Source organism: Streptomyces sp. NBC_00414, assembly GCF_036038375.1.
GTDB lineage: Bacteria > Actinomycetota > Actinomycetes > Streptomycetales > Streptomycetaceae > Streptomyces.
Map to the genome: position 1 here is coordinate 3,328,928 of NZ_CP107935.1, position 230,686 is coordinate 3,559,613.

Below are 230,686 nucleotides of genomic sequence, written 5' to 3' on the forward strand. Positions count from 1 at the left end.
CGCAGGACGTCCGCGAGCAGGCCCGCGTCGCCGGTGGACCCGGTGCCCTCCTGGACGTACGCCTGTGTCATCGTCCACAGCCTGCTGTAGCTCTGGGTGATGCCGGCGGGCGGGTCGTAGGGGTAGCCGGGCCACAGCGAGTTCGCCGCCGGGGTCATGGACGCCCGGAAGCCGCGGGCCAGTTCGCCGGTCTCGGCGAGGCGGGACGCGTACGGCTCGGCGGCCGGGTCGTATCCGGCGCCGAGGGCGATCTCCAGCCAGCGGCGGCGGAGCGTGTCGTACGGGTCGTCGTCGGCCGCGTGCGCCGGGGCGGGGAAGGCGGTCGCGAGGAGCGGGGCGCCCGACGTGAGCGCCGCCGCGAGCAGGAACGTACGGCGGGTGGAAGTCATCTCCTGGGTCTCCTCTGTCGGCTCTGTCCGCTGTGTCTCCTAGCAGCCGCCGCAGTTGTGGTAGAGGACGTCCCAGTGGTTGCCCTCGTCCGCGTAGATGTTGCCGGAGCCCGACCGGTACTGGAGGGCTCCGTCTCCGCGCGGGCCGATGTAGGTGAACGTGTTCTTGATGTAGTTCGTGACGCAGGTGCTCTTGGCGTAGTCGAGCTTGTAGCCGTTCCAATGGGAGTACGTGCCGCTCGCGTGGCCCGTCTCCGTGCCGCCGGTGATGTTGAGGGCGCAGCCGGTGGCGCTCTTCAGGGTCTGGGCGCCCTGGGCGGTGGCGAGGTTGAGCTGCTCGAAGGACGTACAGGTGGGGTTGTTGCGGTCCGAGCAGCCGCCGGAGGACGACCAGGTGATGCCGGAGCCGCTGAACATCGAGGTCGCGCTCGCGTGGCTGATCTTCGTGACGGCGGCGGCTTCGGCGATCGTGCTGGTGTCGGGAGCGGCGGACGCCCCCGTGGCGCCGCCGAGCACGACGGCGGCCGGGGCGGCGAAGAGGGTGAGGGCGGTCAGGGCGGAGCGGAGCTTCATGAGGAGCCTTTCCTGCGGATGACCGTGCGGACTGCGGGTGTACGCGGGTACGTGCCGGCTGCGGGTGACCTTGCCGACCGCGGGGCTGGGGACGGCTGTGCAGGGGGAGCAAGGCGATGGTGCCCGAGGTCTACACGTGTCCACCAGGGGGCCAACGGATGACCTTGGGTTTAGACCAATGGCAACCGGGTGTAACCGGGGCAACACACCCCGACCACAGTTGAAACCCGTAGGGAATAGGTCTATGGTCGCCCTAGTTGAACGTTAAACAGCTTCGGCACAGGGCCGGAGCTCGTCCCCCCAAGGAGCCAGTCATGGGAATCTTCGGCCGCAAGGACACCGACACCGCAACCGCGACGCCCGGCGCCGTGAGCCCCGACCTCGCCGCGCTGACCGGCGACTACGCGATCGACCCGGCCCACTCGACGATCGGCTTCGTGGCGCGCCACGCCATGGTCACGAACGTCAAGGGCGGTTTCCAGGACTTCACCGGCAGCCTGCACCTGGACGGCGGCGACCCGTCGCTGTCGACGGCGTCCATCGACGTCAAGATGGACAGCATCAGCACCGGCTCCGACGACCGTGACGGTCACCTGAAGAGCGCGGACTTCTTCAAGACGGAGGAGTTCCCCACGATGACCTTCCGCTCCACCGCGGCGCAGGCCCTCGGTGGCGACGACTACCGCATCACCGGTGACCTGACGATCCTCGGCACCACCAAGCCGCTCTCCATCGACCTGGAGTTCAACGGCGCGGCGAAGGACCCGTTCGGCAACGAGCGCGTCGGCTTCGAGGGCAAGGCCGAGATCCTGCGCTCCGAGTGGGGCCTCACCTGGAACGCGGCGCTCGAGACCGGTGGCGTGCTCGTCTCCGACAAGATCAAGCTGACCTTCGACATCTCGGCGATCAAGAACGCCGCCTGACCCGGGCACCCGGGACTCCGCCCCGAGCCCCGCTCGCCGAGCGCGCCCGCCCTCCGACTCCTTGCGAGCGGACGGCGGGCGCTCGGCTGTGCGGGCCGTCCTGTGCGTCCTGTGCGTCAGGGCCGGACGGCCCGGGCGCACGCATCGGCGTCACCGCACCGGCTGCCCCGACTCCAGCCCGGTGACGGCCTTCCGCAGCCGGGCGGCCCGCACCTCGGGGGTCCTCGCCCTCAACAGGCCCAGGACGACCAGGTACCGGCCCGTCTTCCCGAGCCCGTCGAAGCAGGCCTTCGCGCGCGGGCTGCGGTCAAGCGCGGCGGCGAGGTCGTCCGGCACGGTGGCGTCGCGCTGCGACTCGTACGCGGCCTCCCACCGGCCGTCCGCCCGCGCGGCGGCGACCTCCGCGTGGCCCGTGGGACGCATCCGGCCGGCCGCGGTCAGTGCCTCCACCTTGCGCACGTTCACCTTCGACCAGAGGCTGCCCCGCCTGCGCGGGGTGTACCTCTGCAGATAGAACGACGCGTCGAGGCGGCGCCGTTGACCGTCGATCCAGCCGTGACAGAGGGCCACGTCGAGCGCCTCCGTCACGGTGATCGACGGCACTCCCGACCCCTTCTTGGCGATCCGCAGCCAGACCCCGCCCCGGAGCCCCTCATGCGCGGACACCCACGCGTCCAGCTGCGCCGCATCCGTGAAGGCCTTGATCTCCACACCGTCGAGGCTGCCGAGCGATCCACGACTGTCATCCATGAGGAGACGGTAGGACGCAAATAGGACAGACACTGTCCCAGATAACCCGCCCTCCACACGGGGGCGCGGGGAACTGCGCAACGGGGGTTCGGGGGCGGAGCCCCTGAGCGGTGACGGAAAGCCGGGTCCACCGGCCACGGATATCCCGGTGCGGGCCCGGTGGGCCGCGGGTTAGCCTCCGGGGATGACCTGGCTGCCCGCTGACTTCGTCCATCCGCTGCGCGTCGACCTGCCCGGCGGACCGCATCTGCGGCCGATCGCCGGCGCGGACGCCGCGATCGACTACCCGGCGGTGATGGGTTCGCGGGAGCGGCTGTGGTCGATCTTCGGGGAGGCCTGGGGCTGGCCCGCCGCCACCATCACGTACGAGGCCAACAAGGCGGACCTGGAACGGCACGCGGCCGAGATCGAGGCGCACGAGTCCTTCAACTACGTGCTGTTCGACGAGGCGGAGACCACCGAGTACGGGTGCGTGTACATCGATCCCCCGGAGAAGGCCGGCGCCGACGCCGAGATCTCCTGGTGGGTCGTCGACGGCCAGGTGGGGACCTCGCTGGAGCGTGACCTGGACGCCTTCGTGCCGCGGTGGATCGCCGGGGCGTGGCCCTTCGAGCGGCCGCGGTTCGTCGGACGGGACCTGTCGTGGAAGGAGTGGCTGGCCCTGCCGGACCGGACCTGACGACCGTCCCCGACCGCGGCCGTCGGCAGACTCCGCTGACCGGATAGGAACGGCTGATTTCAGCCCCTTGTGGCGGCGCTCACAGCGTTCGCATAATCCCTCAACAGAAATTGACCGGCTCATGCCGTGAACTACGCGATTTCTTCTCGTCTGACTTGGCATGCGCCTGTCACTTCCACCCCCCACGGAAGGCATCACGTTGAAGAATCTCCTCAAGACGCTCAAGAGATGCGCGGTCGCCGGCGCCGCCGCCCTCGCGGTCATCAGCCTCCAGCCCCTCTCCACCGCGCAGGCCGCCCCGGCGCCCGTCGTCGGCGGAACCCGCGCCGCGCAGGGCGAGTTCCCGTTCATGGTCCGGCTCTCCATGGGCTGCGGCGGCGCGCTCTACACGCAGCAGATCGTACTCACCGCCGCGCACTGCGTGGGCGCCACCGGCAACAACACGAGCATCACCGCCACCGCCGGGGTCGTGGACCTGCAGTCCACCTCCGGCCGGGTCCAGGTCAAGTCCACCAAGATCTACCGGGCCCCCGGCTACAACGGCAACGGCAAGGACTGGGCGCTCATCAAGCTCGCCCAGCCCATCAACCTGCCCACGCTGCCGATCGCCACCAGCACGGCGTACAACTCCGGGACCTTCACCGTCGCCGGCTGGGGTTCGGCCAGCGAGGGCGGCGCCCAGCAGCGCTACATGCTCAAGGCCGGCGTGCCGTTCGTCAGCGACGCCACCTGCCGGTCCTACAGCGGATACAGCGGCCTCGTCGCGAGTGACGAGATCTGTGCCGGCTTCGCCGCGGGCGGCGTGGACACCTGCCAGGGCGACTCCGGCGGTCCGATGTTCCGCAGGGACGGCGCCGGCGCCTGGATCCAGGTCGGCATCGTCAGCTGGGGCATAGGCTGCGCCCGCGCCAACGCCCCCGGCGTCTACAGCGAGGTCTCGACCTTCGCCTCCGCGATCGCCTCGGCGGCCGCGACTCTCTGACGTCCGCGGTACGACGTCCGCGGTACGACGACTACGCGTCGTACGAAGTCCACGCGTCGTACGAGGTCCACGGGTCCGGCGCCGAACCGCGCCGGGCCCGCGGGCGTACCGGCACCCGTAGGCGCACCGGCACCCGGGTACGTACCGGCGCCCGTGGTGTCAGAATCCGCCGCCGAAGTCGCTGCCGCCCCCGCCACCGAAGTCCCCGCCACCGCCGCCGTCGAAGCCCCCGCTGAAGTCACCGGAGTCGAAGTCGGCGCCGGACACGTCCCCGCCCTCGTACCCGCCGCCGCCGAAGTCCCCGTAACCGGAGCCGTAGTCGGCCGCGTACGCCGGGCCGGCCATCATCGAGCCGAGCACCGTGCCGACGAGGAGGCCGGGCAGGATGCCACCGCCGAAGTAGCCGCCCGCCCAGGGGCCGTACGCCGGACCCGCGTCCCAGTAGGGGCGGCGGCCCGAGTCGGTGTCGACCTCGCGGACGGCGGGGTCGTGGCCGTCCGCCAGCCGGGTCTGGTCGGCGGCGCAGACGGGCACCTCGCGGGGCGCTCCGCCCGCCGGCGTCCAGGCGGCGTCGGCGACCGACGGGCCGTGGCGCGGGTCGAAGAAGCAGGGCGCCCGGCGTTCGGGAACCGGCCGGCCCTCGCGGCGCGCGGCGAGCACGGCCAGGGAGAAGCGCCCGTCCTCCAGCGCCTCGGTGACGCCGCGTACGTCCTCGGGACGGGTGGCCGCGGCCATGAAGGACTTCGCCTTGTCGTACGCGTCGAGGGCGCGCTCGTAGTCGGCGCGCATCGTGTCGTCCGCGCCGGCCTCCGCGGGGTGGAAGTCGAGCCGGTCGAGTTCCTCGCCGAAGGCGGTGATGTCCTCGTCCACGACGACACGCAGCCTGTCGAGCGCGGCCTGCCGCTCCGCCTCCTTGCGGCGGCGGTTGCGCCTCGCGAGGGCGTACGCGCCCGCGCCGCCCGCCACGACGACCGCGCCGACCCCGATCAGGGCGCCGGTGCCGACGCCGTCGCCGTCCCCCTCGCTCCAGCCGCTGGGTGCGGAGCCGCCGACGTTGGCGAGGGCCAGGTCCGTGAAGTGGTCCAGCTGGCTCTTGGTGTCCTCGCCCCGGACGCCGGTCACCATGTTGCGCACGGCGGCGGCCGGGATGAGGGAGGAGTCGGCCTTCGCGTCGAACCGGGTGCCGAGCCGGATCGCGTACAGGCCCGTGATGCCGGTGTCGGTGCGCAGGTTCCGGAAGAGGTTCTCCGTGGGGAAGTCCCCGGGAAGAACGGCGACGAACACCGGTTTGTCCGCCCTCTCGATCTTCGCGGCCAGGGCTTCGGCGTCGGCGTCGGACAGGACCCGGGCCATGGACGGATCGACGTACACGGGGCTCTTGCGCAGGGCCTGCGCGACGGTCGGGACGTCCGTGGCGGCGTGGGCGCCGCCGCCCCCGACGGCCAGCGCCGCGAACGCGATCAGCAAAACGGAGAGTCCTCGTGCCAGCGCGCCTTTCATACCTCCGAACCTACTCCTGCCCCACCGTTTCCGGCGGCCCACGCCTTCTGACACCGGGCCGGTCTTTCAGGGGCGCGGGGCTGTGTCCGTCCGCGGCTCCGCCGCGTGGGCGCGCCCGGCCCCCACCGGGCCGCGGACGAACAGCGTCCGCGACCCGGCAGGCGGCCGATCAGGCCGCGCTGTACGCGGCCGTCAGCTTCTCCACCGCCCGCGCATAGCGACCGGTCAGCAACAGATGATCCGCGTCGGCGAACGGCTTGGCGACTGCCGAGGTGATCCCCTGCCCGACCTTCTGCTGGACGAGCAGCCGCGCCTTGCCGACGATCGCGCGCCCCGCCTCCTCGGACCCGGCCCGCTCGGCCAGTGAGGCGGCGACGGCAAGGGCCTTCAGCGTGGCCTTGCCCCCCTCCGGCACCTTGGTCAGCGTCGTCAGACCCCACCCGTAGGGGAACTGCGGGTCGTAGGACGCGTCACCGACGTTGATCGGCAGCTGGGTCTCGGACTTCGGCCACGTGACGGGCAGCTGACCGGTGAAGGCCCGCTTCCCGTACAGCACGTCCGCGACCCCGTCGCCCTCGGTGCCCGGCAGCCAGGACGCGACGAGCGCGTCGATGTCGCCGAGCTGGTCACCGACGAGCTGCGGACGCCCGGAGACGACGAGCACGACGCACTTCATGGCGGCGCACACCGTGTCGACGGCGGCTTTGTCGGCGGCCGTCAGGGCCAGGTCGTTGCCGTTGCCGACATCACCGACGCCCTCCGCGTACGGGGTCTCGCCGACAACCACGACACCCACGTCGTTGCCCGCGGTCGGCGCCGACGCGTCCTTGGAGTACGTGACGGAGCCGCCCGCCTTGCGCAGGCCCTCCAGGATCGTCGTCCCGTCCGTGATCTTCCCGGACGAGCCCTGCCAGGTGATGGTCCAGCCGCCGGTCTGGTTGCCGATGTCGTCGGCGTTGGACCCGGCGACGTACACCTTCTGCGACTTCTTCAGCGGCAGCACACCGCCCGCGTTCTTCAGCAGGACCTGGGACTCGGCGGCGGCCTCGCGGGCCACGGCCCGGTGCTCCGCCGAACCGATATTCGAGGCGCCCGCGGTGTCCGCGTACGGCTTCTCGAAGAGGCCCAGCTTGAACTTCTGCGTGAGGATGCGCGAGACGGCGTCGTCGATCCGCTTCTCGCCGACCCGCCCGGCCCGCACCTCGTCGAGGAGGGTTGCGTGGAAGTCCTTGTACGCGTACGGGACCATGATCATGTCGAGGCCCGCGTTGATCGACGTACGGACGTCGCTCGCGTAGTCGCCGGGGATCTGGTCGATGGCCTGCCAGTCGCTGATCACGAAGCCGTCGAAGCCCATGCGGTCCTTGAGGACCCCGTTGAGCATGTCGGCGCGGGCGTGCATCTTCACCGCGCCCTTGCCGTCACCGAGGATGTCCAGCGAGGAGTACGAGGGCATGAACGTACCCACGCCCCGGTCCACCGCGTCCTGGTACGGAGCCAGGTGGACGGCTTCCAGCTCCTGCCGGGTGACCTTGGTGACGCCCTGGTCGATCGTGTACGAGCCGGTCGTGGACGAGCCGAACTCCGTACCGCCGTCGCCGACGAAGTGCTTCGCGGTGGCGAGGACCTTGTCGTTGCGCTTCAGGTCCTTGCCGCTGGCGGCTCCCTGGAGGCCCTGGATGACGGTCTCCATGGACTCGACGAGCGCCGGGTCCTCACCGAACGACTCGTACGTCCGGCCCCAGCGTTCGTCGCGCGCCACGCACAGGCAGGGCGCGAAGTCCCACGGGATGCCGGTGGCCCGGACCTCGGCCGCGGTCACCTTGCCCGCGTCGTACGCGACCTGGGGATCGCGCGAGGCGCCGATGCCGATGTTGTGCGGCAGGATCGTGGCGCCGACGAGGTTGTTGTGGCCGTGCACGGCGTCCACGCCGTAGATGAGCGGGATCTGGAACCGGGTGGCCTGCGCCCGGAGCTGGAAGCCGTCGATCATCTTCGCCCAGGCCTCGGGCGTGTTCGGCGTCGGCGTGGAGCCGCCGCCGGAGAGCAGCGAGCCGAGGTCGTACGCGGCGATGTCGCCCGGCGCGGTGAGCGCGCCCCGCTCGGCCTGGGTCATCTGGCCGGCCTTCTCGGCGAGGGACAGCCGGGACAGCAGGTCGGCGACCCGCTTCTTCACCGGCAGCTTCGCGTCCAGGTACGGCAGTCCGTGGGCGTCGATGACGACCTGTGGGTTCTCGGCCGGTGCCTTGGCGCCGGTGACCGTGAGCTTCAGCGGTACGGTCTCGGCGTTCTCGCCCGCCTTGTCGCGCAGGGTGGACACCGAGACGGTCCGCGAGGCGCCCGAGGCCGTACCGGCCGGGAAGGTCAGCTCACCCTTGACCGGGGTGTAGTCCTTGCCGGACTCACCGGTGCCGCCGGCCGTCTCGTACGCGACGGTGACCGGGTCCTCGATCGGGGCGGAGCCGGTGGTGGCGACCGTGATCTTCACGGCGGCCGAGCGGCCCTCCTTCACCGGGTAGACGGCGGCGTCGGTGACGACGTTGGCGCGCAGCGCCTGGTCGGCCTTGCCGTACAACTCCACGCCGTCCATGGCGAATTGGTCCTTCACGCCGACCGGGAGCGTGAGCGCGTAGCCCCACATCTCGGTGAGGCCGAGCACCTGGTCGATGCCGCCGACGGGCTGGTAGTCCGTACGGTAGGTGAAGTCGGTGAACGGGATCTCCAGCTGTTTCCAGCCGGTGAAGTCGTCGGTGAAGGACGTCGTCCACAGCTCGGAGGCCTCGCCGTTGGCGCCGCCGTCCTTGAGCTCGAAGTTCACCTTCTTGCCGTTGTTGCGGCCGTCCCACCAGAAGCGGATGCCCTTGCTCGCCGACCAGTCGTGGGCCGGCTCGGCGAAGGCGAAGTCGTGCGTGAAGCCTCCGTAGCCGCTGATGTCGTACGTGCCGGCCAGGACCTTGTCGCCCTGCGGCGCGTCGTCGCGGGCGGCGAGCTCCAGGGTGGGCGGGTCGTCCGAGTCGCTGCCCCAGGTGAAAATGCCCTCTGCGGGCGGGTTCGCGAACGGGATCTCGCCCTCGAAGTTGTCGACGGGGACGGGGGCGGGATCGTCCGCTCCGGAGGCGGTACCCGCCACGGCGAACGGCAGCAGACCGGTCAGCAGGGCGGTGGAGACGAGCAGGGCGGTTCTTCGCATGGACCTTCCCTCGGCTCAAGCTTTGTCGGGATGACCTCGCAGGACTTAAATCACGCCGTGAGTTAACTGACGCCCCGCCCGGCCGTCAAGACTTCACACCAAAGCCAGCACAGAAGCCCGTACCGAGCGAAGTCGCGGCCGGATCAGGGGTGTTGCCCGTTCGGAAACTGAACGCGCACCCTCTTGACGCGGACCCGAAGCCGTCATTTACTCACGCCTCGCACGCCTCCCGTTCCCCCCACCTCCAGAAGGGCGGCGCACCGCATCATGGGCATTCCCGTATCCATTTCCAGCCCCGGCCCCACCCCCGTCCCCGTCTCCGGAAGGCCCCGTCGGGTGGCCCGGCTCCTTCTCGCCGGGCTGCTCATGACCGCCGGTCTGACCACGGTCGGCGTCCCGCCCGCGCACGCCGCGGGCGAGCAGGTCACGGCCTGGCTCACCACGACCGACGACTCCGGCGGCCGGCACGTCGTACGGGGGCTGCAGGCGCAGACGCCGTTCGCGTTCCAGGCCGGCAGCGGCGGCGGTGGCGAGAACATCACCGTCGACGAGAACACCCGCTACCAGACCTTCTCCGGCGGCGGCGCGTCGTTCACGGACACCGCGGCCTGGCTGATGGACGGCAGCGGCGCCCTCTCCCAGGCGACGCGCGACGCGACCATGCGCAAGCTGTTCTCCCCCACCGACGGCATCGGTCTGTCCTTCGTCCGCAACCCGATGGGCGGCTCGGACCTGGCCCGCTTCGGCTATACGTACGACGACGTGCCCGCCGGGCAGACCGATCCCACCCTCGCCAAGTTCTCGATCGCGCACGACCTGGAGGACGTGCTGTCGTTGACGAAACAGGCCAGGCAGCTCAATCCGTCGCTCACCCTGATGGCCTCGCCGTGGACCGCGCCCGCCTGGATGAAGGACAACGGGCAGCTCAACGGCGGCTGGCTGAAGGCCGAGAACTACGGGGCGTACGCCAACTACTTCGTGAAGTACCTCCAGGCCTGGCGCGACCAGGGCGTGCCCGTCGACTACGTCAGCGCCCAGAACGAACCGACCTGCTGCTCCGGCTACCCGTCCATGAGCTGGAACGGCTCCGGGCTCGCGTACTTCACCAAGAGCGAGCTGCTGCCCAGGCTCCAGGGCGCGGGGCTGTCCACCAAGGTGCTGGCCCACGACTGGAACTGGGACACCTACGACGCGTACGCGGCCCAGACCGTCGACGACGCGGCGGTCCGCTCGCACCCGAACTTCGGCGGGATCGCCTGGCACGGCTACGGCGGTGACGTCGCCAAGCAGACATCCGTGCACAACCAGTACCCGCAGCTGGACGCCTTCGGCACCGAGCACTCGGGCGGCACCTGGATCGCCAACCAGCAGCGCGAAGACATGAGCAACATCATCGACTACACCCGCAACTGGGCGAAGTCGGTCACCAAGTGGTCGCTGGCCGTGGACCAGAACCGCGGTCCGCACAACGGCGGTTGCGGCACCTGCGACGGGCTGGTCACCGTGCACAACGGGGACTCCCGGCACGGGCAGGTCGACTACACGATCGAGTACTACACGATGGGTCACCTGACGAAGTTCGTCCGGCCGGGTGCGCATCGCATCGCCTCCACGGCGAGCGCGTCCGTGCCGAACGTGGCGTGGCGCAACCCGGACGGGTCGAAGGCGCTGATCGCGTACAACGACTCGTCCGCGGCCAGGACCGTGACGGTCAACTGGGGCTCGCAGCACGCCACCTACTCGCTGCCCGGCAAGACGTCGGCGACCTTCACCTGGTCGGGCACGCAGTCCGGGGGCGGCGGCGGGCAGGCCGGGGCGTTCGTGGGGCTCGCGGGCAAGTGCCTGGACGTGGCGGGCGGTTCGTCGGCGAACGGTTCGGCCGTGCAGCTGTACGACTGCAACGGGTCTGCCGCTCAGAGCTGGACGGTGGGGGCGGACGGGTCCGTGCGGGCGCTCGGGAAGTGCCTCGATGTCACTTCGGCGTCCGTGTCCGACGGGGCGAAGGTGCAGCTGTACGACTGCAATGGGTCAGGGGCGCAGGGGTGGTCGTACAACGCCTCTACGGGGGACGTCGTGAACACCGCCGCGAACAAGTGCCTCGACGTGAGTGACAACTCGTCTGCGAACGGGGCTCGGGCGCAGATCTGGTCCTGCACGGGGGCCGCCAACCAGAAGTGGCAGCTGCGGTAGGGCGTTCTCTCGCCCCCGCCGCCCTTACCCGTTCCCGTCCACGTCTCGGGGGCTCCGCCCCCGAACCCCCGCTCCCCAAACGCCGGAGGGGCTGACTACCAGCCCGTCCGGCGTTTGAGGACGAGCGCGAAGCGCGATCAGCGGGGGCGAGGGGGCGGAGCCCCCATGCAGTGACGGGAAGGGTAGGGGCGGCGGGGGCGAGGAAAAGGTTGGCTAGGCGGCCGGTTCTACGCCCGCGCGCAGCAGCCCGTACGTGTACGCGTCCTCCAGCGCCTGCCAAGACGCCGCGATCACGTTCTTCGCGACGCCGACCGTCGACCACTCCCCCGCCCCGTCCGAGGTGGAGATGAGGACCCGCGTCGTGGACTCCGTGCCGTGCTTGCCCTCCAGGATGCGGACCTTGTAGTCGACCAGTTCCAGCTTGGCGAGCTGGGGGTACAGCTTCTCCAGGGCTACCCGCAGGGCCCGGTCGAGCGCGTTGACCGGCCCGTTGCCCTCCGCCGTGGCGACGATCCGCTCGCCCTTGGCGAAGAGCTTGACCGTGGCCTCGTTGGCGTGGCTGCCGTCGGGGCGGTCCTCGACGATGGCCCGCCAGGACTCCACGTCGAAGTACTTGCGGGCCTTGCCCTCGGCCTCCTCCCGCAGGAGCAGCTCGAAGGAGGCGTCCGCCGCCTCGTACGTGTAGCCCTGCAGCTCACGCTCCTTGACCCGGCCCACGACCCGGCCGATCAGCTCGCGGTCGCCGCCGAGGTCGACGCCGAGTTCCTTGCCCTTGAGCTCGATGGAGGCGCGGCCCGCCATGTCGGAGACGAGCATCCGCATCGTGTTGCCGACCAGCTCGGGGTCGATGTGCTGGTAGAGGTCCGGGTCCACCTTGATCGCCGAGGCGTGCAGACCCGCCTTGTGGGCGAAGGCCGAGACACCGACGTACGGCTGGTGCGTGGACGGGGTGAGGTTCACGACCTCGGCGATCGCGTGCGAGATGCGGGTCATCTCGGACAGCGCGCCCGCCGGGAGGACCTTCTTGCCGTACTTCAGCTCCAGGGCCGCCACGACCGGGAAGAGGTTGGAGTTGCCGACGCGCTCGCCGTAGCCGTTCGCCGTGCACTGGACGTGCGTCGCGCCCGCGTCCACGGCGGCGAGGGTGTTGGCGACGGCGCAGCCCGTGTCGTCCTGGGCGTGCATGCCCAGGCGTGCCCCGGTGTCGGCGAGGACGGTGGCGACGACGGCCTGGACCTGCGCGGGCAGCATGCCGCCGTTGGTGTCGCAGAGGACGACGACGTCGGCGCCGGCCTCCGAGGCGGCCCGGACGACGGCCTTCGCGTACTGCGGGTTCGCCCGGTAGCCGTCGAAGAAGTGCTCGCAGTCGACGAAGACGCGACGGCCCTCGGAACGGAGGTAGGAGACGGTGTCGCGGACCATCTCCAGGTTCTCTTCGAGGGTCGTGCGCAGCGCCAGCTCGACATGCCGGTCATGGGACTTGGCGACGAGTGTGACGACGGGCGCGCCGGACGCGACGAGCGCCTTGACCTGCGGGTCCTCGCTCGCTTTGCCGCCTGCCCGGCGGGTGGCGCCGAAGGCGACGAGCTGGGCGTGCTTGAAGTCGATCTCCTGCTGGGCGCGGGCGAAGAACTCGGTGTCGCGCGGGTTCGCACCCGGCCACCCGCCCTCGATGAAGCCCACGCCGAAGTCGTCCAGGTGCCGTGCGATGGCCAGCTTGTCCGCGACGGTGAGGTTGATGCCCTCACGCTGCGCGCCGTCGCGCAGGGTGGTGTCGAAGACGTGGAACGAATCGTCGAGCTCGCTGGGTTCGGTCATGGTGTCAAGGCTCCTGAGGATCAGATCTCGGTCGGTACCGGAATGACCGGCTCCGCCGTCCCCACATGGTCCCTCGCGCTCTCGCCTCCGGCTGAGGGTGGGCCAGAAAAGCGAAAAACCCCTCGCGGGTGCGAGAGGTCTGCGCGCGGGTCGAGACGACGGTGTCCACCCGTACCTGGTCGTACGTGGTGGTCACTGCGGACCGGCGCGCCTGCTGCCAATAATCGTGGCGAACGAGAGCACGGACGCAGTCTGGCACATACCGCCTCCGTGCTCACCGTCCGTCTCAGGATGCGAGCACTCGGTGTGTCACCGGCACGTCACCGCAGGTGGCGGACGAACACGTCGGTGCCGTCGTTCGTGTCGCCGGCCGGGATCAGCGCCGGGTCCCCCGACTGGAAGGCGATGCGGCGGGCGCCCTCGGAGATCCGGCCCGGCAGGACGTCGGCCGTGGCCGTGCCGCCGGTGGAGTCGGGCGTCACCAGGACGGTGGTGCCCTTCCTCAGGTCCCGCAGATAGACGGGCCACTCCTTGCCGTACTGGGCGTCCGGCTCCGTCACCTCCGACATGAACGTGACGTACCGCCCGTCGGGGCTCACCGCGGGGTTACGGGTGTAGGCCTCGCCGGAGCCGCCCTGGGTGCCGTGGACACGCAGGTTGGCGCCGGTGGCGAGGTCGTGCACGAACACGTTCCAGGCGCCGTCGTTGTCGTCGGGGACCAGGTGGGTGTCCCGGGACTCGAAGACGACCGTGCGTCCGTCGCCGCTGATGGACGGGCGCAGCGACTCCTTCTCGGTGGCCGTGCCGTCGTGGGAGCGGTCGGCCTGGACGCGCTCGCCGGTGCGGCGGTCGTACACCCAGATGTCCCCCCAGTCGTCGCCGCGCGGGCCGTTCGCGTAGTTGTACTGGTAGGCGACGCGGCGGCCGTCGTCGCTGACCGTCGGCTCGAAGGCGTTGCGCGGCTCCCAGGTGGGCCGGGGGTGGCTGATCCGCTCGGTGGTGCCGGCGGTCCGGTCGCGCAGGAAGACCACGGTGCCCTCGCCGGTCTCGTTCAGCGTGTAGACGGCGTAGCGGCCGTTCGGGCTGACGGAGACCGCGCCGGGCGACCCGGTGAATCCCTCGGGGATCTCGATCCCGAACTTCTCCTGCCGGCCCGTGCCCGGTTCGGACAGCCACACGTCGCCGGACGCGGCGTACGCGAGCCGGCCGTCGTCGAGGGCCGCCGCCACACCGCCGAAGCCGGCGAAGCGGGTCTTGTCGGTGCGCAGGTCGCGCAGGTACATGCCCCCGTGCGGCGTGTTCGGATCCAGGTCCTCCGCGTCCGAGGTGAAGGCGACATAGCGTCCGTTGCGGCTGATGGCGGCGTCGCCCGAGGCTCCGTTGCCCGCTTTCCCCCCGGGGGTGACGCTGACCGGCTCGGTGTGCGCAGCGGCGTGCGGAGCTCTGGGCGCGGCGGTCGCGGCGGTCCCCGTCAGAACCGTCGCGGTCACCGCGGAGGCGACAAGAGCCGCGGCGAGCGCGGTGCGCGTGGTGCGAGAGGTGCGTGTGATGCGAGTCGTGCGCGTGCTGGCGTACAAGAGCTTTCCCCCTGTGGTGATTCGGCCGGGGCTGCGACCGCCTCACGCATGCTTCTGCGCACGACTGATTCCCCCCGGCTCCCCGTAGCGCTCGTCCCCCGGCCCTGCGCCGAGGGCTCATCCGATGCAAACGCACCGTCAGGCAGGGGTCAATCCGCCATATCGCGTACAACCTGGACGTGCGTTCAAGCGTCCGGGGCCGTCTGCGGGCGCAGCGCCTCGTCCAGGAATTCCCGTACGTGGCCGAGAACTTGCCCTCGGTCCGTGCCCCGCAGGCCGATCGCGACATGGATGGAGAAGCCGTCGAGGAGGGCACGCAGACGGGTGGCGAAGCGGTCGGGGTCGACCGGCCGGAACTCCCCGCGCGAGGAGCCCTCCGCGATCAGTGCCACCAGGTCGCGGTGCCAGACGCCCTCGATCGCGGCCTGACGCCCGCGGGCGTCGTCGTCGGCGTTCTGCGAGCGGTTCCAGACCTCCAGCCAGAGGGTCCAGTGCGGATCGCGGTGGCCCTCGGGCACGTACAGGTCGACGTACGCGTCGAGTCGCTCGCGCGCCGGAGCCGCCCGTGCGAGCAGCCGGCCGCGCTCGGTGCCGAGCAGTCCCTCGCTCCACTCCAGGGTGCGCAGCAGCAACTCGTCCTTGGAGCGGAAGTAGTAGAGGAGATGCCCGCTGCTCATCCCGACCTCGGCGCCCAGCGCCGCCATGGTGAGCTTCTCCAGGCCGCGCTCGGCGATCATGTTCATGGCCGCGGCGAGGACGTCCTCACGGGGCGGGGCGGTGGTGCGCCGGCGGGTGGTCACCGTGCCTCCGCGCGGTCGGCCCTCGGCTGCTGCTGTGTGACGCAGTGGATGCCGCCGCCGCCCGCGAAGATCGCCCGCGCGTCCACCAGGGTCACCGTCCGGTCGGGGAACAGGCGCCGGAAGATACCCGCCGCGGTCTCGTCGCGCGGGTCGTCAAAGCCGCAGAGGACGACTCCGCCGTTGCAGAGGTAGTGGTTGATGTACGAGTAGTCGGCCCAGTGGCCGTCGGCCTCCAGGACCGTCGGGGCGGGGACCTCCACCACCTCGATACGCCGGCCGTGCGCGTCGGTCGCCGCACCGAGCAGCCCGATGATCTCCTTCGACACCTCGTGGTCGGGGTGGGCCGGATCGGGCTGGGAGTGGGCGACGACGACTCCGGGGCGGGCGAAGGCGGCGACGATGTCGACGTGGCCGAGGGTGCCGAAGCTGTCGGGGGTCCCCGAGTCCCCTTCGGAGGGCGGGGGCGGGTAGTCGCCGGTGAGGCCGCGCGGCAGCCAGATCGCCTTGCGGGTGCCGAGCATGCCGTGGATCTCCGCCTCGACCTCCTCGCGGGTCCAGCCGGGGTTGCGCTCGGGGCCGAGCTGCACGGTCTCGGTGAGCAGCACCGTGCCCTGGCCGTCGACGTGGATCGCGCCGCCCTCGTTGACGAGTCGCGAGGCGTACGTACGGGCGCCGGCGAGGTCCGACACGTACGCCCCGATCGTGGCGTCGTGCTCCCAGCGGGCCCAGGCCTGGGCGCCCCAGCCGTTGAACGTCCAGTCCACGGCGGCGAGTTCACCCTTGGCTCCGGTGAGGAAGGTGGGGCCGATGTCCCGCATCCAGGCGTCGTCGAGGTCGTGCTCGACGGTGTCGATGCCGGGGCCCAGGAGGGCTCGCGCGGCCGCGGACCGGCCAGGCCCGCACACGACCGTGACCGGCTCGAAGCGTCGTACCGCACGGGCCACCGCCGCCCAGGCGGCACAGGCCTCGGCGAGGTCGCCGGGGTCGTCGAAGGTGGGGTTCGGGCCCGGCCACGCCATCCAGGTGCGCTCGTGCGGGGCCCACTCGGCGGGCATGTGGAAGCCGTCGGCGGCAGCGGTCATGGGTGATCCTCAGAGGAAGTACAGGCGGTTGAGTGACACGGACTCGGCCGGTTCCGAGCGCAGCGGGTCGCCGTCGAGTGTGACCAGTCCGGTGTCCCGGTCCACATCGACGTCCCCCGTACGGGAGTTGAGGAGCAGGTCGGCCGGGCCGATGCCGCGGGTGCCGCGGACCGCCACCCTGCGTCGGCGGGTCGGCATGATGTCGTTGCCCCGGTCGAGCGCGGCCTGCGCGACGAACGCGACCGAGATGTCGGCGGGGGTGGCGCCGTGCGCTCCGAACTGGGGCCCCAGGACGAGGGGTTCGCAGGTGTCGGTGGCCGCGTTCGGGTCGCCCACGACTCCGTACGCCGGGAAGCCGGACTTGAGCACGAGCTGGGGCTTCGCTCCGAAGAACTCGGGCCGCCACAGCACGATGTCGGCCAGTTTGCCCGTCTCGATGGAGCCGACCTCGTGGGCGAGGCCGTGCGCGATGGCCGGGTTGACGGTGAGTTTGGCGATGTAGCGCAGGACGCGCGCGTTGTCGTCGTCGGGGCCGTCCCCGTCCAGGGGGCCGAACTGGGCCTTCATCTTCCCGGCCATCGCGAAGGTGCGGCGGACGGTCTCGCCCGCGCGGCCCATGCCCTGGGCGTCCGACGAGGTGATGCCGATGGCACCGAGGTCGTGCAGGACGTCCTCGGCGCCCATGGTCCCGGCGCGTATCCGGTCACGGGCCATCGCCGCGTCACCGGGCAGGTCGGTCTTCAGTCCGTGGACGGAGACGATCATCCCGTAGTGCTCGGCGACCGCGTCCCGGCCGAAGGGCAGCGTGGGGTTGGTGGAGGAGCCGATGACGTTCGGTACGCCCGCCATCTTCAGGACGTTCGGCACATGGCCGCCGCCGCAGCCCTCGATATGGAAGGCGTGGATGGTCCGCCCGTCGAGCACGCGCAGGGTGTCCTCGACGGACAGGCACTCGTTCAGGCCGTCGCTGTGCAGGGCGACCTGTACGTCGTGCTCCTCGGCGACGCGCAGCGCGGTGTCGAGTGCGCGGGTGTGGGCGCCCATGTCCTCGTGGACCTTGAAGCCGGACGCGCCGCCCTCGGCGAGGGCCTCGACGAGCGGGGCCGGGTCCGAGGACGAACCCCGGGCCAGGAAGCCGATGTTGACCGGCCAGGCGTCGAAGGCGTTGAAGGCGTGCCGCAGCGCCCAGGGCGAGTTGACGCCGACGCCCCACACCGGGCCGAACTCCTGGCCGATGATCGTCGTCACCCCGGAGGCGAGGGAGGCCTCCATGATGCGGGGCGACAGCAGGTGCACGTGGGTGTCGACGGCTCCGGCGGTGGCGATCAGCCCCTCGCCGGAGACGATGGACGTGCCGGTGCCGACGACGACGTCCACGCCGTCGAGGGTGTCGGGGTTCCCGGCCCGGCCGATCGACGCGATCCGGCCCTCCCGGATGCCGATCGACACCTTCCGGATGCCCTGGACCGCGTCGATCACGAGGACGTTGCTGATCACGACGTCACAGGTGTCGCGGACGGCCGCGGCCTTGAGGTGCAGACCGTCACGGGCCGTCTTGCCGAACCCGGCGAGGAACTCGTCCCCGTACTTCTGGGAGTCGGACCCGACCCGCACGGTGAGGCCGGAGTCGCCGAGGCGGACCCGGTCCCCGGCGCGGGGGCCGTGGGTGGCGGCGTACTCGTACGGGTTCATCGCTCGCCTCCCCTGGAATCGGCCGCTCCCAGGTATCCGCAGGCCACCGCCCTGCGCAGGGCCTCCGTCTTCGCTCCCGGGGCGTCGAGCGGGCCGTCGACCAGGCCCGCGAAGCCGATCGCCACCCGCTCGCCGCCGATCGGGAGCAGCCCGACCTCGACGGTCTCCCCCGGCCCGAAGCGCACGGACGCCCCGGCGGGGACGGCCAGGTGCGTCCCGTAGGCGGCGGCCCGGTCGAAGTCGAGCCGCGGGTTGGCCTCGAAGAAGTGGAAGTGGGAGGTCACGGAGACGGGGACGGTGGCGGTGTTCGTGACCGGGAGCCGGCGGACGGGCTCGGGGTCGGTGTGCGCGGGTCCCGGCAGCAGTGCGCCCGGTCCGTCGGGTCCGTCGGGTCCCGGGCCGGCCCCGATCGGGTCGCTCACGACCGCGAGCCGGGAGCCGTCGTCGAAGACGGCCTCCACGTGCACCTCGGTCACGATGTCGGCGACGCCGGGCAGTACGTCGTCCGGGCCGAGCACCGACCTGGCCGCCTCGATGGCCTCGGCCAGCCGACGGCCGTCGCGGGCCGCCTCGCAGGCCGTGTCCGCGATGACGGCCACCGCCTCGGGGACGTTGAGTTTCAGGCCTCGGGCCCGGCGGGCACGGGCCAGTTCGGCTGCGCCGAAGAGCAGGAGGCGGTCGCGTTCCGTGGGGGTCAGTCTCATATTGAGCGCCACTCTAACGCTTGGGCCGCTTCAGGAACAGAGGTCTACTGGTCATGGCTGATGGTTATAGAACAGTGCTCTAAATGACCGGCAGCTCGCCGGGCGGTGGATAGGTGCGGGTCGCAGTGGGCTGAGCGCGCGGTTCCCCGCGCCCCTGTGTGCATGGGGACGCGGGGAACCGCGCAGCGGGGGTTCGGGGGCGGAGCCCCCGAGGTGGGGCCCTCGAGGTGGGGCCGTCAGCCCAGGTTGTGCATCCAGTTGTGGGTGTCCTTCGCGACACCGCGCTGGATGTCCAGAAGCGCGTCACGAAGCTTCATCGTGACCTCCCCGGGCCCGCCCCCACTCTGCTGCCACTCCCCGGTGTGGCTCTTCACCGTGCCGACGGGGGTGATGACCGCCGCGGTGCCACAGGCGAAGACCTCGGTCAGCGTCCCGTTCTCGGCGTCACGCTTCCACTGGTCGCTGGAGACGCGGGCCTGCTCTGACCCGTAACCGAGGTCGCGGGCGACGGAGAGCAGCGAGTCGCGCGTGACGCCCTCCAGGATGGACCCGCTGAGGGTGGGCGTGACGATCCTGTCCCCGTACACGAAGTACAGGTTCATGCCGCCCAGTTCCTCGACCCACTTGTGCTCGACGGCGTCGAGGTAGCAGACCTGGTCGCAGCCCTTGGCCGCGGCCTCGGCCTGCGCGAGCAGGGACGCCGCGTAGTTGCCGCCGGTCTTGGCGTCGCCCACCCCGCCGGGGACGGCGCGGACCCGGTCCTCGGAGAGCCAGATGGAGACCGGCTTCACACCGCCGGGGAAGTACGCGCCGGCGGGCGACGCGATGACGATGAAGAGGTACTCGTTCGCGGGCCGCACACCCAGACCGACCTCGGTCGCGATCATGAACGGCCGCAGGTAGAGCGACTCCTCGCCGCCGTGCGCCGGCACCCACGCCTTGTCCTGCCGGACCAGCGCGTCGCAGGCCTCGATGAAGGTCTCGACGGGCAGCTCGGGCATGGCGAGGCGGCGGGCGGACGACTGGAAGCGCAGGGCGTTGCGGTCCGGGCGGAACGTGGCGACCGAACCGTCGGGCTGCCGGTAGGCCTTCAGTCCCTCGAAGATCTCCTGCGCGTAGTGCAGGACGCTCGTCGCGGGGTCGACGGAGAGCGGGCCGTACGGGACGAGCTGGCCGTCGTGCCAGCCACGGCCCTCCGTCCACTTGATCGTCACCATGTGGTCGGTGAAGTGGCGGCCGAATCCTGGGCTGACCAGGATCGCCTCGCGCTCCGCTTCGGACAGCGGGGCCGAGGAGGGCTTGAGCTCGATCGTGGGCGTCGTCATGAGTGGTTTGTCCTTCACCGGTTGTGTGTGACGGGCCGCGCTCACGCCTGTACTGCCAGTGGCCAGTGTTAGGACGTCCGAGCATTCCCTCATTTCGCGGCTCCGCGTTCGATTATCGCGCGAGGTGAGCCGAATGGGGGCACCACCCGTGCGATGAAGGCCACGGAGGGCGAAAACGGTGTGAATGCGGCCCAGGGATTGATGGTGGCACCCGGCGAGGCATACGAAAAGCCGCCGGGTGCGCGAGCGACCCGGCGGCTTGGGTGGTACCGGCGGGTCAGCCGGATACTCGGGCGGCGAGCGCGTCGCCGATTTCCTCGGTCGTACGGGTCGTGGTGCCGCGCTCCGCGAGGTCGGCGGAGACGGCGTCCTCGATGCGGGCGGCCTCGGTCTCGTAGCCGAGGTGACGCAGCAGGAGGGCGACGGACAGGACGGTGGCACTGGGGTCGGCCTTGCCCTGGCCGGCGATGTCCGGGGCCGAGCCGTGCACCGGCTCGAACATCGACGGGAACTCACCGCTCGGGTTGATGTTGCCCGAGGCGGCGACGCCGATGCCGCCGGAGACGGCCGCGGCGAGGTCGGTGATGATGTCGCCGAAGAGGTTGTCGGTGACGATCACGTCGAAGCGGGCGGGGTCCGTGACGAGGTAGATCGTCGCGGCGTCCACGTGGATGTAGTCCGTGGTGACCTCGGGAAACTCCTCGGCCACCTTGTTGAAGACGTTCGTCCACAGGTGACCCGCGAAGGTGAGCACGTTGTTCTTGTGGACCAGCGTGAGCTTCTTGCGGGGGCGGGCCTGGGCGCGGGCGAAGGCGTCACGCACGACGCGCTCGACACCGAAGGCCGTGTTCACGGAGACCTCGGTGGCGATCTCGTGCGGGGTGCCCTTGCGGATCGTGCCGCCGTTGCCGGTGTAGGGACCCTCGGTGCCCTCGCGGACGACGACGAAGTCGATCTCCGGCTGGCCGGCGAGCGGGGTGGCGACGCCCGGCAGGAGCTTCGACGGACGCAGGTTCACGTGGTGGTCGAAGGCGAAGCGGAGCTTGAGCAGGAAGCCGCGCTCCAGGACTCCGGACGGGACCGACGGGTCGCCGATCGCGCCGAGCAGGATGGCGTCGTGCTGCTTCAGGGCTTCCAGGTCGGCATCGGTGAGGGTCTCACCGGTGGCGCGGTAGCGCCGGGCGCCGAAGTCGAACTCCTTGGTCTCCAGCTTCACATCCTGCGGGAGGACGGCGGAGAGGACCTTCAGGCCTTGGGCCACGACTTCCTGGCCGATGCCGTCACCGGGGATCACTGCGAGATCGATGCTGCGAGACATGTCGGCACCCTACTCCCCGTCCCACGGGATGACATGGGGCGTCCGCCATACGGACAGGGTCAGGCTGTCGGCCGGGGTGCGCGCATCAAGCCGTCAACCGCCGTTCACCTGTACGTATGGCGGTTGTTGGCACTTGATGGGAAGTTCACCACCATGACCGCGCCTCCCCTGGGGACACCCCCCGGACCCCCCGTTCCCGACGTCGGCATCCCGCCGCGGCTCGCACGCCGGATGAGCATGGCGGAGCAGTACGAGTATCTGCGGACGAAGTTCTCCCGCCGCCGTGCCCTGGTGAGCGCGGGCGCGGTGGCCGGCGGGCTGCTGGCCGGCTGCTCCGGTTCGGGTTCCGGCACGGACACGGCGAGCCGGTCCGCGTCGCCCCTGTCCGGCGGCTCCACCCCCACCGAGCGGGTGGACGGCGCGGTCGTCACCCCCTTCGGCCGTCATCTCGCCTTCGGCGCGGACCCGAAGACCCAGATGCGGATCTCCTGGCAGGTGCCGCTCACGGTCAAGAAGCCGTACGTGCGGGTCGGTCCGAAGCCCTGGGAGCTGAGCCGCAAGATCGACGCCGAGGTACGTGACCTGCACACGCCCGGGCTCGAAGGGGTGCGGCTCGCCCTCGACCAGTTCTATCTGCACGCGGCGCTCGACGGGCTGCGGCCCGGCACGACGTACTACTACGGCGTCGGTCACGAGGGGTTCGACCCGGCGTCGAAGGAACGGCACTCCACGGTCGGCTCGTTCACGACGGCGCCCGCACGTGCGGAGAGGTTCGTGTTCACCGCGTTCGGCGACCAGGGGGTCACGCCGGACGCGCTCGCCAACGACAAGCTGATCCTCGGCCGGGAGCCCGCCTTCCATCTGCACGCGGGCGACATCTGCTACGCGGACGTGACGGGCCACGGCAAGGAGTCGGACATCTACGACCCGACCGCCTGGGACCTGTTCCTCAAGCAGACGGAGACGGTCGCGAAGACGGTCCCGTGGATGGTGACGACCGGCAACCACGACATGGAGGCCTGGTACTCACCGAACGGGTACGGCGGACAGTCGGCGCGCTTCTCCCTCCCGGACAACGGCTTCGACGCGAAGAACGCCCCGGGCGTCTACTCCTTCACGTACGGCAACGTCGGGATCGTGGCGCTGGACGCGAACGACGTGTCGTACGAGATCCCCGCCAACAAGGGCTACTCGGACGGCCGCCAGTCGGCCTGGCTCGACAAGCGGCTGGGGGAACTGCGCAAGGAGAAGGGGATCGACTTCGTCGTGGTCTTCTTCCACCACTGCGCCTACTCGACGTCGACCCACGCCTCGGACGGGGGCGTCCGGGACGCCTGGCTGCCGCTGTTCACCAAGCACCAGGTGGACCTCGTGATCAACGGCCACAACCACGTGTACGAGCGGACCGACGCCGTCAAGAACGGCGGGGTGGGCAAGCCGGTACCGATCGGCGCGTCGACCGACCCGACGCGGGACGGGATCGTGTACGTCACGGCGGGCGGCGCGGGCAAGAGCCTTTACAGCTTTCCCTCAGGAGTGAAGGACAGCTACGAGGGGAAGGTCGCCGACCGCGAGTCCGTGGACACCTACCACTGGACGAAGTCGAAGAACCAGAACCCCGACACCGTGGAGTGGTCGCGGGTGCGGTACACCGGCTACTCCTTCCTCTCCGTGGAGGCGGAGGCGGGACCGGCTCCCCGGCTCAAGGTGTCGGCGCTCGCCGAGAGCGGCAAGCGCATCGACCATTTCGAGGTGCGGCGCGGAGCGTGAGGCCCCGCGCCACACCCCGGCGGGCGCGGCTCCCGGCTTGTGCTGTGACAGTTGGGGCAACGGCGTCGCGGTACGGGGCTCAGTGGCCCGTCGAGCCGCCGTTGTCCCTGCGGTCGAGGGCGCGCTGGAGCGCGGCCGCGGCGTTCTTGCGGTCGGAATCGCTGGTGCGGGAGACGTGACGGACTCGGCGGGCGGTCGTCTCGGCCATGATGAATCGCTCCTTGCCTCCGGCAGCGGACGCCGGAAGGGGGGTGAGGGGGTTACGAGACGCCGGAAGAGGCGGGGAGCGGTGCCGCAGGGGTTGCCTGCCAGGGGCTCCGGCTCACGACCGCCATTCGCTGGGTCGAGCGAGACGTTCGGCTCCTACAAAGCTAAGTGAGGACCGTGCATCTGTCTCCATAGTTAGTCGGACTTCCTACTATCTGAGACGGCGGATCGGGTCACACTGCCCTGACCTGCGCTTTCGTCTTTCGCGCTGCTTCCCTTCGCGCGGCTTCCTCCGACGTTGCTTCCTTCCGCGCGGCTTCCTCCGACGTTGCTTCCTTCAGCGGCGAGTCCCCGCAGTTCCCTGATCAGCGCGCGTACCGCGAGCGTCGGGGCGAGTTCGGGTGTGGTCACGTATCCCACGGAGCGGGTGGGACGGTCCGGCCCGAGGTCGGTGATCTCCACGGACGGCGGGGCGCCCGTCAGCGACAGCGCGGGCATGATGGCCATGCCGAGACCGCTGCCGACCATCGAGAGCACGGCCCCGTCGTCCTCGGCACGGACCGTCGCGCACGGGATCCAGTCCTGCCCCGCCCACCAGTTCCTGGTGCAGGAGGAGCAGTTCTCCCGCCAGTCGACCAACGGCAGTGAGCGCGGCCGGGGATGGCCGGCCGGATGCACCAGCGAGTACAGCTCCCCCAGGAGGACGTCGCCGATCAGTTCCGGCGGGACCGGCGCGCTCGTGCCGAGGGTGGCGATGCCGATGTCCGCCCGGCCCTCGGCCACCTCCCCCGCCGTGCCGGGGCCGACCTCCCGGACGACTCCGACCGTCGGCTCGATGCCCGGGTGCCGTGCGGTCAGCCGTTCCAGCGCGGGCGGCAGCAGATACAGGGCGGCGCTGCGGAACGCCGCGATGCGCAGCGGCCCGGCGACGGTGTCGCCGCCGCCGGGGCCCGCGCCCACACCGCGCGTCTCGGTGGCGAGCGTGTCCAGCATGCGCAGGACGCGCCGCGCGTGTGTCGCGGCCCGGGCGCCGGCCGGGGTCGGGCGGGCGCCGTGGCGGTCACGTTCGAAGAGGACGACGCCGAGCTTGCGCTCGATGCCGCGCACCCCGTGGGACATGGCCGACTGGGTCGTACCGAGGGCCAGGGCCGCCGCCGAGAAGCCCCCTTCGCTCGCCACGGCCACCAGGATCCGCAGTTCCCGGGGCGCGAGATCGGCTCCGCTCATCAGGGCTCCCACCTGCTGCTATGAGGGCCGCTCATGGGTGCGGCCGTGCCATGAGCGCAACCCTCTGCCCGCCCGGCGCATTCCTGCCTACGGTCCCGTTCCATGACCGCCACGAACGCCTCGCACCCCCTGAACCCCTCTCGCCCCACGAACGCCGCGAGCCTCCCGAGCCCCTGTCGTTCCGCGGACTCCTCGACCGGCCTCGCGCTCACCGTGCGGCAGACCGCCCGGCCGACCGGCTTCCCCACCCCGGAGCACTTCCGGTTCGCCGAATCGCCCGTGCCCGGGCCGGCGCCGGGCACGGCCCTGGTGGAGAACCTGTACTGGTCGGTCGATCCGTACCACCGCGAAATGATGGACGGCGACTTCGAATTGGACGCCCCGCTGGAGGGCCGCACGCTCGGCAGGGTCGTGGCGTCCCGCGATCCGGCGCTGCGCGAGGGCGAGATCGTGTTCCACCGGCTCGGCTGGCGCACCCACTCCGTCGTACGCCCCGAGGAGACCAGGCGCCTCCCGCACCACGACGGCGTACCGCTCTCCGCGCACCTGAGCCTCTTCGGCGGCACCGGGCTGACCGCGTACGTCGGACTCACCCGCGTCGCCCGACTCCGCGAGGGGGACGACGTGTTCGTCTCGGCGGCGGCCGGCGGGGTCGGCACCGCCACCGGGCGGCTGGCCCGACTGCTGGGCGCGGGACGGCTGGTGGGCAGCGCGGGCTCGGCGGCGAAGGTCGCGTACCTCAGGGAACAGGTCGGCTACGACGAGGCCTTCGACTATCACGAGGGCCCGGTCGCGCGGCAGTTGGCGAAGGCGGCGCCGGACGGCATCGACCTGTTCGTCGACAACGTGGGCGGCGACCACCTCGGCGCGGCGATCGGCGCCCTGCGCGAGCGCGGCCGGGTGGTGCGGATCGGCACGGTCGGCCAGTACAACACCCCGGACGCGCCGCCCGTCCTCTTCGACCACGCCGACGTCGTCGAGAAGAGCCTGCGCATCGAAGGCTTCCTGGTGAGCCATTACCGGGACGTGCAGGAGGAGTTGTACGAGTTCGCCGTCCCGCATCTGCTCGCCGGCAGGCTCGCCCTCGACGAGATGATCGTCGACGGCTTCGAGAACATCGTGGACGCGTTCCTGTCGATGCTGCGGGGCGGCAACACGGGCAAGACGATCATCCGGAAGGCCTGACGCGCCCAGATCCGGCGCTTACTGAACGACGCATCAGCAATCCGATGTCTTATGCTGTCAGATTCCTTGAAACGCCCCAATAGCCCCTTCACTCTCACATTTATCGACCCAATACCGTCCAGTCATCGGATGACTGTGCCGGAAGGTCGCGCCAGAAGACTGTGACAGAAGGGGTTGTCCATGGCGGTCTTGGTCCGGGCCCGCACGATCACGCTGATGCTGTGTTCCGCACTCCTCACGACCACCGCGTCGGCCCTTCCCGCCGACGCGAGAACCCTGGCGGCTGGCACGTCGTGGGAGGTGCGCGGCCCGCGCGGCTCCCCCACGGCCGTGGTCTCCCTCGACCCGGCCGACGGGCGTCCGACGCTCGCGGTGGGACGGGCCGGCCGCACCGTCCTCGAACCGTCCCCGCTCGGTCTGGTCACCGAACAGGCCGACCTCTCCCGGGGGTTGACCCTCACCGGCCGCTCCGACCGGACGGTCGCGGAGCGGTACACGGTCCCGACGGGCAAGTTCCACCAGCGCACCGTGCGTATGACCGAGTCCCGTTTCCGCTTCCGTACGGCGGCCGGGGCCCGCGTCGACCTGTTGACCCGTGTCGCCCCGGAGGGCGTGGCCTACCGCTACGTCCTGCCCTCCGACCTGGGCGACGTGGTCCGCGAGGCCTCCGCGTTCACCCTCCCGGCCGGCGCCGAGGCCGTGCTCGGCGGCTACCGCGCCGACAACGAGCTGCGCTTCTCCCGCTACCCGTCGGCGACCGCGGTCCCGGCGGGCCCGTACATGATGCAGTCCCTGTTCAGGACGGACGGCGGCTACGCGCTGATCGCCGAGTCGGACCTCTCCGGCGGCTACGCGGGCGCCCACCTCACCCACGCCGCCGACTCGCCCACGTACGACGTGGGTCTGTGGGCCGAACGCGGCTGGCCGTACGAGGTCGTGGACGCGGGCTGGTACTACAAGCCCGGCGAGTGGGATGTCATCGACCCCGACTGGCAGACGAACAACTGGATGCCCGAGCTGGTGCGCTACGGCAAGGAACGCGGTGTAAAGATCCAGGTCTGGCTCCACTACACCCTCCTCACCGACCCCGTGGAACGCGAGAAGTGGCTGTCCACGCTGGAACGCTGGGGCGTCAAGGGCGTGAAGATCGACTTCATGGACTCGGAGTCGCAGGAGCGGATGGCCTGGTACGACGACGTCCTGCGGGCCACCGCGAAGCACCACCTGCTGGTCAACTTCCACGGCTCCACGATCCCCAAGGGCATCCAGCGCACCTGGCCGCACGTGATGACGATGGAGGGCGTCGGCGGCGAGGAGAAGCGCAACAACACCGCCGAGCAGCTCGCCTCGCTCCCCTTCACCCGCAACGTCATCGGCTCCATGGACTTCACGCCGGGCGCCTTCCACCGCCCGTACCGCCCCAACGTCGGCTCGGATGCCGGTGAGTTGGGCCTCGCCGTGCTCTACGAGTCCGGCGTCCAGAACCTCTCCGGCACCCCGGAGTCGTACGAGGCCCGTCCGCAGGCCCGCCGCTATCTGGAGCAGCTGCCCACCGGCTGGGAGGAGACGCGCCTGCTCACCGGCGACCCCGGACGCTCGGCCGTCCTGGCCCGCCGGGCGCCCGACGGCCGCTGGTTCGTCGGCGGCACGTTCGCGGGGGCGGCCCGGAGCGTGGACGTACCCCTGCGTCTCGGGGCGGGCAGGTGGCTCGTGGAGACCGTGACCGACGGCCCGTCCGGGCTGGTCCGCGCACCGCACGTGGTCCGCGGCGGCGACGGCCTCACCGTGCCGGTGGTGGCGGACGGCGGCTTCGCGGCCCTGGCCTGCCGCTGGCACCCGGGCCGCACGACCTGCGACCACTGAGGGCGTCCCCGTGTCCCCTCTGGGGCGCGGGGAACTGCGCAACGGGGGTCGCTCCGGTGCGCTCACCAGGACGTACGCCGTCGTCGGCCGGCCGCGCACGCACACCGCCCCCGGCCCGGAGGGGGGTGGTTCCGGGGCGGGGGCGGTTCGGTGGGACGTCGTCCCGGGTGCGGGGACGTCCTGGTCCGGGGGTGCGGGACCCAGCCCATGCGCGAGCCGGTCGCAGCTCGGGTACGAGCCGGTCTCAACCCGTGCGGGTCGGGCTCAGCCCATGTGCGGGTACGGGTAGTCGGTCGGCGCGACCAGGGTCTCCTTGATGGCGCGGGTCAGCGTCCAGCGCATCAGGTTCTGCGGGGCGCCCGCCTTGTCGTTCGTGCCGGACGCGCGACCGCCGCCGAAGGGCTGCTGGCCGACGACGGCACCGGTCGACTTGTCGTTGATGTAGAAGTTGCCCGCGGCGTAGCGCAGCTTCTCCATCGTGTGCGCGGCGGCGGCGCGGTCGCCCGCGATGACCGAGCCGGTGAGGGCGTAGTCCGACACCGACTCCATCTGGGCCAGCATCTCGTCGTACTTCTCGTCCTCGTAGACGTGCACGGCGAGGAACGGGCCGAAGTACTCCGTGGTGAAGACCTCGTTGGCCGGGTCGGAGCACTCGACGACGGTCGGGCGCACGAAGTAGCCCACCGAGTCGTCGTACGTGCCGCCCGCGACGATCGTGCAGCTCGGGTCCGCGGCGGCCCGGTCGATCGCGGCCTTGTTCTTGGCGAAGGACCGCTCGTCGATGACGGCGCCGATGAAGTTCGACAGGTCGGTGACGTCACCCATGGTGATGCCGTCGACCTCGGCCGCGAACTCCTCCTTGAAGCCGGAGTTCCAGATGGAGGCCGGGACGTAGGCGCGCGAGGAGGCGCTGCACTTCTGGCCCTGGTACTCGAAGGAGCCGCGGGTCAGGGCGGTCTTCAGGACGGCGCGGTCGGCGCTCGGGTGTGCGACGACGAAGTCCTTGCCGCCGGTCTCGCCGACCATGCGAGGGTAGGTGCGGTACTTCTCGATGTTGTTGCCGACCGTCTTCCACAGGTACTGGAAGGTCTTGGTCGAACCGGTGAAGTGCACGCCCGCGAGGTCGCGGTGCTCCAGAGCGACCCCGGACACCTCGATGCCGTCGCCGGTGACGAGGTTGATGACGCCCTTGGGCAGTCCGGCCTCCTCCAGGAGCTGCATGAGCAGCACGGCGGCGTGGGTCTGCGTCGGGGACGGCTTCCACACGACGACGTTGCCCATGAGGGCCGGGGCGGTGGGGAGATTGCCCGCGATGGCCGTGAAGTTGAACGGCGTGATCGCGTAGACGAAGCCTTCGAGCGGGCGGTGGTCGAGGCGGTTCCAGACGCCGGGCGAGTTCGCCGGGGGCTGCTCGGCGAGCAGGTCACGGGCGTACTTGACGTTGAAGCGCCAGAAGTCGACCAGCTCGCAGGGACAGTCGATCTCCGCCTGCTGGGCCGTCTTGGACTGACCGAGCATCGTGGAGGCGGCGAGGGTCTCGCGCCACGGGCCCAACAGGAGTTCGGCGGCGCGCAGGATGATCGCGGCACGGTCGTCGAAGGACATGGCGCGCCAGGCGGGCGCGGCGGCGAGGGCCGCGTCGACGGCGTCCTGGGCGTCCTGCTTCGTGGCGTTGGCGTAGGTGCCGAGACGGGCCTTGTGGTTGTGCGGCTGCACGACGTCGAAGCGCTCGCCGCCGCCCATCCGCTTCTCGCCGCCGATGGTCATCGGCAGGTCGACGGGGTTCTCGGCCAGCTCCTTGAGCTTCGCCTCCAGGCGGGCCCGCTCGGGCGTGCCGGGGGCGTAGCCGTGCACCGGCTCGTTGACGGGGGTGGGGACCTGGGTCACTGCGTCCATGGGTTCCGTACTCCTTGATGAGCGGGTGTTTCGGGGCTCGGGCCCGGGTCGGCGGCCCCTTGCTGATGTCCTGGGGCTCAGTCCTTGGTGAGGACCGAGCGGGCGAAGAAGAGAAGGTTGGCGGGCTTCTCCGCGAGGCGGCGCATGAAGTAGCCGTACCAGTCGGTGCCGTAGGCGGTGTAGACCCGCATGCGGTGGCCTTCGGCGGCGAGCCTGAGGTGCTCGTCGCTCCGGATCCCGTACAGCATCTGGAACTCGTACTCGTCGATCTTGCGGCCGGCGCGCCGCCCCAGCTCCTGCGCGATGGAGATCAGGCGCGGGTCGTGGGACCCGATCATCGGGTACCCGTCGCCCTCCATCAGGATGCGCAGCACCCGCACGTACGCCTTGTCGATCTCCGGCTTCTGCTGGTACGCGACCTCGGCGGGCTCCTTGTACGCGCCCTTCACGAGCCGTACGCGGCTGCCGTTCGCGGCGAGGCGGCGGGCGTCGGCCTCGGTGCGGAAGAGGTAGGCCTGGATGACGCAGCCGGTCTCCGGGAAGTCCTTGCGGAGCTCCTCGTGGATGGCGAACATCGAGTCGAGGGTGGTGTGGTCCTCGGCGTCCAGCGTGACGGTCGTGCCGATGGCGGCGGCGGCCTCGACGACGGGGCGGACATTGGCGAGGGCCAGCTCGTGGCCGTCCTCCAGCGCCTGTCCGAACAGGGACAGCTTCACCGACATCTCGGCGCGCGTCCCGAGGTCCAGCTCCGCCAGGCGGGCGACCAGCTCCAGGTAGGCGTCACGGGCGGCGCCGGCCTGCTCGGGGGTGGTGATGTCCTCGCCGACGACATCCATGGTCAGCTCCAGGCCCTTGGCCGTGAGGTCCTGGATGATCGGCACGATCTGGTCGACGCTCTCGCCCGGAATGAAGCGGTCGACGACAGGCCTGGTCACCGGGGCCGCCGAGACGAGACGACGCATCCGGTCGCTGCGCGAGGCGGCGAGAATCACGGGACCCAGCACGGGGCACCTCCACAACAAGGCCGGCGGAAAGCCGCACCCGCCCCGGCGGGGTGCCCCAGGTGGGGCGTCCCGAGCGGGATGTTCGGATACGGCACGGAGAACCACCTGAAACCTAAGGATCGCTCCGATCGTCGGCCATCGACAGCTGTCACGCATCCAGGCCCCGGATCTCAGACAGATGTATGAAGGCTCGGGGAAATGCGCGAGAATGCCCGAGTGACGTCGGAACACAAGGGTGACTATCAGGAGCTGGTCGACGAGATCTCGGAGCTCCTCGGCGCCCCCGCGACGCTGGAGAACCGCGACTTCGAGCTGATCGCCTTCGGCGCGTACGACAGCGAGGGCGAGCTGGACGCCTCCGCGCTGGACCCGGTGCGCGCCCGCTCGATCCTCACCCGCCGCTCGACGGCGGCGGTGCGCACCTGGTTCGAGAGCTTCGGCATCGCGCGGGCGATCGGCCCGGTCCGGATCCCGCCGACCCCGGAGGCGGGCGTGCACCGGGGCCGCGTCTGTCTCCCGGTACGCCATCGGGGTGTCGCCCTCGGCTATGTGTGGCTCCTGGCCGACGATCCGGGCCCCACCGACCGGCAGCTCGCGGCGGCCATGGAGGTGACGCCGCGCATCGGCGCCCTGCTCGCGGACGAGGCCCAGGCGGGGGCGGACCTGAGCCGCGAACTCCGTGCCGTCCTCACCGCCGGGAGCGGCTGGCAGCGCGAGCTGGCGGTGACGGAGCTGCGGACGGCCCTGGGCCCTCGCGGCGAAGGCCCGCACACCATGCTCTGCGTGGCCGCCTGGCCCTCGGCCGACCCCGACGATGCCCCTTCCGTACGCACCATCCCGGGCGCCACCGCCCTGTGCGCCCTCCCCCGGGGCACCGACGACCAGGACCTGGCCCTGCTGGTCCGCCTGCGCTCCCCGGAGGTCCTCACCCCGGCGACGACGGCGGCCTCCCGCCTCCTCGAAAGGGCCGAGGAGGTACGGGGATCCGGCGCGCCCGCTCCTGTCCAGCAGGCGCACGAGACCGAGGGCCTACCGGGCCACGGCGGGACCGCGGCCGGGATCGCCGGGCCCCGCACCGGCCTCACCGACCTCTTCGCCGCCTGGCAGGAGGCCTCGGCCGCCGCCCGCGCGGCACTGGCCGAGCCCCGGCTGGGCCCGGTCGCGCACTGGTCGTCGATCGGCCCCTACCGCCTGCTCTCGACGATGCCCCCGAACGCCGCCCCCGACCCGGCCGTACGCCCGCTGCTCACCCCCGCCCACCGCGAACTGGCCCGCACCGCCGAGGTGTTCCTCGACTGCGCGGGCCAGGCCGGCCGCACCGCGGCCGAACTGGGCATCCACCGCCAGACCCTCTACTACCGCCTGTCCCGCGTCGAACAGCTCACGGGCCTGGACCTGGACGACGGCGAGGACCGGCTGCTGCTGCACATGGCGGTCAAGGCGCGGCGCATCTAGGACAGCTGCTCGCGGGACAACCGGGCCGGGTCGACCTCGGTCACGGCCGACTTCCCGTCCAGGTCCCACCCCTGCGCGTACGCCTCGGCGAAGGCCTCCCCGCCCAGCGCGGCCCGCCCCCGGCGGGTGAGGTCGCGGACCTGCCGATCGGTGCGGTCGTGGGCGCCGCGCAGCCGGGCTGCCGCGCCGAGCAGCACGGCCGCCGCGTGGTGCCGACCGAGTGCCTCGGCGAGCGCGGCCACGGTCACCGCCACCAGCGACAGGTTCGGCAGGTCGCCGGTCGCCAGCGCCGCCGCGTACGCCTTCGCCAGCGCCCGCTGTGCGCCGGCCGGATCACCCGTCTCCAGGCACAGCGAGGCCCGCGCGCTGCCGACCAGCGCCCGCGCGTGGTCACCGGGGAACGCGTGATCGCCGGGGGGCGGATGGGGAACCGGGCGCCCGTGGGCCCGTGGGGATGGGGGGACGCCGGGGGACGAGAGGCCTCTGGAGGCCGAGAGGTCACCGGAGGCCGAGAAACCGCCGGACGCCGAGGGAACGCCGGAGACCGAGAAGTAACCCGGGGACGAGAAGTCACCGGAAGCCGAGAGAGCGCCGGAAGCCGAGAGGTCACCGGAGAACGAGATGTCACCCAGGGACGACGGGCCGTCGTACAGGCCCTGTTCGGCCTTGTCGAGCAGGGCCCCCGCCCGGGACAGGTCGCCGAGGCGGAGCCTGAGGACCGCTTCCCAGCCGTCGACCAGGAACAGGGTCTCGGGCGAGTTCAGGCGCAGCGCCCGTTCCCGGGCCGAGTCGATCGTCGCGATCACCAGGTCGGTGTCGCCGCGCCGCAGGTGCAGGTCGATCCGGCGCAGGCCGCCGAACACCTCGTCGGCGAGGCTGAGCGAGCCGAACTCCCCCGCCAGGACGCCGGCTTCGCACAGGTCGGCCAGCGCGCCGTCGAGGTCGTCGTCGTACTGCCGAAGCCGTGCGCGCATCGGCAGCGCGTCGGCCAGTCCCCAGTGGTCGCCGACCTGCCGGAAGCAGGCCAGGGCCGCCTCCACGTCGGTGCGCACCTTGTCCAGCTCACCCGCGTTCTCGGCGAACTGGGCCCGGAACAGGCGGGCCAGCCCGGACAGCCACACGTCGTCGCCGTCGGCCAGCCGCCCGACGAGCGCGGGCACGGCCGCCCCCTCCCCCCGCAGGAACGCGAGCGGCAGCGCGGCGAGCGCGCCGTACGGGCCGGGCAGCTCCGGATACGCGAGCAGCCGGTCGGACGCCTCCCGTATCCCCGCCCGGTCGGCCGCGGACTCCTCGGCCGTCGCGCCGGGCCGGGTGACGACCCGGTTGAGCAGGTGGATCGCCCGGGCGCAGTCGCGGTCGGGCGTCGGCTCGCCGCCGGGCACCGCAAGTGCCTCGCCCAGCCGGTGGGCCGCCTCGGAGTGCCTGCCGAGCATCTGCCAGTACCAGGTCAGGTGCAGGACGAGCGCGATCGCACCGGATGCGTCGCCCCGGTCGCACCGGCGGCGCAGGGCGGCGAGCGTGTTGTCGTACTCGGCGCCGACGACCCGCATCGCCGCCGGCCGGCCGGGCCCGCGCAGGCGCGGGTCGGCCCTGGCCATCAGTTCGGCGAAGTGGTCGGCGGCCAGGTCGCGGACGGCGCCGAGATCGCCCGTCCCGGCCAGGCGGTCGGTGCCGTACTCGCGCAGCGTCTCCAGCATGCGGTAGCGGCCCGGGACGGGCCCGAGGTGCAGCAGCGACCGGTCGACCAGGGCGGCGAGCAGCCCGGGGATCCCGGCGGCCGGTACCGCGGTGCCGGCGCAGAGCGCGGCAGCGGAGGCCGGCGTGACGCCGCCGGGCAGGACCGAGACGCGTTCGGCGACCGTACGCTCGTCCTCGCTGAGCAGGTCCCAGCTCCAGGCGATGACGGCGCGCAGTGTGCGGTGCCTGGGCAGCGAGGTCCGGCTGCCGGTGGTGAGCAGCCCGAACCGGTCCGAGAGCCCGTCGGCGAGTTCGGGCAGTGACAGCGTGCGCAGCCGGGCCGCGGCCAGTTCGAGGGCCAGCGGCATGCCGTCCAGCGCGCGGACCACGTGCCGGACCTCGGGCAGGGTCGTCCCGTCGACCTCGAAGCCGGGGCGTACGGCCGCGGCCCGCTCGGCGAACAGGCGTACCGACGCCGTACTCCGGGCCCGCGCGACGCCGTCGTCCGGGCCGGGCGGCGCGAGCGGGCCGAGCGGCACGAGCGCCTCGCCGTCGACCGCGAGGGGTTCGCGGCTGGTGGCGAGGACGCGCAGCCCGGGGCAGCGGGGCAGCAGTGCCGCGACCAGGTGGGCCACGGCGTCGATCAGGTGCTCGCAGTTGTCGACGAGCAGCAGGATCTCCCGGCCGCCCAGCCGGTCGACGAGCACGTCCACGTCGTCGTCCTCGACCCGCGTCCGGGCCTCCAAGAGCTGTGCACGGACCTCGGAGACCGGTGTCCGGGCTTCGAAGACCGGTGTGCGGGCCTCGGAGACGGGTGTGCGGGCCTCGTAGACGGGTGTGCGGGCCTCGTAGACCGGTGTCCGGGCCTCGTAGACCGGTGTCCGGGCCTCGTAGACCGGTGTCCGGGCCTCGTACACGGCGCCGCCGCGCAGCCCGATCGCGGCGAGCAGGGCGGCGCCGGCCTTGGCCGGTTCGGTGACCGGGGCGAGGTCGGCCAGCCAGGCGCCGTCGCGGTACGCGTGGCGGTGGCGGCGGGCGGCCTCGACGGCGAGCCGGGTCTTGCCGGCGCCCCCGGGGCCGACCACGGTGACCAGGCGCCCGGCGGCGAGCAACGACTCGATCCGGGCGAGGTCGTCGTCGCGCCCGATGAAGCTGGTGAGCGGCGCGGGCAGGTTGCCCGGCCCGCTCTGCGCGGCGGCGGCGGCCTGGGTGGGCCGTTCGGCGCGCAGCAGGCGCAGGTGGCGTTCGCGCAGGGCGGTGCCCGGGCCGGTGCCGAGGTCGTCGGCCAGGGTTTCGCGGACCCGCTCGTACAGGGCGAGGGCCTCTGCCTGGCGGCCCTGGGCGGCGAGCGCGTCCATGAGCAGCGCGGCGGCACGCTCGTGGAGGGGGTGCTCGGCGAGCAGGGCGGTCAGGCGGGTGGCGGCCATGTCGGCGTGGTTCAGGGCCAGTTCGGCTTCGGCGAGGTCCGTGACGGCCTCGACCGAGGTGTGGGCCAGCCGGGTCGCGGCGGCGGGCGCCACCGCGGCGACGACCGTGGGCCCGGCGCCGGGACGGTCGCCCCACAGCGCCAGGGCCTCACCGAGCACGGCCGCCGCGGTGCGCGGATCGCCCGCGCGCAGGCGGTCCCGGCCTGCGGCGGCGAGCCGTTCGAACCGCAGCGCGTCCACGTCGGTGGCGGCCACGTCCAGGCGGTAGCCGCCAGCGGCCCGCGCGAGGAGGCCGGCCGAGCCGAGGCTGCGGCGCAGTCGCGAGACGAGTGCCTGAAGGGCGTGGGCGGGGTCGGCCGGCGGGTCCTCGGCCCAGATCGCGTCGACCAGGACGCGCGGAGCGACCGGGTGACCGCCGGCGAGCGCCAGCCGTACGAGCAGCCCTTGCGACCGCGCCCCCGGAACGGGCAGGGCGGCACCGCCACGGGACGCGGACACCTGGAGGGCGCCGAGCAGCGCGATGCGAAGCCGCGCGTCCCCGTCCTCCATCGCCCCATCTTCGCGCGCGCAGCCGCAAGCTCCCACCCCGGGGCGGGGCCCGCCGCCCTGTCGCCGGACTACGGTCCGGGGCTCCGGTCCAGGGCGGTGCGGTCGGCGCGGACGCAATCGGTTCGCGCGGGCCGCGTGGTCCGCGTGGTCCGCGTGGCCGATGCGACCGGCGTGGTCCGCGTGGCCGATGCGGTCCGCGCGGTCGATGCGAGCGGCATGGTCCGCCTGGCCGATGCGGTCGGCGCCGTGTGAGCCGCCGTCAGCGCCGCGTGAGCCCCGTGTGAGCGGCCCCGGCCACTCTTTGGTCCACCTGATCCCGGGGGCGACCGGCCGGAACCGACCAACCGCCCCCATCCCGATCCCGATGGAGCCACCACCATGAGCACCCCCGCAACAAACAGCCCCGTAACGACCGGGCCCGGCACGACCGGCCCTGACACGACCACCCCGGTCACGATCATCGGCGCCGGACTCGGCGGCCTCACGCTCGCCCGTGTCCTGCACGTCCACGGCATCCCGGCCACGGTGCACGAGGCGGAGGCCTCGCCGACGGCGCGCACCCAGGGCGGAATGCTCGACATCCACGACTACAACGGCCGACCGGCTCTGGAGGCGGCCGGTCTGACGGAGGAGTTCCGCGGCATCGTCCTGGAGGGCCACCAGGCGGTACGGGTCCTCGACCCGGACGGGACCGTCCTGTTCGACCAGCCCGACGACGGCTCGGGTGGCCGCCCCGAGGTGCAGCGCGGCGACCTGCGACGGATGCTGCTCGACTCGCTGCCCGCCGGCACCGTCCGCTGGGGGCACAGGGCCGACGCCGTACGCCCCCTCGGCGACGGCCGCCACGAGGTGACCTTCACCGACGGCACCACCGTCGTCACGAGCGTGCTGGTCGGCGCGGACGGCGCGTGGTCCCGGGTCCGCCCGCTGCTCTCCGCCGCCACACCCGAGTACACCGGCGGTTCGTTCGTCGAGACCTATCTGTTCGACGCCGACACCCGGCATCCCGCCGCCGCGAAGGCGGTCGGTGACGGGTCGCTGTTCGTGCTCGGCGCGGACGGGAGGCTGTTCTCCGCCCACCGGGAGAGCGGCGGGACCCTGCACACCTACGTGACGCTGTCCGAGCCGCAGGAGTGGTTCGCCGCCATCGACTTCACCGATTCCGCCGCGGCCCTCGCGCGGGTCGCCGGGGAGTTCGCCGACTGGGCCCCCGAGCTCACCGCCCTCATCACCGACAGCGACACCGCGCCGGTCCTGCGCCCGCACCACATGCTGCCGGCCGGACACCGGTGGGACAGGAAGCCCGGGGTGACCCTGCTCGGTGACGCCGCCCACCTGGCGGCCCAGGACGGCGAGGGCGCCAACCTGGCCATGCAGGACGGCGCCGAGCTGGGCAAGGCCCTCGCCGCACACCCCGGCGACATCGAGTCCGCGCTCACCGAGTACGAGCAGGCCATGTTCCCGCGGATCGCCGCGGCCACCGCCGCGTCCAAGGCCGCCAACGAGGGCACGCCCACTCCTCAGGACCTGATCGACTTCTTCCGCCGGGACGACGAGCAGACCTCATGAAGCAGCCATCGCCAGGCCGGGCTCCCCGTGGACCACCCGGTCATTATTGAAAACGATTATCATCATGCTACGGTCGGCGCACCTCTCCATTGACCAGCCCTTTACCTGACCAGCCCTCACCCGGAGTGCTCCGTGCGCCTGCCCGTCCGCCTTCTCCCCCTGTCCGCGCTGTCCGCGGCCTCCACCCTGCTGCTCACCGGCTGCTTCTCGGAGCCGGGACCGGCTGCCGGCGAGTCCGCGGGCGGCGACGGCAAGCGCGTACGCGTCGCGATGATGAATCCGCCGCGTTCCGGCCTCTCGCCGCTGTCCGACGACGCGTTCAAACTCTCGCGCTGGTCGGCCGCCGAGACGCTGGTGACGCTCGACGAGGACGGTGACGCGGAGCCCGCGCTCGCCACCGGGTGGCAGCAGGACGGCCGGACCTGGACCTTCGGGATACGGGACGGCGTCACCTTCCACGACGGCACGAAGCTCACCGCCGAGTCCGTCGTGCGTTCGCTCACCAGGGCCGCCACCGCCTCCCCCAAGCCGCGCATCCTCGACGGCGTGGACCTGACGGTGAAGGCCGACGGGGACTCGGTCACCGTCACCACCGGCACCGAGGACCCGCTGGTCCCGCAACGGCTGAGTTCGCCGCAGTTGTCGATCCTGGCGGCGAAGGCGTACCGGGGAAAGACCGTCAGTCCGGTCGGCGCGGGCACCGGCCCCTTCGAACTGACCGACGTGAACGGCACGTCGTCCGCGGCCCTCGACCGCTACGACGGCTACTGGGGCGGCAGGGCCAAGTCCCCCGGCATCGACGTGAGGTTCGTGCCGGACGGCACCGCCCGCGCGGCCGGCCTGCGCAGCGGCGAGGCCGACATCGTCGAGGCCGTACCGGTGTCGCAGGCCGCGCTGCTCGACGAGGACCTGGTCACCGAGGTGCCGATGCCGCGCACCAACACCCTGTACCTGAACACCGGCGGCGGCCCCTTCGAGGACCCCTCGCTCCGGGCCGCCGCCCGCGAGGCCGTCGACGCCGAGTCGATCGTCAAGGGTGTGTACGAGGGTCGCGCCGACGTGGCGAAGGGCCTGCTGGGCCCCGCCCTCCCCTGGGCCGCCGGCCTGCGCAAGCCGGTCGAGCGGGTCAGGTCCGCGGCCCCGAAGGGGAAGACGATCACTATCGGTACGTTCACCGACCGCGCCGAACTGCCCGAGGTGGCGCAGACGCTGCAACAGCAGCTCCAGAAGGCCGGGTTCGAGGTGAAACTGGACGTCCGCGAGTACGCGAACATCGAATCCGACGCCCTCTCCGGCGAGTTCGACGCGTTCGTCCTGTCCCGGGCGACGATTCTCGACTCGGGCGACCCGGCCGCGTACCTCTACAGCGACTTCGCCTCCGAGGGCTCCTTCAACATCTCCCAGCTGTCCGACCGGAAGGTCGACGCGGCCCTGGCCGAGGCCGCCGCGACGAGGACCGGCGACGCCCGCCGCCGGGCGGTCGTCGACGCGGAGGCGGCGGTACTGGCCACCGACGCGGCGATCCCGATGCTGCACGAGCGCGTCATCCAGGGCGACGCGGCCGGCGTCGTGGGCGTCGAGCACGACCCGCGCGAACGGGCCCTGATCACCGCAGCGACCTACGTCAAGTGACGTCCGTGGCACGCCTGTTCACCCCCTCCGGCCGTACCGCCCTCACCCGGCTCGGCTGCCTGGTCGCGGTGCTCGCCACCGTGGGGCTGCTGCCCTGGCTCTCCGGCCGCGACCCCGCGCTCACCGTCCTGCGCGCCCGCTCGGCCGAACAGGAGGGCACGCCGGAGGCTCTGGCCGCGATCCGCGCCGACCTCGGCCTGGACACCGGTCCCCTGTCCCTGCTGGGGAGTTGGGTCTCGGGTCTGCCGCGCGCAGACCTCGGCACCTCATGGGTGTCGGGCACCGACGTCCTGCCGTCGGTCGCCGCCGGACTCCAGGTGTCGCTCGCGCTGATGGGCGCGGCCCTCGCCGTCGCGCTCCTGGTGACCTGCGCCCTGGTGGCTCCGGTTCTGGTACGGGGCCGGGGCTCGGCCGGCGCGTTCGCCGCGATGCTCGCCGCACTGCCCGAGTTCCTGCTGGCCACCGTCGCGCTGCTGGTCTGCGGGGTGTGGCTGGGCTGCCTGCCGACCTCCGGCTGGCAGGGACCGCGGTACATGGTGCTGCCCGCCCTCGCACTCGGCGTACCCGCGGGCGGACTGCTCGGCCGCCTGGTCGCGGACGCCCTGCCTGCCGTCCTGGAGGAGCGGTGGGTGGAGCTGTGGCAGGGCGCCGGAGTGAGCAGGGCACGCGTCACGGCCGCCGCCCTGCGCCGCGTACTGCCGCCGCTGGTACCGCAGTTCGGGATGGTCGCCGTCGGTCTGACCGGCGGGGCGGTCGCCGTGGAGACGGTGTTCGCGGTGCCGGGCATCGGGCGTACGGCCCTCGGGGCGGCGAAGTCGCAGGACCTGCCGCTGCTCCAGGGCGCCGTACTGGCACTGCTCGCACTGGGCCTGGTCACGGGCGCGACAGCGGCGGCCGTACGACGCCGGCTGCTGGGCCCCGCCCTGCGCGACGCGGGGCTGACCCTGCCCGCGGCCCGCCCGGTCCGCGCGCACCCGGCAGTTCCGGCGGCACTCGGAGCGGTCCTCCTGACCGGTATCGCCTGGGGGCTGCTGCGCGACCCGTACACCGTGGACACGGCCGCCCGCCTCCGGGCACCCTCCTGGGCGTACCCGCTGGGCACCGACGGGCTCGGCCGTGACGTGCTGGCACGGCTCGGTCACGGGGCCGCGTCGACGGTCGGCACCGCCGTCGCGGTGTGTCTGGCCGGTCTCCTGCTCGCGCTGGCCCTCGGCTTCCTGCCGAGCCTCGCCGCAGGCGCCTCGGACATCGCGAACGCCCTGCCGCCGGTGATCGTCGGCATCCTGGTCGCGGCGGTCGCCGGACCCGGCACGGGCGGCGCCGCACTGGCCGTGGCCCTCATCTCGTGGCCCCCGCTCGCGGCACACGCGGCGGCCCTGGTCCAGGAGGTCCGCGCGTCCACCTTCCTCCTGACCCAACGGGCCATCGGCGCAAGCCCGTTGTGGATCCTCACCCGCCACGTCCTGCCCTCGGTGGCGGCCCCGGTCACCCGCCACGCCCTGCTGCGCCTGCCCGGCATCGCCCTGGCCCTCGCCTCGCTCGGCTTCCTCGGCCTCGGCGCGCAGCCGCCCGCACCGGAGTGGGGCCTGCTCCTGGACGAGTCCCGCGCGTACGTGGAACGCGCGCCCTGGGCGGCCCTGGCCCCGGCGGTCGCACTGGCCCTGCTGGCGGGCCTCGCGGTGTCGGCGGCGTCGTACGCGGAGGGCGGGCGGCCCGGGCGCGGCACACCGCCCCGAACCCGCCGCCCCCTCGTCCCGGCCCCCTTCCGCCGCCTCCACAAGGAGCCGACCCGTTGAACACCGCCCCTGAGATCCTGCTCTCCGTAAGGGATTTGCACGTCTCCTTCGACTCCGGCGCCGTGGAAGCGGTACGGGGCCTCTCCTTCGACGTACGCGCGGGTGAAGTCCTCGCCGTGGTGGGCGAGTCGGGCGCGGGCAAGTCGCTGACGGCCCGCGCGCTGCTCGGTATGCCGCCGCGGCGGGCGACGGTGTCGGGCAGCGTGCGGATGGGGACGCACGAACTGGTGGGCGCCGAGCGCTCCGTACGCACCGCCCTCTGGGGCCGCCGTCTGGCCCTCGTACCCCAGGACGCGCTCTCGGCGCTCTCCCCCGTGCACACCGTCGCCGACCAACTCGCCGCGTCCGTACGGTCCGTGGACCGCGTCTCCCGCAAGGCGGCGCGGGCCAGGGCGGTGGCCGCGCTGGAGGAGGTCGGCATCGCGGCGGACCGGGCGCGGTCCTACCCCCACGAGTTCTCCGGCGGTATGCGCCAACGCGCCGTCATCGCCATGGCCCTGCTCCACTCCCCCGCACTCGTCGTCGCCGACGAACCGACCACGGCCCAGGACCCGGAGACCCGGCGCCAGATCCTCGGCCTCCTGGCCCGCCGCAGTCAGGCCGCGGGCGCGACCCTGGTCCTGATCACCCACGACCTCCCCACCGTCCGCGAACACGCCGACCGCGTCCTGGTCATGTACGCGGGCCACCTGACCGAGGAGGGCCCGACGAACGAGGTGTTCACCCACCCCCGAGCCCCCTACACAGCAGGCCTCCTGGCAACAACACTCCCACCCCGAGACCAGCCCCCACGCACCCGCGGACAACGACTCCCCGCAATACCCGGCACCCCTCCCACCCCCACAGACCCCCGGCCAGGCTGCGCCTTCGCCCCCCGCTGCCCCCTGGCAGACACGAGCCCCTCAACCACGAACCCCGCGGACGCGAACCGCTGCCGCACCCATCGCCCCGAGCCACAGACCCACAACAACCGCACAGTCGCCTGTCACCACTGGCGCGACCTCCCGGACGACCCGGCCACGCTGTTCACGGAGCCCACATGACCGCCCCCCTCCTCGCCGTACGCGACCTCGTCGTCCGTCACGACGACCGCACCGCCGTGGACCACGTCTCCTTCGACATCGCCCCCGGCGAGACCCTCGGGCTCGTAGGCCCCTCGGGCTGCGGAAAGTCCTCCACGGCCCTGGCCGTACTGCAGCTCCGCCGCCCCGACGCCGGCGAGGTGTGGTTCGACGGACAGGAGCTGACCTCGCTGGACGAACGCCGCCTCAGACCCCTGAGAGCGGCGATGCAGCCCGTCTTCCAGGACCCGTACGGATCACTCAGCCCTCGCCGCCGCATCCGGGACGCTATCGCGGAACCCCTGCGCGTACAGGGCACTTGGGACCGTGTGAGCGGCCCCGCACGTGTGGCGGAACTCTTGGAGCAGGTCGGGCTCGACCCCTCACACGGCGACCGGCGTCCGCACGAGCTGTCCGGCGGTCAGTGCCAACGCGCCGGAACGGCACGCGCGTTGGCGAGCGGCCCGAAACTGCTGGTGCTCGACGAACCGGTCTCCGCTCTCGACCCGTCCCTGCGCGCGGGCATCCTCAACCTGCTGGCGGAACTGCAGGAACGCCTCGGCCTGGGCTACCTCTTCATCTGCCACGACATGACGCTCGTACGACACTTCTGCGACCGGGTCGCCGAGATGCGCGACGGCCGCATCGTCAGGACGACTCCGCCGCGGCCCGCGCCGCCCTCCCGCCCATGACCCCCGTGCCACCCGCGGCCTCCACGACCCGCCGCAGCCCCTCGGTGAGTTCGTCGGCGTTCGTCGCGGTGTCGGGATCGAAGGTCCACTGCGCGATGAGCCCCATCATCAGGGTCATGTAGAACTTGCCCAGGGTGTCGACGTCCTCGTCGGGCACGTCCTCCTCCAGGCCGCCCATCAGCATCGGGATGATGCCGCGCGCCCCCTCGCGCTGGGCCTTCGCCAGATGGTCGCGCACGCCGGGCAGCTTGTCGCCCATGGCCACGATCTCCATACTGAGATGCCAGGGCGAGCCCGGTGTGCGCATGGTCCCGATGATGTTCTTCCAGACCTCGTGGAACCTCTCGAGCGAGCCCGGCTCCGAGCCGAGGTCCGAACCGGGTTCCGAACCGGTCGCCCCCGGCTTGCGCTCCTCACCGTCGAAGGCGTCGGAGACCTGCTCGACGATGGAGATGTACGCCTCCGCGAGCAACGCGTCCTTCGACCCGTAGTGGTAGCCGATCGACGCCAGGTTGGTCCCCGACTCCTTGACGATGTCGCGCGCGGTCGTCCGCGCGAAGCCCTTCTCCAGCAGGCAGCGCTTGGCGCCTTCGAGCAGATCCTCACGGTGTCCCATGCCGCTCACCCTACCTTCGTGACAGACAACCGTCCCAGACGCACGTATTACACAACCGTACTAGACACACGTTTTATACGCCCGTACAGTCCGAGGCATGACGAATTCCAAGGGCCCCACGAGCCCGGAAACCGATGCCGCACCGCCTGCCGGAACCCGCGCCGGCCGTCGCGAATGGACCGCCCTCGGCGTTCTGATGCTGCCGCTGCTCCTGGTCTCCATGGACGTCTCGGTCCTCTACTTCGCGATCCCCCAGATCAGCGCCGACCTGGAGCCGAGCGGCACCCAGCAGCTGTGGATCTTCGACATGTACGCCTTCGTGCTCGCCGGGCTGCTGATGACGATGGGCTCGCTCGGCGACCGGATCGGCCGTCGCAAGCTGCTCCTGGTCGGAGCCGCCGCCTTCGGCGCCGCCTCACTGGTCGCCGCGTACGCGAACAGCGCGGAGACGCTGATCGCGGCGCGCGCGGTGCTCGGCATCGGCGGCGCGACCCTGATGCCGTCCACCCTGGCGATGATCCGCACGCTCTTCACGGACCCGGGCCGGCGCTCCAAGGCGATCGGCATGTGGTCCGCGGTGATGACGGGCGGCGTCGCGCTCGGCTCGGTGATGAGCGGAGTCCTCGTCGAGCACTTCTGGTGGGGCTCGGTGTTCCTGGTGAACCTGCCCGCGATGGCGCTCCTGCTGGTCCTCGGCCCGTTCCTCCTCCCGGAGTCCAGGAATCCGGCGCCGGGCCGCTTCGACCTGCTGAGCGTGCCGCTGTCCATGGCCGCCGTCCTGCCGGTGATCTACGGGATCAAGGAGATCCCCTCGGAGGGCTGGAACGTCCGTTACGTCGTCTCGGTGACCGTCGGCCTGCTCTTCGCCGCGCTCTTCGTGCACCGCCAGCGGACCGTCGAGTCGCCGATGCTGCCGCCCGCGCTCTTCCGCGGCCGGGGCTTCTCACCCGCCGTCACACTGAACCTGCTGTCGTCGTTCGCCATGATGGGCTCGGCGTTCTTCACCACGCAGTACCTCCAGTCGGTGCTCGGCAAGAGCTCCATGGAGGCCGCGCTGTGGGCGCTGCTGCCCACCGTGCTGGTCGGCGTCGCCGCTCCGGTCGCCGCGGGGCTCGTACAACGGGGGGTGAACCGGGCGTACGTCGTCGCGGGCGGCTTCGTCCTCGCCGCCTGCGGATACGGAATGCTCACGGCCGCCGGTACGGACTCGATGTGGCTGGTGCTCGCGGCGGCGGGCGTCATCGCCTCCGGGATCGTCACCGTGATGTCCCAGATGATGGACCTGGCGCTGGGCACCGTCCCGGCTCAGCAGGCGGGGACCGCGTCCTCGGTGCTGGAGACCGGCGCGGAGTTCGGCGGGGCGCTGGGGATGGCGCTGCTGGGGTCGATCGGCACGGCGGTGTATCGGCACGAGATGCCGTCCTCGGCGGCGGGCGGGGCGCACGAGACGCTGGGGGCGGCCCTTGCCGAGGCCCAGCGGTTGCCCTCGCGGGCGGGGGACGCGCTAGCTGTCGCCGCGCGCGAGGCCTTCACCAGTGGGATGCAGGCGGCGGCGGTCGCGGGGACGCTGCTTCTGCTGGGCGCGGCGGTCCTGGCGGCGGTAACCCTGCGCCAGGTGGCCGCACCTCAGCTGCAGTCCCCCGAACGGGAAAAGGTCTGCGCCTGAACGCCAGGGTTTTCGCCCCCGCCGCCCCTACCCGTTCCCGTCACTGAAGCAGGGGCTCCGCCCCCGCACCCCCGCTGCGCAGTTCCCCGCGCCCCTAGGTACTCAGGGGCGCGGGGAACTGCGCGGCCAGCCCTCACCGGGGCCGGACCACATGCAGGGGCGGGGTGGGTCGGTGTCAGACCAGGTTGACCGAGCGGGCCTGGGTCGCGCCGATTTCTTCCGCCAGCTCCGTCAGGACCGGCTGCGGCACCGTGTCGTCCACCGTGAGGACGGCCAGCGCCTCGCCCCCGACGTCCGCACGGGCGACCTGCATACCGGCGATGTTGATACCGGCCTCGCCGAGGATCCGGCCGAGCGTGCCGACGACACCGGGACGGTCGGTGTAGTTGAGGACGACCATGTGATCGGCGAGCGCCAGATCCACGTCGTACTCACCGACGGCGACGATCTTCTGGTGGTGCTTGGGACCGGCGAGCGTTCCGGAGACCGAGACCTCCTGGCCGTCACTGAGGGTGCCGCGCACGGTGACCACGTTCCGGTGGTCCGTGGACTCCGAGCTGGTGGTCAGCCGTACCTCGACGCCACGCTCCTGCGCGAACAGCGGGGCGTTCACGTACGACACGGTCTCGTCGACGACGTCCTCGAAGACACCCTTGAGCGCGGAGAGTTCGAGCACCTTGACGTCGTGCTGGGTGATCTCGCCGTACACCTCGACGTCGAGACGGACCGCGACCTCGCCCGCGAGCGCGGTGAAGATGCGGCCGAGCTTCTCGGCGAGCGGCAGACCGGGCTTGACGTCCTCGGCGATGACTCCGCCCTGGACGTTCACCGCGTCCGGGACCAGCTCACCGGCGAGGGCGAGGCGCACCGAGCGGGCGACGGCGATGCCGGCCTTCTCCTGCGCCTCGTCCGTGGAGGCGCCGAGGTGCGGGGTGCAGACGACCTGGTCGAGCTCGAAGAGCGGGGAGTCCGTGCAGGGCTCCTTCGCGTACACGTCGAGGCCGGCGCCGGCGACCCGGCCCTCCTTGAGCGCCGAGTACAGCGCGACCTCGTCGACGATCCCGCCGCGCGCGGCGTTGACGATCCGCACCGACGGCTTGACCTTGTGCAGCGCCTCGTCGCCGATGAGACCGAGGGTCTCGGGCGTCTTCGGCAGGTGGACGGTGATGAAGTCGGAGACTTCGAGCAGCTCGTCCAGCGAGAGGACCTTGACGCCCATCTGCGCGGCCCGCGCGGGCTGTACGTAGGGGTCGTAGGCGACGACCTTCATGCCGAAGGCCGACATGCGCTGGGCGACGAGCGCGCCGATGCGGCCCAGGCCCACGACACCGAGGGTCTTCTCCGCGAGCTCGACACCCGTGTACTTGCTGCGCTTCCACTCGCCGTTCTTCAGGGCCGTGTTGGCCTGCGGAATGTAGCGGGCGGTGGCGAGCAGCAGACCGCAGGCCAGCTCGGCCGCGGTCACGATGTTCGAGGTGGGGGCGTTGACGACCATCACGCCGGCCTTGGTGGCGGCGGAGACGTCGACGTTGTCCAGGCCGACGCCGGCTCGTGCGACGACCTTCAGCTTCTTCGCGGCGGCGACGGCCTCGGCATCGACCTTCGTCGCGGAGCGGATCAGAATGGCGTCGACATCGGCGATGGCCGGCAGCAGTTCGGCGCGGTCCGCGCCGTTGCAGTGCCGGATCTCGAAGTCCGGGCCCAGTGCGTCGACGGTCGCGGGCGACAGCTCTTCAGCGATGAGTACGACAGGTTTCGAGCTCACGTGAGTCCTCACAAGTCCATTGCGGACGGCCGTCCCGACGGCCGCAGGCGGTGAAGGATTGCCGCGTGGAAGACGCACGACGCTGTGGGCCCGACGCGTATGTAGTGCTGCAGTCTAGTGGCGACGCGCCGTGTTCACGCGCCTCCGCAGAAGGATCACCCGCACGTGCAGGATCCAGCGTGCGCCCCACTCAGCCCCTGGGGGTCCCCCGCGCCCTTAAGGCTGTGGGGGGATTGAGGAGCGGGGTCCGGGGCAGAGCCCCGTGGCAGCACCTCAGGCATACAGGTACGGCCGTGGCACAGGGCAAACCCAGTACCACGGCCGAACCGACGGAGTCACTCGTCGTCGTTGACCCACGACATGAGCTTGCGCAGCTCCTTGCCGGTGGTCTCCAGGAGGTGGTTCTCGTCCTGGGTCTTGTACTCGTTGTACTTCTTCAGACCGCCGTGGTACTCGTCCATCCACGCCTGGGCGAAGGTGCCGTCCTGGATCTCGGCGAGGACCTTCTTCATCTCGGCCTTGGTGGCGTCCGTGATGATCCGCGGGCCGGTGACGTAGTCGCCCCACTCGGCGGTCTCGGAGATCGACCAGCGCATCTTCTCCAGGCCGCCCTCGTACATGAGGTCGACGATGAGCTTCAGCTCGTGCATGCACTCGAAGTACGCGATCTCCGGCTGGTAACCGGCCTCGGTCAGCGTCTCGAAGCCCGCCTTGACCAGCGCGGCGGTGCCACCGCAGAGGACGGCCTGCTCACCGAACAGGTCGGTCTCGGTCTCCTCGGTGAAGGTCGTCTTGATGACGCCGGCGCGGGTGCCGCCGATGCCCTTGGCGTACGAGAGGGCAAGCGCGAAGCCGCCGCCGGTCGCGTCCTGCTCGACGGCCGCGATACACGGAACGCCGCGGCCCTCCTCGTACTGGCGGCGGACCAGGTGGCCCGGGCCCTTGGGGGCGACCATGCAGACGTCGACGCCGGCCGGGGGCTTGATGAAGCCGAAGCGGATGTTCAGGCCGTGGCCGAAGAACAGCGCGTCGCCGTCGTTCAGGTTGTCCTTGATGGACTCCTCGTAGACCTGGGCCTGGATCGGGTCCGGGACGAGGATCATGATGACGTCGGCCTCGGCGGCGGCCTCCGAGGGGGTCACCACGCGCAGGCCCTGCTCCTCGGCCTTCGCCTTGGACTTGGAGCCCTCGTGCAGGCCGACCCGGACGTCGACGCCCGAGTCACGGAGCGACAGCGCATGGGCGTGGCCCTGACTGCCGTAACCGATGACCGCGACCTTGCGGCCCTGGATGATGGACAGGTCGGCGTCAGCGTCGTAGAACAGCTCGGCCACTTTGGGTTCTCTCCTTGGTGTGCAGGTGTTGCTCCCCACCGTATGCCGGAGGGATGAGGGGAAGTTCCGGGGTCTCGGAATGCGGGCGGCCGACGGCCGCCGACCGCCCGTTTCCGGTCGTACTTCGATCGCTTACGCGGACCGGTCCAGCGCCCGCAGCGACCGGTCGGTGATCGAGCGGGAGCCGCGGCCGATGGCGATCGTGCCGGACTGGACGAGCTCCTTGATGCCGAACGGCTCCAGCATCTTGAGCATGGCCTCCAGCTTGTCGCTGCCGCCGGTCGCCTCGATGGTGACGGCCTCCGGGGAGACGTCGACGGTCTTGGCGCGGAACAGCTGGACGATCTCGACGATCTGGGAACGCGTCTCGTTGTCGGCGCGCACCTTCACCAGAACGAGTTCGCGCTGAACGGCCGCGCCCGATTCCAGCTCGACGATCTTCAGGACGTTGACGAGCTTGTTGAGCTGCTTCGTGACCTGTTCGAGCGGCAGCGCCTCGATCACGTTCACCACGATGGTGATGCGCGAGATGTCGGGGTGCTCGGTGACACCGACCGCCAGCGAGTCGATGTTGAAGCCGCGGCGGGAGAACAGGGCGGTGATCCGCGCGAGGACACCGGGCTTGTTCTCCACCAGGACGGAGAGCGTGTGCTTGGACATGGGTCTGCTTCCTTTACCTACGGCTCTCAGTCGTCTTCGTTGTCGCCGAAGTCGGGGCGGACGTCCCGGGCGGCCAGGATCTCGTCGTTCGAGGTGCCGGCGGCGACCATCGGCCACACCATGGCGTCCTCGTGGACGATGAAGTCGATCACGACGGGCCGGTCGTTGATCGAGTTCGCCTCTTCGATGACCTTGTCCAGATCGTCCGGCGACTCACAGCGGATCGCGTAGCAGCCCATGGCCTCCGACAGCTTCACGAAGTCGGGGACGCGGGTGCCCGCGCTCGGCTGCTTGCCGTCGGCGCCGGGACCGGAGTGCAGCACGGTGTTGGAGTACCGCTGGTTGTAGAAGAGGCTCTGCCACTGGCGGACCATCCCGAGGGCGCCGTTGTTGATGATGGCGACCTTGATCGGGATGTTGTTCAGGGCGCAGGTGGTGAGTTCCTGATTGGTCATCTGGAAGCAGCCGTCGCCGTCGATCGCCCAGACCGTACGGTCCGGCACGCCGGCCTTGGCGCCCATCGCGGCCGGCACCGCGTACCCCATGGTCCCGGCGCCGCCGGAGTTCAGCCAGGTCGACGGCTTCTCGTACTCGATGAACTGCGCGGCCCACATCTGGTGCTGGCCGACGCCCGCCGTGAAGACCGTGCCCTCCGGGGCGAGCTGTCCGATGCGCTCGATGACCTTCTGCGGGGAGAGCGAGCCGTTGTCGGGCTGCTCGTAACCCAGCGGATACGTCTCGCGCCAGCGGTCGAGGTCCGTCCACCAGGCGGTGTAGTCGCCCGCGTGGCCCTCGCTGTGCTCCTTCTGCACGGCCTGGATCAGATCCGCGATGACCTCGCGGGCGTCTCCGACGATCGGCACGTCGGCGGCGCGGTTCTTGCCGATCTCGGCCGGGTCGATATCGGCGTGGACGATCTTCGCGTACGGGGCGAAGCTGTCCAGCTTGCCGGTGACGCGGTCGTCGAAGCGGGCTCCGAGGGCGACGATCAGGTCGGCCTTCTGCAGCGCGGTGACGGCGGTGACCGCACCGTGCATGCCCGGCATTCCCACGTGCAGGCGGTGGCTGTCGGGGAATGCGCCGAGCGCCATCAGTGTGGTGGTGACGGGCGCTCCGGTGAGTTCTGCGAGGACCTTCAGTTCGGCGGTGGCACCCGACTTGATGACGCCGCCGCCGACGTAGAGGACGGGCCGCTTCGCCTGGGTGATCAGCCGGGCCGCCTCGCGGATCTGCTTGGCGTGCGGCTTGGTCACCGGGCGGTAGCCGGGCAGGTCCATGACCGGCGGCCAGGAGAAGGTGGTCCTGGCCTGGAGGATGTCCTTGGGGATGTCGACCAGGACCGGTCCCGGGCGGCCGCTGGAGGCGATGTGGAACGCCTGCGCGATCGCCTGGGGGATGTCCTCCGCCTTGGTGACCAGGAAACTGTGCTTGGTGATCGGCATGGTGATGCCGACGATGTCCGCCTCCTGGAAGGCGTCCGTACCGATCGCCTTGGACACGACCTGCCCGGTGATCGCGACCAGCGGCACGGAGTCCATGTGGGCGTCCGCGATCGGGGTGACCAGGTTGGTGGCGCCCGGCCCGGACGTCGCCATGCACACTCCGACCTTGCCGGTGGCCTGCGCGTATCCGGTGGCCGCGTGACCCGCGCCCTGCTCGTGGCGGACCAGCACGTGCCGCACCCGCTTGGAGTCCATCAGCGGGTCGTACGCCGGGAGGATGGTGCCGCCGGGAATGCCGAATACCGTCTCGGCCCCGACCTCCTCAAGAGAGCGGACGAGGGACTGTGCTCCCGTCACCTGCTCAGGGGCGGACTGCTGTCCTCCGGAACGGGGCCGCGGCTGCGGGTGGTGGCCCCCGGTGGCCTGCTCGGTCATCGGCATTCTCTTCTCGATGCTGAGGGTTTTTGCGAGTTTTATGCGGTGTGCGGTTACTGATCGACAGTCACTGGTGCAACAAAAAACCCCTCGTGCCGTGAGGCAGGCGAGGGGAGCGCGTCGGGTGCGGTAGCGGGGACTTCCGGGTCATCGATCCGGTGTTTCCCAGCTCAGCCGACGCGCTTTCCAAGTACGAGAATTCGGGTGCGCATGGCACAGACCCTCCCCCCGGCACGCAGTGCGTGTCAAGTGGGTGGGACGGGAGTCTCATTATGTGAGCGGAGCGCGGTACCGGTTCCGTACCCTCCCGAGGCGATCCCTGACGCGTACGCACTGGTGCCCCCACCTGCGAAGACGCCGCTACCACCACCTCCAGCGAAGACGGGCTCGACGGGGCCGTGGGGCACGGCGTAGACGCCCGTGACGAGCGCCCGGCGCATTCGGTACTCGTCCAGCGGTCCGGAGAAGGCCACGCCCTGGCCGTGGGTGCAGCCCATCGAGCGCAGGGCGATGACCTGCTCGGGCAGATCCACGCCGTCGGCCACGGACTGCAGCCCCAGATCGTTGGCGATCCGCAGCAGTCCACTGGTGATCTTGTGCAGCCGGGCGGACTCGACGACGCCCTCGACCAGACCGCGGTCCAGTTTCAGTACGTCGACGGGCAGGCGGCGCAGCGCGGTGATCGTCGCGTAGCCACTGCCGAAGCCTTCCAGGGCGATCCGGACACCGAGCCGCCTGAGCGCTTTCAGGCGGCGCTCCAGCTCGTCCAGGGAGACCTTGGGGTCCGTTTCGGCCAGTTCCACGATCAGGGCGCCCGAGGGCAGTCCGTGCCGGGTGAGCAGGGCCTCCACGGAACCCAGTGGCATGGAGCGGTCGAGGAGTCGGCGGGCGGTCATGCGGACGGCCACGGGCACCGCGTGCCCGGTGGCCGCGCGCTCGGCGGCCTGTTCGACGGCCTCCTCCAGCATCCAGCGGCCGAGTTCGGCGGTGCGGTCGCTGTCCTCGGCGACCCGCAGGAACTCGGCGGGCGTGAACAGCACTCCCTGGGCCGAGCGCCAGCGTGCCTGCGCGGCCACCGCCGTGATCCGGCCGGTCTCCAGGGAGACCACGGGCTGGTGCAGCAGTGCGAACTCGCCGTCGTGCAGGGCGGCGCGCAGCCTGGTGGCCAGCTCCGCCTTCCGGACCACGTCCTGCTGCATCTGTGGCACGTACAACTCGACGCGGCCCTTGCCCGCCGCCTTCGCGCGGTACATCGCCAGGTCGGCGTTGCGCAGCAGTTCGCCGGCGCCCAGGCCCGGCTCGGAGAAGGACACCCCGATGGAGGCGGCGACCCGGACATCGTTGCCGTCGATGAGGTACGGCTGCGACAGGGTCGTACGCAGCCGGTCGGCGAGTTCGAAGATGTGGCGCTCGCGCGCGGTGCGGTCGCGGGAGCCGTCACCGACGATCAGGGCCGCGAACTCGTCGCCGCCGAGCCGGGAGGCGGTGTCCCCCTTGCGGACCGCTTCCTGGAGCCTGCGGGCGGCCTGTACGAGCAGTTCGTCGCCGGCCTGGTGGCCGATGGTGTCGTTGACCGCCTTGAAGCCGTCGAGGTCGATGAAGAGCACGGCGGTGCCGCGGTCGGAGGAGCGGCGGCCGGAGAGCGCCTGTCCGACGCGCTTGGTGAACAGGGCGCGGTTGGGCAGGTCGGTGAGCGGGTCGTGTTCGGCGTTGTGCTGCAACTGGGCCTGCAGGCGCACCCGCTCGGTCACGTCACGGCTGTTGAAGATGAGGCCGCCGTGGTGGCGGTTGACGGTCGACTCGACGTTGAGCCAGCCTCCTCCGCTCCCGGCGTCGCCCGAACGGGAGGTGCCCCCGCCTGACCTGAAGCGGCACTCTATGCGGGTGGTGGGTTCCTCCTCGGGATCGGCGGCGAGGAAGCGGCGCACTTCGTGCACCACGGAGCCCAGGTCCTCCGGGTGGATCAGCGTGGCGAGTTCGGAACCGACCAGTTCCTCGGCGGGGCGTCCGTAGACCCCGGCCGCGGCCGGGCTGACGTACCGGAGGATGCCGTTCGGTGCGGCGATCATGATGACGTCGCTGGAACCCTGCACCAGGGAGCGGAAGTGGTTCTCCTTCTGGGCCAGTTCCTGGGTGAGGGTGATGTTGTCGATGAGCATGATGCCCTGGCGCACGACGAGGGCGAGCACGACCGTGCCCCCGGTGACGAGCACCACGCGGTCGACGCTGCGGCCGTTGAGCACGTTGTAGAGGATCCCCAGCGTGCAGACGGCGGCGGCCAGGTAAGGAGTGAGCGCCGCCAGTGAACTGGTGATGGGCCGACTGACCGGATACCGACTGTGACCTCCTTCCTGGAGGGGCACGTGTGCCGGCTGTCCCTGCCGGGGCCCGGGCACGTAGCCGTACACCACGCGCGTGCGCCCCTCTTCTTCCATGTGTCCGTGTCGTTGCCCCACCCAGGGGGCGTAGGCCAGCAGCAGTGAGCCGGCGAACCAGCCGGCGTCGAGCAGTTGCCCTGAGCGGTAGTCGTTGTGGAGCAGTGGCGAGGTGAACAGGGCGTCGCACATCACGGTCAGGGCCAGCGCCCCGATCGCGGTGTTCACCGCGGAGCGGTTCACCGCCGACCGCCTGAAGTGCAGTGCGAGCACCATGCTCACGAGAGCGATGTCGAGCAGCGGATACGCGAGCGACAGCGCGGTGTGGGGAACGCTCGGCCCCTCCGCCTTCGCCGCCTGGGCGAGCGCGAGACTCCAGGAGAGCGTGAGCAGCGAGCCGCCGATCAGCCAGGCGTCGAGGCCCAGACAGACCCACCCGGCCTTGCTCACCGGCCGTTTGGCGAGGACGAGCAGTCCCACGATGGCCGGCGGCGCGAAGCACAGGAAGAACAGGTCGGCGTAGCTCGGACTGGGCACCGGGCTTTCCAGGACGACCTCGTACCAGCCCCAGACGAGGTTGCCCACCGCCGCCATCGCGGAGGAGAGCGAGAAGAGCAGCCATGCGGGTCGAAAGCGGCTGCGCCGGGTGCGGGCGCAGAGGAAGCAGGAGACGGCCGCGGTGGCGGCCGCCGCGCTCAGCCCGAAGTCGCCCATGATCAGGGCCAGTCGTGGTGAGCCCCAGCCGAGCGCGGAACCGACGGCGTATCCCGCGCACAGCAGGGCGAGCACGAGCTGCGGGACCATGCCCGACCCGCCCCCGGTGACCTGGCCGCGGGCCAGCACCGCCCCCGGGGAGCTCACTGTGTCTCTCCGGGCCGAGCCGCCCCCGAGTCCCTCTGGTCCCGGTGTGCCGGATGTGCGTGACGCTTGCGACCGCTCGGCCGGCGGTGGTGGTGGCCGCTGTGGCCGCATCTGCGCGCGGGTGGACACCAGGGTCGCCGTCGGCGACCCCGTCGCGTCGGATCGTTGGTCCATAGGCCGTGCATCGCCCGTCGCCCCCCTCGCTGTTGCTGTCTTTCGATCCCCGGCGCCGGATGGTGCGTGGCGCAGCCCCTGTCGGGACGATACACCAGTCTCGTCACTCAGGGACATAGTTCCTCTACGCTCCGTGACGACCAGCGGGGATATGGACACGGCGCGCATTCGAGGGACTGCGGAGGGTACCCGCGAGTGCCCTTCGTGCGCGCGGCCGGGAGCGAGGAGGACTACGAGCCCGTCGTAAGGACCACGTTCTGCAGTGGCTCCCGGTTCACGAAACGGTTCAACTGGTCCACGAGAAGCCGCTGGGCCCGTGGGAAGAACGCGGAGGTCGGGCCGCCCACATGAGGGCTGATGAGCACGCCCGGCGCGTGCCACAGGGGGTGCCCCGGCGGCAGCGGTTCGGGGTCGGTGACGTCCAGCGCCGCCCGGAGCCGGCCGCTCTCCAGCTCGGCGAGGAGCGCCTTGGTGTCGACGACACCGCCGCGGGCCACGTTCACGAGGAGCGCCCCGTCCTTCATGCGGGCCAGGAAATCGGCGCCGGCCAGGCCTTTCGTCTGCTCGGTGAGGGGCGTGATGAGCACCACCACATCGGCTTCCGGGAGGAGCTCGGGCAGGGCGGTAATCGGATGCACGGGGCCGCGCGCGGTCTCACGTGCGGAGCGCGCGACGCGCGCCACCCGCGCGAGCTCGAACGGAGTGAGCCGGTCCTCGATGGCCGAGCCCACCGCTCCGTAGCCGACGATCAGAACGTTCTTGTCGGCGAGCGCGGGACGGAACCCCGACCGCCACTCCTCGCGGTCCTGCCCGCGGACGAAGTCGGGGATGCCGCGCAGCGAGGCGAGGATCAGGGTGAGGGTGAGTTCGGCGGTGCTCGCGTCGTGCACACCGCGCGCGTTGCACAACTGCACGCCTCTGGGCAGCAGTTCGAGTCCCGGCTGAACGTGGTCGATACCGGCCGACAGGGTCTGCACGACCTTCACGGAGGTCATGTCGGCCATGGGCCGCACGGAGATGTCGCCGCCCTTCATGTAGGGCACGACGTAGAAGGCGCAGTCGGCGGGGTCGGCGGGAAAGTCCTCCTCGCCGTTCCAGTAGCGGTAGTCGGGGCCCGCGGGCAGGCCGTCGAGTTCGTCCGGGGGAAACGGGAGCCACACTTCGTACGTCATGGTCAGGAGGCTATGCGAAGCGCCCGTGGACGCAGAGGTTAGTTTGGGGTGCCAGTAGAGGGAGGGCACGGCCACGTGGAGCGCAGGACTATCGGGGCGGCGGCGCTGGAGGTCGGGGCTGTCGGGCTCGGGTGCATGCCGATGAACTGGGCCTACTCGGGTTCGCGGCAGCGGGGCGGCGAATCGCTGCGGACCGTGCACGCGGCGCTCGACCGGGGCGCCACGCTCCTCGACACCGCCGACATGTACGGGCCGTTCACCAATGAGCTGCTGGTGGGGCGCGCGCTGAAGGGGCGGCGTGCGGAGGCCTTCGTGTCCACCAAGGTGGGCCTGCTGGTGGGTGATCAGCACATCGTGGCCAACGGCCGTCCCGGCTATGTGAAGCGGGCGTGCGACGCCTCGCTGCGCCGGCTGCAGACGGATGTCATAGACCTCTACCAACTGCACCGCGAGGACCCCGAGGTGCCGGTCGAGGAGACCTGGGGCGCGATGGCGGAGCTCGTCTCGGCGGGGAAGGTGCGGGCGCTCGGGCTGTGCGCGGTGGGTGCCCGCTCCGGCCGCAGGCCGGGGGCCCGGCTGCACGACGGGACGATACGGAAGCTGGAGCGGGTGCAGCAGGTCTTCCCGGTGAGCGCGGTGGAGGCCGAGCTGTCGGTGTGGTCGCCCGAGGCGCTGGAGGACCTGTTGCCGTGGTGCGAGGCGCGAGGGGTCGGCTTCCTCGCGGCGATGCCGCTCGGCAACGGCTTCCTGACCGGGACGCTCACTCCGGGCGAGGGGTTCGAACCCGACGACCTCCGGGCCCGGCATCCTCGTTTCACCGCCGAGATGATGGCCGCGAACCAGCCGATCGTCGTCGGACTGCGGCGCATCGCGGCCCGTCACTCGGCCGCGGCGGAGGGCGCCGTCGTCACTCCCGCGCAGGTGGCTCTCGCGTGGGTGCTGTCGCGCGGGCGGCAGGTGGTTCCGGTGCCCGGGACCAAACGGGAGTGCTGGGCCGCGGAGAACGCGGCGGCGGCCGGGCTGCGGCTGACGGCGGAGGACCTCGCCGAGGTGGCGGAGCTGCCTTCGGCACTGGGGTCCTGGGACTGAGCCGGGCTGATGGGACCGGGTCGGAGTCACGGGACCGGGTCGGAGTCACGGGACCGAGCCGGGCCCCGGCCGAGCCGTGGTCCCGGTCCCGAATCGCCCGGTTCGGGCGGGGGTCCGGCGATTCGGTGTCCGTGATCGGGAACCCGGGAGGCCCGGGCGGTGTATGAAAAGTAGAACCTGCCGCGTCGAAGGGATCCTGCATCGTGCAACGTCGAGCTGTGACGGCCGTGTTGGCCGCAGCCACGCTCCTGCTGACGGCCGGGTGCTCCTCGGACGACGGGGGGAGTTCGGACGGCGGCGGGAGCACGCCCTGGGTGAGTCCTGAGGCCGGTTCCTCGGCCCCGGCCTCCGAGCGGGCGGCCGAGGAGACACCGCCCGCCAAGGGCTCCGTGAAGGTCGTGCGGACCGTCACCGAGGGCCTCAAGACACCCTGGGGACTGGCGCCCCTGCCCGAGGGCGGCCTCCTGGTGTCCTCGCGCGACGAGGGGACGATCACCCTGGTCGACGAGAAGACCGGGAAGAAGACGGAAGTGGGCTCGGTGCCCGGCGTCGCCCCCGGCGGCGAGGGCGGCCTGATGGGTTTGGCCCTCTCCCCGACCTACGCGTCGGACCACATGGTCTACGCGTACTTCACCTCGGACTCGGACAACCGCATCGTGCGCATGCAGTACGACGCGAAGAGGCCGGCCGGTGAGCGGCTGGGCGCGCCCGACACGGTGTTCCGGGGCATCCCCAAGGGCACGAACCACAACGGCGGCCGTATCGCCTTCGGCCCGGACAAGATGCTGTACGTGGGCACGGGCGAGACCTACGTCACCGAGCTGGCCCAGGACAAGAAGTCGACGGGCGGCAAGATCCTCCGTCTGACCCCGGAGGGCGAACCTGCACCGGGCAACCCCTTCGACTCGCCCGTCTACTCCTACGGGCACCGCAATGTGCAGGGCCTGGCCTGGGACAAGAAGCAGCGTCTGTTCGCCTCGGAGTTCGGCCAGGACACCTGGGACGAGCTGAACCACATCAAGCCTGGCGGCAACTACGGCTGGCCGGACGTGGAGGGCAAGTCCGACGACTCCGGGTACGAGAGCCCGATCGACCAGTGGAGCACCGACGAGGCCTCTCCCAGCGGTATCGCCTACGCGGAGGGTTCCGTCTGGATGGCGGGCCTGCGCGGCAAGCGGCTGTGGCGCATCCCGCTGAAGGGCACCGAGGAGTCGGCGGATCCCCAGGCCTTCCTGCGGGGCGACCACGGCCGCTTGCGCACGGTGGTCGCGGCGGGCGGTGACAAGCTGTGGCTGGTCACGAGCGAGACGGACGGACGGGGCACGCCGGGCAGCGGGGACGACCGGATCCTGGAACTGCGGGTGAAGTGAACTCGGACGCCTAAGCGGGGGCTTCCGGGTCCTGCCGGTCGTCCTGGTCGGCCGGGGCGTCCTGGTCCCCCACGGGCTCCCCCGCGGGCTGCGCCGGGACGCGTACGACCACCTTGCCCGAGGTCAGATCTATGGGTCCCCGGCCGGGGTCACCGTCGTTCAGATCCACGCGGGTCAGTTCCAGCCGCTTGTTCTCCTCCTCGGTGTGCTTGCGTCCCGGTGCGAAGAGGTTCTCGATCATGTTGAACACGGCGCCTCCCTCGGCCCAGCGTCTCTTACAGCGTAGACCTCACCTCGTGGAACTCATCCGGCTCGTCCGGTCGAGCGGACGGCGGCAGCGGTTTCCGGTGGGAACAGCCGCATCCGGTGTGCCACGGCCGCGGCCTCGCCCCGGCCGGAGACGCCGAGCTTGGCCAGGATGTTCGAGACGTGGACGCTGGCCGTCTTCGGGGAGATGAAGAGCTCCTCGGCGATCTGGCGGTTGCTGCGGCCGACGGCCACCAGGCGCAGGACGTCCCGCTCGCGGCTGGTGAGGCCGAGCGCCTCGGCCGGGTCGGCGGGCGCGAGAGGGGTCCGGCCGGGCGCCAGGGCGAGCGTGAGACGGGCCCGCTGCGCGAGCCGGTCGACGGCGTCGGCGAGCGGCCGTGCGCCGAGGTGGTCGGCGACGGCCCGGGCCAGCCGCAGCAGCTCGGTGGCGCGGCACCGCTCCTCCTCCGTGCCGCCGGAACCCAGCAGGGCCTCCGCGAGCCGGTACCGGACGCGCGCCAGGTCGTACGGGCGCTCCAGCGGTTCGAAGGCCGCGACCGCCTCGGACCAGTCGTCCGGGGTGTCCCGGTCCTCGGCACGCCGCAGTTCGGCGCGCACCCAGCGTTCGTGCGCCTGCCACACGGGCACGTTCGTGGTGAAGGACTCCGTGGTCCTGCGCAGGCGCTCGACGAGTCCGGCGCGCCCCGGTTCGACGGTGGGCAGTCCGCGGGCGTCGGCCTCCGCGGTCGCCGCGGCGAGCAGCAGGGGCCAGCCGTAGCGCTGGGTGCCCGGCGGGAAGCCGAGTTCCAGCGCCTCTTCCAGTTCCGCGCGGGCGTCGAGGAGGCGGCCCTGTCCCGCGGCGATGCCGATGGCGAGGGTGGTCAGGGGCAGCGCGTTCTGGGGTACGGCGTCGTGGGTGCCGAAGTGGCCGCGCGCCTCGGCCAGTTGCTCGCGCGCGGCGGCCAGGTCGCCCCGGGCGAGATGGAGGCGGGCGTGGAGCATCGTGCGGAAGCCCCGGGGCTTGGCGCTCTGGCCGACGCGCTCCGAGTTGTATCCGGCCTCGGCGGCCTCGTCCCAGCGGCCCAGTGAGAAGAGGGACTCGCCGAGATTGCCCCAGACCCAGGCCTCGGTGTCCAGGAGGCCGTATCTGCGGGTGAGTTCGACGCCTTCCTGGAGGATGCGGACGGCTTCCAGGGAGCGGCCGACGCCCTCCAGGTGGGACGGGAGGTTCACATGGGCGCGGCCCATCACGTAGGCGGCGCCGAGTTCCGTGGCCCGGTCCTTGACCTCGTGCACCTCGGCGAGTCCGGCGCTGATGTCGCCCGACTCGACCAGGAGTCCGCCCAGGGTGAGACGCGCGTTCAGCTCGATGTCGCGGGCCCCGACCATGCGGGCGTACTGCACGGCTCGTTCGGCGGCCTGGAGCGCGTCCGGGCCGGGCCTGTGCACCATCAGCCAGTTGGCGACGTGGGCGAGGACGTCTGCGTGCACCTCGGACGGCGGCAGCCCCCGGACGAGGTCCTGCGCGGTGCCGAGTTCCTGCCAGCCGTCACCGAGGCCCTGCCCCTCGACGAGGCGGGAGCGCTGGATCCAGAACCAGGCGGCGCGCAGGGGGTCCGGCTCGTCCTCAAGGAGGTGCAGGGCCCGCTTGGTTATCTTCAGCGCGCGGCTGCGTTCCCCGCAGAACCGGCCCGCCGCGGCGGCCTCGGCCATCAGGTCGAGGTAGTGCAGCCGTGTGGTCGCCGGGTCGCAGCCGTCGGCGCCCCCTCCGCGCACTTCGGGCAGTGGGGGCGGATAGGCCTCGGTGTAGTCGCCGGTCCGCAGTTCGGCGCGTACGGCGTCGGGGGCCGTGTCCCACAGCTCCATCGCCCGCTCCAGGAGCCGTACCTGCTCCGAGTAGGCGTGCCGGCGGCGGGCCGCCACGGAGGCGTCGAGGACGGCGGGCAGGGCCTTCGCGGCGTCGTGCGCGTGGTACCAGTGGCTGGCCAGCCGGGCCGCGCGCTCACCGGCCGCCGGGACGAGCGAGGGATCGGCCTCCAGGACTTCCGCGTAGCGGCGGTTGAGGCGGGAGCGCTCGCCGGGCAGCAGGTCGTCGCCGACGGCCTCACGCACCAGGGAATGGCGGAAGCGGTAGCCGTCCCCGTCGGGCGTCGCGAGCAGGATGTTGGCGCCGACGGCGGCCCGCAGCGCCTCGATGAGGTCGTCCTCGGAGAGCCTGGCCACGGCGGCGAGCAGCCGGTACTCCACGGTCGAGCCGCCCTCGGCGACGATCCTGGTGACCCGCTGGGAGCTCTCGGGCAGGCTCTCGACGCGGACCAGGAGCAGATCGCGCAGCGAGTCGGTGAGGCCGGTGCGGCAGCCGTAGTGGGCGGCGACGGCCAGTTCCTCGACGAAGAACGCGTTCCCGTCGGAGCGGGCGAAGATGTCGTCCACCAGGGCCGGTTCGGGCTCGGAGCCGAGTATTCCGGCGATCTGGCGGCCGACCTCGGTGCGGGTGAAGCGGCCGAGTTCGATCCGGCGGACGGTGCGCAGCCGGTCGAGCTCGGCGAGCAGCGGACGCAGCGGGTGGCGGCGGTGGATGTCGTCGGCGCGGTAGGTGGCGACGACGAGGAGGTGACCGCTGCGCAGGGTCCGGAAGAGGTAGGCGAGGAGGTGGCGGGTGGAGGCGTCCGCCCAGTGCAGGTCCTCCAGGAGGACGACGACGGGGCGGTCGGCGGCGACGCGTTCCAGGAGGCGGACGGTGAGTTCGAAGAGGCGGGCCATGCCGTCCTCGCCGTGCCGGCCGCGGGCGCTCTCGCCCAGTTCGGGCAGCAGCCTGGCCAGTTCCTCCTCCTGTCCCGCTGAAGCGGCGGCCAGTGCGTCGGGCAGGTGGCGGCGCAGGGCCCGCAGCGCGGTGGAGAAGGGCGCGAAGGGCAGTCCGTCGGCGCCGATCTCGACGCAGCCGCCGACCGCCACGACGGCGCCCTCGCGGCAGGCGCCCGCCGCGAACTCCTCGATGAGGCGGGTCTTTCCGACGCCGGCCTCACCGCCGAGCAGCAACGCCTGCGGCTCGCCCGCGACCGCACGGGCGAGCGCGTCGTTCAGTACGCCCAGTTCGTCGGCCCGGCCGACGAAGACCGGACTGACGGATCTGGTCTCCACAGCGCCGAGCATCGCACAGGGGTCCGACACCGCGGCACTGGTTATCCGGGGCCCGTCCGCGGCCCGGGTTCCGCTTGCCCGGGGCCCGTTCACGGCCTCGGGCCCGGCCGCGGTGGCGGACGGGCCCGTGGTCGTCGGGGGCGGGTTCGTGACCGGGAGAGCGGTCACCGTGCCCTCGTTCGGTGCAGGGCGGCCGACCCCCGTGCGGCCGCCCTGCCGTGCCCCGGCGCTCATGCGGCGCGTGCGAACCGGGGCCTGCGGGAGGAGCGGTGGCCGTTCACCCGCCCCTCACTGTCGAGATCGGATCGCGCGGCCTCACGGCGTGCGGCACGACGGCTGCGGGCGGCCTCGCGGGCCAGGCGGTAGTTGTCGGCGGCGCGGATCATTTCCGCGGAACGGATCTGCTGGAGCTCGTACTCGAACATCTTGTACCCCTCGTGGAGAGTGACCGGTGAAGAGTGACCGGTGTGAGTCACCTTCGGCTTCGCTCGTTCGCGATGCCTCAACCTTCGTCTCCAAGGGGGGTGCGCCACATCGGGAGAGTTCCGCATCTTGCACGCACGAGGGGCCTTAGTCCCGCCGTAAGTGGCTCACGGCGGGACTAAGGCCCCTCAGGACGTGCGGTTCTGCGGATGTGCGGTGCTGCGGACGTGCGGTCGGTCAGCCCGTGGTGGTCGGCATGCCGAGGAGGACGTCGGAGTACTTCAGGGCGGCCAGCAGCAGGCCGATGACGCCGAGCGAGACACCGGCCCAGGCGACGGACTTGACCCACGGGGACTGCGCGGGGATCCGGTCCGGGTTGCCGAAGGCGGGCCGCACCAGCACGACGACGCCGACGATCAGCGCGGCCAGCGCGAAGAAGCCGGCGACCAGGGCGTTGGCGTTCCAGGAGTCGGCGTACACCTGCTTGATCTGGGTGGCGACGGGCGAGCCCTGTGCGGTCTCCAGCTGCCCGTACAGCGAGTCGCGCGCCTGCGCGATGGTGCCCATCCAGCTGCCGGTCAGCGAGACGATGCCCAGTCCGGCGGAAACGACCGCGGCGGCGCCCATCGCCACACCGGAACCGGCTCCCGCCTCGGCCGCGGCCCGCTCGTCCTCGGCCTCGGTCTCATCCTCGTCCAGGATCTCGGAGTCGGCCCGGCCGTCGGCCGCCTCGGCGTCCGTGACCTCCTCGACCTCTCCGATCGCGCTCTTCGTGTCGCTCTTCTCGTCGCTCTTGCCGAGCTTCACGGCCTCGTCGTCGCGCTGTGCCTCGGTGCCGGTCTCGATTCCGGCCTCGTTCTCTGTCTTGGTTCCCATGCTCCGCACCGTACGGACGCTGTCTGAGAATTTCTTTAAGATCCCGGGATCAGGATCCCGGGATCCTCACGCGTGGGTCGGCAGATCCCCTTGTCCGGCGGCAGCCGCGCGTGCGGCCCGCCACTCCCCCGCGAGGACCGACCACACCTCGGTGTCCTGCCGTACGCCCCGGTGGGGCCAGTTCTCCCGGAGGACGCCCTCGCGGCTCATGCCGAGCCGCCGTGCCACGTTCAGGCTGGGCTTGTTGGCGACGGCCGCGTACCACTCCACGCGGTGGATGCCGCGCTCGTCGACCGCCCAGTCGATGAGGACGCGTGCCGCGCGCGTGATCAGGCCGCGGCCCGCCGCCGCGGGCTCCAGCCAGCAGCCGACCTCGCAGGTGCCGTGCTCCGCGTCGAAGACCCGGAAGAGCACACCGCCGACTAGCAGTCCGTCCAGCCACACCCCGTGCAGGCTGCCCGTGTCGGCGGCCTTCTTGTCGGCGAACGACTGGAGCAGCTCGCGCGCGGAGTCGGCATCCGTGGCGCGCGACCCGAAGGAGATGTACTGCTGGACGAACTCTCGCCCACGGTCGAGATGGGCGAGGAACTCCTCCGCGTGCCACGGCTCCAGAGGCCGCAGTTCGGCACCGTCGTCACCCAGGGATATCGCGTACATCCTGCTGCCGCTCCTTCACGAGTACGTCCATGGACAGATCCATGGGCAGATCCATGGGCAGATCCGTGGACGGGTCCATGGGTACGTCCACCAGCGCGTCCATGAGCGCGTCGTCGCGCGCCCCCGGGATCGTCGCACGGTGGCCCGGGCCGGCGGTACGGATTTCCGGCGGCTCGATGCTGAGGTGCGGCAGGAGCCGGTCGAGCCAGCCGGGCAGCCACCAGTTGGCGCCGCCCAGCAGGTGCATGAGGGCGGGCACCAGGAGCGTACGCAGCACGAAGGCGTCGAGGGCGACGGCGGCGGCCAGCGCGATGCCGAACATCGCGATGACGCGGTCGCCGCTGAGCACGAAGGCCAGGAAGACCGAGATCATGATCACGGCGGCGGAGTTGATCACCCGGCCGGTCTCCGCGAGGCCCACACGGACGGCCCGGCGGTTGTCACCGGTCTCCAGCCACTCCTCGTACATCCTGCCGACCAGGAACACCTGGTAGTCCATGGAGAGCCCGAAGAGCACGGAGACCATGATCACGGGCAGGAAGGGCTCGATCGGCCCCGCCCGTCCGAGGCCCAGCAGTTCGCTGCCCCAGCCCCACTGGAAGATCGCGACGACGACTCCGAAGGCGGCCGACACGGCCGCGACGTTCATCGCGGCGGCCTTCAGCGGAATGCCGACGGAACGGAAGGCGAACAGCAGCAGGAGGCAGCCCAGGCCGATCACCACGCCCACGAAGAGGGGCAGTTTGCCGACGATGACGTCGGCGAAGTCGTCGTATCCGGCGGTGATCCCGCCGACCTTCAGGTCGAGCGTGGTGCCGGTCTCGGCCCGCGGCAGCACCTCGGTACGCAGCCGGTCGACGAGTTCGCTGGTCCGCTGGGACTGCGGCGAGGACTCAGGTACGACGACGAGGTAGGCGGTGTCCCCGTCGCTGTCGTACGTCACCGGGGTCGCGGTGCGGACGCCCTCGGTCGCCCGGAGCGTGGCGCCGAGGTTGTCGAGGGCGAGCCGGTCCTGGGCGCCGGAGACGGCTGTGACGAGGGTCAGCGGCCCGTTCAGACCCGGCCCGAACCCTCCCCCGCCGCTCCCGCTCCCGTTCTCCGGGCCGGAGGTGCCACCGGCGATCAGGTCGTACGCCTGCCGGGTGGTGGCCGACTCCGGGTTGTTGCCCTGGTCGGAGGTGCCCAGGTGCAGCGAGAACATCGGCACCGCGAGCAGCGCCATGACGGCGAGGGCTCCGCCGCCGAGGAGTTTGGGATGCCGTTCGACGAACGCGGACCAGCGGGCGGCGAGCCCGGTGGGGACCTCGGGTTCGGGCCCGTGCTCGTGCAGTCGGCGGCGTTCGCGGCGGCTCAGGGCGCGCATGCCGACGAAGGAGAGCAGCGCGGGCAGCAGGGTCACGGAGGCCGCGACCGTGAGGATGACGGTGAGGGAGGCGGCGATCGCCACGCCGTTCAGGAAGCCGAGTCGCAGTATCAGCATGCCCAGCAGGGCGATGCAGACGGTGGCGCCCGCGAAGACGACCGCGCGCCCGGTGGTGGTCACCGCGTTGCGCGCCGCCTCCGCGACCGGGAGACCGCGCTTGAGGCCACGGCGGTGCCTGGTGACTATGAACAGCGCGTAGTCGATGCCCACGCCCAGCCCGATCAGCATGCCGAGCATGGGCGCGAAGTCGGCGACGGTCATCACGTGCCCGAGCAGCACGATTCCCGCGTACGCGGTGCCGACGCTCACCAGGGCCGTGGCGATGGGCAGAGCCGAGGCGGCGAGGGAGCCGAAGGCGAGGAAGAGCACCACCGCGGCGACGGCCACTCCGACGATCTCGGCGAGGTGCCCGCCGGAGGACTCGGTGAGGGCGATGGCCTGGCCGCCCAGCTCGACCTGGAGCCCGTCGGTCTCGGCGGCCTTCGCGGCGGCGACGACCGCCGCGGCCTCGCTCCGGTCGATGTTCTCGGCCGGGTCGTGAAAGGTCACCGTGGCGTAGGCGGTACGCCCGTCCTCGCTGATCTGACCCGAGCCGCGGCCCTCGTAGGGGCCGGCGACCGCGGCCACCCCGGGCAGCGCGGCGATCCTGTCGAGGGTGCGGGTCATGGTCTGCTCGACGTCGGCGGCGCGGACCGTACCGGGGGTGGAGTGCCAGACAACGGTGTCACTGTCGCCGCCGAGGCCGGGGAAGTTGTCCTGGAGCAGTTCGGTGGCGCGGCCCGACTCGGTGCCCGGCACCTGGTAGTCGTTCGAGTACGCGGACCCGGCGACGAGGGCGGCGGCGGAGACCCCGCCGAAGGCGAGGAGCCAGAGCAGTAGGGCGACGAGGCGGTGCTGGACACACCAACGTGCTAAGGCTGCCACGGACGAGCTCCCTGGGTGCTTTGAGGATCTTTATCGGGAACTGCCCGCAAAGAACGCATGACCGATCTGTTGTCACTCTTCCAGCCGAAAGTGATCGTTGGTCTCGTTCATGGGCTTACTCACAGGAATGCGAGCCAGTTCACACGACAATCCAACAAACTCTGTCGCCCCTCACAGCCCCACAAGGACCGCGGGGAACGGCGCAGTCCTTCCCCCCCCAGGGGCGCGGGGAACGGCGCAATCTTTTGTCTTTGGCCCTTGCCTTTCAGGGGCGCGGGGAACTGCGCGACCAGCCACAACGCACCCGCACCCGCATCCGCGGAACAACCCCCGGCGGAACGCCAAAGGGGCGGCACACCCACCAGGTGCCCCGCCCCTCCGGACAAGCAAGCGACAAGAAACCGAGGGCTAGCCCTCGACCCCCAACTTCTCAAGGATGAGCTCCTTGACCCGCGCGGCGTCGGCCTGCCCACGCGTGGCCTTCATGACGGCGCCCACCAGCGCACCGACGGCCGCCACCTTGCCACCACGAATCTTGTCGGCGACACCGGGGTTCCCCGCGATGGCCTCGTCGACGGCAGCCGTCAACGCGCCCTCGTCCGAGACGACCTTCAGACCGCGCTTCTCGACGACCTCGTCGGGCGTGCCCTCACCCTTGACGACCCCGTCGATGACCTGACGGGCCAGCTTGTCGTTGAGGGACCCCTCACCGACCAGCGCGGCCACCCGGGCGACCTGCTCGGGCGTGATGGCCAGCTCGTCGAGGGAGACCCCCGACTCGTTGGCCGCGCGCGCCAGCTCACCCATCCACCACTTGCGGGCGGACGTCGAGTCGGCGCCCGCCGCGATCGTGGCCACGATGAGGTCGATCGCACCGGCGTTGAGCATCGACTGCATGTCGTGGGCGTTGACGCCCCACTCCTCGCGCAGCCGGTTGCGGAGGGCCAGCGGCTGCTCGGGCAGAGTCGCGCGCAGCTCCTCGACCCACTCGCGGGACGGGGCGACCGGGACGAGGTCGGGCTCCGGGAAGTACCGGTAGTCCTCGGCCTCCTCCTTCACACGCCCCGAGGTCGTCGACCCCGTGTCCTCGTGGAAGTGACGGGTCTCCTGGATGATCGTGCCGCCGTCGTTGAGGACGGCCGCGTGCCGCTGGATCTCGAACCGGGCCGCACGCTCGACGGAACGCAGCGAGTTCACGTTCTTCGTCTCGGAGCGCGTACCGAACTTCTCCCGGCCGTGCGGGCGCAGCGACAGGTTCACGTCGCAGCGCATCTGGCCCTGCTCCATACGGGCTTCCGAGACGCCGAGCGCCTTGATCAGCTCGCGCAGCTCGGCGACGTACGCCTTGGCGACCTCGGGGGCGCGCTCGCCCGCGCCCTCGATCGGCTTGGTGACGATCTCGATGAGCGGGATGCCGGCGCGGTTGTAGTCGAGCAGCGAGTGCGAGGCGCCGTGGATACGGCCCGTCGCGCCGCCGACGTGCAGCGACTTGCCGGTGTCCTCCTCCATGTGGGCGCGCTCGATCTCCACGCGGAAGACCTCGCCGTCCTCCAGCTGGACGTCGAGGTAGCCGTTGAAGGCGATCGGCTCGTCGTACTGGGAGGTCTGGAAGTTCTTCGGCATGTCCGGATAGAAGTAGTTCTTCCGGGCGAAGCGGCACCACTCGGCGATCTCGCAGTGCAGCGCGAGGCCGATCTTGATGGCGGACTCGACGCCGATCGCGTTGACGACCGGCAGCGCGCCGGGCATGCCCAGACAGGTCGGGCAGGCCTGCGAGTTGGGCTCGGCACCCAGCTCGGTGGAACAGCCGCAGAACATCTTGGTCTTGGTGCCGAGTTCGACATGGACCTCAAGGCCCATGACGGGGTCGTACGACGCCAGCGCGTCCTCGTACGACACCAGGTCAGTCGTGGCAGTCACGGTGAAACTTTCCCCTCAGCCCAGCAGAACGTCTTCGTCGCCCAGGCGCTTGAGCTCCCGGTAGAGGATGGCGAGGCCGGTGACGATGGCGGCGGCGGACACGGTCGCGTCGATCAGCCTCAGCGTGTCCCCGTCACTGCGGGCCAGCTTGATCTGCTTGGCGACGCTGATCGCGCCGAACGCGGTACTGCCGAGCGACACGTACAGCCCGGTCTTCGACTTCTTGAAGTTCTTTGCCTTCTTGGCCATGGCACTCACAGCGACGGAGCCTCCTCGATCAACGGGTGGCCCCAGCGTTCCACGAACGCGGCCTCAACAGCGGCACCTACCTTGTACAGGCGGTCGTCCTTGAGGGCCGGCGCGATGATCTGCAGGCCGACGGGCAGGTTGTCCTCGGGTGCGAGGCCGCAGGGCAGCGACATCGCGGCGTTGCCCGCGAGGTTGGTCGGGATGGTGCACAGGTCCGCGAGGTACATCGCCATCGGGTCGTCGGCGCGCTCGCCGATCGGGAAGGCGGTGGTCGGCGTGGTCGGCGAGACGATCACGTCGACCTGCTCGAACGCCTTCTCGAAGTCCCGCGTGATGAGCGTACGGACCTTCTGGGCACTGCCGTAGTACGCGTCGTAGTAGCCGGAGCTGAGCGCGTACGTGCCGAGCATGATGCGGCGCTTGACCTCGTCGCCGAAGCCCGCCTCACGGGTGAGGGCGGTGACCTCCTCGGCGGAGTGGGTGCCGTCGTCACCGACGCGCAGGCCGTAGCGCAGACCGTCGAACCGGGCGAGGTTGCTCGAACACTCGGACGGGGCGATGAGGTAGTACGCCGACAGGGCCAGGTCGAAGGACGGGCAGTCCAGCTCGACGATCTCGGCGCCCAGCTCCTTGAGGAGCGCGACCGACTCGTCGAAGCGCTGCACGACACCGGCCTGGTAGCCCTCGCCGCGGAACTGCTTGACGACGCCGACGCGCATGCCGTCCACGCTGCCGTTGCGGGCGGCCTCGACGACGGCCGGGACCGGCTCGTCGACGGAGGTCGAGTCCAGCGGGTCGTGTCCGGCGATGACCTCGTGGAGGAGGGCCGCGTCCAGGACCGTACGGGCGCAGGGCCCGCCCTGGTCGAGGGAGGACGAGAAGGCGACCATGCCGTACCGCGACACCCCGCCGTACGTCGGCTTCACGCCGACCGTGCCGGTGACGGCGGCGGGCTGGCGGATGGAACCGCCGGTGTCCGTGCCGATGGCGAGGGGCGCCTGGTAGGAGGCGAGGGCCGCGGACGAACCGCCGCCGGAGCCGCCGGGGATGCGCGACAGGTCCCAGGGGTTGCCGGTCGGCCCGTACGCGCTGTTCTCGGTGGAGGACCCCATGGCGAACTCGTCCATGTTGGTCTTGCCGAGAATGACGACGTCGGCCGCCTTGAGCCGCGCGGTGACCGTGGCGTCGTAGGGCGGGATCCAGCCTTCGAGCATCTTGGAGCCGACGGTGGTCGGAATCCCCTTGGTGGTGAAGATGTCCTTGAGGGCCAGGGGTACGCCGGCGAGCGGGCCGAGCTTCTCGCCCCGCGCGCGCTTCTCGTCGACCGCGCGGGCCTGGGCGAGCGCCCCTTCCCGGTCGACGTGCAGGAAGGCGTGGACCTTCTCGTCGACGGCCTCGATGCGCGCGAGGTGCGCCTCGGTGACCTCGACGGCGGTGAGCTCACCCGCCGCGATCTTGGAAGCGATCTCCGCGGCGGTGAGCCTGATGATGTCGACGTTGCCGGTGTTGACGTTGCTGATCGTGCTGTCCGTCATGGTGATTAGTCCTCCCCCAGGATCTGCGGCACCTTGAAACGCTGCTGCTCCTGGGCCGGGGCGCCGGAGAGCGCCTGCTCGGGGGTGAGCGACGGACGGACCTCGTCCGCGCGCATGACGTTCGTCAGCGGCAGCGGGTGGGAGGTCGGCGGTACGTCTTGGTCGGCGACCTCGCTGACGCGGGCGACCGCGCCGATGATGTCGTCGAGCTGACCGGCGAAGTGGTCGAGCTCTTCGGCCTTCAGCTCCAGACGCGCCAGTCGGGCGAGGTGGGCGACCTCCTCGCGCGTGATGCCAGGCATGCAGCGATCCTCAGGGGTGAGTGCGTGTGGTGTGGCCCAATCCTATGGGGCGCGGCGAGATCCCCGTACATCGGTTTCCCCACCCCCGCCCGCCACGGCTCCGACACGTCCCGCCCCACACTCACGCGACGGCGCGAGCCGCACACCGGACGGGCAGGCGCCGAGGGCGGGTGAGTCCCACAGAGAACGCCCACCCGTCGAGGCACCTTGCACGGGCGGGCGGGCGGGAAAGTCCTTACTCGTCCCCCGCCGCCGCGGGCAACGCCGCCTTCGGCCGCTGCCACCCGCGCGACCCCCGCGCCAGCAACCACGCCGTGGCCTCCTCCGGAGGCATCGCCGCGGCGACGAGCCATCCCTGGACCGCGTCGCACCCGAGATCCCGCAGCCGCTCCCACGTCTCGTCGTCCTCGACGCCCTCCGCGACGACGAGCAGTCCGAGCGAGTGCGCGAGATCCACCGTGCACCGCACGATCTCGGCGTCCTCGGTGTCCACCGCGAGCCGCGCCACGAAGGAGCGGTCGATCTTCAGCTCGCTCACCGGCAGCCGCCGCAGATGCACCAGCGACGAGTACCCGGTCCCGAAGTCGTCGAGGGACATCTTCACGCCGTGCGCGGTCAGCGCCGCCAGGGTGTCCGCGGCCCGCTGCGGATCCTCCAGCAGAACGTGTTCCGTTATCTCCAGCTGAAGCGCCCCCGCGGGGACGCCGTGCCGGGCGAGCCGCGCGGCCACCGATCCCGCGAAGCCCGGGGTGTGCACGTCCCGGGGCGACACATTGACGGCGACCGGCACCCGAAGCCCCTGGGCACGCCAGCGCGCCACCTGCGCGAGCGCCGCCTCCAGTACGTACTCGGTCAGATGCGGCATCAGACCGGACGACTCGGCGATGGCTATGAACTCGTCCGGCGGCACCTTCCCGCGCTCGGGATGCACCCACCGTACGAGCGCCTCAAGACCGGCGACCTGCCCGTCGAACCGCACCTTCGGCTGGTAGTGCAGCTCCACGTCCCCCGCGTCGAGCGCCCGCCGCAGATCCCCCAGCAGCCCGAGCCGGTCGGGGGTGTTGGAGTCACGCTTGGACTCGTAGACCTCCACCCCCGTACGGTCCCGCTTCGCCTGGTACATCGCGACGTCCGCCCGTCGCAGCAGCCCTTCCGCGTCCAGCGCGTGGTCGGGGAAGACGGCGAGTCCGGCGCTGGCCTCCAGCACGAGCGTCAGCCCGTCGAGGTCGAGCGGCGATCCGAGCGCGGTCACGAGGCCTCGGGCGACCCGTGTCGCCGACGTCGTCGAGTCGGCGATGGGCAGCAGCACGGCGAACTCGTCCCCGCCCAGCCGCGCGGCCTCCGCCCCGCGCGGCAGCGCGATCCGCAGCCGGTCCGCTATCTGCAACAGCAGCCGGTCCCCGGCGAGATGCCCGAGGGTGTCATTCACGGACCGGAAGCGGTCCAGGTCGATCAGCATCAGAGCGGAACGCGCACCGATGCGTTCGGCGTCGTCCAGCGCCCGCCAGGTCCGTTCGAGCAGCCACTGCCGGTTGGGCAGTCCCGTGAGGGGATCACGCAGTTGCTCCTCGGCCCGGGCCCGCGCTATCCAGAGCGTGGAGTCGAGAGCGATGAGGGGCACGGCGAAGAGCGGCAGCAGTGCGGGGAGGGCGATGGCGACGACACAGATCAGTGGGGCGATACCGAGCAGGGCGACGGCGACGAGCCCCTGCCTGACCAGCGCCGTGCGGGCGACGGTCGGCAGTCCCGGCGTGCGCGGCGCGTGGAGGTACCAGAGCAGCGCGCGGCTCACGACGAGATACGCCCCGGCCGCCAACACCACCTGAGGCATCGTGAAAACGGTCCAGGTCTCCGGTTTCCAGGGCGTCTCGACGGACGGCACGCGGCCGAACGCGGCCAGCACCAGCGCCCCGGCACCGATGCCGAGGATGTCCACCGCGCCGTGCAGAATGCCCTGGCGCCAGCGGTGCCGGCGGGCTATGCCGACGAGCACGACCACGGTGAGGCTGACCATCCCGGCCGGCACCCACCCGTACAGCAGCAGGACGGCGAGGGTGAGGGCCGCTCCGGAACCCGTGCCTCCCCACCAGCGGGACCGGCCGAGCGCGACCAGATGACCGACGATGACACCGACCAGGACGGCCAGCGCCCAGCCGGCGGAGCCGGACGGGAAGAGCCCGTGATGGCCGGTGAAGGCGCGGTAGAAACCCGCTCCCAGCACGGCGCCTGCGGACCCGACGACCGCTGTGGGCAGCGCGGGCCAGGACACCGGCCGGTCGGCCTCCTGACCTGGCAGTTGGGAGTGGGATCCGGGGACGGCGGCGAGCCGGCCGTGGCCGCCCGCGACGGCGTGCTGTCCGGCCGCGTACCCCGGAACGCCGGATCGGTCCGCGGGCCTGGTGACCCCGAGGCCCGCCCCGAACTCCCGGCTTCGCTCCAGCAAGGGGTGCCCCCATCGCCGCATGCCGGTCATCCAGCGCGGGCGCAGCCGTGAGTCCGGGGCGGCGCTCTCGGTCGGTTCCATTCCCGTCCCTCTCACAGCCTGCGGTGCCCACGCCACGCGGCCCGATGCACGGCTGGTCCGGTCAGCGGCACCGCGTCTGAAAACCCTTCCCCCGACTCCTGAAGAGCAAGGGGGTGCCCCAACCGCAGCTGGGCACGGCAGGCGCAGACCTCAACAGTAGGCCGCAGAAGGCTTCTAAGGGCAGCGGTCGTCTACGGTTGCCCGAATGCGACCCGGCCGCCCCTATGCATCTGGTATGCGCCGAACGGGTGGTCTTCAACCGCTAGCCCTCGATCGGAAGTGCCGCTTCCGCCGCTGCCTCCGGTCCTTGTTCGAGCAGAACGGCGAAACCGTCCTCGTTCAGAACCGGCACTTTGAGCTGCATGGCCTTGTCGTATTTCGATCCAGGATTGTCACCTACGACAACGAAAGACGTCTTCTTCGAAACAGAACCGGTCACTTTCGCCCCGCGGCTCTGCAGTGCCTCTTTCGCCCCGTCGCGTGTGTGACGTTCCAGAGTGCCGGTGACGACGACGGTGAGCCCTGCGAGCGGGCGGGGTCCCTCGTCCTCGCCGGACTTCTCCTCCTCCATGCGGACACCGGCGGCCTTCCACTTACGGAGGATCTCCTGGTGCCAGTCCACCGTGAACCACTGCTTCAGCGAGGCGGCGATGGTGGGCCCGACGCCCTCCACGGCGGCGAGTTCCTCCTCCGTGGCCTGCTCGATGCGGTCGATCGAGCGGAACTCACGGGCCAGTGCCTCGGCCGCGACCGGGCCCACGTGCCGGATGGACAGGCCGGTGATGATCCTGGCCAGCGGGCGCTCCTTGGCCGCGGCGATGTTCTCCAGCATCGCGAGGGCGTTCTTCCTGGGCGCGCCCTCCTGGTTGGCGAAGACCGTGGCGATCTTCTCCTCGCCCGTCTTCGGGTCCCGCTTGGGCAGTCCGCTGTCCTGGTCGAGGACGTACGCCCGGATGGGCAGCAACTGCTCGATGGTCAGGTCGAAGAGGTCGCCCTCGTCCCCCAGGGGCGGCTGGGGCGGTTCCAGCGGCTTGGTGAGCGCGGCGGCGGCCACGTAACCGAAGTTCTCGATGTCCAGGGACTTGCGGCCCCCGAGGTAGAAGAGGCGCTCGCGCAACTGGGCCGGGCAGGTGCGGCCGTTGGGGCAGCGCAGGTCGATGTCGCCCTCCTTGGCGGGCGCCAGCGGTGTGCCGCACTCGGGGCATTCCGAGGGCATCACGAACGGCTTCTCGCTGCCGTCGCGCAGGTCGACGACCGGTCCGAGGATCTCCGGGATGACGTCACCGGCCTTGCGCAGCACCACCGTGTCGCCGATGAGGACGCCCTTGGCCTTGACCACGTCCTGGTTGTGCAGCGTCGCGAACTCGACCTCGGAACCGGCCACCGTGACGGGCTCCACCTGCGCGTACGGAGTGACGCGGCCCGTACGGCCCACGCCCACCCGGATGTTCACCAGCTTGGTGTTGACCTCCTCCGGCGCGTACTTCCACGCGATCGCCCAGCGCGGGGCGCGGGAGGTCGAGCCGAGGCGGCCCTGGAGGGGGATCTCGTCGAGCTTGACGACGACGCCGTCGATCTCGTGCTCCACGGAGTGGCGGTTCTCCCCGTAGAAGGCGATGAACTCCCGCACGCCGTCCAGGTCTTCGACGACCTTGCCGTAGCGGGTCGTCGGCAGGCCCCACTCGCGCAGCAGGTCGTACGCGTGCGAGAGGCAGTCGATGTCGAAGCCCTCGCGTGCGCCGATGCCGTGCACGACCATGTGCAGCGGGCGGGTGGCGGTGACGCGGGGGTCCTTCTGGCGCAGTGAACCCGCCGCCGCGTTGCGCGGGTTGGCGAAGGGCTTGTCGCCGGCCTCCACCAGGCGGGCGTTGAGCTCCTCGAACTTCTCCATCGGGAAGTAGACCTCGCCGCGGATCTCCACGAGGTCGGGGATGCGCTCACCGTGGAGGCGGTCGGGGATCTCCGCGATCGTACGGACGTTGGGCGTGATGTCCTCGCCCGTGCGGCCGTCGCCGCGGGTCGCCGCGCGTGTGAGACGCCCGTGCTCGTACGTGAGGTTGACCGCCAGGCCGTCGACCTTCAGCTCGCACAGGAAGTGGTACGCGGACGTGCCGACGTCCTTGGCGACGCGGTCGGCCCAGGCGGCCAGCTCCTCGTCGTCGAAGGCGTTGTCCAGGGAGAGCATGCGCTCGCGGTGCTGGACGGCCGTGAACTCCGTCGCGTACGCCCCCGCGACCTTCTGGGTCGGCGAGTCCGGGGTGCGCAGCTCCGGATACTCGTCCTCCAGGGCCTCCAGCGCACGCAGGAGCTTGTCGAAGTCCGCGTCGCTGACGACCGGCGCGTCCTTCACGTAGTACCGGAAGCGGTGCTCCTCGATCTGCTCAGCGAGCTGCGCGTGCTTCTCCCGTGCCTCGCTGGGCGCGGGCCCCGCAGCCGAAGCCGAAGCCGTCTGTGCGTCCTTGTCGCCGGCCACCGTGTCGTCCTCCGTCACTCTGGGTTGTCCGCGAGGGATCTCGCCGCCCGGACGCAGTGGGCGAGCGCCCTGCGCGCGTACTCGGGGGAGGCGCCCGCGAGGCCGCACGACGGGGTGAGCGTGACCGCGTCCGTGAGAAGCACCGGACTCAGCCCCAGCCTGCGCCACAGCGTCCTGACACCCATGACGCTACCGGCAGGGTCCGACAATGGACCGTCCGTGCCCGGCACGACACCGGCGAAGAGCCTGGTCCCCGCTTCCACGGCTTCTCCGATGACGTCGTCGTCACGTTCGGTGAGGAGCGCGAAGTCGAAGGAGACTGCGGTCGCTCCGGCCCTGCGCAGCAGCGCGAACGGCACGTCCTCGGCGCACGAGTGCACGACGGAGGGGCTGCCCTCCTGCACGCCGATCACGTCCCGAAGGGTCGCCTCGACGAGCTGCCGGTCGACGGCCCGGTGGGTGCGGTAGCCGCTCGCGGACCGCACGTGGCCGCGCAGTACGTTGATGAGTGAGGGTTCGTCGAGCTGCAGGACGATCTCGGCGCCGGGGATGCGGCGGCGTACGTCGGCGAGGTGCTCGCGCAGGCCCTCGGCAAGCGATCCGGCGAGGTCACGGCAGGCTCCGGGGTCGGAGAGCGCCACCTCGCCGTTGTGCAGTTCGAGGGACGCCGCGAGCGTCCAGGGGCCGACCGCCTGCACCTTCAGCGGCCCTTGGTAGCCCTGGGTGAACTCCTCCAGGGCGTCGAGGTCCTCGCCGAGCCAGGACCTGGCCCGCTTGGTGTCGCGGCCCGGCCGGTCCCCGAGACGCCAGCCGCTGGGCTCCACGCGCGCGTACAGCTCGGAGAGCATCCCGGCGGTCCGGCCGATCATGTCCGCGCCGGGGCCGCGGGCGGGCAGTTCCGCCAGGTACGGCATGCCCGTCTCGGGGCCCTCGAAGGTCCCGGCCACGCTCTTGGCGGTCTCCCGGGCGTCCCCGCCGGGCATCGACCCGATGCCGGTGGCGGGGCCGGGCCTGAACTCGCTGTTTTCGCTCACCCGGGCAGCCTACGGAACCCGCGGGGGTCCGGAACCCGTGGGAGGGGCCGCAGGTGCCGGGATCCGGTCAGCGTCCCGGGCGCACCGTCAGGTCGTTGACCTCGGCGTCCCTCGGCAGGTCCAGCGCCATGACGATGGTCGTGGCGACGGACTCGGGGTCGATCCACTTCGAGGGGTCGTACTCCTTGCCCTCCTGCTGGTGGACCTTGGCCTGCATGGCGCTGGCGGTGCGGCCCGGATAGACGGAGGTGACGCGGACCCCGTTGCCGTGCTCCTCGTGGCGCAGGGAGTCGGCGAGGGCCTTCAGCCCGTGCTTGGAGGCGGCGTACGCGGACCAGTCGCCGTACGCGTTGAGCCCGGAGCCGGAGTTGACGAAGACCACGTGGCCCTGGGCGAGCCGCAGTTGGGGCAGGAAGTGGCGGGTCAGCTCGGCGGGCGAGATGAGATTGACGTCGAGCTGGTGGCGCCAGGTCTTCGGGGTCAGATCGCCGACCCGTCCGAGGTCGATGACGCCCGCGATGTGCAGGAGCGAGTCCACCCGGTCGGGCAGCGTCTGGTGGGAGAACGCCCAGGACAGCCGGTCCGGGTCCGCGAGGTCGCCGACGAGGGTGCGGGCGCCGGGGAACTCGGCGGCCAGTTCCTTCGCGCGCCCCGCGTCGCGCGCGTGCAGCACGAGTTCGTCCCCGCGCGCGTGGAGGCGGCGGGCGACGGCCGCGCCGATGCCGGAGCCGGCCCCGGTGATCACATGAGTAGCCATGCCCGCCATGCTCGCATCAGCGGGCGCGCCCGTCTCACAGGGTGCCCCGGCTCTCCTCCAGGTACGCGAGCGCTCCCACGGCCTCCTCCGCGAAGAACACCAGATCGGTGAGCGGCACGGGCAGGAACCCCTCGGCCTCCATACGCAGGAACTGCTGCTTGAGACCGTCGTAGAAGCCGGCGGTGTTGAGCAGGACGACCGGCTTGTCGGTGTGTCCGTGCTTCTTCAGCTCCAGGATCTCGGTGGCCTCGTCGAGCGTGCCCGTCCCGCCGACCATGACGACGACGGCGTCGGCCTTCTCCAGGAGCAGCGCCTTGCGCTCCGCGAGATCCCGGGCGACGACCATCTCGTCCGCGCCCTTGCGTGCCTTGGCGACCAGGAACTCGACCGAGACGCCCACCAGTCGGCCGCCCGCCTCCTGCACACCGTCGGCGACGACCTTCATGAGCCCGACGTCGGAACCGCCCCACACGAGCGTGTGCCCGCCCTTGCCGAGCAGTTCGGCGAACTCGCGCGCGGGCCGCGTGTAGCGCTCGTCGAGATCGGCGGCGGAGAGAAAGACACAGATGTTCATGCGCACAATTTACGGGCCGTCTTCGGCACCCCGGGAGGGAAGAACACGACGGCGCCGAACGCTGTACCCGGAGAGAACGCGGCCGGGGCCCCGCCACGGCAGCGCACCCTCCACCCGTTCGACCTCTACCGCCGATGCACCTCTACCGAAGCACCTCTACCGAGGAGTGGAACGTGACCAAGGGCCATCACATCACCGTCGAGCAGGGCACCGAGCATGTCCGCGTGGTCCACGACGGCAAGGTGCTCGCCGACAGCACGCGCCCGCTGGTGCTGCGCGAGACGGGTCTCCCGCCGCGCTACTACATCCCGCCGGCGGACGTCCACGTGGACCTGCTGACCGCGTCGGACACCTCCACCCACTGCCCGTTCAAGGGAGACGCGTCCTACTGGTCCCTGCCGGACGCCCCGGACCTGGTCTGGGCGTACCCGGACCCGAAGCCGGAGGTGGCGGAGATCAAGGACCACTTCTGCTTCTACGAGGTGGAAACCGTCCCCGCGGACTGACCCCAGCCCGTCGACACCGCCTCGGCACCTGACGAGGCCGATCACCCGATCCCGGCGCTGCCGCAGCTGAAGGCGGCGTCGGCGAGACGGCTCGGCGTGAGGCGAACCTGCGTGAGGTGCTCGGCGAGGGCGAAAGCGGCCGGAACGGCCGGATCGCCGTCGAGGTCGTCGGCCGTGGCGGGCTCTTCCGGGAACGCGAAGCCGAGGCGGTGGATGACGTCCAGGAGTTCGTCCGGGCGGCCTCCGTGGCGTCGGCCGGCGTCACGGAGGCCGAACTGTAGGAGCCGGTCCGAGTTCTCGATCCAGAGGAACGAGCCGTCATAGTTGGCGTCGCTGTTGTCGTGGTGGGAGATCCAGCGGGTGCCCACCGAGGCAGGCAGCGCCTTCTCCTCGTCGACACCGTGCCAGCCGTTGGGCTCGACCATGAGGGTCCACGGGCCGATCGAGGTCATACCGAACAGCGTCCGCATGCCATTGGACGAGGCGTAGAAGTCGTGGGCGGCGTCGACCAGTTCGTTGATTCCGGTGCGTGCGGGTTCGGCTCGGCCTGCGAGCCGGTGCAGCAGCTCCGCCGGAGGGACCTCGTGGACGAGAGTGAGGCAGTAGGAGTCCGCGAGGTTCGAGAAACGTTCCTCGAACCACACGTAGTCGCCGGTGCGCACGGTCATACCCGTGATCCTCGCTCACACCACTGACATCCCCGGCCGACCGCGGCAGGCGTCAGACCGTCGCCGTCGCCGCTCGTGTCGTCGTCGCGATCGTCGCCGAGCCCACCACGCGCGTGTCCTCGTACAGGACGATCGCCTGGCCGGGGGCCACCCCGCGGACCGGCTCCGTGAAGGCGACCTCCAGGGTGCCGTCCACCAGTTCGGCCCGGACCTCGGTCTCGCCGCCGTGGGCGCGGAGCTGGGCCGTGTACGTGCCGGGGCCCGTCGGGGCCGCGCCGCACCAGCGGGGCTTGATGGCCGTCAGTGCGGAGACGTCCAGGGCGGCCACGGGACCGACCGTCACCGTGTTGTCGACCGGGGAGATGTCCAGCACGTAGCGCGGCTTGCCGTCGGCGGCCGGGGTGCCGATGCGCAGGCCCTTGCGCTGGCCGATCGTGAAGCCGTACGCACCCTCGTGGCTGCCCACGACCGCGCCCGACTCGTCGACGATGTCGCCCTCCGCCTTGCCCAGGCGCTTCGACAGGAAGCCCTGGGTGTCGCCGTCCGCGATGAAGCAGATGTCGTGCGAGTCCGGCTTCTTGGCGACGGCCAGGCCCCGGCGCTCGGCCTCCGCGCGGATCTCGTCCTTCGTGGTGAGCGTGTCGCCGAGGGGGAACATGGCGTGTGCGAGCTGGCGGTCGTCCAGCACCCCGAGCACGTACGACTGATCCTTGGCCATGTCGGAGGCCCGGTGCAGCTCGCGCGTGCCGTCCTCGTTCACCAGCACCTTCGCGTAGTGGCCCGTGCAGACCGCGTCGAAGCCGAGGGCGAGGGCCTTGTCCAGCAGGGCCGCGAACTTGATCTTCTCGTTGCAGCGCAGGCACGGGTTCGGGGTGCGCCCGGCCTCGTACTCCGCCACGAAGTCGTCCACCACGTCCTCGCGGAAACGCTCGGCGAGATCCCACACGTAGAACGGGATGCCGATGACGTCCGCGGCCCGGCGGGCGTCACGCGAATCCTCGATCGTGCAACAGCCGCGCGCGCCCGTGCGGAACGATTGCGGGTTCGCCGAGAGGGCGAGATGCACACCGGTCACGTCGTGCCCGGCTTCCGCGGCACGGGCGGCGGCGACGGCGGAATCCACGCCACCGGACATGGCGGCCAGTACGCGGAGGGGGCGAGGGCGCTGCGAGGTCTCAGTCATAACCCCTCAAGGGTACGGGTCCCCGGGAACCGGAGCCCGCGAGTATCCGTTGAAGATCGCATGGGGGAGACCACGAACGACTCGGACCGGCGCATCGGGCGCCGCGCGCTGCTCATCGGCGGGGCCGCGGCCGCCGTCGGCACCGCCGTGCTGGCCCGGGACGAGCTGGGGCGTCTGTGGTGGCGCACGCCGGGCGTGGAGAAGCCCCGCAAGGAGGGCGAGGTCGACTTCGGGGGCGCGAGCTGGGTGGCGGCGTCCTCGGCGAACTGGCGGCGGGCGGACCGGCCGGACGACTTCGGCATAGACCGCGTGATCATCCATGTCACGCAGGGCAGCTTCAAGAGCGCGGTGAAGGTCTTCCAGGATCCGGGCCACGGCGCCGCCGCGCACTACATCGTCGGCAAGGACGGCCGCATCACCCAGATGATCCGCGAGCTGGACGTGGCCTTCCACGCGGGCAACCGCGAGTTCAACGAGCGCAGCGTCGGCATCGAGCACGAGGGCTTCGTCGACCGGCCGGAAGACTTCACGGACGCCATGTACGAGGCTTCGGCCCGGCTCAGCGCGCGAATATGCGCCCGTTACGACATCTCCGTCGACCGGGAGCACATCATCGGGCACGTCGAGGTACCGGGCACCGACCACACCGACCCCGGTCCGCACTGGGACTGGGACCGGTACATCCCCATGGTGCGCGCGGCAGCGAAGCGGGAGGCCGGGCGGACGGCCTCCCCGACGGCCACCCCCACGGCCGAGCCGACCACGCGCGGCGCGTAACCAGGCAGGCAGACAGGAAGCCAGGCAGGAAGCCAGTTCCGCACTCTCCCGAAGAACTCCCCGCACTCCCCCGAGAAGCGGCCACAACCTGTCCTGTACCTCGCGGAGACTCCTGTCCCGGCGGTCACACGGGCCGCTCGTTCGTCGCAAGGAGTTGCGCGTGTTCTCCGTTCTCGCCGACATCAACTGGCTGTCCGTCGCCATGGCCGCCGTGGCATCGGTCCTGCTCGCCGGCGTGTGGTTCGCGGTCGTGATCGCCAAGCCGTACGCCGTCGCCCTCGGCCGCGAAGGCGCCCCGGCGCCCGCGGCGACGGCGGTCACCATGGCGGGTCCTCCGGTGTGTCTCCTGTTCACCGTTCTGACCAGCGCCGTGCTCGTCGAGGCCCTCGACATCACCGGCATCGGTGACGCCGTGGTCTTCGGGCTCCTCGTCGGCGTCGGCTATCTCGGCGCGATGACCTTCCAGATCGCCATCAACCCGAACTTCCCGCGCCCGCTCTACTACGGCGTCCTCAACGCGCCGTTCTTCGTGATCACTAGCGTGCTCGGCAGCGTCGTCCTGGTCTCGATGCGCTAGCGGGCCGGGGCGGGCGACCGGACAGGTAGGACCGGACAGGCACGACCGGACAGGTCCTAGCTGAGTCCCGCCGTCCGGGCCCGCTCCACCGCCGGGCCGATCGCCTTGCCGACCGCCTCGACGTCCGCCTCCGTCGAGGTGTGGCCGAGGGAGAAGCGCAGGGTGCCGCGGGCCAGGTCGGGGGCGGTGCCGGTGGCGAGGAGCACATGGCTGGGCTGGGCCACGCCGGCCGTGCACGCGGAGCCCGTGGAGCACTCGATGCCCTGGGCGTCGAGCAGCAGGAGCAGCGAGTCGCCCTCGCAGCCGGGGAAGGTGAAGTGGGCGTTCGCGGGCAGGCGGCCCCCCTCCGCCGGGTCGCCGCCGAGGATCGCGTCCGGAACGGCCGCGAGGACCGAGTCGACCAGGTCGTCGCGCAGCGAGCCGATCTCACGGGCGAACCACTCCCGCTGCTCGGCGGCCGTGCTGCCCGCCACGGCGAACGCGGCGACGGCGGGCACGTCCAGGGTGCCGGAGCGCACATGGCGCTCCTGGCCGCCACCGTGCAGGACCGGAACAGGGCTGTACTCGCGGCCGAGCAGCAGCGCCCCGATGCCGTACGGGCCACCGATCTTGTGCCCCGAGACGGTCATCGCGGCGAGTCCCGAGGCGCCGAAGTCGACGGAGACCTGACCGAAGGCCTGGACGGCGTCCGCGTGCAGCGGGATCCCGAACTCCCCTGCCACGTCGGCGAGTTCGCGGACCGGCATGATCGTGCCGATCTCGTTGTTCGCCCACATGACGGTCGCGAGGGCGAGGTCGTCGGGGTTGCGGGCGATGGCCTCGCGCAGGGTCTCCGGGTGGACGCGGCCGTACCGGTCGACCGGGAGGTACTCGACGGTGGCGCCCTCGTGCTCGCCGAGCCAGTGGACGGCGTCGAGGACGGCGTGGTGTTCGACGGGGCTGGCCAGGATCCGGGTGCGGGCCGGGTCGGCGTCGCGGCGGGCCCAGTACAGGCCCTTCACGGCGAGGTTGTCGGCCTCGGTGCCGCCGGAGGTGAAGACCACCTCGCTGGGGCGGGCGCCCAGGGCGTCCGCCAGTGTCTCGCGGGACTCCTCGACCGTCCGGCGGGCGCGACGGCCGGCGGCGTGCAGGGAGGAGGCGTTGCCCGTGACGGCGAACTGGGCGGTCATTGCCAGGGCCGCCTCCGGGAGCATGGGGGTGGTCGCGGCGTGGTCGAGGTATGCCATGGTGCGCCCGATTCTAGAGCCCGCCGTCCTCCGACTCGGTCGGGCGGGGGCCGTTCACGCCCGACCCCGGCGCGTACCGGCCTCGGAGGCTCGGCGCGTACCGGTCCCGGAAGCTCGGCGCCTACCGGTCTCAGAAGCTCCAGGACAGGGTGCTGTCCGCCGACATGAAGGCGACCAGGACCACCAGGTCGGCGACGCCCAGGCCGAGCCCGAGGAAGGCGCGCCCGCGGCGGGTGGTGCCCCGGAGGAGGGCCGCAGAGGCCAGGATGATGGCGACGGGGCCCAGGAAGACGTTCAGGGCGAGCAGGCCGACGAGGCCGAGGATGAACGACGCGACGGCCATACCGTCGGCGTCACGGGCGGCGCTCCGGTTCCGCGGGGCGGCGGTGGTGAGTTCCATGTGTCTGCTCCCAGCAGGCAGTCGTGCGTGGACGGATCGACAGTTCGGTCGGACGCGCGCGGGCCGGTCGGACGCGTCGGTCGTATGCGGCCGGTCGTACGCGGCCGGGCGGCGTGGCGGCCGGTTCAGCCGGAGGTCTCGCGACGTCGGCCGTGGCGCTCGCGGATCGCGAAGACGGCCAGCCAGACGCCGATGACCACGGCGGCCACGACGGAGAAGGAGAGCGGCGCGTGGGCCACGGTGCCCAGCACGACACCCAGCAGCAGGAGCGCCGCGACGAGGATCAGCATGAGTCGCCTCTCGTGGAAGATTCGGTGAACGCTTGTAGGTACAGTTGTTCACTGACTCCAAAGTCTAACCTGTTGGGCGACTTTCCCATTACAGAGAACGGTTGTTTACTGCATGGCATGAGTCACACGCTCGGCGTCCGACAGGCCCAGAAACAGAAAACCCGACAGGCGTTCCTGGACGCCGCGTTGGGCCTGCTGGAGGAGCAGAGCCTCAGCAGCCTGGGGCTGCGCGAGGTCACCCGGGCCGTCGGTGTCGCCCCGACCGCCTTCTACCGGCACTTCCACTCGACAGCGGACCTCGGTGTCGCCCTGGTCGAGGAGGCGCTGGGCAGCCTGCACCCGATGATCTCCGGCACGGTGTCCGCGTCCGGCGACAGCGACGAACGCATAGACCGGGCCGTCGCCCTGATCGCCCGTCATGTGCGTGAGCACCCCGCGCACATCCGGTTCATCGCCCGTGAGCGCAACGGCGGGGTGCAGAAGGTCCGGGCCGCGATCGCGGAACAGATGGACCGGTTCACCGACGAGGTGAAGGCCGAGCTGGCCAAGCAGCCCGAGTCGGCCGGCTGGAGCGACGGCGATCTGCTGATGCTCGCCGGGCTGTACGTCGACCAGATGCTGATGACCGCCAGTACGTTCCTGGAGGCGGCCCCGGCGGAACAGGACCGGGTGGCGCGGGTCGCCAGGCGCCGGATGCGGCTGATCAGCATCGGCCGCCGCCACTGGCTGGGCTGACACCCGGCCCCTCCATCGACGGCCCCGCCCGCGCGAAGGGCGCGTACGACGGTCCCGTACGCGCCCTGAGTCCTGCTCCGCCCTGAGTCTTGCTCCGCTCCGAGCCTCGCCCCCAGTGAGCCCTGCGCGCCCCTAGCCCTGAGCCTGCCGGCTCTGCTGCCCCTGACCCTGCGGACCGCCGCCGGGGCCGCAGCCGCCGCCCTGGCCGCCCCCCTGTCCGCCGGGTCCGCCGCTCGGCGCACCGGACGGCATCCCGGAGGGCGCACCCGATGGAGCCTTCCCCGTGGCCGCGCCCGACGGCGCTCCCGAGGGCGCCCCGGACGGCATCCCCGACGGGGCCCCGCTCGGCCACCCAGAGGCGCCGCCGCTCGGCGCGCCCGACGGTGGCCGGCAACTCGACTGCGCCGACGTGCCGTTGCCGTCGCCCGACGAGGAGTCGCCCGAGCCGCAGGCCGTCAGCAGGAGTGGCGCGAGGGCCAGCAGGGCGACGGCGGGAACGTGACGTACACGCTTCATGAGAGCAGCTCCGTTGGGTGAAATGCATGGGATCAGTCTGAGAAACGCATGCAACCAACCGCTCATGGGCCCCGCTTGGGCCCGCGCTGTGCCCCACCTGTGGTTAGGGCAAAGGACGGCTCAACTCCCCCGCCACATCGGCCCGTACAGCTCCGTGCGAGCAACGGCCGCGCCTCGCCCACCATCCCGCACGCGGGCCGCGCGACGACCCGGTCGCCGGTCCCGTCGTCCTCGGGCGGCTCGGTGAGCAGCCGGTCGGACTTCACACCCTCAGAGTACGAAGATCAGGCCCGCCGTGGAGATCGAGCAGGGGCGGGAGACCGGCCGGGTACGGAGATCAGCCGAGCCGCACCCTGGCCAGCTGGCGGGACTGCGCGACGAGTCGGTCCGCGCTGTCCCAGACCTCGGCGTCCTCCTCCAGGAAGCCGCCCGCGAGGTTGCGGGTGGTGATGGAGACCCGCAGCGGGCCCGGCGCCGGACGGCTGCGCACGTGCACGGTCAGCTCGACGGTGGGCACCCAGCCGGTCAGGCCGAGTTCGAAGGCGGTCGGCGGCAGCGCGTCCACCGCGAGGAGCAGCGAGAGGGGGTCGGCGTCACGGCCGTCGGCGAGGCCGAACCAGGCGCGCATCTCGCCCCTGCCGGACGGCGATCCGAGGGCCCAGCCGAGCGTGCCCGGGTCGAGCTTGAGCATCAGCCGGTCGGCGATGGCGGAGCTGCCGGGGACGGGGGCGGGGCTGTCGTCGGGCCCGAAGCACTGGTCGACCGGCGGGATCGCGGGCGGCTTCGCGGTCGTACGGACGTCGTCGGGCAGGTCCGCGAGGTCCCCGTACGAGGCGAGTACGCGGATCCGCTCGACCTCGCGGCCCGCGTCGTCGTACTGGAACAGGGACGCCTGGCCGGTGGAGAGGGTGCGACCGGCGCGTACGACGTCGGTGCGCACGACCGCCGGGCCCGGGTGGGACGCGGTCAGGTAGTGCGCGGAGATCGTGAACGGGTCGGGGTGCGGCAGTGCGTCCGCGAGTGCGCGGCCCAGGACGGCGAGGAGGTAGCCGCCGTTGACGGCGTTGATGATCGTCCACCCGGCGGACAGGTCGATGTCGTAGACGCCGGGTTCGCGTCGGGTGACCGCGGTGTCGCGGTCGAACTCGCTGTCGCCGATCCTGGTCCGCAGCGCGTGCGCGGAAGCTGCTTCTGACATGCGTGAACGGTACAACAGGTAATTACTAAGCGGTAGCTTTTGCTGTTTCGATCACATGAACGCGAGCCTGGCCTCACTCCTGGACCTCGACCGCCGTCGAGCGCCGGTGCCACGCCCGGGGCGCGCGCCAGTGGTAGCGCATCGCGAGCAGCCGCAGCGCGAAGGCGGTGATGACGGCGAGCCCCGAGGTGAAGGGGCTCAGCACGTCGTAGCGGATGCACAGGACGACCATCGTGGCGCCGACGATGGCGGGCACGGCGTACAGGTCGCGGTCCCAGCGCAGCAGCGACGGCACCTCGTTGGCGAGGACGTCCCGCAGCACACCGCCACCGACGGCCGTGGCGAGGCCGAGGGTCGCGGAGGCGGTGAGGCCGAGCCCGTACTCGTACGCCTTCGTCGTGCCGGAGACGCAGAAGAGGCCGAGGCCGGCCGCGTCGAAGACGTTCACCCCGAGCTGGATCCGCTCCACCTCCGGGTGGAGGAAGAACACCAGCAGGGTGGCGAGGAACGGGGTGAGGAAGTACCCGAGGTCCGTGAAGGCCGCGGGCGGCACGGCCCCGATGATCAGGTCCCGGAACAGGCCGCCGCCCAGCGCGGTGACCTCCGCGAGGACGGCGATGCCGAAGACGTCGAAGTTCTTGCGCACGGCCAGCAGCGCGCCGGAGATCGCGAAGAAGAAGATGCCGACGAGTTCGAGGGTGTGCTGGACGGAGGGAGTGAAGAGTTGCTGGAGCACCTCTGTATTCTCACCCAGCACACAGCCCCCGCCTTACATTGCAAGGCGGGGGCTCGGTGTTACTTGTCTTACTTACTTCTCCTCGGCGGGAGTCTCCGGCGCGGTCTTCGTGACCGGAGTGTCCGTGACGGTCTTCGTGACCGGCGTCTCCGCGGCGGTGGTGTCCGCGACCTCCGCGGCCACCGCGGCCGAGGTCGCCGCGGACTCCGCGAGGACCTCGTCGGCCACCAGCTCCGCCGCCTGCTTCGCGACGGTCAGCAGCACGGTGTCCTGCGGTGCCTGGTCCTCGAAGTTCTCCGGGTGGTGGCAGGCGACCTGCTGACCGGGCTTCAGCTCCAGGAGCGGCGGCTCGGTGGTCGTGCAGATCTGCGTGGCCTTCCAGCACCGCGTGTGGAAGCGGCAGCCGCTCGGCGGTGAGATCGGCGAGGGCACGTCTCCCTGGAGCAGGATGCGCTCGCTCTTGGCCGACTTGCGCCGCGGGTCCGGGATCGGCACGGCCGACATGAGCGCCTTGGTGTACGGGTGCATCGGCGCCTTGTACAGCGAGTCGCGGTCGGCCAGCTCGACGATCTTGCCGAGGTACATCACGGCGATACGGTCCGAGACATGGCGTACGACGGACAGGTCGTGCGCGATGATCACGTACGTGAGGCCGAGCTCCTGCTGGAGGTCGTCCAGCAGGTTCACCACCTGCGCCTGGATCGACACGTCGAGCGCGGAGACCGGCTCGTCCGCCACGACCATCTTCGGGTTGAGCGCGAGCGCGCGGGCGATACCGATGCGCTGGCGCTGGCCGCCGGAGAACTCGTGCGGGTAGCGGTTGTAGTGCTCGGGGTTGAGCCCGACCACCGACAGCAGCCGCTGCACCTCCTTCTTGATGCCGCCCTCGGGCGTGACGCCCTGGAGCTTGAAGGGGGCGCTGATGATCGTGCCGATGGTGTGGCGCGGGTTCAGCGACGAGTAGGGGTCCTGGAAGATCATCTGGACGTCACGGCGCATCGGGCGCATCGCGCCGACCCCGAGGTGCGTGATGTCCTTGCCCTCGAACTCGACCTTGCCCGCGGTCGGTTCGAGGAGCCGCGTGATCAGCCGGCCCATCGTCGACTTGCCACAGCCGGACTCGCCCACGACACCCAGGGTCTCGCCGGACTTGACCTCGAAGTCGAGGCCGTCGACCGCCCGCACCGCGCCGACCTGCCGCTGGAGCAGGCCCTTGCGGATCGGGAAGTGCTTCTGCAGCCCGGTCACCTTCAGGAGCGTCTCGCCGGGAGCGGCGTCCCTGGTGAGGGTCGCACCGGCGGCCACGCCGTCGCGCTGTGCGGGGTTGGCCACTGGTTTGTCCTCTGCTTTGTCACTCACAGCTTCGGCGCAATCTCTTCGGTCCAGATCCGTTCCCGCTGCTCCTGCGTCATGTGGCAGGCGGCCCAGTGCTGACCGCCGACCTGGGCCAGCTCGGGGCGGACCGTGCGGGTGACGTTGTCCTTGGGGACGTCCGCGTACGAGCAGCGCGGGTTGAAGGCGCAGCCCGACGGAAGGTTGATCAGCGAGGGCGGGGAGCCCTTCACCGGGATCAGCCGCTCCGTCTGCTCGCGGTCGAGCCGCGGCATCGAACCCAGCAGGCCCCAGGTGTAGGGGTGCTTGGGCTCGTAGAAGACCTTCTCGGCCGGACCCCGCTCGATGCAGCGGCCTCCGTACATCACCAGGATGTCGTCGGACAGTTCGGCGACGACGCCCAGGTCGTGGGTGATGACGATGACCGCGGAGCCGAACTCCTTCTGCAGGTCCCGGATGAGGTCGAGGATCTGCGCCTGGACGGTGACGTCCAGGGCGGTCGTCGGCTCGTCCGCGATCAGCAGCTCGGGGTTGTTGACCAGCGACATCGCGATCATCGCGCGCTGGCGCATACCGCCGGAGAACTCGTGCGGGTAGCTGTCCACCCGCTTGTCCGGCTGCGGGATGCCGACGCGGTCGAGCATCTCGACGGCCCGGTTACGGGCCACCTTCTTGGTGACCTTGTGGTGGATGCGGTACGCCTCCACGATCTGCTGGCCGATCGTGTAGTACGGGTGCAGCGCCGACAGCGGGTCCTGGAAGATCATCGCCATCTCTCGGCCACGCAGCTTGCGCACGTGGTCGGGGTCGGCGGTGAGCAGTTCCGTGCCGTCCAGCCAGATCTCGCCGGAGATCTGGGCCTTGCGCTTGCCGTACTGGCCGGTCGTGTGCAGGCCCATGATGCCGAGCGAGGTCACCGACTTGCCCGAACCCGACTCGCCCACGATGCCGAGGGTCTTGCCCTTCTCCAGCGAGAAGCTGAGCCCGTCGACGGACTTGACCAGCCCGTCGTCGGTCGGGAAGTGCACCTTGAGGTCGCGGACTTCGAGGAAGGCGGAGGGCGTGTGCGAGTCCTTGACGGGCTCACCCACCGCTGCTCCGCTCTTGCTGAGTTCGGTCATGAGAGCCTCACTCGGGGGTCGATCACGGCGTACAGCAAGTCGACCAGCAGGTTCGCGATGATCACCGCGAGCGAGGTGATCAGCGTGACGCCCAGGATGACGGGCAGGTCCTTGTCGCTGATCGCCTTGAGGACGGCCTGGCCGAGGCCGGGAAGGCTGAAGGTGGTCTCGGTGAGGATCGCGCCACCGATCAGCGCACCGAGGTCCATGCCGAGCATGGTGAGGATCGGCGTCATGGTGGAACGCATCGCGTGCTTTCCGATAACGACGGGTTCGGTCAGGCCCTTGGCGCGGGCCGTCCGGATGTAGTCCTCGCCCAGGACCTCCATCATGGTGGCTCTGGTGATGCGGGCGTACATCGCGGCGTACAGGAAGGCCAGCGTGATCCAGGGGAGGATCATGCCGCCGAACCAGCCGGTGAAGCTCTCTTCGAGGGGGACGTAGCTGCCGTCGATCCAGCCCAGTCCGTAGCTGAAGATCGCCAGCGACAGCATGCCGGTGAAGTAGATGGGGAGCGAGACGCCACCGAGGGCGATGATCATCGCGCCACGGTCCCAGAAGGAACCGCGCTTGAGCGCCGAGAGCACACCCGCGGCCACACCGAAGATGAGCCACAGGAAGGCGGCACCGAGCGCGAGACCCAGGGTCACCGGGAAGCGGTCGGTGAGCACCGGCCAGATGGCCTGCTCGCTGCGGAAGGAGTAGCCGAAGCAGGGCGCCGCGCACTGCGTGACGTCGCCGCCACCCGAGTACGTGCGGCCTACGAAGATGCCTTTGAAGAACTCCCAGACCTGGGCGAAGATCGGATCTGCCAGACCGAGCTTCTGCCGCACGGCCTCGATGGCCGCAGGGTCCGCCTGCTTGCCGACGAACATCGTGGCCGGGTCCACGCCCGCCCAGCGGGGGACGAGGAAGAAGATGCAGAAGACCACCAGAATGATGATCACCAGCATCACTGCGGCGGCGAAAAGCCGCCTGATGAGGTATGCGAGCACTGCTCTCGGCCCGGCGGCGGGGCCGCGGGCCACCGGAGGTCGTCCGGTGGCCCGCGGGTCACGCCGCGCCGGCCTTCACCTGCCTTTCGTGCCGTATGGCGGGTGCGCCGGTCGGTGTTACTTCTTCAGGCCGAGGTTGACGAAGTCGTACTGACCGCTGTAGCCGTCGGTCGTGTAGACGTTCGCCAGTCGGTTGGAGCGCCAGTTGATGAACTTCTCGAAGACGAAGGGCAGGTAGTAACCGCCCTCCATGACCTTGTGGTTGATCTCCGTGGAGATCTCGGCCTTCTTCGTGCTGTCGAGCTCCTTGGTGTAGCTGTCAAAGAGTCCGTCGATCGTCTTGTCCTTGATCAGGGCGAAGTTGTTGTTGCCGCTCTCAAGGATGTAGTCGCCGCTCCACAGGGGCAGGCCGTAACCCTGGACGCTGGGGAAGTCCGGGCCCCAGCCCATGATGATGATGCCGTAGCCCTTCTTCTTCACGTTCGAGGGGCTACCGATGATGCCGGTGGTCTGGGCACCGTCGAACTGCTCGATGTCGACGGTGATGCCGACCTTCTTCAGCGACGCCTGGAGGGACTCGGCCGTGGCCACCTCGACCGGCTTGTTGTTACGCACCGCGATGGTGGTCTTGAAGCCGTTCGGCTTGCCGCAGGCCTTGAGCTCTTCCTTGGCCTTGGCGACGTTGCCGTTCTTGTTCGTCGTCGCCGACTCGTACGGGTCGTACTTCTGACCCTCGGAGCCCGGGACCGACGGCGGCAGCATGTTGGTACCGATGTCACCACCGGCGACCGGGCCGCCACGAGCGGTCTGGAGCGACTCGTGGTCGGCACCGTAGATCACGGCCTTGCGGCAGTGCTCGTTGTCGAACGGCTTGACGCTCTGCGGGAAGACCGCGTAGCGGATGTAGCCGGAGACCGGGTTGTCCAGGTTGGCCTTGTGCTGCTTCAGGGCGGTGGTGCGGCCCTGCGGGGAGAGACCGGTCTGGCCGATGTCAAGGTCGAAGTCGCCCTTGATCAGGCGCTGGTCCATGTCATTGGCGTTGGTGAAGAAGTCGACCGTGATCTTGTCCGGGTACGCCTTGCGGATCGGGTCCGAGGACTCTTTCCACTCGGTGTTGCGGACGAGCACGATGCCCTTGCTCGGCGTGTACGACTGGAACTTGTACGGGCCGGACGAGAAGGGCTTCAGGCCGTACTTGGACTTGGTGTCCTTGTCCTGGCGGACCGGGGACGCCGAGGTCAGCGCGAGCATCTCCTCGAAGTCCGAGTTCGCCTCGGGCAGCTTGAAGATGATCGTCTTGTCGTCGGGCGTCTCGATCGCCTTCAGGCCGAGCTTGTCCGCGGACTTGTCCTTGTACGGGCCCTTGTACTCCTTCTTCGGGTCCAGGACCTGCTGAAGGTAGATCGGACCGCCGGAGAGCACGTCCTGCGCCCACGCGCGCTCGATGCCGTACTTGACGTCCTTCGAGGTGATGGGCTTGCCATCCTCCCAGGTCGACCCGGCACGCAGCGTGTACGTGTAGGTCTTGCCGTCGTCCGAGACCTTCGCGGTGTCCTCGGCGAGGTCCGGCGTGACCTTGGCACCGTCGGCGCCCGGCTTGGTCGCGTTGGTGACCAGCTGGCGGCTGTAGTACCGGGAGAAGTTCCACATGAAGCCGTAGTAACCGCGGGTGGTGTCCCACGAGTCGGCATCCTGGGCGCCCGCGAACTTCAGCGTGCCGCCCTTCTTGGCGAGGGAGGCCTGGGCGACCTTGTTGTTCGCGGCGTCGAAGCCGGCCGCGCCGGTCTTCGAACCGCCCCCGTCGTCGTTGCCGCCGCCGCACGCCGCCGTGGACAGCAGTGCAGCGACCACGGCTGCGGCGGCCACGGCCTGCTTGCGCCGCCCTGTGGTGCGTTGGGTACTCACTCGGATCCTCCGATATGTAGCGGCCCGTCGACAGATGACGAGCCCTTGGGGGTACGGCAGTTCAGCGGGAACCCTTCGGGTCGAGCGCGTCACGCACGCCGTCGCCGAAGAGGTTGAAGGAGAGCACCGTGATGAAGATCGCCACACCCGGGATCACCATGTACATGGGATCCGACTCGTAGTAGTCGATCGCGGCGGAGAGCATCTGTCCCCACGACGCGGTGGGCGGCTTGACGCCCACGCCCAGGAAGCTGAGCGCCGCCTCGGTGAGGATGTTGGTCGGGATCATCATCGTCGTGTACACGATGATCGGAGCGACCAGGTTGGGCAGCAGCTCCTTGAACAGGATGTAGAACCGTCCGGCTCCGAGGCTGCGCGCGGCTTCGACGTACTCGCGTTCACGCAGCGAGAGCGTCTGGCCGCGCACCACACGGCCGACGTACGGCCAGCCGAAGAAGCCGATCACCAGGATCATCACGAACAGGCGCACGCCCGTGCCGGTCAGGCCCAGCATCTCGTTGGGCATGACCGAGACCAGCGCGATGATGAAGAGCAGCTGCGGGAAGGCCAGCAGGCCGTCCATCACGCGGCTGACGGCCGCGTCGACCCAGCCGCCGAAGTAGCCGGCGAGTACGCCGAGGATCGTGCCGAGCACCACGGCGACCAGGGCCGACAGGAAGCCGACCAGCAGGGAGATCCGGGCTCCGTAGACGATCCGGGCGAAGATGTCGCGGCCGCTGACGGGTTCGACACCGAAGAGGTGGTCCCCGCTGATGCCGCCGAAGGACCCGGTGGGGGTCGAGAAGAGCGGGTCGATCAGGTCCTCGTGGTGAGTCTCGGGGTCCTGTCCGACCAGGTTGGCGATCACTGGCGCGAACAGCGCGATCAGGATCAGCACGAGCACGACCATGCCGCCCGCCAGGGCCAGCTTGTCGCGCTTCAGGCGCTCCCAGGCGATGCGGCCGAGGGAACGCCCTTGTACCGCCTTCGCCTCGGCGGAGCCGGCAATGAGCGCCGCCTCGTCGGCCGCGCTCGGTGCGGCTTCGGCCGTCGGCTCGTGCAATGGTGCCGTCATCTGGCAGGGACCCCTCTCAACCGGCGGTAGCCGGCCCACGCTTGCCGCGGTAGCGGCGTGATCAGTCCTTCGTACATACAGAAGGTTTAAACCCCCTGGACCGGGAGTCTTCAACGCCTCGGTGATCTGAAGCCAGACTTGAAGGCGAATGGATGCGCAACCGTGATGCCGTCAGGAGGGTTCCGTTATCCGAACGCCGGGTAACGGGGGTCGGACACATGACACTTGGGGCGAAAGGGGCCCCGCAGCTCATTTACCCGCGTAGATCGGGACATTCCGCCCAGCGGCGGTACGGGTGTGAGAGCGGATGCTCCACTGGGTGGACTCCACCTGACGGACTGCGGCCACCCGGAGGGATGGACGCCGTCCGTCCAGATCATCTCAGTACGTGCCGGGGAACCCGTAACCGCCCGCCGCCGGCGCCTGGACGGGAGCCGCGTGCGCCTCCCGGTCGTAGAACGGCCGCGCGTTGGCGCGCAGCCACAGGGCCACCGGGTCGTACTCGTCCGACATCGCGACGGTCGACACCGGCAGACCGTCCGGCACCGCCCCGATCGACTGCTGCATCATCGCCCGCACCGAGTCCACGGCCGGTGGACTGGTGTCGTACACATCGAGCCCGATGGCGAGATACGGGGCTCCGAGCGCGGGCTGCACCCAGGCGCGGCGCAGCGAGCGGACGGCGGCGGTCCGGTGCGCGTTCTGCGTGAGCAGGGCGTAGAACTGCGGGATCTCGATGCCCGGCTCGGACAGCCGCAGCGGACCCGCGGGCTGCCGCTCCAGACCGGTGGCGATGCGCCGCAGGTCGAGCCAGGGGATGCCGACGCCGCCGCCCGGCGCGTGCGGATTCAGCCAGAGGCCGTAGTGGTCGGGGTAGAGGGTGCGGGCCACGTCGAGCCCGTCGACCACCTCGTACGAACGGTTCCAGCCGCTGGCCGAGAGCTCCTGGGCGGAGGTCACACAGGGCGCGTAGCCGAAGCCGTCGACCTCCATGTTCCCGTACTGGGCGTCGGGCGAGCCCGACTGGCCGTGCCAGAGCAGCATCCACACCTGACCGGACGGCGGGGTCGCGAGAGCGCGAAGGAGCGCCTCGTAGGCGTCGTAACGCCCGGGCGTCACTTGGCGCAGCATGTGCTCGACCTGCCCGGCCGCGGCCGTGCCCGACGCGCTCACCTTCTACCGCCCCTTCGCGACATCACTGACATACGGTTCCAATTCGACGAGGTGCCATGTTCACTTGAACATCGCACCACCCCGACCGAGCCATGAAACCAGCTTAAGCGGCGATCCCGACAGCACCGTTGCGCTCCGCCGGGTTTGGTGTTCTGAGCTCGGGACCGTGTGTGATGCGTCGTGCGCGGGTTGTGTGTGGCCGGCCGCGCCCCGCGGCGGAGCCGCACATCGAAACAGCCCCGCGCCCCTTTCGGGACGCGCCCACCTCAGAAAGCGTGGGTGTAGAAGGGCCGCACCCGGGCGCGGAGCCAGTCGCCCACCGGGTCCTGGGCCACGTCCAGGAAGACCAGGCTCACCGGGTGGGGCAGCGGGACCCGGCCGAGGGCGCGGCCCAGGGCGTCCAGCGGGAGCGTGCGCGCGTTCTCGTCCCAGTGGGTCGCCTCCACGCCGACGAACATCACCGTGTCGCCGCCCTCGATGCTCGCCAGACAGCGCCGGGCGCTCGCCACCACGCCGGTCGCGTCGAACTCCGCCGAGGCCGCGGCCAGGAAGTCCACCGGGTCGTCCTGCCAGTCGGGCTGGAACAGCCGGACCCGGCCGCCGCTCGCGGGCCCGTCCAGCTCGGTCCGGCCGGCCCGGCACAGCTCGGCGACGGCGAGCGGGGGAACCGGCATCCCCACCGTGCCGTCCGGGTTCAGCGCGATCCCGACCTGGGGCGGCAGACCGCGCGCGAACTCCACGGCGGGCGCCACGGTGTACGCCATGCGGTCGCCGACGACCTGGCGGAACTGCTGCTCCGAGGTGAAGACCGGCACGTACGCCTGCCCGCCCAGCTCGATCGTGGGCAGGTCGAGCGGGCCGCTGTGCGGGCCGCCCCCCTCGGGCAGCGGCACCCAGATGAAGCCGCGTCCGAGGGTCTCCACGACCCGGGCCCCCGTCGAGGGCGACGGAGGGAGTCCCAGGGACGCGGCGAGCACCTCCTCCAACTCGTTGCCGGGCCAACCCATGTGGGGGTGCGCCTGTGCCGGAATGTCCTGTGCCTGGAAGTCCATCTCCACCGCCTGCTCCAACCGCCGTGTGCGGTTGACGAGGTTAGTCGCCGTCAGTCGCCGAAATCGATGCGCCGCAGCACGTCCGCCGCGGCACGGTCGACGAGCACCGCGGAACCGCAGCCCTCCGGGAGGTCGCCCTTCTCCACGGACCGCAGCAGCCGGGCGACCGCGCCGCGGTGCCGGGCGAACGCGTACCGCGAGACGCCCCGGCCGCGCTCGCGCTGGCCGTCGAGCGCCGTCCCGGGATCGACGTCCAGCAGGAGCAGGTGCAGGGTGCCCCCGCGGCGCCGGGCGTCCCGGGCGAGCCAGCTGCGCACCCAGGCCTGCGTACCGCAGTCGTGCACGACGACGCCCTCCCCGGAGCGCAGGGCCCGGCGCAGGCCCGCGTAGTGCGCGGCGCGGACGAGGGGCCGGTAGACCGCGTACGGCAGGAAACGGGCGAGGCGCTCGTCCCAGCGGTCGCGGGTGTCCTGCGAGTCGATGCGGCGGCCGGTGACCGCCCGGCGCATCAGGGTCGACTTGCCGCTGCCCGGCAGGCCCGTGACCACCACCAGGTCGGCCCCTCCGAAGCGCAGACCGTGCGGGCTGTGTCCCGAGCGGGCCCGCAGATCGCGGACGACGGGCGTCACCATCGGGTCGCACGCCTCCCTGGCCGGTGCGGGTGGCTGCTTGGGCAGCGCGATGCCCGTGCCGGTCGCGTACGCCGTGGTCCTGTTCACCCTGATCGTCCTCCCCATGGGGTCGGCAGACCCATCTCCGTCGAGTGTAAAGAGAAGGTAATGCGCTGGTCCCCCCGTTTCTGTTCTTGTCCTGCCACAGCCCCGTCACAGATCACTGTGAACACCCCTGACCCCCGTCCGGTCACTGCTCGGCCCCCTCCCGGAGCCGGGGGCGTGCAATGATGTGCCCGCCAACTGCATACCGGCCGCTTGAATCCGCGCGGGAGAGTTCCGGGTACATGTACACGCAGGTGTACGAGTGCCCGGGCGCCGAAGGAGCAAGTCCCTCCCTTGAATCTCTCAGGCCCCCGTTACCGCGCGGACGAGGCACATCTGAAAAGCGGGCCGCCCCCTGACAGCCAGGGCGTCGGCCCCACCCAAGGTGCAAGTCAGTGACCCCCGTATTCACCGGTGGACACGGCGAACCTCTCAGGTTCCGATGACAGATGGGGAGGAACGACCTCGCCGTCATGCCTTGGGAGCCCCGCCGATGAGCAGCAACACCCCCGTTGAACCGCGCCGTACCGCGCTCGATGCCCTGCATCGCTCGCTGGGCGCGACGATGACCGACTTCGCCGGCTGGGACATGCCGCTGCGCTACGGATCCGAGCGCGACGAGCACCTCGCCGTCCGCACCCGGGCCGGTCTCTTCGATCTCTCGCACATGGGGGAGATCACGGTGAGCGGCCCGCAGGCCGCCGCGCTGCTGGACTTCGCGCTGGTCGGCAACATCGGGGGCGTGAAGACCGGCCGCGCCCGCTACACCATGATCTGCCGGGCCGACGGGGGCATCCTCGACGACCTGATCGTCTACCGCCTCGCCGACAGCGAGTACATGGTCGTGGCGAACGCCTCCAACGCCCAGGTGGTCCTGGACGCCGTCACCGAGCGCGCCGAGGGCTTCGACGCCGAGGTGCGCGACGACCGGGACGCGTACGCCCTGCTGGCCGTACAGGGGCCCGAGTCCTCCGGCATCCTGAAGTCCCTCACCGACGCCGACCTGGACGGCCTGAAGTACTACGCGGGCCTGCCCGGCACGGTCGCCGGCGTCCCCGCCCTGATCGCGCGCACCGGCTACACCGGCGAGGACGGCTTCGAGCTGTTCGTGGCCCCGGCCGACGCCGAGAAGCTGTGGCAGGCGCTGACCGACGCCGGAACCGCGGCCGGACTCGCCCCCTGTGGGCTCTCCTGCCGGGACACCCTGCGCCTGGAGGCGGGCATGCCGCTGTACGGGCACGAGCTGAGCACCTCGCTCACGCCGTTCGACGCCGGGCTCGGCCGGGTCGTGAAGTTCGAGAAGGAGGGCGACTTCGTGGGACGCGAGGCGCTCTCCGCGGCCGCCGCGCGTGCCCTGGAGAATCCCCCGCGGGTGCTCGTCGGCCTGGTCGCCGAGGGCCGCCGGGTCCCGCGCGCCGGGTACCCCGTGGTCGCCAACGGCAAGGTCGTCGGCGAGGTCACCTCCGGCGCGCCCTCGCCGACGCTCGGCAAGCCGATCGCGATGGCCTACGTCGACGCCGCGCACTCCGCGCCCGGCACCACCGGTGTCGGCGTGGACATCCGGGGCAGTCACGAGCCGTACGAGGTCGTGGCTCTGCCGTTCTACAAGCGTCAGAAGTAACACTGTCCGCACGCGTCAGAAGCATCATCGGTACCGGTCCGCGAGCACCGGACGTGAACCATGGTCCGCGACCGACACAAGTGACTCTGGGCACATCCACCCAGCTCACCAGCGTTCCCCCGCATCAGCACTCCCCGCGTACAGGAGAATTCAGGCCATGAGCAACCCCCAAGAGCTGCGCTACAGCAAGGAGCACGAGTGGCTGTCGGGCGCCGAGGACGGCGTCTCGACGGTCGGCATCACGGAGCACGCGGCCAACGCGCTCGGTGACGTGGTGTACGTCCAGCTCCCGGAGGTCGGTGCCGCGGTGACCGCGGGCGAGACCTGCGGCGAGCTGGAGTCGACCAAGTCGGTGAGCGACCTGTACTCGCCCGTCTCCGGTGAGATCACCGAGATCAACCAGGACGTCGTGGACGACCCCGCGCTGGTGAACACCGCTCCCTTCGAGGGCGGCTGGCTCTTCAAGGTACGGGTGGCGGACGAGCCGAAGGACCTGCTCTCCGCCGCCGAGTACACCGAATTCTCCGGCTCCGAATAAGGACTCCGCACCGATGTCGCTTCTGAACACGCCCCTGCACGAACTCGACCCGGACGTCGCCGCCGCCCTCGACGCCGAGCTGCACCGTCAGCAGTCCACCCTCGAGATGATCGCCTCGGAGAACTTCGCCCCGGTCGCGGTCATGGAGGCCCAGGGCTCGGTCCTCACCAACAAGTACGCCGAGGGCTACCCCGGCCGCCGCTACTACGGCGGCTGTGAGCACGTCGACGTCGCCGAGCAGATCGCCATCGACCGCGTCAAGGAGCTGTTCGGCGCCGAGTACGCCAACGTGCAGCCGCACTCGGGCGCCTCCGCCAACCAGGCCGCGCTCTTCGCGCTGGCCCAGCCCGGCGACACCATCCTCGGTCTGGACCTCGCCCACGGCGGCCACCTGACCCACGGGATGCGGCTGAACTTCTCCGGCAAGCAGTTCAATGTGGTCGCTTACCACGTGGACGACGCCGGCCTGGTCGACATGGCCGAGGTCGAGCGGCTCGCCAAGGAGCACCGCCCCAAGGTGATCATCGCGGGCTGGTCGGCGTACCCCCGGCAGCTGGACTTCGCCGAGTTCCGCCGGATCGCGGACGAGGTCGAGGCCTATCTGTGGGTCGACATGGCGCACTTCGCGGGCCTGGTCGCGGCGGGTCTCCACCCCAACCCGGTGGAGCACGCGGACGTGGTCACCTCCACCACGCACAAGACACTCGGCGGGCCCCGCGGCGGGATCATCCTCGCCAGGAAGGCCTTCGCGAAGAAGCTGAACTCGTCCGTCTTCCCGGGCTTCCAGGGCGGCCCCCTGGAGCACATGATCGCGGCCAAGGCCGTCTCCTTCAAGGTCGCCGCCACGGAGGAGTTCAAGGAGCGCCAGCAGCGCACGATCGAGGGCGCGCGGATCCTCGCCGAGCGGCTGACGGCGGCCGACGCCCGCGAGGCCGGGGTGAACGTGCTCTCCGGCGGCACGGACGTGCACCTGATCCTGGTCGACCTGCGCGAGTCCGAGCTGGACGGGCAGCAGGCCGAGGACCGGCTCCACGAGGTCGGCATCACGGTCAACCGCAACGCCGTCCCGAACGACCCCCGGCCGCCGATGGTGACGTCGGGCCTGCGGATCGGCACGCCCGCCCTCGCCACCCGCGGCTTCACGGCCGAGGACTTCACCGAGGTCGCGGACGTCATCGCCGAGACCCTCAAGCCGGTCTTCGACGCGGCGGCGCTCAAGGCCCGCGTGACCGCCCTGGCCGAAAAGCACCCGCTGTACCCCGGTCTGGGCAAGTAGTCCCGTTTCGCGGGGTACCGCGCACACTGGAAGGTGCGCGGTACCCCGTCAGACGCGTGCCGCACCCGGGCCACACCCCGCCCCACCCCTGCCGTACCCCGCTTCACCCCGCTTTGAGGAGTTCCCGTGGCCATCTCGGTCTTCGACCTGTTCTCGATCGGCATAGGCCCGTCCAGCTCCCACACGGTCGGCCCGATGCGCGCGGCGAGCATGTTCGCGCACCGCCTGCGCAACGAGGACCTGCTGGCCCCCGTGACCGCGGTCCGCGCAGAGCTGTACGGCTCGCTCGGCGCGACCGGGCACGGCCACGGGACCCCCAAGGCGGTACTGCTCGGCCTGGAGGGCGCCTCGCCCCGCACCGTGGACGTCGAGGGCGCCGACGCCCGCGTCGAGAAGATCAGATCCTCGGGCCGCCTCGACCTGCTCGGCGAGCACGAGATCGGCTTCTCCTTCGACGACGACCTGGTGCTGCACCGCCGCAAGACGCTGCCCTACCACGCGAACGGCATGACCCTGTGGGCGTACGACGCCTCGGGCGCCGAGGTGCTGTCGAAGACGTACTACTCGGTGGGCGGCGGCTTCGTCGTCGACGAGGACGCGGTGGGCGCGGACCGCATCAAGCTGGACGACACAGTCCTGAAATACCCCTTCCGTACGGGCGACGAGCTGCTGCGGCTGGCGAAGGAGACGGGCCTGTCCATCTCCGCGCTGATGCTGGAGAACGAGCGGGCCTGGCGCACCGAGGAGGAGATCCGCGAAGGGCTCCTCGCCATCTGGCGCGTGATGCAGGCGTGCGTGTCGCGCGGCATGTCCCGCGAGGGCATCCTGCCGGGCGGCCTGCGGGTCCGCCGCCGCGCGGCCATGTCGGCCCGCCAACTGCGCGCCGAGGGCGACCCGCTGGCCCACGCGATGGAGTGGATCACCCTGTACGCGATGGCCGTGAACGAGGAGAACGCGGCGGGCGGCCGCGTGGTGACAGCCCCCACGAACGGCGCCGCGGGCATCATCCCGTCGGTCCTGCACTACTACGTGAACTTCGTCGCCGGCGCCTCCGCCTCGGAGGCCGAGAAGGAGGACGGCGTCGTACGCTTCCTGCTCGCCGCGGGCGCCATCGGCATGCTCTTCAAGGAGAACGCCTCCATCTCGGGCGCCGAGGTCGGCTGCCAGGGCGAGGTCGGCTCGGCCTGCTCGATGGCGGCCGGCGCCCTCGCCGAGGTGCTCGGCGGCTCTCCCGAACAGGTCGAGAACGCCGCCGAGATCGGCATGGAGCACAACCTCGGCCTCACCTGCGACCCGGTCGGCGGCCTCGTCCAGATCCCCTGCATCGAGCGCAACGGCATGGCCGCGGTCAAGGCCGTGACGGCGGCGAAGATGGCCATGCGCGGCGACGGCTCCCACAAGGTGTCCCTCGACAAGGTCATCAAGACGATGAAGGAGACGGGCGCCGACATGTCCGTCAAGTACAAGGAGACGGCGCGGGGCGGGCTCGCGGTGAACATCATCGAGTGCTGAGCTCCGGGGCTCGTACGTCGGCGCATGCTCCGGCGTGACCTCCCGGGGGTCGGCGGGCGTGCGGGTAGGGCGGGCCAAGTGGGGTACGTCCAAAGGATGTTGGCCCCCCACAGGCCCCAGGAGGCACAGTCGTGCTTCCGGCCCCCACGCACCAAGGAGTTCGCACATGCTGCGCGGTATCGACGTAAGCGCCTACCAGTCGTCCTCGTACAGCACCGAAGGCCTGTCCTTCGTCTTCGTCAAGGCCACCGAAGGCCGCACGTACGTCAACCCGAAACTGAGCGCGCAGACCAAGCGGGCCAGGGACGCCGGTTGCGTGGTCGGTTTCTATCACTTCCTGTGGCCCGGCAACCTCACAGCGCAGGCCGAGTACTTCGTCAGCAAGGCCCCGGAGAAGGCCGGCGACATCCTCGCCGTGGACTGGGAGACGACGGGCGAGGGCACCCACGCCAGCAACGCCGAGAAGGACCGCTTCATCCGCAAGGTGCGGGAACTGCGGCCCAACAACCGGGTCATCTTGTACTGCAATCGGAATTACTGGCTCAATGTGGACACGACCTCGTACGCCGGTGACGGTCTCTGGATCGCCGACTACGTGACGGCGGGCAAGCCCCGCATCCAGGCCAAGTGGCGTTTCCACCAGCACACCGACGACCCGCTGGACAAGAACGTCGCCGATTTCTCCAGCAAGGCCGCCCTGCGCGAATGGGCCGAGAACGCCTGACGGGTGGACTCTCCTCGTGAACGGCGAGACTCTCGACAGAAGCCGCGCACCGAATGCCGACCGCGGCCCGCTTCGGGGCGGGAGTCGAACGGGGCGTTCACCAGGGGGCACATCCGATGCGACATGCGAAAGGACGGTATTGCGCCGCCGCCGTCATGGCATTGCTGATGATTTCCGGCCTGTCGGTGGATCAGGTGCCGCGATCGGCACCCGTGGCCGCTGTTCCTGGACTGGTCAGGGTGACTTCCGGACCGACTCCCGACAATTCGGAGGCGCGCAAGAGCAAGAGCGCGCAATGCCCCGCGGGCCACCGGGTGGTCGGCGGCGGTGGATGGGCCTTCGACCACGGTCACGGGATCGTGGCTCTGACCGGGGCGGAACCGGGGCGTGACCTCCTCCTGCAGCGCGACTACTTCCGCGCCACGGCCAGTGAGCCGAGTACCGGATTCAGTGCGGGCTGGTGGCTGGAGGCGTACGCGCTCTGCGCGCCCGCCGCCTCGCTGCCGGGCCATCAGCTGGTCTCCGCCATCTCCTCGGACATAGGTTTCGCGACCGCCCGCGTCAGGTGCCCGGCCGGAAAGCGGGTGATCGGCACCGGCGCTGCCGCTTTCCCCGATCACCATGTGGGCCTTCAGCTGTTCCGCTCGACCGGCTCGCGTGATGCCGCTGTCGCCACGGTCCGGGGCCGAGGGGATCATCCCGGGTCCATCCAGGTGCGCGTTCTCGGAATCTGCAGCACCGTTCCCGCGGTCACCGTGGCGACCGTACGGAACGTGGACAACGCCGTCGCCGAATGCCCGTCCGGAACGCGGGTGCACGGGCTGGGTGGCGGGGGCAGCCCCACCGATTCCGGCAATTCCTTCCTGCAGGAGGTGTACGCGCCGTCCCAGCTCGACCGGGCGAGCACCTCCATGACCGCGACGCCCGACGGCGGGATGGTGTCGCAGGCGATCTGCACCCGCTGAGAACCGGTGTACGAGCCCCGGCTTAGGCTCTGTCCTGCGGTTCGACGGCAACCGCGAGGACGAGGGGAGCTGCACAGCATGGGTGGGAGTGTCGCTGCGGTCAGCAGTAATGGGGCGTACTCGTTCACCAAGCCGAACCGGGAGAGCATCACGCTGCTCGCGGGGCTCGGGGTCGAGGGGGACGTGCATGCCGGGGTCACCGTCAAGCACCGGTTCCGGATGCGGAAGGATCCCTCGCAGCCGAATCTGCGGCAGGTGCATCTCATCCACGAGGAACTGTTCGACGAGGTCCGGGGAGCCGGGTTCGAGGTCGCGGCCGGGGAGCTCGGGGAGAACGTCACCACCCGGGGCATCGATCTGCTGGGGCTGCCGACCGGGACCCTGCTGCGCCTCGGCGACGAGGCCGTGGTGGAGGTCACCGGCCTGCGCAATCCCTGTGCGCAGATCGACACCTTCCAGAAGGGCCTCATGAGGCAGGTGGTGGGGCGGGACGAGGACGGGAAGGCCCGGTTCAGGTCCGGGATCATGAGCGTGGTCGTCACGGGCGGCCTGGTGCGGCCCGGCGACCCCGTCGAGGTCGAACTGCCTGCCGGGCCGCACCTGCCGCTGGAGATCGTCTGAGCGGTGGGCGAACGGGTTACGCGGTGAAGTCCGGCGTACGTTCCCGCGGCGCCTCGGCCAGCGCCTTCTTCACCGCCTCGACGCCTTCCCGCAGGCCGTAGACGGGGGTACCGGGCTGCTGGCGCCAGGAGTCGTCGAGGCCGCCCGCGTCCACGGTGTCGAAGCCGAGTTCGTCGATGAGGGCGCGTACGACCTGCTTGGCGGTGGCGTCGTCGGCCGCCACCGGCAGGGCGACGCGGTCCGGGGCACCGGCCGGGCGGGGACGGTCGAGGATGTCCTGGGCGTAGGTGCCGTTGAACGCCTTGACGACGGTGTGGCCGAGCTGCCGGGCCGTCCAGCGCGACTCCGTCAGACCCCCGTCCTCGATCTCGTCGATCCTGCCGTCCCGCTGCTTCGGGTAGTAGTTGCCGGTGTCGATGACGGTCACCCCGTCGGCCGCCTGGTCCAGCAGTCCGGACGGCAGGGCGGGGACCGCCTTCAGGGGGATCGTGACGACGACGATCTCGGCGCCCCTGGGGGCCTCCTCGACGGTGACGGGCGTGGCTCCGGTCTCCTCCGCCAGCGCGGTGAGCGTCTGCGGGCCGCGGGAGTTGGCGACGTACACGTCGTGCCCGAGTTCGGTGAGCCGCCGGGTGAGGTTGCCGCCGATGTTCCCTGCTCCGATGATGCCGATCTTCATGTTGGACTCGCCCTTCGAGGGGGTGGGGGACTCCTGGCGCGATATACCAACCGCGGGCCATACCGGGCTATTCCGATCCCCACTCGGATGGGCGAACACGACGAAAGGGCGCCCTCCGCGAACCGGTGGGCGCCCCTGCCGCTCAGGTCACCTGTTGACGTGGGCCCAGAACTCGTCGAACGAGAGCAGCTTGTCGCCGTTGAGGTCCTGGGCGCCGATGACGGCCTCGGCCACCGACTCGGTGACGTTCCAGTCCCCACCCTGGGCCAGGGCCTTCTTGAACTCGGCGGCGGTGATGTAGCCGTCCCCGTCCACGTCGATGCGCTCGAACGCCTTGCGTGCTTCCTCGATGTCCGCCACCGGACCCGCCCCTTCGTGGTGCTTCACTGACGAGGTCAGATTAACGTTCCGTCCCGGCACGCGACGCGGCGACCACCTACGCGAACTCCTCGGGGTGCGCGGGCAGCGGCCCGGTACCCCTCCGGAGGCCGGGCCTTCGAGTGGGTGCAGACTCAAGGAGTCGAGGAGTCGAGGCGTCAAGGCGTCGAAACGGAGGAGTGGGCGCGTGGCCGAGAGTTTGCGGGACATTCTCGACGCGGCGGCCCGGGACGACTTCCCGCCGGCGGACGGCTCCGTCACCGTGGTGCGTCAGCACTCCCACCGGGACGCCGGTGTCCTCGCCTTCACCGCGCACTCCGTCGTCTTCACGGACGAGGATCCCGACTGGGTGCACGCGACGCTGGAGCGGGTCGACTGCGACGCGCTGGCCGCGGCGATGAACCCCCGGTTCCTCGCGGCTCTCATGGACCGCACGGGGCGTACGAACGACACGATCGACCTGCTGGCCGTCGCCGCGCCCCTCCCGGGCGAACCCTCTCTCGCGCTGACGGAGGTCACGGACCGGGACCATCACCGGGTCGTACGGGCTCGCACGCACCGTGACGAGGTGCGCGTGTGGGCCGCCGACGGGGGTGTGCTCGTCCTGGGCCTCGGGGTCGCGGGGCGGCTTGAGGTGGCCGTCGAGGTGGACGAGGGCGTACGGCACCGGGGGCTCGGCCGTGAACTCGCGCGGGCGGCCCGGCAGTTGGCCGGCGGGGAGCCGGTCTGGGCCCAGCTCGCCCCGGGGAACGCCCGCAGTCTGCGGGCGTTCCTGGCGGCCGGTTACCGGCCCGTGGGTGCGGAGGCGCTGCTCAGTGCCAGGGCTCGTAGTGCGGGTTGCTCTCGCAGTCGCTCATGATCTCGGTCTTGGTCTTCTTGTCGACGGGGCAGACGCCGATGATGTACTGCCGCGCGATACCGCCCGGGAAGGCGACCTCGACCTGGTCGGCCCACTTGTGGGTGTCGCCGATGGTCTTGTTGACGTCCACGCCGCCCGGGGCGTCGATGTAGTAGTTGTAGCCGCTCTTCCACCACGTCTTGTAGAGGTCGTGGTCGTAGCTCGTGGAGACGTACGGGGAGGGCTGGTTGACCAGGACGTACTGCTCGATGTCGTACTGGCCGTTGACGACGTCCTTCGGGAGGAAGCCCTGCTCGAAGACGACCGCCGGGCCGCGGCCGTCGCTGCGGTAGAGCGTGCCGCAGCTTGTGCGCCAGGCGGGGGCGGGGGTGATGCGGTCCACGTCCACGCGGTGGTCGGCGGCGGCGTGGACGGGGTCCGCGTACTGGGGGCAGGCGGGGGCGGCGGCCGACTTCGTCGGGGTTTCGGTGGGGGGTGTCGCGGCGGAGGTGGTGATTACTGCCGTCAGGGTGAAGGCGAGGGCGGCGGCGTGGCGCTTCCAGCGGGTTGTGATCATGGGAGCACGATCTCGGCGTGTTGTGTTCCGCGGGCGGACCCTCACTCGTATGGCGGCGTGTCCGTCGACGGGGTTGCCGCGGGGATTCCCTCGCCCCCGCCGCCCCTGCCCTTCCCGTCACTGCATGGGGCTGCGCCCCTCGCCCCCGGTATCGCGCTGCGCGCTCGTCCTCAAACGCCGGACGGGCTGAATACGTTTTCAGCCCGTCCGGCGTTTGAGGACGAGGGGTTCGGGGGCAGCGCCCCCGAGTACGTGACGACGGGTAGGGGCGGCGGGGGCGAGGGAAAAGGCCTAGCGGTCCGATACGCGCATTTCGAACCAGGTCGTCTTGCCTCGCGGGAGGAGGTCGACCCCCCAGCGGTCGGACAGTTTGTCCACGAGGAAGAGTCCGCGACCGCTGACGTCCATGTCCTGCACCGGCATCAGACAGGGCAACCCCCGCGAGGGATCCCGGATCTCGACCCGGATCCACCCCCGTCGGCGCCGCATACGGAGCCCGAAGACCCGCGCCCCGGTATGCCGCACGGCATTGCCCACGAGTTCCGACACGAGCAACACGGCGTCCTCGGTCATCTTCGGCGAGAGGCCCCACTGGCGCAGCACCACGACCTGGGTGAGCCGGCGCGCCGTGGCGGCGGATTCCGGCCGGGACGGCAGCGGTACCTCGGCCTCGGTGGGATTGCCGAACAGTTCCAGCGCCTTCAGCGCGCGTTCGTCCTCGACAGCAGGCGACCAGCGCGCCGCGGTCGCACTCCCGTGCCGCCGCGGCTGTTCGATACCCTCCAGCCCCGCCATGCCCCCATCATGACCCCCGGAGGGGCCCTTCCGGGGGCGTTCCGGAGGAATCCGCCCCCCGGAACCAATTGTTCCGCATCGCCCGATCGACATATGCCATCGGCATTCCGATGGCCTCCACAGCCCAACTGGCCTGCGAGAAAGGGCTCGCCGACGGCAATCGCCCGCGGCCCCCGACAAGGAACCCTTAAGGCTGCGTTAAGGCTCGGATAAACCGCTCCTTCGAGGGAACCTCGACGGGCGCGGGTGATACACCGCGTCAACAGCAAGGGGTCCGGGCGACTTTCAGAGGGTGGTTCAGAGGAACTTCGCCTTGCCCGGGCCCTCCTCCACGAAGCTCCGCATCCCCCGCTCCCGGTCCTCCGTCGCGAACAGTCCGGCGAACCAGTTGCGTTCGATCGTGAGGCCGGTCTCGATGTCCGTCTCCAGGCCCGCGTCGACCGACTCCTTGGCGGCGCGCAGCGCGAGCGCCGGTCCCTGGGCGAGTTTCGCGGCCCACGCGTGCGCCTCGGTGTACACGTCGGCGGCCGGTACGACCCGGTCCACCAGTCCGAGCGTCAGGGCCTCGTCGGCCTTGACCATCCGGCCGGTGAAGATGAGGTCCTTCGCGCGGGAGGGGCCGATGAGGCGGGACAGGCGCTGGGTGCCGCCGGCGCCCGGGATCAGTCCGAGGAGGATCTCCGGCTGGCCCAGCTTGGCGTTGTCCGCGGCGATCCTGAAGTCTGCGCACAGCGCCAGCTCGCAGCCGCCGCCCAGCGCGTAGCCGGTGACCGCGGCGACGACCGGCTTGGGGATGCGGGTCACGGCGGTGAAGGAGTCCTGCAGGGCCCGGGAGCGTACGACCATCGCCGCATGGTCCATGGCCTGCATCTCCTTGATGTCGGCGCCCGCCGCGAACACCTTCTCGCCGCCGTAGAGGATCACCGCGCGGACGTCCTCGCGGCGGGTGGCCTCCTCGGCGAGTTCCTTGAGCCGGTCCTGCGTGGCGACGTCCAGCGCGTTCATGGGCGGACGGTCGAGGCGGATCGTGCCGACACCTTCGGCGACTTCGAGATGCACAGTCATGAGAGGAGGTTAACGAAGGCTAACGGGAACGGCCCCGGTGTGCTCCGTCACAGCGGAGCACACCGGGGCCGTACGGTGTCAGAGAGTGGGCCGGCGGGTCAGGCCGTCCACTTCTTCCACGACATGTTCCAGCCGTTGAGCCCGTTGTCCGGGTCGATGATCCGGTCGTTGGAGTTCTTCACGATCACCACGTCGCCGACGATCGAGCGGTCGAAGAACCACGCGGCCGGGGCTCCCCGGTCACCGCCGCCGCGCTGGTCGCGCAGGCCGATGCAGCCGTGGCTGGCGTTGTAGTTGCCGAAGGCGTCGCCGCCCCAGTAGTTGCCGTGGATGAACGTGCCCGAGTTGGACAGGCGCATCGCGTCCGGCACGTCCTTGATGTCGTACTCGCCGCCGTAGCCGACCGTCTCGCCGTTCATGCGGGTCACCCTGAGGCGCTCGCTGATGACCATCTGGCCGTTCCAGGTCTCGTAACCCGCCTTGCCCGTCGTGACCGGGATGGTCTTGATGACCTTGCCGTCCCGCTTGACGGTCATCTTCTTGGTCTTGACGTCGACGGTGGAGACCTGGCTGCGGCCGATCGTGAACTTCACGGTCTTGGCCTGCTCGCCGTAGACACCCGGCCGGCCCTCGACACCGTCGAGGTTCAGGGTGACGGTGACCTTCGTACCGGACTTCCAGTACTCCTCGGGACGGAAGTCGAGGCGGTCGTTGCCGAACCAGTGGCCCTGGACGTCGACCGCGGGCTCGGTCTTTATCCTGATCGCCTTCTCGACGTCCTCGGGGTGTGTGATGCCCCGCGTGAAGCGCACCGAGAAGGGCATCCCGACGCCGACCTTGGAACCGTCCTCCGGCGTGAAGGTGCCGACGAACGTGTTCTTCGGGGTCAGCGTGGTGAAGGCGGACTCCTCGGCGGCCTGCCGGCCCGCGGAGTCCTTGGCCACCGCGTGGACCTTGTACTTGGTGGACGCGGCGAGATGACCGGCGGGCGTCCAGCTGGCGCCCCCGTCGGTGATCCTGCCCTCGACCGGAGTGCCCTTGTCGTCCTCGACCGTGACCTCGGTGAGCTTGCCCTTGGCGGCCGTCACCTTCAGTGCGCCGCTGGTCCTGACGGCGCCCGCCCCGTCCTTGGGAGCTATGGTCACGACCGCCTGCGAGACCTTGGTGTCCGCCTGGTCCGAATCCTTACCCTTGTCACCGCCGGACCCGGAGTCCGAGTCCCCTCCTCCGCCGCACGCGGTCACGAGAAGCAACAGCACCCCCAGCACAAGTGCCAGGGCCCCCTTGCCACTTCGAGTCCGCGCGCCAACCGACGCCCCCGATATCGGTCGCCCGTTCAAGTTCGTTCTCCCCTCGCACGGCCTGTTCAGGCCCGTACTACGGCGCGTCCCACGCACGCATCGCGCTAATTAATCACACTGCCACGTGGGATGGTCTCCCGGGAATGTCACCGTTCAGTCCCAACTGATCGGCCCGGTGGCGCCGCCAGAGCCTTCCCTGTGCGTACCCCTATGTCGGGCTACTTCACCGCGGAGCCCGCTTTCCAGGCTTTCCAGCCCATGTTCCACCCGCCGAGGCCGTTGTCGGGAGCGACCTTCTTGTCATTGCTGTTGACGACCTCGACGACGTCGCCGATGAGGCTGCGGTCGAAGAACCAGCCCGCCGGGGTCGCGGAGCTGCCGCCCTTCACATCGCGCAGTCCCACACAGCCGTGGCTGACATTGGCCGTGCCGAACACGCCCCGGGCCCAGTAGTTGCCGTGCAGGAAGGTCCCGGAGGAGGTGAGGCGCACCGCGTGCGGGACGTCCGGGATGTCGTACTCGCCCTTGCCGTCGGCCCGTTTGAAGCCGACGGTGGCCCCGTTCATCCGGGTCACCTCCAGCATCTCGGTGACCACCATCTTCCCGTTGTACGTGGTGTTCCCCGGGGCTCCCGCGGTGATCGGCACGGTGGACAGGAGCAGTCCGCCACGGCGTACCTGCATCGTGTGGGCGGCGGCGTCGACGAGGCTTCTCTGGTCGCGGCCGACCGTGAAGGAGAACGTCTTGTACTGCAGCCCGTACACGCCCGGGGCCGCCTCGACGTCCCGCAGCCGCAGGGCGACGGTGACCTTCGTGCCGGGCTTCCAGTAGGTCTCGGGGCGGAAGTCGAGGCGGTCCCGGCCGAACCAGTGCGGGGCGATCTCCGTTCTCGGCACGGACGTCACGCGGATCGCGCGCTCGACCGCCGCCCGGTTCTCGATCTCGCGGTTGAACTCCAGCGACACGATCATGCCGGTGCCGACCGTCGAGCGGTTCTCCGGCATGACGTATCCGATGAACCGCTCGTCGGGAACGTACGTCGTGAACGTGACGTGCCGTGCCACCCGCCGGCCGTGGCTGTCGAGCGCGACCGCGTCCACCGTGTACTTGGCGGCCAGCGCGAGTTTCCCGTCGTCGGGCCGCCAGGTCGCGCCGTCCTCGCCGATCCGGCCGGGCACCGGGAACTCCTGCGCGTCCTGGGACTTCACCACCTTCACGGACTCCAGGCGCCCGGCCGGCACCCGCACCTTCAGCCCTTCCTCGGGGCGTACGGCCTTGCTGCCGTCGTCCGGCGAGACCCGGATCGCCTCCTCGGGCGAGCGGGGTTTGCCGAGCATCTCGTCCACCCCGTGCGAGGTGCATCCCGCGGCCGAGGCCAGCAGGCCTGCCCATGTCAGTGCGGCGGCCAGCGCGGCCCCTGCGCGCCGCGCGCGCGTCTGTGCGTGCATCACGTGGGACCCAACGACCGAGCGGGCCCCGGGAAACCGGGATGCGTCCGTCAGGGCGTGGTGCGCCCGTGCCTCCCCCGTCTGTCCGTCCCCGCCTTCTCACCCCCGTCACGGGAAACGTGAGTGCGAGCCCGGCTCTGGGCAGAACAGTGGGGAGGACGACACGTCAGGAGACCGCGGCCGGGATGCCGCGGTCCTCCTCGTGCCGCTCCGACCGAGCCGCGGGAGGGCGCAGGGTGTCGAGCGCAGCCGAGCAGGAGGCAGTGCAGGGGGCGGCCGTGCGGGAACCGCGCGCCCTCGGTGGAGGGCTGCCCGCACAGGCCGCCCCAGCGGTGAACGGCACGGCGCGTCCGGCGCCGGACATCCCCGTGTGGCCGGGTGCGCCGACCCCGCTCGGGGCCCGCTTCCGGACGGGGCCGGACGGGGTCTCGGGCACCAACTTCGCCCTGTGGGCGGGCGGGGCCGAGTCGGTCGAGCTCTGTCTCTTCGGCTCACCGGGCGACGGGGACGCGCGCGGGGAGGGCGAGGGCGCCGAGATCCGGGTTCCGCTGACCGAGCTGACCCATGAGATCTGGCACGGCTTCGTGCCCGGGGTGCGGCCCGGTCAGCGGTACGGCTTCCGGGTGCACGGCCGCTGGGACCCGTGGACCGGCGCCCGCTGGAACCCCGCGAAACTGCTCCTGGACCCGTACGCCCGTGCCGTGGACGGCGCCGGACGGGACGAGTTCGGCAGTCTGCCGCCCGAGGTGTACGGGCATGTGCGCGACTGGCCCCAGCAGCAGGTCGCGGACACCGTGCGCGACGACCGGGACTCCGCGCCCTACGTTCCCAAGGGGGTCGTCGTCCATGACGACACACCCGGCGACGAGTGGGCGGACGACCGGCGCCCCAAGACGCCGTGGGCGGACTCCGTCATCTACGAGCTGCACGTCAAGGGCTTCACCAAGCTGCACCCGGGGATCCCGGAGGAACTGCGGGGCACGTACGCCGGGCTGGCGCATCCGGCGGCGATCGAGCACCTGGTGGCGCTCGGGGTGACGGCCGTCGAGCTGCTGCCGGTGCACCAGTTCGCGCACGAGGACCATCTGCTGCGCCGGGACATGAAGAACTACTGGGGCTACAACTCGATCGGCTACTTCGCCCCGCACGCCGGGTACGCGGCCTCCGGGACCAACGGCCAGCAGGTGGGCGAGTTCAAGCGGATGGTGCGCGCGCTGCACGCCGCCGGGATCGAGGTCATCCTCGACGTGGTCTACAACCACACGGCGGAGGCGAGCGAGCTGGGCCCGACGCTGTCGCTGCGCGGGATCGACAACCGCGGCTACTACCGGCTGCAGGACGACGCCCGGCGGTACGCGGACTACACGGGTTGCGGCAACACCCTGCACGTCGTGCAGCCGCACGTGCTGCGCCTGATCACTGACTCGCTGCGGTACTGGGTGACGGAGATGGGCGTCGACGGCTTCCGCTTCGACCTCGCGGCGGCGCTCGCCCGCTCGATGCACGACGTCGACATGCTGTCGCCGTTCCTGGCCGTCATCGCGCAGGATCCGGTGCTGCGCCGAGTGAAGCTGATCGCCGAGCCGTGGGACGTCGGCTCCGGCGGCTACCAGGTGGGCGCCTTCCCCCCGCTGTGGACGGAGTGGAACGACCGCTACCGCAATGCCGTACGGGACTTCTGGCGGGGCGCGCTGCCGGACGTACGGGACCTCGGGTACCGGCTCTCGGGGTCGAGCGACCTGTACGCGTGGGGCGGGCGGCGGCCGTACGCCTCGGTGAACTTCGTGACCGCCCACGACGGCTTCACCCTGCGGGACATGGTGTCATACGAGCGCAAGCACAACGAGGCCAACGGCGAGGGGAACCGGGACGGCACCGACGACAACCGGGCCTGGAACTGCGGGACCGAGGGAGAGACCGACGACGCCCGGATACAAGGTCTGCGGCGGCGCCAGCTGCGCAACCTCCTGACCACGCTGCTGCTCTCCACGGGCGTCCCGATGCTGGTCGCGGGCGACGAACTGGGGCGGACCCAGGGCGGCAACAACAACGCGTACTGCCAGGACAACGAGATCAGCTGGCTCGACTGGAGCCTGCTGGACGACCCCGGTTGGCGGGCCCTGTTCGACCTGACGTCCCGGCTGATCGCCCTGCGCCACGCGCATCCGGTGCTGCGGCGGCGCGCCTTCTTCTCCGGTCGGGCCCATTCGGCCGACGGACTGCGGGACCTGGCGTGGTTCACCGCCCACGGCACGGAGATGACGGAGCGGGACTGGTACGCGCCCGCCGGCACCCTGGGCATGTTCCTGTCCGGGCGGGACATCCCGGGGCGGGACGCGCGGGGCGTACCCGTGACGGACGACAGCTTCCTCGCGGTGCTGCACGCGGGGGACAGACCCGTCAGTTTCGTCCTGCCGGGGCCGCCGTGGGCCCGGTCGTACGAGGTCGTCGTCGACACGTCGCGGGAGGAGCAGGGGGCCGTGCCCGGGGTGGCGCACCGGGCGGGCGGGACGATCACCGTGCCGGCCCGGGCGGTCCTGCTGCTGCGGGTGGTGGACTGAGAGGGCGCCCTGCACAGGCGGGGCACAGGGGGGCTTCCGCGATCCGGACACGTCCTTGACGTCCCGGGTGGCTCACTGGGAACGTCCCTTGTCATGAGGCTCTCCGCTGATCACCCGTGCGCGTGTGTCGCGCTCGTGGAGCGGCGCCATGTCGATCTGTGCCGGCAGTCCAGCGCCCTCTGTCGCTGAGCCCGCGGTCGTCCCGCGATCACCCCGCGCTCTTCCTGACCTTCCCCCCTCCTGGGCTTCCCCCCTCCGCGTCCCGGTCCGGGACCGCCACGCATCCGAGGATCACGTATGCCTGAAATATCCCGTCGTACCTTCGGTGGGCTCGTCGGCGGCGGTGCCGTCACCGCGGTCACCACCACGGCCGCCACGGCCTCCGCCGAGCGGCCGTTCAGGGCCCGCCCCGCCGACGCCGCGACCGGCAGGCGTCCCAACATCCTGGTCATCCTCGGGGACGACCTCGGCTGGGCCGACCTCTCCTCGTACGGCGCCCCGCACATCCGCACGCCCCACCTGGACCGGCTCGCCCGGCAGGGGGTGCGGTTCACCGACGCGTACTCCGGGTCCGCGACCTGCTCGCCGACCCGGTTCAGCCTCTACACCGGCCGGTATCCGGGCCGTACGCCCGGCGGGCTCGCCGAGCCGATCGCGAACAAGGCGCAGGGGCTCGACCCGAACCACCCCACCCTCGCCTCCCTGCTGAAGAAGGCGGGCTACTCCACCGCGCTGATCGGCAAGTGGCACTGCGGCTGGCTGCCCGACCACAGCCCCACCAAGTCCGGCTGGGACGAGTTCTTCGGCAACTTCGGCGGCGTGCTGGAGTACTTCTCCAAGCTCGGCCAGCTCGGCGACTACGACCTCTACGAGGGCGACGCCCAGTACAAGGACCTGCGCTACTACACCGAGGTACTCACCGAGCGGGCCGTGGAGTACGTCGGGCGCGACCACGACAAACCCTGGCTGCTGAACCTCAACTTCACCACCCCGCACTGGCCCTGGCTCGCCGAGGACGACGCGGAGACCGGCGCCGAGATCGCCGCGAAGATCCGGGCGGCCGGGAACCAGGGGGAGGTCTCCCGGGCGCTCAACCACTTCGACGGCGGCTCGGTGGAGAAGTACGCGCAGATGGTGGAGAGCCTGGACGCGGCCGTCGGCGAGGTGCTCACGGCGCTGCGTCGCTCGGGTCAGGAGGAGAACACTCTGGTGCTGTTCGCCAGCGACAACGGCGGCGAGCGCTACTCCTACAACTGGCCGCTCAGCGGGGAGAAGTTCGTGCTCCTCGAAGGCGGTATCCGGGTGCCGGCGATCGTGCGCTGGCCGGCCCGGATCGACGGCCGTCAGGTCAGCCGCGAGCCCAACTTCTCCCCCGACTGGACCGCGACCCTGCTGGAGGTGGGCGGCGCCCGGCCCGACCCGGCGTACCCGCTGGACGGCACCAGCCTCGCCGGATACCTGCTGAAGGGCGAGCAGCCGCCGAAGCGCGACCTGTTCTGGCGGGTACGGGCCAACCGGGCGCTGCGGCGCGGCGACTGGAAGTACTACCGGGACGCCGCCGGTGCCGACCACCTCTACAACCTGGCGAACGACGCCCGTGAACAGGCCGATCTCGCCCCGGACCGGCCGGAGCTGCTCGCCGAGCTGAAGGCGGCCTGGGAGAGGACGGCGGCGACCCTTCTCCCGTACCCGACCACCTAGGACGGCTCCCGGCCCTCGGACCGGCCAAAACTCGCTGGGTGTTGTCAGTGCCGAAACGTAGGCTCGCTGCTGATGCCGACCACACCTGCGCCCGCCGAGGGAACCACCGAGACCGAGTCCACCGAGAGCCGTTCCGCCGTCCGCAGCCTGCTGCGGCTGTGGCCGTACGTACGGCCCGTGCGCGGGCGGCTGGCCACCGCGGCCGTCGTCGCGGTCGCCGCCTCCTGTACGGGGCTGGTGATCCCGCTCGTCCTCAAGTGGATCGTGGACGGGCCGGTGGCCGACCGGAGCACGGGCGGGGTGTGGCTGGGCGCGCTGTACCTGCTGCTGCTCGGGATCGCGGAGGCGGTGCTCTTCGGGCTGCGGCGCTGGCTGGTGGCCAGGCCGCTGGCCGGGGTCGAGGCGGCGATGCGGGCCGATCTGTACCGGCACCTGCAGCGGCTGCCCATCGCCTTCCACGACCGCTGGCCGTCGGGACAGTTGCTGTCGCGGGGCACGACCGATCTGATGCTGCTGCGGATGTTCCTCGCGTTCCCGCTGACGTTCCTGCTGGTCAACTCGGTGACGATCCTCGTGGGTGTCCTCATCATGCTGGCCCAGGACTGGACACTGGGACTCGTGCTGCTCGCGCCCGCCCTGCCCGTGATGGTCGTCTGCTGGCTCTTCGAGAAGCGGTACTCGCGGGTGGCACGGCAGGCGCAGGACCAGGTCGGCGATCTGACGACGCTCGTCGAGGAGAGCGTGCTCGGCATCCGGATCATCAAGGGGTTCGGGCGCCATCGCAGCCAGGCCCTCGCCTTCCGGGAGCTCTCCCGGACGCTGCGCGGCACGGAGCTGGCGAAGGCGCGGCTGCTCGCCGGTATCTTCGCGGCCATCACGACCCTGCCCGAGCTGGCCATCGGCGCGGCCCTCGTGCTCGGCACGGTGCAGGTGGCCGACGGTTCCCTGTCGGCCGGGACGCTGGTGGCGTTCCTGTCCACGGCCCTCGCCCTGCGCTGGCCCGTCGAGTCGATCGGTTTCCTGCTCGCGATGAGCCAGGAGGCGGCCACGGCCACCGAGCGGTACTTCGAAGTCATGGACGCGGCCCCGGAGTCGGACACGGCGTCGGCGTCCGCGGCGGCACCGGCTTCCAGGGCGGCACCGTCTTCCAGGGCGGTGCTCGTCGGCGCCGGTGGCGGCGACGGGCCCGGCGGGCTCCGGTTCGAAGGGGTGCGGTTCCGGTATCCCGACGCCGAGAGCGACAGCGTGCCCGTCCTCGACGGCATCGATCTGCACATCCGGCCCGGCGAGACCATGGCCCTCGTGGGCGGTACGGGCTCCGGCAAGACGACGCTCACCGCGCTCGTCCCCCGGCTGCACGAGGTCACCGCGGGCCGGATCACCCTGGACGGCGTGGACATCACCGAGCTGCCCAGACAGGAGCTGCGCGCCCTCGTGGCGGTCGCCTTCGAGGAGCCCACCCTGTTCTCCGCCGGGGTGGGCGAGAACGTCCTCATGGGCGCCGCGGACACCGCGGGCGAGGCCGATCTGGCCCGTGCCCTGGCCGTCGCGCAGGCGGACTTCGTCCACGCGCTGCCCCAGGGCACGGACACCCAGGTCGGCGAGCAGGGCCTCAGCCTGTCCGGCGGCCAGCGTCAGCGGCTCGCCCTGGCGCGGGCGGTCGTCGGCAACCCCCGCTTCCTCGTCCTGGACGATCCGCTCTCCGCCCTGGACGTCCACACGGAGGCCCTGGTCGAGGCGGCCCTGCGCCGCGTCCTCGCCGGGACGACCGCCCTGGTCGTGGCCCATCGCCCGTCCACGGTCCTGCTCGCCGACCGCGTCGCCCTGCTCTCCGGGGGCCGCGTCACCGCCGTCGGCACGCACCACGAACTGCTGCGTACGAGCGCGGAATACGCCTGGCTGATGTCGGGAAGGACAGAGACGACCGAGAGGGAGAACCGATGACGGCGCCCACGACCACCGCGCCGACGGACGGCGACGCGGCGCGGCCCGCGGCCCTCGAGGACGGCGATCCCTTCGACCGTGACGCCCTGCCCGCTCCCCCGCGGGCCACGGCCGTCCTCCTGCGCTCCCTGCTCGCGCCCATGAAGGCCCGCGTCGTCCTGTCGGCGGTCCTGCTGCTGCTCCAGCAGGCGGCGGTGCAGGCGGGCCCGATGCTCGTGGCGTACGCCATCGACCGCGCCGTACCGGCGTTCCGCGACGACGACCACGGCCCGCTGATCGCGGTGGCCGTCGCCTACGCGCTGTGCTCGCTGGCGGCCGGCGCCCTCCAGTGCGGCTTCGTCCTCGTGTCGGCCCGCGTCAACCAGGACGTCCTGCTCGACCTGCGTGGCAGGATCTTCCGGCACGCGCAGGCGCTCAGCGTCGACTTCCACGAGCGCTACACCTCGGGCCGGCTCATCTCGCGCTCCACGACGGACGTCGAGTCACTGCGCGAGCTGCTCAGCGAGGGCCTCCAGGAACTCATCACCGTCATCCTGTCGTTCGTCTACATCTCGGCGCTGCTGCTCTGGCTGGACCTGGGCCTCGGCGCGGTCGCGGTGGCGTCGTTCGTGCCGCTGTACCTCCTCATCCGGCTCTACCGGCACCGCGCCGGGCGGATCTTCACCCTCCGCTCGACCGCCATCGCCGCGGTCATCGTGAAGTTCGCGGAGACGATGAACGGCATCAGGCCGGTGCGCGCCTTCCGTCGCGAGGCCGTCAACGACACGGCCTTCCACGCGCTCAACAGCCGCCACGAACGCATCAACGGCGACGCCATCCTGGAGATGGCCCGCTATGTCGTCGGCTCCCGGCTGGTCGCCAACACCGCGGTCGCGGGCATCGTGCTGTGGGGCGCGTACCGGGTGGCCTCCGGGTCCCTCGCGCTGGGTGTACTGGCCGCCGCCGTGCTCTACCTGCGGCGCCTGTACGACCCGATCGACCGGCTCGGCATGTTCCTCAACTCGTACCAGTCGGCGGCGGCCTCGATGGAGAAGATCGCGGGTCTGCTGGCCCAGGTCCCCTCGGTGCCGGAACCGGCGCAGTCGCGTGAGCTGCCCCCGCTCGCCTCCGAACTCCCGGGCCGGGAGGTCGTGTTCGACGACGTCCGGTTCGCGTACCGCACGGGCGGCGAAGTGCTCCCGACCTTCTCGCTGACGCTCCCGGCGGGCCAGACCGTCGCCGTGGTCGGCTCAACGGGTGCGGGCAAGTCGACGCTCGCCAAGCTCCTGGCCCGCTTCTACGACCCCACGACCGGCCGGGTCCTGCTCGACGGCGTGGATCTGCGCGAGCTCTCGGTGCCCGAACTGCGGCGCGGTGTCGTGATGGTGACGCAGGAGGCCTTCCTGTTCTCCGGCACGGTCGCCGAGAACATCGCCATCGGCCGCCCCGACGCCTCGCGCGAGGACATCGAGCGGGCCGCCAAGGCGATCGGCGCCCATGACTTCATCAGCGCCCTGCCGGACGGCTACGACACGGACGTACGCAAGAGGGGTGGGCGCATCTCGGCCGGTCAGCGCCAACTGGTCGCGTTCGCGCGGGCATTGCTGGCCGACCCGGCGGTCCTGATCCTCGACGAGGCCACCAGTTCGCTGGACGTGCCAGGTGAACGGGCCGTCCAGCGGGCCATGGACACGGTCCTGCGCGGGCGTACGGCGGTGGTCATCGCGCACCGGCTGTCGACGGTCGAGATCGCCGACCGGGTCCTCGTCATGGAGCACGGCCGCATCGTCGAGGACGGCAGCCCCGACCGGCTCATCACGGACACGGGCCGGTTCGCGGACCTGCACCAGGCCTGGCGGGACAGCCTCGTGCAGGGAAACGCGGACGCCGGTTCCGCGCGCTGACGGACGCCGACGCGCGGCGGCCCACGTGGCCACTCGGAGAAGCCTTTCCCGAGTCGATTGCGTCTGGGTAACTCATCAAGTCAGATACTTGCACTTGATGTTAAGTGGGTGACTCTCTAGCGTTCTCGGCATGAACCTCACCGTCCTCGCGGCCTCCGGCCGGACCGGAATCGCCCTCACCCGACAGGCGCTGGAACGCGGCCACACCGTGACCGCCGTCGCGCGTGACCCCGAGCGGATCGACCTTCCCGACTCCCCGAACCTGCGCAAGGTGGCGGGCGACGTGACCGACGCGGCAGGCATCGCCACCGTCGTGGACAAGGACTCCGTGGTCCTGTCCGCGCTCGGCACGGACCGGGCCGGAATCCTGCTGACCGGCGCCCGGGCCGTGGTCGCCGCCGGCCCGCGGCGCGTCATCTGGCTCGGCGCCTACGGCACCGGCAGATCGGCCGCGGTCGCCGGGGAGGGCGCGGACATGCTCGCCAGGGCGCTGGGCGACCGGCTCGCGGACAAGGTCGAGGCCGACGACACCGTCCTCGCCGCCGGCGGCACCGTCTTCCACGCCGGGATGCTCGCCGACGGACCGGAAAGCCCCCACCGGCGCACGGTCGGCCTGGAGGCCGGGCCGCCCTTCGACCTCGGCGCGAAGGTCAGCCGGGAGACCGTCGCCGCGGCCATGCTCGACGAGGCCGAGACGCCCCGCCGTCCCGGCGCCGTGGCCCTGCCGCTGGCGCAGTAGTCGGCCGGTGCGGTCAGCCGCCGGTGATCTCCTCGATCGAGGCCCGGGCCTGCTCGCGGAGCCAGGCGTGGGCGGGGTCGGAATCGTAGCGCTGGTGCCAGTTGCAGTGGATCGCCGCCGCCGGCGTCTCGATCGGCAGCGGCCGGGTGACCAGCCCGAACGCCTCGACGAGCGGGCCTCCGAGGATCTCCGTGCAGGTGACCAGCGCGTCACCGCCGGCCGCGATCCGCAGGGCGGTGGCCACCGTCGCCACCGCCGCGACCACCCGGCGCCGCAGACCCTCGGCGGCCAGCACGTCGTCGATCGGCGCGGTGAGCCGGCCCCGCCGGGAGATCACCACATGCGGCTGCGCCGCGTAGGAGGCCAGGTCCAGCCCGGCGGCACAGGGGTGGTCCGCGCGCATCGCCACGACGAGCCGGTCCTCACCGAGCCGCTCGGACCGGAACTCGGGCAGACTCGCCCGGCCGCCGCCGAGTTCCAGATCGACGCGGCCGTGCCGGAGGTCGTCGGTGTCGACGGAGGTCTCCGCCAGCACCCGCAACCGCACCCCGGGAGCCCGCTCCTGGATCCTCCCGACCAGCACCGGCAGCAGGGCCGCGGCCACCGCGTCATGACACTGGATCGTGAAGGTGCGGTCCATCCCGGCCGGGTCCAGCTCACGGATCGGCGCGAGCACCTCGTGCGCCTGCCTGACCAGCCGGTGGACGTCCTCCCGTACCGACATCGCGTACGGGGTGGGAGTCATCGAGTGGCCGGTGCGCACCAGGATGTCGTCCCCGGTGACGGCGCGAAGCCTGCCGAGGGTACGGCTGACCGCGGGTGAGGACAGGTGCAGCCGCTCGGCCGCGCCCATCACGCTGCCCTCTTCGAGCAGGGCGTCCAGCACGGTCAGCAGATTCAAGTCCAGTTGCATGAACGTAAATCTTAACAAGCCATAGATCCACTTCGATCAATTCAGGAGGACCCCATGACCCAGAACCAGGCACTGCTTGCCGCCACCGTCGCCGCCGTCCGCCGCGCCGGTGCCCGGATGATGACCCGCTACTCCACCGAGTCCCGCCCGCCCGCGCTCCCCGAGCTCCTCGCGCAGCTCCAGGCCAATGACGCGGCCGTCGTCGACACGCTGCACCCGGCGCTGGCCGAGGCTCTGCCGAGCGCGCAATGGCTCAACGACGAACACGGATCGGGACCGCTGGCCACGGGCGAGTGGTGGCTCGTCGACCCGGTCGGCGGCAACGTCAACGCCGTGCACGGCATGCCCGACTGGAACATCGGCGTGAGCCTCGTCCGTGACGGCCGCCCGGTGCTGTCGGTGGTCCACTTCCCGGTCCTCGACGAGATGTTCACCGCGACCGAGGGCGGCGGGGCGTTCCTCAACGGCGTACGGCTGAGCGTTTCGGCCAAGACGTCGCTGGACGGCGCGCTGGCCGGGACCGGCCAGGCCCAGCCGGGTCACCACCCCGATCTCGCGCGGCGGACGGGCGCCGCCTTCACCGCGATGACGAACTCCGCCCTGCATGTGCGGATCTCCGTACCGGTCACCCAGCAGCTCGCCCAGGTCGCCGCGGGCCGGCTGGACCTGCACTGGCAGTTCGACAACGTCCGGTCCCACACGGCGGGCGTGCTGCTCGTCCAGGAGGCCGGAGGCGTCGTGACCGACCTGGAGGGCAAGCCGTGGGACCTGGCCGGCGAGAGCTACCTCGCCGCCGCGCCGGGTGTGCACGCCGCCGCACTGGAGGTGCTCACCGCCTGAGGCAAGCCCGGACCTGCTGATCGACCGCACCTGACCCGTACCCCCACGACTCCGCGGACAAGGACGACCATGAGTACCCTCGCCCCACCCCGAACCACCCCGAACCACCCCGGCGGCCCGGGTGAACCGAGTCCGGTGGCGCATCCCCGCCCGGTTGCGCAAGAGCATCCTGGTCACGCATGTCGTGTCGGCGGGAGTCTGGATCGGCATCGATGTCGTCTCCGCCGTCCTGGTGGCGATCGGCTGGTCACGCGCGGGCGACGACCGCACCGCCGTGTACCAGGCACTCGCCGACTACTTCGTCGTGCCGCTCCTGCTGTCGGCTCTCGCGGCGGGGGTGGTCTGCCTCGTCACCGGTGTCCTGCTGGGCCTTGCGACCAAGTGGGGACTCGTCCGCTACTGGTGGGTCGCGGTGAAGCTGGTCCTCAACACCGTCGCCTGCGTGATGCTGCTGGCGTTCCTGGGCCCGATCACCGAACTGTCCTCGGGCGAACAGCCGTTGCGGGACATCTGGTTCGTCGCGTTCCTCGCCGTCACCGCCATGGTGCTGCTGAGTCTCGCGATGGTGCTGTCGGTCTTCAAGCCGTGGGGCCGGACGACGCGAAGGAAGGCCGGGAAGCCGACGACCGGCCCGTCGGAGTCCTCCGACGGTCCCCGTGTTCCCGGCGCTCCCACCGGTCGCGGCCAGGCAGCACCGCACTGATTACATAGGGGGTGAACTCCGGCCGCCCGAACCGGAGTTCAGCGCGCCCGGTGCGACCCCGGCCGTCGTCACCGATCAGATCGCGGAGGACCTCCGATTGCTCACCGACCAGCGATGCCGCCGCTGCTCCCCGTGCTCGGACTCCGGCGTTGCCGCGGGTGTCGGATGAGCCGCGTGGAGCGCCTCGCGTACGAGGATCCCGGAGTGCCCGTCCTGCGCGGCGGCGGCCGGTTCCTGTGGTGGCTGGTCACCCGGCAGCCGGGGCGGTCGGCGGCGGGCGCGGTGCTGGCCACCACCTGGCTGGTGCTCATCGCCCTGACGCCGTATCTGCTGTCCCGGGCGATCGACGACGGGCTGGAGCCGGGCGACCGGGGGGCGCTGGCCGGCTGGTCCGCGGCGCTGCTGGGCCTCGGGGTGTTCAACGCCGGGGTGGGTGTCCTGCGCCATCGCACGATGACCAAGGTCCGGATGGACGCCAACTTCCGTTCGGTGAAGCTCGTGGTGGGGCAGGCGACCCGGCTGGGTGCCGGGCTGTCCCGGCAGACCGGGACCGGCGAGGTCGTCACGATCGGCGTCGGTGACGTGCTGACGATCAGCCAGGCACTGACCGTCGTGGGGCCCGGCGTCGGCGCCGTCGTCGCCTATGTCGTCGTGGCCGGGCTGCTGCTGGCGGTCTCGCCGCCGCTGGCCGCGGTGGTCCTGATCGGCATACCGGTGATCGTCGTCCTCGTCGGCCCCCTGATGGGGCGGCTGCAGGGCACGGAGACGGAGTACCGCGAGCTGCAGGGCACGCTGACCGCGCGGATCGGCGACCTCGCCGGCGGACTGCGGGTCCTCAACGGCCTCGGCGGGAAGGGGCTGTTCGCCGACGCCTTCCGCCGGGACTCGCAGCGGCTGCGGGAACAGGGGTACCGGGTCGGGTCGGTGACCAGCTGGCTCCAGGCGCTCGGCGTGGGGCTGCCGACGGTGTTCCTGGCCGTGGTGACCTGGCTGGCGGCCCGGCTCGCCGCCCAGGGGTCGCTGACCGTCGGCGAACTGGTGTCCGTGTACGGCTACGGCGCGGTCCTCGTGGCACCGGTGGCGTTCTTCGTCGAGTGCGGCTACCAGATCAGCCGGGGTGTGGTGGCCGCCCGACGCGTCGTACGCTTCCTGGCCCTGGAGCCCCTCATGGCCGACGACCCCGCCGCGGACCTCCCGCTGGACGCCCCCGCGGAGCCTTCGGTGCTGCACGATCCGGAGTCCGGTGTCCGGGTGGTGCCGGGTGCGCTGACCGCGCTGGTCGGTGCCCGTCCGGCGGAGTCCGCAGCCGTGGTCGACCGGCTCGGCCGGTACACCGCGTCGTCGGCGACCTGGGGCGGCGTACGTCTCGACACGATCGCCCTGCCGCGGATACGGGAGCGCATCCTGGTCGCCGACAACGAGGCCGACCTGTTCGCGGGCACCCTGCGCGACCTGCTCCTGGGCCACCGGGAGGACCAGGACGAGGAGGCCGTCGACAGGGCCGTGCACGCGGCCGTCGCGGACGACATCGTGCTCGGGCTGCCCGACGGGCTCGACTCGGCCGTCGACGCGCAGGGCCGCAGCCTCTCCGGGGGCCAGCGGCAGCGCGTACGCCTGGCACGGGCCCTGCTCGCGGACCCCGAGGTGCTGCTCGCCGTGGAGCCCACCTCGGCGCTCGACGCGCACACCGAGGCCGCGGTCGCCGCCCGGCTGCGCGCCGCACGCACCGGCCGCACGACCCTCGTCACCAGCACCTCGCCCCTGGTGCTCGACCAGGTGGACACCGTGTACTACCTGGTCGACGGCAAGGTCGCGGCCGTCGGCGGACATCGCGAACTCCTCGACGGGGAGCCGGGATACCGGGCGCTGGTGGCCCGCGACACGCAGGAGGTCGTGCGATGAGCACACAGTTGCCGGTCGCCGAACCGGCCGACGTGCGCGCCGCCGCGGCCCGGCTGATCCGCGCGGACGGCCGTGCCTTCGCCGCCGTGCTCGTCCTGAACGCGCTGGCCGCCGCTGCCGGTCTGGCCGGCCCGTGGCTGCTCGGCCGCATCATCGACGAGGTCCGGGCGGGCGGCGGTGCCGCCGCCGTGGACCGGCTGGCGCTCGTCATCCTGGTGTGCGCGCCCGCCCAGCTGCTGCTGGCGCGGGCCGCCCGGTTCGTGGGGCACCGGTTCGGGGAGCGGACGCTGGCGCGGGTGCGCGAGGAGTTCGTCGACCGGGCGCTGGCACTGCCCGCGTCCGTCGTGGAGCGGGCGGGCACCGGCGATCTGACGGCCCGCGGCACCGCCGACGTCGCCGCTGTGGGCACGACCCTGCGCGACGCGGGGCCCGAGCTGCTGATCTCCTCGGTGCAGGCGCTGTTCGTCATCGGCGCGGTCTTCGTGCTCGATCCGCTGCTCGGCGTCTGCGCGGTGCTCGCCCAGGCCGGTATCTGGTTCGCCCTGCGGTGGTATCTGCGCCGGGCCCGCCCCGCCTACCTCGCCGAGGGCGCCGCCACCTCGGAGGTCGCCGAGATCGTCTCGGCCACCACGTCCGGCGCGCGCACGGTCGAGGCGTTCGGCCTGCAGCGGCGGCGCGTCACCGCGAGCCGGAACGCTCTCGACACGTCCCGCCGCACCCGCATGCACACGCTGAACCTGCGGTCCGTGTTCTTCCTGAGCGTGGAGATCTCGAACGTGCTGCCCGTGGCCGTCGTGCTGATGGTGGGCGGGGCCCTGCACGCGCGGGGCGCGATGAGTGTGGGCGCCGTGGTCGCGGCGGCCCTGTATCTGCGCCAGCTGGAGTCGCCGCTCGACACGATCCTGATGCGGGTGGAGCAACTGCAGAGCAGCGGCGCCTCGTTCGCGCGGGTGGAGGGCCTCGGCCGGGCCCCGCGGACCGCACCGTCGGGATCGCCGTCGGCGTCCCCCGCACCGGCGGACGACCGGATCGACGTACGGCGGGTCCGATACGCGTACGACCGCGGCGGCGAGGTGCTGTGCGGGGTCGACCTGACCGTACGGCCCGGGGAGCGGCTGGCCGTCGTCGGGCCCTCCGGCGCCGGGAAGACGACCCTGAGCAGGCTGCTCGCGGGCATCGACGTGCCGCGCTCCGGCACGGTGACGGTCGGCGGGGTGCCGATCGCCGGTCTGGACCCGGAGCAGCTGCGACGGCAGGTCGTGCTCGTCACCCAGGAGCACCACGTGTTCCTGGGCACGGTCCGCGACAACCTGCTGATCGCCGAACCGGACGCCGACGACGCCCAGTTGTGGGCGGCGCTCGCGGCCGTCGGCGCCGAGGACTGGGTCAGGGAGCTGCCGGACGGGCTCGACACGGAGCTGGGCCCCCGCGGCCGTCCCCCGGCCGCCGGCCACGCCCGGTCCGCCGGATCCCCCGTCGCGGACGGCTCGCGGGCCCAGCAACTGGCCCTGGCCCGGGTGGTGCTGGCCGACCCGCACACCCTGATCCTCGACGAGGCCACGGCGCTCCTCGACCCGGCCACCGCACGTCACACGGAGCGTGCGCTGGCCGCCGTGCTCGAAGGGCGCACCGTCATCGCCATCGCGCACCGCCTGCACACCGCGCACGACGCGGACCGGGTGGCCGTGATGGAGGCGGGGCGGCTGACCGAACTCGGATCCCACGAGGACCTCGTGGCGGCCGGCGGCGCCTACGCGGCCCTGTGGCACTCCTGGCACGGCGAGCACCCACGCCCTTCCTGAACCGTGATCCGCCACTCCTTTCCCCTCGGGTCCGCTGAGCGGAACCGCGCTTGTGCGAGCCATAACGCCTCCCGGAATATCTAACGCAGCCAGACACCGATCTGGATGGTTAAAAAGGGAGTCGGGAAAATGTCGAAGGAAAACATGGGAACGCAGGCGAGCGACCTTCTGGGCGACCTGGAGGACTCCGCCGAGCGCGACGTGACCACCCTTGCCGAGCTCGGTTTCGACCGTCCGGTCAAGGCGTACGTCTACTGATCGCGTCTGATCCACTTGCCGGGCCCGCCCACGTCGTGGCGGGCCCGGCGCTCTCGGGGACAAGAACGGAAAAACCGACGGGGGAAAGATGAAAGACGTATTCGAAGTATGGCCGGGTCTGCGTTCCGTATTTCCCGACGGAGATGTCCTGTTCATCTCCGACCGGCAGTACGTCGTGGATCTGATGACGGAGCGGGGGCTGCCCAGCGAGCATTTGGCGGAGGTATCGGAACCGCCCGGGTCCGTGGTTCTCGTCGGCTGCGACTATGCGAGCCTCGGCCCTCGGGAGGCATTGCACGAGCTGTTCGCCGGGAGCCGGGTGCTCTGGGTGCCGCTGGTGTCCTTCGACCCGGATCCCGGTGCCGCGCGCTACTCGCTCGACCTCATGCTGGCGAGCGACCTGGCCGCGTCCGCGAAGGGCAACCGGGACTGGACCTCGGTGCTGCGCAGGGCCCGGCGCCCGCTGGTCGTCGCCGGCGACCGCACCTCGCTGACCTTCCAGATCGTGCGGGACGACATCGTGGTGGTCACCCGCCTCCAACCGCTGCTGGAGATCGGTGAGTTCGTCAGCATCGCCGAGTACTTCGAGGTCGACATCGACAGCAGCCTCGACGTCGGCGCCGACACGGACACCGGCACCGGCACCGACACCGACAAGGCCTCGTACACCGCCGACGGCACCTTCTGGGCCGACGGCCTGTGTGTGGCACGGCATCCACAACTCGACCTCGACGCACCGGCCCTGAAGGAGGCGCGGGAGATCGCGGCCCGGGTGGCCGAGGCCGGCGGAATGCTGGTCCGGGTCGAGAACTGCCACGTGGTGTCCGCCGTCTGCGGGGGCGAGGAGTGGGCGAGCGAACTGGCCCTGTGCGCGGGAGAGAGCGGCTCGCGTCTTGTCGAGTTCTCGTTCGGCACGAACACCGGGATCCTGGACGACCTCGACTGGTCGGTCAACTCGCAGATCAACGAGGGTGCCGCCGGTGTGCACATGGGTGTGGGCGACGGCGTGAGCGGCGCTCACATCGACTTCGTGCTGCCCGCCGCCAAGGTCGGACTCGCCGGGGCATGAGGGGCGGACGCGACACGGCGGAACCGTCGTTGTGGACGCACCGGGGTTTCCGTCTGCTGCTGGCCGGGGTGACCGTCAGCACCTTCGGGGACTGGCTCCTCGCGATCGTCTTCGGCATGTGGGTGAAGGACCTGACCGGGTCGAACGCCCTGGCCGCGAGCATGATCTTCGCCGGCACGCTGCCCGCGTTCGCCGCCCCGCTCACCGGGCTCGTGGCCGACCGTTTCCCCCGCCGTACGGTGCTCGTGTCGGCCGGACTCGGATCGGCCGCGATGCTCGGCCCGCTGTTCGCCGTGCACGACCGCGGCGACCTGTGGATCCTCTATCTGGTGGCCGTGTGCGGCGGGCTGGCCGACGGGGTGATCTCCGCCGCGGTGAACGGCCTCAGCCGTTCGATGGTCCCGGAGGAGTCGCTCGGCCGGGCCAACGGCATGCTGGCGACGGTCCGGCAGACCATGCAACTGGCGGGACCCGCGGCGGGCGCCCTGCTCTACGCGGCGTCCGGCGCCCGGACCGTCATCGTGCTGGACGCCGCCACCTTCGTCGTCGCCGCCCTGTGCGTGGCGATGATCCCGGCGCACGGCACACGGCGCGGACAGGAGCGCGGCGGTACGGAGCCGAAGCCTCCCGCGCCTGGCGTGCCCGACGAGCCGGAGGCGGAGGACGAGTCGCTCGCGTCCGAGGCCGCCGCGGGCATCCGGCACATGGCGGGGGTCCCGGTGCTGCGGCGGCTCCTGTTCACCGGCTTCGTCTTCGGGCTGACCATCGGCTTCGCGGAGGCGGTCGTCTTCGCGGTGGTGGAGGGCATCGGCCGCCCGGCATCGTACGTCGGTTTCCTGACCAGTGCCGAGGGCATCGGGTCGGTCGCCGCGGGCGCGCTCGTCACCGCCCTGAGCAGCCGTGTCGGGGACTTCCGGAAGATCACCACGGGGCTCTGCTGCTTCTCCGCAGGCCTGTTGCTGCAGACGGGCGGGGGGCTGCCCTTCGTGGTCGCCGGAGCCGTCCTCGCCGGTGCGGGCGCCCCGCCGCTGGTGGTCGGCATCACCACGGCGGCCCAGCGCCGCACACCGGACGCCCTCACCGGACGGATCTCGGGGGCGCTGAACTTCGCCGTCAACGTGCCGTTCGCCGTGTCGATCGGCCTCGGCGCGATCCTGGTCGGCCTGATGCCGTACCGGATCCTGCTGCTGTCGATGAGCGCCGGTCTGGCCCTGGTCGCCCTCTACTCCAAGGTGGCTCTGTGTGAGTCCGGACACAGCGGGCGGACGGCGGCGGATGACGTTGACCTGGTGCACGACCGGTGATTCGTTGAAATCGGCGCCGGCCGCCGCCCGTTGACGGCCGCACGCGCGACACACGGGGGAAACGGGAAACACGGGGGATGACAAGCATGTCGTTGAGCGATGTGGAGCAGGTGCCACGGTTCGGGGCGACGATCCCGCGGTCCACTGACGGCCGGGGTGTCCTGGAGGGGGCCTTCTCCTTGCTGGAGGCCGTGGAGCGGGCCGGAGAGGCGGGACTGACCAGACTCGCCTCGGACAGCGGTCTGCCGAAGGCGACCACACACCGCCTCCTGGGACAGCTGGTCGAGCTGGGCGCGATCGAGCGCTGCGGAGGCAGTTACCGCATCGGTTCGCGGATCTTCCGGCTGGGCCGCAGCTGGCAGCCGCACCCGAGGCTGCTGCGCGCGGCACGCGGGCCGGTGCGCCGCCTGGCCGGGACGACCGGCGCGACGGTGGCCGTCAACGTGCTGCGGGAGGGCCGCACGATGGTCGTCGCCGCGGTTCCCGGCGAGGTGGACGAGATCGTTCCGGTGCGCCCGGGCGCGATGTACCCCTGGTCGACCGCGGCCGGCAAGGTGCTCGTCGCCGGTGCGCGGCCCGGTCTGCCGATGGGCCCGCTGCCGCTGTCCTGGGCGGCGGACGCGGAGGAGATCCGGGAGCGGGGCGTCGCGTTCGACCACGAGGAGACGGTCACGGGTGTGTCCTGCGTGGCCGCGCCGCTGTACGGGGCGGGCCACTCGCCGACGGCCTCGCTGTGCGTGGTGACCGACGCGTCGGCCCCGCTGCAACGGCTCGCGGACGGCGTCGCCCAGGCGGGCAGAGCCATCAGCGCCTCGCTGCGCACCCGCTGAGCCGCCGGGCTCACCCGACGGACCTGCGCACGGAGCCGGGACCGGTCGCACACGCGCCGGTCCCGGTCCCGGTCCCGGATCCAGTCCCGCCGTGCCCCGCACGGCAGTTGACCGGTTCAGCGACTCACACTTCGGCGATTCGCAGTTCCGCGATCCACACTTCTGCGGTTCGGCAGCCCGGCATCAAGTCCGTATACCGAACACGAACATCCGGACAACGGAGCCTTTCCGGCCAACTTGTTGATGCGCACCTGACAGTGCGGGCAATTTCCTGCCACTCTTCCCACGACCACCCCACAGCAACCTCACAGGAACAGCTGTGGCGTGGCCGATGGCTCCGCACGCAAACAGCTCCGCATGCACGTGGTTCTGCGTTCCGTCTTGTTCTGCCCGGACGGCTCCCGGCCGCCCGGTCCCCCCTGGCCATGTGTTCGTGGCCACGCAGAAGGAGTCCGTGTTGAGACGCACCTCCCACAGACCCACCGCCCGCCCCGTCCCCCGCAAGGCCGCGGCCGGCGCACTCGTCGCCGTCGCAGCCCTGCTCGCCGCGGCCGTCCAGACGGGCGCCGCGACCGCCGACGCCCCACCCGCCCCGGGCAAGCTCGACAAGGGTTCCCTGTCGGTCAAGCTCTCCCCCGCCCAGCGCGCCGCGCTGCTGAGCGACGCCGACTCCGCGAAGGCGGACACTGCGGCGGACATCGGCCTGGGCGCCAAGGAGAAGCTCGTCGTCCGTGATGTCGTCAAGGACGCGGACGGCACGGTCCACACGCGCTACGAGCGCACCTACGCCGGACTCCCGGTCCTCGGCGGCGACCTCGTGGTCGAGACCGCCGGGTCGGGGAAGACGAAGGGCGTCACCCGGGCGGTGAAGGCCCGGCTCACAGGGCTCACCACCAGCGCCGCCGTGAAGCCGGCGGTCGCCGAGAAGCAGGCACTCAAGGCAGCCTCCGCCGAGGGCTCGAAGAGGACCGAGGCCGACGGCGCCCGCAAGGTGATCTGGGCGGCGAGCGGCAAGCCGACCCTCGCCTACGAGACGGTCGTCGGGGGGCTCCAGCACGACGGCACCCCGAACGAGCTGCACGTCATCACGGACGCGGCCACCGGCAAGAAGCTCTTCGAGTACCAGGGCGTCGAGAACGGCACCGGCAACACCCAGTACAGCGGCTCGGTGACGCTCGGCTCCGCCCAGTCCGGGTCGACGTACAACCTCACGGACCCGACCCGCGGGAACCACAGGACCAACAACCTGAACCGCGGCACGTCGGGCACCGGCACGCTCTTCTCGGGCCCGGACGACGTGTGGGGCAACGGCGCCGCCTCGAACACCGAGACTGCCGCCGCGGACGCCCACTACGGGGCCGCGCTGACCTGGGACTACTACAAGAACGTGCAGGGCCGCACCGGCATCCGCGGTGACGGCGTCGGCGCGTACTCCCGCGTCCACTACGGCAACAACTACGTCAACGCCTTCTGGCAGGACTCCTGCTTCTGCATGACGTACGGCGACGGCTCGGGCAACGCCAAGCCGCTCACGTCGATCGACGTGGCCGCGCACGAGATGACGCACGGCGTGACCGCGAACACCGCGGGGCTCGTCTACAGCGGTGAGTCGGGCGGTCTGAACGAGGCCACCTCCGACATCTTCGCGGCGGCCGTCGAGTTCTACGCCGGGAACTCCTCCGACGTCGGCGACTACCTGGTCGGCGAGAAGATCGACATCAACGGCAACGGCACCCCGCTGCGTTACATGGACAAGCCCTCCAAGGACGGCGCGTCAAAGGACAGCTGGTACTCGGGGATCGGCTCGGTGGACGTCCACTACTCCTCGGGCCCCGCGAACCACTTCTTCTACCTCCTCTCGGAGGGCAGCGGCGCCAAGACCGTCAACGGCGTCCCGTACGACTCGCCGACCTCCGACGGACTGCCGGTCACCGGCATCGGCCGCGACAAGGCCGCGCTGATCTGGTTCAAGGCGCTCACCACCAAGTTCACCACCACGACCAACTACGCGGCGGCCCGCACCGGCACGCTCGCGGTCGCGGGTGAGCTGTACGGCACCACGAGCGCCGAGTACACGGCCGTGCAGAACGCCTGGGCCGGCATCAACGTCGGCACCCGGCCCGGCGGCGGGGGCGGCGGCACGTCCTTCGAGAACACGACCGCGGTATCGATTCCGGACAACGGAGCCGCTGTCACCTCCTCGATAACTGTTTCCGGCCAGGCCGGAAACGCACCGTCGAACCTGATCGTGACGCCGAACATCACGCACACCTGGCGCGGCGACCTGGTCGTCGACCTGGTGGCACCGGACGGCTCGACGTACCGCCTCAAGCCCTTCAGCTCCTCGGACTCAGCGGACAACGTCACCGAGCCCTACACGGTCAACGCTTCAACCGAAGTCGCCAACGGCACCTGGCAGTTGAAGGTCCAGGACCAGGCGGCCCAGGACGTCGGCAGGATCAACAGCTGGAAGATCACCTTCCCGACGACCTAGGCACGCGGACCCCGCGCACAGAAGGTGCCGCCCCGGGAGCGACTCCCCGGGGCGGCACCTTCTTTACTCCGGCTTTGCCGCCGTCTTGCCACGGACTTCCGGTTCCATTGCCAGACCTTTGCGGGCGATCAAGTCCGCAATGCGTACGCGGATCTTCGGGCAGCGGACGATTTCCGGCCAACCTCCATTTGCCCCGCTGACATGTACGCGACCCAACTGGCACTGTTCACCTCGCACAGCACGGATCAGTACGGCACGCCCGCACCGCAACTTCACAGTCGCCCGACCGCTTCCCCATGACGGTCGGTCACCCCCCACGAAGGAGCTTGTGTGACCCCCCTCTACGCGCGTCGCAACCGCACCACCCTGGCCATCGCCACCGCTGTCGCGGCCGGTGCTCTGCTCACCACCGGTCTCACCTCCGGTGCCTCCGCCCAGACCCCGGCGGAGACGTCCGAGGCGACCCTCGCCGCGGCCCCGGTCCAGCTGTCCCCCGCGGCCCGTACGACCCTCATCGCGAAGGCCGACGCCGCCACCACGGAGACCGCCGACGAGATAGGCCTCGGCGCCCAGGAGAAGCTGGTCGTCAGAGACGTCCTCAAGGACGCCGACGGCACGACCCACACCCGCTACGAGCGCACGTACGCGGGACTCCCGGTCCTCGGCGGTGACCTGGTCGTCCACGAGACCAAGGCCGGCGCGACCACGGGCGTGACCAAGGCGACCAAGGCCACCATCAAGGTCTCCGACGTGACCCCGGGCATCGCCAAGTCCGTGGCCGAGAAGCAGGCCGTGTCCGCCGCGAAGGCCGAGGGCAGCAAGAAGTCGGCCGCCGACAAGGCGCCCCGCAAGGTCGTCTGGGCGGCCGACGGCAAGCCGGTCCTGGCCTACGAGACGGTCGTCGGCGGCTTCCAGCACGACGGCACCCCGCAGGAGCTGCACGTCGTCACCGACGCCGAGTCGGGCAAGAAGCTGTACGAGTGGGAGGCGGTCAAGACCGGTATCGGCAACAGCCAGTACTCCGGCAAGGTCACCATCGGCACCTCGCTCTCCGGCTCGACGTACCAGCTCAACGACACGTCGCGCGGCTCGCACAAGACGTACAACCTCAACAAGGGCACCTCCGGCACGGGCACCCTGTTCACCGACGCGGACGACACCTGGGGCACGGGCGCCGCGTCCAACACCCAGACCGCCGCGGTCGACGCGCACTACGGGGCCCAGGTCACCTGGGACTTCTACAAGAACGTGCTCGGCCGCACCGGCATCAAGAACAACGGTGTCGCGGCCTACTCCCGCGTCCACTACAGCACGGCGTACGTCAACGCCTTCTGGCAGGACTCCTGCTTCTGCATGACGTACGGCGACGGCGCGGGCAGCGTCAAGCCGCTCACCTCGCTGGACGTCGCGGGCCACGAGATGAGCCACGGCGTGACCGCGAACACCGCCGGCCTCAACTACAGCGGTGAGTCCGGCGGCCTGAACGAGGCCACCTCCGACATCTTCGGCACGGCGGTCGAGTTCTACGCGGCCAGCTCGTCCGACGTCGGCGACTACCTCATCGGCGAGAAGATCGACATCAACGGCAACGGCACCCCGCTGCGTTACATGGACAAGCCCTCCAAGGACGGCGCGTCCAAGGACAGCTGGTCCTCCAGCCTCGGCTCGGTCGACGTCCACTACTCCTCGGGCCCGGCGAACCACTTCTTCTACCTCCTCTCGGAGGGCAGCGGCGCCAAGACGATCAACGGAGTCAGCTACAACTCCACGACGTCGAACGGCACGACGCTCACCGGCATCGGCCGCGACAAGGCCATCAAGATCTGGTACAAGGCGCTCACCGAGTACATGACGTCCACGACGAAGTACGCGGGCGCCCGTACGGCGACGCTGAGCGCGGCGTCGGCGCTGTACGGCTCGACGAGCACCGAGTACAAGGCGGTGGCGGCGGCCTGGTCCGGCGTGAACGTCGCGTAACGCTCCCAGCAGTGGCACGGGCGGTACCCGGGACGAGGTCGGTCCCGGGTACCGCCCTACTCTTGGTTCCCATGCCCTTCACGTACGAGGATGTGGGCGCGACCCGCGACGGCCGGTGCCCACCCGGCTTCCACCCACTGCACGTCCGCAGCCGCATAGGCGAGGGCCACGAGGTCTTCAAATCCGCCTCCCAGGCGGTCATGACCTGGGAACTCCACAAGGCGGCCGGCGTCACGATCACGACGGACGCAGCGGAGGCGGCCCCGGGTGTCGACGTGACGGTCGGCCTGGGCTCCTTCATCAAGGCTCCCTGCCGCGTCGTGTGGACCCTCGACGAACCCCGCCGCGCCGGCTGGGCCTACGGCACCCTGCCCGGCCACCCGGAGTCCGGCGAGGAGGCCTTCGTGGTCGACCGCACCGGCGACGGCACGGTCTGGCTGACCGTGACCGCCTTCAGCCGCCCCGCGAAGTGGTACACGAAGGCGGGCGGGGCGGCCACGCGCGGCCTGCAGCACGCGTACGCGCGGCGGTGCGGGGTGGTGCTGCGGCGGATGTGCGCGGAGTTCGACGAGGCGTAGGCGCGGCGAGGTGTGCACCGGGGCGACCGCGCCCGCGCGCACACCTCGCCGCGCCGCCGCGTCACCGCATCAGCACCCCCGCCCCCTCCACCAGCTCCTCCGCGGGTACCGCCACCAGGCCCAGTTCCGCGTTGGAGGCGAGGAGCCGGTGGGCCGGCAGGACGCGGACCGTGTAGCCGAAGGGGCCCGTGCGGTCGAGGGCGAGCGGGCCCTCGTAGAGCCAGCGGCCCTCCGGGTCCGGGCCGCCCGCCGGTTTCAGCGGGAAGGTCGTGCCGTCCGTGATGCGGTCCTCGGAGTCGACGCGGCCCGAGACCGCCTGGACCTCGACGTCGTCCGGGGCCAGGTCGCCGAGGCCGACGAGGACCCGCAGGGACAGCGTCGAACCCAGCTCGGCCGTCGCGGTCACGGCCGTCGTCTCGACGTGGTCGACCGTGACGTGCGGCCAGGCCGACCGCACCCGGGCCTTCCACACCGCCAGTTCCCGCGCGGCGGAGTGGTCCATGGAGCGGTGGGCCAGGGCCGCCGGGGTGTAGAGCCGTTCCACGTACTCGCGGACCATGCGGCCGGCCAGGACCTTCGGGCCCAGGTGGGTGAGGGTCTGGCGGACCATCTCGATCCAGCGGTCGGGCAGGCCGGCCCGGCCGAGTTCGTAGAAGCGCGGGGCCACCCGCTGTTCCAGCAGCTCGTAGAGGGCCGAGGCCTCCAGTTCGTCGCGGCGGTCGTCGTCGACCGCGGTGCCGTCCGCCGTGGGGATCGCCCAGCCGAAGTCCGGCCCGAACCATTCGTCCCACCAGCCGTCCAGGACCGACAGGTTGAGGCAGCCGTTCAGCGCGGCCTTCATTCCTGAGGTCCCGCACGCCTCCAGCGGGCGCAGCGGGTTGTTGAGCCAGATGTCGCAGCCGGGGTACAGCTTCTGCGCCATCGCCATGCCGTAGTCGGGGAGGAAGACGAGGCGGTGGCGTACGCGCGGGTCGTCGGCGAAGCGCACCAGTTCCTGGACGAGGCGTTTGCCGCCGTCGTCGGCCGGGTGGGCCTTGCCCGCCACCACGATCTGGATCGGCCGCTCGGAGTGCAGCAGCAGGTCCATGAGCCGGTCCCGGTCCCGCAGCATCAGCGTCAGGCGCTTGTAGGAGGGGACGCGGCGCGCGAACCCGATCGTCAGGACGTCGGGATCGAGTACGCCGTCGATCCAGCCCAGTTCGCCCGTCCCCGCGCCGCGCTGCCGCCAGGACGCGTACAGCCGCTCCCGTACCTCGGTCACCAGCTGCTCGCGCAGGGAGCGGCGCAGCTCCCAGATGTCCTGGTCGGGGATGTCGGCGACGGCGTCCCAGCGGTCGGAGCCGCCGACGGTGAGGGCGTCCTCGGTGCGCTGCGCGCCGATCTGGCGGGCGCCGAGCCGGAACACCTCGGGCGCCACCCAGGTGGGGGCGTGGACGCCGTTCGTCACGGAGGTGATGGGTACCTCGGCCGGGTCGAAGCCCGGCCACAGCCCGGAGAACATCTCCCGGCTGACCTGGCCGTGCAGGAGGGAGACGCCGTTCGCGCGCTGGCCGAGCCGCAGTCCCATCACGGCCATGTTGAAGAGGTTCGGCTCGCCGCCCGGGTAGGTCTCCATGCCCAGGCGCAGGATGCGTTCGACGTCGATGCGCGGGAGTTCGGCGTCGGGGCCGAAGTGGCGGGCCACCAGCTCCCGGTCGAAGCGGTCGATGCCGGCGGGCACGGGGGTGTGGGTCGTGAAGACGGTCCCGGCCCTGACCGCTTCGAGGGCGGCGTCGAAGTCGAGGTCCTCCTCGGACAGTTCGTGGATGCGCTCCAGGCCGAGGAAGCCCGCGTGGCCCTCGTTCGTGTGGAACACCTCGGGCCGCGCGTGACCCGTCAGCCGGCAGTACGTACGGACGGCGCGCACCCCGCCGATGCCGAGCAGCATCTCCTGGAGCAGCCGGTGCTCGCTGCCGCCGCCGTAGAGCCGGTCGGTGACACCGCGCTCGCCGAGGTCGTTCTCCTCGACGTCGGAGTCGAGCAGCAGCAGCGGGACCCGCCCGACCTGGGCCAGCCAGATCCGGGCGTGCAGGGCCGTGCCGCCGGGCAGGGCCAGGGAGACCTGGGAGGGCGAGCCGTCGGGTTCGCGCAGCAGGGAGACGGGCAGTTCGTTGGGGTCCAGGACCGGATAGTGCTCCTGCTGCCAGCCGTCCCGGGACAGGGACTGACGGAAGTATCCGTGCCGGTACAGCAGTCCGACGCCGATCAGGGGTACGCCGAGGTCGCTGGCCGCCTTGAGATGGTCCCCGGCGAGGATGCCGAGGCCTCCGGAGTACTGCGGCAGCGCGGCGGTGATGCCGAACTCGGGTGAGAAGTAGGCGATGGCGTCGGGGAGTTCGGACGGCTGGGACTGGTACCAGCGGTCCCCCGTCACGTAGTCGTTGAGATCGTCGGCGGCAGCGGCCAGCCGCCGCAGGAACCGCCGGTCGTCCGCGAGCTGGGCCAGCCGCCCGGACGACACGCTCCCGAGGAGGCGTACGGGATCGCATCCGGAGGCGGTCCAGCGCTCGGGGTCCACGGACTGGAAGAGGTCACGGGTCTCGGCATGCCAGGACCAGCGCAGATTGCGCGCCAGGTCGCTGAGGGGGTGGAGGGCTTCGGGGAGTACGGGACGCACGGTGAACCTGCGGATGGCCTTCACGAGCTTCCACCTTCACAAAGGACGTATCAGGAGGGGCGAACCAGGGCCGTGAGGGACACACGTCGGTGTGCGCCCTTCGTCACCCACGACGGTAGCGGCGAGGGTGCCTCCGCAACTACGGCGCGAAGCGCTCGGCGGGGTGCACTGTGATCAGAGCGCGGGCCCGGTGAGGGCTGGGCGCGCAGTTCCCCGCGCCCCTTCGGGGGCGCTCTTCGAGGGCTCTTCGAGGCCTCTTCGGGGAGGGCGGGTGATATGGCCGATTCCACCCCGGCGGGTGGTCTTGTGGGGGTTCGCGGCGCACGAGAGGCTGCCGAATGGCGATCCGGCCGCCATGCCCGCACGGCCCTTCCAAGGTCCGGCGAGGCCCGCGTGCGCCCGCCGAGGGCGCGGGCGCACGACCCCGGCCGGGTCACGCCGAGTCGACGAGGGGAACGCAGACCATGGCAGTGACGCGCACGCGGCGGCTGCACTGGGCGGGGGGCCTGACCGCGGTCCTGACGGCCGCGGCCGTCACGGCTCCCGCTCCGACCGCACACGCCGCTCCCGAGGGGCGGATATCCGGCAGCGCGAGAGCCGGCTCCGTCAGCGGCAGCTACATCGTGACGCTCAAAGGGGCAACGAGGGCTCCGTCGAAGGCGGGCAAGGCCGTCGCCACCGAGTACGGAGCAGAAATAAGCCACACCTACAGCACCGCGCTCAACGGCTACGCGGTGCGGGCGGGCGAGCGGCAGGCGCGGCGGCTGGCCGCCGACTCCCGGGTGGCCTCGGTCGCACGGGACGCCACGGTGACCGTCGAGCACCGGCAGCCGGATCCGCCGTGGGGCCTGGACCGCATCGACCAGCGGGAACTGCCGCTGGACAGCGGCTACACCTGGCCCGAGTCCGCGGGGCAGGGCGTGACGGCGTACGTCATCGACACCGGCGTACGCGTCACCCACCAGGACTTCGGCGGCCGGGCGGGCTCCGGCTGGGACTTCGTCGACAACGACGCCGTCGCCCAGGACGGCCAGGGCCACGGCACGCATGTGGCGGGCACGATCGCTGGCACCACGTACGGGGTCGCGAAGCAGGCACGGATCGTCGCCGTCCGCGTGCTCGACAACAACGGGGCGGGCACGCTGTCGCAGGTCATCGCCGGTATCGACTGGGTGACGGAACATGCCAGGAAGCCGGCGGTCGCCAACATGAGCCTGGGCGGCCTAGCGACCCCGCAACTGGACGCCGCCGTACGCAACTCCATCGCCTCCGGCGTCACCTACACACTCGCGGCAGGCAACGACGGCCGCCCGGCGAGCCTCTACTCACCGGCCCGCGTCAAGGAGGCGATCACGGTCGGGGCGGGCGACAAGAAGGACGCCAGGGCGTACTTCTCCAACTGGGGCGCGCGACTGGACCTGTTCGCGCCGGGCGTGGACGTCACCTCCGCCTCGAACACGAGCGACACCGGGAGGGCTACCCACTCGGGTACCTCGATGGCGTCGCCCCATGCCGCCGGCGCGGCCGCGCTGTATCTCGCCGACCACCCCGCGGCGACTCCGGCCGAGGTCGGCAGGGCTCTCGCCGAGCGAGCCGCCTCCGGGGAGATGTCCGACGTGGGCCTCGGTTCCCCCAACAGGCTCCTGCAGGTCGACAACCCTTGACCAAGTGCTCATTCACGGACCGGTCTCGTCCCGCGAATCCCGGGTAGATGTTTGACGGATCAGTGGCGGATTCCCATCGGGCGAGGCCGGTCTTGTGTGTGGACATACGCGCGAGTAGTTAACAAAGTGCCGGATTGCCTACCCGAAAGGGGTGGGAAGGCTCCATCGGTAACGCACCGCAGGACCCACCTCCCCACACTCTCATCCGCCCGCCCACGTTGACGCGGACAGGAGCGGTCATGCCCGCCAAGCACCACCAGCCGTCACCACCCCCGACGCCCGGCACCACACCACCCCCGGATCCGGGGGAGAAAGCCGACCGCCCACAGTCACCGAAAGCCCGGAGCGCCGTGAAGGCGGCTCCGGCGGAATCGACCGAGCCGACCGGTAAGACCGGAGAAACCGGGCGTACCGGACCCACGGATCCGGCCAAGTCCACGGCACCCGGCGCCGGGCAGGCCGCCCCCGCGGCCCCCGCCGTCCCCACTCCCGGGAGTGCTCCCGTGATCGGCCGCATCCCCGTCCTGGACGTACGTCCTCTCGTCGTGGGCGGCCGACGCCCCGCCAAGGCCGTGGTGGGAGAGGCTTTCGAGATCTCCGCGACGGTCTTCCGCGAGGGCCACGACGCGGTCGCCGCGAACGTCGTCCTGCGCGGCCCCGAGGGCCGCACGGGCCCCTGGACACCCCTGCGCGAACTCGCCCCCGGCACCGACCGCTGGGGCGCCACCGTCTCCGTACCGGAAGCCGGTGACTGGACATACACGGTGAAGGCGTGGGGCGATCCGATCACCACCTGGCGCCATCATGCCCGGATCAAGATCCCGGCGGGCATCGACACCGAACTCGTCCTGGAGGAGGGCGCGCTGCTGTACGAGCGTGCCGCTGCCGGGGTGCCGAAGAGCAAGGGCCGGCGTGAGGCGATCCTCGCGGCCGTGGAGGCCCTACGGGACACCGGCCGTCCCGCGGCGGCCCGTCTCGCCGCCGCGCTCACTCCCGACGTGGACCACGTCCTCGCGCGCCACCCCCTGCGCGAACTGGTTACCGCCGCCGACCCGTTGAACCTGCAGGTGGAGCGGGAGCGGGCGTTGTTCGGCTCCTGGTACGAGTTCTTCCCGCGCTCGGAGGGCGCGGTGGTCGAGCCCGGCAAACCACCGGTCAGCGGCACCTTCCGGACCGCGGCCCGGCGGCTGCCCGCCATCGCCGACATGGGCTTCGACGTGGTGTACCTGCCACCGGTCCACCCCATCGGCACGACCTTCCGCAAGGGCCCGAACAACACACTGGACCCCGGCCCGTACGACGTCGGGGTGCCGTGGGCGATCGGCTCACCCGAGGGCGGGCACGACGCCGTCCACCCCGACCTGGGCACGATCGACGACTTCGACGCGTTCGTGCGCCGGGCCACGGAACTGGACCTGGAGATCGCGCTCGACTTCGCCCTCCAGTGCTCACCCGACCATCCCTGGGTGGAGAAGCATCCGGAATGGTTCCACCACCGCTCCGACGGCACGATCGCGTACGCGGAGAACCCGCCTAAGAAGTACCAGGACATCTATCCGATCGCCTTCGACCGGGACATGCCGGGCCTGGTGCGGGAGACGCTCAGAGTGCTGCGGTTCTGGATGAGCCATGGCGTACGGATCTTCCGCGTCGACAATCCCCACACGAAACCCGTCGTCTTCTGGGAGCGGGTGATCGCGGACATCAACCGCACCGACCCGGATGTGATCTTCCTGGCCGAGGCGTTCACCCGCCCGGCGATGATGCACACGCTCGGCGCGATCGGTTTCCAGCAGTCGTACACGTATTTCACCTGGCGCAACACCAAGCAGGAACTGACCGAATACCTCACCGAACTCTCCGGTGACGCTGCCGCCTATATGCGGCCGAACTTCTTCGTCAACACCCCCGACATCCTGCACGAGTTCCTTCAGCACGGCGGCCGGGCGGCGTTCGAACTGCGCGCGGTACTGGCGGCGACGCTCTCCCCGACCTGGGGCGTCTACAGCGGATTCGAGCTGTGCGAGGGCGTGCCGGTGCGCGACGGCAGCGAAGAGTACCTGAACTCCGAAAAGTACCAACTGCGTCCGCGAGACTGGGAGTCGGCAGAACGTGAAGGCCGTAGCATCGCGCCCCTGATTGCCGAACTCAATGCGATCAGGCGCCGCAGCCCCGCCCTTCGGCAACTGCGTGACCTGCATTTCCATCACACGGACAAGGAGGCGGTGCTCGCCTACTCAAAGTCGGTCACGGATGAACGCGGATCGAACACGGTTCTGGTGGTCGTGAACCTCGACCCCCACCACACCCAGGAAGCCACGGTCTCGTTGGACATGCCACGACTCGGCCTCGACGAGCACGCGTCGGTGCCGGTCCGCGACGAGCTGACCGGCGAGACCTACCACTGGGGCAGGGCCAACTACGTACGCCTGACGCCGGGACACCGGCCCGCGCACGTCCTGACCGTCCTGCGACCGTCCTCACCGCCCACCGGAGGGTCACCCACATGATCGTCAACGAACCCGTCCCGGACACCTTCGAGGACACCCCCGCCAAGGACCGGGACCCCGAATGGTTCAAACGCGCCGTCTTCTACGAAGTCCTCGTCCGCTCCTTCCAGGACAGCAACGGCGACGGCATCGGCGACCTCAAAGGCCTCACCGCCAAACTCGACTACCTCCAATGGCTCGGCGTCGACTGCCTGTGGCTGCCCCCCTTCTTCCAGTCCCCCCTGCGCGACGGCGGCTACGACGTCTCCGACTACACCGCCGTCCTGCCCGAATTCGGCGACCTCGCCGACTTCGTCGAATTCGTCGACGCCGCCCACCACCGCGGCATGCGCGTCATCATCGACTTCGTCATGAACCACACCAGCGACCAGCACCCCTGGTTCCAGGCCTCCCGCAACGACCCCACCGGCCCCTACGGCGACTACTACATGTGGGCCGACGACGACCGCCAGTACCCCGACGCCCGCATCATCTTCGTCGACACCGAAGCCTCCAACTGGACCTTCGACCCCGTCCGCAAGCAGTACTACTTCCACCGCTTCTTCTCCCACCAGCCCGACCTCAACTTCGAAAACCCCGCCGTCGTCGAAGAAATCATCTCCGCCCTGCGCTTCTGGCTCGACCTGGGCATCGACGGCTTCCGCCTCGACGCCGTCCCCTACCTCTTCGCCGAAGAGGGCACCGACTGCGAAAACCTCCCCGCCACCCACCAGGTCCTCAAACAGGTCCGCGCCGAGATCGACGCCCACTACCCCGACACCGTCCTGCTCGCCGAAGCCAACCAATGGCCCGAAGACGTCGTCGACTACTTCGGCGACTACACCGCCGGCGGCGACGAATGCCACATGGCCTTCCACTTCCCCGTCATGCCCCGCATCTTCATGGCCGTCCGCCGCGAATCCCGCTACCCCGTCTCCGAAATCCTCGCGAAAACCCCCGCCATCCCCTCCGGCTGCCAATGGGGCATCTTCCTGCGCAACCACGACGAGCTCACCCTCGAAATGGTCACCGACGAAGAACGCGACTACATGTACGCGGAATACGCCAAAGACCCCCGCATGCGCGCCAACATCGGCATCCGCCGCCGCCTCGCCACCCTCCTCGACAACGACCGCAACCAGATCGAACTCTTCACCGCCCTCCTCCTGTCCCTCCCCGGCAGCCCGATCCTCTACTACGGCGACGAGATCGGCATGGGCGACAACATCTGGCTCGGCGACCGCGACGCGGTCCGCACCCCCATGCAATGGACCCCCGACCGCAACGCCGGCTTCTCCTCCTGCGACCCCGGCCGCCTCTACCTCCCCACCATCATGGACCCCGTCCACGGCTACCAGGTCACCAACGTCGAAGCATCGATGTCCTCCCCCTCATCGCTGCTGCACTGGACCCGCCGCATGATCGAGATCCGCAAACAGAACCCCGCCTTCGGCCTCGGCTCCTACACCGAACTCCCCTCCTCCAACCCCGCCGTCATCGCCTTCCTCCGCGAATACAAAGACGACCTCGTCCTGTGCGTCCACAACTTCTCCCGCTTCGCCCAGCCCACCGAACTCGACCTCCAGACCTTCAACGGACGCCACCCCGTCGAACTCATCGGCGGCGTCCGCTTCCCCGCCATCGGCGAACTCCCCTACCTCCTCACCCTCGCCGGCCACGGCTTCTACTGGTTCCGCCTCCGCAAGGACGCGGTCTAGCAGGGCCTGGGGAAGGACCTGCACAACGGACGGCGGGGCGGTTTCCCCCGCCCCGCCCTGGGCACGCAGTAGTAACACCCCGACTCCGGGGAAAGGACGCGACGCCATGTCCGAAGCCGTCACCCGCTCAGTGCACTCCGCTTCGACGAGCCCCGGCCTTCTCGCGTCCCTCGATCCACTGCTTCGCGAGTGGCTTCCACGGCAGCGGTGGTTCGCGGGCAAAGGCCGTCCCGTCACCGGGTTCTCCCTGGTCTCGGTGACCGAAGTGCTGCCTCTGAACTCCAGACTGGGGCTGCTCCATCTGCTCGTACGGGCGCACCAGCCGCTCGTGCCCACGCAGAGCGCGCCCGCGTATCCGGCCGACTGCTACCAACTGCTGCTCGGTGTGCGCGAGACCCTGCCGCCACGGCTGGCGCCCGCGCTGATCGGCCGTCCGGCACAGGGACCGCTGGCCGGGCTGACCGTGTACGAGGCGCTGCACGATCCTCGGCCCGCCGATGTCCTCCTGGAGGCCCTGCGGGAACGGGCACGCATCGGCGAGCTGCGCTTCGAGCGGGACATGGCGCGGGAGATCCGGGGCGATCTGGTGCCGCGGCTGGTGACGGCCGAGCAGTCCAACTCCTCTCTCGTCTACGGAGATACGTTCATCCTGAAGCTCCTGCGCCGGATCGTGCCCGGGGTCAACCCCGATCTGGAGCTTCCGCTGGCGCTGGCCCGCGAGGGCTGCTCCCGGGTTCCGGCTCCCGCCGCCTGGATGCTGGCGGACCTGACCGGCGAACCAGGTGATCCCGGTGAGCCGTACGTGCTCGGTGTGCTGCAGCCCTTCGTGCAGGGCGCCTCGGACGGCTGGGATCTGGCGCTGGGCGAACTCGCCAAGGGCGAGGACTTCAGCGGTGCGGCGCGGGCGCTCGGCCGGGCCACCGCCGAGGTCCATGTGGCGCTGGCCCGCGCGCTGCCCGAGGTGACCATGGGGCGTGCGCAGATGGAGCTGCTCGTGGAGGGTATGGCCGAGCGGCTGGAGGCCGCCGTCCACGCGGTGCCCGCGCTGCTGCCGTACGCGCCGGGTCTGCGTTCCGCGTTCGACGCGCTCGCCGATCTGGCGAGCGAGGGCCGGACGTGGACGGCCCAGCGGATCCACGGGGACCTGCACCTGGGCCAGTGCCTGCGGTCGCCGTCCGGCAGCTGGTCGCTGATCGACTTCGAGGGCGAGCCCTCCAAGCCGCTCGCCGAGCGTCGCATGCCCCAGCCGACCGCGCGGGACGTGGCCGGCATGCTCCGCTCCTTCGACTACGCGGCGCACTCGCTCCCCCCGGTTCCCGGTTCCGCCGGGCCCGAGGCGACGACTCCGTCCGCCGTGCCCGGCTGGGCCGACGCCTGCCGGGCCGCGTACTGCTCCGGGTACGCCGAGGCGGGCGGGCGTGATCCGCGTACGGATCCGGTGCTGCTGCGCGCGTACGAGACCGACAAGGCGATCTACGAAGTCGTGTACGAGGCACGGCACCGGCCCGACTGGCTGCCCGTGCCGATGGCGGCCGTCCGCCGGCTGGCCCTTCCCGAACCGTCCTGACCCCGTCCCGCTCCACCGCTCACCGTGCCGAGGAGGCTCCGCCCGTGACGCCCCGCCCGAACCCGCCCGCCAAGAAGCCGAAGAGCTCGAAGGCCAAGGCCAAGGCCGCAGGCAAGGCCGCCGAGAAGGCGAAGGCCGAGCCCACGGTCGAGGACGTACGGGAGGACGTACGGGCCGAGGTCACGGAGCCCGCACTCGTCCCCGAACCCGCTGCCGTGCCCGTCCCCGAACCTGTTGCCGCGCCCTTGGCGACACCAGTGACGCCTCAGGATGCCGTCCCTCATAGGCCCGTCCAGGAGGTGCAGGAGCCCGCTCAGGAGGTGCGGTCGCTGGCCGTGCTGGACCGGGCCGACCGGGAGCGGCTGCTCGGGGGCGCGCACCACGATCCGCACTCCGTGCTCGGGGCCCACTCCGTGCCCGACGGGGTGGTCTTCCGGGCGCTGCGGCCGTACGCGCTCGGCGTGACCGTCATCGCCGAGGGTTTGCGGGCCGAACTGCACGACGACGGGGAGGGGTTGTTCTCCGTCGTACTGCCCCTGCGGGAGGTGCCGGAGTACCGGCTGTCGGTGGAGTACGAGGGAACGGTGCAGGACACCGAGGACGCGTACCGGTTCCTGCCCACGCTCGGCGACTTCGACCTGCACCTGTTCGGAGAGGGGCGGCACGAGCAGCTGTGGAAGATCCTCGGCGCGGAGCCGATGGAGCACCAGGGCGTGGCCGGCACCCGCTTCTCGGTCTGGGCGCCGAACGCCCGCGGGGTACGGATCTCGGGGTCCTTCAACTTCTGGGACGGGACCGCGTTCCCGATGCGCTCGCTGGGCTCGTCCGGGGTGTGGGAGCTGTTCGCCCCCGGTGTCGGCGAGGGTGAGCTCTACAAGTTCGAGATCACCCGGCCCGACGGCACGAAGACGATGCGGGCCGACCCGATGGCGCGTCGTACGGAGCTGCCGCCCGCCACGTCCTCCGTGATCACTGCCTCGCGTCACGAGTGGCAGGACCAGGAGTGGATGGAGCGACGGGCCGACCGCCCCGCGCACCAGGCCCCGTTCTCCGTCTACGAACTCCATCTGGCGTCCTGGCGACCGGGCCTGACGTACCGTCAGCTCGCCGAGCAGCTGCCCGTCTACATCTCCGACCTCGGCTTCACGCACGTCGAGCTGATGCCGGTCGCCGAGCATCCCTTCGGCGGCTCCTGGGGCTACCAGGTCACCGGCTTCTACGCGCCCACCGCCCGGCTCGGCACCCCCGACGACTTCAAGTACCTCGTCGACGCGCTGCACCGGGCCGGCATCGGCGTGATCATGGACTGGGTGCCCGCGCACTTCCCGCGGGACGAGTGGGCACTGGCCGAGTTCGACGGGCGGCCCCTGTACGAGCACGAGGACCCGCTGCGGTCCGCGCACCCCGACTGGGGAACCCTCGAATTCGACTACGGGCGCCGCGAGGTGCGCAACTTCCTCGTCGCCAACGCCGTGTACTGGTGCGAGGAGTTCCACATCGACGGGCTGCGGGTCGACGCCGTCGCCTCCATGCTCTACCTCGACTACTCGCGCGAGGCCGGCCAGTGGACACCCAACGTCCACGGCGGCCGGGAGAACCTCGACGCGGTCGCCTTCCTCCAGGAGATGAACGCCACCGTCTACCGGCGCGAGCCCGGTGTCGTCACGATCGCCGAGGAGTCGACCGCGTGGGACGGCGTCACCCGGGCCACCCACCACATCGGTCCCGGCGGCTTCGGCGGTCTCGGCTTCGGGCTGAAGTGGAACATGGGCTGGATGCACGACTCGCTGGACTACGTCTCCCACGAGCCCGTCCACCGCAAGTACCACCACCATGAGATGACGTTCTCGATGGTGTACGCGTACAGCGAGAACTACGTCCTGCCGATCTCCCACGACGAGGTCGTGCACGGCAAGCGGTCGTTGGTGTCGAAGCTGCCGGGCGACTGGTGGCAGCAGCGTGCCACCGCGCGGGCCTATCTGGGCTTCATGTGGGCCCATCCCGGCAAGCAACTCCTCTTCATGGGGCAGGAGTTCGCCCAGGGCGCCGAGTGGTCGGAGGCGCACGGGCCCGACTGGTGGCTCCTCGACCCGGCGTACGGCGCGGAGGCCGACCACCGGGGTGTGCGTGACCTCGTCCGGGACCTCAACACGGTGTACCGGCAGGTGCCGGCGCTCTGGGAGCTCGACACCGACCCCGACGGGTTCGGGTGGGTCGCCGGGGATGCCGCCGAGGACAACGTCTTCGCCTTCCTGCGGCATGCCGCCGACGGCTCGCCGCTGCTCGCCGTGTCCAACTTCTCGCCCGTCGTGCGGCACGAGTACCGGCTCGGGGTGCCCGATGACGTCACCGCCTGGCACGAGGTGCTCAACACCGACGCGGGGCGGTACGGCGGGGGTGACGTGGGGAACGCCGGGGCCGTCAAGCCGGACGACCTGGCCTGGCACGGCCGCCCGGCCAGCATCCGCCTGACCCTGCCACCCCTCTCCACGGTGTGGCTCCGCCCGGCATAAGCCCCCTTTCCTCGCCCCCGCCGCCCCTACCCGTCCCGTCACCGACTCGGGGGCGCTGCCCCCGAACCCCCGGTCCTCAAACGCCGGACGGGCTGAGATGCAGCCGGACCGGCGGACGTCTTTCAGCCCGTCCGGCGTTTGAGGACAACGGGGGCGAGGGGGCGCAGCCCCCATGCGGGACGGGAACGGGTAGGGGCGGCGGGGGCGGAGGAAGGTCAGGTGGTGGGCGGCAGAGCCTCCTGCAACGGCTTCGGCAACGGCTCCGCGTGGACGATGCCGAGCGACTGCGTGGCCCGGGTCAACGCCACATAGAGGTCACTCGTTCCGAAACGGGCCGGCTCCACCACCAGCACCGCATCGAACTCCAGCCCCTTCGCCTGACGCGGGTCGAGCAGCACGACCCCACGGGTCAGATCGGGCGACTCCCCCGCCACAACCCCGTCGAGCCGCCCGGCCAGCACCCCATGCAGCTCCCGCGGCGCGATCACCGCGAGCCGCCCCTCGGCGGGAGCCAGCTCGGCGACGGCCTTCTCCACCGCACCGGCCAGCTCGGAACTCTCCCGCGCCCAGGGCCGTACCCCCGTGGACCGCACCGAACTGGGCGGCTCGAAGTCGGGCCGCTCGGCCCGCGGAACGGCCGCCGCCACGTCCATGATCTCGGACGGCGTGCGGTAGTTGACCGCGAGCCGGGTGTGCTCCCAGCGGTCCTCGACGTAAGGGGAGAGGATCTCCGACCAGGAGCCGACGCCCGCCGCCTCGGCCGTCTGGGCCGGGTCGCCGACCAGCGTCATCGACCGCGTGGGACTGCGCCGCATCAGCAGCCGCCAGGCCATCGGCGACAACTCCTGCGCCTCGTCGACGATGATGTGCCCGAACGCCCAGGTCCGGTCGGCGGCGGCCCGCTCGGCGGCACTGCGGTGGTCGTCCTCCTCGTGGCGTTCGGCCATCCGCTCGGCGTCGATGATGTCGTGCGCCGACAGGACCTCCGCGTCCTCGGCGTCGATGTCCTCGAACTCGTACGTCCTGGACGCGTAGGAGACGTCGAGCACGCCCTGCGCGTAGGCGACCTGCCGGTCCCGCTCCTGCTCGGCGGCGGCCTTCGTCACCCGGTCGTCCTCGCCGAGGAGTTCGGCCGCCTCGTCGAGGAGGGGCACGTCGGAGGTCGTCCAGGCCCGGGTGACCGGACGGCGGACGGCGTCGGCGTCCTCCTCGGTGAGGTACGCGTCGGGCTCGGCGAGGAAGTCCGCGACGAGGCGCCGCGGGGTGACGCGCGGCCACAACTGGTCGATGGCCGCCCAGACCTCGGGGTTCTCGGCGAGATCGTCGCGGATCTGGGTGATGTCACTGGGGTCGAGCAGGTTCGTGCCGTCGAAGGGGTCCGTGCCGATCCGCTCGGCGAGCATGTCGGTGAGGGTGTTGAAGATGTGGCCCTCGAAGTGTTCGCGGGCCACGTTGTGCGGCAGCCGCACCTCGCGGGTGCGGTCGCGGGCGACGCGTACGAGACCGGCGTCGAGCATCAGGATGTCCCGGTCGTGCTCGATGGCGATCACCGGGTCGGGCAGGGACTGGCGGTCGCGCACGACGGCGGCGAGGACGTCGGCCATGTCGGCGCGGCCCTTCACCGCGGCGGCCTCCGGGGTGTCGGAGGCGCTCGCCCGCACCCCGGGGTACAGCTCGCCGACGGTCGCCAGCAGGACGCCCGTCTCACCGAGCGAGGGCAGTACCTCGCCGATGTAGCCGAGGAAGGCGGGGTTCGGGCCGACGATCAGGACGGCTCGCTTGGCGAGCAGTTCGCGGTGCTCGTAGAGGAGGTAGGCGGCCCGGTGCAGCGCCACCGCCGTCTTGCCGGTGCCGGGGCCGCCCTCCACCACCAGGATTCCGCGGTGCGGGGCGCGGATGATGCGGTCCTGCTCGGCCTGGATGGTCTGCACGATGTCGCTCATACGGCCGGTGCGCGCGGAGTTGAGCGCGGAGAGCAGCACGGCGTCGCCGGTCGGGTCCTCGTGTCCCGTGCGCAGCCGGTCCCCCAGGTCGAGGATCTCGTCGTGCAGGGCGGTGACGGCACGGCCCTCGGTGGTGATGTGCCGACGGCGGCGCAGGCCCATGGGGGTGTGGCCGGTGGCGAGGTAGAAGGGGCGGGCGACCGGGGCCCGCCAGTCGATCAGGATCGGGGTGTGTTCGACGTCGTCGGCGCGGATACCGATACGGCCGATGTGGTGGGTGAGACCGGCGGAGCCGGAGGGGTCCGAGGACTCGGGGGCGTCGGGGGCGTCGGGGAAGGTGGTGAGGTCGATCCGGCCGAAGCAGAGGGAGCCGTCCACCGCGTTCAGCGCGGCGAGCAGGCCGGAGCGTTCGGCGACCAGGACGTCCCGTTCGAGGCGGGCCTGCATGGGTGTGCTGCCCTGCGCGAGGGCGTCCGTCACCGAGGCCTCGGTTCCGCCGCGCAGTGCGTCGACGCGCGCGTACAGACCGTCGATGAATTCCTGCTCGCCGCGCAATTCATCGTCCGGCAATCCGTTGGTCGAGTTTGTGTCTGTGTCTGTGTTCGAGGCCCTGTTTGACAATTCCACTCCCGGCCGGATATACTGCGAACAGTGAACTTCTTCGTGACCCGCTTTACGCAAGTCGCGAACCATTCAATATACGCAAAGAAATCCCCCGTCGGCAATTGCCGACGGGGGATTTCTTTATTCCGTCCCGGTCAGATCACGTCCGCCAGCTCTTCGAGGAGCCGCCGCTTGGGCCGGGCACCCACCATCGACTTCACCGGCTGCCCGTCGCGGAACACGATGAGCGTGGGCATCGACAGCACCCCGTACGCGTTCGTGGTCTCCGGATTCGTGTCCACGTCCAGCTGCACCACCTTGAGCCGGTCGCCCTCCTCCGAGGCGATGGCGCTCAGCACCGGCGCGATCTGCCGGCACGGCGGGCACCAGTCCGCGGTGAACTCCACCAGCACGGGCAGCTCCGCCCCGATCACCTCCGCCTCGAAATCCGCGTCCGTCACCTCGGCCACACCTGCCGCCTTGATCACCGCGTCTCCCCTCCCAGCTCACACACCGGTTCCGGACCACCCGGAACCGCCGCCTCGGACGCCAGCCCGCCCATCGCCCGCTCGGCCCGCGCCAACTGCCCGCCGACCTGCTCGCGTACCGACCGCAGCTCGCCGATCAGCGCGTCGAGCTCGCCGAGCTTGCGCCGGTACACGGCGAGCGAGGCCGGACAGGCGTCGCCCTTTGGATGACCGGCCCGCAGACACTCCACGAAGGGCCGCGTCTCCTCCAGGTCGAACCCGAAGTCCTGCAGCGTCCTGATCTGCCGCAGCAGTTTCAGATCGTCCTCGTCGTACGTCCGGTACCCGTTGCTCCCCCGCCGCGCGGGCAGCAGCCCCCGCGACTCGTAGTACCTGAGCGTCCGAGTGGTGGTCCCGGCCCGCTCCGCCAGCTCGCCGATTCGCATGCCAGGACGGTAGTCCTTGACGCCCACGTCAAGGCAAGAAGCCCAGGTCGGAGCAGACGGTCAGCGAGTGACGGGCGGCAGCAGCGGTTTGCGCTCCACCGGGGACGACAGCACGATCGACGTCGTCGTACGGCCCAGGGCCGCGGTCTGCTCCAGTACGTCCTCCAGGTGGACGGTGTCCTCCACCGCGACCTTGAGGATCCAGCAGTCCTCACCGACGACGTGGTGGGCCTCGGTGATCTCGGGGCGGGCCAGCAGCTCCAGCGTCCTCGGGTGCTTCAGCGTGTAGCCGCCGTGCGGGTCGACCCGGACGAAGGCCTGGATGCCGTAGCCGAGGCGGGCCGGCGACACGTGGGCGCCGTAGCCGGTGACGGCGCCGGCCGACTCCAGACGGCGGACGCGTTCGGCGACCGCCGCCGGGGACAGCCTCACCCGGCGGCCCAGCTCGCTGAGCCTGATCCGGCCGTCGCTCTGCAGCAGCTCCAGGATCTGCCGGTCCAGCACGTCGAAGCCCACCGACGTTTCGGCGGCGCCGGCTCGCGAATGCCGTGGTTCTTTCGGTGCCGCGACCGGATCTCCCATGTCTCCCCCTTCAGACCGCCCTCGTACGCCACGAGAATTATGACCGCAGGTCCGGTCCGGCCGGGGATTCAGGAAAAGGGGGCAGCGTGCGTGACGTGTGTGTCATAGGCGGCAACCGGTATTTCGGCAAGCGGCTGATCGCCCGGCTGCTTTCCGCCGGGGACAGGGTGAGCGTCGTCAATCGGGGGTCGGCGGCACCGCCCGCCGGGGCGATCCATCTCGTCGCCGACCGCGACGACGAGGAGTCCCTGGAGCGGGCGCTCGGCTCCCGCACCTTCGACGTCGTCGTCGACCAGGTCTGCTACACCCCGGTACAGGCGGCGATCGCCAGCCGGGTCTTCGCGGGACGCACCCGGCGGTACGTCATGACGTCCACGGTCGAGGTGTACGAGCACCTGGACTCGGCGGACCTCGTGAGCGAGGACGCCGTCGATCCGCGTACGGTCCGCGTCGACCTCGGACTCCCCTGGAACGACCCGGAGTTCCTCGACACGCACTACGGGGAGGGCAAGCGGCAGGCCGAGGCGGTGCTCGCGGCGGGGGCGGGGGGCGCGGCGTTTCCCTGTGTGGCCGTGCGGGTCGCCCATGTGCTGGGCGGTGACGACGACTTCACGGGGCGGCTCGCGCACTACGCGGAGCGGATCCGGTCGGGCGAGCCGATCGCTGTGCCGGTGGTGAACCGTCCCGCGACGTACATCCATGTCGAGGAGATCGCGAACTTTCTCGCGTGGACGGTGGGCGAGGAATTCACCGGGGTGGTGAACGCGGCGTCCTCCGGGGTGCTCGGCACCGAGGAACTGTGCGAGGTGGTGGCCTCGCATCTCCCTGGCGGGAAGGTGGTTCTGCGTCGTGTGGTGGGTGGGAGGTTCTCGCCGTTGTCCTTCACCCGCTCGTACGGAATGGACAACGCGCGGGCCACGCGGCTCGGCTTCGCCTTCACCAAGGTCCACGACTGGCTCCCGACCGCGGTGACCTCCACCCTCGGCCGCACCTCCTGACCGAGGTCCCCACCCGCGGCCCGGTGGGGGTTGCCCGCGCCGTTCCCAGCGCCCCTTGAAAGTGGGGCCGCGCCCCTCAGGGGCGCGGGGAACGGCGCAGTCTTTTGTCTTTAGGGGCGCGGGGAACGGCGCGGGCGCCCCCACCCCCCACCGGGGCCGCACCCGCCGGCCCCGCCCGCCCACGCAAACCGCCGGCGGTCGCCCAGGTGGGGGAACCTGGGGCGACCGCCGGCGGGCGGGGGAGGGAGATGGCTTGCTTCGGGCAGCGACTAGGCCTTCGCCAAGGCCTTGTCCCCGGACCCGGGCTGCTCCGGCACATCGGCCGAGCCGGACGACCCGTCCCCGTCGGTGAGACCCCCGTGTCCTTCGTCGAGCAGCGTCGTCTCGTCGAACGGAATCCGCCCCGCGAGCACCTCGTCGACCCGGGGCCGGTCGATCTCCTTGGTCCACGTACCGATGAGGACCGTGGCCACGGCGTTGCCCGCGAAGTTCGTCAGGGCGCGCGCCTCGCTCATGAAGCGGTCGATGCCCACGATCAGGCCGATGCCGTCCACCAGCGCCGGCTTGTGGGACGCGAGACCGCCCGCCAGGGTGGCCAGACCCGCGCCGGTGACACCCGCCGCGCCCTTGGAGGCGACGAGCAGGAAGAGGAGCAGCGGGATCTGCTCACCGATCGACATCGGCGTACCCATGGCGTCGGCGATGAACAGCGAGGCCATGGTCATGTAGATCATGGTGCCGTCGAGGTTGAAGGAGTAGCCGGTCGGGACGGTGATGCCGACCACCGGCTTGCTGACACCCAGGTGCTCCATCTTCGCGATGAGCCGCGGCAGCGCGGACTCGGAGGAGGAGGTGGAGAGGATGAGCAGGAACTCCCGGCCCAGGTACTTGAGCAGCAGGAAGATGTTCAGGCCCGCCACGATCCGCAGCATCGCGCCGAGCACGATGAAGACGAAGAGGAAACAGGTCACGTAGAAGCCGAGCATCAGCACGGCGAGGCTCTTGAGTGCGTCCACACCCGCCGAGCCGGTCACCGCCGCGATCGCGCCGAACGCACCGATGGGCGCCGCCCACATCACCATGGCGAGGATGCGGAAGACCAGACGCTGGATGTGTTCGATGCCGCGCAGGATCGGCGTACCGGTCGAGCCCATGGCCTGCAGCGCGAAGCCGGTGAGCAGCGCGATGAGCAGGGTCTGCAGGACCTCGCCGCCGGTGAACGCGGAGACGATCGTCACGGGGATGATCCCGAGCAGGAACTCCTCGGTGTTCTTGGCCTCGACGACCTGTCCCTGGCCCGCGTCCTTGATCGCGTCGGTCACCGCGAGGCCCGTCCCGGGCTCCAGGATGTTGCCGACGACCAGGCCGATGGCCAGTGCGACGAACGACATGACCACGAAGTAGCCGAGCGCGATGCCGCCCACCGCGCCGACCTTGGCGGCCTTGCGTACCGAGCCGATGCCCAGGACGATCGTGCAGAAGATGATCGGCGAGATCATCATCTTGATCAGGTTCACGAAGCCGGTACCGATCGGCTTCAGCTTCACGGCGAAATCGGGGGCGATCAGCCCCACCGCGATACCGGCGGCCACGGCGATGATCACCGCGATGTACAGATAGTGGGTGCGGTCCCGCTTTGCGGCGGGAGCGGCAGGTGCCGTATCGGGTGTGCTGGTCACGGCTGCCCTCCTTGACGACGTCGTCGGCATCATCCGGCGTGCGGCTCACGTCCGGGGGTTGTCGGTGACTATCTCCCAGCGTGTGAGGGCGGTCACCCTTCCGTTCATTTCGTTCACACATTTCCAGCCAGGCAGACTGTGCGCATGCGCCTACCCCGTGCCCCCCGACCGCGCAGCCTGGCCGGCCAGCTCTTCGCCATGCAGGCCGTGCTCGTCGCCGTCGTGGTCGCGGGCTGCGCGCTCTTCACGTACGTCAGCGACCGCAGCCAGGCCGAGGACGCGGCGGGCCGCCAGGCCATGGGAGTGGCCCGTTCCGTCGCCGACTCCCCTTCGGTACGGGAGGCCATCCGCACCGAGGACCCGACGAGGACGCTCCAGCCGTACGCGCAGGCGGTGACGCGCGGCGCGCAGGTCGACTTCGTCACGATCATGAACCCCGGGGGCATCCGCTGGACCCACCCCAACGAGGAGCTGATCGGCAAGCACTTCCTCGGACACACGGACCGGGCGCTCCTCGGCCAGTCCTTCACCGAGACGTACACCGGGACCCTCGGCGAGTCCGTGCGGGCGGTCACCCCGATCCGTGACGGTGGCCGGATAGTCGGTCTGGTCAGCGCGGGGATCAAGGTCGACGAGATCAGCCAGCGCGTCGAGGGCCAGGTCAAGGCCCTGTTCGGCGTCGCCGCCGCCGCGCTGGCCCTGGGCGCCGTGGGTACGTACGTCATAAACGCCCGGCTGCGGCGCTCCACCCACGGGATGAACGCGGCCGAGCTGAGCCGGATGCACGACTATCACGAGGCCGCGCTGCACGCGGTGCGCGAGGGACTGCTGATGCTGGACGGGCAGTACCGGGTGGCGCTGATCAACGACGGCGGACGTGAGCTGCTCGGGGTGGGCGCCGACGTGGTGGGCCACTCGGTGGCCGAGCTGGAGCTGCCGGCTCCGCTGACGGGGGCGCTGCTGTCGGGGGAGCCGCGGGTGGACGAGGTGTATCTCACCGAGTCGCGGGTGCTGGTCATGAACACCTCGCCGGTGTCGGGCGGCGAACGCCGGGGCACGGTCGTGACCCTGCGCGATGTCACCGAACTGCAGTCCCTGATGGGCGAGCTGGACTCCGAGCGGGGCTTCACCACGGCGCTGCGCTCGCAGGCCCACGAGGCCGCGAACCGGCTCCACACGGTCGTCTCGCTGATCGAGCTGGGCCGGGCCGAGGAGGCCGTCGACTTCGCCACGGCCGAGCTGGAGCTGGCCCAGGCGCTGACCGACCAGGTCGTCGCGGCGGTCAGCGAGCCGGTTCTCGCGGCGCTGCTGCTGGGCAAGACGGCCCAGGCGAACGAGCGCGGTGTCGAGCTGGTGGTCTCCGAGGACAGCAGCATCGACGACGGCCTGCTGCCGGTCTCCCTGACCGCGCGTGATCTGGTGACGGTGCTGGGCAATCTGATCGACAACGCCGTGGACGCGGCGCAGGGCTCGGTGGGCGCCCGGGTCACCGTCACCGCGCTCGCGGACACGGAGGGCCTGGTCCTGCGGGTCGTCGACACCGGGGCGGGGGTGGATCCGGCCCACACGGAGGAGGTCTTCCAGCGCGGCTGGTCCACGAAGCCGGCGGGGCCCGGCGGGCGCGGGCTCGGTCTGGCGCTCGTACGGCAGGTGGTGGCCCGGCACGACGGCACGCTGACCGTGACGACGGCCCCCGGCGGCGGCGCGTCCTTCGAGGCGCGGCTGCCGCTGCCACTGCCTCTCCCGGCGGAAAAGCCCCAGGAAGGGACTAGTGTCCACGCCGGACCCGAAACCGGTTCCGCACCCGGATCCGGAGCGGTGTCCGCGCCGGGGCCCGAGCCGGGGCCCGGTGCAGGACCCGAGCCAGGACCCGAGCCAGGGCCCGACGCAGGGTCCGAGCCGGGGCCGGAGCCCGGGGCCGGGCCCGCGCATGAGCCGACGCCGCACGGAGGCACCCCATGAGCACGCCTTCCCCCGCCCCGGACATCCGCGTCCTGGTCGTCGAGGACGACCCCGTCGCGGCGGACGCGCACGTCCTGTACGTGGGACGGGTGCCCGGATTCGTCGCGGTCGGCAAGGCGCACACGGGCGCTGAGGCCAGACGGGCGCTGGACCGCACGCCCGTGGACCTCCTTCTCCTCGACCTCCATCTGCCGGACGTCCACGGTCTGCAGCTGGCCCGCTCGCTGCGCGCCGCCGGTTATCACGCGGACGTGATCGCGGTGACGTCCGCGCGCGACCTCACGGTCGTACGGGAGGGTGTGTCGCTGGGAGTCGTGCAGTACGTACTGAAGCCGTTCACCTTCGCCACCCTCCGGGACCGGCTCGTGCGCTACGCCGAGTTCCACGCCGCGGCCGGTGAGGCCAGCGGCCAGGACGAGGTCGACCGGGCCCTCGCCACGCTCCGGGCGCCCGGCCCGGCCGCGCTGCCGAAAGGGCTCAGCTCGCCCACCCTGGAGAAGGTCACCCGGGCGCTGCGCGACTGCCCGGAGGGGCTGACCGCGACGGGCGTCGCGGAGGCCGTCGGCATCTCGCGGATCACGGCCCGGCGGTATCTGGAACATCTGGTCGACGCGGGACGGGCGGGGCGCAGTCCTCAGTACGGACAGGTGGGCCGGCCGGAGCTGCAGTACCGATGGGTGAAGGGTTGACCGGTTCAGCGGGTCGAACAATCAGGCCATATGCGGGACTACACGGCGTTACGGGCTCACGACGGGCCGCGACAGGGCAGATGAGACACGACCGTAACTGAGCAGTCGCGCAAGGTCATTGACCTGACGCGACCACTCCTCTTACGTTCGGGCCATCGAACAACGGCCACAAAGACGTCGGCCGGCAGGAGGTCGTACCCGTGCGTCCCACCCCCACTCCGCTCCTTCTCGCGACCCTGCTCACCGCATCCGCGCTCACCGCCTGCGGCAGCGGCTCCGGCAGTGATCCGGACACCGTGGAGATCTCCTACAAACAGTCGACGGACAACTCCGTACGTGTCATGGACACGTATCTCGCGGACATCAAGAACCAGTTCGAGAAGGCCAACCCGGACAAGAAGGTCAAGCTCGTCCCGATCAAGGCCCCGGACTCGGAGTACTACACGAAGCTCCAGCAGATGCTCCGCTCCCCCAAGACCGCGCCGGACCTGGTCTACGAGGACACGTTCCTCATCAACTCCGACATCACGAGCGGCTACCTCAAGCCCCTGGACCCGTACCTCGACAAGTGGGACGACTGGGGCCAGTTCATCGACACGGCGAAGTCGGCGGCGCGGGCGGAGGACGGGAAGACGTACGGCGTCCCGGACGGCACGGACACCCGCGGCCTCTGGTTCGACAAGGGCATCTTCAAGCAGGCCGGGCTGCCCGCGAACTGGCAGCCGAAGACCTGGGACGACATCCTCGACGCGGCCCGCACGATCAAGGAGAAGGTCCCCGGCGTCACCCCGATGAACGTGTACACGGGCAAGCCCGCCGGTGAGGCGGCCACCATGCAGGGCTTCGAGATGCTCCTGTACGGGACGGCCACCGGTGCCACCGAGAGCCCGCTGTACGACACGGCGTCCAAGAAGTGGATCACGGGCAGCCAGGGGTTCAAGGACTCGCTGCAGTTCGTCGAGACGGTCTTCAAGGACAAGCTCGGCCCGGACGTCTCGGACGCCCTCGACCCCAACTTCGCGACCAGCGTCCGCGGTGAACTCCTCCCCGAGGGCAAGCTCGGCATCAACCTGGACGGCTCCTGGCTGCCGCAGGACTGGCAGGAGGGCAGCGGCCACGAGTGGCCGGAGTGGTCCGAGAAGCTGGGCCTCGCGTACATGCCGACGCAGGCCGGCCAGTCACCGGGCAAGGTGAGCATGTCGGGCGGCTGGACCTGGGCGGTCCCGAGCAAGGCGGCCAACCCCGACCTGGCCTTCGAGTTCGTCAAGACGATGCAGACGAAGGCGAACGCCCAGAAGTGGTACATCGCCAACTCCGGGATCGCGGTCCGCACGGACGTGGCCGAGGACCCGGCGTACGTGCAGGCGCAGCCCGGCATCAAGTTCTTCACGGATCTGGTGTCGAGCACGCACTACCGCCCCGCCTACCCCGCGTACCCGAAGGTCTCCACGGCCATCCAGGAGGCGATGGAGGGCGTGACAACGGGCGACAGCTCGGTCGCGGAGGCGGCGAAGAACTACGACGAGGAACTGAAGTCGGTCACGGACAACCAGGTCATCAAGAAGTGACCGGCCGCTCATGACCACCGCACCCCCCGCGGGCCCGGGCCTGGTGAAGACCGCCCCGGGCCCGGCCGCCGCACCGCCCCCGTCCGGCCGCCACCGCGATGCCCGCCGTGCCCTGCTGCGCGCGCTGCCCGTCTCCCCCGCCGTCGTCCTGCTGCTCCTGTTCCTCGCGGGGCCGATCGCGTACTGCGCCTACATCGCCTTCACCGATCTCCAGCTCACCGGCCAGGCCGAGTCGTCCTTCACCGGCTTCGACAACTTCCGTACCGCCTTCAAGGACGAGGCGTTCCTCAACGCCGTCTGGCTGACGCTCGTCTTCACGGTCCTCAGCTCGATCATCGGCCAGAACACGCTGGGCCTGGCCCTGGCCGCGCTGATGCAGCGCGCGTCGAAGCCGATCCGGACACTCACGGGCGGGATCGTCGTCACGGCCTGGGTGCTCCCGGAGGTCGTGGCGGGTTTCCTCCTCTACGCCTTCTTCCGGCGCGAGGGCACCCTGAACGCGATCCTCGACTGGCTCCGTCTCCCGTCGCAGAACTGGCTGTTCACGCTGCCGATCCTGGCGGTGTCGTTCGCGAACGTGTGGCGCGGGACGGCCTTCTCGATGCTGGTCTACTCGGCCGCCCTGAACGAGATCCCGAAGGAGATCACCGAGGCGGCGGAGGTGGACGGCGCGGGCGGCTGGCGCCGGATGTGGCACATCACGCTGCCGATGATCCGCCGTTCCATCGGCACGAACCTGATGCTCAACACCCTGCAGACCCTGTCGGTCTTCGGTCTGATCTGGGTCATGACGAGAGGCGGCCCGGGAAACCGCAGCCAGACCCTCCCGCTCTTCATGTACGAGCAGGCCTTCCAGAAGAGCATGATCGGCTACGGCACCGCCGTGGCCCTCCTGCTGCTGGTGGTCGGCTCCCTCTTCTCCCTGGTCTATCTGCGCCTGCTGCGGACGGAGGTCTGAGATGGCAGCACGTACGACACTCAACACCCGCCGCGCCAACCGCCGTTACGCGGCCGACGCGGGCCTGCTGTTCGTCGCGGCGACCTTCGTCCTGCCGCTGGCGTGGGTGATCCTGTCCTCCCTGGACCCGCACGCCGAGCTGAAGGTGAACCTGCCCGACGGGGTCACGCTCGACAACTTCGACGCGGTCCTGAAGCCGGACATCACGTTCACACCGCTGCTCAACAGCCTGATCCTGTGCGGCTGCGCGACGCTGCTGACGGTGGTCTGCGCGGCGCTGGCCGCGTATCCGCTCTCCCGTTTCCGGTCCCGTCTGAACCGCCCGTTCCTCCTCACGATCATCTTCGCGACCAGCCTGCCGATCACGGCGATCATGGTTCCGGTGTACGCGCTGTTCGTCCAGGTGAACCTGATCGACACCATGCAGGGCACGATCTTCTTCTTCACCGCGTCCCAACTGCCGTTCGCCATCTGGCTGATGAAGAACTTCATGGACGGCGTACCGAAGGAGCTGGAGGAGGCGGCCTGGACGGACGGCGCCTCGTCGTTCCAGTCGCTGCTGCGCGTCGTGCTGCCCCTGATGGGACCGGGCATCGCGGTGGTGACCGTCTTCTCGTTCGTGGCGATGTGGGGGAACTTCTTCGTCCCCTTCATGCTGCTGCTCTCGCCCGACCAGATGCCCGCGTCGGTGAGCATCAACGACTTCTTCGGAAACCGCGGGACGGTGGTCTACGGACAGCTGGCCGCGTTCTCGATCATCTACTCGACACCGGTGATCCTCCTGTACGTGCTGGTGGCGCGGAAGCTGGGCGGAGGGTTCGCGCTGGGCGGGGCGGTCAAGGGCTGACCGCCCCGCCCAGGGCTCGGAGCCCGTGTCAGCTGGTCGTGACGGCCGTGTCGTCGACGACGAAGCTGGTCTGCAGTGAGGTGTCCTCCACTCCGCTGAACTTCAGGGCGACGGTGGAACCGGCGTACGAGGACAGGTCGAAGGTCTTCTGGACATACCCCGTGGCCTTGTTGAGGTTCGAGTAGGTGGCCAGGGTGGTCGAGCCCGCGGTGACGGTGAGCTTGTCGTAGGCGGTGCTGGTGGACGTCTCAGCGCTGTCGATGTGCAGCCAGAAGGTGAAACTGGCCTTGCAGCCGGAGGGGATGGCCACCGACTGGGACAGCGTGTCGGTGTGCGAGGACCCGTACCCGTCGAGCCAGGCCTTGTACGAACCGCCGTGGGCCGCCTGGTCGGTGTCGTTGGTGATGACACCGCTGGTCGCGGTCCAGGTGGTGCTGCCGGACTCGAAGCCCGCGTTGCCGAGCAGCTGCGCCGAGGCGCAGGTGCCGCCGCCGGTCGAGCTGACGGTCCAGGTGAAGGACGCGGTGCCGGTGGCGCCGGTGCTGTCGGTGACGGTGACCGTGGTGCTGTAGGTACCGGCGGCGGTCGGGGTCCCGGTGATCGCGCCGGAGGAGCTGATCGACAGGCCGGTGGGCAGGCCGGTGGCCGCGTAGGACAGTGAGCCGCTGTTGCTGCTGCCGGCCGAGATCTGCAGGCTGACCGCGGTGCCGACGACGGAGGACTGGCTGCCCGGGTTGGTGACGGTGACGCCACCGGTCGGCGGGGTGACGTGGCTGCCCACGTTGATCCCGGCGAAGGCGTTCGCGACACCCGCGTACTGGGTCGAGTTGGCCCCGTACAGAGAGGTCGCGGCGTTCAGGGCGGCGGTGCGGGCGCCCGCGTAGTTGGTCGTCGACGTCATGTACGTCGTCAGCGCCTTGTACCAGATCTGCAGGGCGGCGGCGCGGCCGATGCCCGCGACGGCGACACCGTCGGAGGTCGGGCTGTTGTACGAGACACCGTTGACGACCTTGCTGCCGCTGCCCTCGGAGAGCAGGTAGAACATGTGGTTCGCGGGGCCCGAGGAGTAGTGGACGTCGAGGTTGCCGATCCCCGAGTACCAGCTGTCGGAGGAGCCGCCGTCCTTGTCGGGCTCGTCCATGTAGCGCAGCGGGGTGCCGTCGCCGTTGATGTCGATCTCTTCGCCGATGAGGTAGTCGCCGACGTCGTTGCTGTTGGCGGCGTAGAACTCGACGCCGGTACCGAAGATGTCGGAGGTCGCCTCGTTCAACCCGCCGGACTCACCGGTGTAGTTGAGGTTCGCGGTGTTGGAGGTGACACCGTGGCTCATCTCGTGGCCGGCCACGTCGAGCGAGGTCAGCGCGTGGGTGCCGCCCGAGCCGTCCCCGTACGTCATGCAGAAGCAGTCGTCGTCTCAGAAGGCGTTGACGTACGCCGAGCTGTAGTGGACGCGGGAGTAGGCGGCGACGCCGTCGTTCTTGATGCCGCTGCGCCCGAACGTGTTCTTGTAGAAGTCCCAGGTCGTCTGGGCGCCGTAGGCGGCGTCCACGCCGGCGGTCTGGGTGTTGGAGCCCGACCCGGTGCCCCACACGTCGTCGGCGTCGGTCATCAGCGTGCCGGTGCCCGAGGTGCCGTTGTTGAGCGAGTACGTCCGGTGGCCGCCGCGCGTGGTGTCGTACAGCTGGTAGGTCGACCCGGACAGCGTGGTGTTCAGCGTGACCGTGCCGCTGTACTGGCTGTTGCCGGTGCCGGTCTTGACGTCCTGGAACTCGTGGAGCTTCGCCCCCGTGCTCGCGTCGGTGATGACGTGCAGCCTGCTGGGCGTGCCGTCGTCCTGGAGGCCGCCGACGACCGTCTCCCAGGCGAGCCTCGGAGTGCCGTCGCCCGCCCAGATGACCTTGCGGACGCTGTCGGCGGTGGGCTTCTGGGCGTCGAGCGCCTTCGCCGCCTTGAGGGCCTTGGTCTCGGCGGCCGACTTCTTGTAGGTCGCGGTGGTGGAGGAGACCTTGAGGGTCCGCTTCCCGGCGAAGGTGGTGCTCACCGTTCCGGTGGCCACGGAGGCGGGCGGGGTGTGCACGACCAGGTCGCCGCCGAGGACCGGGAGCCCGTCGTAGGTGCGCTCGTAACGGGTGTGGAGCGTGCCGTCGTTGTCCTTGACGACGTCCTTGACGACCAGCTTCTCCTTGGCGCCGAGGCCCAGGGTGTCGGCGGTCGCGCCGGTCTTCTTCGCCGCGCTCCTGATGAGCGCGGTGCGCTGGGCCGGGGTGAGTTCGGCCGTGAGGCCCCCGGCGCGCACGGGGCCGGGGTGGGGGGCGGCGGGCTCGGCGGCGGCGGGGACCGTCTGTGTACCGACGGCGAGGAGGGCGGCGGTGGCCACCAGGGCTCCGGCTGCGGCCGCCTGGCGGGGGATTCGTCTCACTCGTACTCCTACTGCGACGGCCGCGGGGCGGCGGCCGGTGACAGCCCGGACAGACGGGATGTGCTGCCCGGGACGAGCTGAGCAGGGGGTGCGGGACCGTGGCCGCGGGCAGGCTGTGGGGGAAACCGGGGCCGTGGCTGGGGGGAAGAGTCGCATCGTTGACCTATACATGTCATGCCCCCACAGATGATCCGAGGGTTATCCCTCTGTAGCCCTGTGTGACCTCTGTGCGGTCCCTGTACGACTCCTGTACGACCTCGCCCGGCCCCCAGGGACGGGGAGGAGTTCGCGCTCCGCCGTGTGGCGTGCCTCACGGCGAGCGCCGCCGGGCGCCGCGAGTGGCTCCCGGCTCCCCCGGAGCCTCGCACCCTCCCCGCGCACCGCGGGACCGGGGCCCCCGAACGACCAGTGGCGGCACCCTCGGGCGCCGCCACCTACTCGTCCAGGCTCTTCATTCCTCTTACGTCCTCGCAGGTGAGACGTCATCGCCGGGTCGAGGCCCCCCCAAGGCACCACCCTCGGGGCAGCCCCGACGAGCTGCCGCTGGACCAGCAAAGCCACAACGTCAGCACGTTGAATCTAACGGCGTGAGTGCACAGCCCATTCCATAACTTTCGGGAGTCTCGGTTCCTACCCGTTGGTAATCACCAAATTTTAGGGACAGCGAATCCTGCCTCGTCCTACACGAATCGGCGACGAAAAGCACTGCCCCGAGATGACATTTCCGTGACACCGGGGCTGTGTTATATCCTGCCCGATCAAGAGCGGTACTGGCTTTAGCTGACCTCACCAGTCGGTTCGGCCGACCCACCAAGTCGGTCTCGGGTCCTCTCTTGCATGCGCTTTACAACGCTGGACCAGCAAAAAACTTCAACAAAGCAAGAGGAACAGAGGAATGGATTTCCTGACAGCAGCAGTCATGATCGTTGGGATCATCGCCGGCACCGTGGTGCTCGTCGTGAAGTTCCTGTCGTCCAAGCCCGCGCGGATCGCCGCGGCGCTCGCCGCCCTCGCCGTCGTCCTCGCCGTCCTGCCGAGGATAATCGAGCCGCTCGCCCCCGACGCTCCGTCCACCCCGGCGCCCACCCCCACGCCCGCCGTCACGGTGACCCCCGCCGGGTCGCCGGGCGCGGCGACGCCCGGACCGTCCGACACCGCACCGGCCACCGGGCCCGGAGCCGCCACATCGGGGGGAACGCTCTGATGGCGACATGGCAGGACAGGACCGAGTACGCGGAGCTGCGCGCCGACGGCAGGCGTGGCGTGAGCCGCCTCTTCGGGAAGCCGCCCCTGCCCCGTCGCTACCACGAGGACGGCCTGCAGCCGATGGTCCTGGGTAACTCCGTGTACGCGTTCGACGAGGAGACGGGACTCGTCGAACACGACCTCTCCGGGGCCCGCGCGATCCAGGCCCTCATCGACCTCAACCCGTTCCTGTCCCAGCTTTCGCCGCGGTACCGGCACGAGTTCATGTCCCTGCTGGCCACCAGGTCGAGCGCCCGCGACACACAGCTGAGAGGGGCCGGCTCCTCGACGCTCCACATCGTTCTCTCCGGCTGCGTGTACGAAGAGTCAGTGTACGGAGAGGACACCACCGTGCGGATACACGGGAGCGGAGCGGTCCTCGGAGCCGCCGAGGTCTTCAACGAGGACCTGCACGCCCCCACCGCGAAGTGCCTCAACCGGACCCTCTCGCTGGCCCTGCCGATCGCGCGCATGCGTGCCCTCATGGAGCAGAACAGCCAGCTGGCCTCCGCCCTCGGCAGAGCCCTGACCGACCAGCTCGTCGTGGGCGAGCGCGTCTACAACCGCCGCAGCCTGCTGCCCGAGGAGAGACTGGCCGGCCTCTTCGTCCACCTCCTCGACCGGTGCGCCGTCCCCTGCTCCAGGCACGGGCGGATGATCGAAGGGCTCTCGCAGGACAACCTGGCCGCGGCCCTCTGCGTCAGCCGGGGGACGATAGAGAACGCCGTCAAAGTGCTGCGCGACCTCGATCTGATCACCACCGGGTACCGCCAGTACCGATTCCCCCAGGAGCGGGAACTGGCACGGTTCGGAAAGGTGAGAACGCTTCCCCAGACCGTCACCGGTTCGGCGGAGATTTAGCGGTCAACCTTCCGCTTGAGCCAATCGAACCCACCTCCGGAAAGTTCTTTCCGGAGGTGGGTTTTCTCTTGTCTATACCTCTTTATTTTCCGGTCGGCCTGATCGATAATTAGCTCGACATCGAGATAGCGGGCGCTTAAACGGATTTAACGCGGCTGCTTTTATCCAGGAATTCCGTATTCAGGAACTCGATCCTGCTTTGCGGTAATATCTCTCAGAGTGTTCTTCGTCACACGGCTCGGGCTCGATGAGCGCGGAACGGGGCACGCGCCGGCCTCCCCGCACGCCTCACGTACCGAACGGTTCGCGCCGCGCGTTTCCGCTCCCCCGCGCGGCCACCGCGCACGCCAGGGGCGCCGAAGGGGGTGACGGCCACCATTCCGCCCCCGGCACCACACCCGCCGGAGGCCCGCACTCCGCCGTCGCCGAACGTTTTTCGCATATGCCCGTCGACGCTGCTCATGGCGCTTGCCGGGACGGCCCGGCGGTCATGTGCGGCGATCGTCCGCCCACGCGCGGCCCGCGGTCCGAACACGTCGGCCGGTGCGCGAGTTCCCTGGACAACTGTCCGAAATAGTAGCTTCACACAATCCGTGAGCCTGGCCGAACAGACCGTAGTCACCGCAGCCCCGCGGCCATAAGTTGTGCCCGTGCACCAACAGTCGGCGCCTCAGCCCACCCCGCCCTTCGACGCCCCGGCCGCCCGCAAGCTGCGTACCGCTCTCGGCATGGGGCCGGAGCATGTCGCGTACGGGATGCGGACCTCTTTCGGACTGCCCCATGTGACACCCGACCTGGTCGTCGCCTGGGAACGGGGCCTGGCCACTCCGGGCAACGGCGAACTGATAGCGCTCGCGGGCGTGTTGTGGTGCTCACCGGGTGAACTCATCGGCGCGCCCCGGACCTTGCGCGAGCACCGGATCGCCCGCGGACTGCCGGCCGAGGACGTCGCACGGGGCGTGGGCCTCGAACTCCTCGCGTACGTACGGATGGAGGAGGCGGACGAGTGGCGCGGCAGCGAGCGGCAGTCGACGGCGCTCGCCGCGGTGCTCGATCTCTCGCTGGAGGACCTCGTCACGGTCACCGGCCGCGAGCCCAAGCTGGCGATGATGCTGCGCAGCGCGGTGACGACGCGCTGGCAGGCGTACGTCCGCCCGGTGGGCAAGCTGCTGACGCTGGAGCGGCGGATCGTGGGACACGCGCTGCGGGCCCTGCACACCGAGTACCAGGGCCGGATGGTGCCGACCCTGAGCTGGGGCGGCGGCGGCCCGGCGGGAGCCGACGCCGACGACGCGGGCCGGGACTTCCTGGAGCGGATCGTCGACCGCTTCTGGTCGACGATCCGGCGCGACGCCGAGAGGTACGGCGACGGCTGAGACTCCCGGCGGCCCTGGAAGTCGACGGGCGTCCCTAGAAGACCGACTCCGCCTCGTCCATCCGGTCCTTCGGGACCGTCTTCAGCTCGGTGACGGCCTCGGCCAGCGGCACCATCACGACGTCCGTGCCGCGCAGTGCCGTCATCCGGCCGAACTCACCCCGGTGCGCCGCCTCCACCGCGTGCCAGCCGAAGCGCGTCGCCAGCACCCGGTCGTACGCGGTCGGCGTGCCGCCCCGCTGGATGTGGCCGAGAATGACCGGCTTCGCCTCCTTGCCGAGGCGGCGTTCCAGCTCGTACGCCAGCGCCGTGCCGATGCCCTGGAAGCGCTCGTGGCCGAACTGGTCGATGGCGCCGTGGCCGTAGTCCATGCTGCCCTCGACGGGGTGCGCGCCCTCGGCCACGCAGACGACCGCGAACTTCTTGCCGCGCGCGAAGCGCTCCTCGACCATCTTGATCAGGTCGGCCGGGTCGAACGGCCGCTCGGGCAGGCAGATCCCGTGGGCGCCGGCGGCCATGCCGGACTCCAGGGCGATCCAGCCGGCGTGCCGGCCCATGACCTCGACGACCATGACCCGCTGGTGGGACTCGGCGGTCGTCTTGAGGCGGTCCATCGCCTCCGTGGCGACGCCGACGGCGGTGTCGAAGCCGAAGGTGCGGTCCGTCGACGAGATGTCGTTGTCGATCGTCTTGGGGACGCCGACCACGGGCAGGCCCGCGTCCGACAGCATCCGCGCCGCGGTCAGCGTGCCCTCGCCGCCGATCGGGATCAGTACGTCGATACCGAACTCGCGCGCCATGTCCTGGGCGTTCTCACAGGCCTCGCGGAGGCGGTCGCGCTGGAGGCGGGAAGAGCCGAGGATGGTGCCGCCGCGGGCGAGGATGCCGCTGACGGCGTCCAGGTCGAGGCTGCGGTAGCGGCCTTCGAGCAGTCCCGCGTAGCCGTCCTCGAACCCGACGACCTCGGCGTCGTAGTTGGTGACGGCTCGGTGCACGACCGACCGGATCACGGCGTTCAGTCCCGGACAGTCGCCGCCTGCGGTGAGAACTCCGATGCGCATCGTGCTGTGTCTCCTGCTCGCTGATTGGGCTGTGTCTCCGGTGGTACCTGTGAGCCAGTCCGATTGTTTCACGGGCCGCAGGGGGGCGCCGTCCGCACCCTTCGCGCCCCCTCGACCATCCGCGCGCCCCCGCATGTACCTCTCCCACCGGCCCCGCCCGTCACACCCGTCCACAGGGGCCGCTCACCCCCGGCCTGACGGGCGCCTTATCCATGCCCGGAGGTATTGTCAAGAGGGCTCAGCCGGACGATACCGGCTGCGTTGTACCGCTATCGGAGGAAACGGAGAGCACGTGACGCGCAGCGTGTACGTGACCGGGATCGACCGAGGTGACGGCCGCCAGGTCATCGAGCTGGGAGTCATGGAGCTCCTGACCCGTCAGGTGGACCGGGTGGGGGTGTTCCGACCCCTCGTCCACGACGGGCCCGACCGGCTCTTCGAGCTGCTGCGCGCCCGCTACCGGCTCGCGCAGGACCCGGCGACGGTCTACGGCATGGACTACCACGAGGCGTCCGCGCTCCAGGCCGAGCAGGGCACCGACGAACTGGTCTCGCAGCTCGTCGACCGCTTCCACCGGGTGGCCCGCGAGTACGACGTCGTCCTCGTCCTCGGTACGGACTACGCCGACACCCAGTTCCCGGACGAGCTGGCGCTCAACGCCCGCCTGGCGAACGAGTTCGGCGCCTCCGTGATCCCCGTCGTGGGCGGCCGCAAGCAGACCTCGGAGTCGGTCCTCGCGGAGACCCGCAACGCGTTCCGCGCCTACGACGGCCTGGGCTGCGACGTCCTCGCGATGGTGGTGAACCGGGTCGCCCCCGCCGACCGCGGCGACATCCACGAACTGCTCGACGACCGCCTCCCCGTGCCGTGTTACGTGCTCCCCGACGAGCCCGCGCTCTCCGCGCCGACGGTCGCCCAGATCACCCACGCCCTCGGCGGCAAGGTGCTGCTCGGCGACGACGCGGGGCTGGCGCGCGACGCGCTGAACTTCGTCTTCGGCGGCGCCATGCTGCCGAACTTCCTCGGTGCGCTGACCCCGGGCTGCATGGTCGTCACGCCCGGCGACCGCGCCGACCTCGTGGTGGGCGCCCTCGCCGCGCACAGCGCCGGCACCCCGCCCATAGCAGGCGTGATCCTCACCCTGAACGAACGCCCCAGCGACCTCGTCCTCACCCTGGCCGCCCGCCTCGCCCCCGGCACCCCGGTGGTCGCGGTGGAGACCGGTTCCTTCCTCACGGCGTCCGAACTCTTCGCCATGGAAGGCAAGTTGAACGCCTCCACGCCCCGCAAGGCGGAGACGGCCCTCGGCCTCTTCGAGCGGTACGTGGACACCAGCGGCCTCCTGAAGCGCGTCTCCGCGCCCAGCAGCAGCCGCGTCACGCCGATGATGTTCGAGCACAAGCTCCTGGAGCAGGCCCGCGCCGACAAGCGGCGCGTCGTGCTGCCCGAGGGCACCGAGGCGCGCGTCCTGCACACCGCCGAGGTGCTGTTGCGCCGCGGTGTCTGCGACCTCACCCTGCTGGGCCCCCTCGACCAGATCCGCAAGAAGGCGGCCCACCTCGGCATCGACCTCGGCGGCGCCCAGCTGATCGACCCGCACACCTCCGAACTGCGCGACCGGTTCGCCGAGAAGTACGCCCAGCTCCGGGCCCACAAGGGCGTGTCCGTGGAGCTGGCGTACGACGTCGTCTCGGACGTGAACTACTTCGGCACGCTGATGGTCCAGGAGGGCCTCGCCGATGGCATGGTCTCCGGGTCGGTGCACTCCACGGCGGCCACCATCCGCCCGGCCTTCGAGATCATCAAGACCAAGCCCGAGGCGTCGATCGTCTCCTCGGTCTTCTTCATGTGCCTCGCCGACAAGGTCCTCGTGTACGGCGACTGCGCGGTCAACCCCGACCCGGACGCCGAGCAGTTGGCCGACATCGCCATCCAGTCGGCCGCCACCGCCGAGCAGTTCGGGGTAGAGCCGCGGATCGCGATGCTCTCGTACTCGACCGGCACGTCCGGCTCCGGCGCGGACGTCGACAAGGTGCGCACGGCCACCGAACTGGTCCGCTCGCGGCGCCCCGATCTGAGCGTCGAGGGGCCGATCCAGTACGACGCGGCCGTCGAGCCGTCCGTGGCCGCGACCAAGCTGCCGGGATCCAAGGTCGCCGGGCAGGCGTCCGTGCTGATCTTCCCGGACCTCAACACCGGCAACAACACGTACAAGGCCGTGCAGCGCTCGGCCGGCGCCATCGCCGTCGGACCGGTCCTGCAGGGCCTGCGCAAGCCGGTCAACGACCTGTCCCGGGGCGCGCTCGTCGGGGACATCGTGAACACCGTCGCCATCACCGCGATCCAGGCCCAGGCCGCCGCCCGCCCGGACACCTCGGCCACCGCCGCCCCCTCGTCCCCCACCCCGAAGGCTTCCGCCCAGTGAGTGCCACCCGCGTCCTCGTCCTCAACTCCGGTTCCTCGTCGGTGAAGTACCAGCTGCTCGACATGAGCGACGGCAGCCGGCTGGCCGCGGGCCTCGTCGAGCGCATCGGCGAGGAGACCTCCCGGCTCAAGCACACCCCGCTGGCGTCGGGCGGCGAGTCCCGCGAGAGCACCGGGCCGATCGCCGACCACGAGGCCGCGCTGAAGGCCGTCTCCGAGGAGCTGTCCCGGGACGGGCTCGGCCTGGACTCCCCCGAGCTGGCCGCGATCGGCCACCGGGTCGTGCACGGCGGCAAGCGGTTCACGCAGCCGACCGTCGTCGACGACGCGGTCCTCGCCGAGATCGAGCGGCTCATCCCGGTGGCGCCGCTGCACAACCCGGCGAACCTCACCGGTATCCGTACAGCGCAGGCCCTGCGCCCGGACCTCCCCCAGGTCGCCGTCTTCGACACGGCGTTCCACACGACGATGCCGGAGTCCGCGGCCCGCTACGCGATCGACGTGGAGACCGCCGACAAGCACCGCATCCGCCGGTACGGCTTCCACGGCACCTCGCACGCGTACGTGTCCCGCGAGACGGCGCGGCTCCTCGGCCGGGCGCCGGAGGACGTGAACGTCATCGTGCTGCACCTGGGCAACGGCGCCTCGGCGTCGGCGGTCGAGAAGGGCCGGTGCGTGGACACCTCCATGGGGCTGACGCCCTTGGAGGGGCTCGTGATGGGTACGCGCTCGGGAGACGTGGATCCCGCGGTCATCTTCCATTTGATGCGTGTTGGCGAAATGTCCACGGACGAGATCGACACTCTGCTCAACAAGAAGAGCGGTCTGATCGGACTGTGCGGTGACAACGACATGCGGGAGATCCGCCGCCGTATCGACGAGGGCGGCGAGGACGGCGCGCGGGCGCAGCTCGCCTTCGACATCTACGTACACCGGCTGAAGAAGTACATCGGTGCCTATTACGCGGTACTGGGCCGGGTCGACGCGGTCGTCTTCACGGCCGGGGTCGGGGAGAACGCGGCCCCCGTGCGCGAGGCCGCGGTCGCGGGCCTGGAGTCGCTGGGCCTGGCCGTCGACAGCGCCCTGAACGCCGTGCGCTCCGGCGAACCGCGGCTGATCTCGCCCGAGGGCGCCAGGGTCGCGGTGGCCGTCGTACCGACCGACGAGGAACTGGAGATCGCCGACCAGACGTACGCGCTCGTGGGAGACGGCAGCGCCTGAGGAGGCGTGAGGCCGCCGGAAACAAGCCGGGAAGAGATGGAGAAGTCAGCCGGGAGAACACCGCGGAAACAGCCGGTCAGGGCCACGCCTGAGCGCACACCCGCCCATTTGTATCTTCCGCCAGACGGAATATTCCGAAGCGAAACAAACCGATAGGATCGCCCCCATGCGCCGTTCCAAAATCGTCTGCACACTGGGCCCCGCCGTCGACTCCCACGAACAGCTCGTCTCGCTGATCGAGGCCGGCATGAACGTGGCCCGTTTCAACTTCAGCCACGGCTCCCACTCCGAGCACCAGGGCCGCTACGAGCGGGTCCGGGCCGCCGCCAGGGAGACGGGCCGCGCCATCGGCGTCCTCGCCGACCTGCAGGGCCCGAAGATCCGGCTCGAAACCTTCGCCGAGGGTCCCGTGGAGCTGGAGCGCGGTGACGAGTTCACCATCACGACCGAGGACGTCCCGGGCGACAAGTCGATCTGCGGCACCACCTACAAGGGTCTGCCGGGCGACGTCTCCAAGGGCGACCAGGTACTGATCAACGACGGCAACGTCGAGCTGCGGGTCGTCGAGGTCGACGGCCCGAACGTCAAGACGATCGTCATCGAGGGCGGCGTCATCTCGGACCACAAGGGCATCAACCTGCCCGGTACGGCCGTGAACGTGCCGGCCCTGTCCGAGAAGGACGTCGACGACCTGCGCTTCGCCCTGCAGATGGGCTGCGACCTGGTCGCGCTGTCCTTCGTGCGCGACGCCCACGACGTGAACGACGTCCACAAGATCATGGACGAGGAGGGCCGCCGGGTCCCCGTCATCGCCAAGGTGGAGAAGCCCCAGGCGGTGGAGAACATGGAGGCCGTCGTGGCGGCCTTCGACGGCGTCATGGTGGCCCGTGGCGACCTCGCCGTCGAGTACCCCCTGGAGCGGGTCCCGATGGTGCAGAAGCGCCTCGTGGAGCTGTGCCGGCGCAATGCCAAGCCGGTGATCGTCGCGACCCAGATGATGGAGTCGATGATCACCAACTCCCGCCCGACGCGCGCCGAGGCGTCCGACGTGGCCAACGCGATCCTGGACGGGGCCGACGCGGTCATGCTGTCCGCCGAGTCGAGCGTCGGCGCGTACCCGATCGAGACCGTCAAGACGATGTCGAAGATCGTCGTCGCGGCCGAGGAGGAGCTGCTCTCCAAGGGGCTGCAGCCGCTCGTGCCCGGCAAGAAGCCGCGTACGCAGGGTGGTTCCGTCGCCCGTGCCGCGTGCGAGATCGCGGACTTCCTGGGCGGCAAGGGCCTGGTGGCCTTCACCAAGTCCGGTGACACCGCCCGCCGGCTGTCCCGCTACCGCGCGGCCCAGCCGATCCAGGCGTTCACCACGGACGAGGGCACCCGCAACCAGCTCTCGCTGAGCTGGGGCGTCGAGTCGCACGTCGTGCCGTTCGTGCACAGCACCGACGAGATGGTCGAGCTGGTCGACAGCGAGCTGCGCAAGCTCAACCGCTTCAGCGACGGCGACATCGTCGTGATGACCGCCGGTTCGCCTCCCGGCGTCACCGGCACCACGAACATGGTCCGCGTACACCACCTGGGCGGCTGACCCGCTCCCGTACGCCGCTGAGGGCGCCCCCTGGTTCACAGGGGGCGCCCTCAGTGCGTGCTGCCGTGCTGCCGTGCTGCCGATCCGACTGTCGCGTACCGGGCTCTAGCCGAGCGGCGTGTTGTACTGCTTCATCCCGGGGATGGTCAGGTCGCCGCCGAACTGGGCGGCCTGGACGACCTTCACCTTTGTGAAGTAGATCAGCGGAATGTTCAGCGGCGGCGGGTTCTCCGGGTCGAACGTGATCGGGATCAGACCGAGCAGGTTCCCGGAGATGCTCTCCGTGTACATGACCGTCTTGCCGTTCTTGATGGTGGACGTCGTACCGCTGCCCGCCTGGACGTGGTACCGGACCCCGGCGTCCTTGTCGTCGACCGTCTGGTGCAGGTCGCCGATGTCGGTGCCGTTGGAGATGACGTACTTCAGGACCTTCTTGACCGAGCCGTTGGCCGTCTTCACCTTGACGATGCCCTGGTAGTCGGCGCCCTTGAGGGTCAGGGAGCTGGCCTCCAGCATCCAGGGGTCGTCGGCCAGGGCGGGGATGCCCTGTTCGACACCGCTCTCGTCGTCAGTGGCCGCAGGACAGTCGTCGGGGTCCGTGGTGGAGCTCGCGGACGGGCTGGGCGTCGGGGAGGCGGTGGCCTCGTCGGCCGCGTCCTCCGCCTTCTCCGTGGCGTCCTTCGCAGCCTCGGACGCCGTGCCGGCCACGTCCTTGACCGTGTCCTCGGCCTTGTCCGCGGTGTCCTTGACGGTGTCCTTCGCGTCGTCGGCCGGGTCCGAGGCGCTCTTCGTGGCCGAAGGGCTGGGCGTGGCGGACGGCTCCGCGGTGGGGGTCGCGGTCTCCTTCCCGCCGGGCGTGAGGATGTCCTCAAGCGCGTCGCCGATCTCGTCCAGGACGTTGCCGCTGCTCTGCGAGGGGGTGGGCGCCGGTGTGGACGCCCCGCCCCCCGACCCGGCCGGCTTGCTCGTCGAGGCGGACGGCTCGGGCTCGGGCTTGTCCTCGGAACCTGAATCCGAGGAAGAGCCGTTGCCCGTCGAGCCGTCGCCCGCGGAGTCGTCGTCCGAGGGTTCGTCCTCGCCGGTGGCGGGAGCGCTGGTCGAGGCGGAGGGCGACGGGGTCGCCGACGCGTCCTTCTCCTCGTCGTCCTTGGCACTGTCGTCCAGTGCCTCGACGCAGTCCTTGTACTCGTCGATCGTGAGGTTCTTCGCCGACGGCTTGTCGTCGGCCTGGGCGAGGGTCGGTGTGAACCCCATGCCCATGAGGATCGCGGTCGGCATCGACGCTATGGCTATCGCCTTGCCCGCGGGCACGTGCAGCCTGGTGAACAGCGGTTTCCTGGGGGCTGCGTGCCGCGGCCCGGTTCTCTCACGGGTCTCGCCCGCGGAGTCCGCGTATTGGACCTCGTCAGCCGGCACTGTGCCTCCCGTTCGCCCCGTCGGTGGGGCTCGTTCCTGACAGATCGTTCGGCCCGCTCGCCCCGTCGGCCGGTACGGCCTGCGGAGCGCCTCCCTTGTCCGTACGGTCCGTCCCGGTCCGCTGCCCCGCCGTCTCCTCGCCGGGCACCCAGGCGACCGCCATCCCGCCGCCCACCAGGGCCAGCAGGAAGCCGATCAGGAAGCCACCGAGGTTCGACACGGGGATGGAGACCAGCCCGAGCAGGATCGCCGCGACACCGGCGAAGACCCGCACGTGCTTCTGGTACCAGAGGCTGATTCCGAGAACGCCCAGGAGCACTCCGATGATGAGCGAACCGGCACCCGCGGTCGTCGCCATGGCCAGCGTGAGATGCCCGATCTGAATGTTCGCGTACGGGAAGTACGCGATCGGGAAACCCGCGAGCAGGATGAACAGGCCGGCCCAGAACGGGCGGCCACCACGCCAGGCACGGAACCGCAGCCGCCAGTAGGTGATTTGACCGCGCGCGGCAGGATTCCCTGCAGGAGTCTCGGCGCTCATGGAAAACAGCTCCCTGGAACGGCGTTGCTGTGAGAGGTTCACGTACTACGAAGTAGGGGGACGGGCGGGCGAGGCAGCACAAGCTCCCTCACCCGCCCAGGGAGTGCTTAGTAGCACTCCTTGACACCCTTGGACAGCGACATCTTCAGGCCGCTGAGCTTGAAGGTGCCGGCCGTGGTCGCCCACGCCGTCTGCTTCACGTCGGTCAGCACGGCCTTGTCGGCCTGCTGCGCGAAGCCGTAGGGGTTCGCCTGGTCACCCTTGGCGATTCCCGGACCCTTGCTGGCGTCCTTGGCAGCAACACCGATGTCGATGTTGGTGAAGGTCGCGTTCGCCGAGAGGTCCTCGACGTCGATGTAGAGGTTCTCGGCCTCTACCGGCTTGCTGCCGCCGCCCGCCTTCAGCGTCAGGCTGACGGACCCGAGCAGCGGGATGTCCGGGGTGACCACGGACTGGCACATGTTCGTGATCGAGGCGGACTTGAACGCCGACACCGCGACCGGGTGCGCCGTCTTGTCGCCCTTGAGCGTGTACCCCTGGTCGATGGCTCCGTACTGCGAGAAGCCGGTACCGACCAACTGGTCCGCCGTCACCTTGAACGACTGACCCGACACGCTGAACGACGCGGCGAGAGCGCCTTGTGCAAGGGCGATGCCTATGCACGCCGTCGCGGCCACGCTGGGCACCATGACGACGGCGAACCGCTTCCATCTGGTCCCGCCACGCACCTGGGACTCCATATTTCCTCCTTCTCGGACGTACATCTCCGGCCCTGGCCGCCGCCAGACGGCGGCTCAGCCGGGCAGGGATGGGAGAAGTGCTACGTCCTCGGGAAGGAGAGCGCCCGAACCCGGAGGCGCGCAACGCACCCGAATCACCGGCGATCACCCCCGAGCGACAACCACTGGTCGCGCCTGAACACTTCACGCACAACCTGCCGGACAGGCTCCGCCGAGCGGCGAAGACCCCCCTGTCCAAGGGCCGGCGCCACTGCCGCCGTCCCTACTCGGTGGGGACCCAAGAAAACCCGCTGACCCGAGTGGTTGTCGGGGGAGGGTAATGGACCGAGCGTCGCCGATCGTGGTGCATTCTCGCCGCCCGCACAAGGGGGTTCGTTACTGGCTAGTAACGGCCGGATAACCGAACAACGACCCGTCGGTATCGACCGACAACTGAGGGTGGCCCCGAGGGAGGTGACAAAGTGATCGAAGATTGGACGGAATCCGACAGATCACCGCCTCGGACTTACTCCCAGTAACAGCGACCGCGTTTACCAAGTTTTGGTAAAACGCGGTCGCAATGTAGCTGTGTCGGCAAATCTTTCACCCGGGCATCACGGGTCCCGGCGTTTAGCGACTGGTCAGAACAGGGCGCGGGCCAGCGCCCTGCGCGCGGCCGTCACGCGCGGATCGTCGGCACCGATCACCTCGAAGAGCTCCAGCAGCCGTACGCGCGCCGCCTCGCGGTCGTCGCCCGCCGTACGCGCCACCGTGTCGACGAGCCGCCCGAGCGCGTCCTCCACATGACCGCCCACCAGGTCCAGGTCGGCCGCCGCGATCTGCGCCGGCACGTCGCCGGGCCGGTCAGCGGCCTCCTTGCGCACCCGCTGGGGGTCCGCGCCCTGCACCCGCTGGAGCAACTCGGCCTGGGCGAGGCCCAGCTTGGCCTCGGTGTTCCCCGGGTCGTCGCTCAGCACGTTCCTGTACGCCTGGACCGCGCCGCCCAGGTCGCCCGCGTCCAGCGCCTGCACGGCGGCTTCGAGCAGCGCGTCGTAGGGACCGACCGGAATCTCGGGGGCCGTCGCGGCCTCGTCCGGCCCCGCACCCGCCCCGTCCTGGTCCACGGTCAGACCCGTGAGCCCGAACCGCTCCTCGGCGACCTGCACCAGCTGATCCAGGGTGCCCCGGATCTGCGCCTCGGGAGCGGCGCCCTGGAAGAGCGGCAGTGCCTGGCCGGCCACCACCGCGAAGACGGCCGGGATCCCCTGGATCCCGAACTGCTGCATCAGCATCTGATTCGCGTCGACGTCGATCTTGGCGAGAACGAACCGGCCGTTGTACTCGACGGTGAGCCGCTCCAGGAGCGGGCTGAGCTGCTTGCACGGCTCGCACCACTCGGCCCAGAAGTCGATGACGACCGGGACCTCGGTGGAGCGCTGCAGGACGTCCCGCTCAAAACCCGCCTCGTCGACGTCGATGACGAGACTCGACGCGGACACGGCGGGAACGGCCCCGCCCCCCTGTCGTACCGCTTCGGCGCGCGCCTGCTCCGCCTTCGCCTTGGCCTCCTGGGCCGCTTTCACCGCGGCGAGGTCGACGACTCCGCTCATGGACATGTTCCGTGGCTGCATGCGTCTATCCTCCCCCCTCCGCGCGCCTGTGTGAAAAGCGCTGTGAAAGCCAGTCCTGATACGTGTTTCTGACGCCGGGTCCCCACCTGGCGTCGCGTGGTCGTCGCGCTTTCGCTACGGCCCGTAGCGTAACTGTGCCGGGACGGCCGGGGGAAGCCCGTCCCGGTGATCTCCCTCACCCGTCCACACGATCCCCCTCAGCGGAACGTCCGGATATGGTCGCCGACATGCAGAGTCGCACTTCCGCACCCCGTACGGGCCGTACGGGACGTCCGCGCAGCGTCGAGGCCGACGAGGCGATCCTGGCGGCGACGCGTGCGGCTCTCGTGGAACTCGGCTGGTCCAAGCTGACGCTGGGGAACGTGGCCACGCGCGCGGGGGTCGCGAAGACGACGCTCTACCGCCGCTGGGCGGGCAAGAACGAACTCGTGGTCGACGCGGTGGCGGCCCTCTTCGACGAACTGGAACTGCCCGACCGGGGCACTCTCGCGGCGGACATCGAAGGGGTGGTGCTCCAGTTCGCGGCGATCCTGGCCCGCCCGGAGGCGAAGAGCGGACTGCTGGCCGTGCTCGCCGAGTCGACCCGCGACGACGCGCTGCGGGAACGTATCCGCACGTCGGTCGTCGACCGTCAGAAGCGGCTGGTGCTGGAGGGGCGGGCTCGCGCGCAGGTCCGCGGCGAGCTCCCGCCGGAGTCGGACCCCTCTTCCGCGGCCCGCACGGTGGATCTCATCTTCGACATGGTGGCGGGGGCGGTGGTGCATCGGACGCTGATCAGCGCGGAGCCGGTGGACGAGCCCTGGGTCCAGTCCTTCACCCGAGTCCTGCTCCTGGGCCTGGCAGGCGCGGCGACCCACCCCTGAACCGGTCCGGAACCCACCCCTGGGGCTGCGCCCCAGACCCCTGTCGCGCATGCGCGCTCGTCCTCAGACGCCGGACGGGCTGAAAGACGTCTTTCAGCCCGTCCGGCGTCTGAGGACCGGGGGTCCGGGGGCGGAGCCCTCGAGTACGGGACGGGTAGGGGCGGCGGGGGCGAGGAAAGCCCTAGGCCTTCGCGACCGCGCCCGGATCCTCCGTGACCTTGGACTCCAGTTCGCGGCTGACCTTGCGCTCCACGAAGAAGGCCGCGGTCGGGACGGTGCCCGCGAGCAGCACCCACAGCAACTTCGGCACCGGCCACTTCGCCTTGGACCCCAGGTCGAAGGCGAAGACCAGATAGACGACGTACAGCCACCCGTGCGCGACGCTGACGACACGCGTGAAGTCCGCGGCACCGTCCAGGTCGAGCACGTACTTGCCGATCATCCCGAGGACCAGCAGGACCAGCAGGACACCGGTGACGTAAGCCATGACGCGGTAGCGGGTCAGCACGCTCTTTTTCATGGCTACGAGCGTAACCACCGGATTCGCACGATCTTCGGGCGCCCCCGGCCCGGCCGCCCCGCGGGTCACTCCTCGTCGAAGTCGTGCGCGGCCACCCTCAGCGGCCGCAGCATCGCGAAGATCTCCTGGCACTCCTCGGCGTCGTACACACCGAGGCCGAAGTCCATCGCCATCAGGTCGCGGGTGGCCGCGTCACAGGCCTCGCGCCCCTTGTCGGTGATGGAGGCGAGGGTGCCGCGTCCGTCGTTGGGGTTGGGCCGTTTGTCGACGAGCCCGGACCGTACGAGCCGGTCCACGGTGTTCGTCACGGACGTCGGATGCACCATGAGCCGCTCGCCGATCTTGGACATCGGCAGCTCGCCGGCCTTGGAGAAGGTGAGCAGCACCAGCGCCTCGTACCGGGCGAACGTCAGTCCGTACGGCTTGACCACCGCGTCGACCTCGGCGAGGAGAATCTGGTGGGCGCGCATGATCGAGGTGATCGCGCCCATGGACGGCACGGACCCCCAGCGCTGTTTCCAGAGTTCGTCGGCTCGGGCGATGGGATCGAAGGCAAGGCTGAGCGGCTTCGGCACGGCAAAGACCCTACCGGCCGGTCATATCGTGGTCAGCCCCGTCTCGCCTTTCGGTATTCGCCCGCTTCCTCACCCTTCTTCCTCACCCTGCTTCCGCACTCTTCTTCGCAGCCTTCTCCTCGGCCTTCCCCTCCGCCTCCCCCGCGGTCCTGCCCGTTCGCCGTACCTCCGCCGCCAGGAGCAGGCAGCACACCGTGCCGAGCACGCCGACCCCGCCCACGACCGTGCTGACCGGCCAGAACTCGGCGGCCGCCCCGGCCAGCGCCATGCCCACGCCCTGAATGGTCATCAGCCCGGCCGTGTGCACGGTCATGGCCCGCCCGCGCAGTTCCCCGGGCACGGCGTCCACGAACCAGCGGTCGAGCCCCAGGGTGTACGCGCCCGTCGCCCCGGCGACCAGCAGCGCGAGCAGGATCCAGCCGAGGTCCGGGTGGAAGGGGTAGGCGAGGAGCGGCAGCAGTCCGCAGCCCGCGAGGGGCAGCACGATCCGGGAGCGGGTCGCGGGAGACAGGGCGGCGCCCGCGTACAGCTCTCCGGCGATCGTGCCGATGGGCATCGCGCACATCAGCAGCCCGACCCAGGCCGTGCCGACCCCGATCTCGTCCGCGTACGCGGCGGCGAGGGCCTCCGGCGCGACGACGAACATCGGCGGCACCCAGAGCAGGAGCAGCAGCGCCCGGATCCGGCGGTCGCCGAGGACCTGCCGGGTGCCGGCGAGCGAGTACCGCATCAGCGGTCCGCCGCCGGTCCGCGCGGGCCTGCGCCGGGTGCCCAGGCGCAGGAGCAGCGCCGAGGCGAGGAAGGTGCCGAAGGTGATGACCAGCGCCCCGCGCGGCGGCACGAAGGCCAGCAGGACACCGCCCAGGCCGAAACCGACGAGCACGGCGCTCTGCGACACGATCCGCAGCAGGGAGCGGCCGAGCACGAACAGGTCGCCGTCCCCGAGGATCTCGGTCAGTGTGGCCATCCGGGTGCCGCTGAACACCGGCGAGACGGCCGCGATGGCGCACCGCAGCGCGAGCAGCGCGGCGACGGGGGTGGCGGGCAGGGCCATCAGCGCCGCGCATCCGGCGCACACGAGGTCGCACACGACGAGCACCCGGCGGGCCGGGAACCGGTCGGCCACTCCGGACAGCAGCGTCCCGCCCACGAGGTACGGCAGGAAGCCCAGCGCGAAGGCCAGCGCGCTGAGCAGCGGCGATCCCGTCAGCTCGTACACGAGGACGGTCAGGGCGATCTCGCTGACGACGACGCCCAGCAGCGACAGGGCGTGCGCGGCGAAGACGACCCGGAACTCCCCGACGGCGAAGGCCCTGCGGTACCCGCTCCCCCGCGCGTCGACCGAGGGTTTGCCGACGGAGTGCGGCTCCGGTGCCGTCGTCGCGGTCTGTGTTTCTTCTGGCATGGGCAGCAGCGTCGCGCGGCCGTGCCGGACGCCCTAGAGTTTCGGCAGGGGCCGAATCTTCGCGGTCGAAGTTCGCCGAGGCACCGGGAGGCGTGATGCCGTACCACCTCCACTTCGGGGAGGACGACCTTCTCAACTGCCGTTTCGCGCTGTCGCCCCTGTGGGAGACCCACGAGGCGGTACGCACCTTGCGGCGCCCGGAACGGCAGGGCTATCACCCGGCGTGGCTGCGCCGCATCCGCTCGGCGGCGGACACGCTGGACCTGGAGCCCCTGTGGCTGCTGATGCCGCAGCGCGGGAACAGCCCGGACTGCCTGATGCCGCCGCCGATCGGGCCCGCGGCCACGTTCGAGGAGGAGATCGCCGCCGTGCGCGCCACGGATCCCGAGGTCGCGCGGGCCGAGCTCGCGCTGTCCCTCGCGGACACCCCGGGCGCCGCCGAGTCCCCGGCCGGCCGGTCGCTGCTCGCCGACCCCGCCCGCGCCGTGCGGGAGCTGGCGGACACGATGGAGGCGGCCTGGCACACCCTCGTGGAACCCTCCTGGCCGAGGCTCCGGGCCCTTCTGGAGGCCGACATCGCCTTCCACTCCCGTCGCCTGGCCGAGGTGGGTCTCGCCGGACTGCTGCCCGAACTGGACCGGCGGGTCGCCTGGGACGCGGGCAGGCTCACGGTCAACTCGCGGGGAGAGCACGTACGCGAACTGGGCGGCCGGGGACTGGTCCTGATGCCCAGTGTCTTCACCTGGCCGGACGTGGTGAGCGGCTTCGACCCGCCCTGGCAGCCGGCGCTGGTCTATCCCGCGCGCGGCATCGGGGGCCTGTGGGCCGAGCCGTCCGGCCGTACGCCCGAAGCCCTGGTGCGGCTGCTCGGCCGGGGGCGGGCCACCGTGCTGGCCGCCCTGGAGGAACCGACCGCCACCACGGCCCTCGCGCACCGCCTCGGCCTCGCGCCCTCGTCCGTCTCCGCGCACCTGTCGACGCTGCGCGACGCGGGCCTGCTCGTCTCGCACCGCTACGGACACCAGGTGCTGTACGAGAGGACGCCGCTCGGCATCGCCCTGGCCTCGGGCGGGGCCTGACAGCTCGGCAGGCAACGCCGACAGGAACGGGGACGAGCGGGTCGCGGTGTCGCACCGTTGCCCGATAGATCCCTTATGTCACGATGGCCGGAAAACCGTCACTGACGGTCACCTTCGCCCAAGGGGGCAGGATGTTCCGGCCGACCCGTACCCGTGTCCGTACCCGTACCTTCGCGGCGCTCGCCGCGTTCGCCGCGCTGGGACTCGCGACGGGCTGCTCGTCCCCGTCCGGGGCCGACCCGGCCGCCCTCGCCCGGCAGACCGGGGCGCAGCCGAAACCCGCCGCGGGCTCCCCGTTCTGGATCGACCCGCAGAGCCCCGCCGCCCGGCAGGCCCGGGCGTGGGAGCGGCAGGGCCGGGGGCACGACGCCCGGCTGCTCAAGCGCATCGCGGACCGGCCCGCGGCGCTGTGGCCGGCCGGCGACCGCCCCGAACCGAGGATCAGGGAGGCGACCGGGGCGGCGGCCGGGGAAGGGCGTACACCCGTGTTCGTCGCGTACGACATCCCGCACCGCGACTGCGGTCAGCACTCGGCGGGCGGGGCGCGCGACGGCGACGCCTACCGGGACTGGATCGACCGGTTCGCGCGGGCCCTGGGCGACAGTGCCGCGCTGGTCGTGCTGGAGCCCGACGCGGTCGCGCACATCGTGGACGGCTGCACACCGGTCGAGTACCACGCGCAGCGCGAGCGGTTGCTCTCCGAGGCGATCGTGCGGCTGAAGCGGCAGCCGAACACGAAGGTGTACCTGGACGCGGGCAACCCGGACTGGATCCGCGAGCCGGACAAGCTCGTGGAACCCCTCGGGCGGGCCGGGGTCGCGAACGCCGACGGATTCGCCCTGAACGTCTCCAACTTCCAGACGGACGCGATCACCAAGCAGTACGGCCGCCGCCTCTCGGCAGCCCTCGGCGGCAAGCACTTCGTCATCGACACCAGCCGCAACGGCAACGGCCCGCTGGGCGGCGACCGTTCCCAGGCCTGGTGCAACCCGCCGGGCCGGGCGCTCGGCACCCCGCCCACCACCGACACCGGCGACCCGGTCGTGGACGCGTACCTGTGGATCAAGCGGCCCGGGGAGTCGGACGGCCAGTGCCGCGGCGGCCCCGCGGCCGGCCAGTGGTGGGCGGACTACGCCCTGGGCCTGGCCCGCAACTCCAAGGGGCATTGAGCCGGCAGGCCCCCGGGGAGTCGCGGGCCGCGCGTCACTTGACCTGGACCCACTTCGCCTCGGACGGCGTCCCGTCGGCGTCCGACACGAACAGCATGTACCAGCCGGGCGGCACCAGCGTCCGGTCCTTCGGTACGTCCACGGTCACCGAGTCCTTGGACCTGGTGATCCCCAGCGCGATGGACCGCTGCTCGACGTCCGTCGTGTGCGTGACCGCGCTGGGCCGCATCAGCCGGGCGTTCACGACCTGTTCCGGATGCCGGGTCGCGAAGGTGGCGCGGCCCTCGCCGTCCACCTCCTGCGGTCCGTCGCCGAGAACGGGCCGGCTCTTGCCGTTCTTGTGCAGGGCGGGCGGGGTGAAGATCTCCATGCGCTGCTCGAAGTGACCGAGCTTGGTGTTCTGCTGGTCGTCGAAGAGCGGGTCGGAGCCGAAGGTGGCGATCCGGCCGTCGGGCAGCAGGAGCGCCTCGGAGTGGTAGTTGCGGCCGACCTTCGGCGAGGCGGCCGAGCGGAAGGAGTTGGACTTCGGGTCGTAGAACTGCGCCTTGTGGATGTTGCTGGCGCCGCGCCCGCGGTAGTCCTTCGCGCCGTTGGACGTGAACACCGAGTCGTCCGGCATGATCACGCTGTTCAGATAGCGGGTGCCCTGCGGCAGGTCGGGGCCGTCCTCGAAGGCGGGGTTCGCCTTCTTGAGGTCGACGACGGCCGTGCGCGAGGTCGACTTCTTGGACTCGCCGACCCCTCCGCCGCCGAGGATCATCACCTTCTGGTCCTGGGCGGGCGGCAGCAGGAGCGAGGTCGAGGTCTCCGTCTCGTCCGGGTCGCTCAGACCGGGCACCTTCTGGAACTTGTTGGTCTTCAGGTCCCACAGACCCGCGTCGCGGCCGAGGTCGGCCGGCCCGTAACCGGCGTTCGAGGCGGGGTAGAAGAGCTTGCCGCCCTTGGTGAGGAAGAGGGCCGGATAGGTGGGGAAGTAGCGGTGGGGGCCCGGAGTCCACTTCCTGGTCCTCGGGTCGTAGATCTCGTTGTCGCCGGGGTCGATCACTCCGACGTCGTCGAGCCCGGAGACCGCGAGCACCTTCCCGTCCTGGAGCCCGACGAGCGTCGGATACCAGCGGGCCTTGTCCATCGGCTCGACGGGCACGTACTTCTCCGCCGTCGGGTCGAACTCGTAGGCGGCCTTGATCCCCTGGAAGTCCTGCTTCTCCATGGTGATCTTCTCGGAGAGGCCGTACGTGTTGTCGGCGTCCTTGCCCTTGAGGCCGAGGATCTCGTACTGGGCGCGCTTGTCCGTGACCGGCGCCGGGCCGTCCTCGGTGGCCTCGACGAAGACCCGGCTCTCGCTCGCCTTGACCTTCGTCTTCCAGGGCTGCATGACGCCTGCCCTGTTGTAGGTGATCTCCTGGGTGCGCTTGGCCTTGGGCACGGTGACGTCGAAGCGGCTGACGTACTCGACGCCGGAGGGCGAGCGGAAGCGGGTGCCCTTCTTGAGGACGATGGGCTTGTCCGGGTTCTCGTTCTTCACCCGCATGCCACCGCCGGCCCGCTCGACCTCGCCGTCGAGCAGTTCGTAGCGGGCCGTGCCGCCGGCCACGAGCATCCGGCCGCTGGGCAGTTGGGCGTGTCCGGCGCAGAAGAAGTCGGCCGGTGTGGGGATCTTCTTGAAGGTGTCGGTCCGCGGGTCCCACAGGACGGTGTCGAAGGAACCCTTGTCGAACTTCTTCTGCTCGTTGCCGGAGCCCGCGACGATCAGCACCTTGCCGGTGTGCAGGAGCGCCGCGTGGATGGCGTTGGTGCGGAACTCCTCGGGGATGGCCAGCTGCTTCCACGAGCCGTACTTCGCCTTGTAGCCGGGCTGGGCGATCTTGTACTCGTGGTACTCCTTCGAAGCGAAGCCGATGGCGGCCGGCGCGTTGAGTCCGGCGAGCAGCGCGACGCCGCCGACGCCGAGCAGCCGCTTCTGTGCCTTCTTCGACAGCGTCCTCTTCAGGGGCGCCTTCAGGGACGTCTTGTTCAGGGGCCGGTGGGCCATGGCCTAGCTACCTCCTGTCGTACTGCTGGAGACCGTTCCGGCGGGGAGCGAGCCGCTGGGGACCGCGCCGCCCGTGCTGCCCGCGAGCGCCGGGGCGGGCTCGGCGGCCTCGCCGATCCGGACGGCGGGCACCAGGCGCCGCTCGGCCCTGCGTGCCCTGGCCCGGGTGGCGGTCCACACGGCCACCGGGGCGAGGGAGATGGCCAGCGCGAGCACCGCCCAGGTGCGCATGGCCGCGTGGGTGTGGTCGAGCACGAACGACGCGACCAGTGACGAGGCCAGGACCGCCGCCCAGAAGAGATGGATACGGAAGGTCACGAACCGGTCGGGGCTGGTGTCGCCGCCCTTGGGGGTGATGACGAAGCGGCTGGGACGGCGGACCAGGGCCGCGCCCAGGGACTTGAGGTAGATCGGCGCCGAGAGGGCCGACATCGCCATGCCCGCCAGACCTCCCGAGCCCTCCGGCTCGTGCGGGGAGACGTTGTGCCGCCGGTTCCACAGGTACAGGCCGACCTGCAGGGCGGCTGCATCGCTGTAGAGCATCAGCCACATGGAGGCCGAGACCTGTGTGCCGGACGCTCCGAAGCACAGGAACAGGACGCAACTCAAGATCCCCAGCAGCCAGTTGACGGCCGTCATCGGGTAGTAGACGAGCATCAGCGTGTACGAGAAGAGCCGGCCGGCAGGCATCGTGAAGGGTGCTTTCCAGTACTGCTTGAACAGCGTCTCGTAGGTGCCGCGCGACCAGCGCATCTGCTGGGTGAAGAAGTCCGTCCAGGAGGCGGGGCCCTCACCGACGGCGAGCACGTCAGGGGTGTAGACGGACTCCCAGTGGTGACCGGTCCTCGGGTTCTTGTGCCGGTGCATCTCGAAGCCGGTGGCCATGTCCTCGGTGATGGAGTCGTACAGGCCGCCGACCTGTCTGACGGCCGCGATCCGTACGACGTTGTTGGTGCCGACGAACATGGGTGCGCGGTAGCGGTTGCCGGCGCGCTGGATCAGGGCGTGGAAGAGGAACTGCTGGGACTCGGCCGCCTTGGTGACGGGGGTGGTGTAGTTGCCGTACACCTGCGGGCCGACGACGAAGGCGACGTCCGGGTCGCGGAAGTAGCCCATCATCCGTTCCAGGAACTCCGGGAGCGGCACGTGGTCCGTGTCGACGGAGGCGAAGTAGTCGTACTCGCCGCCGTGCATCGCGATCCACGCGTTGTAGTTGCCGTGCTTGGTACGGATCTTGTGGACGCCCTTGGGCCTGTTCCACTCGGGGACGCCGTGCCGCGTGAAGTGCCGCACGCCGAGTTCCTCGCAGAGGGCCTTGGCCCGCTCGTCGTCGCCCTCGTCGAGGAGCCAGACGTCCAACGGGCCTGTGTGGGTGACCTTGACGGCCCCTTCGAGGGTGGCGCGGACCATCGAGAGCGGTTCCTTGCCGGGGACGAACGTGGTCAGGAAGGCGACCCGGGTGCCCCTGGCAGGGGTGACGGGGACCGGATCCCTGGCCACCATCGTCGCGTGGGCGATCGACACGACGTTGACGACCATGAAGAGCTCGATGAGGCCGATCGCCACGAGCATCGTGATGTCGAGCCCGACCAGCCAGCGGGCGCCGCCCTCGCGGGACACCCAGTGGGTGGGCCACACCAGGTAGACCAGCAGCAGGGCCGTGAGCACCGGGGCGAGCGTCATGAGCAGGACGGCTCTTATTCGGTGCGGCTCGCTCGACAGGAGCTTGGTGTACTGGACCCGGTAGGCCGAGCCGGACGGCTCCGTGAGCGGTCCGGCCAGCCTGCTGTGGGTGTCGTAGTCGTAGCCCTCCGGCCGCACAGCGCCCTCCAGTGATCGAACAAGCCGATACCCACACAAAAGTGGCATTTACTCGGCGTGTCGAACGGAGGGGGTCCAGGTGGGTGTGCGTGCGCCTCCGGCGGTCGGGCGGTTCGGGGCGCTCCCCGGTGCCCGGTGGGCAGGTGCGGGTCGCACGTGGCTGAGCGCGCAGTTCCCCGCGCCCCTGGAAGCGGGCGGATCGCCCCGTCAGGGGTGCGGGGAACTGCGCGGCCGACCCCCGCCGGGGTTCAGACGACACTCGACCGGCAGCACACGCCCCTCAGGGGCGCGGGGAACTGCGCAAACCCTCACGGGCCTGGGCCGACGGGCGTCATGCGGACAGGTGGCGTTCCACCGTGGTCACCTTGGACGTGAGTCCGTCCGTGACGCCGGGGCGGATGTCCGCCTTCAGGACGAGCGACACCCGAGGCGCCCGCGCCTCGACGGCGGCCACGGCCCGCCGGACGACGTCCATGACCTCGTCCCACTCCCCCTCCACGGACGTGAACATCGCGTCCGTCCGGTTCGGCAGCCCCGACTCCCGAACGACCCGCACCGCGTCGGCGACGTACTCCCCCACGTCCTCGCCGACCCCCAGCGGCGTCACGGAAAAGGCGACGATCATGCGCCCACGATCCCTTCGCTGCGCGCGCGGGACGCGATGACCGCACGCTCGGCCTCACCCTTGAGCTTGCGCTCGGCGAAGAACCCGCCGGTCGGCAGCACGGAGAGGACGAAGTAGAGGGCCGCGGTCTTCGGACCCCACTTGGCCCGGTTCCAGGCATCGGCCCAGAAGATCACGTACAGGACGAAGAGGATGCCGTGGACCATGCCCATCACCGGCACCGCGTTGAAGTCCGTGGTCCGCTTCAGCACGGAGCAGATGAGCAGCAGCAGGAACGAGACGGCCTCCGGACCGGAGACCAGACGGAGGCGGCGGAGGGCGGAGGCGGTCTTGATGTCCACGGGTCACCTTCGGTGGGAGAGACGCCGGCACCGGGTGCGGACGCCTGGGAACAGCGGCTTTGTGAATGCGAGCACAAACGTTCGCCCATTGTGGCATTGGGGCCGTGGGAGACGGCCCAGGGGTCCCGGGACAGGGCCGGGAGGAGGGCGGGACGGGGCCGGGGACGTGGCCGGAGCGAGACCCCCTAGGGGACCCGTCCGGGTCGTTCTCCACCCGTAGGACCTGTTGGGGGGACTTTCCGCCCGCTACCTTCACTTCGTGGCGATGTTCCGACTCCAAGGCAGCAAGGTGCTGGCCGTCGACATGACCGGCGACGCCGTGAAGGCGAAGAACGGCTCCATGGTCGCGTACGACGGTCAGATGGCCTTCAAGAAACTCAGCGGCGGCGGCGAGGGCGTCCGCGGCATGGTGACGCGCCGGATCACCGGTGAACAGATGACCCTCATGGAGGTGAAGGGCCAGGGGACGTGCTGGTTCGCCGACCGGGCCAGCGAGATCAACCTGGTGAACCTCCGGGGCGACAAACTCTTCGTCGAGTCGAGCAATCTCCTCGCGACCGACTCGGGGCTCCGTACGGGGACGTCCTTCACCGGCCTCAGGGGCGCCTCGCAGGGCAACGGCCTCTTCACGACGACCGTCGAGGGACACGGCCAGGCGGCGATCATGTCGGACGGCCCGGCGGTCGTGCTGCGGGTCAGCCCGCAGTACCCGCTCACCGTCGACCCGGGCGCGTACATCGCGCACCAGGGCGATCTGCGGCAGTCCTTCCAGTCGGGCGTGACGTTCCGCACGTTCATGGGTGAGGGCGGCGGCGAGGCCTTCCAGGTCCGCTTCGAGGGCGACGGAGTCGTCTACGTGCAGCCCAGTGAGCGCAACTCGATCGCGGGAGACGTGTGACATGCCCTTTCGCGAGATCAACTCGAAGGTGATCGAGGCCACGGTGGCGCCGGGCCAACGGCTGTTCAGCCAGCGCGGCGCGATGCTCGCCTACCGGGGCGAGGTCTCCTTCACCCCCAACGTGCAGGGCGGCCAGGGCGGCATCATGTCGATGATCGGCCGCCGGGCCGCCGGTGAGGCGGCGCCCCTGATGACCGTGGAGGGCTCCGGCACGGTCCTGTTCGGGCACGGCGGCCACCACGTCCAGGTGATCGGCCTGACCGGCGACACCCTGTACGTGGAGGCGGACCGGCTCCTGGCCTTCGACGGCACACTGACGCAGGGCACGATGTTCATGGGCTCGCAGGGCGGGGTCATGGGCATGGTGCGCGGCCAGGTGACGGGTCAGGGCCTGTTCACCACGACCCTCAAGGGTCACGGCAGCGTCGCCGTCATGGCGCACGGCGGGGTCATCGAGGTCCCGATCAGCCCGCAGCGCCCGGTGCACGTCGACCCGCAGGCGTACGTCGCCCATCACGGAGACGTCCGCAACAAACTGTCCAGCGCGCTCGGTCTGCGCGATCTGGTGGGCCGCGGCTCGGGCGAGGCCTTCCAGCTGGAGCTGAGCGGCAGTGGCGCGGTGTACGTGCAGGCGTCGGAGGAGAAGCTGTGACCACCCACCCGGGCACCGGCCCCGTGATCCACGACCCGGCGACACTGCCGGTCGACGACAACGTGAACGCGTACACCTTCTGTGTGGAGCTCAAGGGGAGCGAGTGGTTCCTGCAGAAGGGCAAGATGATCGCCTACTACGGCTCGATGGAGTTCAACGGCATCGGGCACGGCCGTCTCGACCGCCTCGTGCGCACGTCTTTCCATTCGCCGTTGCACGCCAGCGACTGGGTGGTGGCGTCCGGCTCGGGCAAGATGCTGCTCGCCGACCGGGCCTTCGACGTGAATTCGTTCGACCTGGAGGAGGGCAACCTGACCATTCGCTCGGGCAACCTCCTCGCTTTTCAGCCAAGTCTCGCTCTCAAGCAGTCGATCGTGCCGGGCTTTCTGACACTCATCGGAACGGGCAAGTTCGTCGCCGCCTCGAACGGCCCGGTGGTGTTCATGGAACCCCCGATCCGGGTCGACCCGCAGGCTCTGGTCGGCTGGGCCGACTGCCCCTCGCCCTGCCACCACTACGACCACGGCTACATGACGGGCCTGATGGGCGGTCTACGTGCGATGACGGGCCTCGGCGGGGCCTCCGGCGAGGAGCACCAGTTCGAGTTCGTGGGCGCCGGCACGGTGCTGCTGCAGTCCAGCGAGGCACTGATGGCGGAGCAGGCGGCGGGGGCGGTGCCGAACGAGCCGGGGGTGCCCGGTGGCGGCGGGGTGCCAGGTCACCAGGGGCAGCAAGGCGGCACACCGCGCCTTCCCGGACAGCTCGGGGACCTCCAGCGTCGCTTCGGGCTGTGAGCGGTAGTCTGCAGAGTGTGACGTCGAACGTGTGCGCGCCGTCACGCAACCCTCACTAGTTCGCCTTTCAACATTTTAGGTAGACTTCATTCATGGAGACCGAGACGGCCACCCGCTGGCTGACCGATGCGGAGCAGTGCGCATGGCGCACCCACCTGGAGGTCAACAGGCTGTTGACGTATCAGCTCGAAAGAGACCTCCAACCGTTCGGCCTGACGATGAACGACTACGAGATCCTGGTGAACCTCTCCGAGTCGGAGGGCGTGCGGATGCGGATGAGCGACCTCGCGTCCGCCACCCTCCAGTCCAAGAGCCGCCTCTCGCACCAGGTCACCCGCATGGAGAACGCGGACCTGGTCCGGCGTGAGAACTGCGAGTCCGACCGCCGCGGGCTGTACGCGGTGCTCACGGACCACGGCCTGGAGACGATGCGCAAGGTCGCGCCCCACCACGTGGGTTCCGTGCGGCGGCACTTCATCGACCTCCTCTCGCCGGAGGCACTGGAGGAACTCCACAAGTCCCTGACCCCGATCGCGGAACACCTGAGGGGCCAGCGGGGCCGCCCGTGACGCAGCGCGCCCCCGCCCCATAGGGGCGCGGGGAACGGCGCAGTCTTTCGAGGGCGCGGGGAACGGCGCGACCAGCCCCAACGGCCCGCAGACCGATCGCCGTGCTTCAGCGGGCCGCTCAGGCCACTGGCAGGCGGAGCTCGAACAGGGCTCCGCCCGCCGGCGCCTCCCGGACGATGAGCGACCCCCCGTGCCGCACGGCCACGTCCCGGGCGATGGCGAGCCCCAGCCCGGCCCCGCCGTCGTCCCGGGTACGGGCCTCGTCGAGCCGCACGAACCGCTCGAAGACCCGCTCACGCTCATCCGCGGGCACGCCCGCGCCGTCGTCGGCGACTTCGAGGAGAGCCCACTCCCCCACGCGCCGCACGCTCACGGCGACCGTCGACCGCGTGTGCCGCTGCGCGTTGTCCAGCAGATTGCCGAGCACCCGCGTCAGCTGACCACGGGACCCGCTCACTTCCACGGCCTCCGCGTCCACGGACACGTCGACCCGGTCCCCGGCCCGCTTCCCGGCCTCCGTACGGACGAGCGCGGCCAGGTCGAGGCGTGCGTCCGCCGACCGCTCCCCCGCGTCCAGCCGGGCGAGCAGCAGCAGGTCGGCGGCGAGCCGCTGCAGTCGTACGGTGTCCTCGACGGCGCCCTCGACGTCGAGCAGCTCCGGGTGCGCGGCGCCCACTTCGAGCTGGGTGCGCAGGGAGGCGATGGGGCTGCGCAGTTCGTGCGAGGCGTCGGCGACGAACGCGCGCTGGCGCTCCACCGAGGCCTCCAGGGCGGCGAGCGTCTCGTTCGTCGTCCGGGCGAGGCGGGCGACCTCGTCGTGGGTACCGGGCTCGGGGACTCGTCGCGAGAGGTCCTCGGAGGCCGTGATGGCGGCCATCTCGGCACGGATCCCCTCCACGGGCCGCAGCGCCCGCTTGGTGACGACGTACGTCACCCCGCTGACCGTCACCAGCAGCAGGGGCAGGCCGATCAGCATGGCTGTCAACGCCGTGCCGACGGCGCCCTGTTCGGCGGAGAGCGGGGCGCCCGCGTAGACGGTGAGCGGGACGCCCCCCTTCGTGACCACGTCGACCGCGGCGAACCGGTAGTCGTCCGTCTCCCCTTCGACGGTCGCGGTGCCCTCGCCGTACCAGGTCTCGTCGGCGATGTCGCCGGCTTCGAGGGCGTCCTCCTCGTCCGCCACGCCCTCGTCGGTGTCGCCGGCGTCGTCGTTGGCGACGGAGTTCAGCCGCTCCGAGGCCTTGGCGACCACGCTCATGCCCTCGACGTCCTCGCCGAAGGCGACGGCCTTGCCCTTGCGGTCCAGGACCTCGACGGGGTTCTCGTCGCCGTCCGGCAGGTCGAGATCGTTGTACGCGAACCCGTTCGACAGCGCCGAGGCGGCGTTGCGGGCCACCGAGTCGGCCTCGGTGTCCGCCTGGCTGATGAGGCTGGCCCGCAGCGCGAACAGCACGGCGGCGCCGGCCGCGACCAGGGCCACGGCGACGACGAGGGTCGCGGCGAGGGTGGCGCGGGCCCGTACCGACCGCATGCGCCGCCTCATGCCCGTACCTCCAGTCTGTACCCGGCCCCGCGTACGGTCCTGATGAGCTCCGGGCCGAGCTTGCGGCGCAGGGTGCTGATGTAGACCTCGACGATGTTCGGGTCCCCCTCGTACGCGAAATCCCAGACGTGCTCCAGGATGTCGGCCTTCGACACGACCTCCCCGGCCCGCACGGCGAGCTGCTCAAGGACGGAGAACTCCTTGGTGGTCAGGGTGATCTCGTCGTCCGCGAGGTACACCCGCCGGGAGGCGGTGTCGACCTTCAGGTTCCCGACCTCGTACACGGGTGAGGCTCCGCCCGACGGGCCGCGCCGCCGCAGCAGCGCCTTCACCCGGGCGACGAGGACGACGTACGAGAACGGCTTGGTCAGATAGTCGTCGGCACCCGTGTCGAGGCCCTCCGCCTCGTCGTACTCGCCGTCCTTGGCGGTGAGCATCAGGATCGGCACGTCGTGTCCCGCGGCGCGCAGGGCGCCGCACACGCGGTAGCCGTTCATCCCGGGCAGCATGATGTCGAGGATGACGAGGTCGTACGAGCCCTCGCCCGCCATGTGCAGCCCTTCCAGGCCGTCGTGGACCACGTCCACGGCGTACCCCTCGGCCGTCAGGCCCTTGGCGAGCGACAGGGCGAGCCGCTTTTCGTCCTCCACGATCAACAGGCGCATGCCTCCAGCTTGGCAAACCGAACCTGAAGAGACCTTCAGGAGGCTTCAGGTCTGCTTCAGCGTCGGTCGACCACCTTGGGTCCTGTCGAACAGCAGACGAGGCACACAAGCCACCTGCAACCGGCGACACCATCCGTTACTGGTTGCAGCCAGTCGCATTCAGGAGGAATCCCCATGAAGCGCAACATCGTCATCGCCACCGTCACGGCCGCTGTCCTGATCGGCGGCGGCACCGCGACCGCCATCGCGGTCTCGGGTGACGACGAGGCGCCGACGAAGAAGTCCGACGTGCGGGTGTCGAACGACGACACCGGCCGCGACGACGACGCCGATGCGAACGACACGGACGACAACGACGCGGACGACAAGGCGGAGGACAAGGCCGACGCGGCCGAGGACCGGGCCGCGAAGGACACCGGCGAGGACGCCGAGGACAAGGCCGAGAACGCCACCGACGCCAAGGCCGCGAAGGTCGACGCCGCCGACGCGATCAAGGCGGCGCTGAAGAACACGGCCGGCACGGCGGTCTCGGCCGACCTGGACGACGAGGGCACGAAGCACGTGTGGGACGTGGACATCCTCACGAACGGCGGCGCCTGGCACAGCGTGCAGGTCGACCCCGCCACCGGCAAGGTCGTCGGCTCCCACGTCGACCGGGACGACGACGGTGACGACGCCGCCGAGACCGCGCAGATCCGTGACGCGCTGAAGGGCAGCTCCGTCACCGCCGCCGAGGCCGCCGAGGCCGGCGCCGCCAAGGGCACGGTGACCTCCGTCGACCTCGACGAGGAGGGCACGGACAAGGCCTGGGAGGTCGACACCACCGCGGCGAACGGCACCGGCAGCGACTGGAGGGTCGACGCCGCCTCCGGCAAGATCACGGCGGACCGCACCAACGACTGACGTTTCCACCGCAGGTTCCACCTGCAGGTAGGGGTGCCCGGCAGCGGGTGCCCCCACCTGCATTTTCTCGTCCCCGCCGCCCCTACCCTCCCCCGGTCTCGGCTTCACTCGACCGGGGCCCCCATCGTCACCGACTTGGGGGCGCAGCCCCAGGAGTCAGCTCTCCGCCAGGGCTTCCACCAGGGAGTCCGCCGCCCGGTACGGGTCCAGGTCGCCCGCCACGATCCGCTCCGCGAGCGCGCTGAGGCGCCGGTCGCCGTGCAGGTCGGCGATCCGGGCCCGCAGCGCCGTGACGGCGATCGTCTCGACCTCCCGGGAGGCGCGGGCGACCCGCCGCGAGGCGAGCACCCCCCGCTCCTCCATCCACGCCCGGTGCTTCTCCAGTGCCTCGACCACCTCGTCGAGGCCCTCCCCGCGCGAGGCCACCGTCTTCACGACGGGCGGCCGCCAGTCCCCCGGCCGGCGGGACTCGCCGAGCCCCAGCATGTGGTTCAGCTCACGGGCCGTGGCATCCGCCCCGTCCCGGTCGGCCTTGTTGACCACGTACACGTCGCCGATCTCCAGGATTCCGGCCTTGGCCGCCTGGATGCCGTCGCCCATGCCGGGCGCGAGGAGGACCACGGACGTGTCGGCCTGCGAGGCGACCTCGACCTCGGACTGGCCGACGCCCACGGTCTCGACGAGCACGACGTCACAGCCCGCCGCGTCCAGTACCCGGATGGCCTGGGGCGCGGCCCACGCGAGCCCGCCGAGGTGCCCTCGGGTCGCCATGGAGCGGATGTAGACGCCGGGGTCCGACGCGTGGTCCGACATCCGGACGCGGTCGCCGAGCAGCGCCCCGCCGGAGAACGGCGACGACGGGTCGACGGCGAGGACGCCGACCCGTCTGCCCTGCCGCCGGTAGGCGGTGACGAGCGCGGACGTGGACGTCGACTTGCCGACGCCGGGCGCCCCCGTGAGGCCCACGACGTACGCGTTGCCCGTGAGCGGGGCCAGCGCGGCCATGACCTCACGCAGTTGCGGGGACGCCCCCTCCACCAGCGAGATCAGCCGGGCCACGGCCCGCGGCCGGCCCTCCCTGGCCCCGGCCACCAGCGAGGCGACGTCCTGCATCACAGCTCCGTTCACCCGATCACGCGTTCAAATATTCGACCGACCCCCGGGTCAGGCCTTGGGTACCCGCACGATCAGTGCGTCACCCTGCCCGCCGCCACCGCAGAGCGCCGCCGCGCCCACACCGCCGCCGCGCCGCTTCAGTTCGAGGGCGAGGTGCAGTACGAGCCGGGCGCCGGACATGCCGATCGGGTGGCCGAGGGCGATGGCGCCGCCGTTGACGTTCACCTTTTCCGTGGACACGCCGAGATCCTTCATTGACTGGACCGCGACGGCGGCGAAGGCCTCGTTGATCTCGATCAGGTCAAGATCCTCGACGCCGATGCCCTCCTTCTTCAGCGCGTGCTGGATGGCGTTCGACGGCTGCGACTGCAAAGAGTTGTCGGGTCCGGCGACGTTTCCGTGGGCGCCGATCTCCGCGATCCAGTCGAGCCCGAGCTCCTCGGCCTTGGCCTTGCTCATGACGACCACGGCTGCCGCGCCGTCGGAGATCTGCGAGGCCGAGCCCGCCGTGATCGTGCCGTCCTTGGCGAAGGCGGAACGCAGCCTGCCGAGCGACTCGGAGGTCGTCTCCGCGCGGATGCCCTCGTCCTGGCTGAAGACGACGGGGTCGCCCTTGCGCTGCGGGATCTCGACGGGCGTGATCTCCGCCTCGAAGGTGCCGTTCTTCTGCGCGGCGGCGGCCCGCTGGTGCGACAGGGCGGCGATCTCGTCCTGCTCGGGCCGCAGGATGCCGAGCCGCGTGTTGTGCTTCTCGGTCGACTCGCCCATGGCGATGTTCTCGAAGGCGTCGGTCAGCCCGTCGTGGGCCATCGCGTCGAGCATCTCGATCGCGCCGTACTTGTAGCCCTCACGGGACTTCGGCAGCAGGTGGGGGGCGTTGGTCATCGACTCCTGGCCACCCGCGACCACGATGTCGAACTCACCGGCGCGGATCAGCTGGTCGGCGAGCGCGATGGCGTCGAGGCCCGACAGACACACCTTGTTGATCGTGAGCGCCGGGACGCTCATCGGGATGCCCGCCTTGACGGCGGCCTGGCGTGCCGGGATCTGCCCTGCCCCGGCCTGGAGCACCTGGCCCATGATCACGTACTGCACCTGGTCGCCGCCGACGCCCGCACGGTCGAGGGCGGCCTTGATCGCGAATCCACCGAGGTCGGCTCCCGAAAATGACTTCAGGGAGCCGAGCAGCCGTCCCATCGGGGTGCGTGCACCCGCAACGATGACGGAGGTGGTGTTGTTCGTTCCAGACATGAGGAGCGATCCCCTTCCAGCTTGCACAGCCGAGGAGTGAACGAGGGTTTACCAAAGAAGGTACTGAGCGGTAGGCCAGCCGTCATCCGGCCCGTCGTGTGATCGCGCGCACGTTGCGTAACCGCCGTCGGAGCGCTGCACTGACAGCATGCTGACGCGAATCGACCACATCGGGATCGCCTGTTTCGACCTCGACGCGACCGTCGAGTTCTACCGGGCCACGTACGGCTTCGAGGTGTTCCACTCCGAGGTCAACGAGGAACAGGGCGTGCGCGAGGCCATGCTCAAGATCAATGAGACCTCCGACGGAGGCGCCTCCTACCTCCAGCTCCTGGAGCCCACCCGCGAGGACTCCGCGGTGGGAAAGTGGCTGGCCAAGAACGGTGAGGGCGTACATCACATCGCCTTCGGCACGGCGGACGTGGACGCGGACGCGGCCGGCATCCGGGAGAAGGGCGTACGAGTGCTGTACGACGAGCCGCGCAAGGGTTCGATGGGCTCCAGGATCACCTTTCTGCACCCGAAGGATTGCCATGGCGTCCTGACAGAACTGGTCACTTCGGCGCCAGTTGAGTCACCTGAGCACTGACCTCCGTATATCTGGGCCGGTAGGGTTGGGCACGGCCGTCGCCTCTTCGGGGCGGTCCGGGTCCTCATCGTCAGGATCCGAGGGCCGGGGTCCAGGTTTCGGGGGACGAGCGTCGGGGGAGCAGCCCGTGCTCCGCCGTTGATCTGACACCATTCCCCGGGGGCCCTGTCCGGCGGATGGACGGTGCTCGTTTGGAGAGACTTGCGACCAGGGGACGGATGGGACCGCGCAGTGCGGGGCTACGAACGCCAGGAGCGAGAGCCGGCGGCTGACGTCGACCACCTCTCTCGGTTCGAGGCCGAGATGGAACGGCTGAAGACCGAGCGGGAGAAGGCCGTCCAGCACGCCGAGGACCTCGGCTATCAGGTCGAGGTGCTGCGCGCCAAGCTGCATGAGGCGCGCCGCAGTCTGGCGACCCGGCCTGCCTACGACAGCGCCGACATCGGCTATCAGGCCGAGCAGATGCTCCGTAATGCCCAGATCCAGGCCGAATCGCTGCGCCAGGACGCCGAGCGGGAGCTGAGCCAGGCCCGCGCGCAGACGCAGCGGATCCTCCAGGAGCACGCGGAGCAGGCCGCCCGTCTCCAGGCGGAGCTGCATCAGGAGGCGGTCACCCGCCGCCAGCAGCTCGACCAGGAGCTGGCCGAGCGCCGGCAGAGCGTCGAGTCGCACGTCAACGAGAACGTGGCGTGGGCCGAGCAGCTGCGCGCCCGCAGCGAGCAGCAGGCCCGCCGGCTGGTCGACGAGTCGCGCAGCGAGGCCGAGCAGGCCCTGGCCGCCGCCCGCGCCGAGGCCGAGCGGGTGGCCGCCGAGACCCGCCAGCGCCTGCAGAGCGACGCCGAGCGGGCCCGCTCGGAGGCCGAGGCGCTGCTGCGCCGGGCCCGCACCGACGCCGAGCGGCTGCTGAACGCGGCCTCGACGCAGGCCCAGGAGGCCACCGAGCACGCCGAGCAGCTGCGCAGCTCGACCGCGTCCGAGTCGGACAACGCCCGCCGCCAGGCCGGCGAGCTGAGCCGCTCCGCCGAGCAGCGCATCAACGAGGCCGAGGCGGCACTGCGCGAGGCGCGGGCCGAGGCGGAGAAGGTCCTCGCCGAGGCCAAGGAGGTCGCGGCCAAGACGCTCGCCGGCTCGGAGTCGGCGAACGAGCAGCGCACGCGTACGGCCAAGGAGCAGGTCGCCCGGCTGGTCGGCGAGGCCATCAAGGAGGCCGAGACCACCAAGGCCGAGGCCGAGCAGATCGTCGCGGACGCCCGCACCAAGGCCGAGAAGATCACCGCGGAGGCCGAGGAGAACGCCCGCAGCCTCACCGCCGAGGAGACCGCCTCCCAGCTCGCCAAGGCGGCCCGTACCGCCGAGGACGTCCTGAACAAGGCGTCCGAGGAAGCCAAGACCACCACCAAGGCCGCCTCCGAGGAGGCCGAGCGCATCCGTGCCGAGGCCGAGGCCGAGGCGGACCGGCTGCGCGCCGAGGCGCACGACATCGCCGAACAGCTCAAGGGCACGGCGAAGGACGACACCAAGGAGTACCGCGCCAAGACGGTCGAGCTGCAGGAGGAGGCGCGCCGGCTGCGCGGCGACGCCGAGCAGCTGCGCGCGGACGCCAACGCCGAGGGCGAGCGGATCCGCTCCGAGGCCCGGCGCGAGGCCGTCCAGCAGATCGAGGAGGCGGCCAGGACCGCCGAGGAGCTGCTGTCCAAGGCGAAGGCCGACGCGGACGAGCTGCGGTCGAACGCCACGACGGAGAGCCAGCGGGTCCGTACCGAGGCCATCGAGCGCGCGACGACGCTGCGCCGTCAGGCCGAGGAGACCCTGGAGCGCACCCGTGCGGAGGCCGAGCGGCACCGTACGGAGGCCGTCGAGCAGTCCGAGGAGATCAAGGCGGACGCCGAGCGGGCCGCCGGCGAACTGCACGAGGAGACCGAGCGGGCCATAGCGGCCCGGCAGGCCGAGGCGGCCGAGGGGCTGACCCGGCTGCACGCGGAGGCCGAGGAGCGCCTCGCCTCCGCCGAGCAGGCGCTGACAGACGCCCGCGCCGAGTCCGAGCGGATCCGCCGCGAGGCGTCCGAGGAGATCGACCGGCTGCGCGCCGAGGCCGCCGAGCGGATCCGTACGCTCCAGGCGCAGGCCGAGAAGGAGGCCGAGCGGCTGCGCGACGAGGCCGCGTCCGACGCCTCCGCGTCGCGTGCCGAGGGCGAGTCCATCGCCGTACGGCTGCGTTCGGACGCCGCCTCGGAGGCCGAGCGGCTGAAGTCGGAGGCCCAGGACACCGCCGACCGCGTACGGGCGGAGGCTCAGGCCGCCGCCGAGCGGCTGGCCACCGAGGCCGCCGAGGCGCTGTCCGCGGCCCAGGAGGAGGCGGCCAGGCGCCGCCGCGAGGCCGAGGAGCTCCTCGGTGCCGCGCGCCAGGAGGCCGACCAGGAGCGCGAGCGGGCCCGCGAGCAGAGCGAGGAGCTGCTCGCGTCGGCGCGCAACCGCGTGGAGGAGGCCCAGACCGAGGCCGTACGGCTGGTCGAGGAGGCGGACCGCCGGGCGACCGAGATGGTGTCGGCCGCCGAGCAGACCGCACAGCAGGTGCGCGACGCCGTGGCCGGGCTGCACGAGCAGGCCCAGGAGGAGATCACGGGCCTGCGCAGCGCCGCCGAGCACGTGGCGGAGCGCATGCGCACCGAGGCGCAGGAGGAGTCCGACCGGGTCCGCGCCGACGCGTACGCGGAGCGGGAGCGGGCGACCGAGGACGGCAACCGGATCCGGCGCGAGGCGCGGGGCGAGGCGGAGGCCGCCAAGTCGCTGGCGGAGCGCACGGTCTCGGAGGCGATCGCGGAGTCCGAGCGGCTGCGTGCGGACGCCTCGGAGTATGTGCAGCGGGCGCGTACGGAGGCTTCGGACGCCATCGCGTCGGCCGAGCAGGACGCCTCGCGTTCCCGGGCCGAGGCACGGGACGACGCCAACCGCATCCGGTCGGACGCGGCGACGCAGGCGGACACCCTCATCACCGAGACGACGGCCGAGGTGGAGCGGCTCACCGCGGAGACGAACCAGGAGGCGGAGCGCGTCCGCGCCGAGTCCGTGGCGAAGGCCGAGAAGCTGATCTCGGACGCGACGGGCGACGCGGAGCGGCTGCGCGCCGAGGCGGCCGACACGGTCGGCTCCGCGCAGCAGCACGCCGAGCGGATCCGGTCGGAGGCGCAGCGCTTCAAGGCCGAGGCCGCCGCGGAGGCCGACCGCCTCATGTCGAACGCCCGCGACGAGGCCGACGACACGCTGGACAAGGCGCGCAAGGAGGCCAACAAGCGGCGTTCCGAGGCGGCCGAGCAGGTCGACAAGCTGATCACGGAGACGACCGCCGAGGCGGACAAGCTCCTCTCGGAGTCGCAGCAGAGCGCGCACAAGACCACCGCGGACGCCGAGGCGCAGGCCGACACGATGGTGGGCGCCGCGCGCAACGAGGCGGAGCGGCTGCTCTCCGAGGCGACGGTCGAGGGCAACTCCCGGGTGGAGCGGGCCAGGACGGACGCCGACGAGCTGCTGATCGGCGCGCGCCGGGACGCGACGGCCATAAGGGAGCGTGCCGAGGAGCTGCGCGACCGGATCACCGGTGAGATCGAGGAGCTGCACGACCGGGCCCGCCGGGAGTCCGCCGAGACGATGAAGGCGGCGGGCGATCGGTGCGACGCGCTGATCAGGGCCGCCGAGGACCAGCTGAAGGAGTCCGAGGCGAAGGCCAAGGACCTCGTGTCGGAGGCCAATTCCGAGGCGAGCAAGGTCCGTATCGCCGCGGTGAAGAAGGCGGAGGGGCTCCTCAAGGAGGCCGAGCAGAAGAAGGCCGCGCTCATCGCCGAGGCCGAGGGCATCAGATCCGAGGCGGTGCGGGAGGCGCGGGCCGCGGTCGAGGAGGGCAAGCGGGAGCTGGAGGTGCTGGTCCGCCGCCGGCAGGACATCAATGCCGAGATCTCCCGTGTCCAGGACGTCCTGGAGGCGTTGGAATCCTTTGAGACGCCGTCGAGTGGCAAGGACGGGGGCGTCAAGGCGGGCGCGGCGGCCGGTGCGACCCGTTCGGGTGGCAAGCCGTCCGAGGGCTAGCCAGATGGGCAACTTCCGTGCATGCCGGGGGGCTTCAGTGAAGCTCCCTGGCAAGCGTTCCGGCCGTTAGCCACCAAAAAGGGTGTCATTCTCCATATCAATCGGGCTACTGCTCGATGACACACCGTTTTGGCCCCTAGGATTCCACCTATCACCTCACCGGTCTCATTCGACAGGAACCCCATGAGCGACACTTCCCCCTACGGCTTCGAGCTTGTGCGGCGTGGGTACGACCGCGCTCAGGTGGACGAACGCATTTCGAAGCTCGTCTCCGACCGTGACAGCGCTCTGGCCCGTATCACTGCTCTCGAAAAGCGCATCGAGGAACTCCATCTCGAAACGCAGAACGCCCAGGCCCAGGTAAGCGACGCCGAGCCGTCGTACGCCGGCCTCGGCGCCCGCGTCGAGAAGATCCTCCGCCTCGCCGAGGAGGAGGCCAAGGACCTGCGCGAGGAGGCCCGCCGCGCGGCGGAGCAGCACCGTGAGCTCGCCGAGTCGGCGGCTCAGCAGGTGCGCAACGACGCGGAGTCGTTCGCCGCGGACCGCAAGTCCAAGGCGGAGGACGAAGGCGTCCGGATCGTCGAGAAGGCCAAGACGGACGCCTCCCAGCTCCGTCAGGAGGCGACGAAGGACGCCCAGTCGAAGCGCGAGGAGGCGGACGCCCTCTTCGAGGAGACCCGTGCGAAGGCCGCGCAGGCCGCCGCCGACTTCGAGACGAACCTCGCCAAGCGTCGCGAGCAGTCCGAGCGTGACCTGGCCTCGCGTCAGGCCAAGGCCGAGAAGCGTCTCGCGGAGATCGAGCACCGCGCGGAGCAGCTGCGGCTCGAAGCCGAGAAGCTGCGTACGGACGCCGAGCGTCGTGCTCGTCAGACCGTCGAGACGGCTCAGCGGCAGGCCGAGGACATCGTGGCCGACGCGAACGCCAAGGCCGACCGGATCCGTTCCGAGTCCGAGCGGGAGCTTGCGGCTCTCACGAACCGGCGTGACTCGATCAACGCGCAGCTCACGAATGTTCGCGAGATGCTCGCGACGCTCACGGGGGCGGCTGTGGCTGCCGCCGGTTCGCCCGCCGAGGACGAGCCGATCACCCGTGGGGTGCCGGCTCAGCAGTCCCGGTAGTCGACCGTACCGTCCCGGTACCTACGGGTTTGTGGGGATCTGCGGACCGGCTGTGGCTGGTCGCGCAGTTCCCCGCGCCCCTTACGGGGCTGTGGCTGGTCGCGCCCACCCGGCGGAGCCGCACATCGATACGGCCCCGCGCCCCTTGCGGGGCACCTCCGAAGCCCTCTGCCTTGAAGTGGCAGGGGGCTTTGTTGCGTCTTAGCGTGGGCGCATGATCGAGGTTGATGGGCTGACCAAGCGGTACGGCGAGAAGATGGCGGTGAACCATCTGACGTTCGCCGTGCGGCCGGGCATCGTCACCGGGTTCCTGGGGCCCAACGGAGCCGGGAAGTCCACGACGATGCGGATGATGCTCGGGCTCGACCGCCCGACCGCGGGTGACGTCCGGATCGACGGGCAGCACTACGACCGGCTCAAGGACCCGCTGACGTACATCGGCGCGCTCCTCGACGCCAAGGCCATGCACGGCGGTCGCAGCGCCTTCAACCACCTCCTGTGCCTCGCGCAGAGCAACGGCATCCCGCGGAGCCGGGTGCACGAGGTCCTCGACACCGTCGGCCTCACCTCGGTGGCGAAGAAGAAGGCCAAGGGTTTCTCGCTCGGGATGGGCCAGCGGCTCGGCATCGCGGGCGCGCTGCTCGGCGACCCCCGGATCCTGATGTTCGACGAGCCGGTCAACGGGCTCGACCCCGAGGGCATCCACTGGATCCGGAACCTGATGAAGTCCCTCGCCGCCCAGGGCCGTACCGTCTTCGTCTCCTCGCACCTGATGAGCGAGATGGCGCTGACCGCCGACCACCTGGTCGTGATCGGCCAGGGCCGGCTGCTCGCGGACACCTCCATGGCCGACTTCATCCGGGAGAACTCCCGGTCGTACGTGCGCATCCGGTCGCCCCAGCGGGAACTGCTGCTCGACGTGCTGCACCGGGCCGGAATCGTCGTCGTGGAGAACGGCGTCGGGACGCTGGAGGTGGACGGGCACCGGCCCGAGGACATCGGTGAGCTGGCCGCCGAGCACCGGATCGTGCTGCACGAGCTGAGCCCCCAGCAGGCCTCGCTGGAAGAGGCGTTCATGCAGCTCACGGCGGAGTCGGTCGAGTACCACGCGCACGCCGACACGCCTTTCGGCGACCTGCCTCCCACCGCCGCGCCGCCCCCGCACGGCGGACAGCCGGGACCTCGGTGGGGCAACGACTGGAAGAAGGGCTGATTCCATGGCCGCGACCCAGGTCCTGAGGTCCGAGTGGACCAAGATCCGGTCGGTGGCGTCCACGTTGTGGACGCTGAGTCTCGCCGCCGTGGTGACCGTCGTGCTCGGTGCGCTGATCTCGCTGCTGTCCAAGAACGAGTTCGACAAGATGGACGCGAAGGACCGGCTGTCCTTCGACCCCACGTACATCAGCTTCGCGGGGATGAGCCTGGGTCAGCTGGCGATGATCGTGTTCGGCGTGCTGGTGGTGTCCAACGAGTACAGCACCGGCATGATCCGCACCTCGCTCTCCGCCGTCCCGCAGCGCGGCACGTTCCTCTTCAGCAAGATGGCGGTCGCGACCGTGCTGGCCTTCCTCGTGGGCCTCGTGACCAGTTTCGTCGCCTTCTTCCTCGGCCAGGCGATGCTCGGCTCGCACAAGGCGGCGATCGGCGACCCGGGCGTCCTGCGCGCGGTCATCGGCGGCGGCCTCTACATGACCCTCATCGCCGTCTTCTCGATGGGCGTCGCCACGATGCTCCGCAGCCCGATGCTGTCCCTCGGCATCCTGATGCCGTTCTTCTTCCTGATCTCCGCCATCCTCGGAAACGTCCCGGCCACCAAGAAGATCGGCCGGTTCCTGCCCGACCAGGCCGGCAGCAAGATCATGCAGGTGGTCACCCCGCTCGACGACGACGTACCGTACGGGCCCTGGGGAGGGCTGGGCATCATGGTGCTGTGGGTGGTCCTCGCGGTGGCCGGCGGGTACGCGCTGCTCAAGAGGCGGGACGCGTAGCCTGCGGTTTTTTTACCCGGTCTTGAGGGGAACCGTCAGCGCCCCGATATCCTCCTAACCCTTACGGGGGCGTGTGCCCCGACGTCCTGAACCTTTCGATGGGTGCGGAGAATGATCGAGGCAGTCGGCCTGACGAAGCGCTACGGCGACAAGACGGCCGTGTACAACCTTTCCTTCCAGGTCAGGCCGGGCTCCGTCACCGGCTTCCTCGGCCCCAACGGGTCGGGCAAGTCCACGACCATGCGGATGATTCTCGGACTCGACAACCCCACCGCGGGCCAGGTGACGATCGGCGGCTACTCGTACCGCAAGCTGCCCAACGCCCCGCGCCAGGTCGGCGCGCTGCTCGACGCCAAGGCCGTGCACGGCGGCCGGCACGCCCGCAACCACCTGCTGTGCCTGGCTCAGCTGTCGGGCATCCCCGCCCGCCGGGTGGACGAGGTGCTCGGTGTCGTCGGGCTCCAGGACGTGGCGAAAAAGCGCTCCAAGGGTTTCTCGCTCGGTATGGGCCAGCGACTCGGCATCGCGGCCGCGCTGCTCGGCGACCCGCAGGTGCTCCTCTTCGACGAGCCGGTCAACGGACTCGACCCCGAGGGCATCCTCTGGGTGCGCAACCTGATGAAGTCGCTGGCCGCCGAGGGCCGGACCGTCTTCGTCTCCTCGCACCTCATGAGCGAGATGGCCGTCACCGCCGACCACCTCATCGTGATCGGCCGCGGCCAGCTGCTCGCCGACATGAGCGTCCGCGACTTCATCTCGCACAACTCCGCCGACTTCGCGCGGGTGCGCACCCCCGGGACCGACCCCGCCCAGCGCGAGAAGCTGACGGCCGCGCTCACGGAGGCGGGCGGCCAGGTGATGCCGGAGCAGGACGGCGGCCTGCGCGTCACCGGCCTGCCGCTGCCCCGCATCAGCGACCTCGCCCACGACGCGGACGTACGCCTGTGGGAGCTCTCCCCGCACCAGGCCTCGCTGGAGGAGGCGTACATGCGGATGACGCAGGGCGCCGTCGACTACCGCTCCACCACCGACCAGCGCGCGGGCCTCCAGCAGCAGCTGCCGCCGGGAGCGATGCCGCCGCCGCAGATGCCGGTGCCGGGACAGGGCCAGCCGGGCTGGTACGCGCCGCCGCCGCCCCAGCAGGGCGGGCAGCCCTTCGCGATGCCCCAGGGACAGCCCCCCGCGGGCCCCTACGGCGCTCCGGGCGCCCCGGGCGCGGGAGAGCCCAACCCGTACGCCCAGCCCGCCCAGCCCGCTCCTGCGCAGTCCGCTCCCGTGGAGCCGCCCGCCGTCGCGCAGCCCTCCCCCGCCGCCCCCGACCTGACCAAGCCCGAGGACGCCCGATGAGCACGCCCCAGCCGCAGTCGCCGCAGCAGGCCGCCCCTGCCCCGAACTGGCAGTCGGGTCCCGGGACTTCGTACACCTCGCCGATTCCGGTCACGCGCACCCACCTGGGGCACGCGCTCACCTCGGAGTGGACGAAGATCAAGTCGGTGCGCTCCACGATGTGGACGCTCGGCGTCTTCCTGCTCCTGGTCGTGGGCATCGGCCTCCTCGTCGCCGCCCAGACGAACGACAACGACTACGCGGACGTCCCGTACACGATCCCCGCCTTCTTCGGGCTGATCCTCGGGCAGATCTGCCTGATCACCCTGGGCGTGCTGGTGGTCTCGTCCGAGTACGGCACGGGCATGATCCGTACGACGTTCACGGCCTCGCCCCAGCGCCACCGGGTGCTCACCGCCAAGCTGGTGATCTTCTTCCTCGTCGCGTTCGTGGTGTCGGCGGTCGCCATCGGGTTCGTCGGCCTGATCACCTCGGGCATGCACGGCGGGGCGTCGGACAACAAGTGGGGCGGGACCGTCCTGATGGGCGCGCTCTACGTGTCGCTGCTCGGCGTGCTCGCGCTCGCCGTGGGCTCGATGCTGCGGCACTCCGCGGGCGCGATCACCGCGATGCTCGGCCTGGTGCTCGTGCCGGCCATCCTGCCCGCGTTCCTGCTGATGTCCGAGAGCCTGCGCTCGCTCGGCGAGAAGATGACCGAGTACAACGCTCCGAACGCGCTCGCCAAGATCTTCGAGCTCGACTCCGAGAACGGCAGCGGCGGCTCGCAGCTCATCCTGCTCGTCTGTGTGACCGCGGCGGCCGTCGCGGGCGCCTACGCGCTCCTTGAGCGCCGGGACGTCTGACCGACCGGACGCGGAAGACACAGGAGGCCGAGCGAACGCGGAGGCTGCGCCCCGGCCTCAGAACCTCGGCGCGTTCCGGGACCGCTGCACCCTCGTGGTGCGGCGGTCCTTCGCGTTCCAGCACGACTTGTGCCAGTGGCGCCGCTCGTCCACACCGGAGTGCTCGGGCCAGGCCACCACGTGCGGGACGCCGGAGGGGATCTGCTGGTCGCAGCCCGGGCAGCGGTAGGTCTTGCCCTGCGCGCTCGCGCCCGCCACGTGCCGCACGCTCCACGACTCGCCCTGCCAGCTCTCCGCCGACTGCCAGCCGCCGTACCGGTCGGACGGATCCTCGTCCGCGCTCCGGCCTGAGCCATCGGCGTGGGGACGGTTGCGACGCGGGGACACAGGACACCTCACGGAGCTATACAGGGAGTACGGGCTGCCTCCAGCCTACGCGGCGCTCCCAGGGGTACACGTACGTCACCAATCCCCACAGATCCCCCGCACGGTCGGCTCATTCTGCAGACAATCCGCCAATCTCCCCGCCAGGCCGTGTCCTTGGCACGTGTCAGACGGTTATGCGGGATGGGGGAGCCTCGTCGGCACAAGGAGGCAGGAGTGCGATGCGCGTAGGAAGTTTCGTTCTGGCGGCCCAGTTTCCCGGTCAGGGACAGGGCGAGGCGCTGCACCGCGCGGTGCGGTCGGCGGAGGTCGCCGAGGAGGCCGGGCTCGACACGGTGTGGCTGGCGGAGCACCACTTCGTGCCGTACGGGACGTGTCCGTCGGCCGTGACGCTCGCGGCGCTGCTGCTCGGGCGCACCCGCCGGATCCGCGTGGGCACGGCGGTCAGCGTGCTGCCCACCGTGCACCCGGTGGCGCTCGGCGAACAGGCGGCGCTGCTGCACGTGACCTCGGGCGGGCGCTTCTCGCTCGGGGTGGGCCGCGGCGGGCCGTGGGTCGACCTGGAGGTCTTCGGAGCGGGCCTCGAAGCGTACGAACACGGGTTCCCGGAGTCACTCGACCTGCTGATGCGCTGGCTGCGCCGCCCGGCCGTGGCGGGCGGCTCCGAGCGCTTCGACTTCCGCGAAGTGACCGTCGTACCGAGGCCGTCGGAGGCCCTGTCGGGCGGTGAGAGCCCGGAGGTCATCGTCGCCTGCACCTCGCCTTCGAGCGTCAGGATGGCCGCCGAGCGCGGGCTGCCGATGCTTCTCGGCATGCATGTGGGGGACGAGGAGAAGGCCGAGATGGTCGCACTGTGGCGGACGTCCGCGCTCGCCGCGGGGCACTCCCCCGACGAGATCGCGACCGCCGCCCATGTCTCGGCCGGGGTCGCGCAGATCGCGGACCGGCGGACGGACGCCGTCGAGACGCTCCAGAAGGCCATGCCGGGCTGGCTCAGGCAAGGACTCGAAGCCCATGTGACGGTGGACGACCGCGCGCGCTCGATGCGCGATCCGCTGGCCTACACCGAACTCCTCTGCGGGCTCCACCCGGTGGGCACCCCCCGGCTGTGCGCGGACCGCCTCGCGGCGACCTCCGAGCGCACGGGGATCACCCGCTTCGCCCTCCTCGTCGAGGGCTCCGGCGACCTGGCCGCCACCGAGGAGAACGTACGGCGGCTGGGGGGCGAGGTACTGCCACGGCTCCGGTGAGCCGTGGATCCGCGCACCGGTCCGAGGCCGCGACGCCCCGGGCCTGTGCGGCCCGTGGCCCGGGCCGCACAGGCCCGGGCCACGGAAGCCTGCCGCTCCCGTACAGAGCACCTCCCGCGTACGGAGCGGCAAGCCGTGCGGCGTCAGCGCATCAGCAGTCCCGGAATTCCGGTGACTGGTTCAGCAGTTGACTGCGCACCGACGTGAAGCGGGTCAGGGTGTCGTCCACCGAGCCGTCCAGCGGGAACACTGCCACCCGGTGGCAGTTCTGGAAGGCCAGCCGCACCCCGAAGTGCCGCTGCAACGCACCTCGTATCGCGTCACTCGCGAGGGCACGCAGCAGCTGGCCCCGCGCCTGCTCGTCCGGCGGCGGCGTCTGGTTGTCGGCGAAGTTGCCGCCGTCCACCTTCAGCTGGGCCACCAGGGAGCTGATCATCTCCCATGCGTAGGGCAGGGAGGTCCGGACGCAGTCGACGAATTCCGCTTCGTCGACCTCGCCTCGCTCGGCCTTTTCGAGTAGGGCCGGTGAGACGTCCAGCGACATGGGTTCTCCTCTCGCACCCCCTCGGCAGAGGGGGTTGACGGACAGGGAAGGAGACCGCGATGGCGAACACGCTGAGTACATGCATCGCGACCTCCCGTTTACACGGTAGGCAACTGTTCGTGGCCGCACCAGGACATTGGGCACACAGTGAAGACCCGACGTGCACACAACCGGCCACTTTCGAACAGGGCTTATCCGGGGAAACAGGGGCGACAGGAAAGGCTGCCGGGCGGCGAGCCTCCTGGGCGGATCGCGCCGACCCGTGCCGGTCGAGTAGCGTTGCCGACCATGCGTCTCGTCATTGCCCGCTGCTCCGTTGACTACGCGGGCCGGCTCACCGCCCATCTCCCGTCGGCCCCCCGCCTCATCCTCGTGAAGGCCGACGGCAGTGTCTCGATCCATGCGGACGACCGGGCCTACAAGCCCCTCAACTGGATGTCGCCGCCCTGCACCCTGAAGGAGGGCTCGGGGGACGACGAAGGCATCTGGACCGTCATCAACAAGGCGGGCGAGAAGCTCATCATCACGATGGAGGAGGTCCTCCACGACTCCTCGCACGAGCTCGGCGTCGACCCCGGCCTCATCAAGGACGGCGTGGAAGCGCACCTCCAGGAGCTGCTCGCCGACCGCATCGAGATCCTCGGTGAGGGCTACACGCTGATCCGCCGCGAGTACATGACGGCCATCGGCCCGGTCGACATCCTGTGCCGCGACGCGGCCGGCGGGACCGTCGCCGTGGAGATCAAGCGGCGCGGCGAGATCGACGGCGTGGAGCAACTGACGCGCTACCTGGACCTGTTGAACCGCGACCCGCATCTCGCGCCGGTCCGCGGCGTCTTCGCCGCCCAGGAGATCAAGCCCCAGGCCCGCGTCCTCGCCACGGACCGGGGCATCGGCTGCACGGTCCTCGACTACAACGCGATGCGGGGCATCGAGGACGACAAGCTGCGGCTGTTCTGACCCCGGCCGAAGCGCTTCGCACGGTATGACGGTGGGCCGGGACCTGTGACAGGTCCCGGCCCACCGTCATGTCGTGGCCTGCGTGTCCGCGCCTCAGATCACCGTCGGCGACCCGGGTGCGCCGCTGTCCGCCGGGTTGCTCGCGGAGCTGCTCGTGGCGGGGCTGGACGCGGGGCCGCTGGCCGAGTCGGAGGTCGAAGGGGTGGACGGCGGTGGCTCGCTGGGCTCCCCGGAGGGATCGGGGCCGGTCGGCGTCGGAGTCGGCGTCGGGCTCGGCGGCTTCGTGGTGTCCGACGGCTTCGGCGAGGTCGGCGGCTTCGTGGACGACGGCGGCTTCGTCGTGGACTTGGTCGGGCTCGGCTCCTTCGACCCGCTCGGGTCGTCCGACGGCTCGCCGGTCGACGTCGGTGTCGGGTCGTCCGAGGTCCCGAGGACGCCGTCCTCGCCCGGGTCGGTCGGGCGGGCCGTCGAGTCCGCGTCGCTGCTGCCCTTCTTCGGCCGGTCCGCGCCCAGTCCGCCGCCGCCGTCGTCGTCCGCGCTGGCCGACGGGGTGACGGCGACCTTCTCCGCCGGGGCGTCGTCGTCGGGGTTGGAGGTCGCGCCGAGCGTCACCACCGTGCCGAGCACGGCGGCGAGCAGGGCGCCCGCCCCGGCGGCCACCAGATTGCGCCGGGTGCCGTTGACCAGGCCCTTGACCCCGCCGGGCTTCGCCGAGGAGGCGGGCCCGGTGCGGTGCGTGATCAAAGTGGCGGGCTCACCGGGCCCCTGCAGCGAGGGGACCGGCACGAGGGCGGCCGGTACGCCGCCGGGCGGGGACGCCGACTCCTCGTACCGCGCGTCGGGCACCTCCTCGCCGGAGGTCGAGCCGATCGCCGCGGGCAGTGCCGGGAGCCCCTGCCCGGGCGAGACCGGGAGGCCGGAGAGGCCCGAGCGGTCCGCGACCAGTGCCAGGGCGCGCCTGCCCGCCACGGTGCCGCGCTTGTCGGCGAGGGCGCCGCGCAGGCCGACGGATGCCTCCAGTTCGGCGCGGGCCCGGTCGAGCTGTCCGCCGCAGAGCGCGAGGACGCCCAACTCGTGGTGGAAATAGGCTTGATCCGAGACCTGGCCGGCGAGCCGGGCGGCCTCGCTCCCGGCGCGCAGCGCACGCTCCCAGGCGCTCCAGTGCAGTCCCGCGGCGAAGGCGGGCGCGGCCGTGCGGGCCAGCTCCACCGCTGTGGCGTTCTCCTCGGCCGGCGGCACCGTGAGCGGCACCAGGGCGGCCAGTGCGGCGAGCACGGCGTCCGCCTCGGCCGAGACCCGCTCCGGGGTGACGGACGGGTGCCCGGCCCACCAGGCGTAGTGCCGGGCGGCGGCGCGGGCGGTCTCCTCGGCGTCCGAGGCGTACCCGGCGGCCTCCAGCTGGGTCTGCACGCCGGCCGCGAGCCGGTAGTGCGATCCGACCGGTGTGACGAGCGCGCAGCCGACGAGTTCCGCGAGGGCGGCGTCCGCGTGCGTGTGCCCCACGATGGCGGGCAGATGCGCCTGGTGCGGCACCTCGCCGCCCAGCGCGACGGCGAAGCGCAGGGTGGCGCGGGCCGACTCGCTGAGCCGGGAGGCGAGCAGCGCGGCGGGCGCGGCACCCTCGGCGAGCGAGGGCAGCGGCACCTCCTGGCCGTCCTCGGCGTCGGAGGGCGCGTCGGCGGGAGAGTCGTGGTGCGCGTCCGCGGGCGCGTCGTCGGAGTAGGGGTCGTCGGAGTAGCGGCCGAACTCGTCGAACGCGTCCGGGTCGGTGCTCAGCTGGTCGCGCTGCCGCAGCAGGGCGCCGGCCTGGACGAAGCGCAGCGGGAGTCCCTCGGACTCGAACCAGAGGTCGCCCGCCCAGTTGGCCTCCGCCTCGGTCAGGACCCGGCCGACGGCACGCTCCAGCAGTTCGAGCCCGCCGCCGCGGCCGAGACCGCCGAGGAAGACCTCTTCGAGGAGCGAGTCGGCGGACGGTGCGGCGATCTCGGGTGTCGCGGAGACCAGGAAGGCGCACTCGGGTGTGGCGTCGAGCAGGTCTTCGAGCGCGCTGCCGCCGAACTCCACGTCGTCCAGGACGACGACCGCGCCGATCTCGTGCACGAGCGCGAGCAGTTCGGCCTGTTCCGGCCGGTACAGCGGAGCGTCGTAGACGGCGGCGAAGAGGTCGTGCAGCAGATCGTCCGCCGTACGGCGGTGGCCGCTGAGGCGGACCACCCCGTCGGGCGCGAGGTCCGCGCAGTCGTCGGCGACGGCGTCCAGGAGAACGGTGCGTCCCGAGCCCGAGGGCCCGGTGAGCCGTACGGAGCGGCCTCGCGCGAGCAGCCGTACGAGCCGCTCACGCTCCTCCTGGCGCTCCAGGAGCGGCAGTCCGGGCCCCGGTGCCCCGGGCGGTACGGGCGGCCGTGCCGCGCGGGTCTGCTCGGTCCGCTCGGTGGCGCTGAACTTCGTGGGCCGCGGTGGCCGCTCGCCCGGCGGGCAGAGCTCGATCTCGCTGCCGTCGACGGGATTGACGGTGAGCAGATGGTCGCCCGCGACAAGTTGGACGGTGCGCGCCAGTGCGGGTGTGTGCTGGACGCCCCCCTGCCCCAGCGCGTGCGCCAAAGGCTCGCGCGGTGGGCGCTGTCTTGGCGCCGAGCCGTCGTCGTGGCCGTACTCTTCGGGTCCCCGGTTTGTCGGGTCCATAGGTCCAAGCCCCCCAAAAGCGTCGTGTGCCGAGCCCCTCCCGGCCTGCCGCACACTGCGCTGTCGCTTCTGGTCCGGTGCCCACTCACGGGTTCATCAAGACGCGGGCACGCGAACCCTAAACCTTCGCACAGTATCTACGAACACACGGGGTACCGCGCCGTCCGAGACGTCACAGCTTCGTGAGGATTGTTCGCGAGGTACGGGTTTCGTACGCCGCTTCCCATCCGATCTTCGCCGTTTGCGGCAGTTACGCGGAGCCACGTGCGGAGAAGGCCGGATCACCGCCGGATGCCGTGCCGGGTGTCACGGCGGGGCGTCACACCCTGGGCAGTGATTCGACCCCGATGCCGCCTTCGATGGCCAGGATGCGGTGGAGGCGGGTGGCCACCAGCAGGCGCTGCATCTGCGGCGGGACGCCGCGCAGCACAAGCCTTCGGCCGCACCGCCCCGCCCGCCGGTGGGCCCCCATGATGACACCGAGCCCGGTGGCGTCCCAGGAGTCCAGCTCTGACAAGTCGAGCACCAGGTCGCCGACGCCGTCGTCGATGGCCGAGTGCAGGACCGTACGGGCGTCCGCCGCGCTGCGTACGTCGAGGCGGCCCCCGACGACCAGCTCGGCGTGGTCGCCCCTGATGTGCATATGCGCTCCCCGAGAGTGCGTATTTTCGTACTCGGCGTCTTCGTCGTGTCCTGTTGTCAGGTGTTGCCAGGACTGACTGCAGTACCGGGGCAGAAGTTGCCCTCTGTGAGCGAACCGATACCCAAATCACCCTGACGAGTGACAGCGTGACGGATCGTGGTTCACCACAGAGTCAGTACGTGCGTCAGTACGTGTAGAAGCCCTGCCCGCTCTTGCGTCCGATGTCACCGGCGTCAACCATCCGGCGCATCAGTTCGGGCGGGGCGAACTTCTCGTCCTGGGACTCGGTGTAGATGTTGCTCGCCGCGTGCAGCAGGATGTCGACACCCGTGAGGTCGGCGGTGGCGAGGGGTCCCATGGCGTGACCGAAGCCCAGCTTGCAGGCGAGGTCGATGTCCTCGGCGGTGGCCACGCCCGACTCGTACAGTTTGGCCGCCTCGACGACGAGGGCCGAGATGAGCCGGGTGGTGACGAAGCCGGCCACGTCGCGGTTGACGACGATGCAGGTCTTGCCGACCGACTCGGCGAACTCCCGCGCGGTCGCGAGTGCTTCGTCGCTGGTCTTGTAGCCGCGGACCAGCTCGCAGAGCTGCATCATCGGCACCGGTGAGAAGAAGTGGACGCCGACGACCCGCTCCGGGCGCCCGGTGGCCGCCGCGATCTTGGTGATCGGGATGGCGGAGGTGTTGGAGGCGAGTACGGTCTCGTCCTTCACCAGCCGGTCGAGCGCACGGAAGATCTCGTGCTTGACTTCCAGCTTCTCGAACACGGCCTCGACGACGATGTCGACGTCGGCGACCGCGTCCAGGTCGGTGGTCGTGCTGATGCGGCCCAGCGCCTGCCCGGCCGCGTCGGCGTCCAGCTTCCCCTTGCTCACGAACTTGTCGTACGAGGCCTTGATGCCGTCGGTGCCACGGGTCAGCGCCTCGTCGGTGACATCCCGCAGGACGACGTCCCAGCCGGCCTGTGCGGCGACCTGGGCGATACCGGACCCCATGAGTCCGGCCCCGATGACGGCGAGCTTCCCTGCCACTGTCCGACTCCCTGCTGCTTCTTCCCGGGGGTCGCGTCCGTGCGGCCACCGCCGCGCGACCCCGGACCCCGGACGGCGGAAGGCCGACCGGGACGACTGGCGTTGACATCGCGAGACAGCCCCGAACAACGCGCCTTCGAGTTGCCTCTCCGGCGGACCATAGCGCTCGTGAGGTGCCGTGTGACCGGTAAGTAATGCGCGTCACGTCTCATCTGACGGACATCACACCGGGCGGCTCATTCCGGCGCCCGTACGGCGTAGTTGAGGACCTTCTCGCTCAACAGTTCCTCCATGCCGTCCAGGAGCCTCAGCACCTCGCGGGAGACGTCGGCCGGATCCCGCCCGGCGACCATCTCACGGCCGACGGTGCTCATGACCGTCTGGTGGAGCCAGCCGATCTGCCCCGCCATCAGCCCGGGGGTCGGATCGTCGGGGGCCGCGCCCGTCTCCTCGCGCAGGGTGTCCGCCAGGTGGTCGTGGACCTCCTGCTGCAGGCTCCACAGGCGGGAGCGGAGCGCGGGCGCGTCGTGGATGACCCGCATGAAGCGGTCGTAGCCCTCCATCAGGCCGACCCGCGGCGAGACCGCCTCGACCTCCTCGCGCAGTTCGCGCAGGACGGCGGCGGCGGCCGACTCACCGGGATCCCGGCCGCGCACCCAGCGCGAGAGCCGGTCGATCACACCCTTGCTGCGGTCGAAGAAGAGGTCTTCCTTGGCCGGGAAGTAGTTGTAGACGGTGTTCACGGACACGTCGGCGGCGTCCGCGACGTCGACCATCGTCACGGTGACGAAACCGTGCTCCAGGAACAGCCCCGTGGCGATGTCCGAGATGCGCTGCCTGGTCTCGCGCTTCTTCCGCTCCCTGAGCCCCTCTGCCATGGGCTCATCGTAGGCCGGACCCGGATTTATTGGACTCTCTTAAACTTTGGTGGCATTGCAAAATTTGAGTCCCTCTGTTTTTCTTGGCGCATGCCCATCATCAGCACGGCCGGCCTGGCCCGGACCTTCCAGACCAAGCGCGGCCCCGTCGAGGCGGTCCGCGGCATCGATCTCACCGTCGCGCCGGGCGAGATCCTCGGCCTCCTCGGCCCGAACGGCGCGGGCAAGACGACCACGCTCCGCATGCTCACGACCCTGCTGGCGCCCACCGGCGGCGCCGCCACCGTCGCGGGCCACGACCTGGCCGGCGACCCGGCGGGAGTGCGCCGCGTGTGCGGGTACGTGGCGCAGTCGGGCGGGGTCGACCCCCAGGTCTCCGTACGCGAGGAACTGGTCACGCAGGGGCGCCTCTACCGGCTGACGAAGCGGCAGGCCATTGAGCGCGCCGAAGAATTGGCCCGCGATCTCGACCTGACCGAACTCCTCGACCGCAGGACCTCGGCGCTCTCCGGAGGCCAGCGCCGCCGGCTCGACATCGCGCTCGGCCTCGCCCACCGCCCGAAGGTGCTGTTCCTCGACGAGCCGACCACGGGTCTCGACCCGGCGAGCCGTGCGGACCTCTGGGACCTCGTGCGGCGTCTGCGCGACGAGTACAGCACCACGGTCCTGCTCACCACGCACTACCTCGACGAGGCGGACGCGCTCGCCGACCGGCTCGTGATCGTCGACGGGGGTGTCGTGGTGGCGGAGGGCACGCCGAGCGCGCTCAAGCTCCGATACGGCGGATCGATCGACGCGACGCTCCAGGACACGTTCCTGGCGATCACCGGCCGCGCCCCGGAGAAGACCGACGCCACCCCCGCGACCATCTGACCGCCGAGGACGTGATCGACATGCTGCTCCAGGACATCGCGCTGATCTTCGGGCGCTATCTCCGCCAGACCCTGCGCTCCAAGTTCGCGATGCTCTTCGGCGTGCTGATGCCGCTGCTGTACCTGCTCTTCTTCGGGCCCCTGCTCACCGACCTGCCGCTGGGTGGCGGCGGGAGTTCCTGGCAGGTCCTGGTACCCGGTCTGCTGCTCCAGCTCGGCCTGTTCGGCGCCGCGTTCGCCGGATTCATGATCATCGTCGAGAAGAACCACGGGGTGGTGGAGCGGATGCGTGTCACCCCGGTCAGCCGGCTCGCGCTGCTGCTCGGCCGGGTGCTGCGCGACACAACGGTCTTCGTCCTCCAGGCGGTTCTGCTGGTCCTGGCCGCCCTGGTGATGGGCCTGCGCGCACCCGTCGCGGGCATCCTGATCGGCTTCGCCTTCGTCGCGCTCCTGACCGTCTCGCTGGCCTCACTGTCGTACGCGCTGGCCATGCGCGTCAGCTCGCCCCACACGTTCGGCCCGACCGTCAACGCGCTGACCATGCCGTCCATGCTCCTGTCCGGCCTCATGCTCCCCATGTCGCTGGCACCCGGCTGGCTGGACGCCCTCTCGCACGTCATGCCGTTCCGGTACCTGGTGGACGCGATGCGGGACGCGTACGTCGGCTCGTACGCCACCGCCTCCATGGCGTACGGGGTCCTCGTGGCCGTCGGCTTCGCGGGACTCGCCGTGACAGTGGGCACACGCGTGTTCCGAACGGCCGGGGCGTAACTACGCTGGTCGCATGGTCAATCTGACGCGCATCTACACCAGGACCGGCGACCGGGGCACCACGGCCCTCGGCGACATGAGCCGCACCGCGAAGACGGATCCGCGGATCTCGGCGTACGCCGACGCCAACGAGGCGAACGCGGCCCTCGGCACGGCGATCGCCCTCGGCGACCTCGACGAGGAGATCGTGAAGGTCCTCTCCCGCGTCCAGAACGACCTGTTCGACGTGGGTGCGGACCTGTCGACCCCGGTCGTCGAGAACCCCGAGTTCCCGCCCCTGCGCGTCGAGCAGTTCTACATCGACAAGCTGGAGGCGGACTGCGACCGCTTCAACGAACGGCTGGAGAAGCTCCGCTCCTTCATCCTCCCCGGCGGCACCCCCGGCGCGGCCCTCCTCCACCAGGCGTGCACGGTGGTCCGCCGGGCGGAACGCTCGACGTGGGCGGCCCTGGAGTCCCACGCCGAGGTCATGAACCCCCTCACAGCGACCTACCTCAACCGCCTCTCGGACCTCCTCTTCATCCTGGCAAGGACTGCCAACAAGGAGATCGGGGACGTGCTGTGGGTCCCGGGCGGCGAGCGCTGAGCGCGTCTTCTTGAGGGCGCGGCGAACGGCGCAATCTTTTGGGGGCGCGGGGAACGGCGCAGTCTTTTCGCCCTTCAGGGGCCCGGCGAACGGCCCCGTCACCGTTTCGTCAGGCTCCCCGCCACGGACTCCGGCGCCTTCTTCGGGAACACCAGATACGTCAACGCGATCACCCCGTGAATCCCAGCGGCGCGCCACGCCACATACCGCCAACTCTCCAGTGAGGACACCCGCCCCGGGTCACCGACATACCAGATCGCGATCTGAAGCAACCCCGTGGCGACGGCAGCCGCCACCACCGTGCCGAGCCACACCACCCCCTCGTGCCGAGCCCGGGCCATCCCGTACTTCGGCGGTCCGGCCGGTCGAGGCGCCCCCGCAAGCCGGTGCGCCGCATGTCCGTCGAGCCACTTCACGGTCCGGTGCCCGTGCCCGACGGTGTACCCGATGTAGAGCGCGGCCAGCCCGTGCGTCCAGTTCGGCTCGGCCCCGGCCTTGAGGTCCAGCGCGGTGACCACCAGCAGCACGACCTCCAGCAGGGGCTCGCACAGCAGCAGGGCCAGCCCGGTGCGGGGCATCCTCAGCAGATAGCGGAAGGCCAGGCCCGCGGCCAGCAGCACCCAGAAGCCGACCTCGCACACGGCGATCAGCGTGACGATCACGACGAACTCCTCTCGGTCACCCTTCCAGGTTCGCGAAAGAACGACCGAAGATCGTCGTCGGCGATGACGAACCGGCACTGCATCCTTCGATGTACTCGGACGTGCGCACGGACCGTTCTCCAGGATCAGGCGACGAGCGGGCACTGCGTGTTGGATGGAGTCATGCCCGTACGACTCCCCCGCCCGCACCGCGACGACGTGCGCATCGCGCTGGCGGGACTGCTCGGCGGACTCCTCCTGTGGGCCGCGGGGCTCGGCACCCGCCCGGAGTCCGACCCGATCGTGCTCTGGTCGGGGCGCTGGCCGATCCTGCTGCCGCTCGTCGTCATCGCCGGCTGCGAGCTGCTGCGCCGGACCCACCCGCGCACGGGCCTGCTGGTGGGTGTCGCCGCACTGACCCTCGACACCGTCACGCAGGGCAGCCTGGCGACCGTCGTGATGTTCACGGACCTGGTGTACGCGGCCGTCCTGTACGGGCAGCCCGCCACGGCCCGCCGCGTCCTGTGGATCAGCGGGGCACTCACGGTGCTGGGCACCGTGGTGCCCTTCGCCGTCCTGCGGGTACCGGAAGCCCTGCTCATCGGCGTGGTCATCGGTGTCGTGTCGTTCACGCCCGGCGCCACCGGCTGGGTCGTACGCAACCACCGCGACGCCGCCGAGGCCGCCCGGCTGCGCGCCGAACAGACCGCCCTGCTCGCCGAGATCGACCGCGTCCAGGCGGTCACCGCCGAACGCGCCCGGATGGCGCGGGAGTTGCACGACATGGTGGCCAACCACCTGTCGGCGATCGCCATCCACTCCACGGCCGCACTCTCCCTCGACGACCCGGACACCTCGAAGCAGGCGCTCGGGGTGATCCGCGAGAACAGCGTCGAGGGCCTCGCCGAGATGCGCCGCCTCATCGGCATCCTGCGCGACAGCAGCGGCGACACCGAGCCGGCCGCCGCGCCCACCCTGGACGGGCTCGGCTCCCTCGTGGAGCACGCCCGCGGCAACGGCCTCGACGTCGGCCTCGACTGCGCCCACACCGCGCTGCCGGCCCCGGTCGAGCTGGCCGCCTACCGCATCGTGCAGGAATCCCTGACCAACGCCCTCAAGCACGCCTCCCCCGGCCGGGTCACGGTCTCCCTCGTCCAGCGCGACCACGCCCTGGACGTGACCGTGACCAGCCCCTTCGGCGACGTCCGGGACGACGGCCCGCGCGCCCCCGGCTCGGGCGCGGGCCTGATCGGGATGCGCGAGCGGGTCGCCCTGCTCCAGGGCACGTTCGAGGCCGGACCCGAGGGCGCGACCGGCGCCGGCACCTGTGCCGAAGACACGGCGGGCGGCGGGACCTGGACGGTCCGCGCCACCCTCCCGATCACCGAAGGAGAAACCGCATGATCCGTGTGCTCGTCGCAGAGGACCAGGCCGCCGTACGCGCCGGGCTCGTCCTCATCCTGGGCAGCGCCCCCGACATCGAGGTGGTCGGCGAGGCCGGGGACGGCGAGCGGGCGGTCGCCCTGGCCAGGGAACTGCGGCCCGACCTCGTCCTGATGGACATCCAGATGCCCCGCCTCGACGGCGTCTCCGCCACCCGCCAGGTCGTCGCGGAGAACCTCGCCGACGTCCTCGTACTGACCACCTTCGACCTCGACGAGTACGTGTTCGGCGCGCTGCGCGCGGGCGCCGCGGGCTTTCTGCTGAAGAACACCGAGGCCCGTCGACTCCTCGACGCGGTCCGCACCGTGGCGGGCGGTGAGGGCCTGATCTCGCCCGCGGTCACCCGCCGGCTGATCGCCGAGTTCGCCGCGCGTCCCGTGCGTGAGCCGTCGGCCGACCCGTCCGTCCTCGACGCGCTGACCCGGCGGGAACGGGAGGTCCTCTCCTGCCTCGGCGAGGGCATGTCCAACGCGGACATCGGGGTACGTCTCGACATGGCCGAGGCCACCGTGAAGACGCACGTCAGCCGCCTGCTGGGGAAGCTTGAGCTGCGCAGCCGGGTGCAGGCGGCGGTGCTGGCCCAGGAGTTGGGCGTGTAACAAGTAGTCACACCAACCCCCACAGTGGTCTGGACCTATTGACCTATGGTCCAGACCTTTCTATTGTCCTGCGCACCTCATAAAACTCCCCCCAAGGAGACGCGGATGCGCCTCGGACACAAGCGCCTAGGACACCGATTCGGACACAGAGCCGTGGCGGGGCTCACCACCCTGCTGCTGCCGTTCGCCGCCCTGGTCGGGCTCGCGAGCCCCGCCTCCGCCGCCACGTCGGCGACCGCCACCTACGCCAAGACTCAGGACTGGGGCACCGGCTTCGAGGGCAAGTGGACCGTCAAGAACACCGGCACCACGGCCATCAGCTCCTGGACCGTCGAGTGGGACTTCCCCTCGGGCACCTCGGTCACCTCCGCCTGGGACGCCGACGTCACCAGCTCCGGCACGCACTGGACCGCCAAGAACAAATCCTGGAACGGCACCCTCGCACCGGGCGCCTCCCTCTCCTTCGGCTTCAACGGCTCGGGCACCGGCTCCCCCGCCAACTGCAAGCTCAACGGCGGCAGTTGTGACGGCGGCCCCACGGTCCCCGGCGACAACGCGCCCTCCGCCCCGGGCAAGCCGACCGCCTCCGACATCACCAACACCTCGGTGAAGCTGGCCTGGAGCGCGGCCACCGACGACAAGGGCGTCAAGAACTACGACGTCCTGCGCGACGGCGCCAAGGTCGCCACGGTGACCGGCACCTCGTACAGCGACACCGGCCTGACCGCCGGCACCGACTACTCGTACACCGTGCAGGCCCGTGACACCGCCGACCAGACCGGACCGGTCAGCGGCGCGACCGCCGTGCACACCACCGGCGGCACCACCGACCCGCCGCCCACCGGCGACAAGGTCAAGCTCGGCTACTTCACCGAGTGGGGCGTCTACGGGCGCAACTACCACGTGAAGAACCTGGTCAGCTCCGGCTCCGCGTCGAAGATCACCCACATCAACTACGCGTTCGGCAACGTCAAGGGCGGCAAGTGCACCCTCGACGACGCCTACGCGGCCACCGACAAGGCGTACACCGCCGACCAGTCCGTCAGCGGCACCGCCGACACCTGGGACCAGCCCCTGCGCGGCAACTTCAACCAGCTGCGCCAGCTGAAGGCCAAGTACCCGCACATCAAGGTGCTGTGGTCGTTCGGCGGCTGGACCTACTCGGGCGGCTTCGGTGAGGCCGCGGCCAACCCGGCCGCCTTCGCCGCCTCCTGCAAGGCCCTCGTCGAGGACCCGCGCTGGGCCGACGTCTTCGACGGCATCGACATCGACTGGGAGTACCCGAACGCCTGCGGCCTGAGCTGCGACACGTCCGGCTTCAGCTCCTTCAAGACGCTCAGCCAGGCGCTGCGCACCGAGTTCGGCTCCAACTACCTGGTCACCGCGGCCATCACGGCGGACGGTTCCTCCGGCGGCAAGATCGACGCGGCCGACTACGGCGGCGCCTCCGCGAGCCTCGACTGGTACAACGTGATGACGTACGACTACTTCGGCGCCTTCGACGCGGACGGTCCCACCGCCCCGCACTCGCCGCTGACCTCGTACAGCGGCATCCCGGCGGCCGGCTTCAACTCGGCCGACGCGATCGCCAAGCTCAAGAGCAAGGGCGTACCCGCGAAGAAGCTGCTGCTCGGTATCGGCTTCTACGGGCGCGGCTGGACCGGCGTCACCCAGGCCGCCCCCGGCGGCTCCGCCACCGGCGCGGCACCCGGCACGTACGAGGCGGGCATCGAGGACTACAAGATCCTCAAGAACTCCTGCCCCGCCACCGGCACCATCGCCGGTACGGCCTACGCGTTCTGCGGCAACAACTGGTGGAGCTACGACACCCCGGCCACCATCGGCTCCAAGATGACCTGGGCCAAGAACCAGGGCCTGGGCGGCGCGTTCTTCTGGGAGTTCAGCGGTGACACCACCAACGGCGAACTGGTGACGGCCATCAACAACGGCCTCAACTAGCAACCCCGCGGCCCCGAACGACAACCGCCCGGGCAGCGAGTGAATGGCTAAGCCACATTCACTCGCTGCCCGGGCGGCGCGGCTTCCAGCCAGGCAAGAAACCCGGTCAGCGCGTCCTCGCTCATGGCGAGTTCGAGCCGCGTACCGCGATGGACACAGGCCAGGATGATCGCGTCGGAGAGCAGCGCCAGCTCCTCCTCGCCCTCGGGAGCGCGCCGGCCGGCCACCTCGATCGCCGAGCGCTCAAGAACACGACGCGGCCGAAGCGCGTACGAGAAGACCCGGAACCACTCGATCCGGTCACCGCTGTAGCGGGCGATGCCGTAGCCCCACCCCTTGCCACTGGTGTCGGTCTTCTCCGGGACGTCCCACCGGAGGCTGCAGTCGAAGGTGCCGCCCGAGCGCTGGATCACTCTGCGACGCAGGCCGAAGACGAAGAGTCCGAGGGCCACCAGTACTACTACCGACCCGACCACAGTCAGAGCGAGGACCATCGACACCGACCTCCTCGTCTCCTAGGTAACGGAAAGGAAAAAAGCACCCGCATCGCCTCAGCCGCGACCCGGTCCGGAAAAGCTCCGGTCCTGGCCGCGGCTGAGTCACTTCCTGTGGCGCGCTGGTTTCAGTGCGCCGACACCGCCCGCAGTCGGACGTCCGCGCGACGCTCGGCGGACGCGTCGGCGTCCGACTTCGCACGCTCGAACGCCCGCTCCGCACGCTGGACGTCGATCTCGTCCGACAGCTCGGCGATCTCGGCCAGCAGGGACAGCTTGTTGTCCGCGAAAGAGATGAAACCGCCGTGCACCGCGGCGACGACCGTTCCACCATCACTCGTACGGATGGTCACCGGGCCCGACTCCAGCACACCGAGCAGCGGCTGGTGACCGGGCATGACGCCGATGTCGCCGGACGTGGTACGCGCGACGACCAGGGTGGCCTCGCCGGACCAGACACTGCGGTCCGCGGCGACGAGCTCGACATGCAGCTCAGCAGCCAAGGTGGGCTCCTCGGGTCACCACCCGGCGTTCGCTGCCGGGTGTTGGGTCAAAGTCTAATAGGCGTAGTGAGAAGGGCGGGACCCGCCCCGCGAGGCACGGCCCCGCCCCCTCACTCAGAACCACTCGGAACGCGAGGTTCAGGAGACGCCGAGCTCCTTGGCGTTGGCCTTGAGGTCCTCGATGCCACCGCACATGAAGAACGCCTGCTCCGGGAAGTGGTCGTACTCCCCGTCGATGATCGAGTTGAACGCCGCGATGGACTCCTCCAGCGGAACGTCCGACCCGTCCACGCCGGTGAACTGCTTGGCGGCGTGGGTGTTCTGGGACAGGAAGCGCTCCACACGACGGGCACGGTGGACGACGAGCTTGTCCTCCTCGCCCAGTTCGTCGATACCGAGGATCGCGATGATGTCCTGGAGGTCCTTGTACTTCTGCAGGACCGTCTTGACGCGCATGGCGGCGTCGTAGTGGTCCTGCGCGATGTAGCGCGGGTCCAGGATGCGGGACGTGGAGTCCAGCGGGTCCACGGCCGGGTAGATGCCCTTCTCGGAGATCGGACGGGAGAGAACCGTCGTCGCGTCGAGGTGGGCGAACGTGGTGGCCGGGGCCGGGTCGGTCAGGTCGTCCGCGGGAACGTAGATCGCCTGCATCGACGTGATCGAGTGACCACGCGTCGAGGTGATGCGCTCCTGCAGCTGACCCATCTCGTCGGCCAGGTTCGGCTGGTAACCCACCGCGGACGGCATACGGCCGAGCAGGGTGGAGACCTCGGAACCGGCCTGGGTGAAGCGGAAGATGTTGTCGATGAAGAACAGCACGTCCTGCTTCTGCACATCGCGGAAGTACTCCGCCATGGTCAGACCGGCCAGGGCCACGCGCAGACGGGTGCCCGGGGGCTCGTCCATCTGACCGAAGACGAGAGCGGTCTTGTCGAGAACGCCGCTCTCTTCCATCTCCGCGATGAGGTCGTTGCCCTCACGCGTGCGCTCACCGACACCCGCGAAGACGGAGACGCCCTCGTGGAGGTTGGCGACACGCATGATCATTTCCTGGATCAGCACGGTCTTGCCGACACCGGCACCACCGAACAGACCGATCTTGCCGCCCTTGACGTACGGCGTGAGAAGGTCGACGACCTTCAGGCCCGTCTCGAACATCTCGGTCTTCGACTCAAGCTGGTCGAACGCGGGTGCCTTGCGGTGGATGGTCCACCGGTCGCCCTCGTAGGCCTCGTCGGAGTTCAGTACCTCGCCGAGGGTGTTGAACACCTTGCCCTTGGTGAAGTCACCGACCGGGACGGAGATGCCCGTACCCGTGTCGGTCACCGCGGCCTGGCGGACCAGACCGTCGGTGGGCTGCATGGAGATGGTGCGGACCAGACCGTCACCCAGGTGCTGGGCGACCTCAAGGGTCAGCGTCTTCTTCTCGCCGGCGTTGGCCGGATCGGCCACCTCGACGTGAAGGGCGTTGTAGATCTCCGGCATGGCGTCGACGGGGAATTCCACGTCGACGACCGGGCCGATGACCCGGGCGACGCGGCCCGTGGCAACGGCCGTCTCAACTGTCGTCGTCATTACCTGTCACTCCCCGCGGTCGCGTCGGCGAGGGCTGCGGTGCCACCGACGATCTCGCTGATTTCCTGGGTGATTTCGGCCTGGCGGGCCGCGTTGGCAAGTCGGGAGAGTGAAGTGATCAGGTCTCCCGCGTTGTCGGTCGCCGACTTCATCGCGCGGCGGGTGGCGGCGTGCTTGGAAGCAGCCGACTGGAGCAGCGCGTTGTAGATACGGCTCTCGACGTACCGCGGCAGGAGGGCGTCCAGGACGTCCTCCGCCGACGGCTCGAAGTCGTAGAGCGGGAGGATCTCGTCCTTGCTGGACGACTCCTCCGCGACCTCTTCGAGGCTGAGCGGCAGCAGACGGCTGTCCACCGCCGTCTGCGTCATCATCGAGACGAACTCGGTGTAGACGATGTGGATCTCGTCCACGCCGCCCTCCGCCGTCTCCTTCTCGATGGCCTCGATCAGCGGAACGGCAACCTTCTTGGCGTCCGCGTACGAGGGCTCGTCGGTGAAGCCCGACCACGATTCCGAGACCTTGCGCTCACGGAAGTTGTAGTGGGCGAGACCACGGCGGCCGACGATGTACGTGTCGACCTCCTTGCCCTCGGCCTCAAGACGGGCGGTCAGCTTCTCCGCCGCCTTGATGGCGTTGGAGTTGAAGGCGCCGGCCAGTCCGCGGTCGCTCGAAAGGAGCAGTACCGCGGAACGGGTCGCCGTCTCCGCCTCCGTGGTCAGCGGGTGCTTGGTGTTCGAACCGGTCCCGACCGCCGTGACCGCGCGGGTGAGCTCGGTCGCGTACGGCGTGGAGGCCCGTACCTTGCGCTGCGCCTTGACGACACGCGAGGCGGCGATCATCTCCATCGCCTTGGTGATCTTCTTGGTCGCGGTGACGGATTTGATGCGACGCTTGTAGACCCGGAGCTGGGCTCCCATGAGTCAGGTCCCTTCCGTCGTCACTTGCCCGCAGCGGCAGGGGTGTCCTCGCCGAGCAGCTTGCCGTCCGACGTCTCGAACTGCTTCTTGAAGTCCGCGATCGCGTCGGCGATGGCCTGCAGGGTGTCGTCGGACATCTTGCCGCCCTCCTTGATGGAGGTCATGAGGCCCTGCTCCTTGCGGTGCAGGTACTCGAGCAGCTCCTTCTCGAAGCGGCGGATGTCGTTGACCGGAACCTCGTCCATCTTGCCGGTGGTGCCTGCCCACACGGAGACGACCTGGTCCTCGGTGGCCATCGGCTGGTACTGAGCCTGCTTGAGCAGCTCGACCATCCGCTGACCGCGGTCCAGCTGCGACTTCGACGCGGCGTCCAGGTCGGAACCGAAGGCGGCGAACGCCTCCAGCTCACGGAACTGGGCGAGGTCGACGCGCAGTCGGCCGGAGACCTGCTTCATCGCCTTGTGCTGCGCGGAACCACCGACTCGGGAGACGGAGATACCGACGTTCAGCGCGGGGCGCTGACCGGCGTTGAAGAGGTCCGACTCCAGGAAGCACTGGCCGTCGGTGATGGAGATGACGTTGGTCGGGATGAACGCCGAGACGTCGTTGGCCTTCGTCTCGACGATCGGCAGACCGGTCATCGAGCCCGCGCCCAGCTCGTCCGAGAGCTTCGCGCAGCGCTCAAGGAGACGGGAGTGCAGGTAGAAGACGTCACCGGGGTAGGCCTCGCGCCCCGGCGGGCGGCGGAGCAGCAGGGACACGGCGCGGTAGGCGTCGGCCTGCTTCGAGAGGTCGTCGAAGATGATGAGGACGTGCTTGCCCTCGTACATCCACTGCTGGCCGATGGCCGAACCGGTGTACGGCGCCAGGTACTTGAAGCCGGCCGGGTCGGACGCCGGGGCGGCGACGATGGTCGTGTACTCCAGCGCGCCGGCCTCTTCGAGGGCGCCACGCACGGAGGCGATGGTCGAGCCCTTCTGGCCGATGGCGACGTAGACGCAGCGGACCTGCTTCTTCGGGTCGCCCGTGCGCCAGTTGTCACGCTGGTTGATGATCGTGTCGACGGCCAGCGCGGTCTTGCCCGTCTGACGGTCGCCGATGACCAGCTGACGCTGGCCACGGCCGATCGGGGTCATCGCGTCGACGGCCTTGTAGCCCGTCTCCATCGGCTCGTGCACCGACTTACGGGCCATGACGCCCGGTGCCTGCAGTTCGAGCGCGCGGCGTCCGGACGTCTCGATCTCGCCGAGACCGTCGATCGGGGTGCCGAGCGGGTCGACAACGCGGCCGAGGTAGCCCTCGCCGACGGCCACGGACAGGACCTCGCCGGTACGCGTGACCGGCTGCCCCTCCTCGATACCGCTGAACTCACCGAGGACGACCGCACCGATCTCGCGCTCTTCCAGGTTCAGCGCGAGGCCGAGGGTGCCGTCCTCGAACTTCAGCAGTTCGTTGGCCATGGCCGAGGGCAGGCCCTCGACCTTCGCGATGCCGTCGCCGGCAAGGGTGACCGTACCGACCTCCTCGCGCGAGGCCGCGTCCGGCTTGTACGACTGGACAAAGTTCTCCAGCGCATCCCGGATCTCCTCCGGCCGGATCGTGAGCTCCGCCATCTGGGTTCCCTGCTCTCCTTGTTGGGCCCGAAGTTTTCTTGGGGGGTCTGGGGTCTGCCCCCAGGAATCCTCTGCACGGCCCAACCAGGGCCGTAAGCACTGCGGTGTACTGCTTGTGTACGCGTATTGAGTTGCTGCTAGCCCGCCATGCGGCGGCTGACGTCCTCAAGCCGGTCCGCGATGGAGCCGTTGATGACGTCGTCGCCGACCTGCACCCGGATTCCGCCGATGACCTCGGGGTCCACGTCGAGATTGAGGTGCATCGGGCGGCCGTAGAGCTTCGCGAGGGCGGCGCCGAGGCGCTGCTTCTGCGGTTCGCTCAGCGGGACCGCCGAGGTGACGACGGCGACCATGCGGCTCCGGCGTCCGGCGGCGAGCTTGGACAGGGATTCGAGTCCCGACTCCAGGCTACGTCCCCGGGGCGCGGTCACAAGGCGTGTGACCAGTCGCTCGGTGACGGCGTCGGCCCGGCCGCCGAGCAGGCTGCGCAGCAGCTCGCTCTTGGCCGTGGCGGTGGCGCCGCGGTCGGTCAGCGCTGCGCGCAGCCCGGTGTTCGAGGCGACGATGCGGCCGAACCGGAACAGTTCGTCCTCGACGTCGTCGAGCCTGCCGGCGCGCTGCGCGGCCGTGAGGTCGGCGGTGTCGGCCAGCTCCTCGATGGAGTCGACCAGGTCACGCGACCGCGACCAGCGGGAGCGGACCAGACCGGCCACCACGTCGGCGGTGGTACCGCTGACCTGGCCTGCCAGGAGGCGCCCGGCCAGTTCGGCCTTGGCCTCGCCGGCCTGCGCCGGGTCGGTGAGGACCCGGCGCAGGGACACCTCACGGTCGAGCAGCACGGTGACGGAGGCCAGCTCGTCGGCGAGCTGCGCCGCGTCGACGGACGGGGAGTCCGTCAGCGCGTCGAGACGCTCACGTGCGGCAGCCAGCGCGTCGCGGCTCGCTCCGTTCATCGCGTGGCCTCGGCCTTCGAAGCGGTCTCGTCGAGACCGTCGAGGAACCGGTCGATCGTGCGGCTCTGCCGGGCGTGGTCCTCAAGGGACTCGCCGACGAGCTTGCCGGCCAGTTCGGTGGCCAGCTGGCCCACGTCCTGGCGCAGCGCGGACGCGGCGGCCTTGCGGTCGGCGGCGAGCTGCGAGTGACCGGCGGCGACGATCTCCTCGCGCTGCCGCTGGCCTTCCGCGCGCATCTCGGCGATGAGCGTGGCGCCCTGCTCCTGCGCCTCCTGGCGCAGACGCGCGGCCTCGTGCCGGGCTTCGGCGAGCTGGGCCTTGTACTGCTCCAGCACGCTCTGGGCCTCGGTCTGAGCGGCCTCGGCCTTCTCGATACCGCCCTCGATGGCCTCGCGGCGCTGTTCCAGAACCTTGTTGATGTTCGGGAGCAGCTTCTTGGCGAGGAAGCCGAAGACGATGACGAAGGCGATCAGGCCGATGACCAGCTCGGGGATCGGCGGAATGAGGGGATTTTCCAGCTCCTCAGCCGCGATATTGAGCATCTGGCTCATATCAGTGCCTTTCGTCTAGTGGGCTGTCGTGGATCCGACGATCACACGCCATAGACGAACGGCATGACCAGGCCGATGAGGGCGAGCGCCTCACAGAAGGCGAAGCCGAGGATCTGGTTGGCGCGGATCAGGCCGGCAGCCTCGGGCTGACGGGCGAGGGCCTGGGTGCCGTTGCCGAAGATGATGCCGACGCCGACGCCAGGACCGATGGCGGCGAGGCCGTAGCCGATGGAGCCGAGGGAGCCGGAGACGGCGGCGAGGGTCTCAGTGGCAGCCATGCTGATTCTTCCTTCTCTGTACGGACCGGCGGAGGTTGGCCACCGGACGCTAAGGGGGTGTTGCAGGGGGGTTCGCTCAGTGGTTCTCGGCGAGCGCGCCCTGGATGAAGGTGCAGGTCAGAAGCACGAAGACGTATGCCTGCAGGGCCTGGATGAACAGCTCGAACGCCGTCATGACGATCACCATGACGAACGAGACGCCCGCGTAGGCGATCCCGATGCCGTTGAGCAGGTACCAGCTGGCGATCGTGAACAGCAGCAGCAGGGTGTGACCCGCGAACATGTTCGCGAACAGTCGCACCGCGTGCGTGAACGGCCGGACGATCAGGTTCGAGAGCAGCTCGATACCCATGGCCAGCGGAAGAACCGGGCCCAGCGACTTGTCGTAGCCGGAGAAGTTCTTGAACGCACCGACGAATCCGTGCCGCTTGAAGGTCAGCGAGACCCACAGGACGTACACGATCCCGGCGAGGACCGCGGGGTACGCGATGATCGACGTGACCGGGAACTGTGCGACCGGGACGATCGACCAGATGTTCATCATCCAGATGAAGAAGAACAGCGAGACGATCAGCGGTACGTACTTCTCGCCTTCCTTCTTGCCGATCGTCTCGTAGACGACGCCGCGCCGGACGAAGTCGTATCCGGCCTCGGCGACCATCTGCAGCTTGCCCGGGACGACCTTCGGCTTACGGAAGGCGGCCCAGAAGAAGCCGATGACGATGACGGAGCCGAGCAGCGCCAGGAGCATCGTCTTGTTGAAATAGACGCTGCTGTCCGCATCGCCCACGAGGGGCTCGAACAGGAACGAGTGCAGGCCGGGAGCCGGGAATCCACAGCCGTCGAAGATGTGGCAGTCGGTCTCGAAGGCGAGCACCTGCGTCGGGTCAGCACTCACCGCGGGCTCCTTCAGCGTGGCGCATAGGTACGGCAACCTCGTTGTGTCGGCGCGGCGCGCAGCCGCGGTTCGGCACTGGACTGGTGTAACGGATGTGAGGGCGGCTGGGGGGCATCAAGCCTCGCGATTGAGCAGGCGTCAGCTCAGATGCCCGCGCCCGCGATGCCGCAGTTGGCACCGGACGATAGCAGGGTCTTCTACGAGCACTTATCCCGGCCCTACCCCTCACGACGAGTGCCCTGTCTTTTCGGGCCTGTCGCCCTTCGAGGACTCGGGTTCGACGTAGAGGATCTTGGCTTTCATCTGGGCACGCGCCTGTGCGCCGATCCACGCGAGCGTGGCGGCGACGATGGAGATCGCGAAGGCCTTCGGGTTGAACAGCGTCGTGTTCTTGAACGCGGCGACGAAGATGAACAGCAGAAGAATCTGTGCCGTATAGAGCATCAGACCCATCGCCTGGAACAAGTGCGGAAGCGATTTGGCAGTGCGCTGCAGAACGTACAGCCCGATGCCCATGAAGAGGATCACGACCAGCGTCGCCACAAGCGCCCCGACCGCCCCCTTGCCTCCCGCGACCACACCACTGACGACGGCGGCAATAGCGCCGACGGCAGCTGTGGGCACAGCGGCCTGGAGAAGGATCCGGACGTCATTGGAGGGCATGGCGGCAACTCCGCTTTGCTCAAGGGGGCAGGTGTCGTCATGGACGAGCGTAGTCCCGGACAGAGAGAGAACCTCACCGCCGGTGAACCGTCGCACTGCGGTCCTTCGGCTCTGTCCTGGGTTCTCGTGAACCGTATCACAAACTATTTGATGCAGTCTTTACCTGGTTGGTGTGCCCGGCGTCACACATGAGAGTGAACATGCACGTCTGTGCACTCGGGCGACCTACTTGTCTGGTATTAGGGCGGTTCCGGAGAGCCGCCCACGGGGCGGCTCTTGCGGAATTCTTACCCGGCGTCAGCGCGACGTTCCGGCCCTGCGCTCTTCCAGCAGACGCGAACGGGGGCCGACAGCGGTCGCCCCGTTGACCCCGGAGACTCCCGCGGCCACCGGAGTGCGGCGTTCCCCGTCCTGCTCCGTGTCCTGGGCGCCGTCCTCGCCGGCCTCGCCGTGCGTCCCCTCGCCCGTTGCGTTCGCGACCGCCGGGGCATCCTCGCCTGGCAGGTCCACGGCCCTGCGCCGCCGGTAGCGCGGCGGCACGAAGTGCTCGGCCCAGCGCGGGGCACGCGGCGTGAAGCGCGGCAGCAGGAGCAGCAGCAGGCCCACCGCGCTGAGCGCCATGATGCCGAGCACGATCCACATGGCACCGGAGTTCACCGAGTAGGCGAGGGCTCCGAAGGCGATCAGCGCCGACCAGAAGTACATGATGAGCACGGCCCGGCTGTGCGAGTGCCCGATCTCGAGCAGACGGTGGTGCAGGTGTCCGCGGTCGGCGGCGAACGGGGACTGGCCCCGCCAGGTGCGCCGCACGATGGCGAGCACCAGGTCCGCCGCCGGGACTGCGATGATCGTCAGCGGCAGCAGCAGCGGGATGTAGACCGGCACCGTCTGGTGCACGGCCTCCTTCTCGGACCCGGCGAACAGGTTCATCGCGTCCGGGTCGACCTGCCCGGTGATGGAGATGGCGCCGGCCGCCAGCACGAGGCCGATGAGCATCGAGCCCGAGTCGCCCATGAAGATCCGCGCGGGGTGCATGTTGTGCGGCAGGAAGCCGAGGCACATGCCCATGAGGAGCGCGGCGAAGAGCGTGGCGGGGGCGGCGGACTCCAGCCCGTACCCGTACCAGATGCGGTAGCCGTACATGAAGAACGCCGCCGCGGCGATGCACACCATGCCCGCGGCGAGGCCGTCGAGGCCGTCGGCGAAGTTCACCGCGTTGATGGTGATCACGACGAGCGCGACGGTCAGCAGCGTGCCCTGCCACTGGGTCAGCGAGACCGAGCCCACACCGGGGATCGGCAGCCACAGGATCGTCAGACCCTGCATGACCATGACGCCCGCGGCGATCATCTGGCCGCCCAGCTTGATCAGGGCGTCGATCTCGAACTTGTCGTCCAGGACGCCGATGAGCCAGATCAGGGCGGCGCCGGACAGCAGGGCCCGCGGCTCGTTGGAGTTCTCGAAGACCTCGCTGAGGTTCGTCAGGTGGTCGGCGACCAGCAGGCCGGCGCACAGTCCGAAGAACATCGCGATACCGCCGAGGCGCGGTGTGGGTTCTCGGTGCACGTCACGTGCCCGGATCTCCGGCATCGCTCCGGCCACGATCGCGAACTTCCGCACCGGCCCGGTCAGCAGGTACGTCACCGCGGCCGTGATGCAGAGCGTCAGGAGGTATTCACGCACGGGCATTCCCCACAGGTCTCGCTGGCCATCTCAGCCCCACACCATAGCTTCGTGCGCATACGGTTGAGGACTTCCGGGTAGAGCCGATGGTTGCACGAGTGGTTGTGCCCCCATGATCGCCCACCCCCCGCTAGCCGGGATAGGGGGGAAATCTCCCGGTCAGATCCCGCACTTCTTCACGTACTCGACGGCCCGCGGACTCGTCCCGCACGGCCGCGCCGAACAGCGCCGCGATCCTGGCCATCTCGGTCTCCCCCATGCCCTGCGTGGTGACGGCGGCCGTGCCCAGGCGCAGTCCCCGCACGTCGGGGTGGGGCAGCGCACAGGTGTCGAGGACCATTCCGGCGGCGGCGAGACGGCCGCGGGCGGTGCGGCCGTCCACCCCGAGCGGCGCCGGGTCGACGGTCAGCAGGTGGGTGTCGGTGCCGCCGGTGGTGACCGCGAGCCCCTCCGCGGCCAGACCCTGTGCCAGCATCCGCGCGTTCGCGACCACCTGATGGGCGTACGCGGTGAACGCCGGTGTTGCCGCCTCGCCGAACGCGACGGCCTTCGCGGCGACGGTGTGCATCTGCGCGCCGCCCTGTGTGAAGGGGAAGACGGCCCGGTCCACCCTCTCCGCCAGCTCGCCCCCGCACAGCAGCATCCCGCCGCGCGGCCCCCGCAGCACCTTGTGCGTGGTCGCGCACACGACATCGGCGTACGGGACCGGGCTGGGCGCCGCTCCCCCGGCGACGAGGCCGATGGGGTGCGCGGCGTCGGCGATGAGATACGCGCCGACCTCGTCCGCCACCTCGCGGAAGGCCGCGTAGTCGATGTGCCGGGGATACGAGATGGACCCGCACACGACGGCTTTCGGCCGGTGGGTGCGGGCCAGCGCCCGGACCTGCTCGTAATCGATGAGTCCGCTCTCCGGATCGACGCCGTAGCCGACGAAGTCGAACCAGCGACCCGAGAAGTTCGCGGGCGACCCGTGGGTGAGGTGGCCGCCGTGCGGCAGGCCCATCGCCAGGACGGTGTCACCGGGGCGCAGCAGGGCGGCGTACGCGGCCAGCACGGCCGAACTCCCGGAGTGGGACTGCACGTTGGCGTGTTCGGCGCCGAAGAGGGCCTTGGCGCGGTCCATGGCCATCCGCTCGGCGACGTCGACCAGCTCGCAGCCGCCGTGGTGGCGGGCGCCGGGATATCCCTCGGCGTACTTGTTGGCGAGCGGCGAGCCCAGCGCGGCCAGCACGGCGGAGGAGGTGAAGTTCTCGGCGGCGATCAGCTGCAGCGTCGTCGTCTGCCGCTCCAGCTCCGCGAGGAGGACCTCGGCCAGCTCCGGATCCTGCCGGCCGAGCACATCGACGATGAGCGGACCTTCAAGGGTGTGTGTGACCGGCATGGCGGACTCCGACCTCGGCGGGGGGAACGCTATGTCCCAATGTAGGACCGAGTCCCCTGCTGCGCCCGGTGTTACGTCCGAGCAGGGCACAGGACGCCCGCCCACACCCCTGTTCCAGCCGACCGGCCCCCTGCCTCGGCCCCACGCGCCCCGCCACTCTCAGGCCCGCGCCGGCGCCCCCGTCAGAGCCGTCACCACGGGATCCAGCGCCTGGTTGAGCCCAATCCCCCACGCACCCCTCGCACCGCTCGGCCCCAGAGGGCCTCCCGGGCTTCGGGCCGCTGCGCCGGACTCCGTCCGCCGAAGTCGGTCTCCCGCCCCGGTCAGGCCCGCGCCGGCGCCCCCGTAAGAGCCGTCACCACGGGATCCAATGCCTGGTTGATCTCGTCCCCCACCGAGCGGAAGAACGGGAGCGGGGCGCCGTACGGGTCGTAGACCTCGTCCGCCTCCGCCGTCGGGGCCAGGAGCCACCCGCGTAGAGCCGCCGCGGCGCGGACCAGGGCCCGGGCGCGTTCGACCATGCCGTCGTCCAGGGGCGGCAGCGTCGCGGGGTCTATGGCACGGACCAGGCGGGTGAACTCCTTCAGCGTGAAGGTGCGCAGGCCCGCCGAGTGACCCATGGAGATGACCTGGGCGCGGTGGTCACGGGTGGCGGTCAGCACCAGGTCCGCCCGGATGACGTGCTCGTCCAGCAGCTCTCGGCCCACGAAGCCGGAGGCGTCCGCGCCGAAGTCCGCGAGGACCGCCTCCGCGTTGGCCTCCA

190 protein-coding genes, 2 pseudogenes and 1 riboswitch (2 of these 193 cut by a window edge) are annotated in these 230,686 nt (G+C 70.6%); of the genes and pseudogenes, 86 read left to right on the forward strand and 106 right to left on the reverse strand.

Annotated elements, in window-relative coordinates:
• Together OHS59_RS14155 and OHS59_RS14160 are read right to left on the reverse strand one after the other, a co-directional pair.
• On the reverse strand, nt 1-389 hold the 5' portion of the coding sequence (locus OHS59_RS14155; protein ID WP_328493753.1) for a polysaccharide lyase 8 family protein. Its footprint begins 1,966 nt before the window's first position; 389 of the gene's 2,355 nt are visible here — the first part of the coding sequence; it begins with the start codon at nt 387-389; its stop codon lies beyond the left edge, outside the window.
• A 39-nt stretch (nt 390-428) separates the two neighbouring features.
• Complete coding sequence (locus OHS59_RS14160; protein WP_328493754.1) at nt 429-962, reverse strand: hypothetical protein; 534 nt, start codon at nt 960-962, stop codon at nt 429-431.
• Nucleotides 963-1,276: 314 nt separating this feature from the next.
• Between OHS59_RS14160 and OHS59_RS14165 the strand changes: the two genes are divergently transcribed.
• Nucleotides 1,277-1,885: a YceI family protein gene (locus OHS59_RS14165; protein WP_328493755.1), complete on the forward strand. Its 609-nt coding sequence runs from the start codon at nt 1,277-1,279 to the stop codon at nt 1,883-1,885.
• A 150-nt stretch (nt 1,886-2,035) separates the two neighbouring features.
• Here OHS59_RS14165 and OHS59_RS14170 read toward each other — a convergent pair whose 3' ends face one another.
• The gene (locus OHS59_RS14170; RefSeq protein WP_328493756.1) at nt 2,036-2,635 is read right to left on the reverse strand and encodes a YdeI/OmpD-associated family protein; all 600 of its coding nucleotides are present in this window, start codon (nt 2,633-2,635) and stop codon (nt 2,036-2,038) included.
• Nucleotides 2,636-2,819: 184 nt separating this feature from the next.
• Here OHS59_RS14170 and OHS59_RS14175 point away from each other — a divergent pair, with 184 nt between their 5' ends.
• Nucleotides 2,820-3,314: an N-acetyltransferase gene (locus tag OHS59_RS14175; RefSeq protein WP_328493757.1), complete on the forward strand. Its 495-nt coding sequence runs from the start codon at nt 2,820-2,822 to the stop codon at nt 3,312-3,314.
• A gap of 199 nt (nt 3,315-3,513) precedes the next feature.
• Nucleotides 3,514-4,296, forward strand: coding sequence for a serine protease (locus OHS59_RS14180; protein WP_328493758.1), 783 nt, complete (start codon nt 3,514-3,516; stop codon nt 4,294-4,296).
• 159 nt (nt 4,297-4,455) lie between these two features.
• Here the strand turns inward: OHS59_RS14180 and OHS59_RS14185 are convergent, their stop codons facing one another.
• Both OHS59_RS14185 and OHS59_RS14190 read right to left on the reverse strand, forming a co-directional pair.
• Nucleotides 4,456-5,796 (reverse strand): hypothetical protein, encoded by a 1,341-nt coding sequence (locus OHS59_RS14185; RefSeq protein WP_328493759.1) that lies wholly within the window; start codon nt 5,794-5,796, stop codon nt 4,456-4,458.
• 169 nt (nt 5,797-5,965) lie between these two features.
• Entirely contained in the window at nt 5,966-8,986 is a 3,021-nt protein-coding gene (locus OHS59_RS14190) for a glycoside hydrolase family 3 protein (RefSeq protein WP_328493760.1), read from the reverse strand.
• A 366-nt stretch (nt 8,987-9,352) separates the two neighbouring features.
• On the opposite strand from OHS59_RS14190, the gene OHS59_RS14195 reads away from it, so the two are divergent.
• A complete protein-coding gene (locus tag OHS59_RS14195) occupies nt 9,353-11,176 on the forward strand; it encodes a ricin-type beta-trefoil lectin domain protein (protein WP_328499198.1) in 1,824 nt (607 codons plus the stop codon).
• 213 nt (nt 11,177-11,389) lie between these two features.
• Here OHS59_RS14195 and cimA read toward each other — a convergent pair whose 3' ends face one another.
• From cimA to OHS59_RS14235, 8 genes are all read right to left on the reverse strand, one after another.
• Complete coding sequence (gene cimA / locus OHS59_RS14200) at nt 11,390-12,994, reverse strand: citramalate synthase (RefSeq protein WP_328493761.1); 1,605 nt, start codon at nt 12,992-12,994, stop codon at nt 11,390-11,392.
• Nucleotides 12,995-13,314: 320 nt separating this feature from the next.
• Nucleotides 13,315-14,571 carry a hypothetical protein gene (locus tag OHS59_RS14205; protein ID WP_328493762.1) on the reverse strand — a complete coding sequence of 419 codons (1,257 nt, stop codon included), beginning with the start codon at nt 14,569-14,571 and terminating at the stop codon, nt 13,315-13,317.
• Nucleotides 14,572-14,756: 185 nt separating this feature from the next.
• A complete protein-coding gene (locus OHS59_RS14210) occupies nt 14,757-15,314 on the reverse strand; it encodes a TetR/AcrR family transcriptional regulator (RefSeq protein ID WP_328499199.1) in 558 nt (185 codons plus the stop codon).
• 53 nt (nt 15,315-15,367) lie between these two features.
• Nucleotides 15,368-16,453, reverse strand: coding sequence for an agmatine deiminase family protein (locus OHS59_RS14215; RefSeq protein WP_328493763.1), 1,086 nt, complete (start codon nt 16,451-16,453; stop codon nt 15,368-15,370).
• 9 nt (nt 16,454-16,462) lie between these two features.
• Nucleotides 16,463-18,145 carry an urease subunit alpha gene (locus OHS59_RS14220; protein WP_328493764.1) on the reverse strand — a complete coding sequence of 561 codons (1,683 nt, stop codon included), beginning with the start codon at nt 18,143-18,145 and terminating at the stop codon, nt 16,463-16,465.
• On the reverse strand, nt 18,142-18,849 hold the full coding sequence (ureA, locus tag OHS59_RS14225) for an urease subunit gamma (RefSeq protein ID WP_328493765.1): 708 nt from the start codon (nt 18,847-18,849) through the stop codon (nt 18,142-18,144). The genes OHS59_RS14220 and ureA overlap by 4 nt, the downstream gene beginning before the upstream one ends.
• 236 nt (nt 18,850-19,085) lie before the next feature.
• Nucleotides 19,086-20,174 carry a branched-chain amino acid aminotransferase gene (locus OHS59_RS14230; protein WP_328493766.1) on the reverse strand — a complete coding sequence of 363 codons (1,089 nt, stop codon included), beginning with the start codon at nt 20,172-20,174 and terminating at the stop codon, nt 19,086-19,088.
• A 277-nt stretch (nt 20,175-20,451) separates the two neighbouring features.
• Complete coding sequence (locus OHS59_RS14235; protein WP_328493767.1) at nt 20,452-21,492, reverse strand: 3-isopropylmalate dehydrogenase; 1,041 nt, start codon at nt 21,490-21,492, stop codon at nt 20,452-20,454.
• Nucleotides 21,493-21,645: 153 nt separating this feature from the next.
• Here OHS59_RS14235 and OHS59_RS14240 point away from each other — a divergent pair, with 153 nt between their 5' ends.
• Complete coding sequence (locus OHS59_RS14240) at nt 21,646-23,262, forward strand: purple acid phosphatase family protein (protein WP_328493768.1); 1,617 nt, start codon at nt 21,646-21,648, stop codon at nt 23,260-23,262.
• 79 nt (nt 23,263-23,341) lie between these two features.
• Here OHS59_RS14240 and OHS59_RS14245 read toward each other — a convergent pair whose 3' ends face one another.
• Both OHS59_RS14245 and OHS59_RS14250 read right to left on the reverse strand, forming a co-directional pair.
• Complete coding sequence (locus OHS59_RS14245; protein ID WP_107021965.1) at nt 23,342-23,470, reverse strand: hypothetical protein; 129 nt, start codon at nt 23,468-23,470, stop codon at nt 23,342-23,344.
• Nucleotides 23,471-23,664: 194 nt separating this feature from the next.
• A complete protein-coding gene (locus OHS59_RS14250) occupies nt 23,665-24,696 on the reverse strand; it encodes a LysR family transcriptional regulator (protein WP_328493769.1) in 1,032 nt (343 codons plus the stop codon).
• Nucleotides 24,697-24,798: 102 nt separating this feature from the next.
• Here OHS59_RS14250 and OHS59_RS14255 point away from each other — a divergent pair, with 102 nt between their 5' ends.
• Nucleotides 24,799-25,881 carry an NADP-dependent oxidoreductase gene (locus OHS59_RS14255; protein WP_328493770.1) on the forward strand — a complete coding sequence of 361 codons (1,083 nt, stop codon included), beginning with the start codon at nt 24,799-24,801 and terminating at the stop codon, nt 25,879-25,881.
• A 180-nt stretch (nt 25,882-26,061) separates the two neighbouring features.
• Nucleotides 26,062-27,744 (forward strand): glycoside hydrolase family 97 protein, encoded by a 1,683-nt coding sequence (locus tag OHS59_RS14260; RefSeq protein ID WP_328493771.1) that lies wholly within the window; start codon nt 26,062-26,064, stop codon nt 27,742-27,744.
• Nucleotides 27,745-28,008: 264 nt separating this feature from the next.
• On the opposite strand, the gene pruA is transcribed toward OHS59_RS14260, so the two are convergent.
• Nucleotides 28,009-29,640 (reverse strand): L-glutamate gamma-semialdehyde dehydrogenase, encoded by a 1,632-nt coding sequence (pruA, locus tag OHS59_RS14265; RefSeq protein WP_328493772.1) that lies wholly within the window; start codon nt 29,638-29,640, stop codon nt 28,009-28,011.
• A 77-nt stretch (nt 29,641-29,717) separates the two neighbouring features.
• The gene (locus OHS59_RS14270) at nt 29,718-30,644 is read right to left on the reverse strand and encodes a proline dehydrogenase family protein (protein ID WP_328493773.1); all 927 of its coding nucleotides are present in this window, start codon (nt 30,642-30,644) and stop codon (nt 29,718-29,720) included.
• Nucleotides 30,645-30,842: 198 nt separating this feature from the next.
• Between OHS59_RS14270 and OHS59_RS14275 the strand changes: the two genes are divergently transcribed.
• Nucleotides 30,843-32,099: a PucR family transcriptional regulator gene (locus OHS59_RS14275; RefSeq protein WP_328493774.1), complete on the forward strand. Its 1,257-nt coding sequence runs from the start codon at nt 30,843-30,845 to the stop codon at nt 32,097-32,099.
• On the opposite strand, the gene OHS59_RS14280 is transcribed toward OHS59_RS14275, so the two are convergent.
• The gene (locus tag OHS59_RS14280; protein ID WP_328493775.1) at nt 32,096-35,752 is read right to left on the reverse strand and encodes a BTAD domain-containing putative transcriptional regulator; all 3,657 of its coding nucleotides are present in this window, start codon (nt 35,750-35,752) and stop codon (nt 32,096-32,098) included. The two genes, OHS59_RS14275 and OHS59_RS14280, sit on opposite strands and share 4 nt — an antisense overlap.
• 378 nt (nt 35,753-36,130) lie before the next feature.
• Between OHS59_RS14280 and OHS59_RS14285 the strand changes: the two genes are divergently transcribed.
• From OHS59_RS14285 to OHS59_RS14305, 5 genes are all read left to right on the forward strand, one after another.
• Nucleotides 36,131-37,321 (forward strand): FAD-dependent oxidoreductase, encoded by a 1,191-nt coding sequence (locus OHS59_RS14285; RefSeq protein WP_328493776.1) that lies wholly within the window; start codon nt 36,131-36,133, stop codon nt 37,319-37,321.
• 132 nt (nt 37,322-37,453) lie between these two features.
• Nucleotides 37,454-38,953, forward strand: coding sequence for an ABC transporter substrate-binding protein (locus OHS59_RS14290; protein ID WP_328493777.1), 1,500 nt, complete (start codon nt 37,454-37,456; stop codon nt 38,951-38,953).
• Between the two features lie 5 nt (nt 38,954-38,958).
• Nucleotides 38,959-40,749, forward strand: coding sequence for an ABC transporter permease subunit (locus tag OHS59_RS14295; protein ID WP_443061438.1), 1,791 nt, complete (start codon nt 38,959-38,961; stop codon nt 40,747-40,749).
• Nucleotides 40,746-41,792 carry an ABC transporter ATP-binding protein gene (locus OHS59_RS14300; RefSeq protein WP_328493778.1) on the forward strand — a complete coding sequence of 349 codons (1,047 nt, stop codon included), beginning with the start codon at nt 40,746-40,748 and terminating at the stop codon, nt 41,790-41,792. The genes OHS59_RS14295 and OHS59_RS14300 overlap by 4 nt, the downstream gene beginning before the upstream one ends.
• Complete coding sequence (locus OHS59_RS14305; RefSeq protein ID WP_328493779.1) at nt 41,789-42,502, forward strand: dipeptide/oligopeptide/nickel ABC transporter ATP-binding protein; 714 nt, start codon at nt 41,789-41,791, stop codon at nt 42,500-42,502. Before OHS59_RS14300 ends, OHS59_RS14305 begins: the two co-directional genes overlap by 4 nt.
• Here OHS59_RS14305 and OHS59_RS14310 read toward each other — a convergent pair.
• Entirely contained in the window at nt 42,459-43,118 is a 660-nt protein-coding gene (locus OHS59_RS14310) for a TetR/AcrR family transcriptional regulator (RefSeq protein WP_328493780.1), read from the reverse strand. The two genes, OHS59_RS14305 and OHS59_RS14310, sit on opposite strands and share 44 nt — an antisense overlap.
• A gap of 97 nt (nt 43,119-43,215) precedes the next feature.
• On the opposite strand from OHS59_RS14310, the gene OHS59_RS14315 reads away from it, so the two are divergent.
• Nucleotides 43,216-44,784 carry an MFS transporter gene (locus OHS59_RS14315; RefSeq protein ID WP_328493781.1) on the forward strand — a complete coding sequence of 523 codons (1,569 nt, stop codon included), beginning with the start codon at nt 43,216-43,218 and terminating at the stop codon, nt 44,782-44,784.
• 175 nt (nt 44,785-44,959) lie between these two features.
• Here OHS59_RS14315 and serA read toward each other — a convergent pair whose 3' ends face one another.
• The 6 genes from serA to OHS59_RS14345 form a co-directional block, all read right to left on the reverse strand.
• Nucleotides 44,960-46,549, reverse strand: coding sequence for a phosphoglycerate dehydrogenase (serA, locus tag OHS59_RS14320; protein WP_328493782.1), 1,590 nt, complete (start codon nt 46,547-46,549; stop codon nt 44,960-44,962).
• Nucleotides 46,550-46,884: 335 nt separating this feature from the next.
• Nucleotides 46,885-47,883: a ketol-acid reductoisomerase gene (gene ilvC, locus OHS59_RS14325; RefSeq protein ID WP_328493783.1), complete on the reverse strand. Its 999-nt coding sequence runs from the start codon at nt 47,881-47,883 to the stop codon at nt 46,885-46,887.
• A 132-nt stretch (nt 47,884-48,015) separates the two neighbouring features.
• Nucleotides 48,016-48,543 carry an acetolactate synthase small subunit gene (gene ilvN / locus OHS59_RS14330; RefSeq protein ID WP_328493784.1) on the reverse strand — a complete coding sequence of 176 codons (528 nt, stop codon included), beginning with the start codon at nt 48,541-48,543 and terminating at the stop codon, nt 48,016-48,018.
• Between the two features lie 26 nt (nt 48,544-48,569).
• Nucleotides 48,570-50,426 (reverse strand): acetolactate synthase large subunit, encoded by a 1,857-nt coding sequence (locus OHS59_RS14335; RefSeq protein ID WP_328493785.1) that lies wholly within the window; start codon nt 50,424-50,426, stop codon nt 48,570-48,572.
• A gap of 239 nt (nt 50,427-50,665) precedes the next feature.
• Entirely contained in the window at nt 50,666-53,599 is a 2,934-nt protein-coding gene (locus OHS59_RS14340) for a putative bifunctional diguanylate cyclase/phosphodiesterase (RefSeq protein ID WP_328499201.1), read from the reverse strand.
• Between the two features lie 461 nt (nt 53,600-54,060).
• The gene (locus OHS59_RS14345; RefSeq protein WP_328493786.1) at nt 54,061-55,002 is read right to left on the reverse strand and encodes a 2-hydroxyacid dehydrogenase; all 942 of its coding nucleotides are present in this window, start codon (nt 55,000-55,002) and stop codon (nt 54,061-54,063) included.
• Nucleotides 55,003-55,077: 75 nt separating this feature from the next.
• On the opposite strand from OHS59_RS14345, the gene OHS59_RS14350 reads away from it, so the two are divergent.
• Both OHS59_RS14350 and OHS59_RS14355 read left to right on the forward strand, forming a co-directional pair.
• Nucleotides 55,078-56,091: an aldo/keto reductase gene (locus OHS59_RS14350; protein ID WP_328493787.1), complete on the forward strand. Its 1,014-nt coding sequence runs from the start codon at nt 55,078-55,080 to the stop codon at nt 56,089-56,091.
• Nucleotides 56,092-56,309: 218 nt separating this feature from the next.
• A complete protein-coding gene (locus OHS59_RS14355; RefSeq protein WP_328493788.1) occupies nt 56,310-57,461 on the forward strand; it encodes a PQQ-dependent sugar dehydrogenase in 1,152 nt (383 codons plus the stop codon).
• A 10-nt stretch (nt 57,462-57,471) separates the two neighbouring features.
• On the opposite strand, the gene OHS59_RS14360 is transcribed toward OHS59_RS14355, so the two are convergent.
• The 15 genes from OHS59_RS14360 to OHS59_RS14430 all read right to left on the reverse strand — a co-directional run bounded on the left by OHS59_RS14360 (nt 57,472) and on the right by OHS59_RS14430 (nt 76,519).
• Nucleotides 57,472-57,702, reverse strand: a complete 231-nt coding sequence (locus OHS59_RS14360; RefSeq protein WP_443061631.1) for a DUF6191 domain-containing protein — start codon at nt 57,700-57,702, stop codon at nt 57,472-57,474.
• A 62-nt stretch (nt 57,703-57,764) separates the two neighbouring features.
• Nucleotides 57,765-60,860: a helix-turn-helix transcriptional regulator gene (locus OHS59_RS14365; RefSeq protein WP_328499202.1), complete on the reverse strand. Its 3,096-nt coding sequence runs from the start codon at nt 60,858-60,860 to the stop codon at nt 57,765-57,767.
• 218 nt (nt 60,861-61,078) lie between these two features.
• Complete coding sequence (locus OHS59_RS14370; RefSeq protein ID WP_328493790.1) at nt 61,079-61,273, reverse strand: hypothetical protein; 195 nt, start codon at nt 61,271-61,273, stop codon at nt 61,079-61,081.
• 235 nt (nt 61,274-61,508) lie between these two features.
• On the reverse strand, nt 61,509-62,147 hold the full coding sequence (locus OHS59_RS14375) for a hypothetical protein (protein ID WP_328493791.1): 639 nt from the start codon (nt 62,145-62,147) through the stop codon (nt 61,509-61,511).
• A gap of 66 nt (nt 62,148-62,213) precedes the next feature.
• On the reverse strand, nt 62,214-62,804 hold the full coding sequence (locus OHS59_RS14380; protein ID WP_328493792.1) for a GNAT family N-acetyltransferase: 591 nt from the start codon (nt 62,802-62,804) through the stop codon (nt 62,214-62,216).
• Nucleotides 62,782-65,151 (reverse strand): MMPL family transporter, encoded by a 2,370-nt coding sequence (locus OHS59_RS14385; protein ID WP_328493793.1) that lies wholly within the window; start codon nt 65,149-65,151, stop codon nt 62,782-62,784. The genes OHS59_RS14380 and OHS59_RS14385 overlap by 23 nt, the downstream gene beginning before the upstream one ends.
• Before the next feature lie 408 nt (nt 65,152-65,559).
• Nucleotides 65,560-67,071 carry an Asp-tRNA(Asn)/Glu-tRNA(Gln) amidotransferase subunit GatB gene (gene gatB / locus OHS59_RS14390; protein WP_328493794.1) on the reverse strand — a complete coding sequence of 504 codons (1,512 nt, stop codon included), beginning with the start codon at nt 67,069-67,071 and terminating at the stop codon, nt 65,560-65,562.
• Nucleotides 67,072-67,086: 15 nt separating this feature from the next.
• A complete protein-coding gene (locus OHS59_RS14395) occupies nt 67,087-67,320 on the reverse strand; it encodes a hypothetical protein (RefSeq protein WP_189776246.1) in 234 nt (77 codons plus the stop codon).
• A gap of 5 nt (nt 67,321-67,325) precedes the next feature.
• Nucleotides 67,326-68,855: an Asp-tRNA(Asn)/Glu-tRNA(Gln) amidotransferase subunit GatA gene (gene gatA, locus OHS59_RS14400; protein ID WP_328493795.1), complete on the reverse strand. Its 1,530-nt coding sequence runs from the start codon at nt 68,853-68,855 to the stop codon at nt 67,326-67,328.
• Between the two features lie 5 nt (nt 68,856-68,860).
• Nucleotides 68,861-69,157 (reverse strand): Asp-tRNA(Asn)/Glu-tRNA(Gln) amidotransferase subunit GatC, encoded by a 297-nt coding sequence (gene gatC / locus OHS59_RS14405; RefSeq protein ID WP_010984178.1) that lies wholly within the window; start codon nt 69,155-69,157, stop codon nt 68,861-68,863.
• A gap of 235 nt (nt 69,158-69,392) precedes the next feature.
• On the reverse strand, nt 69,393-71,681 hold the full coding sequence (locus OHS59_RS14410; protein ID WP_328493796.1) for a putative bifunctional diguanylate cyclase/phosphodiesterase: 2,289 nt from the start codon (nt 71,679-71,681) through the stop codon (nt 69,393-69,395).
• Nucleotides 71,682-71,943: 262 nt separating this feature from the next.
• Complete coding sequence (gene ligA / locus OHS59_RS14415; protein ID WP_328499203.1) at nt 71,944-74,154, reverse strand: NAD-dependent DNA ligase LigA; 2,211 nt, start codon at nt 74,152-74,154, stop codon at nt 71,944-71,946.
• Nucleotides 74,155-74,168: 14 nt separating this feature from the next.
• A complete protein-coding gene (locus OHS59_RS14420; RefSeq protein ID WP_328493797.1) occupies nt 74,169-75,188 on the reverse strand; it encodes a methionine synthase in 1,020 nt (339 codons plus the stop codon).
• Nucleotides 75,189-75,255: 67 nt separating this feature from the next.
• Nucleotides 75,256-75,954 (reverse strand): SDR family oxidoreductase, encoded by a 699-nt coding sequence (locus tag OHS59_RS14425; RefSeq protein ID WP_328493798.1) that lies wholly within the window; start codon nt 75,952-75,954, stop codon nt 75,256-75,258.
• 25 nt (nt 75,955-75,979) lie between these two features.
• The gene (locus tag OHS59_RS14430) at nt 75,980-76,519 is read right to left on the reverse strand and encodes a TIGR00730 family Rossman fold protein (RefSeq protein ID WP_328493799.1); all 540 of its coding nucleotides are present in this window, start codon (nt 76,517-76,519) and stop codon (nt 75,980-75,982) included.
• A gap of 173 nt (nt 76,520-76,692) precedes the next feature.
• Here OHS59_RS14430 and OHS59_RS14435 point away from each other — a divergent pair, with 173 nt between their 5' ends.
• On the forward strand, nt 76,693-77,025 hold the full coding sequence (locus OHS59_RS14435) for a DUF427 domain-containing protein (RefSeq protein WP_328493800.1): 333 nt from the start codon (nt 76,693-76,695) through the stop codon (nt 77,023-77,025).
• A 41-nt stretch (nt 77,026-77,066) separates the two neighbouring features.
• Here the strand turns inward: OHS59_RS14435 and OHS59_RS14440 are convergent, their stop codons facing one another.
• Both OHS59_RS14440 and mnmA read right to left on the reverse strand, forming a co-directional pair.
• Nucleotides 77,067-77,693, reverse strand: coding sequence for a DUF6461 domain-containing protein (locus OHS59_RS14440; RefSeq protein WP_328493801.1), 627 nt, complete (start codon nt 77,691-77,693; stop codon nt 77,067-77,069).
• Between the two features lie 52 nt (nt 77,694-77,745).
• A complete protein-coding gene (gene mnmA, locus OHS59_RS14445; RefSeq protein ID WP_328493802.1) occupies nt 77,746-78,876 on the reverse strand; it encodes a tRNA 2-thiouridine(34) synthase MnmA in 1,131 nt (376 codons plus the stop codon).
• A 60-nt stretch (nt 78,877-78,936) separates the two neighbouring features.
• Here mnmA and OHS59_RS14450 point away from each other — a divergent pair, with 60 nt between their 5' ends.
• Nucleotides 78,937-79,653: an N-acetylmuramoyl-L-alanine amidase gene (locus OHS59_RS14450; RefSeq protein WP_328493803.1), complete on the forward strand. Its 717-nt coding sequence runs from the start codon at nt 78,937-78,939 to the stop codon at nt 79,651-79,653.
• Between the two features lie 160 nt (nt 79,654-79,813).
• Nucleotides 79,814-80,230, forward strand: a complete 417-nt coding sequence (locus OHS59_RS14455; RefSeq protein ID WP_328493804.1) for a DUF1761 domain-containing protein — start codon at nt 79,814-79,816, stop codon at nt 80,228-80,230.
• Between the two features lie 56 nt (nt 80,231-80,286).
• On the opposite strand, the gene OHS59_RS14460 is transcribed toward OHS59_RS14455, so the two are convergent.
• From OHS59_RS14460 to OHS59_RS14470, 3 genes are all read right to left on the reverse strand, one after another.
• Nucleotides 80,287-81,456 (reverse strand): cysteine desulfurase family protein, encoded by a 1,170-nt coding sequence (locus OHS59_RS14460; protein ID WP_328493805.1) that lies wholly within the window; start codon nt 81,454-81,456, stop codon nt 80,287-80,289.
• A 130-nt stretch (nt 81,457-81,586) separates the two neighbouring features.
• Complete coding sequence (locus tag OHS59_RS14465) at nt 81,587-81,856, reverse strand: DUF4190 domain-containing protein (protein ID WP_328493806.1); 270 nt, start codon at nt 81,854-81,856, stop codon at nt 81,587-81,589.
• A gap of 125 nt (nt 81,857-81,981) precedes the next feature.
• Nucleotides 81,982-82,146: a hypothetical protein gene (locus OHS59_RS14470; protein WP_328493807.1), complete on the reverse strand. Its 165-nt coding sequence runs from the start codon at nt 82,144-82,146 to the stop codon at nt 81,982-81,984.
• A 117-nt stretch (nt 82,147-82,263) separates the two neighbouring features.
• On the opposite strand from OHS59_RS14470, the gene OHS59_RS14475 reads away from it, so the two are divergent.
• Nucleotides 82,264-82,881 (forward strand): TetR family transcriptional regulator, encoded by a 618-nt coding sequence (locus tag OHS59_RS14475; protein ID WP_328493808.1) that lies wholly within the window; start codon nt 82,264-82,266, stop codon nt 82,879-82,881.
• A gap of 283 nt (nt 82,882-83,164) precedes the next feature.
• Nucleotides 83,165-83,383, forward strand: coding sequence for a hypothetical protein (locus tag OHS59_RS14480; protein ID WP_328493809.1), 219 nt, complete (start codon nt 83,165-83,167; stop codon nt 83,381-83,383).
• 351 nt (nt 83,384-83,734) lie between these two features.
• Here OHS59_RS14480 and OHS59_RS14485 read toward each other — a convergent pair whose 3' ends face one another.
• The 10 genes from OHS59_RS14485 to OHS59_RS14530 all read right to left on the reverse strand — a co-directional run bounded on the left by OHS59_RS14485 (nt 83,735) and on the right by OHS59_RS14530 (nt 94,721).
• Nucleotides 83,735-84,595: a thioesterase family protein gene (locus tag OHS59_RS14485; RefSeq protein ID WP_328493810.1), complete on the reverse strand. Its 861-nt coding sequence runs from the start codon at nt 84,593-84,595 to the stop codon at nt 83,735-83,737.
• Between the two features lie 73 nt (nt 84,596-84,668).
• Nucleotides 84,669-85,331, reverse strand: coding sequence for a trimeric intracellular cation channel family protein (locus OHS59_RS14490; RefSeq protein WP_328499204.1), 663 nt, complete (start codon nt 85,329-85,331; stop codon nt 84,669-84,671).
• A gap of 72 nt (nt 85,332-85,403) precedes the next feature.
• Entirely contained in the window at nt 85,404-86,663 is a 1,260-nt protein-coding gene (locus OHS59_RS14495; RefSeq protein WP_443061439.1) for an ABC transporter ATP-binding protein, read from the reverse strand.
• A gap of 23 nt (nt 86,664-86,686) precedes the next feature.
• Nucleotides 86,687-87,784: an ABC transporter ATP-binding protein gene (locus OHS59_RS14500; RefSeq protein WP_328493812.1), complete on the reverse strand. Its 1,098-nt coding sequence runs from the start codon at nt 87,782-87,784 to the stop codon at nt 86,687-86,689.
• Nucleotides 87,781-88,779, reverse strand: a complete 999-nt coding sequence (locus tag OHS59_RS14505) for an ABC transporter permease (RefSeq protein WP_328493813.1) — start codon at nt 88,777-88,779, stop codon at nt 87,781-87,783. Before OHS59_RS14505 ends, OHS59_RS14500 begins: the two co-directional genes overlap by 4 nt.
• Nucleotides 88,780-88,896: 117 nt before the next feature.
• The gene (locus OHS59_RS14510) at nt 88,897-90,684 is read right to left on the reverse strand and encodes an ABC transporter substrate-binding protein (protein ID WP_328493814.1); all 1,788 of its coding nucleotides are present in this window, start codon (nt 90,682-90,684) and stop codon (nt 88,897-88,899) included.
• Nucleotides 90,685-90,745: 61 nt separating this feature from the next.
• The gene (locus OHS59_RS14515; protein WP_328493815.1) at nt 90,746-91,759 is read right to left on the reverse strand and encodes an ABC transporter permease; all 1,014 of its coding nucleotides are present in this window, start codon (nt 91,757-91,759) and stop codon (nt 90,746-90,748) included.
• A 381-nt stretch (nt 91,760-92,140) separates the two neighbouring features.
• Entirely contained in the window at nt 92,141-92,932 is a 792-nt protein-coding gene (locus tag OHS59_RS14520) for an enhanced serine sensitivity protein SseB C-terminal domain-containing protein (protein WP_328493816.1), read from the reverse strand.
• Nucleotides 92,933-93,198: 266 nt separating this feature from the next.
• Complete coding sequence (locus OHS59_RS14525) at nt 93,199-93,984, reverse strand: enhanced serine sensitivity protein SseB (protein WP_328499205.1); 786 nt, start codon at nt 93,982-93,984, stop codon at nt 93,199-93,201.
• 50 nt (nt 93,985-94,034) lie between these two features.
• Nucleotides 94,035-94,721, reverse strand: a complete 687-nt coding sequence (locus tag OHS59_RS14530; protein WP_443061440.1) for an AAA family ATPase — start codon at nt 94,719-94,721, stop codon at nt 94,035-94,037.
• A gap of 193 nt (nt 94,722-94,914) precedes the next feature.
• Nucleotides 94,915-95,030: riboswitch (glycine riboswitch) on the forward strand.
• A gap of 163 nt (nt 95,031-95,193) precedes the next feature.
• On the opposite strand from OHS59_RS14530, the gene gcvT reads away from it, so the two are divergent.
• From gcvT to OHS59_RS14565, 7 genes are all read left to right on the forward strand, one after another.
• Entirely contained in the window at nt 95,194-96,321 is a 1,128-nt protein-coding gene (gcvT, locus tag OHS59_RS14535; RefSeq protein WP_328493817.1) for a glycine cleavage system aminomethyltransferase GcvT, read from the forward strand.
• 157 nt (nt 96,322-96,478) lie between these two features.
• Nucleotides 96,479-96,859 (forward strand): glycine cleavage system protein GcvH, encoded by a 381-nt coding sequence (gene gcvH, locus OHS59_RS14540; RefSeq protein WP_328493818.1) that lies wholly within the window; start codon nt 96,479-96,481, stop codon nt 96,857-96,859.
• Nucleotides 96,860-96,872: 13 nt separating this feature from the next.
• Complete coding sequence (gene glyA / locus OHS59_RS14545) at nt 96,873-98,135, forward strand: serine hydroxymethyltransferase (protein WP_328493819.1); 1,263 nt, start codon at nt 96,873-96,875, stop codon at nt 98,133-98,135.
• Between the two features lie 126 nt (nt 98,136-98,261).
• Nucleotides 98,262-99,647 (forward strand): L-serine ammonia-lyase, encoded by a 1,386-nt coding sequence (locus tag OHS59_RS14550; RefSeq protein WP_328493820.1) that lies wholly within the window; start codon nt 98,262-98,264, stop codon nt 99,645-99,647.
• Nucleotides 99,648-99,813: 166 nt separating this feature from the next.
• Nucleotides 99,814-100,371 (forward strand): glycoside hydrolase family 25 protein, encoded by a 558-nt coding sequence (locus tag OHS59_RS14555; RefSeq protein WP_328493821.1) that lies wholly within the window; start codon nt 99,814-99,816, stop codon nt 100,369-100,371.
• Between the two features lie 239 nt (nt 100,372-100,610).
• Nucleotides 100,611-101,336 carry a hypothetical protein gene (locus tag OHS59_RS14560; RefSeq protein ID WP_328493822.1) on the forward strand — a complete coding sequence of 242 codons (726 nt, stop codon included), beginning with the start codon at nt 100,611-100,613 and terminating at the stop codon, nt 101,334-101,336.
• Between the two features lie 78 nt (nt 101,337-101,414).
• Nucleotides 101,415-101,957 carry an MOSC domain-containing protein gene (locus tag OHS59_RS14565; RefSeq protein ID WP_328493823.1) on the forward strand — a complete coding sequence of 181 codons (543 nt, stop codon included), beginning with the start codon at nt 101,415-101,417 and terminating at the stop codon, nt 101,955-101,957.
• A gap of 16 nt (nt 101,958-101,973) precedes the next feature.
• Here OHS59_RS14565 and OHS59_RS14570 read toward each other — a convergent pair whose 3' ends face one another.
• A complete protein-coding gene (locus OHS59_RS14570) occupies nt 101,974-102,681 on the reverse strand; it encodes an NADPH-dependent F420 reductase (protein ID WP_328499207.1) in 708 nt (235 codons plus the stop codon).
• 102 nt (nt 102,682-102,783) lie between these two features.
• The gene (locus OHS59_RS14575) at nt 102,784-102,996 is read right to left on the reverse strand and encodes an EF-hand domain-containing protein (protein ID WP_328499208.1); all 213 of its coding nucleotides are present in this window, start codon (nt 102,994-102,996) and stop codon (nt 102,784-102,786) included.
• A 205-nt stretch (nt 102,997-103,201) separates the two neighbouring features.
• Here OHS59_RS14575 and OHS59_RS14580 point away from each other — a divergent pair, with 205 nt between their 5' ends.
• Nucleotides 103,202-103,873 (forward strand): GNAT family N-acetyltransferase, encoded by a 672-nt coding sequence (locus OHS59_RS14580; protein ID WP_328493824.1) that lies wholly within the window; start codon nt 103,202-103,204, stop codon nt 103,871-103,873.
• Here OHS59_RS14580 and OHS59_RS14585 read toward each other — a convergent pair.
• From OHS59_RS14585 to OHS59_RS14605, 5 genes and pseudogenes are all read right to left on the reverse strand, one after another.
• Complete coding sequence (locus OHS59_RS14585; RefSeq protein WP_328493825.1) at nt 103,827-104,429, reverse strand: ADP-ribosyltransferase; 603 nt, start codon at nt 104,427-104,429, stop codon at nt 103,827-103,829. The two genes, OHS59_RS14580 and OHS59_RS14585, sit on opposite strands and share 47 nt — an antisense overlap.
• A gap of 291 nt (nt 104,430-104,720) precedes the next feature.
• Nucleotides 104,721-105,330, reverse strand: a pseudogene (locus OHS59_RS14590) (ATP-binding protein).
• A 191-nt stretch (nt 105,331-105,521) separates the two neighbouring features.
• Nucleotides 105,522-106,289 carry an enoyl-CoA hydratase/isomerase family protein gene (locus tag OHS59_RS14595; protein WP_328493826.1) on the reverse strand — a complete coding sequence of 256 codons (768 nt, stop codon included), beginning with the start codon at nt 106,287-106,289 and terminating at the stop codon, nt 105,522-105,524.
• Nucleotides 106,290-106,387: 98 nt separating this feature from the next.
• Nucleotides 106,388-107,629 (reverse strand): L,D-transpeptidase, encoded by a 1,242-nt coding sequence (locus tag OHS59_RS14600; RefSeq protein WP_328493827.1) that lies wholly within the window; start codon nt 107,627-107,629, stop codon nt 106,388-106,390.
• Nucleotides 107,630-107,808: 179 nt separating this feature from the next.
• Entirely contained in the window at nt 107,809-109,041 is a 1,233-nt protein-coding gene (locus tag OHS59_RS14605; protein ID WP_328493828.1) for a L,D-transpeptidase, read from the reverse strand.
• Nucleotides 109,042-109,274: 233 nt separating this feature from the next.
• On the opposite strand from OHS59_RS14605, the gene glgX reads away from it, so the two are divergent.
• From glgX to OHS59_RS14630, 6 genes are all read left to right on the forward strand, one after another.
• On the forward strand, nt 109,275-111,599 hold the full coding sequence (gene glgX, locus OHS59_RS14610) for a glycogen debranching protein GlgX (protein ID WP_328493829.1): 2,325 nt from the start codon (nt 109,275-109,277) through the stop codon (nt 111,597-111,599).
• A 93-nt stretch (nt 111,600-111,692) separates the two neighbouring features.
• Complete coding sequence (locus OHS59_RS44570) at nt 111,693-111,788, forward strand: putative leader peptide (protein WP_443061441.1); 96 nt, start codon at nt 111,693-111,695, stop codon at nt 111,786-111,788.
• A gap of 108 nt (nt 111,789-111,896) precedes the next feature.
• Complete coding sequence (locus OHS59_RS14615; protein WP_328493830.1) at nt 111,897-113,300, forward strand: sulfatase family protein; 1,404 nt, start codon at nt 111,897-111,899, stop codon at nt 113,298-113,300.
• A 72-nt stretch (nt 113,301-113,372) separates the two neighbouring features.
• Nucleotides 113,373-115,244 (forward strand): ABC transporter ATP-binding protein, encoded by a 1,872-nt coding sequence (locus OHS59_RS14620; protein ID WP_328493831.1) that lies wholly within the window; start codon nt 113,373-113,375, stop codon nt 115,242-115,244.
• Nucleotides 115,241-117,127 (forward strand): ABC transporter ATP-binding protein, encoded by a 1,887-nt coding sequence (locus OHS59_RS14625; RefSeq protein ID WP_328493832.1) that lies wholly within the window; start codon nt 115,241-115,243, stop codon nt 117,125-117,127. The genes OHS59_RS14620 and OHS59_RS14625 overlap by 4 nt, the downstream gene beginning before the upstream one ends.
• A 130-nt stretch (nt 117,128-117,257) precedes the next feature.
• Complete coding sequence (locus OHS59_RS14630) at nt 117,258-117,866, forward strand: NAD(P)-dependent oxidoreductase (RefSeq protein WP_328493833.1); 609 nt, start codon at nt 117,258-117,260, stop codon at nt 117,864-117,866.
• A 13-nt stretch (nt 117,867-117,879) separates the two neighbouring features.
• On the opposite strand, the gene OHS59_RS14635 is transcribed toward OHS59_RS14630, so the two are convergent.
• Complete coding sequence (locus OHS59_RS14635) at nt 117,880-118,779, reverse strand: LysR family transcriptional regulator (RefSeq protein WP_328493834.1); 900 nt, start codon at nt 118,777-118,779, stop codon at nt 117,880-117,882.
• 54 nt (nt 118,780-118,833) lie between these two features.
• Between OHS59_RS14635 and OHS59_RS14640 the strand changes: the two genes are divergently transcribed.
• The 11 genes from OHS59_RS14640 (at nt 118,834) to OHS59_RS14690 (ending at nt 132,536) form a co-directional block, all read left to right on the forward strand.
• On the forward strand, nt 118,834-119,619 hold the full coding sequence (locus OHS59_RS14640) for an inositol monophosphatase family protein (protein ID WP_328493835.1): 786 nt from the start codon (nt 118,834-118,836) through the stop codon (nt 119,617-119,619).
• A gap of 154 nt (nt 119,620-119,773) precedes the next feature.
• Complete coding sequence (locus tag OHS59_RS14645) at nt 119,774-120,322, forward strand: hypothetical protein (RefSeq protein ID WP_328493836.1); 549 nt, start codon at nt 119,774-119,776, stop codon at nt 120,320-120,322.
• 165 nt (nt 120,323-120,487) lie between these two features.
• Nucleotides 120,488-122,224, forward strand: a complete 1,737-nt coding sequence (locus OHS59_RS14650; protein WP_328493837.1) for an ABC transporter ATP-binding protein — start codon at nt 120,488-120,490, stop codon at nt 122,222-122,224.
• Nucleotides 122,221-124,026, forward strand: a complete 1,806-nt coding sequence (locus OHS59_RS14655; RefSeq protein ID WP_328493838.1) for an ABC transporter ATP-binding protein — start codon at nt 122,221-122,223, stop codon at nt 124,024-124,026. Before OHS59_RS14650 ends, OHS59_RS14655 begins: the two co-directional genes overlap by 4 nt.
• Before the next feature lie 129 nt (nt 124,027-124,155).
• On the forward strand, nt 124,156-124,284 hold the full coding sequence (locus tag OHS59_RS14660) for a hypothetical protein (RefSeq protein WP_328493839.1): 129 nt from the start codon (nt 124,156-124,158) through the stop codon (nt 124,282-124,284).
• An 88-nt stretch (nt 124,285-124,372) separates the two neighbouring features.
• Nucleotides 124,373-125,353, forward strand: a complete 981-nt coding sequence (locus OHS59_RS14665; RefSeq protein WP_328493840.1) for a hypothetical protein — start codon at nt 124,373-124,375, stop codon at nt 125,351-125,353.
• Nucleotides 125,350-126,657, forward strand: a complete 1,308-nt coding sequence (locus OHS59_RS14670) for an MFS transporter (protein WP_328493841.1) — start codon at nt 125,350-125,352, stop codon at nt 126,655-126,657. Before OHS59_RS14665 ends, OHS59_RS14670 begins: the two co-directional genes overlap by 4 nt.
• Nucleotides 126,658-126,743: 86 nt before the next feature.
• A complete protein-coding gene (locus OHS59_RS14675; RefSeq protein ID WP_328493842.1) occupies nt 126,744-127,487 on the forward strand; it encodes an IclR family transcriptional regulator in 744 nt (247 codons plus the stop codon).
• Between the two features lie 454 nt (nt 127,488-127,941).
• The gene (locus tag OHS59_RS14680) at nt 127,942-129,981 is read left to right on the forward strand and encodes a M4 family metallopeptidase (protein WP_328493843.1); all 2,040 of its coding nucleotides are present in this window, start codon (nt 127,942-127,944) and stop codon (nt 129,979-129,981) included.
• Nucleotides 129,982-130,311: 330 nt separating this feature from the next.
• Nucleotides 130,312-131,958 (forward strand): M4 family metallopeptidase, encoded by a 1,647-nt coding sequence (locus OHS59_RS14685; protein ID WP_328493844.1) that lies wholly within the window; start codon nt 130,312-130,314, stop codon nt 131,956-131,958.
• A 71-nt stretch (nt 131,959-132,029) separates the two neighbouring features.
• Complete coding sequence (locus OHS59_RS14690; RefSeq protein WP_328493845.1) at nt 132,030-132,536, forward strand: DUF1990 family protein; 507 nt, start codon at nt 132,030-132,032, stop codon at nt 132,534-132,536.
• A 61-nt stretch (nt 132,537-132,597) separates the two neighbouring features.
• Here the strand turns inward: OHS59_RS14690 and OHS59_RS14695 are convergent, their stop codons facing one another.
• Nucleotides 132,598-135,216 (reverse strand): glycosyltransferase family 1 protein, encoded by a 2,619-nt coding sequence (locus OHS59_RS14695; protein ID WP_328493846.1) that lies wholly within the window; start codon nt 135,214-135,216, stop codon nt 132,598-132,600.
• Nucleotides 135,217-135,656: 440 nt separating this feature from the next.
• On the opposite strand from OHS59_RS14695, the gene OHS59_RS14700 reads away from it, so the two are divergent.
• The 5 genes from OHS59_RS14700 (at nt 135,657) to glgB (ending at nt 145,143) form a co-directional block, all read left to right on the forward strand.
• Nucleotides 135,657-136,856 (forward strand): S8 family peptidase, encoded by a 1,200-nt coding sequence (locus OHS59_RS14700; protein WP_328493847.1) that lies wholly within the window; start codon nt 135,657-135,659, stop codon nt 136,854-136,856.
• A gap of 239 nt (nt 136,857-137,095) precedes the next feature.
• On the forward strand, nt 137,096-139,366 hold the full coding sequence (locus OHS59_RS14705) for an alpha-1,4-glucan--maltose-1-phosphate maltosyltransferase (protein WP_328493848.1): 2,271 nt from the start codon (nt 137,096-137,098) through the stop codon (nt 139,364-139,366).
• Nucleotides 139,363-141,063 (forward strand): maltose alpha-D-glucosyltransferase, encoded by a 1,701-nt coding sequence (gene treS, locus OHS59_RS14710; RefSeq protein ID WP_328493849.1) that lies wholly within the window; start codon nt 139,363-139,365, stop codon nt 141,061-141,063. The genes OHS59_RS14705 and treS overlap by 4 nt, the downstream gene beginning before the upstream one ends.
• A gap of 106 nt (nt 141,064-141,169) precedes the next feature.
• Nucleotides 141,170-142,630, forward strand: a complete 1,461-nt coding sequence (locus tag OHS59_RS14715; protein WP_328493850.1) for a maltokinase N-terminal cap-like domain-containing protein — start codon at nt 141,170-141,172, stop codon at nt 142,628-142,630.
• A gap of 44 nt (nt 142,631-142,674) precedes the next feature.
• The gene (gene glgB, locus OHS59_RS14720; RefSeq protein WP_328493851.1) at nt 142,675-145,143 is read left to right on the forward strand and encodes a 1,4-alpha-glucan branching enzyme; all 2,469 of its coding nucleotides are present in this window, start codon (nt 142,675-142,677) and stop codon (nt 145,141-145,143) included.
• 215 nt (nt 145,144-145,358) lie between these two features.
• On the opposite strand, the gene OHS59_RS14725 is transcribed toward glgB, so the two are convergent.
• The 4 genes from OHS59_RS14725 to OHS59_RS14740 form a co-directional block, all read right to left on the reverse strand.
• Nucleotides 145,359-147,641, reverse strand: coding sequence for a HelD family protein (locus OHS59_RS14725; protein ID WP_328499209.1), 2,283 nt, complete (start codon nt 147,639-147,641; stop codon nt 145,359-145,361).
• Between the two features lie 203 nt (nt 147,642-147,844).
• Nucleotides 147,845-148,177 carry a thioredoxin gene (trxA, locus tag OHS59_RS14730; RefSeq protein ID WP_328493852.1) on the reverse strand — a complete coding sequence of 111 codons (333 nt, stop codon included), beginning with the start codon at nt 148,175-148,177 and terminating at the stop codon, nt 147,845-147,847.
• Nucleotides 148,174-148,602, reverse strand: a complete 429-nt coding sequence (locus OHS59_RS14735; protein ID WP_328493853.1) for a MerR family transcriptional regulator — start codon at nt 148,600-148,602, stop codon at nt 148,174-148,176. Before OHS59_RS14735 ends, trxA begins: the two co-directional genes overlap by 4 nt.
• Nucleotides 148,603-148,662: 60 nt before the next feature.
• Nucleotides 148,663-149,184: an Lrp/AsnC family transcriptional regulator gene (locus tag OHS59_RS14740; protein WP_328493854.1), complete on the reverse strand. Its 522-nt coding sequence runs from the start codon at nt 149,182-149,184 to the stop codon at nt 148,663-148,665.
• Nucleotides 149,185-149,270: 86 nt separating this feature from the next.
• On the opposite strand from OHS59_RS14740, the gene OHS59_RS14745 reads away from it, so the two are divergent.
• Nucleotides 149,271-150,182: an NAD-dependent epimerase/dehydratase family protein gene (locus tag OHS59_RS14745; protein WP_328493855.1), complete on the forward strand. Its 912-nt coding sequence runs from the start codon at nt 149,271-149,273 to the stop codon at nt 150,180-150,182.
• Nucleotides 150,183-150,451: 269 nt separating this feature from the next.
• On the opposite strand, the gene OHS59_RS14750 is transcribed toward OHS59_RS14745, so the two are convergent.
• The gene (locus tag OHS59_RS14750) at nt 150,452-151,861 is read right to left on the reverse strand and encodes a cation:dicarboxylate symporter family transporter (RefSeq protein ID WP_328493856.1); all 1,410 of its coding nucleotides are present in this window, start codon (nt 151,859-151,861) and stop codon (nt 150,452-150,454) included.
• A gap of 144 nt (nt 151,862-152,005) precedes the next feature.
• Here OHS59_RS14750 and OHS59_RS14755 point away from each other — a divergent pair, with 144 nt between their 5' ends.
• The 5 genes from OHS59_RS14755 (at nt 152,006) to OHS59_RS14775 (ending at nt 157,885) form a co-directional block, all read left to right on the forward strand.
• Nucleotides 152,006-153,823, forward strand: coding sequence for a sensor histidine kinase (locus OHS59_RS14755; protein WP_328493857.1), 1,818 nt, complete (start codon nt 152,006-152,008; stop codon nt 153,821-153,823).
• The gene (locus OHS59_RS14760; RefSeq protein WP_328493858.1) at nt 153,820-154,512 is read left to right on the forward strand and encodes a response regulator; all 693 of its coding nucleotides are present in this window, start codon (nt 153,820-153,822) and stop codon (nt 154,510-154,512) included. Before OHS59_RS14755 ends, OHS59_RS14760 begins: the two co-directional genes overlap by 4 nt.
• Before the next feature lie 200 nt (nt 154,513-154,712).
• The gene (locus OHS59_RS14765) at nt 154,713-156,080 is read left to right on the forward strand and encodes an extracellular solute-binding protein (RefSeq protein ID WP_328493859.1); all 1,368 of its coding nucleotides are present in this window, start codon (nt 154,713-154,715) and stop codon (nt 156,078-156,080) included.
• 10 nt (nt 156,081-156,090) lie between these two features.
• On the forward strand, nt 156,091-157,038 hold the full coding sequence (locus tag OHS59_RS14770; RefSeq protein WP_328493860.1) for a carbohydrate ABC transporter permease: 948 nt from the start codon (nt 156,091-156,093) through the stop codon (nt 157,036-157,038).
• A gap of 1 nt (nt 157,039) precedes the next feature.
• Nucleotides 157,040-157,885, forward strand: coding sequence for a carbohydrate ABC transporter permease (locus tag OHS59_RS14775; RefSeq protein WP_328493861.1), 846 nt, complete (start codon nt 157,040-157,042; stop codon nt 157,883-157,885).
• 28 nt (nt 157,886-157,913) lie between these two features.
• On the opposite strand, the pseudogene OHS59_RS14780 reads toward OHS59_RS14775, so the two are convergent.
• Nucleotides 157,914-160,304: pseudogene (locus tag OHS59_RS14780) on the reverse strand (M4 family metallopeptidase).
• Nucleotides 160,305-161,223: 919 nt separating this feature from the next.
• Between OHS59_RS14780 and OHS59_RS14785 the strand changes: the two are divergent.
• The 3 genes from OHS59_RS14785 (at nt 161,224) to OHS59_RS14795 (ending at nt 163,786) form a co-directional block, all read left to right on the forward strand.
• Nucleotides 161,224-161,508: a hypothetical protein gene (locus tag OHS59_RS14785; protein WP_328493862.1), complete on the forward strand. Its 285-nt coding sequence runs from the start codon at nt 161,224-161,226 to the stop codon at nt 161,506-161,508.
• Complete coding sequence (locus tag OHS59_RS14790) at nt 161,508-162,410, forward strand: Crp/Fnr family transcriptional regulator (RefSeq protein ID WP_328493863.1); 903 nt, start codon at nt 161,508-161,510, stop codon at nt 162,408-162,410. Before OHS59_RS14785 ends, OHS59_RS14790 begins: the two co-directional genes overlap by 1 nt.
• 650 nt (nt 162,411-163,060) lie before the next feature.
• On the forward strand, nt 163,061-163,786 hold the full coding sequence (locus OHS59_RS14795) for a helix-turn-helix domain-containing protein (RefSeq protein WP_443061442.1): 726 nt from the start codon (nt 163,061-163,063) through the stop codon (nt 163,784-163,786).
• Nucleotides 163,787-163,820: 34 nt separating this feature from the next.
• Here OHS59_RS14795 and OHS59_RS14800 read toward each other — a convergent pair whose 3' ends face one another.
• Nucleotides 163,821-164,846 (reverse strand): ATP-dependent 6-phosphofructokinase, encoded by a 1,026-nt coding sequence (locus OHS59_RS14800; protein WP_328493864.1) that lies wholly within the window; start codon nt 164,844-164,846, stop codon nt 163,821-163,823.
• 292 nt (nt 164,847-165,138) lie between these two features.
• On the opposite strand from OHS59_RS14800, the gene pta reads away from it, so the two are divergent.
• The 3 genes from pta (at nt 165,139) to pyk (ending at nt 170,076) form a co-directional block, all read left to right on the forward strand.
• A complete protein-coding gene (pta, locus tag OHS59_RS14805) occupies nt 165,139-167,271 on the forward strand; it encodes a phosphate acetyltransferase (protein WP_328493865.1) in 2,133 nt (710 codons plus the stop codon).
• Nucleotides 167,268-168,491, forward strand: coding sequence for an acetate kinase (locus OHS59_RS14810; protein WP_328493866.1), 1,224 nt, complete (start codon nt 167,268-167,270; stop codon nt 168,489-168,491). Before pta ends, OHS59_RS14810 begins: the two co-directional genes overlap by 4 nt.
• A 166-nt stretch (nt 168,492-168,657) precedes the next feature.
• Nucleotides 168,658-170,076: a pyruvate kinase gene (pyk, locus tag OHS59_RS14815; protein WP_328493867.1), complete on the forward strand. Its 1,419-nt coding sequence runs from the start codon at nt 168,658-168,660 to the stop codon at nt 170,074-170,076.
• 105 nt (nt 170,077-170,181) lie between these two features.
• On the opposite strand, the gene OHS59_RS14820 is transcribed toward pyk, so the two are convergent.
• The 4 genes from OHS59_RS14820 to OHS59_RS14835 all read right to left on the reverse strand — a co-directional run bounded on the left by OHS59_RS14820 (nt 170,182) and on the right by OHS59_RS14835 (nt 174,383).
• Nucleotides 170,182-171,492 carry a hypothetical protein gene (locus OHS59_RS14820; protein ID WP_328493868.1) on the reverse strand — a complete coding sequence of 437 codons (1,311 nt, stop codon included), beginning with the start codon at nt 171,490-171,492 and terminating at the stop codon, nt 170,182-170,184.
• Nucleotides 171,482-172,033, reverse strand: coding sequence for a DUF6114 domain-containing protein (locus OHS59_RS14825; protein ID WP_328493869.1), 552 nt, complete (start codon nt 172,031-172,033; stop codon nt 171,482-171,484). Before OHS59_RS14825 ends, OHS59_RS14820 begins: the two co-directional genes overlap by 11 nt.
• Nucleotides 172,034-172,140: 107 nt before the next feature.
• Nucleotides 172,141-172,773, reverse strand: coding sequence for a DUF6230 family protein (locus OHS59_RS14830; protein ID WP_328493870.1), 633 nt, complete (start codon nt 172,771-172,773; stop codon nt 172,141-172,143).
• Nucleotides 172,774-173,393: 620 nt separating this feature from the next.
• The gene (locus OHS59_RS14835) at nt 173,394-174,383 is read right to left on the reverse strand and encodes a tetratricopeptide repeat protein (RefSeq protein WP_328493871.1); all 990 of its coding nucleotides are present in this window, start codon (nt 174,381-174,383) and stop codon (nt 173,394-173,396) included.
• A 227-nt stretch (nt 174,384-174,610) separates the two neighbouring features.
• Here OHS59_RS14835 and OHS59_RS14840 point away from each other — a divergent pair, with 227 nt between their 5' ends.
• Nucleotides 174,611-175,246, forward strand: a complete 636-nt coding sequence (locus OHS59_RS14840) for a TetR/AcrR family transcriptional regulator (protein ID WP_328493872.1) — start codon at nt 174,611-174,613, stop codon at nt 175,244-175,246.
• A 181-nt stretch (nt 175,247-175,427) separates the two neighbouring features.
• Here the strand turns inward: OHS59_RS14840 and OHS59_RS14845 are convergent, their stop codons facing one another.
• The 3 genes from OHS59_RS14845 to OHS59_RS14855 form a co-directional block, all read right to left on the reverse strand.
• Nucleotides 175,428-175,766 (reverse strand): DUF3817 domain-containing protein, encoded by a 339-nt coding sequence (locus OHS59_RS14845; RefSeq protein ID WP_189773405.1) that lies wholly within the window; start codon nt 175,764-175,766, stop codon nt 175,428-175,430.
• Between the two features lie 65 nt (nt 175,767-175,831).
• Complete coding sequence (locus OHS59_RS14850) at nt 175,832-176,341, reverse strand: MarR family winged helix-turn-helix transcriptional regulator (protein WP_328493873.1); 510 nt, start codon at nt 176,339-176,341, stop codon at nt 175,832-175,834.
• Nucleotides 176,342-176,423: 82 nt separating this feature from the next.
• Entirely contained in the window at nt 176,424-177,746 is a 1,323-nt protein-coding gene (locus OHS59_RS14855; RefSeq protein ID WP_328493874.1) for an MFS transporter, read from the reverse strand.
• A 95-nt stretch (nt 177,747-177,841) separates the two neighbouring features.
• On the opposite strand from OHS59_RS14855, the gene OHS59_RS14860 reads away from it, so the two are divergent.
• Complete coding sequence (locus OHS59_RS14860; RefSeq protein WP_328493875.1) at nt 177,842-178,825, forward strand: ArsR/SmtB family transcription factor; 984 nt, start codon at nt 177,842-177,844, stop codon at nt 178,823-178,825.
• 131 nt (nt 178,826-178,956) lie between these two features.
• A complete protein-coding gene (locus OHS59_RS14865; RefSeq protein ID WP_328493876.1) occupies nt 178,957-179,994 on the forward strand; it encodes a glycoside hydrolase family 6 protein in 1,038 nt (345 codons plus the stop codon).
• Nucleotides 179,995-180,028: 34 nt separating this feature from the next.
• Here OHS59_RS14865 and OHS59_RS14870 read toward each other — a convergent pair whose 3' ends face one another.
• The 4 genes from OHS59_RS14870 to OHS59_RS14885 all read right to left on the reverse strand — a co-directional run bounded on the left by OHS59_RS14870 (nt 180,029) and on the right by OHS59_RS14885 (nt 184,813).
• A complete protein-coding gene (locus OHS59_RS14870; RefSeq protein ID WP_328493877.1) occupies nt 180,029-182,026 on the reverse strand; it encodes a kelch motif-containing protein in 1,998 nt (665 codons plus the stop codon).
• Between the two features lie 3 nt (nt 182,027-182,029).
• Complete coding sequence (locus OHS59_RS14875) at nt 182,030-183,847, reverse strand: glycosyltransferase family 2 protein (RefSeq protein WP_328493878.1); 1,818 nt, start codon at nt 183,845-183,847, stop codon at nt 182,030-182,032.
• 331 nt (nt 183,848-184,178) lie between these two features.
• Nucleotides 184,179-184,472, reverse strand: coding sequence for an MTH1187 family thiamine-binding protein (locus tag OHS59_RS14880; protein ID WP_328493879.1), 294 nt, complete (start codon nt 184,470-184,472; stop codon nt 184,179-184,181).
• On the reverse strand, nt 184,469-184,813 hold the full coding sequence (locus OHS59_RS14885; RefSeq protein WP_328493880.1) for a DUF3817 domain-containing protein: 345 nt from the start codon (nt 184,811-184,813) through the stop codon (nt 184,469-184,471). Before OHS59_RS14885 ends, OHS59_RS14880 begins: the two co-directional genes overlap by 4 nt.
• A 265-nt stretch (nt 184,814-185,078) precedes the next feature.
• Between OHS59_RS14885 and OHS59_RS14890 the strand changes: the two genes are divergently transcribed.
• From OHS59_RS14890 to OHS59_RS14905, 4 genes are all read left to right on the forward strand, one after another.
• Nucleotides 185,079-185,711 carry an AIM24 family protein gene (locus tag OHS59_RS14890; RefSeq protein WP_328499211.1) on the forward strand — a complete coding sequence of 211 codons (633 nt, stop codon included), beginning with the start codon at nt 185,079-185,081 and terminating at the stop codon, nt 185,709-185,711.
• Nucleotide 185,712: 1 nt separating this feature from the next.
• On the forward strand, nt 185,713-186,363 hold the full coding sequence (locus tag OHS59_RS14895; RefSeq protein WP_328493881.1) for an AIM24 family protein: 651 nt from the start codon (nt 185,713-185,715) through the stop codon (nt 186,361-186,363).
• Nucleotides 186,360-187,157, forward strand: a complete 798-nt coding sequence (locus tag OHS59_RS14900; RefSeq protein WP_328493882.1) for an AIM24 family protein — start codon at nt 186,360-186,362, stop codon at nt 187,155-187,157. The genes OHS59_RS14895 and OHS59_RS14900 overlap by 4 nt, the downstream gene beginning before the upstream one ends.
• Nucleotides 187,158-187,249: 92 nt before the next feature.
• Nucleotides 187,250-187,726 carry a MarR family winged helix-turn-helix transcriptional regulator gene (locus OHS59_RS14905; protein WP_328493883.1) on the forward strand — a complete coding sequence of 159 codons (477 nt, stop codon included), beginning with the start codon at nt 187,250-187,252 and terminating at the stop codon, nt 187,724-187,726.
• Nucleotides 187,727-187,844: 118 nt separating this feature from the next.
• Here OHS59_RS14905 and OHS59_RS14910 read toward each other — a convergent pair whose 3' ends face one another.
• Together OHS59_RS14910 and OHS59_RS14915 are read right to left on the reverse strand one after the other, a co-directional pair.
• Entirely contained in the window at nt 187,845-189,269 is a 1,425-nt protein-coding gene (locus tag OHS59_RS14910) for a HAMP domain-containing sensor histidine kinase (protein ID WP_328493884.1), read from the reverse strand.
• Nucleotides 189,266-189,934, reverse strand: a complete 669-nt coding sequence (locus tag OHS59_RS14915) for a response regulator transcription factor (protein ID WP_328493885.1) — start codon at nt 189,932-189,934, stop codon at nt 189,266-189,268. The genes OHS59_RS14910 and OHS59_RS14915 overlap by 4 nt, the downstream gene beginning before the upstream one ends.
• 174 nt (nt 189,935-190,108) lie before the next feature.
• On the opposite strand from OHS59_RS14915, the gene OHS59_RS14920 reads away from it, so the two are divergent.
• Entirely contained in the window at nt 190,109-190,837 is a 729-nt protein-coding gene (locus tag OHS59_RS14920) for a PepSY domain-containing protein (RefSeq protein WP_328493886.1), read from the forward strand.
• Nucleotides 190,838-190,993: 156 nt separating this feature from the next.
• Here OHS59_RS14920 and meaB read toward each other — a convergent pair whose 3' ends face one another.
• Nucleotides 190,994-191,950, reverse strand: coding sequence for a methylmalonyl Co-A mutase-associated GTPase MeaB (meaB, locus tag OHS59_RS14925; protein ID WP_328493887.1), 957 nt, complete (start codon nt 191,948-191,950; stop codon nt 190,994-190,996).
• A 51-nt stretch (nt 191,951-192,001) separates the two neighbouring features.
• Nucleotides 192,002-193,204, reverse strand: coding sequence for an acetyl-CoA C-acetyltransferase (locus tag OHS59_RS14930; RefSeq protein WP_328493888.1), 1,203 nt, complete (start codon nt 193,202-193,204; stop codon nt 192,002-192,004).
• 148 nt (nt 193,205-193,352) lie between these two features.
• Between OHS59_RS14930 and mce the strand changes: the two genes are divergently transcribed.
• From mce to OHS59_RS14965, 7 genes are all read left to right on the forward strand, one after another.
• The gene (mce, locus tag OHS59_RS14935; RefSeq protein ID WP_328493889.1) at nt 193,353-193,793 is read left to right on the forward strand and encodes a methylmalonyl-CoA epimerase; all 441 of its coding nucleotides are present in this window, start codon (nt 193,353-193,355) and stop codon (nt 193,791-193,793) included.
• A gap of 231 nt (nt 193,794-194,024) precedes the next feature.
• Nucleotides 194,025-197,873, forward strand: a complete 3,849-nt coding sequence (gene scy / locus OHS59_RS14940) for a polarized growth protein Scy (RefSeq protein WP_328493890.1) — start codon at nt 194,025-194,027, stop codon at nt 197,871-197,873.
• Between the two features lie 183 nt (nt 197,874-198,056).
• Entirely contained in the window at nt 198,057-198,992 is a 936-nt protein-coding gene (locus OHS59_RS14945; RefSeq protein ID WP_107021278.1) for a cellulose-binding protein, read from the forward strand.
• 214 nt (nt 198,993-199,206) lie between these two features.
• A complete protein-coding gene (locus tag OHS59_RS14950; RefSeq protein WP_328493891.1) occupies nt 199,207-200,205 on the forward strand; it encodes an ABC transporter ATP-binding protein in 999 nt (332 codons plus the stop codon).
• A gap of 4 nt (nt 200,206-200,209) precedes the next feature.
• Nucleotides 200,210-200,980, forward strand: a complete 771-nt coding sequence (locus tag OHS59_RS14955; protein ID WP_328493892.1) for an ABC transporter permease — start codon at nt 200,210-200,212, stop codon at nt 200,978-200,980.
• A 111-nt stretch (nt 200,981-201,091) separates the two neighbouring features.
• On the forward strand, nt 201,092-202,327 hold the full coding sequence (locus OHS59_RS14960; protein ID WP_328493893.1) for an ABC transporter ATP-binding protein: 1,236 nt from the start codon (nt 201,092-201,094) through the stop codon (nt 202,325-202,327).
• On the forward strand, nt 202,324-203,169 hold the full coding sequence (locus tag OHS59_RS14965) for an ABC transporter permease (RefSeq protein ID WP_328493894.1): 846 nt from the start codon (nt 202,324-202,326) through the stop codon (nt 203,167-203,169). Before OHS59_RS14960 ends, OHS59_RS14965 begins: the two co-directional genes overlap by 4 nt.
• Nucleotides 203,170-203,226: 57 nt before the next feature.
• Here OHS59_RS14965 and OHS59_RS14970 read toward each other — a convergent pair whose 3' ends face one another.
• Nucleotides 203,227-203,556, reverse strand: a complete 330-nt coding sequence (locus OHS59_RS14970) for an ATP/GTP-binding protein (protein ID WP_328493895.1) — start codon at nt 203,554-203,556, stop codon at nt 203,227-203,229.
• Nucleotides 203,557-203,774: 218 nt separating this feature from the next.
• Between OHS59_RS14970 and OHS59_RS14975 the strand changes: the two genes are divergently transcribed.
• Nucleotides 203,775-204,803 carry an LLM class flavin-dependent oxidoreductase gene (locus tag OHS59_RS14975; RefSeq protein WP_328493896.1) on the forward strand — a complete coding sequence of 343 codons (1,029 nt, stop codon included), beginning with the start codon at nt 203,775-203,777 and terminating at the stop codon, nt 204,801-204,803.
• 151 nt (nt 204,804-204,954) lie between these two features.
• On the opposite strand, the gene OHS59_RS14980 is transcribed toward OHS59_RS14975, so the two are convergent.
• Nucleotides 204,955-205,347, reverse strand: a complete 393-nt coding sequence (locus tag OHS59_RS14980; RefSeq protein WP_107021284.1) for an SCO5389 family protein — start codon at nt 205,345-205,347, stop codon at nt 204,955-204,957.
• Between the two features lie 288 nt (nt 205,348-205,635).
• Between OHS59_RS14980 and nucS the strand changes: the two genes are divergently transcribed.
• Nucleotides 205,636-206,307: an endonuclease NucS gene (nucS, locus tag OHS59_RS14985; protein WP_328493897.1), complete on the forward strand. Its 672-nt coding sequence runs from the start codon at nt 205,636-205,638 to the stop codon at nt 206,305-206,307.
• Nucleotides 206,308-206,400: 93 nt separating this feature from the next.
• Here nucS and OHS59_RS14990 read toward each other — a convergent pair whose 3' ends face one another.
• From OHS59_RS14990 to OHS59_RS15005, 4 genes are all read right to left on the reverse strand, one after another.
• Entirely contained in the window at nt 206,401-208,989 is a 2,589-nt protein-coding gene (locus OHS59_RS14990; RefSeq protein ID WP_328493898.1) for an ATP-binding protein, read from the reverse strand.
• A gap of 319 nt (nt 208,990-209,308) precedes the next feature.
• Complete coding sequence (locus OHS59_RS14995; RefSeq protein ID WP_328493899.1) at nt 209,309-209,632, reverse strand: STAS domain-containing protein; 324 nt, start codon at nt 209,630-209,632, stop codon at nt 209,309-209,311.
• Nucleotides 209,633-209,816: 184 nt separating this feature from the next.
• The gene (locus OHS59_RS15000; protein ID WP_328493900.1) at nt 209,817-210,665 is read right to left on the reverse strand and encodes a 3-hydroxyacyl-CoA dehydrogenase family protein; all 849 of its coding nucleotides are present in this window, start codon (nt 210,663-210,665) and stop codon (nt 209,817-209,819) included.
• 236 nt (nt 210,666-210,901) lie between these two features.
• Entirely contained in the window at nt 210,902-211,543 is a 642-nt protein-coding gene (locus OHS59_RS15005; protein WP_328493901.1) for a TetR/AcrR family transcriptional regulator, read from the reverse strand.
• A gap of 90 nt (nt 211,544-211,633) precedes the next feature.
• Between OHS59_RS15005 and OHS59_RS15010 the strand changes: the two genes are divergently transcribed.
• Genes OHS59_RS15010 through OHS59_RS15020 form a run of 3 tightly spaced genes read left to right on the forward strand, consistent with a single transcriptional unit; the run spans nt 211,634 to nt 213,772 of the window.
• Nucleotides 211,634-212,416 carry an ABC transporter ATP-binding protein gene (locus OHS59_RS15010; protein WP_328493902.1) on the forward strand — a complete coding sequence of 261 codons (783 nt, stop codon included), beginning with the start codon at nt 211,634-211,636 and terminating at the stop codon, nt 212,414-212,416.
• Nucleotides 212,417-212,436: 20 nt separating this feature from the next.
• Nucleotides 212,437-213,186 carry an ABC transporter permease gene (locus tag OHS59_RS15015; protein WP_328499212.1) on the forward strand — a complete coding sequence of 250 codons (750 nt, stop codon included), beginning with the start codon at nt 212,437-212,439 and terminating at the stop codon, nt 213,184-213,186.
• Between the two features lie 13 nt (nt 213,187-213,199).
• Entirely contained in the window at nt 213,200-213,772 is a 573-nt protein-coding gene (locus tag OHS59_RS15020; protein WP_328493903.1) for a cob(I)yrinic acid a,c-diamide adenosyltransferase, read from the forward strand.
• 98 nt (nt 213,773-213,870) lie between these two features.
• On the opposite strand, the gene OHS59_RS15025 is transcribed toward OHS59_RS15020, so the two are convergent.
• On the reverse strand, nt 213,871-214,434 hold the full coding sequence (locus OHS59_RS15025; protein ID WP_328493904.1) for a hypothetical protein: 564 nt from the start codon (nt 214,432-214,434) through the stop codon (nt 213,871-213,873).
• Nucleotides 214,435-214,596: 162 nt separating this feature from the next.
• On the opposite strand from OHS59_RS15025, the gene OHS59_RS15030 reads away from it, so the two are divergent.
• From OHS59_RS15030 to OHS59_RS15040, 3 genes are all read left to right on the forward strand, one after another.
• Nucleotides 214,597-215,817 carry a sensor histidine kinase gene (locus OHS59_RS15030; RefSeq protein ID WP_328493905.1) on the forward strand — a complete coding sequence of 407 codons (1,221 nt, stop codon included), beginning with the start codon at nt 214,597-214,599 and terminating at the stop codon, nt 215,815-215,817.
• Nucleotides 215,814-216,455 carry a response regulator transcription factor gene (locus tag OHS59_RS15035; RefSeq protein WP_328493906.1) on the forward strand — a complete coding sequence of 214 codons (642 nt, stop codon included), beginning with the start codon at nt 215,814-215,816 and terminating at the stop codon, nt 216,453-216,455. The genes OHS59_RS15030 and OHS59_RS15035 overlap by 4 nt, the downstream gene beginning before the upstream one ends.
• A 105-nt stretch (nt 216,456-216,560) precedes the next feature.
• The gene (locus tag OHS59_RS15040) at nt 216,561-218,414 is read left to right on the forward strand and encodes a glycoside hydrolase family 18 chitinase (RefSeq protein WP_328493907.1); all 1,854 of its coding nucleotides are present in this window, start codon (nt 216,561-216,563) and stop codon (nt 218,412-218,414) included.
• 47 nt (nt 218,415-218,461) lie between these two features.
• Here the strand turns inward: OHS59_RS15040 and OHS59_RS15045 are convergent, their stop codons facing one another.
• From OHS59_RS15045 to OHS59_RS15105, 13 genes are all read right to left on the reverse strand, one after another.
• On the reverse strand, nt 218,462-218,908 hold the full coding sequence (locus tag OHS59_RS15045) for a DUF2550 domain-containing protein (RefSeq protein WP_328493908.1): 447 nt from the start codon (nt 218,906-218,908) through the stop codon (nt 218,462-218,464).
• Between the two features lie 128 nt (nt 218,909-219,036).
• Complete coding sequence (locus OHS59_RS15050) at nt 219,037-219,411, reverse strand: F0F1 ATP synthase subunit epsilon (RefSeq protein WP_107021294.1); 375 nt, start codon at nt 219,409-219,411, stop codon at nt 219,037-219,039.
• A gap of 138 nt (nt 219,412-219,549) precedes the next feature.
• A complete protein-coding gene (gene atpD, locus OHS59_RS15055) occupies nt 219,550-220,986 on the reverse strand; it encodes a F0F1 ATP synthase subunit beta (RefSeq protein ID WP_107021295.1) in 1,437 nt (478 codons plus the stop codon).
• Entirely contained in the window at nt 220,986-221,903 is a 918-nt protein-coding gene (locus OHS59_RS15060) for a F0F1 ATP synthase subunit gamma (RefSeq protein WP_328493909.1), read from the reverse strand. Before OHS59_RS15060 ends, atpD begins: the two co-directional genes overlap by 1 nt.
• Before the next feature lie 20 nt (nt 221,904-221,923).
• A complete protein-coding gene (gene atpA, locus OHS59_RS15065; protein ID WP_328493910.1) occupies nt 221,924-223,516 on the reverse strand; it encodes a F0F1 ATP synthase subunit alpha in 1,593 nt (530 codons plus the stop codon).
• 137 nt (nt 223,517-223,653) lie between these two features.
• Nucleotides 223,654-224,469: a F0F1 ATP synthase subunit delta gene (locus OHS59_RS15070; protein WP_328493911.1), complete on the reverse strand. Its 816-nt coding sequence runs from the start codon at nt 224,467-224,469 to the stop codon at nt 223,654-223,656.
• On the reverse strand, nt 224,466-225,020 hold the full coding sequence (locus tag OHS59_RS15075) for a F0F1 ATP synthase subunit B (protein WP_328493912.1): 555 nt from the start codon (nt 225,018-225,020) through the stop codon (nt 224,466-224,468). The genes OHS59_RS15070 and OHS59_RS15075 overlap by 4 nt, the downstream gene beginning before the upstream one ends.
• A gap of 41 nt (nt 225,021-225,061) precedes the next feature.
• Nucleotides 225,062-225,298, reverse strand: coding sequence for a F0F1 ATP synthase subunit C (locus tag OHS59_RS15080; RefSeq protein ID WP_067273352.1), 237 nt, complete (start codon nt 225,296-225,298; stop codon nt 225,062-225,064).
• A 76-nt stretch (nt 225,299-225,374) separates the two neighbouring features.
• Nucleotides 225,375-226,196, reverse strand: a complete 822-nt coding sequence (gene atpB / locus OHS59_RS15085; protein WP_328493913.1) for a F0F1 ATP synthase subunit A — start codon at nt 226,194-226,196, stop codon at nt 225,375-225,377.
• 225 nt (nt 226,197-226,421) lie between these two features.
• A complete protein-coding gene (locus OHS59_RS15090) occupies nt 226,422-226,859 on the reverse strand; it encodes a hypothetical protein (RefSeq protein WP_328493914.1) in 438 nt (145 codons plus the stop codon).
• Between the two features lie 297 nt (nt 226,860-227,156).
• Nucleotides 227,157-228,542 carry an MraY family glycosyltransferase gene (locus OHS59_RS15095; protein WP_328493915.1) on the reverse strand — a complete coding sequence of 462 codons (1,386 nt, stop codon included), beginning with the start codon at nt 228,540-228,542 and terminating at the stop codon, nt 227,157-227,159.
• Nucleotides 228,543-228,672: 130 nt separating this feature from the next.
• Complete coding sequence (gene glyA / locus OHS59_RS15100; RefSeq protein WP_328493916.1) at nt 228,673-229,923, reverse strand: serine hydroxymethyltransferase; 1,251 nt, start codon at nt 229,921-229,923, stop codon at nt 228,673-228,675.
• A 323-nt stretch (nt 229,924-230,246) separates the two neighbouring features.
• Nucleotides 230,247-230,686, reverse strand: the 3' portion of a protein-coding gene (locus OHS59_RS15105; protein WP_328493917.1) for an arsenate reductase/protein-tyrosine-phosphatase family protein. It continues 241 nt past the right edge of the window; the window shows 440 of its 681 coding nt (coding positions 242-681); the start codon falls outside the window, past its right edge — the gene reads right to left on this strand; it ends in the stop codon at nt 230,247-230,249.

What these genes read in the sequence shown, in the direction of transcription:
- OHS59_RS14160 (WP_328493754.1), bottom strand. Translation starts at nt 962, where the DNA reads ATGAAGCTCCGCTCCGCCCTGACCGCCCTCACCCTCTTCGCCGCCCCG.
- OHS59_RS14165 (WP_328493755.1), top strand. Translation starts at nt 1,277, where the DNA reads ATGGGAATCTTCGGCCGCAAGGACACCGACACCGCAACCGCGACGCCC.
- OHS59_RS14170 (WP_328493756.1), bottom strand. Translation starts at nt 2,635, where the DNA reads ATGGATGACAGTCGTGGATCGCTCGGCAGCCTCGACGGTGTGGAGATC.
- OHS59_RS14175 (WP_328493757.1), top strand. Translation starts at nt 2,820, where the DNA reads ATGACCTGGCTGCCCGCTGACTTCGTCCATCCGCTGCGCGTCGACCTG.
- OHS59_RS14185 (WP_328493759.1), bottom strand. Translation starts at nt 5,796, where the DNA reads ATGAAAGGCGCGCTGGCACGAGGACTCTCCGTTTTGCTGATCGCGTTC.
- OHS59_RS14190 (WP_328493760.1), bottom strand. Translation starts at nt 8,986, where the DNA reads ATGCGAAGAACCGCCCTGCTCGTCTCCACCGCCCTGCTGACCGGTCTG.
- OHS59_RS14195 (WP_328499198.1), top strand. Translation starts at nt 9,353, where the DNA reads ATGACCGCCGGTCTGACCACGGTCGGCGTCCCGCCCGCGCACGCCGCG.
- cimA (WP_328493761.1), bottom strand. Translation starts at nt 12,994, where the DNA reads ATGACCGAACCCAGCGAGCTCGACGATTCGTTCCACGTCTTCGACACC.
- OHS59_RS14210 (WP_328499199.1), bottom strand. Translation starts at nt 15,314, where the DNA reads ATGAACATGATCGCCGAGCGCGGCCTGGAGAAGCTCACCATGGCGGCG.
- OHS59_RS14215 (WP_328493763.1), bottom strand. Translation starts at nt 16,453, where the DNA reads ATGACCGCTGCCGCCGACGGCTTCCACATGCCCGCCGAGTGGGCCCCG.
- OHS59_RS14220 (WP_328493764.1), bottom strand. Translation starts at nt 18,145, where the DNA reads ATGAACCCGTACGAGTACGCCGCCACCCACGGCCCCCGCGCCGGGGAC.
- ureA (WP_328493765.1), bottom strand. Translation starts at nt 18,849, where the DNA reads ATGAGACTGACCCCCACGGAACGCGACCGCCTCCTGCTCTTCGGCGCA.
- OHS59_RS14230 (WP_328493766.1), bottom strand. Translation starts at nt 20,174, where the DNA reads ATGACGACGCCCACGATCGAGCTCAAGCCCTCCTCGGCCCCGCTGTCC.
- OHS59_RS14235 (WP_328493767.1), bottom strand. Translation starts at nt 21,492, where the DNA reads ATGTCTCGCAGCATCGATCTCGCAGTGATCCCCGGTGACGGCATCGGC.
- OHS59_RS14240 (WP_328493768.1), top strand. Translation starts at nt 21,646, where the DNA reads ATGACCGCGCCTCCCCTGGGGACACCCCCCGGACCCCCCGTTCCCGAC.
- OHS59_RS14245 (WP_107021965.1), bottom strand. Translation starts at nt 23,470, where the DNA reads ATGGCCGAGACGACCGCCCGCCGAGTCCGTCACGTCTCCCGCACCAGC.
- OHS59_RS14250 (WP_328493769.1), bottom strand. Translation starts at nt 24,696, where the DNA reads ATGAGCGGAGCCGATCTCGCGCCCCGGGAACTGCGGATCCTGGTGGCC.
- OHS59_RS14255 (WP_328493770.1), top strand. Translation starts at nt 24,799, where the DNA reads ATGACCGCCACGAACGCCTCGCACCCCCTGAACCCCTCTCGCCCCACG.
- OHS59_RS14260 (WP_328493771.1), top strand. Translation starts at nt 26,062, where the DNA reads ATGGCGGTCTTGGTCCGGGCCCGCACGATCACGCTGATGCTGTGTTCC.
- pruA (WP_328493772.1), bottom strand. Translation starts at nt 29,640, where the DNA reads ATGGACGCAGTGACCCAGGTCCCCACCCCCGTCAACGAGCCGGTGCAC.
- OHS59_RS14275 (WP_328493774.1), top strand. Translation starts at nt 30,843, where the DNA reads ATGCGCGAGAATGCCCGAGTGACGTCGGAACACAAGGGTGACTATCAG.
- OHS59_RS14280 (WP_328493775.1), bottom strand. Translation starts at nt 35,752, where the DNA reads ATGGAGGACGGGGACGCGCGGCTTCGCATCGCGCTGCTCGGCGCCCTC.
- OHS59_RS14285 (WP_328493776.1), top strand. Translation starts at nt 36,131, where the DNA reads ATGAGCACCCCCGCAACAAACAGCCCCGTAACGACCGGGCCCGGCACG.
- OHS59_RS14305 (WP_328493779.1), top strand. Translation starts at nt 41,789, where the DNA reads ATGACCGCCCCCCTCCTCGCCGTACGCGACCTCGTCGTCCGTCACGAC.
- OHS59_RS14310 (WP_328493780.1), bottom strand. Translation starts at nt 43,118, where the DNA reads ATGGGACACCGTGAGGATCTGCTCGAAGGCGCCAAGCGCTGCCTGCTG.
- OHS59_RS14315 (WP_328493781.1), top strand. Translation starts at nt 43,216, where the DNA reads ATGACGAATTCCAAGGGCCCCACGAGCCCGGAAACCGATGCCGCACCG.
- ilvN (WP_328493784.1), bottom strand. Translation starts at nt 48,543, where the DNA reads ATGTCCAAGCACACGCTCTCCGTCCTGGTGGAGAACAAGCCCGGTGTC.
- OHS59_RS14335 (WP_328493785.1), bottom strand. Translation starts at nt 50,426, where the DNA reads ATGCCGATGACCGAGCAGGCCACCGGGGGCCACCACCCGCAGCCGCGG.
- OHS59_RS14340 (WP_328499201.1), bottom strand. Translation starts at nt 53,599, where the DNA reads ATGGTCCCGCAGCTCGTGCTCGCCCTGCTGTGCGCGGGATACGCCGTC.
- OHS59_RS14345 (WP_328493786.1), bottom strand. Translation starts at nt 55,002, where the DNA reads ATGACGTACGAAGTGTGGCTCCCGTTTCCCCCGGACGAACTCGACGGC.
- OHS59_RS14360 (WP_443061631.1), bottom strand. Translation starts at nt 57,702, where the DNA reads ATGATCGAGAACCTCTTCGCACCGGGACGCAAGCACACCGAGGAGGAG.
- OHS59_RS14365 (WP_328499202.1), bottom strand. Translation starts at nt 60,860, where the DNA reads ATGCTCGGCGCTGTGGAGACCAGATCCGTCAGTCCGGTCTTCGTCGGC.
- OHS59_RS14370 (WP_328493790.1), bottom strand. Translation starts at nt 61,273, where the DNA reads ATGTTCGAGTACGAGCTCCAGCAGATCCGTTCCGCGGAAATGATCCGC.
- OHS59_RS14375 (WP_328493791.1), bottom strand. Translation starts at nt 62,147, where the DNA reads ATGGGAACCAAGACAGAGAACGAGGCCGGAATCGAGACCGGCACCGAG.
- OHS59_RS14380 (WP_328493792.1), bottom strand. Translation starts at nt 62,804, where the DNA reads ATGTACGCGATATCCCTGGGTGACGACGGTGCCGAACTGCGGCCTCTG.
- OHS59_RS14395 (WP_189776246.1), bottom strand. Translation starts at nt 67,320, where the DNA reads ATGGCCAAGAAGGCAAAGAACTTCAAGAAGTCGAAGACCGGGCTGTAC.
- gatA (WP_328493795.1), bottom strand. Translation starts at nt 68,855, where the DNA reads ATGACGGACAGCACGATCAGCAACGTCAACACCGGCAACGTCGACATC.
- gatC (WP_010984178.1), bottom strand. Translation starts at nt 69,157, where the DNA reads ATGCCTGGCATCACGCGCGAGGAGGTCGCCCACCTCGCCCGACTGGCG.
- OHS59_RS14410 (WP_328493796.1), bottom strand. Translation starts at nt 71,681, where the DNA reads ATGGAACCGACCGAGAGCGCCGCCCCGGACTCACGGCTGCGCCCGCGC.
- OHS59_RS14425 (WP_328493798.1), bottom strand. Translation starts at nt 75,954, where the DNA reads ATGGCGGGCATGGCTACTCATGTGATCACCGGGGCCGGCTCCGGCATC.
- OHS59_RS14430 (WP_328493799.1), bottom strand. Translation starts at nt 76,519, where the DNA reads ATGAACATCTGTGTCTTTCTCTCCGCCGCCGATCTCGACGAGCGCTAC.
- OHS59_RS14440 (WP_328493801.1), bottom strand. Translation starts at nt 77,693, where the DNA reads ATGACCGTGCGCACCGGCGACTACGTGTGGTTCGAGGAACGTTTCTCG.
- mnmA (WP_328493802.1), bottom strand. Translation starts at nt 78,876, where the DNA reads ATGACTGAGACCTCGCAGCGCCCTCGCCCCCTCCGCGTACTGGCCGCC.
- OHS59_RS14450 (WP_328493803.1), top strand. Translation starts at nt 78,937, where the DNA reads ATGGGGGAGACCACGAACGACTCGGACCGGCGCATCGGGCGCCGCGCG.
- OHS59_RS14460 (WP_328493805.1), bottom strand. Translation starts at nt 81,456, where the DNA reads ATGGCATACCTCGACCACGCCGCGACCACCCCCATGCTCCCGGAGGCG.
- OHS59_RS14465 (WP_328493806.1), bottom strand. Translation starts at nt 81,856, where the DNA reads ATGGAACTCACCACCGCCGCCCCGCGGAACCGGAGCGCCGCCCGTGAC.
- OHS59_RS14470 (WP_328493807.1), bottom strand. Translation starts at nt 82,146, where the DNA reads ATGCTGATCCTCGTCGCGGCGCTCCTGCTGCTGGGTGTCGTGCTGGGC.
- OHS59_RS14475 (WP_328493808.1), top strand. Translation starts at nt 82,264, where the DNA reads ATGAGTCACACGCTCGGCGTCCGACAGGCCCAGAAACAGAAAACCCGA.
- OHS59_RS14485 (WP_328493810.1), bottom strand. Translation starts at nt 84,595, where the DNA reads ATGTCAGAAGCAGCTTCCGCGCACGCGCTGCGGACCAGGATCGGCGAC.
- OHS59_RS14500 (WP_328493812.1), bottom strand. Translation starts at nt 87,784, where the DNA reads ATGACCGAACTCAGCAAGAGCGGAGCAGCGGTGGGTGAGCCCGTCAAG.
- OHS59_RS14515 (WP_328493815.1), bottom strand. Translation starts at nt 91,759, where the DNA reads ATGACGGCACCATTGCACGAGCCGACGGCCGAAGCCGCACCGAGCGCG.
- OHS59_RS14525 (WP_328499205.1), bottom strand. Translation starts at nt 93,984, where the DNA reads ATGGACTTCCAGGCACAGGACATTCCGGCACAGGCGCACCCCCACATG.
- OHS59_RS14530 (WP_443061440.1), bottom strand. Translation starts at nt 94,721, where the DNA reads ATGGGGAGGACGATCAGGGTGAACAGGACCACGGCGTACGCGACCGGC.
- gcvT (WP_328493817.1), top strand. Translation starts at nt 95,194, where the DNA reads ATGAGCAGCAACACCCCCGTTGAACCGCGCCGTACCGCGCTCGATGCC.
- gcvH (WP_328493818.1), top strand. Translation starts at nt 96,479, where the DNA reads ATGAGCAACCCCCAAGAGCTGCGCTACAGCAAGGAGCACGAGTGGCTG.
- glyA (WP_328493819.1), top strand. Translation starts at nt 96,873, where the DNA reads ATGTCGCTTCTGAACACGCCCCTGCACGAACTCGACCCGGACGTCGCC.
- OHS59_RS14555 (WP_328493821.1), top strand. Translation starts at nt 99,814, where the DNA reads ATGCTGCGCGGTATCGACGTAAGCGCCTACCAGTCGTCCTCGTACAGC.
- OHS59_RS14565 (WP_328493823.1), top strand. Translation starts at nt 101,415, where the DNA reads ATGGGTGGGAGTGTCGCTGCGGTCAGCAGTAATGGGGCGTACTCGTTC.
- OHS59_RS14585 (WP_328493825.1), bottom strand. Translation starts at nt 104,429, where the DNA reads ATGATCACAACCCGCTGGAAGCGCCACGCCGCCGCCCTCGCCTTCACC.
- OHS59_RS14595 (WP_328493826.1), bottom strand. Translation starts at nt 106,289, where the DNA reads ATGACTGTGCATCTCGAAGTCGCCGAAGGTGTCGGCACGATCCGCCTC.
- OHS59_RS44570 (WP_443061441.1), top strand. Translation starts at nt 111,693, where the DNA reads ATGAGGCTCTCCGCTGATCACCCGTGCGCGTGTGTCGCGCTCGTGGAG.
- OHS59_RS14615 (WP_328493830.1), top strand. Translation starts at nt 111,897, where the DNA reads ATGCCTGAAATATCCCGTCGTACCTTCGGTGGGCTCGTCGGCGGCGGT.
- OHS59_RS14620 (WP_328493831.1), top strand. Translation starts at nt 113,373, where the DNA reads ATGCCGACCACACCTGCGCCCGCCGAGGGAACCACCGAGACCGAGTCC.
- OHS59_RS14625 (WP_328493832.1), top strand. Translation starts at nt 115,241, where the DNA reads ATGACGGCGCCCACGACCACCGCGCCGACGGACGGCGACGCGGCGCGG.
- OHS59_RS14630 (WP_328493833.1), top strand. Translation starts at nt 117,258, where the DNA reads ATGAACCTCACCGTCCTCGCGGCCTCCGGCCGGACCGGAATCGCCCTC.
- OHS59_RS14635 (WP_328493834.1), bottom strand. Translation starts at nt 118,779, where the DNA reads ATGCAACTGGACTTGAATCTGCTGACCGTGCTGGACGCCCTGCTCGAA.
- OHS59_RS14640 (WP_328493835.1), top strand. Translation starts at nt 118,834, where the DNA reads ATGACCCAGAACCAGGCACTGCTTGCCGCCACCGTCGCCGCCGTCCGC.
- OHS59_RS14650 (WP_328493837.1), top strand. Translation starts at nt 120,488, where the DNA reads ATGAGCCGCGTGGAGCGCCTCGCGTACGAGGATCCCGGAGTGCCCGTC.
- OHS59_RS14655 (WP_328493838.1), top strand. Translation starts at nt 122,221, where the DNA reads ATGAGCACACAGTTGCCGGTCGCCGAACCGGCCGACGTGCGCGCCGCC.
- OHS59_RS14660 (WP_328493839.1), top strand. Translation starts at nt 124,156, where the DNA reads ATGTCGAAGGAAAACATGGGAACGCAGGCGAGCGACCTTCTGGGCGAC.
- OHS59_RS14665 (WP_328493840.1), top strand. Translation starts at nt 124,373, where the DNA reads ATGAAAGACGTATTCGAAGTATGGCCGGGTCTGCGTTCCGTATTTCCC.
- OHS59_RS14670 (WP_328493841.1), top strand. Translation starts at nt 125,350, where the DNA reads ATGAGGGGCGGACGCGACACGGCGGAACCGTCGTTGTGGACGCACCGG.
- OHS59_RS14675 (WP_328493842.1), top strand. Translation starts at nt 126,744, where the DNA reads ATGTCGTTGAGCGATGTGGAGCAGGTGCCACGGTTCGGGGCGACGATC.
- OHS59_RS14690 (WP_328493845.1), top strand. Translation starts at nt 132,030, where the DNA reads ATGCCCTTCACGTACGAGGATGTGGGCGCGACCCGCGACGGCCGGTGC.
- OHS59_RS14700 (WP_328493847.1), top strand. Translation starts at nt 135,657, where the DNA reads ATGGCAGTGACGCGCACGCGGCGGCTGCACTGGGCGGGGGGCCTGACC.
- OHS59_RS14705 (WP_328493848.1), top strand. Translation starts at nt 137,096, where the DNA reads ATGCCCGCCAAGCACCACCAGCCGTCACCACCCCCGACGCCCGGCACC.
- treS (WP_328493849.1), top strand. Translation starts at nt 139,363, where the DNA reads ATGATCGTCAACGAACCCGTCCCGGACACCTTCGAGGACACCCCCGCC.
- OHS59_RS14715 (WP_328493850.1), top strand. Translation starts at nt 141,170, where the DNA reads ATGTCCGAAGCCGTCACCCGCTCAGTGCACTCCGCTTCGACGAGCCCC.
- OHS59_RS14735 (WP_328493853.1), bottom strand. Translation starts at nt 148,602, where the DNA reads ATGCGAATCGGCGAGCTGGCGGAGCGGGCCGGGACCACCACTCGGACG.
- OHS59_RS14740 (WP_328493854.1), bottom strand. Translation starts at nt 149,184, where the DNA reads ATGGGAGATCCGGTCGCGGCACCGAAAGAACCACGGCATTCGCGAGCC.
- OHS59_RS14755 (WP_328493857.1), top strand. Translation starts at nt 152,006, where the DNA reads ATGCGCCTACCCCGTGCCCCCCGACCGCGCAGCCTGGCCGGCCAGCTC.
- OHS59_RS14760 (WP_328493858.1), top strand. Translation starts at nt 153,820, where the DNA reads ATGAGCACGCCTTCCCCCGCCCCGGACATCCGCGTCCTGGTCGTCGAG.
- OHS59_RS14770 (WP_328493860.1), top strand. Translation starts at nt 156,091, where the DNA reads ATGACCACCGCACCCCCCGCGGGCCCGGGCCTGGTGAAGACCGCCCCG.
- OHS59_RS14775 (WP_328493861.1), top strand. Translation starts at nt 157,040, where the DNA reads ATGGCAGCACGTACGACACTCAACACCCGCCGCGCCAACCGCCGTTAC.
- OHS59_RS14785 (WP_328493862.1), top strand. Translation starts at nt 161,224, where the DNA reads ATGATCGTTGGGATCATCGCCGGCACCGTGGTGCTCGTCGTGAAGTTC.
- OHS59_RS14790 (WP_328493863.1), top strand. Translation starts at nt 161,508, where the DNA reads ATGGCGACATGGCAGGACAGGACCGAGTACGCGGAGCTGCGCGCCGAC.
- OHS59_RS14800 (WP_328493864.1), bottom strand. Translation starts at nt 164,846, where the DNA reads ATGCGCATCGGAGTTCTCACCGCAGGCGGCGACTGTCCGGGACTGAAC.
- pyk (WP_328493867.1), top strand. Translation starts at nt 168,658, where the DNA reads ATGCGCCGTTCCAAAATCGTCTGCACACTGGGCCCCGCCGTCGACTCC.
- OHS59_RS14825 (WP_328493869.1), bottom strand. Translation starts at nt 172,033, where the DNA reads ATGAGCGCCGAGACTCCTGCAGGGAATCCTGCCGCGCGCGGTCAAATC.
- OHS59_RS14830 (WP_328493870.1), bottom strand. Translation starts at nt 172,773, where the DNA reads ATGGAGTCCCAGGTGCGTGGCGGGACCAGATGGAAGCGGTTCGCCGTC.
- OHS59_RS14835 (WP_328493871.1), bottom strand. Translation starts at nt 174,383, where the DNA reads ATGCAGCCACGGAACATGTCCATGAGCGGAGTCGTCGACCTCGCCGCG.
- OHS59_RS14840 (WP_328493872.1), top strand. Translation starts at nt 174,611, where the DNA reads ATGCAGAGTCGCACTTCCGCACCCCGTACGGGCCGTACGGGACGTCCG.
- OHS59_RS14845 (WP_189773405.1), bottom strand. Translation starts at nt 175,766, where the DNA reads ATGAAAAAGAGCGTGCTGACCCGCTACCGCGTCATGGCTTACGTCACC.
- OHS59_RS14855 (WP_328493874.1), bottom strand. Translation starts at nt 177,746, where the DNA reads ATGCCAGAAGAAACACAGACCGCGACGACGGCACCGGAGCCGCACTCC.
- OHS59_RS14860 (WP_328493875.1), top strand. Translation starts at nt 177,842, where the DNA reads ATGCCGTACCACCTCCACTTCGGGGAGGACGACCTTCTCAACTGCCGT.
- OHS59_RS14865 (WP_328493876.1), top strand. Translation starts at nt 178,957, where the DNA reads ATGTTCCGGCCGACCCGTACCCGTGTCCGTACCCGTACCTTCGCGGCG.
- OHS59_RS14870 (WP_328493877.1), bottom strand. Translation starts at nt 182,026, where the DNA reads ATGGCCCACCGGCCCCTGAACAAGACGTCCCTGAAGGCGCCCCTGAAG.
- OHS59_RS14880 (WP_328493879.1), bottom strand. Translation starts at nt 184,472, where the DNA reads ATGATCGTCGCCTTTTCCGTGACGCCGCTGGGGGTCGGCGAGGACGTG.
- OHS59_RS14890 (WP_328499211.1), top strand. Translation starts at nt 185,079, where the DNA reads ATGTTCCGACTCCAAGGCAGCAAGGTGCTGGCCGTCGACATGACCGGC.
- OHS59_RS14895 (WP_328493881.1), top strand. Translation starts at nt 185,713, where the DNA reads ATGCCCTTTCGCGAGATCAACTCGAAGGTGATCGAGGCCACGGTGGCG.
- OHS59_RS14905 (WP_328493883.1), top strand. Translation starts at nt 187,250, where the DNA reads ATGGAGACCGAGACGGCCACCCGCTGGCTGACCGATGCGGAGCAGTGC.
- OHS59_RS14910 (WP_328493884.1), bottom strand. Translation starts at nt 189,269, where the DNA reads ATGAGGCGGCGCATGCGGTCGGTACGGGCCCGCGCCACCCTCGCCGCG.
- OHS59_RS14915 (WP_328493885.1), bottom strand. Translation starts at nt 189,934, where the DNA reads ATGCGCCTGTTGATCGTGGAGGACGAAAAGCGGCTCGCCCTGTCGCTC.
- OHS59_RS14920 (WP_328493886.1), top strand. Translation starts at nt 190,109, where the DNA reads ATGAAGCGCAACATCGTCATCGCCACCGTCACGGCCGCTGTCCTGATC.
- meaB (WP_328493887.1), bottom strand. Translation starts at nt 191,950, where the DNA reads ATGCAGGACGTCGCCTCGCTGGTGGCCGGGGCCAGGGAGGGCCGGCCG.
- OHS59_RS14930 (WP_328493888.1), bottom strand. Translation starts at nt 193,204, where the DNA reads ATGTCTGGAACGAACAACACCACCTCCGTCATCGTTGCGGGTGCACGC.
- mce (WP_328493889.1), top strand. Translation starts at nt 193,353, where the DNA reads ATGCTGACGCGAATCGACCACATCGGGATCGCCTGTTTCGACCTCGAC.
- OHS59_RS14945 (WP_107021278.1), top strand. Translation starts at nt 198,057, where the DNA reads ATGAGCGACACTTCCCCCTACGGCTTCGAGCTTGTGCGGCGTGGGTAC.
- OHS59_RS14950 (WP_328493891.1), top strand. Translation starts at nt 199,207, where the DNA reads ATGATCGAGGTTGATGGGCTGACCAAGCGGTACGGCGAGAAGATGGCG.
- OHS59_RS14955 (WP_328493892.1), top strand. Translation starts at nt 200,210, where the DNA reads ATGGCCGCGACCCAGGTCCTGAGGTCCGAGTGGACCAAGATCCGGTCG.
- OHS59_RS14960 (WP_328493893.1), top strand. Translation starts at nt 201,092, where the DNA reads ATGATCGAGGCAGTCGGCCTGACGAAGCGCTACGGCGACAAGACGGCC.
- OHS59_RS14965 (WP_328493894.1), top strand. Translation starts at nt 202,324, where the DNA reads ATGAGCACGCCCCAGCCGCAGTCGCCGCAGCAGGCCGCCCCTGCCCCG.
- OHS59_RS14975 (WP_328493896.1), top strand. Translation starts at nt 203,775, where the DNA reads ATGCGCGTAGGAAGTTTCGTTCTGGCGGCCCAGTTTCCCGGTCAGGGA.
- OHS59_RS14980 (WP_107021284.1), bottom strand. Translation starts at nt 205,347, where the DNA reads ATGTCGCTGGACGTCTCACCGGCCCTACTCGAAAAGGCCGAGCGAGGC.
- nucS (WP_328493897.1), top strand. Translation starts at nt 205,636, where the DNA reads ATGCGTCTCGTCATTGCCCGCTGCTCCGTTGACTACGCGGGCCGGCTC.
- OHS59_RS14990 (WP_328493898.1), bottom strand. Translation starts at nt 208,989, where the DNA reads ATGGACCCGACAAACCGGGGACCCGAAGAGTACGGCCACGACGACGGC.
- OHS59_RS14995 (WP_328493899.1), bottom strand. Translation starts at nt 209,632, where the DNA reads ATGCACATCAGGGGCGACCACGCCGAGCTGGTCGTCGGGGGCCGCCTC.
- OHS59_RS15005 (WP_328493901.1), bottom strand. Translation starts at nt 211,543, where the DNA reads ATGGCAGAGGGGCTCAGGGAGCGGAAGAAGCGCGAGACCAGGCAGCGC.
- OHS59_RS15010 (WP_328493902.1), top strand. Translation starts at nt 211,634, where the DNA reads ATGCCCATCATCAGCACGGCCGGCCTGGCCCGGACCTTCCAGACCAAG.
- OHS59_RS15015 (WP_328499212.1), top strand. Translation starts at nt 212,437, where the DNA reads ATGCTGCTCCAGGACATCGCGCTGATCTTCGGGCGCTATCTCCGCCAG.
- OHS59_RS15020 (WP_328493903.1), top strand. Translation starts at nt 213,200, where the DNA reads ATGGTCAATCTGACGCGCATCTACACCAGGACCGGCGACCGGGGCACC.
- OHS59_RS15030 (WP_328493905.1), top strand. Translation starts at nt 214,597, where the DNA reads ATGCCCGTACGACTCCCCCGCCCGCACCGCGACGACGTGCGCATCGCG.
- OHS59_RS15035 (WP_328493906.1), top strand. Translation starts at nt 215,814, where the DNA reads ATGATCCGTGTGCTCGTCGCAGAGGACCAGGCCGCCGTACGCGCCGGG.
- OHS59_RS15040 (WP_328493907.1), top strand. Translation starts at nt 216,561, where the DNA reads ATGCGCCTCGGACACAAGCGCCTAGGACACCGATTCGGACACAGAGCC.
- OHS59_RS15045 (WP_328493908.1), bottom strand. Translation starts at nt 218,908, where the DNA reads ATGGTCCTCGCTCTGACTGTGGTCGGGTCGGTAGTAGTACTGGTGGCC.
- atpD (WP_107021295.1), bottom strand. Translation starts at nt 220,986, where the DNA reads ATGACGACGACAGTTGAGACGGCCGTTGCCACGGGCCGCGTCGCCCGG.
- OHS59_RS15060 (WP_328493909.1), bottom strand. Translation starts at nt 221,903, where the DNA reads ATGGGAGCCCAGCTCCGGGTCTACAAGCGTCGCATCAAATCCGTCACC.
- atpA (WP_328493910.1), bottom strand. Translation starts at nt 223,516, where the DNA reads ATGGCGGAGCTCACGATCCGGCCGGAGGAGATCCGGGATGCGCTGGAG.
- OHS59_RS15070 (WP_328493911.1), bottom strand. Translation starts at nt 224,469, where the DNA reads ATGAACGGAGCGAGCCGCGACGCGCTGGCTGCCGCACGTGAGCGTCTC.
- OHS59_RS15075 (WP_328493912.1), bottom strand. Translation starts at nt 225,020, where the DNA reads ATGAGCCAGATGCTCAATATCGCGGCTGAGGAGCTGGAAAATCCCCTC.
- OHS59_RS15080 (WP_067273352.1), bottom strand. Translation starts at nt 225,298, where the DNA reads ATGGCTGCCACTGAGACCCTCGCCGCCGTCTCCGGCTCCCTCGGCTCC.
- OHS59_RS15090 (WP_328493914.1), bottom strand. Translation starts at nt 226,859, where the DNA reads ATGCCCTCCAATGACGTCCGGATCCTTCTCCAGGCCGCTGTGCCCACA.
- glyA (WP_328493916.1), bottom strand. Translation starts at nt 229,923, where the DNA reads ATGCCGGTCACACACACCCTTGAAGGTCCGCTCATCGTCGATGTGCTC.